The sequence below is a fragment of the Mesorhizobium sp. M1088 genome, assembly GCF_040318575.1.
Taxonomy (GTDB): Bacteria; Pseudomonadota; Alphaproteobacteria; order Rhizobiales; family Rhizobiaceae; genus Mesorhizobium.
The window spans coordinates 55115-281471 of the sequence record NZ_JAMYMO010000005.1 but is presented as its reverse complement, the minus strand read 5'-3'; the positions used below and the strand labels follow the sequence as shown (position 1 = coordinate 281471).

Genomic DNA, 226357 nt, shown 5'->3' with positions numbered 1-226357 from the left:
AGCAGCGAGGCACGGCCAGACAGCGCGTAGAGAATGACGATGAACACCAGGATCACGGCGATCATCACGTGGTTCTGCAGGTCGCCGAGCAACTGGTTCACGAAGACCGACTTGTCTTGCGTGTAGGTGACGTGCATGCCCTCCGGCATCGTCTTGATAAAGGCGTCGGACACCTCCCTGACCTTGCCAATCGTATCGATCAGGTTGGAGCCGATGCGCTTCTTCACCTCGATGGCGATCGCCGGCTTGCCGTCGAGGCGGGTGACCGTCTCGGCGTCCTTGAATGTGGAGCGGATGGTGGCAATGTCCTTGGCCTGCACCACCGCATTGGGGCCGGCGACGACCGGAAGCGCCGCCACATCCTCTGGTGTCTCGATAAGCGAGGGCACCTTGACCGCGTATTTGCCCTCGGATCCTTCGATGTTGCCGGCGGCGACAAGACTGTTGGAAGCGCCGACCGCACCGATCAACTGGTCGAGCTGCAGCCCGTAGGAAGACAGCTTCATCGGATCGATGACCACTTCGACGAGGTCGTCGCGCGCGCCCTGCAATGAGCCCTCGAGCACGCCCGGCACTTCCTCGATGCGGTCGCGCAGTTCGCGCGCCGCCGCCGTCAGCACACGCTCGGGCACCTCGCCCGACAGCGTCACGACCAGGACGGGGAACTCGGAGATGTTGACCTCGGAGACCACGGGCTCCTCAGCCGCTTGCGGCAGGTCGGCCTTGCCGTCCTGCACCTTGCTGCGTGTGTCCTGCAGCGCGGTGGCGAGGTCCGTCTGTGGCTGGAATTCGACGAGCACATAACCGCCGCCCTGGAAGGCGGCCGACCGCATCTCCTTCAGGCCCTTCAGGCTCTTCAGCTTGGCTTCCATCGGCCGCAGCAGGAGGCGTTCGGAGTCTTCCGGCGAGATGCCCTGGTAGATCAGACTGACATACATCATCGGAATCGGAACGTCGGGTTCCGCTTCCTTCGGCGTCGACTGGTAAGCGACCGCACCGGCAAGGATGAGAAAGACCAGGACCGAAATGGTCAGCCGGGCATTGCTGATTGCAAGTTTGACGATGTCCATGATTACTGCGTCCCGGCCGTCGCTTCGCCCAACAGCTTTTGAATGGTCGCCTGGTCGGCTTCGACCGGCTTGACCACTTCGCCTTCCTTCACCAGCTCCTGGCCGGCGACGATGATGCGGGCGTCGGCCGGAATGCCGCCGAGCACCAGGCCGGTCGGCGTGTCGTCGACCAGGTCGATCGGGAAGAACACGACCTTGTCGTCCTTGTCGACGGCGCGAATGCCGAGATCGCCCTTGTCGCCGAGCGTCACCACCGAGCGCGGCAGCATGACGGCGTCGGTCGGCTGGGCGCTGAGCGCAATTTCTGCCGTCATGCCGGCCGGTACGGAACCATCAGCGTTGGGGATGGCGACTTCGACGCGGAAGGTACGGGTTGCCGAAGATGCATCGCGGCTGATGTAGCGCACCGTGCCCTCGACATTCTGGCCGCTGACCAGACGCACATCGGCCTTGTCGCCGATCTTCAGATAGCCGAGATCGCGTTCGCTGACTTCGCCGCGGGCGATCACCGGATCGAGCTTCAGAATGGTCGCCACTTCGCCGCCCTGCATGACGGAACTGCCAAGCTCCACTGGCACCCGGTCGATGACGCCGTCGAAGGGCGCCTTCACCTCGTTGCGGTCGAGCTCGGCTTGCACGGCCTCCAGTTGCGACTTGGCCAGCGTCAGGTTGGAGCGGGCCGTGTCGAGCTGCAGCTTGGGCAGATTGCCGGTTTTCATCAGCCGCAGGGCAGCTGCCAGCTCTGCCTCACGTTGCACGACAAGCTGCTTGGCGTTGTCGACCGCCGAGATTTTTTCCTCGGCGGCAAGCATCAGGATCAGGTCGCCGGTCTTGACATGCTGACCCTGCTTGACCGGCAGCTTGTCGATGACGCCGGCGACGCGTGTCGCCAGGACGGCGCGCTTGTCGGCTTCGGTCAGTCCGGAAATGCGGATAGCGCGTGCATAGGTGCGCCGCGGCGGGGTTATGATCGCGACCGTGCGTAACGGCGCCTTGGGCTGTTCCGCCTCGGCAGTCCCCGGCTTGGCAGCCCCCTGTTTGCCAGTTTGGGGCTTGCCTGCGTCGGCTGCCTTGGGCTGCTCGACCTCTCCTGCCTTGGGCTTGTTGTCGGCGGACGCGCTGCCGACGGACGAGAACTCGCCTGTCGCCATCCAGCCAGCGAACCCGATGAGCACAACAATGGCTGCAAGCTTGTGAAACCTGAATTTCGGCATCGTCATTTTTTCCAGTGCGCGGGGTTCGGCCAGGCCGCATCTTCTACTTGGGGCGCGTCGCCGATATGGGTGCGCGCGAGGCCGTATTCAAATTGCCGTGATCGGCGAAGCGCGCTTCTACCTCAAAGTTGCATCGCAATATAGTCAGAAAAGTTGATGGATTGTTGCTTTGTCCGCAAAGATGCGGCCGCAGCATCGGCTGTTGATTGCCAAAACAGCGGCATGGCAGCAAGTGTCAGGATGATTGAACAGATTGCGAATGCCATCTGCTTTGCGAAGCAGCTAGGCCGGACGGCGGGCGGCCTCGGGCTGCTTGCGCGCCGCAAGAAATTCCTTGACCCGCCGGCCCGGCGCCGGCCCGCGCACCGGCTTCAAGCCGTCGTCGAGTTCGCCGGACAGATCGATCGTCGGCCGCTTGCCGACGGCGTCATAATTTTCTTCCAGCCAATCACTGGCTGCGGTGCGGCCGAGGTCGCGCAGATAGGCAAGGAACGCCCATTCGGCATTGACCTTGGACGATGCCGACAGATCCTTGAACGCTTCGTCGGCATCGATGCGGTGCATGCGGATGTCGCGATATTCGCCGTGCGGCAATCGGCCGGCGGCGATCAGTTCCTTGACGAAGGCGATCGAGCGGAATTCGCGCAACAGCCCGGCATTGAAGGTGATCTCGTCGATGCGGTTCTGGATCTCATTGGCGCTCTTCGGCGTTCCCTCGCGGACCACCGGATTGATCTGCACCAAAAGCACGTCCTCGGTGGCCGCCGTCTTGAAGAACGGGAACAATGCCGGGTTGCCGCCATAACCGCCATCCCAATAGGGCACGCCCTTGATCTCGACGGCACGGAACAATTGCGGCAAGCAGGCCGACGCCATCACCGTGTCGAGGTCGATCTCGCCGTCCGAGAAGACCCGCAACTGGCCGGTCTCGACATTGGTAGCGGAAATGAACAGTTCAATCGACTTGCAGGCGCGCACATTGTCGAAATCGATCTCACGTTCGACCACGTCGCGCAGCGGATTGATGGCGAGCGGATTGGCGACATAGGGCGAAAATACCCGAGACATCGTATCGAACAGGAAATAGCCGGGCGTGTTCTCGATCGACCAATTGCCCCAGGCGACGTCCCAGGGCATGCGCTGTACCGGGCTGAAGCGGCCCTTTGCCGCCACCGCACGCCAGAAATCGTCGAGCTTCCGCCGCGCGCCCTCGACACCGCCGCGGACAAAGCCGTCGGCCAGCGCCACGGCATTCATGGCGCCGGCGCTGGTGCCCGAAACCGCCGTTATGTCGAGGCGCCCGTCCTCGAGCAGCCGATCGAGCACGCCCCAGGAAAACGCCCCGTGCGAGCCGCCGCCTTGCAGCGCGACATTGATCTTCTTTGGCTCTTCCGCCTTGCCATTTTTCGGCATGGCGTGGCCCTTGACCGCTGGAAGGCTCACTGAGCGGTCCAGCCGCCGTCGACAGAGATGTGCGTGCCGTTGATCTGCGCCGCCGCATCCGAGCATAGGAACACCGCGGCCGCCGCAACCTGCTCGACGGTGACGAACTCCTTGGTAGGCTGCCTGTCGAGCATGACCTCACGGACCACCGTCTCGCGGTCCATCTTGTTGGCCTTCATCTGGTCGGGGATCTGCGCCTCGACCAGCGGCGTCAGCACATAGCCCGGACAAATGGCATTACAGGTGATCTTGTCGCGCGCCAGCTCCAGGGCGACAGTCTTGGTCAAGCCCATAATGCCATGCTTGGCCGAGACATAGGCCGACTTGAACGGCGAGGCGACAAGGCCGTGGGCCGAGGCGACGTTGACGATCCGGCCGCCACCGGCCTGTTTCATCAACGGGATGGCGGCTGCGATGGTGTGGAAGGCCGATGACAGGTTGATGGCTATGATCGCATCCCATTTCTCGATCGGGAAGCTTTCGACCGGTGCGACATGCTGGATGCCGGCGTTGTTGACCAGGATGTCGACCGAGCCGAATGCCTCGGCTGCCTTCGCCACCAAAGCCCGGCACTCGGCCGGCTTCGACATGTCGGCCTTGACGTAGACGGTCTTCACCTCGTGGTGCTTCGCAATCGCGTCGGCGATGGCGTGATCGTCGGCGGTGTCGGAAAAGGAATTGACGACGACGTTGCAGCCTTCGGCCGCGAGCGCGTGGGCAATGGCCAGGCCGATGCCCGAGGTGGAACCGGTGACGATGGCGGTTTTTCTGGCGGTCAAGGCGGCTTTATTCCTTTCGAGGCGGGCTCCCGTGGAACCATGCTGCACTGCAACATATAGGCTCTCTGTCACCCAAGAACAGCGGATGTGTGGAGCAATGACATGAAATTTTTGTCATGTAGACCTCTCTCGTCCCGACGAGAGAGGTGTTCGGCACCGGCTGTTGCGACCGGTTTTCGCAAGTATGCGAGGGAAAAATCCTCAGGCGACGAGGTCCGGCACCGGCCCGATATAGCGCGACTGCGGCCGGATCAGCCGTCCGCTCGTTTGCTGCTCGCGCGCATGGGCAATCCAGCCGGCGACGCGCCCGGCAGCAAAGACGTTGGTGAACGCCTCTTTCGGAAAGCCCGCCGCTTCCAGCAGGAGCGCTGTGAAGAACTCGACATTGGTCTGGAGCGAGCGCGACGGCTTGGCGATGCGGAGCACTTCGAGCGCCGCTTGCTCCACGCTTTCGGCAAAGGCCAGCCGGTGGCCGGCTTCGCCCTTGGCGCCGAGCTGACGCACCACCGCTTTCAGCACGTCGGCACGCGGATCGCGCACGCGATAGATGCGATGCCCGAAGCCCATGATGCGGCGGCCACGCGCGATCTCGCTACGCAGCCAGCCGGCGGCGTCGCCATGAGCCTCGATCGCATCCAGCATCTCGATCACCGGACCTGGCGCGCCGCCATGCAGCGGCCCCTTGAGCGCTCCGAGCCCGGCCAGCACCGCCGAAGTAAGCCCGGCCTGCGTCGAAGCGACCACGCGCGCGGCGAAGGTCGATGCGTTGAGGCCGTGGTCGCAAACCGTCACGAGATAGGCATCGAGCGCCTTCGCCAATTTAGGAGAGGCCACAATGCCGGTCAGCATCCGCAGCATGTCGGCTGCATGATCGGCCTTGCTATCGGGCGCAATCGGGCTTTCGCCGCGCTGCAAGCGCAGCAAGGCCGGCGTCAGCACGGCGGGTGCCGCAACCAGCCGCAGCGCGTCCGACAATTTGTCACCATCCGGCAGCAGGGCAATACCGGCGCGCATCGCGCTGTAGATATCGACGGATGCGAGAAACGGCAGCAAGGGTTTGATCTGCTCGAACACTTCGCTGCGCGCCCGACCGATCGCGTTCGCCAGCTCCCTGCCGTCGGGAAGATCGTCGAAAAAGCCGTCGAACAGCAGATGAACCACCTCGGCGTATTTCCAGCGGCCTGCCAGTTCGGGCAACGAATGGCCCCGGATGGTCAGGCGGCCACCAAGACCGTCGACATCGGAGAGCACCGTTTCCGCCGCCACCACATCATCGAGCCCATTCGCCATTGGTTTTCTCCTTGACCCTTTCCGGGTGGAAGATAAGGGTTGGTGACTGGACCATCAATCTTGATCAACTGAATCAATATGCCAAGGCTGACATGACGGAGTGGCTGACGCGGGACGAAGCCCTGGAGCGTCTCAAGGTGCGCGCCCAGACCCTCTATGCCTATGTCAGCCGCGGACGCATCGGCGTGCGGCCGGACCGGGCGGATCCACGCCGCAGTCAGTATCGCGCCGACGACATCGCGGCGCTGGCGAGCCGCCGGGCTCGTGGCCGAAATCCGCAGGCAATCGCCGAAAGTGCAATTGCCTGGGGTGAGCCGGCGATCGCCACCACGATCTCGACCGTTTTGCATGGCCGCCTTGTCTATCGCGGCCAGGATGCGGTTGCTCTCTGCGAGGCTGCCACGCTGGAGCAGACGGCAAACCTGCTTTGGGCATCTGACGCACCGGTGTCGTTCGTCTCGGCGAGCCGCCATGGCAACGGCGCAACTGGCCGGCCGGCTGCCTTCGCGGAATTGGCCGCGTTGGCGGCCAACGGCCGGCCTTCGCTCGGCCGAAGATCGGCTTCGCTCAACCACGATGCGGCCGGCGCCATCGCCGCTTTGGCCCAGGCGCTCGGCGCGATTCCCGGAACTGGTGCCGTGCACGAAAGGCTGGCGCGGGGATGGTCGCTCGATGCGGCCGGCGCAGACTTGATCCGCCGCTCACTGGTACTGTTGGCCGATCACGAACTGAACGCATCGACCTTCGCCGCACGGGTCGCCGCGTCCACCGGCGCACCTGTTTCGGCCTGCCTGCTTGCCGGCCTCGCCACGCTCTCCGGGCCGCGTCATGGCGGCGCCGCAGAGGCGGTCATGATGCTGGCGGAAGATGCGCAGAGATTGGGGCCGGATGCGGCTGTCGGACGCTGGCTCGGTCACGACAGGCCGCTGCCCGGATTTGGCCATCCGCTTTATCCCGACGGCGATCCGCGTGCGGAACCGTTGCTGGCCGCGATAGATGTCGATGATGGGCTGTTACGGCTTTGCGATGCGGCCTTTGCGGCAACGGGCATGCGCCCGAACGTCGATTTCGCTTTGGCCGCGCTGACGCGCGGTCTCCGTTTGCCGTCCGATGCGCCGTTCCGCCTGTTCGCGCTCGGCCGCAGCGTCGGCTGGGCCGCGCATGCCGTGGAGCAGGTGACGAGCAGCGGCCTGATCCGGCCACGCGCCCGCTACCAGGGACCGCTGCCGGAGCAGCTCTAGTCTAGCCGCGCTGCTTGCGAAGTCTCAGCAGCACCTGAAGGAAGGTCCGACGCTGCACTTCGCCAGCCGGCAGTCAGGACATCGTGTCGAGCTTGCGCTGCATCGCCGCGATCTGCTCCTTCAGCTCCTGGAGGTCGTCGGGTTTTTCCGGCGTTTCCTTCCTGGCCGGTTCGGCCGGCGCTGCTGCCGGCGCCGAGCCCGCGGGCGGGAACGGCGTGAACAGCCGCATGGCGTTCTGGAACATTTCCATGTTACGCCGCGTCTGCTCCTCCAGCACCTTGATCGGCGTAGCGATCTTCATCATGTCCATCGGCGACTTGCCGAGGGCATCTTTCATCTGCTCGCGAAAGCGCTCCTGCTCCTTCGAGAAGGCCAGCATCGACTGCTCGAGAAAGCTCGGCACGATCATCTGCATCTGGTCGCCATAATAGGCGATGAGCTGACGCAGGAACGGGATCGGCAGCATGTTCTGCCCGTCCTTGTTCTCCAGCTCGAAGATGATCTGGGTCAGTACCGGATGCGTGATGTCGTCACCGGTCTTGGCGTCCTGGACAGTAAAGTCCTCGCCTCTTTTGACCATTTCAGCGAGATCCTCGAGCGTCACATAGGTGCTGGTGCCCGTATTGTAGAGACGGCGATTGGCATATTTCTTGATAACAATAGGTTCGTCTTTTGCGGCCATCTGCATCCTCCCCGGACACCGGGCAGCTTAAGTAAGCCGCCGGTAACGATTGCGCCTTTTTAAAGGATATGCGCAAAAGCGCCATGAATCCAAGCAGTTTGTGCAGTGCGGGAACATTTTATGCTGCGCAGCACGGACGGGCCGCCGTCGCAGCGACGGGCGGCATACTTGCGGGAGTGGGACGCCATGCCCATTTCGGGTTTGACTCGGGTTGTGGAAAGGGCAAGAAAAGTCCCCGACGGCACCCGAAATCGTTCCCCGAAAGCCTGGAGAAGAACATGTCCGCTTCCAACGCCATCGTTGTCGCCAGTGCAGCGCGCACGCCCGTCGGCTCCTTCAACGGCGCCTTCGCCAACACCCCAGCCCATGAATTGGGTGCCGTCGCCGTCAGGGAAGCGCTGGTCCGTGCCGGCGTCGACGGCAAGGAGGTGGACGAGGTCATTCTCGGCCAGATTCTGACCGCGGCTCAAGGGCAGAACCCGGCGCGGCAGGCGGCAATGGCTGCCGGCGTACCGCAGGAGGCGACCTCCTGGGGCCTGAACCAGCTCTGCGGCTCGGGCTTGCGCGCCATCGCGCTCGGCATGCAGCAGATCGCCCAGGGCGACGCGAGGATCATCGTTGCCGGCGGCCAGGAATCGATGTCGATGGCTCCGCATGCACAGCATCTGCGCGGTGGCGTCAAGATGGGCGATTTCAAGCTGATCGACACCATGATCAAGGACGGCCTGACCGATGCCTTCTATGGCTATCATATGGGCAACACCGCTGAGAACGTCGCCCGCCAGTTCCAGATCACCCGCGACGACCAGGACCAGTTCGCACTGGCTTCCCAGAACAAGGCCGAGGCCGCGCAGAAAGCCGGGAAATTCAAGGACGAGATCGTTGCCTTTACAGTCAAGGGCAGGAAGGGCGACACCGTCGTCGACCAGGATGAATACATCCGCCACGGCGCGACAATCGATGCCATGACCAAGCTCAAGCCCGCCTTCGACAAGGAAGGCACGGTAACTGCTGCCAATGCTTCCGGCATCAACGACGGCGCCGCCGCCGTGGTGCTGATGACCGAAGCGGAAGCCGCAAGGCGCGGCATCACACCGCTGGTGCGCATCGTTTCCTGGGCGACCGCCGGTGTCGACCCGCAGATCATGGGGACGGGACCGATCCCCTCCTCGCGCAAGGCGCTGGCCAAGGCCGGCTGGTCGGTTGGCGACCTCGATCTGGTCGAAGCCAACGAGGCCTTTGCCGCGCAGGCCTGCGCCGTCAACAAGGACATGGGCTGGAATCCGGCCATCGTCAACGTCAATGGCGGCGCCATCGCCATCGGCCATCCGGTCGGCGCCTCGGGCGCCCGCATCTTCAACACGCTGGTCTACGAGATGCGCCGCAGAAGTGCCAAGAAAGGCCTTGCCACGCTGTGCATCGGCGGCGGCATGGGTGTTGCCATGTGCGTGGAAGCATTGTGATGAGATAAGCGATACGAATAGGATGCTGGCGCAAAGCGAGTAGGGAATAGAGGGCAAACCCCCACCGCTTCAACGCTCAGTCATCTGCATTTCCCGGGAGGACATATGACAAAGGTTGCAATCGTCACAGGCGGGTCGCGCGGCATCGGCGCGGCGATATCGGTCGCCTTGAAAAGCGCCGGCTATTCGGTCGCCGCAAACTACGCCGGCAATGAAGAAGCGGCGGCAAAGTTCAACGCCGCGACCGGCATCCCGGTCTATAAATGGTCCGTCGCCGACTACGAGGCCTGCGCCACCGGCATCAAACAGATCGAAGCCGATCTCGGTCCCGTCTCGGTGCTGGTCAACAATGCCGGCATCACTCGCGACGCGATGTTCCACAAGATGACGCGCGAGCAATGGAAAGAGGTCCTCGACACCAACCTTTCCGGCGTCTTCAACATGACGCATCCATTGTGGGGCGGCATGCGCGACCGCAAGTTCGGTCGCATCATCACCATCTCCTCGATCAACGGCCAGAAAGGCCAGGTCGGCCAGGTCAATTATTCGGCCTCGAAGGCCGGCGATATCGGCTTCACCAAGGCACTGGCCCAGGAAGGCGCGCGCGCCGGCATCACCGTCAACGTCATTTGCCCCGGCTACATCGCCACCGAGATGGTCAAGGCAATGGACGAGAAGGTCCTCAACGAGCGCGTCATCCCGCACATCCCGGTCGGCCGTCTCGGCGAGCCGGAGGAGATCGCGCGCTGCGTCGTCTTCCTCGCTTCCGACGATGCCGGTTTCATCACCGGCTCGACCATATCAGCCAATGGCGGCCAGTACGTCGCCTGATCGTTTGTCTTTACGTTGAGACAGATCCTCGCTTGGACGAACGGGCCTGCAAAACGGCCCGTTTCTATAGCGGTCTTCCCGTTGCAAGATCTCGATGCAGCACGCTGCCCCAATCCGGCACGCAAAGGTTAACGGCAAACTCGCAGCTTGTGCAAAAGCCGCCCGGCAGCCTGTGGATTCTCGGTGGAAAAGCTGTTCACGACACAACATGTTGCGGTGAACAAACCAAGAAACTTCAGCTATCGCTGATTCGTCGCCGATTCGTTCCGGCTTTGAGCGGAGCGTTAACGGCGAGAGCTGAAAACACCCGCGAAATGATTAAAGCGCATTAGGAAACATCAATAATTTCATAATGTTGTGCGAAGCAGGTGGCCAGCCACGACCATTCACCGGCAAAGGTTAACCGCAGTGCTCGCTTGGATGCCGCTTGCATAAATCGGGCCAGTTTCCGTGATTCAGCATGTGGTGAGGTATGTCGACAGAAAACCCAGATGTAGCCGTGAACAAACCCTGAATCAGCGCGAGTCAGTGATTCGTCGCTGATTCGTTCCAGACTCGTTCCAACTGTTAATCGGGAACAGATTTTCTGGCTTCGAACCAACCAATCGGCCTGCCCTCGGCATATTCCGCTTTCGCTTCGCGCCCGAAATCCCTATGTGTCGCCTGTCATACGCGGCCAATATGGGCGCGCTCCCGACAATGCGAGGCAGAGAGCCTTATTTCCAGGCCGATGAACATCCATCCGAAACATACTGAACCGCTGATCCTGTCGGGTCGAGACGTGACGGCCGTGCTCGGCCCGACCAACACCGGCAAGACCCATCTCGCCATCGAACGCATGGTGGCGCACGAAAGCGGCGTCATCGGCCTGCCGCTCAGGCTGCTTGCCCGCGAGGTCTATACGCGCGTCTGCGAGAAGGTCGGCGCCCATAAGGTGGCGCTCATCACCGGCGAGGAAAAGATCCAGCCGGCGGGCGCGAAATACTCGGTCTGCACCGTGGAAGCGATGCCGCGCGAGACCGACGCCGCCTTCGTTGCCATCGACGAGGTCCAGCTCGCCGGCGATCTCGAACGCGGCCACATCTTCACCGATCGCATCCTGCATCTGCGCGGCCGCCAGGAGACGCTGCTGCTGGGCGCGGCCACCATGCACGGCATTCTGCAGCGCCTGCTGCGGGGCGTGTCGGTGGTGACGCGACCACGCCTCTCGCATCTTGCCTATGTCGGTTCGAAGAAGCTGACCCGCCTGCCGCGGCGCACGGCGATCGTCGCCTTCTCGGCCGACGAGGTCTATGCCATCGCCGAGCTGATCCGCCGCCAGCAGGGCGGTGCCGCCGTCGTGCTCGGCGCACTCAGCCCGCGCACCCGCAACGCCCAGGTGGCGCTGTTCCAGTCGGGCGACGTCGACTACCTCGTCGCCACCGACGCCATCGGCATGGGCCTCAACCTCGACCTCGACCACGTCGCCTTCGCCCAGAACCGCAAATTCGACGGCTACCAGTACCGCAACCTGACGGCGGCCGAGCTCGGCCAGATTGCCGGCCGCGCCGGCCGGCATCTGCGCGACGGCACCTTCGGCGTCACCGGCCAGGTCGATCCGCTGGATGATGAACTGGTCAACAAAATCGAGGCGCATGATTTCGACCCGGTGAAAGTACTGCAGTGGCGCACCGCGCATTGCGATTTCGCCAACCTTGATGCGCTGAAGCGCTCGATTGAGACCAACGCTCCGGTCGAAGGCCTGACGCGCGCGCTGCCGGCAGTAGACGCGCAGGCGCTCGAGCATCTGTCGCGCGACGAGGACGTCCGGGCACTCACCACCGATGCCAGGCGCGTGGCGCTGCTGTGGGAAGCCTGCGCGCTGCCCGACTACAGGAAGATCGCGCCGGCCCAGCACGCCGACTTGATCGCCTCCATCTACATGGACCTTGCCAGGCATGGCCATGTCGACGAGAACTACATGGCCGAGCAAGTGCGCCGTGCCGACACAACCGAAGGCGACATCGACACGCTGTCGCACAGGATTGCCCAGATCCGCACATGGACCTTCGTTTCCAACCGGCCCGGCTGGCTGGCCGATCGGGCACACTGGCAGGAAAAGACGCGCGAAATCGAAGACAGATTGTCGGATGCGCTGCATGAGCGGTTGACGAAACGTTTTGTAGACCGCAGGACTTCCGTCCTCATGCGGCGCCTTAGAGAAAACACGATGCCTGAAGCCGAAATCAGCCCAACCGGAACCGTCCTCGTCGAAGGCCATCACGTCGGCGAGTTGCAAGGTTTCCGCTTCACCGCCGACCAGAGCGCCGGCGGCGAAGACGCCAAGGCGGTGCGGGCGGCGGCGCAGAAGGCGCTTGCCGCCGAGTTCGAGGCGCGGGCCGAGCGCTTCGGCGCCTCGGCCAATGGCGACATCGCGCTGGGTTCGGATGGCACGCTGCGCTGGATCGGCGCGCCGATCGGCACGCTGGTCGCCGGCGAAGACGCTTTGAAGCCGCGTCTGGTTCTGCTGGCCGACGAGCAACTCACCGGCCCGGCACGCGACAAGGTTGCGGCGCGCGCCGAGCGCTTCGTAAACTTCCAGATCGAATCCCTGCTGAAGCCGCTGGTCGATCTCAAGAATGCCGAGCAGATCACCGGCATCGGCCGCGGCATCGCTTTCCAGCTTGTCGAGCATTTCGGCCTCATCAACCGTCGCGACATCGCCGACGAGATGAAGTCGCTCGACCAGGAAGGCCGCGCGGCGCTTCGCCGTCTCGGCGTGCGCTTCGGCGCCTACCATGTCTTCGTGCCGGCGCTGATCAAACCGGCGCCGGCCGGGCTGATAACGCTGCTGTGGGCGCTGAGAAACGACGGCAAGGACAAGCCCGGCTTCGGCGATGTCGTTCACGCACTGGCCTCCGGCCGCACCTCGGTGGTCATCGATCCGACCTTCGACAAGACCTTCTACAAGCTTGCCGGCTACCGCAATCTTGGCCGGCGTGCTGTACGCGTCGATATTCTCGAACGGCTGGCCGACCTGATCCGGCCGGCGACCAACTGGAAGCCGGGCCTCGGCCCTCGCCCCGACGGCGCCTATGACGGCCAGTCCTTCATGGTGACGCCGCCGATGATGTCGATTCTCGGCGCCACCGCCGACGACATGGAAGAAATCCTGAAGGGACTCGGCTATCGCGCCGATGCCAAACCGGCGGCCGAGGTCAAGGCGCGGCTCGAAGCACAGGACAATGCCGCGCGTGAAGCTGCCGCTGCAAAGCAGGCGGCGGAAGAGACTGCGCGCGTCGAGCAGGCGAGGATGGCGGAAGCATCTGCCGCGGCAGAGCCGCCGGCGGAGGCTTCGGAACCTGTGTCGGATGCGGCTCCTGTTGCGGAGGCGGCGGCCGAAGCTGTGACCGAAGCGACGGCAGAGCCTGTCGCGGAAGCTCCAGCCCCTGAAGCTGCGGCAGAAGTCACGCAAGAGACCCGGCCCGCCGCGGAGGCGACTGCTGAAGCGCCTGCGGAACCAGCGGCCGAGCCAAGGGCGGAACTTGGGGCGGAAACTGAGGCTGCGGCACCGGCAGAGCCGCCGGTTTCCGACACTACGGAAGCATCGCCGGCCGAACCTGCAGCGACGGCAGGAGCCATCGCCGGCGAAGCTGCTCCAGAAGCCGAGGAGCCAAAACCCATCCTGTTGTGGCGGCAGGGTCGTTTCGACCAGCGCCCGCGTCATCGCCAGCATGACAACCGCCCCCGGGACAATCATCGGGACAATCGCGCGCGCAGTGGTCAAGCTGCGCCGGACAGCCGCAGCGATGCGCCGGTAGATGCCGGCGGGCAAGCGACGCCGGGCGACCGGCCCGCCCGTCAGGGGCGCCACGACCAGCGCGACGGCGCCGGCAAGCCGCGCTTCGATCGCAGCAAGTTCAAGCCCAGGCCGCAAGGCGAGGCGGTAGAGCAGCGCGCCGGCAAGCCGCAAGGTGAACGCCCGGACCGGCGCGAAAACCGGCCCGACTGGAAGGCTGGCCGGCAGGACGGCAAAGGCGGCGCCCAAGGCGCAAAACCCGCCTTCCAGCCAAAGCCGCGTGAGGAACGCCCGGTCCGCTTCGACCCGGACTCGCCCTTCGCCAAGCTCGCCGCGTTGCGCGACCAGCTGAAGAAGTAAGCTGCTCGTCCAATGGTCACTGATGCCCGCCAGCGCATCGACAAGTGGTTGTTCTTCTCGCGCGCGGTAAAATCGCGCACGCTGGCAGCCAAGCTGGTCGTCGCCGGACGCGTCCGCATCAATCGCGACAAAGCAGCGCAGGCCTCCGACACGGTCCGGCCGGGCGACGTTTTGACCATCACGCTGGAGCGGCGGATCTTCGTCTGGAAGGTCCTTGGCACCGGCGTACGGCGTGGCCCGCCCGAAGAGGCCCGCCTGCTCTACGAGGACATGTCGCCGCCCCCCGCGCCCAAGGGCGAGGCGCTTCCGGATGCGGTGCCGCCGTTGCGCGAGGCCGGCAGCGGTCGCCCGACGAAGAAGGAACGCCGCCAGACCGACCACCTGCTCGGCGACGATTGAGCAAGGTCGAACGCCCGCTTTGCCGGCCTTCCGGAATTCCATTCCGGAAACCGCGGCACCGCTGGCAGGGGCCGCCCTTGCCACCAGCGGACAAAGGCGTTACCTCACCAAAAAAGCCCAACAAAATGGGACGTCCCGGAGCCGACCAATGACCTATGTCGTGACCGACAATTGCATAAAATGCAAATACATGGACTGCATCGAGGTCTGTCCGGTCGACTGCTTCTACGAAGGTGAGAACATGCTCGTCATCCACCCGGACGAGTGCATCGATTGCGGCGTCTGCGAACCGGAATGCCCGGCCGACGCAATCAAGCCCGACACCGAGTCGGGTCTCGACAAATGGCTGCAGATCAACACCGAATATGCCGAGAAATGGCCCAACATCACCGCCAAGAAGGAGCCGCCGGCCGACGCTAAAAATTTCGATGGCGAAACTGGCAAGTTCGAGAAATATTTCTCCCCGGAGCCCGGCGAAGGCGACTGACGAGCCTGCCGGCTGCGGTGGCCTGACGCCGCGTAACAGACGTGATACATTAACTGCCTTGACAGGCGGCGACGGCGCGCGGCCTTCGCGCGTGCAGCAAAACCTTGATTCTTCCGACTTTTTGTGCTATATGAGCCAAACATGCCGGTGACACAACGTCGATTTATGGCGCAAACGCCCCAAATCACTGAAAGGTGAATTTCTCAATCCGGACCAGAGCGATCTGGGGCAGGCGGTCGCAATGTTGCGATTTGCCGGTCCTGGCCTTTCCGGTGAGTTCATCGTTGTGTGGCTAAGGACCGGTCACCCCGGTCGCACGAGTTCGGGCCGGCACGATGCCGGTACCACAACAAGGAGTTCAGGGCGTAATGGCAACGATCACCCCGCAGAAGAAGTCCACCGCAGCGCGCCACGGTTTCAAGACCGGCGAATACATCGTTTATCCGGCGCATGGTGTCGGCCAGATCGTCTCGATTGATGAGCAGGAAGTCGCGGGCCACAAGCTGGAGCTGTTCGTCATCGACTTCCAGAAGGACAAGATGCGCCTCAAGGTGCCGGTCGCCAAGGCGACCTCGATCGGCATGCGCAAGCTGTCGGAAGAGGATTATGTCGAGCGCGCGCTGAAGGTCGTGCAGGGCCGCGCCCGCGTCAAGCGCACCATGTGGTCACGCCGTGCCCAGGAATATGATGCCAAGATCAACTCCGGCGATCTGATCTCGATCTCGGAAGTGGTGCGCGACCTTTACCGCGCCGATAACCAGCCGGAGCAGTCCTATTCCGAGCGCCAGCTCTACGAGGCGGCCCTCGACCGCATGGCCCGCGAGATCGCGGCCGTCAACCGCATGTCGGAGACCGAAGCGGTCCGCCTCATCGAGGTGAACCTCAACAAGGGCCCGAAGCGCGGCGCTAAGGCCGACAACGAGGAAGCCGAGCAGGAAGAAGCCGCCTGAGCTTTTCTCGTCTTCGAATTCAGAAAAACCCGGCCTCGCGCCGGGTTTTTTTGTCTTAGCTGACCGGCGACGAGGCATATCTAACCTTCGCTGCCCTCCCTTTCCGCCTCGTGCTTCAGCGTGGCGATGAACCGCTTGGTCCGCTGGCGCTCCGGATTGCTGAACAGCACCGCGGCCGGCCCTTGTTCGACGATGTTGCCGGCATCGAGGAACACTACTTCCCGCGCGATCTTGGAGGCGAGCCGCAGATCATGCGTCGCCATCACCATGGTCGTGCCCTCGCTGGCGAGCTTGCCGAGCACATCGACCACCTCCTGCGCCAGTTCCGGATCGAGTGCCGAGGTCGGCTCGTCGCAGAGCAGGACTTTCGGCGAAGGCGCCAGCGCCCGGGCAATCGCCACGCGCTGCTGCTGGCCACCTGACAGCGTCGCCGGCCAGGCATCGGCCTTGTGCGCCATGCCGACCTTTTCGAGCAGGGCCAGCGCCCGTTCGCGCGCCCTCTCCTTGGGCCATTTCAGCACCGTCACCAGCCCCTCCATGATGTTCTCGATCGCGGTGCGATGCGGAAACAGCTGGAAATTCTGGAACACCATGCCGGTCTGCAGCCGCAGCCGCTGGATATCCCTGGTCGAGACCCTGCCGCCGGGGCGGAATTCGAGTGCATCGTCGCCGATCCGTACCGTGCCTGAAGTCGGCAGCTCGAGCAGGTTGATGCAGCGCAAAAGCGTGCTCTTCCCTCCGCCCGACGGTCCGACAAGCGCCGTAACGCTGCCTTCCTCGATGGTGACGGTCACGCCCTTCAGCACAAGATTGTCGCCGAAACGCTTTTCGATGTTGGTGAGGCCGATCATGCGCGCGCCTCCAGGAAGCCGCCATAACGGTTGAGCCGCGTTTCCAGCCGCGCCTGCAAGGCCGACAGCACCGAGCTCATGATCAGATAGAGGGCCGCTGCCTCGACATAGAGGATCAGCGGCTCATAGGTGGTGGCGACGATGCGCTGCGCTGCCTGGAACATCTCCGGCACGGTGATGGCGGCGGCGAGCGAAGTGTCCTTGACCAGCGAGATGAAGGTGTTGGACAGCGGCGGCACGGCGACGCGCCCCGCCTGTGGAAGAATGGTGCGCCGCATTGCCTGGGCCCAGGTCATGCCGATCGAATAGGCCGCTTCCCACTGACCCTTCGGCACCGAACCGATGACGGCGCGGATGATTTCCGACGAATAAGCACCGATGTTCAAGGTGAAGCCGATCAGTGCTGCCGGAAAGGCGTCGAGCAGGATGCCGACCGATGGCAGGCCGTAGAAGATAAGGAACAGTTGCACGAGAAGCGGCGTGCCGCGGAATATCCAGACGTAGAAGCGGACCACGGCGACCAGCGGTTTGGGACCGAACAGCCGGACAAGCGCCACAACCAGGCCTAGTACAAGACCGAATGCAAACGACAGCAGCGTCAGCGGCACGGTGAAGATCAGTGCAGCCCATAGCAGCGTAGGCAGGGATTCCAGCATCAATTGCAGCCAGTGCGGCACGAAGGCTCCTCCTTGCCAGATTGCCGTCGCTCATATCACGCGAAAGCGGCGGGCCGTCAAAAGACAGCTCGCCGCGATATGAACGACGCGGGCCGGCGTTCGGCCCACACGAGAAAGCCGTTTTACTTCGAAACGTCCTGGCCGAAATAGGTGTCGGCGATTTTCTTGTAGGTGCCGTCGGCCTTGATGTCGGCCAGCGCCTTATTAATGGCGGCCACCAGTTCCGGATCGCCCTTGCGCACGATGACGCCAGAATAGTCGGCGTTTTCTTCCTGGGCGGCAATCTTCACATTGGCGTCGGGCTTGTGCTTCTTGAAGTCGAGGAAGGACAGGCTGTCGTTGATGGTGGCGTCGGCGCGGCCGGTAAGAAGCAGCTGGATCGACTGGTCGAAGCCGTCGGTGCCGACGAGCTCGGCGCCATTGGTTTCAGCCAGCTTGCCGAAATTCGAGGTCAGCGATTGCGCCGCCTTCTTGCCCTTGAGATCGGCGAAAGCCTTGATGTCGGTGTTGTCGCCGCGCACGATCAGCACTGCCTTGGAGGCGATGTAAGGATCGGAGAAATCATATTTGGCCTTGCGCGCCTCGGTGATGCCGACCTCGTTGATGACGGCATCGTAGCGGTTGGCGTCGAGACCGGCGATCAGCCCGTCCCATTTGCCTTCGAGGAACTGGGCTTTGACGCCGAGGCGCTCGGCGATGGCCCGCGCGATCTCGACGTCGAAGCCGACCAGCGCGCCGGAAGCATCATGATAGGTGAAGGGCGCATAGGTTCCTTCTGTGCCGACCTTGAAGACGCCGGACTGCTTGATCTGGTCGAGATTGGCGCCGGCGTGACCGGCGGCGATGGCCAGAACCTGCAGCGTTCCGGCGATGATGAGCGATTTGAGCCATTTCATTTTTCTGTGATCCGTCCTTGGCCGGTGTCCGGCGTCATTGCGAGTGCCGGAAAATGACAGATGCGCGATGCCAGAATAAGAAACTGAATTTCAAAAATCCCGCGCCCTTGAAATCCAATTCTCAACCAGCATCTCCCGGCGCCATCCGGCTGAGTCAAGGGCCGGCGGCGAATCGCCTGGAACAGCGCAATCGACATGACAGTCCGGGGGAACATTCCCCCGCATGGCACGTTCTTCGCTGTTGTAGGGCGCGGCGCCGCCATTTCAACCATCGGCGCCAACTCACGATTCGATCGCACCGCAACGCCTGAAGCAGGAGCGCGGCATGATGGAAGACAGTGCAGGACGGACCATGGTTCGCGCGGCGATGAAAGCCCCTTATCTGGAACGTGACGAAGAGCATCTCCTGGCGCTGCGCTGGAAGGAAAACAATGACCAGCACGCGCTGCACCGCATCACCGTCGCGCATATGCGGCTGGTCATTTCCATGGCGTCGCGGTTTCGCCACTACGGCCTTCCGCTGGGCGACCTGATCCAGGAAGGCCATGTCGGGCTGCTGGAGGCCGCGGCCCGTTTCGAACCCGAGCGCGAGGTGCGGTTCTCGACCTACGCGACTTGGTGGATTCGCGCCTCGATGCAGGACTATATCCTGCGCAACTGGTCGATCGTGCGCGGCGGCACCAGCTCGGCGCAAAAGGCGCTGTTCTTCAACCTGCGGCGTCTGCGCGCCCGCCTGGCAAACGGCGCCGAGCAGACGTCGAATGCCACGCTCTACCGCGAAGTGTCGGCGGCTCTCGGGGTATCGGAGGCCGATGTGGCGATGATGGATTCCCGCCTTTCGGCGCCGGACAGCTCGCTCAACACGCCGCTAGCCGACGATGCGGGCGCAACCGAGCGGATGGAGTTCCTGGTTTCGGATGACCCGCTGCCCGATGAGGTCGTCGGCGATACGATCGACGTCGAACGCCGCTCGGTGTGGCTGAAGACGGCACTCGGCGCTCTCAATGCGCGCGAGCTCAGGATTATCGAGGAACGCCGGCTGAGCGACGAGGGCGCGACGCTCGAAGCGCTCGGCGAGACGCTCGGCATCTCCAAGGAACGTGTCCGGCAGATCGAGGCGCGCGCCATGGAAAAGCTCAAGGCAGCGCTGGTAAAGCAGAATCCGGAATTTCTCGCAGCCTGAATCGCGTCGCCTGCTATTTGTCGGTGACGATCTTGACCTTGTCGCCGGCCGAAACCGCGGCACCCGGCGACAGCGCGTTGAGCACCCTGAACAAATCCAGCTTGCGGTCGACGCCGACCATCTGTGCGGCCAGCGAGCCCATTGTCTGGCCGGGCTGCACCGTGACGATGCGGATACGCAGTGGCTTCAGTGCTGCCTTCTCGGCAGCACTCAGGATGCGGAACGAGCCGCTGACCGAGCGCGCCACCGTGCTCAGCGAGGTGCTGGCCGAAGGTGCCGCGGTCAGCAAGCGGTAGACCTGGCCGCCGGCGCGGATCACCGCAATATCGAATTGCCAGCCATCGGCGCCGGCATGCGCGGTTGCCGCTTCGTTGCCGTTGATCGTCTCCTGGCGCACGCTGCTGTCGTCGAGGCCGGCAACCCAACCGCTGCGGATGTAGTCGGTCAGCGAGCGGTTCTTGTCGATCGAAACGCCGTCGAAGCGGATCGCCATGTCGCCCGGGCCGGTCGCCGTCACCGCCGCCGCCGAATTGTCGATGACGAAACCGTTGGGCACCGAGAACGACACACCGAGGCCAGGGTGCAGGAAGGTTTCGCCGCGCACGTAGCCTTCCTCCGGCGTGTCGCCGTAAAGCAGCCCGTCTACGCCGGCAAGAAATGAATCGCGGTCGCGCGACCCGACACCAGGCGCGCCGAACTGGCGGGCGTGGCGCTGCGCGAGATCGATACGCTGCGGCGTGTTGGGGTGCGTCGCCAGGAAGTCGAGGCTGGCGTCGGTGGCGCCGCTGATCGAGCGAAAATCGGTATAGGCCGACATCGACTGCAGGAAGCGGCCGGCGGCGTAGGGGTCGAAACCGGCTTCGCCGATCGACTTGATGCCGATGGCATCGGCCTCCAGCTCCTGATTGCGCGAGAACTGGGCCAGCCTCAGCTTGCCGCGGATCAGCGCCGCCTTGGCCGTCGGGTTGTCGCCGAGCACGTCCGAAACGACCTTGGTCGCCAACCCCTCTTCGGCTTCCAGCTGCTGGCGCTGCAGGCCGTGGTTGGCGGTAACGTGGCCCATCTCATGCGCGATGACGGCGGCCAGCTCGGCGGAATCGTTGGCCAGCGCCAGCAGCCCGCGGGTGATGTAGAGATAGCCGCCCGGCAGCGCGAAGGCATTGACGTTGGGCGAGTTGAGGATGGTGATGCGGTAGGTCTGGGTTGGGTTGGCCGACACCACGGTCAGTCTGCCGACGATCTTGGCCACCATGCGCTCGAGCTTGGGGTCGGAATACTCGCCGCCATAGGTGGCGAGGATGCGCGGGTGCTGCGCCTTCGCCAGTTGAGCGAGCTTGCCGTTGGCGGCGACATTGTCGACCGTGATCGGCTTGTCTGAGGGCTGAAAGCCTGATTCCTGCACGTCGGGAGGCGTGAACATCTGGCAGCTTGCCAGCGCCACGGCAAGACCGGCCAGCGCCAGAAAGCGCGCCAGCGGTTTCACCCTCCGATTGTCGATGCCGGTCGGCAGATCGGCTTCCTTTCAAGTCCTGGCACGTGACCGCGAAAATCGGGCGCGATTTCCGGAAAGCATCACGCGCAAATCAAGTGCTACGGCGTCCTTCGTGCGTCCGACAGATACGAGGCAGCAAGGGCAAATCACGGCCTAGGCCGGACCAGCTCCTGGCGGACCTAGCCACACTACCTCGACCATGGCAAGCAAGCGCCGCTTCGCCTTCCGCCGGTTTGACCATAAATTATGTCCGCTTCCGGGCAACATCTCGTGATCCAGCCGCAAACGGACCCGAGCCGATATAGCGTCGGAATGCCTCCGGTCCAGCCCCGACGAAAAAATCGGCCGCGGTGCCGGTCGCGGCAACCGTGCCACCATCCAGGAAAACCATGTTTTGGCCGATACGGCGCGCATCGTCCGGCTGGTGCGTGACGAATAAGACCGTCATGCGCTGCTCCGAATGGACGTCGGCCACCAGGTCGAGCATGTCGTCGCGCAGTGCCGGTCCGAGCGAAGCGAACGGCTCGTCGAGCAACAGCACCGGCCGGTCGCGCACCAGGACCCGGGCGAGCGCGACGCGCTGCCGCTCGCCGCCGGAGAGTTCGCGCGGCAGCCGGCTTTCCTTGCCGGCAAGGCCGACGCGCTTCAGCGCTGCGGCGATTGCGGCGCGGTCAGCCTCGCTCAGCCTGAGCGAAGGCGAGCGGCCGAGCCCGACATTCTGCTCGAGGGACAGATGGGCAAACAGGTTGTTTTCCTGGAACACCATCGATACCGGCCGCGCTGATGGCGGCGCAGTGCTGACGTCGGCGCCGCCGATCAGCACGCGGCCCGACCGCGGCGTCTCGAAGCCGGCCACCAGATTGAGCAGCGTCGACTTTCCCGAACCGCTCGGCCCCATGATGGCGGTGATTTCCGACGCCGGGAAATCGACATCGAATATAAGCGGCGTTTCACCATAGCTGAACGAGACATTATCGAGCCGCACGGCCGCGCCTTTTTCCACCGAAATGGACCGTTCCGGGCTGATCGGCATCATGATTTCTCCCTCCTTCCCAGCCAGTCCGCGGCCAACACCAGCGCCAGGCAGACAAGGCCGAGCAGCAGCGCCAGGCCGGCGGCATCCTCGGTGCGGTAACTGCCCATGCGCGCCAGCAGCAGATAGGGCAAGGTCTGCACGGAATCGCTGCCGAACAGCGCAATGACGCCGAGATCGCCGAGCGACAGCGCCATGGCGAACGCGAAGCCGGTGGCGAGCGGCCGCCGCAGCGACGGCCAGTCGACCAGCCGCAACCGGTTCCAGCCCGAGATGCCAAGCTGTGCGCAGAGCCGTTCGTGGCGTTCGCTCGCCGCGTCATAGGCAGGGCGGATGGCGCGGATGGCGAACGGCATCGCCATCACTGCATTGACCGCAACGACCATGACAGGGGCGATCGCAAAGACATCGCCGACGGTGCGCAGGAGCAAGAACCAGCCGGCACCGATGACGATGGGCGGCACCACCAGGACGAACCCCGCACCGGTGTCGGCCAGGTGTTCGAGCAGCGTCCTCCTGCCGCTCCGCCGGGTGAGCGCCAGCGCCCGGCGCGCCATCACCAGCGACAGCGACAACGCCACAGAGAGCAGCGCCGACAGGAGGGAGAGCACGGCACTGGTCGCCGTCGCTTGCCGCACCGCGCTCTCGCCGGCCAGGCGGCCGAGATCGGCGCCAAGCCCGGCTGCCAGCGTGGCCGCCATCGGCCCGGCGACAAACAGCAGTGCGAGCCCGATCGCCAGCGCGTTCAGCACGGTCTCGGCCGCACCGGCTGAAAAATACCGGCGCGGCGCCACCGGCAGATTGGCGTCGCCGGTCATATTGGCGCCAAGCCGCGTCAAGGCCAGCACGACGACGAAGGTCAGGGCAATCTGCAGCAAGGTCAGCGTCACCGCCCGCGCCGGGTCGAAGTCGAAACGCAGCGCCTGGTAGATGGCAACCTCCAGCGTCGTCGCGCGCGGCCCGCCGCCGAGCGTAAGCACGATGGTGAAGGAGGTGATGCACAGCATGAAAACGAGCCCGGCAACGCCCGGCAGGGCCGCACGCAACGGCGGCCATTCGATCAGCCGGAAGGCCGGCGCAGCCCCCATGCCAAGCTGGCTCGCCAGCCGCCATTGGTTAGCCGGCACGGTCTGCAACGCCTCCAGGAACAGCCGCGTCGCCAGCGGCAGGTTGAAGAAGACATGGGCAACGAGTATGCCCGACAGGCCATAGATGCCGGGCCAGCTCTGGCCGCCTAGCGCGCCGAGCGTGCCGGCAAAATAGCCGGCGCGGCCATAGAGCGCCAAGACACCGAGTGCGGCAACAATGGCCGGCAGCGCCAGTGGCACGGCGAAAAGCTGGAGGATGAAGCCTCGCCCGAAAAAACGTGGATGCCGCGACAGGGCGCGCGCGATGAACAGCGCCGGTGCAACGGAGAGCAGGGTCGACAGCAGAGCCTGCCAGAGCGTGAAACGGACGACGCGCAAGAGATAGGAATCGAAAGCGGCGGCGGCGCCGGACAGGTCGCGTGTGGCTTCGACGACGAGCCCGGCGAATGCCCCGCCGATCAGCAGCGCGACGGCGGCGAGCGCGACGATGCCGGCAGTGACGCGGGGATCGGCCGGATGACGCGTACGCATGTCGTGCTACCCGACACTACGACAGGTGTTGATCGAAGGAAATACCTGACAATGGCCGAGCCCACCCCTCTCTGGCCTGCCGGCCATCTCCCCCTCAAGGGGGGAGATTGCGCACTCAGCCGCCTTCGCCAATCTCACAAGTGGCAGGACGAGGAGAGGCGACAAAGCTGCCGATCTCCCCCTTGAGGGCAGGGCTATCGCATTTGGATTCTTACGAAGTTGGACCCCCACCCTAACCCTCCCCACAAGGGGGAGGGAACGCTGCCGCATGCCCTTACTTCCCCTTTTGGCGCCGAAAGGCAGACAATTTGCCGAGGTCAGTGCCAACGGAAGTCTCCCTCCCCCTTGTGGGGAGGGGTTAGGGGTGGGGGTACGTCGTAGAGCGAAAGCCTCGGCGTTCCATCTGCGATAGCCGTGCCCTTGAGGGGGAGATGGCCGGCAGGCCAGAGGGGGGTGGCTTGGCGCAAACATCCGACGAGGCTTGAGCCCTACCTGCTCATCGCCGCAAGCCACTCATCGACCCAGGCCTTGCGGTTGGCCGCGACGTCTTCCGGGCTGAACAGCAGGGTCTTGGTCGGCTTGACCAGCTTGTCGAACGCCGGGTTGAGCGGCTCGTCGGTTTTGCCGGCCGGGAACATCCAGTTGGTTTCGGGAATGACATCCTGGAATTTCGGTCCGGTCATGAAGGCAATGAACTTTTCCGCCAGCGGGTTCTTCGCGCCCTTGGTGGTGATCCCCGCAACCTCGATCTGCAGATATTCGCCCTCCTCGAAGGACGCCGCCTGGTAGCGCTCGGTGTTTTCGGCGACCATGTGGTAGGCCGGCGAGGTGGTGTAGGACAGCACCATCGGCGCCTCGCCCTTGGTGAACAGGCCGTAGGCCTCGCTCCAGCCCGGCGTTACCGTCAGCACCTTCGCCTTGAGTTTGGCCCAGGCTTCCGGCGCCTTGTCGCCATAGACCGATTTGACCCACAGCAGCAGGCCAAGGCCCGGCGTCGAGGTGCGCGGATCCTGGATGACGATCTTCTCTCCGGCATCGCCCTCGACCAATTCCCTGAGGCTCTTCGGCGGGCTCTGCAGTTTTTCGGTATCGTAGACGACGGCGAAATAGCCATAGTCGAACGGCACGAAAATATCGTCGCTCCAGCCGCCCGGCACATTGACGCCCGAGACGGCGCCGTGCGGCGAAAACAGGCCGGTTGCCTTGGCGTCGGCGGTTAAGTTGGTATCGAGGCCAAGTACGATATCGGCCTTGGTCGCGGCGCCTTCCAGCTTCACACGGTTGAGCAGCGCCACGCCGTCGGCGACCGAGACGAATTCGACGACGCAACTGCATTCGGCCTCGAAGGCCTTCTTCACCGCCGGTCCCGGACCCCAATCGGCGGTGAAGCTTTCATAGGTATAGACCGTCAGTCTATCCTGTGCCGATGCCTGCCCCGGCAGGGCGACCGCGGATGCCGCAAGCAGGACAATTGAGACAAGAGAGTGGAAAAAACTGCGCATCGGCGCCTCCTTCGTTCGCGTTGAAAGGAATTGAGGCGTCGGGCTGTCCGAAACGTCTAATCCCTCCGCCGGTACAAACCGGATCAGGTTCAGCGGGTTGGCAGTCTTGCCTCTCAGCCGGTCCGCGAAAATCGCGTCCGGCACCCCGTTAGAGCGTTGCGACACATAGGCCCGGCCGAAGTGCTGCGCAAGCGGAAGTTTGCCGGGCATCCAAAGCCCAGCCTTCCGTTTCGTCTGCCGTTTCATCTTCCGTTTCCGGGGCAGGGCTGGTAAGGGCCACGAGATATGAGCACATTCACCATCCTGCTTGGCGGCGATCTCATCCGCACACCGCTGCTCGACCGCCAGGTCGAAGGCTCGCGCGTCATCGCCGCCGACGCCGGCATCGGTCATGCCCGCATGCTGGGCCTGAGGCCGGAACTCTGGGTCGGCGATTTCGATTCGGTGCCTGCCGATTTGCCGGAAGATCTGGCCGCCGTGCCACGGCAGGTATTTCCCGCTGAAAAGGACAAGACCGACGGTGAACTCGCTATCGCCGCCGCGCTCGAACGCGGTGCGACAAGCCTTGTGCTCGCAGGCGCCTTCGGCGGCAAACGCACCGACCACATCTTCCTGCATCTGGCGCTGAGCGTCCGGCTGGCGGAAGGCGGAACGGAAGTGCTTTTGACCAGCGGCGCACAGGAAGGCATTCCCTTGCTGCCTGGAAAGACTGGCTTCGACTATGCCGACGGCACGCTGTTTTCGGTGCTCGGCTTCTCGGATCTCGCCGGCCTGACAGTCACCGGCGCCAAATGGCCGCTCGACCATGTCGAGGTTGCGTTCGGCTCGTCGCTGACCATTTCCAACGAGGTCAGGGGCCGGCTGGAAATCGCGCTGGCCAGCGGCCGGGCGCTGCTGCTCGCGCATCCCTACCCTCTTCCGGAAAGCTGAGCCCAGAAAGCTGATATGGCGCCGCCGCTTCTCAATCTCGACGGGATAAAGCTGACCTTTGGCGGCACGCCGTTGCTCGACGGTGCCGCCCTGACGGCCTCGGCTGGCGACAAGATCGCCCTGGTCGGCCGCAACGGCTCTGGTAAGTCGACGCTCCTCAAGATCGCCGCCGGGCTGATCGAACCGCAGGATGGCGAAGTCTTCCGCCAGCCCTCGGCAACCGTGCGCTACTTGCCGCAAATGCCCGACATGGACGGTTTTGCGACCGTCCGCGCCTATGTCGAGGCGGGGCTCGGGCCCGCCGACGATCCCTACCGCGCCACCTATCTGATGGAGCATCTCGGCCTGACCGGCGAGGAACGGCCGAACGACCTTTCCGGCGGCGAGGCGCGGCGCGCCGCCCTCGCCCGCGTCATGGCGCCGGAGCCCGACATTCTCCTCCTCGATGAGCCGACCAATCATCTTGACCTTTCGGTCATCGAATGGCTGGAGGAGGAGCTTGCCCGCACCTCCTCGGCACTGGTCGTCATCTCGCATGACCGCCGTTTTCTCGAGCGCGTGTCACGCGCCACAATCTGGCTCGACCGCGGCCAGACCCGCCGTCTCGACAAGGGCTTTGGCTATTTCGAGGAATGGCGCGACACGGTGCTGGAGGAGGAAGAGCGCGAGCAGCACAAGCTCGGTCGCCAGATCGTGCGCGAGGAGCACTGGCTGCGCTATGGCGTGACAGCGCGGCGCAAGCGCAACATGCGCCGGCTCGGTGAGTTGCAGACCATGCGCCAGCGCTTTCGTGGTCATCGCGGCGCCGAGGGTGCGGCGACGATGACAGCCAGCGACGCCGCCGAATCCGGCAAGCTGGTGATCGAAGCCAAGAACATCGAGAAGAGCTTTGGCGATCTGACCGTGGTCAAGGGATTCTCGACCCGCATCCAGCGCGGCGATCGCGTCGGTCTGGTCGGGCCGAACGGCGCCGGCAAGACGACGCTGTTGAAGATGCTGACCGGCGAATTGAAGCCGGACGCGGGCACGGTGCGGCTCGGCACAAATCTGGAGATCGCCACGCTCGACCAGAAGCGCGAAGCCGTCGACCCACAGGAGACATTGGCGCAGTATCTCACCGACGGGCGCGGCGAGAACCTCGTCATCAATGGCGAGCAGCGCCACGTCGTCTCTTACATGAAAGACTTCCTGTTCAAGCCGGAACAGGCGCGCACGCCGGTGCGCGAGCTTTCAGGCGGCGAGCGGGCACGGCTGATCCTCGCCCGCGTTTTGGCGCGGCCGGCAAACCTGCTTGTGCTCGACGAGCCGACCAACGATCTTGACATGGAGACGCTGGAGCTGCTGCAGGAACTGGTCGCCGGCTTTGCCGGCACGGTGATCCTGGTCAGCCACGATCGCGATTTCCTCGACCGCACCGTGACCAGCATTATCGCGCCGGATGGTGACGGCCGCTGGATCGAATATGCCGGCGGCTATTCCGACATGCTGGCGCAGCGCGGCGGCACCAGGCTGGACGACCGCAGGGCGCGGCCAAAAGCAGAAGCCGGTGAAGCGACGGCGGCAAGCAGGAACGAAGCGGCCGCACCGAAGGGCCCGGCCAAGAAACTGTCGTTCAAGCAGAAATTCGCGCTGGAATCGCTGCCCAAGAAGATCGAGGCGGTGTCGGCCTCGATCTCGCGGCTGGAGAACAACATCGCCGATCCGGCCTATTACGAGCGTGACCCGGCCTCGTTCCAGAAGACGATTGCCGCGCTCGACAAGGAGCGCGTCACACTGGCAGCGCTCGAGGAGGAATGGCTGGAACTGGAAATGCTGCGCGAGGAGATGGAGGGGTAATTCGCGAGTTCAAGCACCTTGTCATTGCGACTAGAGAGGAATGCGCATATGTTATGCGCATACTGTGGAGGTGATCATGCGCAAAATTGCTGTGAATGCGGTTCGCCAGCCGGCAAATCTGTCGATCGACTCAAAGCTCATGAAGGAAGCCAAGGGGCTCGATGTGAATGTCTCGCGCGCCGCTGAAGCCGGCATCGCCGAGGCCGTGGCCGCCGAAAAGACGCGGCTGTGGAAGCTTGAGAACCGCGCGACGATAGATGCGTGGAACGAATATGTCGAAAAACACGGTATTCCGCTGGCAGAACATCGGCAATTCTGATGGCGCGCCACGACGTCTTCGCGGGTAGCATCGAAGGCGGCTATCTCCTCGACGTCCAGGCCGATCTGCTAGACCATTTCAAGACCCGGGTGGTCGTCCCGCTTCTGCCGGCTGCGATGGCGCCATCACCAATGCGAAAGCTCCACCCGATTTTCGAGATCAATGGTCGGAAATTGGTCATGGCCACCCATTTGATCGCCACGGTTGCGGCGACGGAACTGGGCGAGAGCCGACTGAATCTGACGAGGCATCACGACGAGATCGTGGCCGCGCTCGATATGCTGTTCCAGGGCTTCTGAACTGCTGGAGCTTCGGGGTGGCGGACCGTCTTCACCCCGCCGTCTTAGTCTGCCAGGCCTTCAGCGCCTCGTCGAACACCTTCTCGCCTGGAATGCCCTTTTCCATGGTGAGCAGCGCCCGCCGCCCGGTCTTGTAGACGACCGGCACGTCGATCCAGTCCTGACCTCTGAGTAAGGTCAGATTGGCGTCTTCATCCGCCTTGGTATCGTTGAGCGCAACCAGGAAGAAACCGTCGGCGATCTTGGCCGGGATGCCGATCAGCGGGCTTCCGGCATCCTGCTCGGAGCCCTTCATGGCGACACGCAGGATGTTGTCGACGCCGCCGCCCTCGAAGCCGTCAGGCGTCAGGAAGATCATCTCGATAATATGGCTGGCCGGCAGCGTCTGGTCGGTGTTGCGACGGATCGTCATGCGCAACTGGATATCCTTGCCTGGAATGGTCGCCTCGGCGCGGATCGCCGGCTCGGGCGGCAGGTCGCCGCCGGGCGATTCCTGCACCAGCGACCAGACGATATTGCCGGGCTCGGCCGAGCCTTGAGCGGTGCTGGTGCGCTCCTCGTAGAAGATCGCCTTCTGGCCGACGGCCAACGTGGCTTGCGGCGGAACTGCCGTTGGTGCCGCCGCCGGTGCTGGCGGCGGGGCGGCCGCTGCAGGCGCTGCTGCCCCGTTGGCGGGCGGCGTTGCGGGAGTTGGTGCAGCGGACCCATCGACTGCTGGAGCATTGGCCGTGGCTTGCGTGTCGGCGGGTGCGGCCGGAGCCGGCGCGGCCGGTGCCGGGGTGGTCGGCGCTTGTGCGGCCGATGGCGGCGTGGTCAGTGCGGCGACGGATTCGCCTTCGCCGATGCCCGCCTGCCCGGCCGCGGGGCCGGGATCGACTTCGTGGCCCTCGGGCGTCAGGCGCTGCGTGAACTTCGCGCCCTCGCCGGCATCCGTCGGAGGCGCGGCGGCCGGTACGGCCGCATCGGCCACCGGCTTGGCCGGGGCTGGTTTTACCAGCGGTTCGGTGGCGACGGCTGTGGTCGAGTCGAGGCCGAGCATGCTGCCGAACGCATCCTTGTTCAGCCAGATGCCATAGCCACCTCCGGCAATGACGAGCAAGGCAATGGCGGCGGCGATCACACCGCCATAGCTGCGCCTGCGCTCGGCAGGATAGAGCCGCTGGAACCTATCCTCCGCGGGGCCGCCGTCGTTGGAAAAGTCGTCGCCCGGAAAAACGCCGTCTTGGCCGTCAGCCGTCGGAAGATCCATATCGGACGGCGGCGGACCAGCGCGCTCCTGAGAAAGAGCGACGGGCTGCGGCTTTTGCCAGTTCGGCGCCGCCTTGGCGGCCGTGGGCTGCCAGGCCGGCCCGGTCTTTGCCGGCTGCCATGCCGGCTCCGTCTTTGCTGGCTGTCGGATATGGCTGGACTGGTTCTTGTTGCGGTCGATGGAGGAGAAGATGTCCTCCAGTTCCGCCAGCGGGTCGGGTGGCGGCGCAGGCTTGGCATAGTCCCGCTCGACTTTGGCGATGGCGTCTTCCAGTGCACGCATCTGCCGGTCGACATCGGAAGGCGTCATCGTGGCCTTCTCTGCGAGTTGTTTCGCGATTGACGAACGGGCCCTGTCATAGACCCTGGCGCGCACTTCCGCCGACGGCTCACCGAGTTTATCGAGCGCCTTTTTCAGAATAGGAACAAAATCTACCATACGTCAGTCGACCTGCATTTGTTTCTGGGCCGGCCCCCGCAAATCAGCCGCAATGCCCGGAAAGGCTGAGAAACTAGTCTTGAAACGGATCGGTCACAAGTATCGTGTCGTCCCGTTCAGGGCTGGTGGAAAGGAGTGCGACCGGCGCGCCGATCAGCTCCTCGATGTAGCGGACGTACTTCACCGCCTGGGCCGGCAGGTCGTTCCAGCTGCGCGCACCGGCGGTGGTGCCTTTCCACCCCTCCAGCGTCTCGTAGACCGGTTCGACGCGGGCCTGCGCACCCTGGCTGGCCGGCAGGTAATCGATCGCCTCGCCGTCGAGTCGGTAGCCGGTACAGACCTTGATCTCGTCCAGCCCATCGAGCACATCGAGCTTGGTCAGCGCAATGCCCTTGATGCCGTTGACGGCGACGGCCTGGCGGACCAGCACGGCATCGAACCAGCCGCAGCGGCGCTTGCGGCCGGTGACGACGCCGAATTCATGGCCGCGCGTGCCCAGGAACTCGCCGATCTCGTTCTTCTGTTCGGTTGGAAACGGGCCTTCGCCGACGCGCGTCGTATAGGCCTTGGTGATGCCGAGTACATAACCGATGGCGCCCGGCCCGACACCCGACCCGGCGGCGGCCTGGCCGGCAACCGTATTGGACGAGGTGACGAACGGATAGGTGCCGTGGTCGATGTCAAGCAACGTCCCTTGCGCGCCCTCGAACAGGATGCGCTCGCCGGCGCGGCGCTTGTCGTCGAGGATTTTCCAGACGCGGTCCATATAGGGCAGGATCTCGTCGGCCACCGAGATCAGCTCGCTCATGATCGCCTCGTGCGTGACCTCGGCATGGCCGAGCCCGCGCCGCAGCGCATTGTGGTGCGTCAGCAGCCTGTCAACCTTCAAGGGCAGCGTTTCCAAATCCGCCAAATCCATCACCCTGACCGCGCGCCGGCCCACCTTGTCTTCATAGGCGGGACCGATGCCGCGACGGGTCGTGCCGATCTTCGTTCCGGAATTGGAAGCGGCGTCCTCGCGAAATCCGTCCAGCTCCCGGTGCAAGGACAGGATAAGCGCGGTGTTTTCGGCTATTTTCAGGCGGTCTGGCGTCACCTCGACGCCCTGCGCCTTCAATTTCGCAACCTCCGCGACGAAAGCGTGCGGATCGAAGACGACGCCATTGCCGATGATGGACAGCTTGCCTTGCCGCACCACGCCGGACGGCAGCAGCGACAGCTTGTAGACCTTGCCGTCGACGACCAGCGTGTGGCCGGCATTGTGGCCGCCCTGGAAGCGCACGACAACATCGGCGCGCTCCGACAGCCAGTCTACGATCTTGCCTTTGCCCTCATCGCCCCATTGCGAGCCGACGACCACCACATTGGCCATATTTCTTTTCCCTTGAGACGCCGCACGAGCAGCTTGAAACAGTTCGAAACGACAGGCCTCTATCGCATCGGCCCCCAAAATCGGAATCGATTTTCGGAAAGCACGACGCGAGGATTAAAGCCTTCCGACGCGTACTTTGTAGCGTCCAATTGCATGCACGTCGTTCTATAGCGTCAAGACCCGGCGAGCGCGACCACTCTTTGCCGCCCAAAACGCTCCGAGGCACAACAATTTTCGCCTTTGACATCATTTACTTGGGCTGGCGGTCGCAATAGGCCCACACCGACCGTCAAATTCCCTCTGCCTGGCCGGGAGTTCACGATGCATCGAGCCGCCTATCTGTTCCTGCTGTTCACCACCTTGCTGTGGGGCGGCAACTCCGTGGCGGGAAAGCTGGCGGTCGGTCATATCTCGCCGATGACGCTGGTCTTCCTGCGTTGGCTGCTGGCGGTTCTGATTCTGCTGCCGATCGGCTGGGGAACGCTACGCCAAGACTGGCCGGTGGTGCGCAGGCATTGGTTGCTGCTTGGCGGGCTCGGCGCTTGCGGCTTCGCCTTCTTCAACACGATCTTCTACACGGCGCTCAACTACACGACGGCGATCAACGTCTCGATCGAGCAGGCGGCGATACCGATCGTGATCATCATCGCCAATTTCCTGCTGTTTCGCCTGCGGGTGAACCGGGTGCAGATCGCTGGCGTCGTGCTGACCATCATTGGCGTCGCGGTGACGGCGAGCCATGGCGACCTGCGCCAGCTTCTCAAGCTGGATCTCAACTTTGGCGACGCGATCATGCTGGTCGCCGTGCTTTGCTACTCCTTCTATTCGGTGGGGTTGCGGCTGAAGCCGATAATCCGCTGGCAGAGCCTGATGCTGGCGCTGTCGGTTGCCGCACTCGTCACATCGCTGCCTTTCTTCCTGTGGGAGATTGCCGCCGGCAAAGTCATCGTCCCCGATGCCCGCGGCTGGGCGGTCGCGTTCTATACCGCCATCGGTGCTTCGGTCATCTCGCAAATCTTCTACATCAGGGGCAACGAGCTGATCGGCGCCAACCGCGCCGGCCTGTTCATCAATCTGGTGCCGATCTTCGGTACGCTGCTATCGGTGCTGATTGTCGGCGAGACATTCCAGCTCTATCAGGCGCTGGCTCTCGCGCTGGTGCTCGGTGGCATCAGCCTCGCCGAATACAGCGGACGGAAGATGGCGGCATCCGCTGCTGAATGAAGTAGCTTGCCGCGACGTTCCACCGCCCCGTGCTGCTGTACACGGGGCGACCGAATTTCAGGCTATCCCCACGTCGAAATGCAGCCGCTTGGCGGAGTCGATCGACTTGTGCGAGCGCACCTGAGCCAACACGTTTTCCGGGAATGGCGCATCGAGATAGAGCAATGCGATGGCATCGCCGCCCGGCCGGTTGCGGCCGAGCTGGAAGTTGGCGATGTTGACGCCGTTCTCGCCGCACACCGTGCCGAGCAGACCGATGATGCCGGGCGCGTCGGCATTGGTCGTGTAGAGCATGTGCTGGCCGACCTCGGCGTCGAGATTGATGCCCTTGATCTGGATGAAGCGCGGCTTGCCGTCCGAAAAACACGTGCCGGCGATCGAGCGCGTCCTGTGCTCGGTCTTGACCGTCAGCTTGATATAGCCGTCGAACACGCCCGACTTGTCGCGCTTGACCTCGGCGACGATGATGCCGCGCTCCTTCACCATGATCGGCGCCGACACCATGTTGACGTCGGCGACCTGCGGCCGGATCAGCCCGGCAAGAGTGGCGCTGATCAGCGCCCGCGTGTTCATCGTCGCGGTCGAGCCGTCGAACAGGATCTCGACCTCCTTGATCGGATCCTCGGTGACCTGGCCAACAAAGGCGCCGAGCACTTCAGCGAGCTTGACGAAAGGTTTCAGCCGCGGCGCTTCCTCGGCGGTGATCGATGGCATGTTGATGGCATTGGAAACGGCGCCCTTGATCAGATAGTCCGACATCTGCTCGGCGACCTGCAGCGCGACATTCTCCTGCGCCTCCATCGTCGAGGCCCCCAGATGCGGCGTTGCCACCACATTCTCCATGCCGAACAGTGCGTTGTTCTCCGCCGGTTCGACCTCGAACACATCAATGCCGGCGCCGGCCACCTTGCCGCTCTTCAAGGCCGCGATCAGGTCGGCCTCGACGATCAGCCCGCCACGGGCGCAGTTGATGATACGCACGCCGGTCTTCATCTTGGCGATCGCCGCGGCGTCGATGATGTTGCGCGTCTTGTCCGTCAGCGGCGTGTGCAGCGTGATGAAATCGGCGCGGGCGAACAGCTCGTCGAGCTCGACCTTTTCGACGCCGAGCTCCTCGGCGCGGCTGTCCGACAGGAATGGATCGAAGGCGATGACATGCATCTTCAGGCCGACGCCGCGCGTAGCGACGATCGAACCGATATTGCCGCAGCCGATGATGCCCAGCGTCTTGCCGGTGATCTCGACACCCATGAAGCGGTTCTTTTCCCATTTGCCGGCATGCGTCGAGGCGTTGGCCTCCGGTATCTGGCGGGCCAGCGCGAAGATCATGGCGACGGCATGCTCGGCGGTGGTGATCGAATTGCCGAAGGGCGTGTTCATCACGATGATGCCCTTGCGGCTCGCCGCCGGTATGTCGACATTGTCGACGCCGATGCCGGCGCGGCCCACGACCTTCAGCCTGGTCGCAGCATTGATCAGCTTCTCCGTGACCTTTGTCGCCGAGCGGATGGCCAGCCCATCATACTGGCCGATCACTTCGAGCAGTTTTTCCTTGTCCTTGCCGAGATCCGGCAAATAGTCGACCTCGATGCCGCGATCCCTGAAGATCTGCACGGCGGTGGTGGAAAGTTTGTCTGAGACGAGAACGCGGGGCATTGGCTTGGTCCTTTGCGATTGGCGTCCCTCCCCCTTGAGGGGAGGGTCGGCGCGAAGCGCCGGGGTGGGGTCGTTGCGGCCGGATGCGGCCAAATCTTTTTCTTTCTGGATGGCGGATCGTTGAACGGGTGGAGGCGACCCCACCCGGCCCTTCGGGCCACCCTCCCCTCGAGGGGGAGGGAGTCAGGCCGCCGCTTTGAGCGACGCCTTTTGCGCCGCAAAGGCCCAGTCGAGCCAGGGCAGCAACGCTTCGAGATCGGAGGTCTCGACTGTCGCGCCGCACCAGATGCGCAGGCCGGGCGGTGCATCGCGGTAGGCACCAATGTCGTAGGCGACGCCTTCCTTGTCGAGCGCCGAGACAATTGCCTTGGCGAACGCAGCCTGTCCATCGGCGTCGAGTGCAGCGACTTGCCGGTCGGTGAAGGAAAGGCAGACCGACGTGTTCGAACGCGTCGCCGGGTCTACGGCAAGATGGCCGAGCCAGGAAGATTTTCTGACAAAGCGATCGAGAACAGCGGCATTGGCATCCGCTCTGGTGACCAGCGCGTCGAGGCCGCCGATCGACTTCGCCCAACGCAGCGCGTCGAGATAGTCCTCGACGCACAGCATCGACGGCGTGTTGATAGTCTCGCCCTTGAAGATGCCTTCGATCAGCTTGCCGCCCGAGGTGAGGCGGAAGATTTTCGGCAACGGCCAGGCCGGCTTGTAGCTTTCCAGGCGTTCGACGGCGCGCGGGCTGAGGATCAGCATTCCGTGCGCGCCCTCACCGCCCAGCACCTTCTGCCAGGAGAAGGTGACGACGTCGAGCTTCCTGAAATCGAGCTGTTGCGCAAAGGCCGCCGAAGTCGCGTCGCAGATGGTCAGGCCCTTGCGGGTGGCCGGGATGAAATCGCCGTTCGGCACGCGCACACCCGACGTCGTGCCGTTCCAGGTGAAGACCACGTCGCGGTCGAAGTCGATTTTGGTCAGGTCCGGCAGTGCGCCGTAGTCCGCCTCTAACCTGCGAACATCGGCGAGCCTCAGCTGCTTGACCACATCGGTGACCCAGCCGGAGCCGAAGCTCTCCCAGGCGACCATGTCGACGCCGCGTTCGCCGAGCAGCGACCACAGCGCCATTTCGACCGCGCCGGTATCCGAGGCCGGCACGATGCCGATGCGGTAATCCGCCGGAACCTGGAGGATTTCCCGGGTCAGCTCGATCGCTTGTTCGAGCTTGGTCTTGCCGATCTTGGCGCGGTGCGAGCGCCCGAGCGCGGCATTTTTGAGCGCCTCGACCGACCAGCCGGGGCGTTTTGCACAGGGACCTGAGGAAAAATTGGGATTTGCCGGACGGAATCCGGGCTTCGCATGCGTGGTCATCGTGGTCTATCCTTCCAGATAGTGGCCCCTCGTTGGGGAGGGGTGGCCCACGGATGGCGATATGCGTTCAGGCTTTCGGCGTCAAGGGGAAAGTTTTTGTCGCTGTCAGGATATTGCCGGGGGCGAAACGCAAACGGCGGGCCTGCGACCCGCCATTGTCAACGCCTCGGTTTCGATCGAGCCTACCAGAGATCGTAGCGTAGTCCGACTTTGACTTGATGATTGTTGATCCCTTTGCGGATCGGAAAAGAAGTCAGACTCTCGGCAGTCACATATTCGGCGTCTGGCGCGGAAAAATACTGATAGCCCAGATCGACCGAGACGTTCTTGGACACTTGGTACGCAAGCCCGGCATTCAGCGTGTAGGCGAAGGAGTACTGGGTCTTGTTGTCACGCCGGACGAAATCGTCGGTGGGGTCGGCGTTGTCGGTGAAGTAGCTCGCCGACAGGCGACGCTTGCTCTGCACGACACCGACACCGGCGCCGAGATAAGGTGTGATTCCGACATAGGTGCCAAGGTCGACATAGCCGTTGAGTATGCCTGAGAAGGCATAGTTCTTCAGGGTCGCCGATGCCACGGTCGTTCCGTCGTTATAGCCGACGTCGATCTTGTTGCCGGGAAGATAGCCGACATTGAGATCGGCGCGCAGATAGTCGTTGAAATGGTAGCCGAAGCCGATGCTGGCGAAGATGGGATCTTCCTTTTCGTCGAAGCTCGCGGGTGTAAAGGCGAAATGCTCATCCTTGAAGCTCTTCTGCACCAGATAGGAGACATCGCCGCGCAGATACCATCCCGAGCCAACCTCGACCGGTACATAGTCGGGCGCCTGGTCGACATAGACCGGCGGTTCGTAATCGGCGCCAAGCGCCGGCGTCAGCGGCACCAGGACGACTGCTGCAAGCGCCAGTGCTATAGGCGATTTGAATGTCATGGTCCTCGGCTCCCGAACTTGGCGCATTCGCGATCGCGCGCGCCGTTTCAGACAGCATTGTTAACCATAGTGGTTAAGTGCGGGTTAAGGATAACAAGGCGTTAGCAATTGATTTGATCCGTTTTCGCTCCTCGAGCCGGACGGTGTTACAGGGCAACGCAGCATCTTTAGGCAGCCAAACGAAACCGCCCGGCATCAGCCGGGCGGTCGACGAATTCCTCGATTTCGAAGCGACTACTTCGTGTAGACGGGCTCGGGTTCCGGGACGTAAGGCTCCGGCGGCGCACAGTCCGACCTGCCGAACTGGTAGCGCAGGCCGCCGCGCACTTCGTGAACGTTGATACCTTTGTCATAGCCGGGGCCGACATTGGGGAGGGAGGCATAGTCGAACATCTTACCGCCGTTGATGTGGCTGAAGCGGTAGCCGACATCTAGTTTGACGCGGTCAGTCAGGCAGTAGGATGCGCCCGCCATGGCAGCATAGGCAAACCGCCAGCCCTTGCCACCGGCATGATCAAATGAACCGTCGCTGTCCACGTTGTGCAGTTCATCCCACTTGACCCAGGCACCGCCGATGCCGGCGCCGACGTAAGGCGTGATCCCATGCCAGGTGCCGATATCGACATAGGCGTTGGCCAAGAGCAGCAGCGCCGAATAGGACGAGGTATCGACGGACGTGCAAGGCGTTTGCTGTGGGCCGCAGAAGCCGTTGGTCGAGCCGCGGAATTTGGACTTGCTCATCCAGTCCAGGGTGAGATCGGTGCGGAAATGCTCGTCGATCTGGTAACCAACACCGCCGCCGGCCGAGAAGGCGCCATCCAGCTTGCCTGTATCGAACTTGCCGGGATTCTGGGGTGCCACACCGTAGGTGATGTAGTCGCCACCACGAAACTTCGACCAGTGATAGTCGATGTCGCCGCGGATATACCAGCCGCCGAATTCGGCCGGCTGCTCATAGGCAACCGGTGGCGGTGCCTCCTCGACGACGGGCGGCTCGACGAAATCGGCGGCGAATGCCGGTCCGACGCCGGCAAACAGCGCGGCCAGAAGAGCCATTCTAGCTGTGTTGAACATGCTTATCACCCCTGAGAACCCTCGAACGGCGAACGCGCCCGAAATGTGATTGACCTCAGTTGTGGATAATGAATCGGAAAGGTTAAAAGGCGTTTAACCGTATTGATTAACCACGAATCTCTAAAAGTGGAGCAATCTGGCGGCCGTTGCTGCAGGCGGAGCTGGCCGCGACCCAATAAAAAAGCCCGCCGGCAAGGCGGGCTTTTGAACCGATGTTGGAGGGAGATCAGGCGGCGCTGCGCGTTTCCGAAATGACCTCGACGATGTCGTTGACCACGGACTCGACAAGCTGCGGGTCGTCGCCCTCCGCCATGACGCGGATGAGCGGCTCCGTGCCGGATGGCCGGATGACCAGGCGCCCGGCCTTGCCGAGGCGATTGCGCGCATCTTCGATCGCCGCCTTGACCGGCGCCTCCTCCAGCGGCTTGCCGCCGGAAATATGCACATTCTTCAAAAGCTGCGGCACCGGCTCGAATTTCTTCGACAGTTCGCTGACCGGTCGGTTATGCCGCTTGATGCAGGCGAGCACTTGGAGCGCCGAGACGAGGCCGTCGCCGGTGGTCGAGAAATCGGACAGCACGATGTGGCCCGACTGTTCGCCGCCGACATTGAGTCCATGGGCACGCATGTGCTCGACGACATAGCGGTCACCGACCTTGGTGCGATGCAACTGCAGGTTCATGTCGCCGAGGAAGCGTTCGAGGCCGAGATTGGACATCACCGTCGAGACGACGCCGCCGCCGGCCAGCCGTCCGCTCTGCTGCCAGGATTCGGCGATCAGCGCCATGATCTGGTCGCCATCGACGATCGCGCCGTTCTCGTCGACAATGACGACACGGTCGGCATCGCCGTCGAGCGCAATGCCGATATCGGCGCGCACCTCGTGCACCTTCTTTTGCAGGCCGGCCGGATGAGTCGAGCCGCATTCCTTGTTGATGTTGAAGCCGTTGGGCTCGACATTGATGGCAACGACCTCGGCGCCGAGTTCCCACAGCGCGTCGGGCGCCACCTTGTAGGCGGCGCCATTGGCGCAATCGACGACGATGCGCAGGCCCGACAGCGACATCGAGCGCGGCAGCGTGCGCTTGGCGAATTCGATATAGCGGTCATGCACGCCGTCGACGCGTTTGGCGCGGCCGAGCCCATCGGAATCGGCGAGCGCCAGTTCGATATCCTTGTCGAGCATCCCCTCGATACGCTCCTCGATCTCATCGGACAGCTTGTAGCCATCGGGGCCGAACAGCTTGATGCCGTTGTCGTAATAGGGGTTGTGCGAGGCAGAGATCATCACGCCGATATCGGCGCGCAGCGAGCGCACCAGCATGGCAACAGCCGGCGTCGGGATCGGGCCGAGCAGGAAGACATCCATGCCGGCGGCGCACAGGCCCGACACCATGGCGTTCTCGATCATGTAGCCGGAAAGCCTGGTATCCTTGCCGAGCACGACGCGGTGGCGGTGGCTGCCGCGCTGGAACGAGAGGCCGGCGGCCATGCCGACCCGCATGGCGACCTCCGCCGTCATTGGAAACTTGTTGGCGCGCCCACGAATGCCGTCCGTACCGAAATAATGTCCTGCCATGTTCGCCAGCTTCCCGATGGTTCTTTCCGAGCATCTCATGCCATAAAATGGCCCAAGCCCCGTCATCACATTGTATGATTATGGACGACCAATCCTTAGAAAATTGTTGTTTTGTGTGTTTTACGTCACGCTAGTGTGTTGATTTTCAAGTTCCGAGCCCTTGTTGCGGCAGCAGCATCAGAAACATCAACTCAAACCTCATCTGGATCCTTTGGGCTGTGGCAGTGTGGCCTTGAACCCGAATCCGCATCGTGCTGCTCCAGACAGCGGTGGGCTCAGGTCCGCCGCAGCCGCCGATTTGACTGGCTGTCATTCGACGCAGTGTCCTCGCTGGGAACCAGCCATAGGCGCGCGCTCCGTGCAATGCACCCGGACGAACTTGGCGGGGAGACGGTCCCGGCAACGAATTCATCACCTTAAAGAAAAGAATGCACTTCTAAATTTGTCTCTACGCTACTTAGCATCTGGCGCAACCAGCCGTTGAGCGCTATTGCTGCACTGGGACATATCATGAACCGCCGCAGGGAGAAAACGCATGCTCATCCACCGACTTGCCACTTTGACGGGTCTTGCCGTCGCGACCTTATTCCTGGCGGCGCCTGCCAGCGCGCTGACCATGGCCGAGTGCAGCACCAAGTATAACACGGCCAAGGACGCGGGAACGCTTGGCGGGCAGAACTGGAACCAGTTCCGCAAGGCCCAATGCGGCACCGATGCTTCCGCCGCTACAACCGAACCTGCGCCAGCCAAAGCCACGGCCAAGGCTGCCGACACGACCAAGGCAGCCGCCGCCGACGATGCGGCGCCGGGCCTGACGGCGAAGGAGTGCAGCACCAAATACCAGGCCGCCAAGGCTGCCGGCACGCTCAACGGCATGAAGTGGAACGATTTCCGCAAGACCCAGTGCGCCGCCGGCGCGACGGCAGCCGCACAACCCGCCGCCAAGACCAAAGCAGCGGCGGCCAGCAGCGATGACGCAGCGCCTGGGCTGACGGCCAAGGAATGCAGCACCAAATACCAGGCCGCCAAGGCTGCCGGCACGCTCAACGGCATGAAGTGGAACGACTTCCGCAAGAGTGAATGCGCCGCCGGCGCAAGTGCAGCCGCACAACCCGCCGCGGCACCTGCCAAGGCGACGACAGCCGCCGCGACCGATACCGGGAAAGGCGTCAGCATGGCGGATTGCAGCGCCAAATATCAGGCTGCCAAGGCCGGCAACACGCTGAACGGCATGAAGTGGAACGACTTCCGCAAGAGCCAATGCGGCGCCGGCGCAGCCGACGACGACACCCTGCCGGCTCCCGATGCCAAATACACCGGCGATCCGCAACCGCCGACCATCACCGCCCCCCAGGGCGTGAAATTCCCGACGGCGATCTCCAAGAAGTATGCAACCGAGACCCCGGCCAAGGGCCGCATGCACACCTGTCTCGACCTCTACTACGCCAACAAGGACGCCAACACGCTGGGCGGCCTCAGGTGGATCCAGAAAGGCGGCGGCTTCTACAGCCTCTGCAACGCCAAGCTGAAGAGCTGACCGGCGCCACCATCCGACGACATGAGCCCGCGAGCCGCAAGGTTCGCGGGCTTTTTTGTTGCTGCCGAACACTTGCGAGGAGCGCCATCCGCGCGCAAGCGGCGCCGCTGCCAATCTGCCCCTCGTGGGGGAGATGTCCGGCAGGACAGAGGGGCACTGTCCAGGGAACTGTCCCGCCGACATCGATGGTCGCCAGCACGCGCGACGCTCGGTCGAAAAGGAGCCTGAAATAAAAAACCCGCCTCGGCGGGCGGGTCGTCAGCGCCAATTGGCACCATACCTAAATTAGTAGCATAGCTGCCGGCACAAAGCAAGAACAAAACGTGGCACCGCCGACAAAAAATGCGAGCTTCATTCTCCGGCGCGCTTTGTCGATCTTCCCGAAATCGTCAACGAGGATGATAGAAGGCCCCATTCCCTTCGCGCTCCTCTCTGTCCTGCCGGACATGTCCCCGCGAGGCGGGAGATTGGCCGTCATCGTCACTTTCGCCAATTTCCTGCGATGCAGGAAGGGTCGCATTCCCCAAGAGAAAACGCCGCGGTTAGAGCCGCGGCGTTTCGAAGTCGATCTGTGCCGGGCCTGAGCCTAGCTTGACGGCTGAGGTTCCATGCCGCCTTCGGGCTCGGGGCCTTTCTTGCGGCGGCCGGACTTCGGCACGGCCGAGCCGCGGCTCGGCGGCGTGTCGTCGCCAAGGTCGCGCGCGGGCTTATTGCCGGCGATCAGCTGCTTGATCTCCTCGCCAGACAGCGTCTCGTATTCGAGCAGGCCCTGCGCCAGCGCGATCCATTCCTTCTTTTTCTTGGTCAGGATGGACCTTGCCGTCGAATAGGCCTCGTCGATCAGCCGGCGCACTTCGGCGTCGATGATCTGCGCCGTCTCTTCCGAGATGTTCTGCGTGCGCGCCACCGAATGGCCGAGGAACACCTCCTCCTGGTTGTCGCCATAGGCGACATGGCCGAGCTTGTCGGAGAAGCCCCAGCGCGTCACCATGGCACGCGCCAGCTTGGTCGCCTGCTCGATATCGGAGGAGGCGCCGGAGGTGATGTTCTCCTTGCCGAACTTGAACTCCTCGGCGACACGGCCGCCCATCATGATGGCGAGGCGCGAGATCATGTATTTGTAGCTCATCGAATAGCGGTCGCCTTCCGGCAGCTGCATGACCATGCCGAGTGCCCTGCCGCGCGGAATGATGGTCGCCTTGTGCAGCGGATCGGCCGACGGCACGTTGAGCGCCAGGATGGCATGACCGGCCTCGTGATAGGCGGTCAGCTCCTTCTCGGCCTGTGTCATCGCCGACGAGCGGCGCTCGGCGCCCATCATGATCTTGTCCTTGGCGTCCTCGAATTCGGCCATGGTGACGAGGCGCTTGTTGCGCCGCGCCGCCATCAGGGCGGATTCGTTGACCAGGTTCATCAGATCGGCGCCGGAAAAGCCCGGCGTGCCGCGCGCGATCACCTTGAGGTCGACATTGGGCGCCAGCGGCACGTTGCGCACATGCACTTTCAGGATCTTCTCGCGGCCGACGATGTCGGGGTTCGGCACCACCACCTGGCGGTCGAAGCGGCCCGGCCTCAGCAGCGCCGGATCGAGCACGTCTGGCCGGTTGGTGGCGGCGATCAGGATGATGCTTTCGTTGGATTCGAAGCCATCCATCTCGACCAGCAACTGGTTCAGCGTCTGCTCGCGTTCATCATTGCCGCCGCCGAGGCCGGCGCCGCGATGGCGGCCGACCGCGTCGATTTCGTCGATGAAGATGATGCAAGGCGCGTTCTTCTTGGCCTGGTCGAACATGTCGCGAACGCGGCTTGCGCCGACGCCGACGAACATCTCGACGAAGTCCGAGCCCGAAATGGTGAAGAACGGCACGTTGGCTTCACCCGCGACCGAGCGGGCGAGCAGCGTCTTGCCGGTTCCAGGAGGACCGACGAGCAGCACACCGCGCGGGATCTTGCCGCCGAGCCGCTGGAATTTCTGCGGGTCGCGCAGGAACTCGACGATCTCTTCCAGATCTTCCTTGGCTTCGTCGACGCCGGCGACGTCCTGGAAGGTGACGCGGCCATGTGCTTCGGTCAAAAGCTTGGCCTTCGACTTGCCGAAGCCCATGGCGCGGCCGGAACCGGACTGCATCTGGCGCATGAAGAATATCCAGACGCCGAGAATGAGGATCATCGGCAGCCAGGAGATCAGGGTGCCGAACAGCGAATTGGAGCCGTCGGATTCAGGACGCGCGTTGATGGTGACGTTCTTGTCCTGCAGCCGCGAAACCAGTGACGGGTCCCCAGGCGAATAGGTCTGGAAGCCGTTGGAACTGTCCGTGTAATTGCCGGAGATACGGGCGCCGGCGATGGTCACCGACTTGATCCGTCCCGCCGCGACTTCCTGCAGGAACTGCGAATAGGGAACATCGCTCGAGGCTCCACGCGTCTGCGGCGTCTGGAAAAGATTGAAGAGAGCGATGAGCAGGACCGCTATGATCGCCCAGAGCGCGAGGTTGCGATAATTCGGATTCATCAATTGTCCCGTTGGCGCCCGCTGGGCGGACACGCGTCGTGAGAGGAAACTTGGCCCTAACATAGGGAGAGCGTCTCCCATTGCCAAGCATAACAGCAGGTCTCGGTTAAGCTTTCGCCCGTGGTAGGCCGGCATTGTGGCCGCCGAACGGCACGGCTGGAACGGGCGCCGCGCCAAGCAACGCGGCGACGGCATCGGCCGGCGCCAGATCGAAGGACGGCAGGAAACGGGCGAAGGGCGCGACTGCCGGATATGCGGCGACAGCCGCCGGCATCGGGCCTTCCCCGGGCAAACCCGGGCCTTCCCCCAGCAAACCAAGGCATTCGCCATCCCGCCAGAGCGCCGGCTCGGCGGCCAAGGCGGCACGCACAAGGCTTGCCGGCGTGCCATGCCCGGCAATTGCCCGCTTTGCGGCAAGAGCCGCCCCGAGCGGTGCTATCAACAGCGGCGCGATCATCAACAATGCACCTGGACTGTCGCCCAATGTGATCCGTCTGCGGCCGTCCCACAGGGCATTGCCGGAAACCGCAACAGCCGGCGGCAGATCGCGCAATTCGCGGTGCAGAAAGATGCCGGTACGCCGGGCATCGACCACGGTCCGCGACAATGTGGCACAAAGCGGCCCGGTGCGGAACCGGCCGAAAAGAGCTTCGCTGCGGGCCTGGTCGGGAAGAAAGGCGGTGCCGCCGGTCGCCGCCAGCAGGATGCGCAGCGCATAAATGGCCGACCGGCTGTCGGCGGCCGTCGCAAAATCCCGATCGAGCCGGACGAGGCCGGCGGCCGGCCTGGAGGCCAAGCTGCGGATCAGCATGGCCGCGCGATGTCCCAGCTGCTCACGCTCGACCGCCGCCTTGCTGGCCAGCGCTATCGCTTCAGCCACGCTAGGCGTACCATCGCCTTCGGCAAGTGCTGCGCGGGCGCGCGGCCGCTCGAAAGCGGTGTCGGCATTGGTCGGATCTTCGATCCAGGCAACCTGTTCACGCCGCAGCAATTCGCGCAGCTCAGCACGCCGCACGCGGAGCAGCGGCCGCACGATCCAGTGCCGCCACTCGTAGAGGGTTGCCGGCGCCATGCCGGCAAGGCCCCGCGCTTCGTCGCGCGGCCTCTCCTCACCTGGCCCGTCGTCACGTGCTTGCCGCATCAGCACGGTCTCAGCCTGGTCGTCGGCGGTGTGGCCGGTCAGGATCAGGCCGATGCCTGCCGCTTCGGCGGCCTCGGCGAGCAGCCGGTAGCGCGCCTCGCGCGCGGCGGCGGGCAGACCGGTCGAAGGTTTGTGCCCCGACCAGGCGAGGATGCGATGGGCAATGCCGCGCGCCGCGCACAGCCTGGCCACGGCTTGCGCTTCCGCTGCCGCTTGCGGCCGCAATTGATGATCGATCGTTACCGCCAGCAATTTCGTTGCCGGGGCGTTACGGTCGAGATGGGCTTTGAGGAGGAGGAGAAGGGCGGTCGAGTCGCTGCCGCCGGACACGGCCGCAACAGCGCCGTTGGAAAAGTCGATCCGCGAAAAATCCGAAAGGTCAGGCTCGCTGTCGAGCGTCATGCATGTCGCCCAAGCGTGGGCCCGGTTTTGCGGCAACGACACGCAACGGAAAAACTAGCACGCCGCGAGTGCCCTTTCCTGCTTGACCCGCTCCTTGAGCGCGCCGGAAATATCGGGGTAGCGCTTGCCGATTTCGCTGAAAGTGGCACAGGCCACGTCGCGCTGCTTCAGCCCGACCAGTGAAACGCCGAGCTTCAGCAGCATGTCGGGCGCCTTCTTGGCCTTGGGATAGTCCTTGCTGGCTGCGAGGAAAATCTCGGCCGCATCGCGGTATTTCTGCTGGCCGAGCAGCGATTCACCGAGCCAGTAATGCGCGTCCGCCGCCTTGGCGTCCCGGGGAAAACGGGCGATATGGTCGCGGAAGCCCTGTTCGGCGGTGCTGTAGTCGCCCGACAGGATGAACTGGTAAGAGTTGCGGTAAAGCTCCTCCGGATCGTTGGTCGACGGGAGTGCCGCGACCACCGTATCGTCGGATTTACCGGCCTTGTTGCCGGCTGTGCTGGCGCCGTTGGCTGGGGCCGTATTCTGCCGCGGCGCATTCGCTTGCGCATTGCCGTCGGCTTCAACGACATTGCCGTTTTTGTCGACGGTGATGGTGCCGAACGTCTTGGGCGGCGCGCCGGGGATCAGCTTGCCGGGATCGCCGTTGGGCGATTCGACGATGACGTCCTCGACGCTCTTGTCGCCGGCTGGCGGCGCGTCCGCAGCGGCCGGAGCCGGCGTTGCCGGCGCCTCCGCCACGTTACCGTCGCCGTTGGGGCTGTCGCTGCTGGGCGCGGCCTCGGACTTCTTCTGCTCGGCCGGCTGCTGCGCGCCTTGCGGACCGCCTTCCAGCTGCTGGAAGCGGAATTCGTTGTCTTCCTGCTGCTTGCGGATCTGCTCCTGCATCTGCAGGACCTGGAAATTGAGTTCCTCGATCTTGCCATTCATCTGCCGGAGCTGTTCCTCCAGCGCCGGAGTGCCGGTACCATCCTGTTGCGCGAATTGAACCTGATCCGGCTTTTTCTTTTCGCCGAAAATGCCGGGCAGTTTGATCGTCGGCAGGTGGAAGGAAAAACCGCTTTCCGATGACTGCCCGGTGCCGTTTGCCCCGTCAGCAAGCGCCGCGATATTTGATACGAGCAGCAGCGCAAGCGTGCCGCTCAAGACCGATCTGAAATGCATGTGCCTCTCGCCGTGAAACCGTTAGCCTGTTGCGCGCCCTTTCCAACCGAAGTGGCCAGGCGCCCTCGGCTCTTAACAGGACGTGAGACTTCGGCCAAATTTTGTTTGGAGCGGGCAGATATGAAAAAGGCGGCCTTTTGGCCGCCTTTCGCACCAAGTGTTGCATTTATGCCGATCAAGAACCGGCGCCACCCAGCGTGGTTACGGCGCGGCGGTTCTGCGACCAGCAGGAGATGTCGTCGCAAACCGCGACCGGACGCTCCTTGCCGTAGGAAATGGTCTTCAGGCGCTGCGCCGAAACACCCTTGGCGACCAGGAAGTCGCGTGTGGCGGCAGCACGGCGGGCGCCGAGCGCCAGATTGTATTCGCGCGTGCCGCGCTCGTCGGCATGACCTTCGATGACGATGGCATACTGCTTGTACTGGTTCAGCCACTGCGCCTGGCGCGACAGCGTCGTCTGCGCATCGGCGCGGATCGAGGACGAATCGGTGTCGAAGAAGATGCGGTCGCCGATGTTGACGGTAAAGTCCTGGGCCGATCCGGGCGTTGCCGCGCCGGCGCCGTTGAGGCCGAGATCGGCGGCGCTGTTCGGCGTCTTCTTCGAGGCGCAACCGGTGATCGCGAGCATCGCGACCAGCGCGATCATGACCGGGTTTGTGGTAAGTGCTGCGATACGGCCCATGCCGCCTCTCCTTCGCAATTCGAGTGATTTCATTGATCGTCCAGTAACCACGTTTGGGTTAACCGGCGCTCAAGAAACACGGTTAAAATTTGGTTTCGGCTGCCGTCCGCAACCGTTCTGCCGAGGGGCGACAATGAGCGCGGACCGTAGGCGGAAATGCGGCTAAAACATGAAAAAGAGGGAATTGAGGAACTGAAGAACCGAGGAATTGAGGAATCGAGGAATTGAGCAAAGAGATCACCTCAGCTTCTCTCTGAGATTGACCAGCACTCCGTAGATACGGGCATAGGATTGCAACCAATGGTCGCGTTGCGCCTGTGTGATGTACTCGAGGTCGAACGCATACGAACTCCAGGTCTCCACCTCACTGCATGATCCTATGGCCATTGAAATGAAGCGTGCGAATTCGGGCTTGGAGTGAGCCTGTTTGGCAAAGCCTTTGGCCAAATTGGCGCAGATCGCCTTGCTGGAACGACGTAGTTCATCGGCGAGCGCGTATTGCTCCATTTTCGGAAAAGCAAGCGTGGCTCTGTGTACCCCAAGGGAAACCGCATAGGCACGCTTATAGACTTCTAAATCCCTCGCGTGCTCGATGTAGACCCCTGCCTTCTCCATTCTTCAGTTCTTCAACTCTTCAATTCCTCAGTTCTTCAATTCCTCAGTTCTTCTTCCATCACTCCAGCAGCGGCGACCAGGCCGGATCCGAGGCGAAGTTCGCCGTCGGGATCGACTGTTCGTTGCGGCCGGTGAGATCGACCGAAACAAGTTTTGGTCCGCCATTGGAATCGCGGAAAAACATCAGCACCCGGCCGTTGGGTGCCCAGGTCGGCCCTTCCTGCTGAAAGCCGGTGGACAGGATGCGCTCACCCGAACCGTCGGTGCGCATGACGCCGATCTGGAATTCGCCGCCGGTCTGCTTGGTGAAGGCGATGAGATCGCCGCGCGGCGACCACACCGGCGTCGAATAGACGCCGTCGCCAAACGAGATGCGGGTCTGGCCCGAGCCGTCGGCGCCCATCACATAGATCTGCGCGCGGCCGCCGCGATCCGAGGTGAACACCACCTTGCTGCCGTCAGGCGAGTAGGATGGTGAGGTGTCGATGGCGGTCGAGTTGGTGAGCCTGGTCGTCGAGCGGCTTCTCAGATCCATGGCGAAGATGTTGGAATTGCCGTCATCGCGCAGCAGGCTCATGATCACCTTCTGGCCGTCCGGCGAAAAGCGCGGCGCAAACGTCATGCCGGGGAAATTGCCGACCAGCTCGCGCTGCCCCGTCTCGATCTGCAGCAGATACACCCGCGGCTGGCCGCTCTCGTAGGACATGTAGGTGATTTCCTGCCGGTTCGGCGAGAAGCGCGGCGTCAGCACGATCGATTTGCCGTTCGAGAGATAGCGGACGTTGGCGCCGTCCTGGTCCATGATGGCTAGCCGCTTCTTGCGAGCATTCTTGGCACCGGACTCGTCGATGAAGACGACGCGCGTGTCGAAATAGCCCTTCTCGCCGGTCAGCCGCTCGTAGATCGCATCGGCGATGATATGGGCGACGCGCCTGGTATTGGCGTCGTTGGCGAAGAACTGCTCGCCCGACATCTGCTGGCCGGCAAACGTGTCCCACAACCGATACTGGGCGCGAATGCGGCCGTCAGCCTCCTTGCCGACACTGCCGGTGACAAGCGCCTGCGCATTGATCACCTTCCAGTCTTCGAAGCGCGGCGTTGCATCCGGGTTCGAGATCTTTTCGATGAAAGCGCTTTTGTCGATCGGCGCGAACAGGCCGGAGCGTTTCAGGTCGGCACTGACGATGCCAGAAATCTCGGCGCCGAGCGCATCGCCGCCCTGGAAGTCCGTGATGGCGATCGGCAACGGCTCGACATTGCCCTTATTGACGTTGAGCTCAACGAGCGCCCGCGCCGGCAGGGTGACAGCAACGGTCATACCCAGCGCCATCGCTGCGATCGTCAGGAGCGGCTTGAGGATGGATTTCATGTCTTCTCGCTTCTTTCGCTGATTCTGTGAGCGCCAGGCCTAAAGACCGAGCATCTCCCTGGGGTCAAAAGTGACCCGAACGTCGGACCAGATGTCTTGCTTGCCCGCCGGAACCTGCAAGCCGGCCACATCGCATTTCTGAACCGCGCGCACTGCACTTTCGTCAAACGGGCGGTTTCCGCTCGACTTTTCAACGCTCGGCCGGCCATCCAGCTTGCCGGAGGCGTCCAGATTAAACCGGACCACGACGACGAAATTCTCCGAACCCTCGAGCCCTGCCGGAAGCGTCCAGCAACCACCAAGCTGGGCCTCCAATGCCCCCTGCTCCGATTTCGAAAGCTTCTGGCCCTGATCCTTCTCGCCGCCGAGCGATGCCTGCTGGGTCGAGCGCTTGGCGCCGCCGCCGGACGGCTTCCGCTTGTCGAGCAGAGCCGAAATCTCGTCGGCGTTGAATTGCTTGTCGTCCGATTTCGGCCTGGATGAGGCTTCCTTGACCGGCTTGTCGGCGTCCTTGCGCTCCGGTGCCTTCGCGCTCTCGGCCTGGGCCGGCTGCGGCTTTGGCCGAGCCTCGGGTGCCGGCGCCGAGTCGGGAAGCTGCGCCTCCTCGGTTGGCGGTTGCTTGGCAATCGCCTCGGCGACGGCATCCGGCTTGACCTCGGGCTGCGGATCGATCGCGGCAGTCTTGTCCTGCGGCGGCGTGGGCGTCGGCTCCTTGGCCGGCGTCGGCTTGGGCTCGGTCTGCTTGACAGGTTCGGGCTTGACCTCTTCCTTCGGCTGCGGCACCGGCGCCACCTCCGTAGCAGGAATAGGCTTCGGCTCTTCCTTCGGCTTCGGCACGTCCTCGGGCTTGGGCTTTTCGACCGGCGTCGGCGCGGGTGCCGGAGCCGCCGTCATGTCGACTGGCTGGGGCTTGGACTCCGGTGTCGGCGGCTTGTCGGTGTCGACGCTGTTATCGCCGACTTTCTGGGCATCGGGAACGATGTCGGGACGCTGCGTCGGTACCGGCGCCGGCTTGTCGTGCATTACAGCCTTCTTGTCGCCTTGCAGGACCTGTGCCGTCGCTTCCATCGGCACGATCTCGACCGACACCGATTCCGCATCGGACGCAGGCATCGCAGGCGGCGAGGACAACGTGAACAGCCCGAAGGCGATCGCCACCGTATGCAAGATCACCGATGTGGTGAGGCCGGTCCTCATCTTGCGTCTACTGATCCTGTTCCTGCAGTGAAACCAGGCCGATATTCTTGTAGCCAGCAGCCGAGATGCGGGCCATCACCTTCATGGCAGTGCCATAGTCGGTGGACTTGTCACCCCTGATGAAAATGCGCTCGTCATAGCCGGTCTTCGAGATCGCCTGCAGCTTTGCCACCAGCTCCTCGATCGGGATCTCGGTTTCCTGGAGGTAGATCTGACCGGCCGAGTTGATGGACACGGTTATAGGCTGCGTATCGGCGTTCATCGCTTTGGCCTGGGTATCCGGCAGGTCGATCGGCACACCGACCGTCAGCAACGGCGCCGCGACCATGAAGATGATCAGCAGCACCAGCATCACGTCGACCATCGGCGTGACGTTGATCTCCGATATCAAGGCGTGATGGCGGCCGCGCCGCCTGTGGCCGCGCCCGCCGCGTCCTCCGCCACCTGCGCTTACGGACATTCCCATGATCGTTCCTCAGGCCTTCTGCGCGACTTTTTCATCGATTTGGCGCGAGAGTATGGCGGAGAACTCATCCGCGAACCCTTCCATGCGCACCGCGATCTTGCTCGCGTCCGACGACAGCTTGTTGTAGGCGATGACGGCCGGGATGGCGGCGAGCAGGCCGATGGCTGTCGCCAGCAGCGCTTCGGCGATGCCGGGCGCGACCACCGACAGGCTGGTGTTCTTCGAAGCGGCGATCGCCTGGAACGAGGTCATGATGCCGATCACGGTGCCGAACAGGCCGATGAACGGCGCCGCCGAGCCGGTGGTGGCGAGGAAGCCGAGCCGCCCTTCCAGTTTTTCCATCTCGCGGGTCAGCGCCAGATCCATAGCCTTGTCGATGCGGGTCTGCAGGCCGAGCGGCGATTTTGCGCCCTTCTCGAAGCTCTTCTTCCATTCGCGCATGGCGGCGACGAAGATCGCGCTCATGCCGGTCGTCTTGCGGTCGGCGAGCGTGCGGTAAAGCTCTTCCAGCGACTGCCCCGACCAGAACACCTGTTCGAAGCGGTTGAGCGCCAGCCGCATGCGGGCATAGGCGACGAGCTTGTCGACGATGATCGCCCAGGTCCAGATCGAGGCACCAAGCAGCCCGATCATGACCAGCTTGACCACCCAACCGGCCTGCATGAACAAGGCCCAAATCGATAAATGCGCGCCCGGTTCGGCGAGAGCGATGTTTTCCATGTTACGTCCTTAAAGATTTTCGGGGCGTGGCTGGCGGCTGGCCCATGGGCATCCCTTGTGGTCCGTTCGCGTTAAGCTTGCGGAATAACCCCAAATGCACCGTTGGCGGCCTTTTCGGGGCAAATATTGGTGAAAGGAAGGCGCTTGGATTCTTCCAATCTTAACCAATCCCTTCATGGACCGTTATGGTTAAGGATGGGTTAGGACGTACAGCGCGGCGCATTGCCGCGCCCCGACGACCAGCCCGGCGATCCTCGCCTCGACCGGGAGCTCCGGATCTTCCGCCTCTGAACTCTTATTTGCGCGTTCCGGGCATGAAGGCTGCCACCCAATCCTTGGGAAAGCGCCGCGGCCGGCCGTTCTCGCCGACGATCGCCGCTTCGACCCGCGCCTCGACCAGCACTTCGCTGCCGCGTTTCAACTGCTGCGCCATGACGATGCGGGCGCCGGAAATGTCTTCGGTGCGCGTATCGATGGTCAGGATGTCATCCATGCGGGCCGAACCGCGGAAATCGATCTCCATGCGCCGCACCACCCAGACTATTTTCTCGCCATGCTTGCCGTCGGCAAGCTCGGTGTGGTGGACGCCGGCCAGCCGCAGATAGTCGGACCGGCCGCGCTCGAAGAATTCGAGATAGCGCGCGTGGTAGACGACGCCGGAAAAATCGGTGTCTGCATAATAGACCCGCGCCATCAATCGATGGCCGAATTCCGTCAGCGCGCCGGAAAGTCCGGCGGACAATGCCGATTCACGGTGATCGTCCATTGCGCTGTCCTTTTGGCCCGACAGGCCCTGTTTCAAGCAACACCTGTTTTGCGCATAGACCGGCGATGATCAAGACCTGGAGGGCTGGGCCGGGGACTGCCAGCACCGAAGCCATAAGCAGCGGAACTTAGGGTTCTTCCTGGAACAGGCTGATCTGCTGCTGCGCCAGGTCCTTTGGCGCGTCGAGGCCGAGATGCCGCCAGGCATTGGCCGCCAGCACGCGGCCGCGCGGGGTACGCATGATGAAGCCTTGCTGGATCAGAAAGGGTTCGATGATGTCCTCGATGGCATCGCGTGGCTCGGAAAGCCCGGCAGCGATTGTCTCGATGCCGACCGGCCCGCCGCCGAAATTCCGGGCGATCATCGACAGATAACGGCGGTCGAGCGCGTCGAGGCCGAGCCCGTCGACCTCCAGCCGCGTCAGCGCCTCGTCGGCGACCTTGCGGTCGACATGACCGTCGCCGGCAACGCTGGCGAAGTCGCGCACCCGGCGCAACAGCCGGCCGGCGATGCGCGGCGTGCCGCGCGCCCGCCGGGCGATCTCCAAAGCACCGTCGTCGCCGAGCGGCATGGCAAGGATGCGGGCGCCGCGCCGCACGATCTGCTCGAGTTCCTCGACCGAGTAGAAATTGAGCCGCACCGGAATGCCGAAGCGGTCGCGCAGCGGGTTGGTCAACAGGCCGAGCCGGGTGGTGGCGGCGACAAGCGTGAAGCGGGCCAGGTCGATCTTGACCGAGCGCGCCGCCGGCCCCTCGCCGATGATCAGGTCGAGCTGGAAATCCTCCATCGCCGGATAGAGGATTTCCTCGACCGCCGGGTTGAGCCGGTGGATCTCGTCGATGAACAGCACGTCGCGGTCTTCGAGGTTGGTGAGCAGCGCCGCGAGATCACCGGCCTTGGCGATGACCGGACCCGAGGTCGAGCGGAAATTGACGCCGAGCTCGCGCGCCATGATCTGCGCCAGCGTCGTCTTGCCGAGGCCGGGCGGGCCGACGAACAGCACATGGTCGAGGGCTTCGCTGCGGCCCTTGGCGGCCTCGATGAACACTTTGAGATTGGCCCGCACCGCCGCCTGGCCGACGAAGTCGCCAAGCGTCTGCGGCCGCAAGGTCTGCTCGGCGTCCTCGCCGCGTCTGTCGGGAGCAATGAGGCGTGGCGAAAGGCTCATGCGCATACCGCCCGAAAGAAAAAGTTTGTATCGATACCGATCAACGTCACCCGGCACCCTCTCGTTCGTCGCCGTGCTCCTCGCCAACAACATGGCGGCCCACTGCATCTCTTACCACCGCATCGATCTGTTCCAGCGCAGCAGGCCCGTCAGGTGGATCGCCTAGAAATCCAGCGAGGTCGGCAAATTCGAGATTGCGCGGCGTTCCTATCAGGAGACCATCCACGACCGTCCACGCAACAGTATCGCCTGACTTGAGCGACAACTCGTTCCGGACTTTCTTTGGAATCGTAAGCTGCCCCCTGGAGGTCAAGCTTGCATATCCGACCATGCTCTTGTTCCTAGTCGGAATTTATTTGTCGGGCAACGTCTCACCGTGCCAGCTCCTTCAGCCCGAAGCGGATCAGCTTCGACGCGTCCGCCTCTTCGCCTGCCGTCTTCAGCGCCGCCGCCACTGCATTGGCGGCGGTGTCTCGCGAATAGCCGAGATTGACCAGCGCCGAGACGGCATCGGTGATCGGCGCCGAGGCGACGCCCTCGCCGAGCTCCTGCTTCAGGCCGATGGTGCCGGAGGCAGTGCCCGCATAGGCCGGCGCCTTGTTCTTCAATTCGGTGACGATGCGCTCGGCCACCTTCTTGCCGACGCCCGGCGCACGGCTGACCATGGCGATATCGCGCAACGCAATCGCATTGGCGAGATCGGCCGGCGCCAGCGTCGATAGGATGGCCAGCGCCACCTTGGCGCCGACGCCTTGCACATTGTTCATCAACAGCCGGAACCATTCGCGCTCCAGCACCGACTGGAACCCATAGAGCCGCAGCATGTCCTCGCGCACATAGGTCTCGATGAACAGCACCACCGCCTCGCCGGGCGGCGGCAACGCGGTAAGCGTGCGCGCCGAGCAATAGGCGACGTAGCCGACGCCATGCACGTCGACGATGCAGAAATCCTCGTCGATCTCGTCCAGCGTGCCTTTTAGCTTGCCGATCATTTGAGCGTGCCGATCATGCCGGGTGGGTTTCCGGAGAGATGATATCGAGGTCCGGGAAATAGCCGCGATAGCGCGCGGCATTGCGCGTCAGCAGGCGATGCCCAGCGACAACCGCATGGGCTCCAATAAAGAAATCCGGCAGCGTTCGTTCGCGGAGGCCGCCGGCGCGGCGATAGCGCGAATGTGTGACACCGGCGAGGAAGGCTGCTTCCCACGGCAGGAATTCGCGATCCATCTTGAGCATGTCGACTGCTTGGCGAAGGGCCTGTTCGGTCGCAATCAACGGCGCGAGCTCGGACCAGACGATTGCATTGATTACGAGTGCGCCGTCGCGCCGGCATGCGGTAATCGCGGATGCCGACCATTTCGTCTCCCGTCCGGCAGGACCCCAAACGTCGATCAGGACATTTGTGTCAATCAATGTCGAGATCTTCACGTGGGCCCCTCAGCCATTCCATATATTCGTTCGCCGTCATGCCTCCCAGATCCAGCGTACCGGCCATACGGCCGAGCATCTGGCTGAATCTGCGCGAGGCTTCCTCCTCCGGCATGTTTTCGTCGACCGCAATAACACGAGCCCCGTCCTCGGTGGGGACGAACTCCACCTCCGAGCCCGGGCCGATACCCAGATGATCCCGTATTTCCTTCGGGATGGTCACTTGGCCCTTGGTGGTAACGCGCATGGTAATACCTCGTTGGTATTACTTATTGCCCACTGGAGAACAAGTCAAGAACATACTTATCCGGCCAGCGCCGCCATCCTGTAAGCGATGCTCTGCCGGTGATGCGCGTGACAGATGGCGATGGCCAGCGCGTCGGCGGCGTCATCGCTGTCGAAAGTCGCCTTCGGCATCAGCACCTTGACCATCATGTGGATCTGCTTCTTGTCGCCATGGCCGACGCCGATCACCGCCTTCTTGACGGCGTTTGGCGCATATTCGGCAACGACAAGGCCGGCACGCGCCGGCACCAGCATGGCGATGCCGCGTGCCTGGCCGAGTTTCAGCGTCGCTGCGGCGTCCTTGTTGACGAAAGTTTGCTCGACCGCCGCCTCCTGCGGCATCGCGGCATGCAGGACCTCGGCGAGCCCGTCATACAACTGGCAAAGACGCACCGCCAGGGCGGCCTTGTCGTCGGACCGCACCGTGCCGGAAGCGACGAAGCGCAGCGAATTGCCGAGGCTCTCGACGATGCCCCAGCCGGTGCGCCTCAGCCCCGGATCGATGCCGATGATGCGAATCGCTTCCCCCATCCGTCAAGTCTACCTTCGGGGGACAGCGATGCCAGCGAAATGTGAAACAAACCAGAAACAGCAACCGAGTCTGGTCTAGAGAATGTTTGAGAATTCGCTCTGGCGAGACAGATAGCGTGGTTTTCGAGAACCGGAGCGGAGCGTACATAAGTACGCGAGCACCGGAAGCGCAGAAGGCTGCGCTAGTCTAGTCGTTTGAATAACTGTTGGCGCGAGCGACAGACGGTCCTCTGATCCTTTGGCGGATGTGACAGCCATCTCGGTTTCAACCGCGCAATGCTGCCGCAACGACGCTCTCCAGTGGCGTTGTCGGTCGACCGATCAGCCGGCTCATGGCGCCGCCGTCATCGAACAACGCTCCGCGTGAGGCTGCAATGTCGGCATCGGCCAGGATAGCGGCGAGATCGGCGGGCAGCCCGGCGCCCGTCAACAGACCCTCATAGGCCGCCCCGGCAAGGTCGTTGTAGGCGATCGCCTTGCCCGATTGCCGCGAGACCTTCGCCGCAAGCTCGGCGAGCGTGAAGGCTTGGTCCGCCGCGAGCTCGTAAATCCTCCCTGCTTGATCCTCGCTCGTCAGCACCACGGCCGCGGCCTCGGCATAATCCTGCCGCGCCGCGGACGAGAAGCGCCCCTCATTTGCGGCGCCGATGAAGGCGCCGTGCTCCAGAGCCGCCGGGAGCGCCATCAGATGGTTCTCGGTGTACCAGCCGTTGCGCAGGATGACGGCGCGTAGGCCGGAGGCCGCGATGACCTCCTCCGTCTGCCGATGTTCGACCGCGAGCCTCGCGGGAGACGTGTCCGCATGCAGCATGCTTGTGTAAGCGATCAGCGAAACCCCCACCCGTTGGGCGGCCTTGATCACTGACCGATGCTGCGGCAAGCGGCCGCTGACTTCGGTCGAGGAAATCAGCAGCAGTCTATCGACGCCGGCCAGCGCCATCGGGAGCGTGTCGGGACGATCATAGTCCGCCTCCCGCACGACTACGCCGCGTTGGACAAGATCGCTGGCCCTTTGCCGGATCACGAACCGCCGCAACGATCCGGCTGGCCGGAACTGTCTTCAGCAGCGCGTCGATCACGAGACGGCCAAGCTGCCCTGTTGCTCCAGTTATTGCGTACATCGTTCTGTCCATTTCGTGGTTGGATGGATTGAGAGCCTCAGATAGCGGCTCTCGTTACCATCGGAAACCACGTATCTTGTAGTTACCATCATTTTCCGGTAACCAACTGGAAACTCTCATGGAAGATGCGCGATGGTCCTCAGGATGCGAACGAAGGTGAAGGCGCTTCCCGGCTGCCCCATGTCGAGGTGCATGGCGCTGCTTGGCGGGTGCTGGACACCCGAGGTGCTCTGGTCCTTGAGCGACGGCCCGCGCCGGTTCTCCGAATTGCGCCGCGATATCCCAGCCATTTCGGCGAAGGTGCTGACCGCCAGGTTGCGCGATCTCGAGGAGCGTGGCGTCCTCGCACGCCACGTGATGCCGACATCGCCGCCGACCGTGGAGTATGAGCTGACGTCATTGGGGCAGGAGCTGCTCCCAGCGATCAGGTCTATCGTGGAGGTCGGATCGCGCCTGCTGCTGCGTGATTCTCCCCGCCTGATGATCGCGAGCCCATCCCTTCGCGGTTAGTCTAGATGGCCGCCGGAGTAGAATTATGAAACGGTCTCTCAGCCGCGGGCGAAAGCCGTGTTGAGCAGCGTGATCTGGTCGGAGACCGGATTGAGGCGACGGCTCGACGGCGGCACCTCGGCAAGGCCGCCATAGATCTCCTCGTCCATCCGGCGCACCAGCGCCTGCAGCCGCAGCGAACGGTTGACGAGGTCGATGAAATCCTTCGGCAGCTCGGCCCAGCCGGGCGCCTCGTCATGCGCCGAGGCAGTGTCGAGACGCACCTTGGATTTTTCTGAGGCCACCTGATCGCGGGTCATCTCGCCGGAATTCGCCGCCCGCTGCAAAAGCAGCCACGAGGCGACCTGCATCAGCCTGGTGGTCAGCCGCATCGATTCGGCCGCATAAAGCGTCGCCGCCAGCCTCGACAGCTTCTTGGCCTCGGCGCGGCCCTTGCCGTCGAGATATTCGGCCGCCTGCTCGACCAGGCCCATGCCTTCCTGATAGAGCGGCTTGAAGGATTGGGAGAAAACCCGGCGCTCCGCCAGCTTGATGGTTTTCGCGCTCGCCTTCGAAGGCTCGTTCATCGCTACGCCCCTGCACTTGCCTGACAGCCGGCCGATTCGGCTCTTGGCCGCCATATCCGGCAGCCTAAACGACTGAAGCTTGAAAATGCGCTTCGCTGCCAGCGAAGGCAAGCACATGTTTAACAAACGGTTAACGGACGCATTTAGCCGGAAGGACGCCCATGCCGGCGGACAAAAAAAGAGCCGCGGATAAGGCGGCTCTCAGGAGTTTAACAGGGAGGCGTCAAACAAAGTGGCTCCAACCACTCGGTAAGAATCCAGATCACTGGATGGACATAGTAAACGCCTGTAAAGCTTAACGAAGCCTTAACGCAGGGCATATTTTTCGATCAAGCGCCCAGCATCTGTGCCGTAACAGCACAGCTGACTGGCCACGGCACCCGTTCCCACTACCGGCTGGAAAGTCGGGGCGACGCGCTTGCGCCATGTTTCCTCCAGATCGTGACCGACATATCGAAACAGATCCGCTCGCCGCGCGACATCGTTCCGAAACAGGCGCCGCGGTAAACGCCCGCTCCTCGCAACGAGGCGGAGCAAACCTTGCGCTCCGGCAAATCATCAAATCTCTCAAGGAGCGAATAATGGACTGGTACTCGGCCGTTAAATTTCTGCATATCGTCTCGGCGATCCTCTGGGTCGGCGGCGGCTTCACGCTGATGCTGCTCGCGGTACGCGCCGACCGCGCCGGGAACGTCGAAGGCATGCTGCAGGCGATGCGCGCCACCGGCGAGCTCGGCAACCGGTTCTTCGCGCCGATGTCGATGCTGACATTGCTTTTCGGCCTCATCATGTGCGGCTTCTGGGTCGGCTTTTCCGATCTGTGGGTGCTGATCGGCCTTGCCGGTTATGCGACGACCTTCTGCATCGGCATGTTCATCTTCAAGCCGACTGCCGACCGCATGGCAGGCATGATCGCCAAGGAGGGTGTGACGCCGGCGGTGCTTGCCCAGGGCCAGCGCGTCCTCAGCGCCGCGCGCTTCGACTATTCGGTGATGCTGGTGATCATCGCGGACATGGTGCTGAAGCCGACGCTGCACGACATCACCATTCTGGGCTGCATGGCGCTCATACTGGCAACCGGCATTGCCCTGGCGCTTGGCAGGACGCGGCAGTTGCTGCCGAGTGCCGCCTGAGGTGTAAGGATATCCGGCGGCGGCCGAATGGGGCCGCCGTCTTACAGGAGGCCGGCGATGCCGTCCCACAGAAGCTTGACCGCGACGACCGCTACGGTCGCATAGGTGAAGGGATAGAACAGCTCCGGCCGCATCCGCCGCACCAGCCAGGCGCCGGCGATGGTCGACAGCGGCGCCAGCGGCATCAGCACCGCCGATGCGGTCAAATTGGTGGTGTCGAACTGGCCGAGCGCGAAATAGGGGATGAGCTTCAGCGCATTGGTGACGGCGAAAAAGATCGCCGCGGTGCCCGACAGCACCTTCGGATCGAGCCTGATCGGCAGCGCATAGACCTGAAAAGGCGGGCCGCCGACATGGGCGACGAAGCTGGTGAACCCGGCAACGGTTCCCCAGAAGCCCGCGGCGACGCGGTTGGGCTCCGCCGCGTGGCCGGCACCGTGGCGGAGCTGCAAATAGAGCCAGCGCAGCACGAAGATCAGGGCAACCGCGCCGACGATCAGCCGCACCATCTCTTCGGTTACAAGTGCCGCCGTCAGCCAGCCAAGGGCAATGCCGATCACGGCGCCCGGCATCATGTCGGCCAGCATCTTGCGGTCGAAGATGCCCCACCACGTCCACACCGAGACAATGTCCATCAGGCACAGAATTGGCAGAAGAATTGCGGCAGCCTGAACCGGCGGCATGGTCAGCGCCATCAACGGCACGCCGACAAAGCCGACGGCGCCGCCGAAGCCGCCTTTCGACAGGCCGACGAGGATGACGGCCGGAATGGCCGCGGCATAGAACCAGGGATCGACGAGCAGGCCTGACATGGGGAAGGGACGCTGGAGGGAAAGTGATCTCTGGAATAAACCAGAAATGGCCAGACCGCGACCGCAAATATGTGGGCCACGCGACCGAAATCCGTCACATGTTTGGCATGTCGAGCGGCGGCGGGCGTCTCCGGATCGGCTGCGCCTTGATGATGGCGGTGCTGGTTTCGGCCTTGTCGGCGATGCGGTCGAGAATCCCGTCGAGCTCGCCGATCGAGCGGACGAACAGCCGGGCAACGAAGCAGTCATCGCCCGTCACCTTGTCGCATTCGCCGAATTCCGGGATTTCCTCGATCAGCTTCTGGACGATGTGCAGCTTGCCCGGCAATGGCCGGATGCGAACGATCGCCTGCAAGGCGTAGCCGAGCGCCTGCGGATCGATGTCGATGGTGAACGCGCGGATGACGCCGCGATCCTCTAGCCGCCGAAGCCGCTCCGAAACGCTTGGTGACGACAACCCGACCTGCAGCGCCAGTTCCTTCAGCGAGGTCCGTGAATCCTTGACCAGGATATCGAGGAGCTTTCTATCGAGCTCGTCCAGCATTTTACAATTCCAAGAAAAAGCCGATTCTTACCTAATTTAATTAGGTTTGCCCTGCATATCACCAGCTAGAAGTCCTGGAAAGACCCGATCCGCTGTGGGATTATAAAATCTCAACGAGTTTCAGGAGCACCCATGGACAGCACGGTACGCGGCACGATCGAAATGACGGCGGCGATGGCGATCCTCGGCACGATCGGCTGGTTCGTCGTCCTTTCCGGCCAGCCCATCATGGACGTGGTGTTCTGGCGCTGTGCTTTCGGTGCGGTAACGCTACTGATCATCTGCGCGGCGCTTGGGCTGCTGCGCGGCAGGCTGTCGCTTCGCATCGTCACGATCGCGGCGCTCGGCGGTGCTGCCATCGTTATCAACTGGCTGTTGCTGTTCAGCGCGTTTTCCCGCGCGTCGATCTCGATCGCCACGGCCGTTTACAACACGCAGCCCTTCATGCTGGTGGGTTTTGGCGCGCTCTTCTTCTCCGAACGGCTGACGATGACCAAGCTGACCTGGCTCGGCATCGCCTTCGCCGGCATGCTGCTGATCGTGCAGGCCGCGCCCGATGCAGGCGATCATGGTACGGATTACTTTACCGGCATTGCGATGGCGCTGGCCGCGGCTTTCTTCTGGGCCGTTGCGGCTATCGTCACCAAGAAGCTCAAAGGCACGCCGCCGCACCTGATCGCCCTGATCCAGGTCTGCGTCGGCGTTCTCATGCTGGCACCCTTCGCCAATCTCACCCACCTTCCCGTCGATGCGCGGAGCTGGGTCATGCTGGCGACACTCGGCATCGTCCATACCGGTCTGATGTACATCCTCATGTACGGCGCCATCCAGAAGCTGCCGACGCATCTGCAGGGATCGCTGTCCTTCATCTACCCAGTCGTCGCCATCCTCGTCGACGTCGTCGCCTTCGGCCACCGGCTGCATCCGGCGCAGATCGTCGGCGCCGCCGCCATCCTGGTCGCCGCCGCCGGCATGAATCTCGGCTGGTCGCTGTGGAAATCGAAGGTGCCTGCGTAGGGGCCGCAAGCGACCGGCGGGGAGAATTTCGGCCAACGGCAGCCATGCGCCGAGCCCCATAAAATCGTTGACGGCAATCGTGATCCCCCTGCCGCCTGTTCAATCCCCGCACTTTGCTCTATGCCGCAATGCAACCATCTTCGCCCGGCATAGGCGATAACCGGGACCGAACACCAATGAATGACGCAACGCCGCCCAACCGCTGCCGTATCGTGCTGATCGCGCCGCCGAACGTGCCGGCCGAGCGCATCGCCGCGGCCTTCGAGGGCGGTGACGTCGCCTCGCTTATCCTGCCGGAAAACGGTATGGACGAGGCCTCTTTCCAAGCCTTTGCCGAGCAGATCGTGCCGGTGGCGCAAGCGGCCGGCATTGCCGTCATCATTGCCGGCGACACCCGCATCGCCGGCCGCGTCCAGGCCGACGGCATTCATGTCGAGGTCGGCAAGGACGAGCTCGCCGAAACGATCCAACACTTCCAGGCCAGGATGATGGTCGGCACCGGCGGCGCCAAGACCCGCGACGATGCGCTGGAACTCGGCGAGGTCAGGCCTGATTACATTTTCTTCGGCCGTTTCGGCTACGACAACAAGCCTGAGCCGCACCCGCGCAACCTGTCGCTCGGGCAATGGTGGGCGGACGTCATCCAGATCCCCTGCATCGTCATGGCCGGATCGGATCTTGCCTCGGTGGAAGCGGTCGCCGCCACCGGCGCTGAATTCGTGGCGCTGTCCAGCGCCGTTTTTGCCGACGGCGTCGATCCGAAGATGGCGGTTGCCGCCGCCAACGCGCTGCTCGACGAAACCGCGCCGCGCTTCGAGGACTGACGTGCTCTCGCGGAAAATCCTTTTCAGCGCCTTTCTCGCAACGGCCGTGACGCAGGCGATAGCGGCGGAACCCGTTCCTCTGCCGCAGCCCAGGCCGGATTCCAGCGAACCTGCCGACAAGCCGATCGCCGCACAATTGCCGCAGCCCGCCACCACCGCCCCGTTGCCGTCGGCCGACACCATCAACCCCGACCGCTTCGGCGCAAAGCCGTCCGATGCTGCCTACGGCGCCTTTCAGCGCGGGCTCTACAAAACGGCCTACAACCTTGCGCTTTCGCGCGCTCAAAACGGCGATCCGGCGGCACAGACGCTGGTGGCCGAGATATTGTCGCGCGGCCTCGGCGTGCCGGTCGACGCGGCAGGGGCGGCGAAGTGGTATGCGCTTGCCGCCGAGCAGGGCGTCCCGGAATCGCAATTCCAGTATGCGCTGATGCTGCTCGACGGCCGCTACGTCAAAAAGGACGAGAAGGAGGCCTATGCGCTGATGCAGGCCGCAGCCGAGGCCGGCAACCGCCTGGCGCAGTTCAATTTTGCGCAGCTGATGGTCGAACAGGAGCCCGGCGATGCCGGTATTGCCAAAGCCGTATCCTATTACGAGCGCGCTGCCGCGACCGGGCTTGCCGACGCACAATATGCGATGGCACAGGTCTACGCCAATGGCGCCGGCGGCAAGCCGCGCGACGATGTCCGCGCCCGCGGCCTGCTGGCACAGGCCGCGCGGCAGAACTACGACACGGCACAGATCGATCTCGCAACCTGGATGATCGAGGGGCGCGGCGGCGCCCGCGACCTGAAATCCGGCTTCAACTGGATGAAGCAGGCCGCCGAGGGCGGCAATGTCGCCGCCCAGAACCGTCTCGCCAAGCTCTACATGAACGGCATCGGCACCGACCCGGATCTGATCCTCGCCGGTGCCTGGTATGTTGTCGCCCGCCGCGCCGGGCTCATCGACCAAGAGATGGACGATTTCCTGCAGGGCCTGACCGACGAGCAGACGCAGCAGGCGCTACAACGGGCCAACCGCCTGCCCTGACCGCGGTCTCGCGACTCATTGCACCAGGCTCATCAGGCGGACTCATTGGGTATGATCGAGCACGACCTTGCCGAAGGGAGAGCCGTGTTCAAGGTACCGAAAGGCTTCGGCGGCCCGGCTCCATGGCACGACCCGGTCGATCACCGGTTTCAAACGGTTGACGGCGATAGCGCGGTTCATCTCTTCAAAGGATTCGCGTGAGCCCACCGGTATGCCTCGCGCCCTGACCTGCCGGCGGAAGATGTCGAGCGGGTTGATGGCGCCGTCACTGCCGCCGAGATAGCCGATGACGTTGATCTGGGCGCCGCGCGCCGCTGCCCTCAGCGATTGTGCAAAACTCTGCGGTCCGCCAACCTCGATGATATGGTCGGCGCCGCGGCCATCCGTCAATCCCAGCACGGCCGATGCCCAATCGGGGACGCTGCGATAGTTCACGCCGTCCTGCGCGCCAAGTTGCTTTGCCCGCGCAAGCTTCTCGTCGCTGCTCGACGTCACGATGACGCGCGCCCCGGCAGCGGCGGCGAACTGCACCGCAAACAGCGAAACGCCGCCGGTGCCGAGGCAAAGCACGGTGTCGCCGGGTTTGACGCTGCCCTCCGTAAACAGCGCATGCCATGCCGTCACGCCGGCGCATGGCAGCGTCGCCGCCTCGAGGTCGCTCAGATTGGCCGGCGCCAGCACCGCCGCCTGTTCGTCGAGCCGGGCAAATTCGCTGAGCAGCCCGTCGATCGGGCCGCCGCGTTGATAGGAGGGCTCGGCCATGGCGAAACTGCCGCCGACCCAGCGCTGCCAGAACGTGGCGCAGACCCGGTCGCCGATCTTGAACCGGCTGACCTCGGCGCCGATGGCAACGACTTCGCCGACGCCGTCCGACAGCGGCACCAGCGGCAAGGCAAACTTCGTGTGATAGCTGCCGCGGACGATCTCGGCATCGCGGTAGTTCAGCGCCGTCGCCTTGACCTTCACAATCATCTCCTGGCGCCCTGGCTCAGGCATCGGCCGCTCGATCATTCTGAGGTTCTCGAGGCCGCCCGGGCTCTGCAATTCGATCGCCTTCATCGTCGTTCCTTTCCGGCTGGGTCCTGCCAGAGGAAAATCGCTTGCCATCCACCGGATTTCAAATTCATAATGTTCAGCATAATTATGCTTCTGTGACATGTTCGGGTGTGTCGTGCTTGAAGAACTGAAAACACTGGCCCTCTTTGCCGAGGAGGGTTCGATTCAGAAGGTGGCTCGACGCCTGCCGTTGACGCAGCCGGCCGTCACCCGCCAGATCCAGCGGCTGGAGGAGGTGCTCGGCACGGAATTGCTCGACCGCCGGCTAAAGCCGTCGCGACTGACCCCGGCCGGCGTAGAGGTGCTGGCACGCGGCAAGGACATTCTCGCCGCCGTCGACGCGCTGAGATCATTCGCCAAGGGCAACGAGCCGGAGGGCCTGCTGCGGCTCGGCCTCGCGCATGGACTTTGCGACAAAGCCGTGGCCGCCGCCATTGCTGATGCCGTGGCGCGGTTTCCGAAGGTTTCGCTGCGTCTGAAGAGCGGCTGGAGTCTTGAGCTGGCCGACCAGCACAAGCGCGGACAGCTCGACCTCGCCTTCATCCTGGACGGCAGCAATTCCAAAACTGGAGACGGCGTTGTCGGAACCGAGCCCCTCGGCATCATCGCAGCCGAAAACACCAGTCGGCAAGCCGACGTCAAGACCATGCCCTGGGTCCTCAGCCCTGAACCCTGCGACGCGCGCCGGCGGCTGGCGGCTGCCCTGGCCGAGGACGGCCACAGGTTGATGGTCGGCGCCGAGATTCAGGACAGCGCGCTGCAGATCGACTGGGTTCGTCGAGGCCAAGGCCTTGGCCTGTTGCCCAGGCGGCTGCTGCGGGAAAAGCTGCCGGAGGGCATTGCCCTGGTCGACGCTCCCGGCCTCGAGCTGTCGCTGCGAATTGTCGTCTTGCGTTCGCCGCATCTGCATCTTTTGAGAGAGGTCGCCGACGCAGTGACCGAGGCCGTCACCGCGACTGTCAGGGCGGACTGAGGCCGCCACGCCGCGCTGCCGGGCCAGCTTCGTTCCCGCTTCATCGGAAGGCGCTCCTTGCCTCTGCTGGCGATTTGTGGTCTTGGAGGCGCCAAATTGCCCTTTGCGGCGATCATCTCATTTCCGGATCACCTCACCATGGCCAAGATCAATGGCAACGAAATCCGTCCCGGCAACGTCATCGAGCATGATGGCGGCCTTTGGGTGGCGGTCAGGACCAACACCGTCAAGCCCGGCAAGGGCGGCGCCTACAACCAGGTCGAACTCAAGAACCTGATCAACGGCACCAAGCTCAACGAGCGCTTCCGTTCGGCCGAGACGGTCGAGCAGATCCGGCTCGATCTGAAGGATTTTTCCTTCCTCTACGAGCAGGGCGACGCGCTGGTGTTCATGGACACCGAAAGCTACGAGCAGCTCGAATTGCAAAAGGAGTTCGTCGGCGATCGCGCCGCCTTCCTGCAGGACGGCATGATGGTGACGGTCCAGCTCTATGACGAAAGGCCGATCGGCATTTCGCTGCCCGACCAGGTGACGCTGACCATCACCGAGGCCGACCCGGTGGTGAGGGGCCAGACGGCAGCCTCGTCCTACAAGCCGGCGATACTCGAAAACGGCATCCGCGTGCTGGTGCCGCCGTTCATCGGCTCGGGCGAGCGCATCATCGTCGATACCAACGAAATCACTTACGTGCGCCGCGCCGACTAAGGCGTGATCCCAAAGAGTTGCAGACTTTTTGGATAAGATCATGCGTCAAGGCAAATAGGCGCAGCGACAGGAAGAACAGCAATGGCGCGTTCCGCGATCCTCAATGTCATGGTCCAGGCCGCAATGAAGGCCGGCCGCTCGCTGTCGCGTGACTTCGGCGAAGTGCAGAACCTGCAGGTCTCGATGAAGGGGCCGGGCGACTATGTCAGCCAGGCCGACCGCAAGGCCGAAGACATCGTCTTTGCCGAACTCTCCAAGGCGCGGCCCGGCTACGCCTTCCTGATGGAGGAACGCGGCGTGATCGAGGGCGACGACGGCCAGCACCGCTGGATCGTCGACCCGCTCGACGGCACCACCAATTTCCTGCACGGCATTCCGCTCTTTGCCGTTTCGATCGCGCTGGAGCGCCAGGGCCAGATCGTCGCCGGCGTCGTCTACAATCCGGCGATGGATGAGCTCTATACCGCCGAGCGCGGCGGCGGCGCTTTCATGAACGACCGCCGGCTGCGCGTCGCCGGCCGCACCAAGCTGGTCGATGCGGTGATCGGCTGCGGCATGCCGCATCTCGGGCGTGGCCAGCACGGCAATTTCCTCATCGAGTTGCGCAATGTCATGGCCGAGGTCTCTGGCGTCCGCCGTCTCGGCTCCGCCTCGCTCGATCTTGCCTACGTCGCCGCCGGCCGCATGGACGGGTTCTGGGAAACCGGCCTGTCGGCCTGGGATGTCGCCGCCGGCATTTTGCTGATCCGCGAGGCGGGCGGTTTCGTCTCCGATTTCGCCGGGGGACAGGATGTGCTGAACGCCGGTTCACTGGTCGCCGGCAACGAACTCATCCAGCGCGCGCTGTTGAAGACTATCAAAAAGCCACTCTCAGTCGGCTGATAGAGGCACGCCGCGCTGAACCGCCGCAGTCGCAAAACCGCAACCAAAGCTTGAAATACTGTCCCGCGGCCGCCCAGATAAGGTGGCGCAGGATCATCGATGACGAACAGCCGGCCCCAACCCCAGAGCGAACTCTCCCAGCTCGACATTCCCTTCATGGGGCGCTGGCATTACTCGCGCGCCGAGATCATCGCCGACGGCATTGTCCACGCCGTGGGCATCGTGCTAGCGATCGCTGCCGGCTCGACGCTGCTGGCACTGGCCGCCTATCGAACCGGCCCCGGCGAATACGTCGCCGCCGCCTTCTATGTAGTCTCGCTGCTCACCGTGCTGTCGGTTTCGCTGGCCTATAATGTCTGGCCGGTCTCGTCGCCGGCGAAATGGATATTGCGGCGCTTCGATCATGCCGCGATCTATCTGCTGATCGCTGCCACCTACACGCCTTTCCTGGCCCAGCTCGGCGGCTCGCCGCTGGCCGTTTCCATGATCGTCCTGGTCTGGACCGCCGCGGCGGTCGGCATCGCCATCAAGGTCTTTCTTCCCGGCCGTTTCGACCGGCTGGCGATCGTCTTCTACCTAGCCATCGGCTGGAGCGGTATCGTTCTGGTGGAGCCGCTCGTGCGGACGCTGCCGGCGACATCGATCGCGCTCATCGTTGCCGGCGGCATCGTCTACTCCTGTGGCGTGATCTTCTTCGCCTGGAAGGGCCTGCGCTTCCACAATGCGCTGTGGCATGGCTTTGTCGTCACCGGCGCCGGCCTGCATCTGGCCGCCATGGTCGACTGCCTGGTCATCAACCGGCTTTGACCTCCGGTCGCGGACAGTGGCAATATTGCCAAGCGCCATTCAATTTCGTCACAATTCCGTTTAGAGTCGCAAACACAAATTGATCGGCGGCGACGGCATCGGAAACGGGGCACGGATGACTCTTCTCAGATCCTTCGGCATGGGCAGGCGCTCCGACGTTCTGATCTACGACCCGCACAAATTGTCGAGCCCGCAGGTGTTTCTGCTGACCATGGTGATCTTCCTGTTCATCGTGGCCTTCATAGCCGCCATCCTGACCCGCCAGATCTCGACCGCCTTCGTCACCAATCCCGGCCTCAACGGCCTGATCATCGGCGTGCTGGCGGTCGGCATCCTGCTGGCCTTCGTCCAGGTCGGCCGGCTGTTCCGCGAGGTGCGCTGGGTCAACTCGTTCCGCGCCGGTTCCGAAACCACCGAACCGGTGCTGCTGGCGCCGATGAAGGCGATGATCGGCCGCTCCTCGACGATTGCCTTCTCGACCAGTTCGATGCGCACCATGCTGGATTCGATCGCCACCCGGCTCGACGAAAGCCGCGACACGTCGCGCTACCTTGTCGGACTGCTGGTGTTCCTCGGCCTGCTCGGCACCTTCTGGGGCCTGCTCAACACGATCGGCTCGATCCGCGAAACCATCGAGTCGCTCGATCCCGGCACCGGCGATGCCGCGGCCGTGCTCGAATCCCTGAAGCAGGGGCTTTCCGCTCCGTTGGCCGGCATGGGCACCGCCTTCTCGTCCTCGCTGTTCGGCCTCTCCGGCTCGCTGGTGCTCGGCTTCCTCGACCTGCAGGCCGGCCGCGCCCAGACGCGCTTCTATACCGAACTCGAAAACTGGCTGTCCTCGGTCACCGACCTGTCCTCCGACATCGTCGTTGCCGACACGGCCAAGACCGAACCCTCCGAGGAAATCCGGCTGTTGTCGGAAAAGCTGCGCACTCTGCAGGAGAATGGCGGCGGCTCCAATCCGCGCGTCGCCACCGCCATGGCCAATCTCGCCGACGGCATTTCCGGCCTGGTCAAGAACATGCGCTCGGAACAGCAGATCATGCGCGACTGGGTCGAGGCCCAGTCGGACGAGCAGAAGGCGATGCGCAACACCCTGGAGAAGATCGCCGACGCCTTGAAGAAGCCTGGAGTGCATTGACGTGGCGTTGGCACGAGGCCGGCGCTCCGACCGCCGCATCGATTACTGGCCGGGCTTCGTCGATGCGCTGTCGACGCTGCTGTTGGCGATCATGTTCCTGCTGACTGTTTTCGTGCTGGCGCAGTTCCTGCTCGGCCGCGAGATCTCCGGCAAGGACACGGTGCTCAACCGCCTCAATTCGCAGATCAACGAGTTGACCCAGCTTCTGGCGCTGGAGCGCTCGACGACGCAGGACAAGGAGGACACCCTTGCCAATTTGCAGGCATCGCTGTCCGCATCGGAGGCGGAAAAGAGCCGGCTCGAGCAATTGCTGGCGCAAGGCGCCGGTGCCGGCGATGCCGCCAACCAGCGCGCGACGGCACTTTCCGGCGAGCTCGACAGCCAGCGCCAGATCAGCCAGCAGGCGTTGAGCCAGGTCGAGATCCTCAACCAGCAGATTTCGGCGCTGCGCAGGCAGATCGCAGCGCTCGAACAAGCGCTCGACGTGTCCGAAACGCGCGACCGCGAATCCAACACCAAGATCGCCGATCTCGGCCGCCGCCTCAACGTCGCACTGGCGCAACGCGTGCAGGAGCTGAACCGCTACCGCTCCGATTTCTTCGGCCGCTTACGTGAAATTCTTGCCGACCGCGAGAACATCCGCATCGTCGGCGACCGCTTCGTCTTCCAGTCGGAAGTGCTTTTCCCGACCGGCTCCGAGGTGATCAACGATGCCGGCAAGGTCGAGATGAAGAAGCTTGCCGATGCCATCATCGAATTGCAAAAGGAAATCCCGCCGGAGATCAACTGGGTGCTGCGCGTCGATGGCCACACCGACAACAAGCCGCTCTCCGGCACCGGCCGCTACCGCGACAATTGGGAATTGTCGACGGCGCGCTCGACATCGGTGGTCAAGTTCCTGATCGAGAACGGCGTGCCGGCCAACCGGCTGGTCGCGGCCGGCTTCGGCGAATTCCAGCCGCTCGACCCCGCCGATACCGAAGAGGCGCGCAACAAGAACCGCCGCATCGAGTTGAAGCTGACCGAGCGGTGATCTGCAAGCCTTTGGCTTGTATCATGCGCCAGGTCGGGCCGGCTCAAGTCGGCGGCATTTAGGGCACTGGTGCGGCAGCGGCAAGAGCTGAAAAAATTACCATTTTTTAATTACACTTTGCCGCCGTGGCCTTTAGCCTTGGTCATGGGCCGAGAACCGCCGGCGGTGGAACCGCTCATCGCGACGCGACGGAACCTGACGGCCCACGGCCGGAAGGCAGGACCCTCCCAACCACCGCCTTCCCCAGTAAAGGAGACGCAACCATGCGCTTCTTCGCTCCCAGGAATCTCAGGACTGCTACGCTCGCCACACTTCTCCTCGCCGTTCCGTTTGCTGGCGCTTACGCCGGCCCGCGTGAGACGGCCTTGATCAATCAGATCCAGAGTGTGGAGACGGGTATCCAGGGCGCCATCCGGGCGAACAAGCTCGAGCCGGGCGAGGCACGTGACTTGCGCACGCAGGTCGCTCAACTCGATCGGGCCGCCCAGAGGGCCGCTCGCCGTGGAACGATGCCGAGCACGCAATATCAGCAGTTGATGGCGCAGCTCGACGATGTCAGCCAAAAGCTGCGCGCTGACACCGGCAGTGCCTTCCTCATCGGCAACGGCGCCGATGGCGGATACTATCCCAACGGCTATGGCCCAACTTATCCAGGCGGCTGAAATCGGCCGCAATGCCGGGCGCTGTGGCAATTGATTTGCGCATGATCCTTTTCCAGCTTTCGGTTCAGGGATCATGCGCTAGTCCAACGCCAGCGCAATCAGCGCCAGTACTGCCGGCACTGTCTCGATGAACAGGATTTTGCGCCCGCCGTTGCCGCCGTAAGGCCGGCGACGGCGACGCAGAGCAAGAAGAAGACTACTGAAAACCGGCTTCGCCGAGGTAAAGCCCCCAGATCAGGCCGGCTGCGAGAAACCCGTTGTAAAGCCCTGATTGGCCGCCAGCACTTTCGAGGCACTGGCGAATTCCGGCGTCAGCCTGAATACGATATGGCCGCGCGGCGTGTCCCACAGCACCATCTCCAAATAGACGATGCAGAGGTGGATCACGGTCACCAGCCCGACCAGCACATTGGCGATCATGTTTCGTCTCCCCATCGCGGTCTGCCGCCGCGGATGACATTGATCACGCACGCCACCGCTTCCGCTAGTTGCTTTTCGGCCGTCGCGGCCGGCAGTCAATGCATCGGTCGCGGACGGTCTTCAGGGGTTGCCAACAGTTTTGCATTGGTATCTTTTCCCGCCGTCAAATCAGCGGAACCCACAATGTCCTTTCAAAAACTCGACGACCTCGGCCACAAGCTAGAAGCACTGGAACACGCCCTCGCCATCCTCGGCGCCGACGAGGCGACCCATATGGCGGTCGGCGGCGGCGAGAAGCGCGCAGAGGCAATGTCGGTGCTTGCCGGCATGCACCATGCCCGGGCGACTGCGCCGGAGATTGCCGACTGGATCGCGGCGGCCGAGCAGGAGGCGCTGAACGAAGAGCAGCAGGCCGCGGTCAGGGAATTCCGCCGGCAATATACCAACCTGACCTGCCTGCCGGTCGAGTTCGTCGAGCGCCAGACGACCGCGCGCATGCGCTCCGAGCAGCTGTGGCGCGACCTGCGCGCCAAGAACGACTGGGCCGGCTTCCTGCCGGCGCTGGAAGGCGTCGTGGCGCTGGTCCGCGAGGAGGCGGCCCTTCGCGCCGAGGTGCTCGGGCTCGAGCCTTACGACGCGCTGATGGAGCAATATGATCCGGGCAATCGCGCCGCCGACATCACGCCTGTGTTTGTCGAGTTGAAGACCTTCCTGAAAGGCTTCGTGCCGGAGGCACTGGCCGTGCAGGAAGAGCGGCTGGCGAAACATCCGCTGAAGCCGCTTTCCGGCAGCTACCCCTTGGACAAGCAGCGCGAACTCGGCCTCGCCATGATGGCGGCAGTCGGCTTCGACCTCACCCACGGCTCGCTGTCGGTTTCGCACCATCCCTTCTGCGGCGGCGTGCCGAGCGACGTGCGCATCACCACCCGCTACAAGACCTCGGATTTCCTGTCGGCGCTGATGGGCGTGCTGCACGAGACCGGCCATGCGCTGTACGAGCAGAATCTGCCGAAGGCGTGGGCGCACTGGCCGCTCGGCAGAGCGCGCGGTATGGCGGTGCATGAAAGCCAGAGCCTGTTCGTCGAAAAGCAGATCGGCCGCAATCCAGAATTCTGGCGCTGGGCGCTGCCGGTGGTCGAAAGACACCTCGGCGAGCGCTGGAGGATCGACGACATCCTGCCGCATGTGCACCGGGTCGAGCGCGGCCTGATCCGCGTCGATGCCGACGAGGTCACCTATCCGCTGCACGTCATCCTGCGTTACGAGCTGGAGCAGGAGCTTGTCTCGGGACGGCTGGAAGCAGCCGACCTGCCCGAAGCCTGGGATGCCAAGATGCGCGATTATCTCGGCCTGTCGACATCAGACAATCCGGCTGATGGTCCGATGCAGGACGTCCACTGGCCGGGTGCCGCCTTCGGCTATTTCCCCTCCTACACGCTGGGCGCCATGATGGCGGCGCAGCAATGGGCGGCGCTGACCAGGGATCATCCTTCAGCCGACGAAGACCTCGCCAAGGGAGATTTCGCCGCGATCAACGACTGGCGCCGCAAAAGGATCTGGTCGCAAGGCTCGCGCTGGTCGACGCCAGAACTGCTCGAACGCGCTACCGGCGAAAAGCTCAATGCCGTGCATTTCACCGATCACCTGAAGAAGCGGTACGGGAACTGAGCCGCTTCGTGTATTCCAGGTTCTTGCCGCGGTGACTGCAGAAATCCGCGAAACTGGCCTTTACTTTGGTGGGAAAGCCTCTGAAAAAGGAGTTCTTCCAAGTTGGGCGAGCGTAGATGTCTGTCTGTTACAGTTTTCATAGGATGAAGTCTTTCTGGCCCCGCTTGGTATTTTTCATCTTATTGATCGGCCTGAGTTCTCCGGCCATGGCCGACGACATGGTTCTCAAGGGGCCGGCAGAAAGCTGGGTAAAGCAGCTTGATATTCCGGCTGCCGATCCCACCCGATCGGATCAAATCAAGAATGGCGTTTCATGGCTGCTCTCGGACGACCAGATCACGCATCGCGCCGGCGGCTATGTCGAGTACTCGCGCACCGTCTATAAAATCGTCGACCGTCCCGGCCTGGATCGTGGCGCGAGTATCGATCTGCAGTTCGATCCGTCCCGGCACAAGGTCACGCTCAACCATCTTCACATCATCCGCGATGGCGCCGTTTTGGACCGGCTGGAAGGTGTCGAATTCGACATCTTCCGCAGGGAAAGAGACGCCGAGAAGGGTGTCTTCGACGGCTGGCTGACAGCACATGTCAACATCGATGATGTGCGCACCGGCGACATCGTCGACTACGGGTCGACCTATGAGATAACGCCGCTGGTCGGCAAGGACCTTTTCTTCAAGAATTTCTCCACCGAATGGGAAGAGCCGGTAGCGCTTATCCGCACAAGCATCATTTGGCCTTCGGACCAGCCGCTCCAGATCAAGACACGGGGAACCCGACTCAAGCCCTCAATCTCCCCGACTGGACCGGACACCACCTATCTATGGGAGATTCCAAACCCGAAACCGGTCAATGTCGAGGACAACCTGCCCGTGACCTATCCAGGCTGGGGCGCCATCGATGTCGCGTCTACCGCGAATTGGCAAAGTGTGGTCGATGCCGTTGCGCCCTATTACAAGCCAGCGACCGTTTTTCCCCCGGCTTTTGCCGCAAAGCTCGACGACATCGCTCTGCGGCATCCGGTGCCCGAAGACCGGATGGTCGAGGCAATGCGGTTGGTGCAGGACCAGATCCGCTATGTAAGCCTGTCGATGGGTGCCGGTTCCTACGTTCCGCGTGATCCCGCGACGGTCATCCTGAGCGGGTTCGGTGACTGCAAGGACAAGGCCCTGCTGCTGGTTTCGTCGCTTGTGCGGCTTGGCATTGCTGCCGACGTCGCCTTGGCCGATCTCGACGAGGGACGGGCCCTGGACCAGCATCTGCCGGCGCTCCGCGATTTCGACCATGCCATCGTCAAGGCAAGGATCGGAGCAAAGACATATTGGCTGGACGCCACGAACTATCTTCAGGGCGGCAGGGCGCACAATCTCGCACAGCCCGACTACGGCTTCGCGCTGCCGCTTTCCAGCACCGGCGGGTTGGAGAAGATGCCGAGCCCTGTGCCTGCCAGCCCAGCGATCCAGATCGCCGAGGAATTCGACTTTCCGCGGAAACCGGGCGATCCCCTCGTGCTGACGGTCTTCTCGACATACGAGGACGCCGATGCCGATTGGATGCGCGGCAATTTCGCCAGCCGGTCGCTGAGCGAGGTGTCGGACGCCTACCTGAAATACTACAACAAGCAATATCCGGGCATCCAAACCATCGCCAAGCCGGAAATCGTGGATCGCCGCGACGGCAACATAGTGAGCGTGAAGGAAAGTTATCGCTTGCCGGCGGAGGCGCTGACGGCCAACGATCTGGCAAAGAATTTCCCGATCCGCGCGGCCGATCTCGGCAACAACTCTCTTCCAACCCCGACAATTGTCGACCGAACCGGGCCCGTCTCCCTCGGCCCCCAGTTCTACCGCCGCCACAAGGTGACCGTGCGCAACCTCAAGGCGAGGTTTTCCGGCGAGTCGATGAAAAACGTCGTGACGCCCTATCTGTCTCTCAAGGCATCCTGGTCCAACACGCCCACCGAATTTCAAGTTGAATGGAACTTTCAGACGCTGGCGACTGAAGTACCGGCCAAGGCGATTGCCGATTATCTGAAAACCGTCGATGACCTCGCAGACCAGGTTCGCTGGCAGTACGATTTTACCTATGAAGAGCCGCCTGCCGATGTGCAGCTCAGCGATCCGGCAAAGGAGCAGCGACAGACCGTCGCCAGCATGCTTTTGTTGTCGTTGCTTGTCGGCGTTCCCCTGTTCATCGCCTATCGACGCGGCAAACGCCGAGCTTTCGGTAACTGAAGAATCTCGGCCGCCGCGGGGCACCATGATCCCGAAAAGTGGATGCCGGTTTTCGGAAAAGATCATGGTCAAACAAGAAGATGGAGCCTTATCCCGATTTCATCGGGATGGAGCGATGCTACTCGGCCGCGCCCCTGAAAGCACTCGCCCCGGTGTCGAACTGCAGCTTGGCCAGCCGCGCATAGATGCCGCCCTTGGCGACCAGGCTCTGATGCGTGCCTTCCTCGACGATGCGGCCGCCATCCATGACCAGGATGCGATCGGCCTTCAGCACGGTTGCCAGCCGATGGGCGATGACGATCGTGGTGCGGCCCTTCATCAGCCGGTCCAGCGCCGTCTGCACCAGCGTCTCGCTTTCGGCATCTAGCGCCGAGGTCGCCTCGTCGAGCAGCAGGATGGGCGCATCGCGCAAAATGGCGCGGGCGATCGCCACGCGCTGGCGCTGGCCGCCCGACAGCGTCACGCCGCGCTCGCCGACCTGGCTGTCATAGCCCTTTTCGAGTTTCAGGATGAACTCGTCGGCAAGCGCGTCCTTCGCCGCCGCCTCGATCTCGGCCTGGCTGGCGCCAGGCCGGCCAAAGCCGATATTGTCGCGCGCGCTTGCGGCAAAGATGGTGACGTCCTGCGGCACGATGGCGATGCGCGCGCGGATCGCCGCCGGATCGGCCTCGCGCAGATCGACCCCGTCGATGATGATCCCGCCGGACTCCGGATCGTAGAAGCGCAGAAGCAGCGAAAACACGGTGCTCTTGCCGGCGCCCGAGGGTCCGACGATCGCGACCGTCTCGCCGGGTTTGACCTGAAAGCTCAGGCCATGGACGGCGGCGCGGTCGGGCCGGGCCGGATAGGAGAAGGAGACATCGTCGAAGCTGATCGCGCCTCTCGCCTTTGCCGGCAGCGGCTTCGGATCGGCGGGCGCCTGGATCGCGGGTTTCTCGGCCAGGATCTCGGTCAGCCGTTCGGCAGCGCCCGCTGCCTGGGAAAGTTCGCCCCAGACCTCCGACAGGGCGCCGAGCGCGCCGGCGGCGAACACCGAATAGAGCAGGAATTGACCGAGCGTGCCCGGCGACAGCGTGCCGTCGAGCACGTCGCGCGAACCGAACCACAGCACCGCCACGACTGACGAAAAGATCATGAAGATGGCGAAGAAGGTGAGAAAGGAGCGGGCAAAGATCGAGGCCCGCGCCGCTTCGAACGCTGCTTCCACGGCGGACGAAAAATATCTGGTTACAAGCTTCTCGTTGGTGAAGGCCTGCAGGGTGCGCACCGCGCCGATCTGCTCGCTGGCATAGGCGGTGGCATTGGCAAGCGTATCCTGCGCCAGTCGTGACTTGCGCCGCACCGAGCGGCCGAAGGCGACCAGCGGCAGCACGATTAGCGGAATGGCCGCGATGACCAGGCCGGACAGTTTTGGGCTGGTGAAGACCATCATCGCCACGGCGCCAAGGCCGAGGATGACGTTGCGCAAAGCCACCGAGGCGGTAGCACCGACGGCCGATTTGACCTGTGTCGTGTCGGCGGCGAGCCGCGAGACGATCTCGCCCGACTGGGCTGTATCGAAGAACGAGGGCGACAGCGTGGTGACGTGGGCAAAGACATCGCGGCGGATATCGGCAACGACGCGCTCGCCGAGCGTGATGACGAAATAGTAGCGGCTGGCCGATGCCGCCGCCAGCACGGCGGCCATCACCACCAGCATGGCGAAATATTCGGCAATGAAGCTGGAATCGGAAGCGGAAAAGCCGTGATCTATCATCCGCCGCACGGCCAGCGGCAGCGCCAGCGTCGTCGCCGCCGCGACGGCCAGTGAGACGATCGCGCCGATGACCATTTTGCGGTAATGGGTGATGTAGGGAAACAGGCGCTGCAGCGGCTTCAGCGAGCGCCTGCGCTCGTCTGCATCGCCGCTGATGTTCGCCATGACCGTTTCCTTTGGCCCTTTGAGGTTTGCGCCATCAATATGCGCTTGCCACGGCCTTGTGATTCAATTCCGGCTGATGTATAGGCTCGCCGACCGTTTTAGAAGCCGTGGCTCCTCAATAGCTGCGGCTTCGAGTTTTAAAAAGGGGCGCATCGACGCAGGCTTCAGCCCGTCGGCAGCACCCGGCAAGCCAGGAACAGACCCATGAAGACCGACATCCATCCCGACTATCACACCATCAAGGTCGTCATGACCGACGGCACCGAATACATGACCCGTTCGACCTGGGGCAAGGAAGGCGATACGATGAATCTCGATATCGACCCGACCACCCACCCGGCCTGGACCGGCGGCCAGCAGACCCTGCTCGACCGCGGTGGCCGCCTGTCGAAGTTCAAGAAGCGCTTCGAAGGTTTCGGCCTCTAAGCCAACGACCTTTCGTACATCGAAAACCCGCCCCTCGTGGCGGGTTTTTTGTTGCCTAGGCGCGGGCCTACCGATCGAGCAACTCCCGCAGCGCCATCCGCTTGTAGGCGGCAACCAGCCGGTCGCCTTCTTGCCGCCCGACCGAGATCGCCAGCCGCATTGCGGCCTCGCCCATCTGCCAGATTAGAAACGCCGTCGTTTCGAGCGCTTCCGGATCGGCGGATGGCCGCAGCCGTTTCAGCACGGCTGTAAGGAATTCGGCGTTGGCCCGGCTATCGGCAAGCTCGAGTTCGCGCAACGCCTTGTCGGCCTGCGTGCCCGACCAGATGTCGCGCATCACCGGCTCCGCCAGGAACATTCCGTAGTAGATATCCACCAGTTCCGAAAATGCCCGGCGCAGGCCTTCGGCGTCATTGACCTCGGCTAGCGCTGCCGCAATGCAGGCCTGGCTTTCGGCGGTGTAGCGTTCGGCCAGCGCCCAGATGAGCGCCCTCTTGTCGGGGAAGAACTGGTAGAGCGAGCCGATCGACACGCCGGCCCTCTCGGCCACCTCGCCCATGCGCATGGCGTCGCTGCCTTGCTCGGCGATCAACGCCGAGGCGGCGGCCAGCATGCGCTCGACCCGCTCGCGGCTGCGCTGCTGGCTCGGTGCCCGGCGCGGCGATGCGATCTGCTCGTTGCGGGAACCCGGTGCAGCGGTGCCTTCCATGACTGTCTCCAGAAAAATGGCTTGACTGAGAAAATACGAGGGTTTATCACGTTTTGCAAATGTGAGGATCATTCATATTTTTAGATGACACACTAATCGAACTGCTCGAATCTGAAGCCGGAGGAACTGACATGATCATGAAACTGCTTCCCACCCTCACCTTCGTCGCTGCCATTGGCTCAGGCGTTGCCGGCGGCGTTTTCTTCGCCTTCTCCAACTTTATCATGCCGGCGCTCGCCCGCTTGCCTGCCGGAGGCGGCATCGCCGCCATGAATTCGATCAACATCACCGTGATTACGCCGGCATTCATGACCGCGCTTTTCGGCACCGGGCTGGTCTGTCTTGTCCTTGCCGCCGGCGCTCTTATCGGCTGGAGCCAACCGGGTTCGTTCTGGCTCCTCGCCGGCGCCCTGATCTACCTCGTCGGCAACCCGATCGTGACGATGATGTTCAACGTGCCGCTTAACAACGCCCTGGCCGCGGTCGATCCGGCAAGCGCCAACGGCGCCGCGGTATGGGCCACCTATCTCAGGGACTGGGTGATGTGGAACCATGTCCGCACCATCACCGCCATCGTGGCGCTGGGCTGCTTCATCTTCGCATGGCGGTGAATGCAGGACGGAAGTCCTAAAAGGCCGTCAGGCAGGGTCTTTTGACTTATGGCCCTTGCGGTCGGCATGGCCCAGATCGCGATCCGGATCGATGACGTCGCGAACCAGTTGCTTGAGCTTTGCGGCGTCGGGAAAACCGCCGTCACGCTGGCGGTCCCAGACCAGCGTGTCATTGCAGGAAATGGTGAAGATGCCGCCGGTACCAGGCACCAGCGTCACCTCGCCGAGATCGGTACCGAAGGTGGACAGCAGCTCCTGCGCCATCCAGCCGGCCCTGAGCAGCCACTGGCACTGGGTGCAATAGGTGATGCGGACGGTGGGCAGCGCGTGTTGGATCATGCCGCGCTGAGCTTTGCCAAGGTCTCCTCGTCGACCTCGAAATTGGCGTAGACGCTCTGCACGTCGTCGTCGTCCTCAAGCGTCGCAACCAGCTTCATCAGCGATTGTGCCCGCTCCTCGTCGACCGCGATATTGGTCTGCGGCTTCCAGATCGGCTTCACCGATTCAGCCTCGCCAAGCGCGCCTTCCAGCGCCTTTGACACTTCGCCGAGATTCTCGAAAGCGCAGTAGATCGTGTGGCCGTCCTCGTCCGACTGGACGTCGTCGGCGCCGGCCTCGATCGCCGCGTCCATCACCTTCTCGGCGCTGCCGCCCGATGCCGGATAGTAGATCTCGCCGACGCGGTCCCACATGAACGATACCGAGCCGGTCTCGCCCATCGCCCCGCCCGCCTTGGTGAAGGCAGCGCGCACATTCGACGCCGAGCGGTTGCGGTTGTCGGTCAGCGCCTCGACGATCAGCGCGACGCCGCCTGGCCCGTAACCCTCGTAGCGCACGGCTTCGTAGGTCTCGGCATCGCCCATCGACGCCTTGTTGATGGCGCGCTGGATATTGTCCTTCGGCATCGACACCGCCTTAGCGTTCTGCACCGCAAGGCGCAGGCGCGGGTTCATCGATGGATCGGGCGTGCCGCTCTTGGCGGCGACGGTGATTTCGCGCGCCAGCTTGGAAAACATTTTCGACCGCACCGCATCCTGGCGGCCCTTGCGGTGCATGATGTTCTTGAACTGTGAATGGCCAGCCATGGCACCCCTGTCATCTTCTCGGCTAGAGCATCTGCCGCCTGGTGAACCACCCGGCATCTTGCAAAATGCTCGAATTCAAAATTTCAGAACGTCCTGCTGCGTCCCTGACGGACGGACGGCGTTCGCTGTCGGAATGGCCGGCTTATAGATAAATCGGCTCAATTCGTCCAGCCGCGCCATTGCTGCCGGCACGCAAGGGTTTCAAGATCCGAAAATCGGCAGGCTTCGGCAAACCTTTCATCCCTCAAGATCGGATTTCAGCCGGTCGAGGATGCTGATCGCGTGCGTGGCATATTGACTGATCCAGCGGTCGTGGATGTGCTTGATCGGCAGCGCGTTGAGATGGTTCCAGCGTTCGCGCCCCTCGCGCCGCGCCACGACCAGGTCGGCCTCCTCCAGCACCTTCAGGTGCAGCATGACCGTGCAGCGGTCCATGTCGGGGAAGGCATCGCACAACATGCCGGTGGTCTGCGGCGCATCCTTCAGCCGGTCGAGCAACGCACGCCGGCGCGGATGCGCCAGCGCCTTGAAAACATTGTCGTCCCGCGATTGGCTTGACATGTTATATTTCTATAACATATCATTGACCCATTCAAGGAAGGAGCTGTGGATATGTCTCTTGGATTCAGGGTTTCTGGCCGCATCGGCAAACCCGTCGCCGAAGTCTTCGATGCGGTCGTCAATCCGAAGAAACTTAGCGGCTACTTCACCACGATCGGCGGCGCCAGCGCACTGCTGGTGGCGGGCGCCACCGTCATCTGGTGGGGCAAGGTTCCCGTCGAGGTCGACGAGGTGAAGAAAGACAGCCGCATCGTGCTGCGCTGGGATGCCACCGACGCCGACGGCAAGCCAGCCTACAAGACTCGCATCGAGATGAATTTCGAGCCGCTCGACGATGGCGGCACCTTCGTCACCATCGCCGAAACCGGCTGGCACGAGGACGCGGTCGGCCTGAAGAAATCCTACCTCAATTGCGAGGGCTGGTCGCAGATGCTGGCCTGCATGAAGGCCTATGTCGAATACGGCATCAATCTGCGCGACGGCTATTACCGCAGCGAGATGAAGGGCGAGCCGGCCAACCAGAACAACATCTGAGAGCAAATGGAGTAAGAATGACCGCGAAGATCACCGGCGGCATCAACATCGCGATGAAGGTCCCGCCGCATCAATACCAGGCAACGGTCGCCTTCTATCGCGACGTCATCGGCCTGAAGCCATTCACCGCCAAGCCGCCGGCCGTCGGCTTCGAACTCGGTCCCAATCGGCTGTGGATCGACGAGGCGCCGATGATGAGCCAGGCCGAGATCTGGCTGGAACTGTTCACCGATGACTTTCCGGCCGCTGCGGAGCATCTCGCCGAGGCCGGTGTCGTGCGCTGCGATGCCATCGAGGCACTGGGTGAAGGCTTTCGCGGCGGCTGGATCACCAACCCGACCAACATCATTCACCTGGTGCGCGAACCCGATGCCTGGTGAACAGGGCGGCGCCGTGGAAAGGAGGATGAAATGGAAATCCGCGAAACACCGACCGCCGAAGCCGGCATGCTGATAAGGCGGCCGGTCGCCGACGTATTCGAAGCCTTCGTCGATCCGGCGATCACGACGAAATTCTGGTTCACCCATGGCAGCGACAGGCTGGACAGCGGCAACAAAGTTCGCTGGGAATGGCGCATGTATGGCGTCTCGACGACGGTCAATGTCAGTGAGATCGCCGATAACAAGAAGATCGTCATGCAATGGAGCGATCCGCCGACTACGGTGGTCTGGACTTTCGAGGAGATGCCGGGCAACACGACCTTTGTCGAGGTCCGCAATTTCGGCTTTGCCGGCAGCCCTGACGAGCAGGTCAAGCAGGCGATCGGCTCGACCGGCGGTTTTGCGCTGGTGCTCGCCGGCGCCAAGGCGTGGCTGGAGCAAGGCGTGATGCTCGGCCTGATCGGCGACCGCCACCCGAAGGACGTTCCAGCAAATTAAGTAACGGCGAGCCAAGATCGGCTGGCAACAGACCGCGAATGCTCAGGAACGCCGCTTTTCCTGCTCTAGCACATGACGGCGGAGCACGCGGTTGATCTCCGTTTGATAGCCACCGCCTTCGACATGCTCCTTGAACCAGGACAGCACATCAGCGTCAAGCCGAATGGTCACCGGCTGCTTTAGTGGCCGGTAGAGGTGCCCTCGGCGAGCATGAACCCAATTCTCGGCCGAAGTTTCCGGAATGTCGGACGTGTCAATTTCGCTGTCAGGCAAATCTGGCAAATTGGCGAGCTGGTTGCGCTGATCTTGGCTAAGTTCCTTCCTGCTCATAGCGCCTCCTTTCATGCGGCGTTGCTTTCCGGGTACCGACAATCCGAATTCGTTCTTCATCTTCGAGATCGGGATAAGTGCGAACAACGAGCAGTACCACCAGCCCTTGGATCATCCCGATCGCATGCCAACTTTGCTCGTCATCTTCAAACCGGTCAGGCACAATCAGATGAAGCGGATCCTTGAAGACATCTTTGGCGAGATCGAACGCAACACCATGCTTGGCACGGTTGCGCTTGGCCTTCTCGGGATCCCATTCAAATCGCAATATGGCGGCACCGTGATTTACAAAATTGTACGCACAATTCTGTAAGAGTCAAGTCAGTGCCCGCCGCCCTTTGCCTTCTTCCGGCGCCGCGCCAGCATGTTGAGCCCTTCGACCAAGGCCGAAAAACCCATGGCGGCGTAGATGTAGCCTTTCGGCACGTGGTAACCCATGCCATCGGCGATCAGCGTCATGCCGATCATCAGCAGGAAGCCGAGCGCCAGCATGACGATGCTGGGGTTCCTGGCGATGAAATCGGCCAGCGGCCCGGCCGCCAGCATCATCACGCTCACCGCCACGATCACCGCGATGTACATGATCGCGATTTCGTCGGTCATGCCGACGGCGGTGATGATCGAGTCGATCGAGAAAACGAGGTCGAGCAGCAATATCTGGAAAATCGCGCCGGCCAGCGAAAGCTGCAGCGTCTCGCCCATCATGGTGTCCTGGTGATCATCGAGATCAACCGTGTGGTGGATCTCCTTGGTCGCCTTCCAGACGAGAAACAGGCCGCCGGCGATCAGGATCAGGTCGCGCCATGAAAAGCCGTGGTCGAAGGCGGTGAATATCGGCGTCGTCAGTTGGACGATGATCGAGATGGTGGCCAGCAGGATCAGCCGCATCACCAGCGCGGCGGATATGCCGAGCCGCCGGGCGCGGGCCCGCTGCGCCACCGGCAATTTGTTGGTCAGGATCGAGATGAAGATCAGATTGTCGATGCCGAGCACGACCTCCAGCACGATCAGCGTCAGCAGCGCGATCCATGCCGTCGGGTCGGAGACAAAGGCGAAATGCGGCGCCAGGAATTCGACTAGCTGCATGGAGGTCGTCCCCTCTACGATCTAGAGCAGTTTCGCCGGCAATTGGGTATTGCAAGCGTCCATATCAATGTCACGACCAGAAGGATGGCGCCGTTTCCTCCAGCCGCGGGCCGCGGCGAAACGGCGCGATCCGTTCGGTCAGGCCGCTACGGTCGGAAATGTCGACGCCGACGCCGCACAATGTCGCCGGTCCGGTCGACGCCTCGAAGCGGCCTTTCGGCACCTTGGACAAGAACCGGTTGAGCGGCTCCTCCTTGTCCATGCCGAGCGAGGAATCGTAATCGCCGCACATGCCGGCATCGGAAATATAACCGGTGCCGCCATTGAGGATCTGGTGATCGCCGGTCGGCTGATGCGTATGGGTGCCGACAACAAGGCTGGCACGGCCGTCGACGAAGTGGGCGAAACACATTTTTTCCGAGGTCGCCTCGGCATGGAAATCGATGACGATTGCATCGGCCTGCTCACCAAGTGGACAAGCGGCAAGTTCGCGCTCGCCGGCCTGGAACGGATCGTCGAGCTCGGGATGCATGAACACCCGGCCCATGATGTTGGCGACCAGCACGCGCGCGCCGTTCCTGGCGATGTAGACGCCTGAGCCGCGCCCCGGCGTACCCTTGGGGAAATTGGACGGACGCAGGAAGCGCTCTTCGCGCGGCGCGAAAATCAGCGCATCGCGCTGGTCCCAGACATGGTTGCCGGTGGTGACGACATCGGCGCCGGCCGAGATCGTCTCGCGAAAAATTTCCTCGGTGATGCCGAAGCCGCCGGCGGCGTTCTCGCCATTGACGATGACGAAGTCGAGCTTGAAATCCGAGATCAGGCCGGGCAGTTGTTCCCACACCGCCGTACGTCCTGTCTTGCCGACCATGTCGCCGAGGAAGAGAAGTCTCATATAAGCGTGATCCCGAACCGAAGGTCAGCGAAGCAAAAAGCTGCATGACTTTCGGAAAAGACCATGCGTCCAGGAACTTATCTACAATTTCGGCGCGAACCGGCGCAACCCGCTCTCGGTGAGTATTTCCGGAATGATCACGTCATGCGGCTCGTCCGGCACCAGGGCCACCTCCTGGCAGTCGAAGGCAATGCCGATCAGCCGCGGCTGCTGCCCCTTGTCGGCCAGCCGCGCGATCGCCCGGTCATAATAGCCGGCGCCGTAACCGATGCGGTGGCCGCGCGCATCGAAGGCGGCAAGCGGCACCAGCATCATTTGGGGATCGAGCACCTCGGCTTCCTCATGCGGCCCGACGGTGCCGAAGCCCATGTCGATCATCGGCGCGCCGCGCACCAGTTCGCGAAAAACGATGGTGGTCTTGTTGAGGATGGCCGGCAGGCAGAGCCTTGCCCCCTTTTCGCGCAAGGCAAACATCAGCGGCCGGACGTCGACTTCCGAGCGCATCGGCCAGAAGCCTGAGACGATCTGGGCCGGCTCGACCGTGATCCGGTCGCGCGCCGTCTCGGCCATTTCGAGTGCTGCCTCCACCCGCCAGAAAGGATCGAGCGCGTCGCGGCGCCCGAGGGCTTGGTTGCGGAGAGTTTTTTTCAGGTCTTTTGGGGATGTCATGCGCCGGACGTTAGAAAAGGTCAGATTTGGATGGAGTTTTACGAGCGACGTTTTGGAGGAGCGGGGCGAGCTTTCGTTCGTGAGAGCACCGCACAAAGCGGCGCGACGACAAGATCCGCCAGACATTGCCTTTTCGACAGGTGACGATCCACACAACCGGTGGAGAGAGCGATCCCGGGAACCTACAAAGTAGGTGGGCGCCGTATGAGAAAACCCACGGGTCTTCCCAGGGACAGCTCCCTAGGGATCATTAAGGCCCCGGGGAAAATGTTCTCCTGCCGGGAAGCGCAGACCGTCTCCGCCAATATAGGCAGACGGCAGACCAAGCGCCAGAGAGACGACATGTTTCGAGTCTTAAATCGACGCAGAACCGCTCGACGAGGGTCGCGCCGGCAAGATCCCCGCTTTGCCAGCAGCGCCTTGCACAGCGAAGGCCGCCTCCTTAGGGTCGCGCGATGAACCCGGGAGCAAAAATGCGTTTTGAAGGCACGGCAGCCTATGTCGCCGACAAGGATCTGATGGTGGCGGTCAACGCGGCGATCGCGCTCGAGCGGCCGTTGCTGGTCAAGGGCGAGCCCGGTACCGGCAAGACCGAACTTGCCCGCCAGGTGGCGGCGGCGCTCGGCATCGATCTGATCGAATGGCATGTCAAATCGACCACGCGGGCGCAGCAGGGCCTCTATGAATATGATGCCGTCTCGCGGCTGCGCGACAGCCAGCTCGGCGACGAGCGCTTCAACGACATCCGCAATTACATCAAGCGCGGCAAGCTGTGGGACGCCTTTGCTGCCGGCAAGAAAGTCGTGCTTCTGATCGACGAGATCGACAAGGCCGATATCGAGTTCCCCAACGATCTGTTGCAGGAACTGGATCGGATGGAGTTCTTCGTCTACGAGACCGGCGAGACCATCCGTGCCACAGTCCGGCCGATCGTCATCATCACCTCCAACAACGAAAAAGAGCTGCCGGACGCCTTCCTGCGCCGCTGCTTCTTCCACTACATCCGCTTTCCCGACGTCGAGACGCTGCACAAAATCGTCGACGTGCACTATCCCGGCATCAAGCAGAACCTGGTGCGCGCCGCACTCACGCAATTCTATGAAATCCGTGACGTGCCGGGCCTCAAGAAGAAGCCGTCGACCTCCGAGGCACTCGACTGGATCCGCCTGCTGGTCGCCGACGAGATCGCGCCCGAGGACCTGCGCGCCGACCCGAAGAACGTGCTGCCCAAGCTGCACGGCGCCTTGCTGAAGAACGAACAGGACGTGCATCTGTTCGAGCGCCTGGCCTTCATGGCGAGACGGCAGGGATGAGGGGCCGGTCGGCCGGAAGCCCACGAAGTCACCGGACAGCGCTTTCCCGGTGCTGGACCGTTGCCTCTAACCGGGCACGGAGGCAGCTTCAGGTTGCCGACTTCAGAGGGAAACGAAATGACCGAGATCACCATCCGCCCATTGGCGCAATCTGACCACGCCGATTGGCGGCGTCTTTGGACCGCCTATCTCACCTTCTACGAAACCAAGCTGCCGGAAGAGGTTTACGCCGTCACCTGGAAGCGGCTGTTCACGGCGGGCGAGTTCGAGCCGAAAGGCTTCATCGCCACCCTCGACGGCAAGGCCGTCGGCCTGACGCACTATCTCTACCATCGCTCCTGCTGGTCGCAGATAAACAACTGCTATCTGCAGGACCTGTTCGCCGACCCCGATGTACGCGGCAAGGGTGTCGGCGCCGCCCTGATCGAAGCGGTCAAGCAGGAAGCCGGCAAGATCGGCGTCAAGAACGTCTACTGGATGACCCACGAAACCAACACCACGGCACGCAAGCTCTACGACCACGTGGCGCGCAGGACCGGCTTCATCGAATACGATCTGCTATGATGAGACCAACGATTGAAATAATCACCTGTGCGCAATATATTGCGCATGATCAGGGGCGACAGTGCCGCTGATCGAGACCAACACGCGCAAGATTGTCACGAGGCTTTTACGTGACGGCTGGGTGAACGTAGGCGGCGGCAAACACGAGAAGTACGAGCATCCGGAAAGGCCGGAGATCATGATTATCGTGCCGCGGCATCGCGAACAATCTCTGGGTGTTGCGCGGTCGATCGCCCGGCTTGCTGGATGGATTTAAGGACGAATCATGACGCACTATGTCGGAATTCTTGACGGCGCAGATGAAGTCTGGGGAGTGCGGGTGCCTGATCTTCCCGGATGTCACGGCGGTGGCGCAAGTCCCGAAGAGGCGATAGCCGATGCGACTTCTGCCGTTCGCGAATGGGCAGAGACACGAATGGCGAAGAACTTGCCCTTGCCCGCGGCGCGCACTGTGGCAGATCTGCTCCGACTGGGCGAAGTCGATAGCGCTGCCGGTGAATCCGCCGTGATGATCCCTGTGCTGATCGATTCCGGACGGCCTGTCCGGGCCAATCTGTCGCTCGACGCAGGTCTTTTGGCGGCAATCGACGAAGAAGCGGGTCGGCGTGGTCTGACGCGTTCCGCCTTTATCGCCAGCGCCGCACGGGAGAAGATCGAGGGACACAGATAAAGTCGGACCATGTTCATCCCCTTCTTCCTCGAACTGAAGGCAGCGCGGGTTCCGGTCTCGCTCCGCGAATATCTGTCGCTGCTGGAGGGGCTGGAGGCCGGGCTGGTCGACTATGATGTCGAGGGCTTTTACTATCTCGCCCGCGCCGCTCTGGTGAAGGACGAGCGCCACATCGACCGCTTCGACCAGGTCTTTTCGCACATCTTCAAAGGTGTCGAGGCGCAAGCTGGCGAAAACGCGGTCGATGTCGCAAACATCCCGGAGGAATGGCTGCGGAGGCTCGCCGAAAAGCACCTGACCGACGAGGAGAAGAAGCTGATCGAGGCGCTGGGCGGCTTCGGAAAGCTGATGGAGACGCTGAAGAAGCGGTTGGAGGAGCAAAACGGCCGGCATCAGGGCGGTTCGAAATGGATCGGCACCGGCGGCACCTCGCCCTTCGGCGCCTATGGCTACAATCCCGAAGGCGTGCGCATCGGCCAGCACGAAAGCCGCAACCGCCGCGCGGTAAAAGTCTGGGACAAACGCGAGTTCAGGAATTTCGATGACGCCGTCGAACTCGGCACCCGCAACATCAAGGTCGCGCTGAAGCGCTTGCGCCGCTGGGTGCGCGAAGGCGCCGAACAGGAATTCGACCTGCCCGGCACCATCCACGCCACCGCCGAGCACGGTTATCTTGACGTTAAGACACAACCCGAACGTCGCAATGCCGTGAAGCTGCTGATGTTCTTCGATGTCGGCGGCTCGATGGACGACCATGTCAGGAGTGTCGAGGAGCTGTTTTCGGCCGCCCGCGCCGAGTTCCGCCAGCTCGAATATTTCTATTTCCACAACTGCCTCTACGAGGGCGTGTGGAAGGACAATCGCCGCCGCCATGCCGAGGTGATTCCGACCTTCGATCTCCTGCATAAATATGGCCCCGACTACAAGGTGATCGTCGTCGGCGACGCCTCGATGAGCCCCTATGAGATCGCCCAACCCGGCGGCTCGGTCGAGCATTGGAACAAGGAGGCCGGTGCCGTCTGGCTCGACCGGTTGCTGCAGCAATGGCCGAACGCCATTTGGCTCAATCCGGAAAACGCGAAGAACTGGGACTATACCCATTCGATTGCCATGATCCGCGATATTTTTGGCGGCCGCATGTTTCCGCTGACGCTCGCCGGCCTCGAAGCCGCGACAAAGCAACTTTCAAGGAAGCACTGAATGGATCCACGCAAAACAGGAGGGTCGACCTGTTTCCTTTGCCTGCAATGCGGTGTCCAGTTCGCGGCGACAGCGGCGCCGCCGCAACATTGCCCGATCTGCGAGGACGAGCGGCAATATGTGCGCTGGGAGGGCCAGGCCTGGACCACGCCGGAAGAGCTCGCCGCCGGCCATCGGGTCGTGATCAAGGATGATGCCGGCGTGCTCGCCTTCGGCATCGAGCCACGCTTCGCTATCGGCCAGCGCGCATTGCTGGCGCAAACGTCGCACGGCAATGTGCTGTGGGACTGCATCTCGATGGTCAGCGACGAGGCGGTGGCCGAGATCAACCGCCGGGGCGGCCTGGCCGCCATCGCCATTTCGCACTGCCATTATTATTCGGCAATGGTCGAATGGAGCGGGGCGTTTGGCGGCGTGCCGATTTATCTGCACGCCGATGATCGTCAGTGGATCATGCGGCCGCATCCGGCAATCATCAGTTGGGAAGGCGAGATGCGCGCCATAAACCCGTCGCTGACGCTCATCCGCTGCGGCGGCCACTTTGCCGGTGGCCAGGTACTGCACTGGAAGCGCGACCGCGGCAATGCCATCCTGGCCGGCGACATCCTGCAGGTGACGCCGACCCGCCGTCATGTCAGCTTCATGTACAGCTATCCGAACTATATCCCGCTCAACGCGACGAAAGTGCACGGCATCAAGGCCGCGCTGGAGCCTTTCGCGTTCGACCATATCTACGGCGCATGGTGGAACCAGAACGTCATCGGAGATGCAAAGGCGGCATTTTCAGCATCGGTTGCGCGCTATCTCGCGGCCATCGCCTGAGGGATTCTTCGCAGCAGGATAGGAAATACGAGCAAACGCCGTAACAAATGCCTATTTCAGGCGAAGTTGCGAAGGCAACCCAAATAGCGACATAAGCTAAGAGGAAAAAATGGACAGCCACACCTACCCCGTTACCCGCACCGATGCCGAATGGCGCGCCCGGCTGACGCCTGAGCAATATGCGGTGATGCGCAACCACGGCACCGAGCGGCCGGGAAGCTGCGCCCTGCTGCACGAGAAGCGCGCCGGCACCTTCTCCTGCGTCGGCTGCGACCAGCCCTTGTTTGAATCCAAGCTGAAATTCGAGAGCGGCACCGGCTGGCCGAGCTTCAACGACCCAGTGCCGGGTTCGGTCGAGACCACCGTCGACCGCAGCTACGGCATGGTCCGCACCGAATGCCATTGCGCCCGCTGCGGCAGCCATCTCGGCCACGTCTTCGAGGACGGCCCGCCGCCGACGGGTCTGCGCTATTGCATCAACGGCGTGGCGCTCAAATTCGAGCCGGCCGCCTGATCGTCAGGCCACAACCACCAGGATCAGCCACAACGTGGCGCCAAGCGTCATCAGCGAGGCCATGACGCCACTCGATTTTCCGGCAGTTCGCCAAACGGCAAAGGTCAGGAAGATATTGTAGGGCACCGGCGCGAAATGCACCGCCAGGACGAGCGCAAGCGGCAGCTTCAATCCTAGCAGAATGAGCGCCCCCACCGACGACGCGACGTTGATCGCTGTGCCGACAACGACCAGGTCGCGCCAGAACAGCCGATCGAGCGGCACGCCGCCGAACCAGCGTGAGCGGAAGAAGGCGGCAACGCGCGACATGATCGTCATCGATCGATCGGCTCCCTGGCTGCTCACCAGAGCAACCCTTCCACAAGGATTGCGTCTGGAAACCCTGCTTTATTCCTGACCCAGAACTTCGGCAATCGCGCGCTCGAAACGTGAGGCTTCCGTCACCAGCCAGTCGGTCATCGCCGGCCAATTGTCCTCGGCAAAACAATTCACCCGCCACATCGAATTGATGCCGAGGCCGTCGCAACTTTGTTCTGGCCTGAGCTTCAGCCTGTCTTCGATGGCCGGCTGGAACGGCTTCAACCGCGACCAGGCTTGCGTGGCACCGAACTTCTCGTTGCGGCCGAAGAAGACGCCGACATGATTGTGCGCAGGCGCGACATACATGGAAAGGACCAATGCGAAATCGGGCAGCCCACGCTGCCAGAACCACGGTCCGCGCCTCGCCAACAGAGCCCTTTCATCCGGATGCCGTTCCGCGAACAGCGTCCAGAAGCTGCGTTGGCGGAATTCAGAGGCGCGGCGGGCGCCAAAATCGAATTCGCTCATGGCTGGAATCCATGGTCAGAACCACTTCTCCCGCGATCGTCTCCGGCACCGAGGCCGGCCTTTACACCATGCCGAGCGCAGCCTTGTACAGATCGAGGATGGATTCCTCTTCCTGCCGCTCGGCCTGGTCCTTCTTGCGCAGCCGGATGATCGACCGCATCGCCTTGGTGTCGAATCCGGTGCCCTTGGCCTCGGCGAACACTTCCTTGATGTCGTCGGCAATCGTCTTCTTCTCTTCCTCGAGCCGCTCGATTCGTTCGATGAAGGCGCGCAGCTGGCCGGCGGCAACAGTCTGGCTGGTCTCGGTGATGTCGTCGGCCATATTCTTCTCTCCGCGTCGTTTCTCGCCGCGACTCGGGGTGACCCGAGCGGGCGAATTGCAGCGGTTCGATGCCCGACCGGGCGCGGCGGGTCAAGGTACTATCGATGCGGCATGAAGGGCTGCTGCCAGGCGCCGACAAGTCTCTCTGATGCCGGCCTGTTTCACCCGAACGCGATCAGCAGATCCTTGGCATCGATCTGGTCGCCGGCCTTGACCAGCACCTCGGCTATGGTGCCGTCGCGTTCGGCATGCAACGCCGTTTCCATCTTCATCGCTTCGATCGACAGCAGCACGTCGCCGGCCTTCACCGCCTGGCCGGCAGCGACCGCAAGCGCCGAGACGACGCCAGGCATCGGCGCGCCGACATGCGCCTCATTGCCCGGCTCCGCCTTGCGCCGTGCCTTGGCAGCGGACGCGCCATGCGCCCGGTCCGGCACCTTCACCCGGCGCGGCTGCCCGTTGAGCTCGAAGAACACGGTGACCATGCCCTTTTCGTCGACATCGCCGATGGCAAGGCAGCGCACCACCAGCGTCTTGCCTTTTTCGATGTCGACGAAAATCTCGTCTTCCGGCTTCATGCCGTAGAAATAGGTCGGCGTCGGCAGCACGCTGACCGGCCCGTAGGTCTCCTGCGCGGCGGCAAAATCGGAAAACACCTTCGGATACATCAGCCACGACGCGAACTCGAACTCGCTGAGCTTGCGCTCGAGCTTTTCCTCGACCTCCGCGCGACTGGCCTTGAGGTCCGCCGGTTTGAGCAGCGAACCCGGCCGCACCGTGATCGGCTTTTCGCCCTTCAGCACCTTCTTCTGCAATGGCTTTGGCCAGCCGCCCGGCGACTGGCCGAGATCGCCGCGCAACATCGACACCACCGAATCCGGGAAGGCGATGTCCCTCGCCGGATTCTCGACGTCGGCGACGGTCAGGTCCTGGCTCACCATCATCAGCGCCATGTCGCCGACGACCTTGGACGACGGCGTCACCTTGACGATGTCGCCGAACATCAGATTGACGTCGTGATAGGTCTGCGCCACTTCGTGCCAGCGTGTCTCCAGCCCGAGCGAGCGCGCCTGTTCCTTGAGGTTGGTGAACTGACCGCCCGGCATTTCGTGCAGATAGACCTCCGATGCCGGCCCCTTCAGGTCGCTTTCGAAGGCTGAATACTGGTTGCGCACCGCCTCCCAGTAGAACGAGATGTTCCTGATCCACCGCGGGTCGAGGCCCGGATCGCGCTCGGTGCCCTTCAGCGCTTCCACGATCGAACCCAGGCACGGCTGCGAGGTGTTGCCCGATAGCGAATCCATCGCCGCGTCGATGGCGTCGACGCCGCTCTCCACCGCCGCCAGCACGGTTGCCGCCGACAGGCCGGATGTGTCGTGGGTGTGGAAGTGGATCGGCAGGTCCGTCGCCTCGCGCAGTGCCTTGAACAGCGCGCGGGCAGCGCTCGGCTTTAGAAGCCCAGCCATGTCCTTGACGGCGATGATATGGGCGCCTGCCGCCTGCAATTCCCTGGCCAGGCCGACATAGTATTTCAGATCGTATTTGGCCCGCGCCGGATCGAGTATGTCGCCGGTATAACAGATCGCCGCTTCGATCAGTCTGCCCTCGGCGCCGATCGCATCCATGGCCACGCGCATGTTCTCGACCCAGTTCAGGCAGTCGAAGACCCGGAACAGGTCGATGCCGCCGGCAGCGGCCTGGCGGACGAAATGCTGGACGACATTGTCGGGATAGTTGGTATAGCCGACGCCGTTGGCACCGCGCAGGAGCATCTGCAGCAGAAGGTTGGGTGTTGCCTCGCGCACCAGGGACAGCCGCTCCCATGGGTCTTCGGTGAGAAAGCGCATGGCGACGTCGAATGTGGCGCCGCCCCAGCATTCGAGCGACAAAAGCTGCGGCAGAGCACGCGCATAGGTGCCGGCAATTCCGGCAATGTCATAGGTGCGCACACGCGTCGCGAGCAAGGATTGATGCCCGTCGCGCATTGTCGTGTCGGTGACCAGCACCTCTGTTTGCTCGCGCATCCACGCGGCGAATTTCTCCGGCCCGAGCACGTCGAGCTTCTGCTTGCTGCCTTGAGGCACATTGCCGTTGAGATATGGCACCACCGGTGGCGCCGCATCGGCCTTTGGCTGCGGCCGGCCGCGCGTCTCGGGATGACCATTGACCGAAACGTCGGCAAGGTAGTTGAGCAGCTTGGTCGCGCGGTCCTGCCGCTTCACACTGGCGAACAGTTCCGGCGTCGTGTCGATGAACTTGGTGGTGTAGGAATTGTCGGCGAAGCTCGGGTGATTGATGATCGCCTCGAGGAACGTGAGGTTGGTCGCCACGCCGCGGATGCGGAATTCGCGCAGCGCCCGGTTCATGCGGGCGATGGTCTCGGCCGGCGTCGGCGCCCACGCCGTTACCTTTTCCAGCAGCGGATCGTAGAAGCGGGTGATGACCGCGCCCGAATAGGCGGTGCCGCCATCAAGGCGGATACCGAAGCCGGTGGCACCGCGATAGGCGGTGATGCGGCCATAGTCGGGGATGAAATTATGCTCGGGATCTTCCGTGGTGATGCGGCACTGCAGCGCGTGGCCGTTGAGCCTGATGTCCTTCTGCGCCGGAACGCCCGATTCCGCCGTGCCGATGGCAAAGCCGTCGAGGATATGGATCTGCGCCTTGACGATGTCGATGCCGGTCACCTGTTCGGTGACCGTGTGCTCGACCTGGATACGCGGATTGACCTCGATGAAGTAGAATTTTCCGGTATCGGCATCCTGCAGGAACTCGACCGTGCCGGCGCCGATATAGCTGGTTTCGCGCGCGATCCTCAGCGCGTAGCCGCAAAGCTCCTCGCGCTGTGACATTTCGAGGTAGGGCGCCGGCGCCCGCTCGACCACTTTCTGGTTGCGGCGCTGGATCGAACAATCGCGCTCGAACAGGTGCACGGCGTTGCCATGAGTGTCGCCCAGCACCTGCACCTCGACATGGCGTGCGCGCTCGATCAGCTTTTCGAGATAGACCTCGTCCTTGCCGAAAGCCGCCTTCGCCTCACGCTTGCCTTCCATGACCTCGCGCGCGAGATCGGCCTCGGAGCGGATGGCGCGCATGCCGCGGCCGCCGCCGCCCCAGGATGCCTTGAGCATCACCGGGTAGCCGATCGTCTTGGCGAGTTCCTTTACCGCCTCCATGTCGTCCGGCAAGGGATCGGTGGCGGGAATTACCGGCACGCCGACTTCGATCGCGAGGTTGCGAGCGGCGACCTTGTTGCCTAGCCTGCGCATCGTATCCGGCTTTGGCCCGATGAAGATGATGCCGGCCGTGGCGCAGGCCTCGGCGAATTCCGGGCTTTCCGACAGCAGGCCGTAGCCTGGATGGATGGCATCGGCGCCCGATAGCCTGGCGACGCGGATAACCTCCTCGATCGACAGATAGCTTTCGATCGGCCCCATGTCCCTGGCCAAATGCGGCCCGCGCCCGACCTGGTAGCTTTCGTCGGCCTTGAAGCGATGCAGGGAGTATTTGTCCTCCTCTGCCCAGATCGCCACGGTTTTGAGGCCGAGCTCATTGGCCGCGCGGAAGACGCGGATGGCTATTTCGGAGCGGTTGGCGACAAGGATCTTCGAGATTGCCAAGGACAGGGCTCCGGACGCGGGAAAGGGAACTGCCGGACATGATTAGCGCGAAAATGCTGCAGTGCAAACAAAAATGGAGACGTCGGCTAAACCGATTTAAATCCTTGCGCCTATGCGATGAAGCAAAAGACAAATGAAAAATGCCCGGCGCGAGGCGCCGGGCATTTTTGGGCTGCAGGCGTTTGCCGGCTTATTGTTCGAAGTAGGTGTACTTGCCGTCGTCACCCTTCTTCCAAGTGTAGATGACGTAGTCGGGACGGGTGATGTCGCCCTTTGCGTCATAGCCGATGTCGCCGATGGCGGTCTTCCACGGGCCACTCTTCTTGATCTCTTCCGCAACCTTCTGCGCGTCGTCGGAAGAGCCGACCTTGTTGGCGGCGGCGGCGACGATCTGCAGCGCGGCGTAGGAGTAGAGCGTATAGGCTTCAGGCTCGAAACCGGCGGCGCGGAACTTCTCCACGAGTTCCTTGGCGTTCGGATTCTTGCGCGGATCGGGGGCGAACGTCATCAGCGTGCCGTCGACGGCATCGCCGGCGATGGAGGCCAATTCGTTCGACACGATGCCGTCGCCGGACATGAACTGGGCCTTGAGACCCTGATCGGCGAGCTGGCGCATAATCAGGCCGGCCTCGGTGTGCAGGCCGCCATAGTAGACGACGTTGACGCCGGCATCCTTCATCTTGGCGATCAACGCCGAGAAGTCCTTGTCGCCGACATTGATGCCCTCATACATGGCTTCGGTCACGCCATCAGCATTGAGTGCCTTCTTGGTTTCGTCGGCGAGACCCTGGCCGTAAGGCGTCTTGTCGTGGACGACGGCGATCTTGCCGTCCTTAAAGTGCGCGGCGAGGTAGTCGCCGGCAACCTTGCCCTGCTGATCGTCGCGTCCGCAGGTACGAAACGTGTTCCACAGGCCCCGCTCGGTCAGCTTCGGGTTGGTCGCGGAAGGCGTGATGACGAGAATGCCGTTCTCGGCATAGACCTCTGACGCCGGAATGGTGACGCCCGAATTGAAGTGGCCGACGACATATTTGACGCCATCGGCGACAAACTTGTTGGCGACCGAGATGCCCTGCTTCGGATCCGACACGTCGTCGCCGACCTCGATGTTGATCTGCTCGCCGTTAATGCCGCCAGCCGCGTTGATATCGGCGGCAGCCTGTTCGGCGCCCTTCTGCAACTGCGCGCCGAATGCTGCGTTCGGGCCAGTGATCGGACCGGCAACGCCGATCAGGATGTCAGCCCACGCGCTGCCGCTGAACGCGACAAGCGCGGTCAGGGCGACGGCGGACAAAAGTGACTTTTTCATTGAAACGCTCCCATTTACCGAGTGGGCGTGGATGTTGCTTTCATGCGATGCCCACTCTTGCTCGCAGAAAGAGTACTTTGCCGATTTTCAGGCACTTGTCACGCCGATTCATCCCTGAAGCGCCGTTAATGATAAATGTCAACCTTTTGGTTTCCAGCTCAAAAGAGAGGCTCTTTCGTAAAGCCAATTATACTGCGTTACCATCTGGTTGGTGCGCGTGTATTGGTAGCCAATGAAGCCCAATATCATCAGCACGATGGTATCGACCACGTAGTAATGCAGCGAAAACATCGTTCCGCCGAACAGCGCATGATGGATGAATCTTACGCCGATGCCGAGCCCCAGCATGTAGGCGAACAACTGGGCGAAGCTGCGCCACGTCTGCGCACATGCCTTGCCCGTCATCCACGCCGCCCAGCCGCCGAGCAGGCAGGTGACGAAGAAGAACTGCCAGATCGAGGGTTCCTCATAGACAATGCCCTGCATGATTGATGTCTCCTGAAACTCAGTGATGGCCGCCTTCGAGATAGGCGGCGCGCACCTCCGGATTGGCGAGCAACTCCTTGCCGGTGCCGCTCATCGTCACGTTGCCGTTGACCATGACATAGCCGCGCGTGGCGAGCTTCAGAGCGCCGAAGGCGTTTTGCTCGACCAGGAACACGGTCAGTCCCTGCGTGCGGTTCAGCTCCCGGATAGCGTCGAATATCTGCTTGACGATCAGCGGCGCCAGGCCAAGCGACGGCTCGTCGAGCAAAAGCAGCTTCGGCCGCGCCATCAGCGCGCGCCCGATCGACAGCATCTGCTGCTCGCCGCCGGACAGCGTGCCACCACGCTGGGCAATGCGTTCCTTCAGGCGTGGAAACAGCGTGAACACCTTCTCGACGTCCTCGTCATAATGCTCGAGGTTGTCGAGGCTGGCGCCCATTTGCAGGTTTTCCATCACCGTCATGCGCGGGAAAATGCGGCGCCCTTCCGGCGACTGGGCGATGCGCATGCGCGCGATCTCGTGGGTCGGCATCTGGGTGATGTCGGTACCGGCGAATGTGATGGTACCCGCGCGGGCGCGGGGAGCACCGAAGATGGTCATCATCAGCGTCGACTTGCCGGCGCCGTTGGCACCGATCAGCGCTACGATCTCACCTTGCTTGACCGTGACATCGACGCCGTTCAGCGCCCTGATGTTGCCGTAGTAGGTCTGGACGCCCTTGATATCGAGCAGCGTTGTGCCGGCCATTATTTCCGCCCCCCACGCCGATTAGAGGTGCCGGGAGTTTTTGACTTCACCGGAGCCTTGGAGGCCGGCTTTGCAGTGGAAGATTTTGCGGCAGAAGATTTCGCGGCCGATTTGGCTTTGGCCGGCGATCCGGACTTTGCCGCGGCGCTCGACCTTGCATCGATCTGCCCGGCTTTCGAAGCGCCCTTTGACACGGTGACGCGTTCGCCCTCGCTGTGGCCAACCGTGTCGGCAACCGGTCCGGCGAGATACGAAGACGATGTGCCTGGGCCGTGGGCCGCATCCGGACCCGTATCCAATTGCTCGATGACGTCTTCGTCGCCGACTTCGGTCAGCACCGTCTCGACGTCCTCGTCTTCGACGCCGAGGTAGGCAGCGATGACGCGCGGGTCGGTCCGCACCGATTGCGGGTTGCCGTCGGAGATCTTGCGCCCGTATTCGAGCACGACGACATGGTCTGAAATCTGCATAACCACCGCCATATCGTGTTCGATCAAAAGGATCGACGTGCCGGTGTTGTCCTTGATGTCCATCAGCAGTGCATTGAGCGCCGCCGATTCCTTCGGATTAAGGCCGGCGGCCGGCTCGTCGAGGCACAGAAGCTCAGGGCCGGTGCACATGGCGCGAGCAATTTCGAGCCGTCGCTGCGCGCCATAGGGCAGATCGCCGGCAGGATCGTCGGCGCGGTCGACGAGATCGGCCTTTTCCAGCCAGTGCTCGGCCAGTTCAACCGATTCCGCCGAAGCCTGTCTGTATCCGCTATAACCGAACAGGCCGAGAATGGTATAGCCGGACGCCTTCATCAGCTTGTTGTGCTGGGCCACCAGCAGGTTCTCCAGCAGCGTCATGCCCGAGAACAGGCGGATGTTCTGGAAGGTGCGCGCCACCTTGGCCCGCGCCGGGATTTCATGGTTCGGCAAACGTTCGAGCAGGAAGGTCGAGCCGTCGCGCCGATTGAGCGTGATCATGCCTTCCGACGGTTTGTAGAAACCGGTGATGCAATTGAACACGGTGGTCTTGCCGGCGCCGTTGGGACCGATCAGCGCGGTGATCTCGCCGCGTTTGGCCTGGAACGACAGGTCGCCGATGGCGACGAGACCGCCGAACTTCATCGACAAATGATCGACCTGCAGGATGGCATCGTTCACGGAGGGGCTCGCGTTCATCAGCCGTGTCCCTCCTTGGTGAAGGACCCCGACACCGCCCTGCGCACCTTGAGGAAGGCTGTCGGCTCGCGGCTGCCGACGAAGCCGCGCGGCTTCCACAGCATGACGATGACCATGGCCATGCCGAACAACAGCATGCGATAAAGCTCCGGCGTGAAGTCGGGGCCGAACCCGGGTATAACCTTGATGTTGCCCCAACTCAGGCCGGTCTTGAGGAAATCCAGTTCGCGCAGGATTTCGGTGCCGCCGATCATCACCATCGCGGCGACGGCAATGCCGACCAGCGAGCCCATGCCGCCAAGCACGACGATGGCAAGGATGATCGCGGATTCCAGGAAGACGAAGGATTCCGGGCTGACGAAGCCTTGCCGCGCGGCAAAGAACGAGCCGGCGAAGCCGCCAAACATCGCGCCCGTGGCAAAGGCCGTGAGCTTGGTGGTGGTGGTGTTGATACCGAGCGAGCGGCAGGCGATCTCGTCCTCGCGCAGCGCTTCCCAGGCGCGGCCGACCGGCAGACGCCTGAGCCTCACGGTGACGAAGGCCGTCAGCAGACAGAGCCCAAGGATCAAATAGTAGAGGAATATCTTGTAGTAGGCACCCGATTGGGCGATGCCGAGCACCTTCGAGATGTAGTTCGGATCGGAGACGTTGAACGACATCAGGCCGAAGAAAGACACCTTCGGGATGCCGGAAATGCCGGCCGAGCCGTTGGTCACCTCGCGCCAGTTGATGATCACCAGCCTTATGATTTCGCCGAAGGCGAGCGTCACGATCGCCAGATAGTCACCGCGCAGGCGCAGCACCGGGAAGCCGAGCATCACGCCCCAGAACGCAGCCATCAGGCCAGCGGCGGGCAGCAGGATCCAGAAGGAGAGGCCGAAATGCGTGCCGAGCAGCGCATAGGCGTAGGCACCGACGGCGTAGAAGGCGACATAGCCGAGATCGAGCAAGCCGGCCAAGCCGATAACGATATTCAGCCCCCAAGCCAGCATCACGTAGATCAGGATCTGGATGCCGTAATTGTCGACATATTTCAGCGAGCCCTGGAAACCGGCGGCCATCGACCCGGCATATAGAGCCAGCACCAACACCACGATAATCGGGTAGAGCGCCAGTGCGGTTATGCCCAATGCCGAGAAATGAGCGTGAATGAAGGCCCGGAACCGATATATCAGCCAAGCCAGCGCATAGATGATTGCGAGCGCCCGCAGGAACCGCACAAAATCGGAAAGTTCCGGCCCTAAGGCCTCGGTCAGAAAGCCGCTGAGCGCGACCAGAATAACGGCGACGGCGAGCGCCACGATGAACGCGGGAAGGCGGAAGAATCGCGAAGCCAGGCTGACCGGCAGCAGGCCGGTGGCGACGTCGACGATCTTCTGGTTTGCCAGGAAGGGCTGGCCATAGGCGACATAGAGGAAGCGTCCTGCCATGGTGGCGATCACGACGCCGGCGAGCAAGCCCCAGCGTTGCACCAGGATCAGTTCGTTGGAGATATTCTGGTCGGTTTTCAGGCCGATGAACAGCACGAACAGGCCAAGCGAGATGGCGCCGGCATAGAGCGCTTCGCGAAAAGCGCGCTGGACCGGGGTGGCGACGACGGTGCTTTCCGGAGACACGGTAACCGCCATGATCTCAGACCTTTTCGACTTCTGGCCGGCCGAGAATGCCGGAAGGCAGGAAGATCAGCACGATCGCCAGGATGGAGAAGGCGGCGACGTCCTTGTAGTCGATCGAGAAATAAGCCGACCACATGCTTTCGATGAAGCCAATCATCAGCCCGCCGAGCACGGCGCCGGGCAGTGAGCCGATGCCGCCGAGCACCGCGGCAGTAAACGCCTTCACACCGGGCGTAAAGCCGTCGGAAAACACCACAACGCCGTAATACATCAGGAACAACGTGCCGGCGACGGCGGCAAGGGCGGCGCCCATGATGAAGGTGATCGAGATGGTGCGATCGACGTCGACGCCGAGCAGTGCGGCCATCTTGCGATCCTGCTCGCAGGCGCGCTGTGCCCGGCCGAGCGAGGTCTTGTTGACCAGGTACCAGAACAGCGCCAGCAGGACTATGGTGACCAGGACGATGATGATCTGCTTCAGCGAGACGCTGATGCCTTCGATGTTGTAGACCTTGGACACCATTGGCGGGACCGGCTTGTTGCGCGGCCCTTGCGTCACCTGGACGAAATTGGACAGCGCAATCGACATGCCAATCGCGGTGATCAGCGGCGCCAGCCGGAATGAACCGCGCAAAGGCCGGTAGGCCACCTTCTCGATCGTCCAGTTATACAGGCTGGTCAGCAGCATCGCGACGATCATCATGATCAGCAGCGCAACGACGATCGGCAGCGAATAGAACAATGCACCGAGGATAAGGAAAACGATGAGCGCGGTGAAAGCGCCGATCATGAAAATGTCGCCATGGGCGAAATTTATCATGCCGATGATGCCGTAGACCATCGTATAGCCGATCGCTATCAGCCCATAGATCGATCCCAGCGTCAGCCCGTTGATAAGCTGCTGGACAAAATACTGCATGCTGTCGTGGCTCCCCTGGAATGTCGCCCATGCAGACGCATTCCTTTTCGTATTTTCCCTAGTCGTAAAGTTTCGAGCCCGGATTGCAACGTGATTTTTCGATCATTACGCGTGTTTTCGCCGCACGTCGTCCGATTGCCCATTTTGTTCCCGTCCGCCCCCTGGACCATCGCGGACCCTACCATTGGCCTAACGCAATGTCTTTGACGATTCAATCGCAGCATGCGACCCATTTCGAAGAAATCGCCGTCAAAATAAGTTGATGAGCGGGATCGTTGCGCCGTCGAAGGCAATCCGTTTGCGCTCTCTTTCTTTCGCTTGCGTCAGCGTTTTCTCTATTTGACGACGAAGCCGTGCGCGAACGGGTCGCGGTCGTCGATGAAGATCGTGTTCAATCCGGTCATCCGCGCCCACCCGCCGATCGACGGAATGATTGCCGGCTTGCCGGCGACGGTGACCTCTTTCTCGACCCTGCCCTTGAACAGCGACCCGATGATCGATTCGTGGACGAAGTCGTCGCCGACCCCAAGCTTGCCCTTGGCGTGAAGCTGCGCCATGCGCGCCGAGGTGCCGGTGCCACAGGGCGAACGGTCGATTGCCTTGTCGCCGTAGAAGACGGCGTTGCGGGCATCGGCTTGCGGGTTGGTCGGCGCGCCGGTCCACAATATGTGCGACAGCGTATTGATGCCGGGATTCTCCGGATGCACGAAGGTATATTTTTCGTTGAGCCGCTGCCGCACCACCGGGCTCCAGGCGATCAGTTCGCCGGCCGAATGGTCGGCCATGTCGCGATAGGTCTTTTGCGGTTCGACGATGGCGTAGAAATTGCCGCCATAGGCGACATCGACGCTGATCTCGCCGAGCCCGGGGCATTCGACCGTCAGTGCCTCGGCATAGAGGAAGGAAGGCACATTGGTGATGCGCACCTCCTCGACATAGTCGCCGACTTGGCTGTACTCGGCTACGACCACGCCCGCCGGCGTATCCAGCCTGAGCACGCCCGGTGTCTTCGGCTTGATCAGCCCATGCTCGACGGCAAAAGTTACCGTCCCGATGGTGCCGTGGCCGCACATCGGCAAGCAGCCCGAGGTTTCGATGAACAGGATGGCGATGTCGCAATCTTCACGCGTCGGCGGATAGAGGATCGAGCCGGACATCACGTCATGGCCGCGCGGCTCGAACATCAGCCCGGTGCGGATCCAGTCATATTCGGCCAGGAAATGCGCTCGCCGCTCCATCATCGTCGAGCCCTTGAGCAAAGGCCCGCCGCCGGCGACCAGCCGCACCGGATTGCCGCAGGTGTGGCCGTCTATGCAGAAGAAGGAATTCTTGGCCATGCCGGCTCCCAACTGACTGTCTTCGAACTCAAAACCGTTGCGGGCTGAACGGGCCGAGATCGAGCGATGGATTCTGCCCGAGAACGAGCTCGCGGATCAAGCGCCCGGTCACCGCGGCCTGGGTCAGGCCGAGGTGACCGTGGCCGAAACCATACACCACCGACGGCGTTTGTTGCGACCGCCCGATCACCGGCAGCGAATCCGGCAGCGACGGCCGGAACCCCATCCATTCGCGTCCATTGGCCGGATCCAGTCCCGGCAGGAATTTCTGCGCCTTTTCGAGCAGCGCTTTCGAGCGCGCATAATTGGGCGGCCTCTCAAGGCCGCCGAGTTCGACCGCGCCGCCGACGCGCAGGCCCGTCTCGAGCGGCGTGATGACGAAGCCATGCCCGGAGAAGATCAATTGCCGCTTTACGTCGAAGGCAGTCTTCGGCAACGTCGTGTTGTAGCCACGCTCGGTCTCCAGCGGGATTCCGTCGCCGAGATGTCTCGCCAGCAGATGCGACCAGGCCCCGGCAGCGATGACGACGTGCTTCGCCCGTCGCCGCGTGCCGTCGGCCGTGGTCAGGATCGCGCCGTCCTGTCCCGCCTCGACACGCTCGATCCGGGCCCTTTCGAACACGGCGCCCAACCTCTCGGCATAGGCCCACAAGGCCTTTCCAAGCAGCTTGGGATCGGCAACGGTTTTCCACCCCGGCACGAACGTTCCCTTGACGAAGCGCGGCGACAGACCGGGCTGCAGGGCTGTGAGAGCGCTCCCCTCGACATGGCTGAAGCCGATGCCGAAGCGCTGCCTTGCCGCCCAGCCGGGCAGTGAAGCCTTGAACTCGGCCTCGCTGTCGTAGAGTTCGAGCGAGCCGTCCTCATGCAGCATCGGCCGTGTGCCGGAACGGTCGAGCAAGCCCATCCATTCCGCCTCGGCGAGCTTCATCATCCCGGCCTGCGCGGCAAGGCCGGGTTCATAGCGGTCGCTTCGACCGGCGCGCCAGAAGCGGACCAGCCAGGGCAGCAGCTTCGGCAGATACGCGGGTGGGATGCTGAGCGGGCCGAGCGGGTCGGCGAGCCATTTCGGCAACTGCTTGATCATGCCCTTGTGGGCGAGCGGCAGCACATCGGAGAAGGCAAAGGCAGCGGCATTGCCGGAGCTGGTTTCCTCACAGATCCCCGTCCGATCGAAGATCGTCACGTTTCGCCCCGCCTCTGCCAGAAAGGCGGCGGCGCAGATGCCGATGATGCCGCCACCAATGATGGCGACATCGAGCGTAGCATTATCATTCATTGCCGTGCGCCGCGCTGCACATCTGCAAATGCCTTCAAAGCGACTGGATCAGAATGTCGGCAGCTCTGGCCGCACCGCCAGCGCATCCCTGACGATCTTTTCGACTGCCTTGCGCCGCTCGCCCGACAATGGCTGGCGCGGCATGCGCACGCGGTCGTTGGTGTTGATCGCCAGCACTTCGGCAAGCTTGATGTTCTGCACCAGATAGGTCGAAACGTCGAGGTCGAGCAGCGGCCGGAACCAGCGGTAGATCTTCAACGCCTCCTCGCGGCGGCCCTGTCGCATCAGCTGGCAGATGGCGACGGTCTCGCGCGGGAACGCGGTGACCAGGCCCGCCACCCAGCCGATGGCGCCGACCGACAGCGCCTCGAAGGCGAGATTGTCTACGCCGGTGAACAGGTCGTAGCGGTCGCCGAGGCGGTTGATGATCTCGGTCGAGCGGCGGATGTCGTCGGAGGACTCTTTTATGGCGACGAAGCGTTGGTCCTTCGCCAACTCCTCCATCTGGTCGACGGTAACGTCGACGCGGTAGGCAAGCCGGTTGGAGTAGATCATCACCGGCAGGTCGCCGGCCGCGGCGACGGCGCTGAGTGCCGCGACCGTCTCCTCGGCATTGGTATGGTAGATCGGGCTCGGCACCACCATCAAACCGTTGGCGCCTTCCTTGGCGGCGCGGCGCGCGATCGCCGCCGCCTCGCGTGTACCGGCCTCGTTGACCGTCAACAGCACCGGTTTCTTGCCGGCGATCTTCTGCGCGGTCTTCAGCACCGCGATCTTCTCGTCGTGCGACAGCATCGGGCCTTCGCCGAGCGACCCGCAGACGATGATGCCGTCACAGCCGGCCTCCATCTGCAGCGCAAAGCAGCGCTCCATCTCGGCATGGTCGAGGCCGTCGTCCTCGGTGAATTTGGTCGTAACGGCGGGGAAGACTCCGGCCCACATGTCGATCGCTCCATCTGATATATCAGTCGTATATTTCTTAAGAAGCCGGCTGTCAACGTTGAATCTGATATGATATATCAACAATATATCAGGAGATGCCGCATTGGTATATGACAGCCCGGGCTCCGAGCCGGCAACTGCGAAGGCCTACCGCAGGCTCGAGCACATGATCGTAACTCTCGAACTGGCGCCGGCGAGCTTCATCACCGAGGGGGCGCTGATTGACAGGCTCGGCCTCGGCCGCACCCCGGTTCGCGAAGCAATCCAGCGGCTGGCCTGGGAGGGCCTGCTCGAGGTCCGGCCGCGCGCCGGCATCGCCATCGCGCCGCTTCACCCCGGCGACTGGCTGCGTGTCCTCGACGCCCGCCGTGGCGTCGAGGTGGTGCTTGCCCGCTCGGCCGCCCGCTTCGTCACCCGCGAGGCCGCCGACCTGTTCCATGACGCTGCCCTTGCCATGCAAAAGGCGGTGATTTCGGAAAATGTGTTCTACTTTATCCAGGCCGACAAGGCGCTCGACGAGGCGCTGGCCCTGGCTGCCGACAACCCGTTCGCCGCGCGCCTGGCGGCACCCTTGCAAACCCATAGCCGTCGCTTCTGGTTCCGCTACAAGGCCGATACCGGCTTGGCCGAATCCGCCGAGCATCATGTCGCACTGATCCGTTCGATCCTCGCCGGCGACGAAGATGCCGCGGCCAAGGACGCCAAGCGCCTGATGGCGCTTTTGCGCGGCCATGCCGAGGCAGCTGCCACACGCTGAGCCTGCCATTTCGTCATGCGCCCTGGCCGGGCAGGGCCATCACGTTTTCCCAATTGTCGCCGGCCGCGACGATGCAGCTTCTGCCGGCGATATCGGTGACGACGATGGTCCAGGTTCCGGTCTCGGCGACAAAGACTTCCATGACCGCCTCATGACCGATCAGCCCCAAAGCAAACTGCCTTTCCTGGAACTTCTCGCTCAAATGGGCGACGAGCTCGCCATGTTCAACGCAGTGTTGATATTGCGCGCCTGCGGTGTTCGTACCCACCGCCAATGCGCCAGCAAGAACCAGGGTTTTCACCCATCTCAACAGCGATTTGCGTGCCATAGGGCACCTCCTTTGCCATCACGTTCCGGCAAAGGAGGGGTTTGACGGCCTCATTTTGCCGGAGCGATCCAGGCCGGTTCCGACGTCATCATCATCGCGTCGTTCCTTTCTGTGTTCCGGTCTGCCATTGGTGGGAACGATTTAAGATGTTCCCATTATGTTCTCGATATATGGTATCGATAATGGAAAAGCGCAAGCAGGCGCCCAAGCGGGCGCCTGCAGATCCGTTTTACGGCTGTCGCCGAAAGAATGAGCCACAGGCCGCGCGGCCATGCCGAGGCGCGCAGACCCGTGATAAATCGTTCAGGTGCCTGGCAGCGCCGCTTTCGTCATCGCGCTCTCCCAGCCTTCGCCGACTGAAATCACGCAGCTTTGACCTTTTGTGTCGCTGGCGAGGATGGTCCATGTGCCCTTGTCGGAAACGAAGACTTCAAGCACCACATTCGGATTGACGACGCCGACCGCGCTCGGGTTTTCATGAAACTTCTCGCCGAGCGCCTTGACCATATCGGCGCGTGCCGCACATTGCTCCGCAGCCATTGCCGGGACGGCGGAAAGGGCCATCGCAGCGCAAGCTATAGTCGCCATGAGACGTGCCATCTGACACCTCCTTTGCGCCGGACGATATCCCCCGGAGCCGTCACCAGCGCCGTTGGTTGATCTGCCAGCATCTCCTTCGCGGCAGGACTGCAACCTAAGAAGATTGCTGCCTTCTTGGTTCCATCACATTAGTGTTCATGCCGATGAAGACCGCGACAAAAAGGCCCGAGCTTGGTGCCCGGGCCTTTTCTTGCTTTCTGCGATTTGGATCAGTTCATCGTCGGGGTGACGAATTCGGCGCCATCCTTCACGCCGGCCCGCGCGCCCCAAGCCGAAGGCGAGGACGCGCTGACAGGAAACCGTTCGGTCAGTTCATCGTCGGGATGACGAACTCGGCACCGTCCTTCACGCCGGACGGCCAGCGCGACGTTACCGTCTTGGTCTTGGTGTAGAAGCGGAACGCGTCCGGCCCGTGCTGGTTGAGGTCGCCGAAGGAGGACGCCTTCCAGCCGCCAAAGGTGTAGTAGGCGATCGGCACCGGGATCGGCACGTTGATCCCGACCATGCCGACCTGAACCCGCGAGGCGAAGTCGCGCGCCGCGTCGCCGTCGCGGGTGAAGATGGCGACGCCATTGCCCATCTCGTGCTCGTTGGCGAGCTTGATGGCGTTCTCGTAGGTCGGTGCGCGAACGACCGAGAGCACCGGCCCGAAGATCTCTTCCTTGTAGATGCGCATGTCGGCGGTCACATTGTCGAACAGGCAGCCGCCCATATAGTAGCCGTTCTCGTAGCCCTGCATGGAGAAGCCGCGGCCGTCGACGACCAGCTTGGCGCCTTCCTTGACACCGGTGTCGACATAGGACTTGACCCGCTCCAGCGCCTGCGCCGTGACCAGCGGGCCGAAATCGGCGGAAGAATCCGTCGACGGACCGACCTTCAGGCTCTCGACGCGCGGCACCAGTCTTTCCATCAGCCGGTTGGCGGTGTCGTTGCCGACCGGGACGGCCACCGAGATCGCCATGCAGCGCTCGCCGGCCGAGCCGTAGCCGGCGCCGATCAGCGCGTCGACGGTTTGGTCCATGTCGGCATCCGGCATGATGATCATGTGATTCTTGGCACCGCCGAAGCACTGCACGCGCTTGCCGGCAGCGCAGCCGCGCGAATAGATGTACTGGGCGATCGGTGTCGAGCCGACGAAACCGATGGCCTTGATGTCAGCATCGTCGAGGATGGCGTCGACCACTTCCTTGTCGCCATTGACGACATTGAGGATGCCCGCCGGCAGACCGGCCTCGATAAACAGTTCGGCAATGCGCATCGGCACGCCCGGGTCGCGTTCGGACGGCTTGAGAATGAAGGCATTGCCGCAGGCGATAGCCGGCGCGATCTTCCACAGCGGGATCATCGCCGGAAAATTGAACGGCGTGATGCCGGCGACGACGCCGAGCGGCTGGCGCATCGAATAGACGTCGATGCCGGGGCCGGCGCCATCGGTGAACTCGCCCTTCATCATATGCGGCGCACCGATGCAGACCTCGACCACTTCGAGGCCGCGCTGGATGTCACCCTTGGCGTCGGCGATGGTCTTGCCGTGTTCGCGCGCCAATATCTCGGCCAGCGCGTCATACTCCTTGGCGACCAGCTCGAGGAACCGCATCAGGACGCGTACGCGCCGCTGCGGATTGGTCGCCGCCCAGCCGGGCTGTGCGGCCTTGGCGTTTTCGACCGCCGCGCGCAATTCCGCCTGCGAAGCCAGCGCCACCGTGCCGCGCACCGTGCCGTCCATCGGCTGCATGACGTCCTGCTTGCGGCCGCTGGTTCCGGCGACGCGCTTGCCGCCGATGAAATGACCGTATTCGATCATGGTCTCTCTCCCTGGTTCGTGATGAGGCATTGTCCGCCTTTGCGGAAGCGATGGCAACGCGAGCGAAAACGCAACCGTTGTGCACAAAATAGATAGCGGTGGGTGTCTGTACATCAAATAGCGCAAATGATAGAGATGTGCGGTGTACGCCATGGGATTGAGAAATTGAGTTTCTTCGCCGTCGAGCGCTGCCGTAATCGTCATTATCCGGACCACCCTCATGAACTGGGATGATGCCCGTATCTTCCTTGCCGTAGCGCGGGCCGGCCAGATCCTCGGCGCCGCCAGGCGGCTGGAGCTTAATCACGCGACCGTCTCGCGCCGCATTGCCGCCCTCGAGGCAGCGCTCAGGACAAAACTGTTTCGCCGGCTTACCACCGGCAGCGAGCTGACGCCGGCGGGCGAGCGTTTCCTCGAGATTGCCGAACGCATGGAGGGCGACATGATCGCCGCGCGCTCGACCGTTTCAGGCGAAGGCGACGACATCTCGGGCACCGTGCGCATCGGCGCGCCGGACGGCTTTGGCGTCGCCTTCCTGGCCAGGCGCCTCGGCGCGCTGACCGCTCTGCACCGTGAGCTCACCATCCAGCTGGTGCCGGTGCCACGCTCCTTCTCTTTGTCCCGGCGCGAGGCCGACATTGCCATCACCGTCGAACGACCGACGGAAGGCCGCCTGGTGGCGGGAAAGCTGGTCGACTACACGCTCGGCCTGTTCGCGTCGCGTGCCTACGCCGACACCCATGGCCTGCCCGGAACCGCCGCCGAGCTAGGCCAGCATACGCTGATCGGCTACGTGCCGGACCTGATCGTCAGTCCCTCGCTCGACTACGCGGCCGAATTCAGCCCCGACTGGCGGACCAGCTTCGCCATTTCCTCGGCGCTCGGCCAGGCCGAAGCGGTGCGTTCCGGCGCCGGCATCGGCATCCTGCACACCTTCGTTGCCCGCTCGATGCCGGAGCTGGTGCCTCTCGATATCGTCGCACCCATCCGCCGCGCCTACTGGCTGGTCTATCATGAATCGGTCAGGCCGCTGCGCCGCGTCCAGGTCGTCGCGAGCTTCATTACCAAGGCCGTCGAACGAGACAGGGGTTTGTTCGCGTGACCCTGCCGGCCGCTGGCTGTCTTAGCTGGTGGGCGTCTTACTTGGCGTATCGTCCGGGCCCGAGATCGCCGACGTCGATGTCGGGCACCCGGCTGGAGATGATGTCGGCCAGAACTTTGGCCGAGCCGCAGGCCATGGTCCAGCCGAGTGTGCCATGGCCAGTGTTGAGATAGAGATTGGAGAAATCGGTGCGGCCGATCAGCGGCGGCCCGTCCGGTGTCATCGGCCGCAGCCCGCACCAGAAGGTCGCCGATCGCATATCGCCGCTGCCCGGAAACAGGTCGCCGACCGAATGTTCGAGCGTGCGGCGCCGCGATTCATGCAGCCGCAGGTCGAAGCCGGAAATCTCCGCCGTGCCGCCGACCCGGATACGGTCGCCGAGCCGGGTGATCGCTACTTTGTAGCTCTCGTCCATCACGGTCGAGACCGGTGCAGCGGCGGCGTCCTTGATCGGCAGGGTGATCGAATAGCCCTTGACCGGGTAGACCGGGATGGGCCGCTTCAGCATGCGCATGAACCGTGCCGAATAGCTGCCCATCGCCATCACATAGGCATCGGCGACCATCCAGCCCTTGCTGGTGCTGATGTTGGTGATGCGATCGCGCTTCTTGACGACGCGCCGTATCTCCGTGTCGTATTCGAAGGTGACGCCGCGTGCCGCGCAAAGCTCGGCAAGCCTGTCGGTGAACATCTTGCAGTCGCCGGTTTCGTCGCCGGGCAACCGCAGGCCACCGACGAATTTCTCGCGCACGCCGGCCAGCCCAGGCTCGGCCGCAATGCAGCCGTCGGGGTCGAGGACCTCGTAGGGGACGCCATAGGCCTTCAGCACCTCGACATCGCCGCCGAAGCCGTCGAGCTGCTTTTGCGTTCGGAAGAGCTGCAGCGTGCCCTTGGCGCGCTCGTCATAGGCGATGCCGGTCGCCTCGCGCAGCGCCTTCAGCGTGTCGCGGCTGTACTCGGCCAGCGGCACCATGCGCGCCTTGTTCAGCGCGTAGCGTTCAGCCGTGCAATTGCGCAGCATCTTGACCAGCCATATCCACATATGCGGATCGAGGGCCGGTCGCACCACCAGTGGACCGTGCTTCATCAAAAGCCATTTGATGGCCTTCAGCGGAACGCCGGGCCCGGCCCAGGGCGAGGCATAGCCGGGCGAGATCTCGCCGGCATTGGCAAAGCTGGTTTCCAGCGCCGGGCCTTTCTGGCGATCGATCACCGTCACCTGATGACCGGCCTCGGCAAGAAAATAGGCGGTGGTGACCCCGATCACGCCGCCGCCCAGCACGAAGATCTTCATCGTTTGGTTCTCCGCGGCGGCATCTCGTCGGGATTCGAGACCGGGATCATCGCCGCCTCATGTCTGCCGGATTCTGTGGCGTCAGCCAAGTGCCGATGCTTAGGGAAAAGACATGCGTGAGGACAACAACCTTGCGTCCTAGCCATTCACATAGCGCCGGTGGAAACGGTGGCCGAGGCTGGTCAAGACCTCATAGCCGATGGTGCCGGCCTGGCCGGCTACCTGGTCCACCGTCTGCGACGACGGTCCGATGAGTTCGACGAGGTCGCCGGCCTTCAGCCTGCCGGGCGGCAATGCGGAAATGTCGAGGATGATCGAATCCATCGAAACCCGGCCGACGAAGGGCAGCCGCACATTTTCGAGCCAGGCGGAGGAAGCGGCGCGTCGATGCCAGCCATCGCCATAGCCGAGCGAAATCGTCGCCGCGGCAAGCGGGGCCTTGGTGTGGAAAGTGTGGCCGTAGCCGACACCGGCGCTGGCCCCCAATATCCGCGTCTGGATGACCTTGGCTTGCAATCGCACCACCGGCAGCATCGGATTGTCCTTCGCCGGCGTCGGATTGACGCCATAGAGAGCGGCACCCGGACGAACCAGGTCGTAGTGATAGCGCTGCCCGAGAAAAATGCCTGATGAATTGGCAAAGGAAGCCGGCGCTTCCGGCAGCATCCGGCGCAGCCGTTCGAATTCGAGCCGCTGCCGCTCGTTGGCCGGCTGCTCGGGTTCATCGGCGCAGGCGAGATGGCTCATCACGAACGTCAGTTCGACACCGTCGAAAGCCTGCGGATCCTGCGCGACTGCCTTCACCTCGGATGGCGTCATGCCGAGCCGCGACATGCCGCTGTCGACCTGGAGGGCGGCCGGCAACTTACGGCCCACCCGCCCGGCCATCTCGCGCCATGCCGCGAGTTGGCTGGCGCTGTTGAGTACTGGGCAAAGCCCTGCCGCAACCGCTTCCCTTTCCGCACCCGGCGGAATGCCGTTCAGCACATAAATGGCCGGGACTGAGCCGAGCGCCTTGCGCAGCAAGATGCCGCCGGCCAAATGCGCAACAAAGAAAGTGTTACAGCCCTCACCCATCAGCGCCGCCGCCACCGGCGCCGCGCCAATCCCATAGCCGTCGGCCTTGACCACTCCAGCACAGCCAACGCCGCCCAGCCGCGCCTTCAGCCGCCGGTAGTTCTCACGGACGGCGCCGAGATCGATGGTCAGGATCGCCCCTGCCGCGGCTTCGCTGATCGGTTCGCCCAGGGTGACGGTCGGCGGAAGAGATTTGCTGGAGATGTCGTTCATGCCGACCTGTTTTAACCGAAGGCCGGCGGCTACGCCACCAGGTGCCGGAACGCCGCTACCACGTCTTCGTAGACCTTGCGCTTGAACGGCACGATCAGGCCCGGCAATTCCAGCATCGGCCGCCACGCCCACCGGTCGAACTCGGCCTTGTGGCCACCCGGCGGCGGATTGATCGCGATCTCGGTTTCGTCGCCGTGGAAACGGAAGGCAAACCATTTCTGCGTCTGGCCGCGATATCGTCCCTTGAAGGCGACGCCGACCAGATGCGCCGGCAGGTCGTATTTGATCCAGTGCGGCGCCTCGGCCAGCAGCGACACCGAGCGCATGCCGGTCTCTTCGTAAAGTTCACGCGCCGCCGCGGGCAGCGGCTCCTCGCCATCATCGATGCCACCCTGCGGCATCTGCCAGAGCTGCGTCGTTCCAGCGAATTCGCTGTCCGGCTCGGCAATGCGACGGCCGACCCAGACCAGGCCGGCCTCATTGAGGACCATCACCCCTACGCAGGGCCGGTAGGGCAGCGTCTCGGGCTCAACGAGCTTGTTCTTTGCCATCTCAGCCTTTTTCCGGATCTATGGCCACCGCCGAAACCGGCACGATCTCGATGCCACGCTTCTTGGCCTCGGTCACCCAGGAAGACACGGTATCCACCGTCAGGTCGAAAGCCGAGCCTATGCCGACGGCAAACCCTTTCGCGCGTGCCGTCGCTTCCAGCCCATCCAGTTTCTTCAATATGGCACCGCGGTCCTGCACCGCATCGATCGCCGTATCGCCGCCGACGAACGGCACGCCGTCCTTCAGCGCCAGTTCGGGTGCCAGGCTGCGCGCCGACGAACCGTCGTCGACATAGGCCAGACCACGCTTGCCAAGCTCGGCCATCAACGGCCCCATCGCCGTCGCGTCGGCCGAAAAGCGGGCGCCCATATAGTTCATGACGCCGGTGTAGTTGGTCGTTCGCGACAGCGCCCAGCGTAAATTCTTCAAATTCTCGTCCGGCGTTGCAGCCACGGTCAGCGTGTTACGGCCGGGATTGACGTTCGGATAGTCGAACGGCTCAAGCGGTACCTGCATGATGACCTCATGGCCGCTCTGCCGCGCCACCTGCATCCAGCGGCCGATGCTGTTGCCTTGCGGCGCGAAGGCCAGCGTCACTTCCGCCGGCAGCTTGGCGATGGCTGCCTGCGTGCCGGTCTGCGACACGGCAAGCCCGCCGATGACGAGCGCCACGCGTGCACCGCGAGCCCCGGACCACGGCCGCGCATAGACATCGAACGGGCGCCTGCCGTCGGCGGCGCGGATCGGCAACGGACCGGTTTCGCTGGCCTCGACCAGCGCCTTGTCGGGAATATGCGCGATCCTGAGGTTCTGGCCGATCGTCGAAGGGTCGCGAATGACTATGGCCGCCTCGGGTGGAGCGTCGCCCCCCTCGGTCTGGACATGGATGATCTGCGGACCGCCCGTCTTCGGGCCGCTTATGTTGGCCCCGCTTGCGTTGCCTGGCGCAGCCATTTCGGGCGTCGCCTTGGCGGGCGCGGCGGCGGTATCCGCCGCCGGCGTCGTCGGCGTCGAAACGGCTACTTCTTGCAGCTTCCGGAACGGCTTGTCTCGCAAGGCGATGGCGCTGGAGACGCCGACCACGGACAGCACGACAAGCGCGGCCGCGACCGCACCGGCGCTGATCCCGCTGCCTGAGCGCGGCAGCCGGATCGCCTGTCCGAGAGGTCGTTCTATGTCCTTGCCGATATCAGCCAAGCCCGCACCCCCGGCGTGCATCCCCGAAGTGAAACCTTCTCCGGAGGCGCAAAATCCAAAATGTCGGCGCGTCCCCTTGCTTCACTGGACGCGCAGCATGCCGGCCGCGGCCCCCGAATCAAACTGCCGGAGCCTCGCGGCCCCGGCAGCATCGCATCGCTTCGCTCAGGCAGCCAGACCTGTTTGGCCCGGCTTGCCTGCCCTTACTGGTTCAACACGGCCTTTTGCGGATTCGGCGGGAACGCCGGATCGGTCTTCTGGCCGCGCAGCAGCTGCTCGGCATAGATGAGCTGCAAATCGTCCTTCGGTTCCGGCGGCACATAGGCTGCCGAACCCGAACCGGTCGTGCTTTCGTCGGCGCCCTTGATATGGCCCTTGAGGTCCGATTCGCCGCGCGTCAGGTCCCTGCCCTGCAGTTCCGCCGGCAGTGGCTGGTCGACCTTGATGTCGGGCGTGATGCCCTTGCCCTGGATCGACTTGCCGGACGGCGTGTAATAGAGCGCCGTCGTCAGCCGCAGCGCCCCGTTCTCGCCAAGCGGAATGATGGTCTGCACCGAACCCTTGCCGAAGGACTGCGTGCCGACCACCGTGGCGCGGCGCAGATCCTGCAGCGCGCCGGCGACGATTTCCGAGGCACTGGCCGAGCCGCCATTGACGAGCACGATCAGCGGCTTGCCGCCGATGTCGTCGCCGGCCCGCGCGTCGAAGCGGGTGACGTCCTTCGGGTCGCGGCCGCGCGTCGAGACGATCTCGCCGCGGTCGAGGAAGGCATCCGACACGCTCACCGCCTGGTCGAGCAAACCGCCCGGATTGAGGCGCAGGTCGAGCACGTAGCCCTTGAGCTTGTCGTTCGGCACCTGCTTCTTGATGGTGTCGATGGCATTCTCGAGGTCGTCATAGGTTTTTTCGGTAAAGGAGGTGATCTTCATGTAGCCGATGTCGTTTTCGACCCGGAACTTGACCGCCTTGACCTTGATGATGTCGCGCACGACGGTCAGTTCGATCGGCTTGTCTGCGCCCTGGCGCAGGATGGTGAGCTTGATCGGCGTATTGACCAGCCCGCGCATCTTCTCGACGGCGTCGTTGAGCGTCAGGCCGCGGACCTCCTCGCCGTCGATCTTGGCGATATAGTCGCCGGCGAGCACGCCTGCCTTGGCGGCCGGCGTATCGTCGATCGGCGTGATCACCTTGACCAGGTCGTTCTCCATGGTGACCTCGATGCCGAGGCCGCCGAATTCGCCCTTGGTCTGCACGCGCATGTCCTGCGCTTCTTCGGCATTCATGTAGGAGGAGTGCGGGTCGAGCGACGACAGCATGCCGTTGATGGCATTTTCAACCAGCGACTTGTCGTCGGGCGGCGTCACATAATTCGCCCGTACCCGTTCGAAGATATCGCCGAAGATCGCCAGTTGCTTATAGGTCTCGGAGCCCGCAGCCTTCGCTGTCGAGCCGGGCGCGCCATAGACCAGGCTCATCGCCGATGCACCCATCAGCGCACCGGCAAACAGAAGCGACAGTTTCCGCATCATTCACGTCCTTCCAGAAAAACGGTCCGCCCACCATGGGGCCGGATCGACGGGTTTTCCATCCTTGCGGAACTCGACATAGAGCTCCGGCGTGGCATTTCCATTCTTCGATGCCGAGGTGCTCGCCACCCGGGCCTCTCCCATCGCGCCGACCGGCTCACCTGCGAGCACCGACTGGCCAGACGCGACGCTGATTCTGCTCATCCCCGCCAGGACGACATGATAGCCGTCACCCGCATTCAGGATCAAGAGTTGACCGTAAGAGCGGAAAGGCCCCGCATAAAGCACATTTCCATCCGCCGGCGCTGTGACGATGGCTCCCGATTGTGTCGCAACCATGTCACCGAGCATCACCGCGCCGTTACCGTCGTTGGCCCCGAAGCGCCGCTTGATCCTGCCGGTGACCGGTAGCGCGATCTGCCCTTGAAGCGCGGAAAACGGCGCGGCAGCGGTGAGCCTGTTGCTCTCCGGCACCGGCAGCGAGGCCAATTCCGTCGGCGCCGCAGCCGATGCCGGGCCCTTGTCGGCGTCGGCCGTCTTTTGCTCGGCTGCCTTGGCCGCATCCGCCGCCTTGCGGGCTCTGTCGGCCTCGAGCGAGGCGATCAGTTCTTTCAGGCTGCCGGCCTTGGCCGCCAACGTCGCGGACCGCTGCTTTTCGGCGGCCAGCGCGGTTTGCGTATCGGCGGCGAGCTTCTGCTTGGCTTCGAGCAGCATGCCGAGCCGCTTTTTTTCCGCCGCCTGCTCGCCGACAGCTGCCGTCAGCCGCGCCCGCTCGGCCTCGATCGAGGCCGTCACCCGCGACTGCTCCTTGAGGTCGGCCAGCAACATGTCGGTCTGCTGGCGCAGTTCCGGCACCACGGCACCGAGCAGGATGGCGCTGCGCACCGACGACAATGCGTCCTCCGGCTTGACCAGGATCGCCGGCGGCGGATTGAGCCCCATGCGCTGCAGCGCGCCGAGCACTTCGGCCAGAACGTCGCGTCTGGCGGCCAGTGAGGCGCGGATCTTCTGCTCCTGCGCCTTCAGCCCTTCCAGCTTGCCGCCAATGTCCTCGATGTCCTGGCCGAGCTTCTGCTCGGTCATCGCCGACTGGATCAGCGCCGCGGTGATCGAGGCGTGGTCCTTCTTGACAGCCGCTATGTCGGCGGCGAGCTTGGCCAGCCGCTCGGACGACAGCGTGATCTCTTTCGATACTTTTTCGTATTCGGCGCGGCTCTGGTCCGGGTCGGGCGCCAGGTCGAGCGTGTTCTCGGCCCGCGCGACGCCGAGCGAAAGCGCGATCGTCGCCACGGCGATGCCGTAGCGCACGCGCCAGGAGCCCGTTCGTGATTTCCAGTCTTCAGACATTGAAGCCCAACTCTATGCGCGGCTTCGTTAACGAACCATCAACCATGTTCGAGCCCCGGCCGCCATCCGCAAACCCCATGAGCCCAAACTGTCGATGAGCATTGGGGCAAAAATCCGGGCGGCTGGCATCAATTCGCCGATGGAGCCGAGTTCATGAACGATGGTAGGGGTGACCGGAAAGGATCGTGGCCGCCCGGTAAAGCTGCTCGCCCAGCATCACGCGGACCAGCTGATGCGGCCAGGTCAGCGCGCCGAGCGACACCGTCAGATCAGCCAGGTCGCGCAGCGACTGGTCATGGCCGTCGGCGCCGCCAATGGCGATCACCACCGCCTTGCGCCCGCCATCGCGCAGCGAACCTATGCGGCCGGCGAAATCCTCGGAGGAAAGGTTCTTGCCGCGCTCATCCAGCAGCATCAGCGCCGTGCCCGGTTGCAAGTGCGTCTGCAGCTTCTGGCCTTCCTCGCGCCGGCGCTCATTGGCCGTCTGCGCGCGACCTTCCGCAATCTCGACGATCCCGGCGAATTCGAGGCCTACGGCAGGACCGCTCCTGGCAAAACGCTCGAAATAGCGGTCGGCCAACTGCTTCTCGGGGCCGGCTTTCATTCGGCCCACGGCATGAACCGTAATCTTCATCCCTGCCTCGAAGAGCCGCTGATGCATGTCGGACAACGACATGCATCAAGACGAATACGGCTCAGTGGAGGGTCTCCTCCTCGAGATCGGGCGCCTGCCACATCTTTTCGAGATTGTAGAAGTCGCGGACCTCGGGACGGAAGACATGGACGATGATGTCGCCCGAATCGATCAGGACCCAGTCGGCGCCAGCCAGCCCCTCGACGCGCGCCGTGCCGAGCCCGGCATCCTTGAGCGCCTTGAGGAGATGATCGGCAACAGCCGAGACATGACGGTGCGATCGGCCCGATGCGACGACCATGTAGTCGCCGAGGCTCGATTTCCCCTGAATGTCGATTGAGACGATATTTTCGGCCTTGGAGTCTTCCAGACTGGCAAGGACTGTCTTGATGGCGCGGGACACGGCGTCGTTTACGCTGATCCCGGCCGGCGAAGGCACGATGTCGGCCTTCTTCCGCAGTGCTGTTCTCAGTGTATTTCCTTTCGCAGCAAGAACAACCAAATCACCTCTGAAATCAGGTGACACTGCTTAGATAGGCAGAGTTAGGTTGCAGTTTCAAGACACCGCTCACAAGCAGACGCCCGGTAACGGCCGAATATCCGGCTTTTCGGGCCAGAAAATCGGAACCGCCTCGCCCCGCAGCGGTTATCGGCTCATCCACGAACCGGAATCCCGACATGCCGATCGATCCCCAGAACGCCCTCCTCACCGTGCAATCCGGCCTTGCGCAACTCAGCACGCTGATCGTCTCCTACTCGCTTTCGGCGGTCGGCGCCGTCATCCTGCTGGTCATCGGCTACATCGTCGCCGGCCTCGCCGAGCGTTCGATCTATGCCGGCCTCGGCCATATCAGCGGCTTCGACGAAACGCTCCGCCATTTCTTCTCGCAGGTCGTCCGCTACGCCATCCTGGGACTGGTCGTGATCATGGTTCTCGGCCAGTTCGGCGTGCAGACGGCTTCGATCATTGCCGCTATCGGTGCCGCCGGCCTGGCCATCGGCCTGGCGCTGCAAGGCACGCTGCAGAACATTGCCGCCGGCATCATGCTGCTGGCGCTGCGGCCGTTCCGCATCGGCGAATATGTCGAAGTCGGCGCGATATCCGGCACCGTCGAGGAGATCGGGCTGTTTGCCACAACGCTGAGGACGGTCGAAGGCGTCTACGTGCTTGCACCCAACTCGACCCTGTGGAACCAGCCGGTCCGCAACTTCACCCGCAACGGTGTGCGGCGCGGCGACATCACGCTCAGCATCGGCTCCTGGAACGACATCGATTTTGCGCAGAAGACCATGCTTGGCGTTGCCGCCGCCGACCGGCGCGTCAGGCGGCAGCCTGCGCCGATCGCCTTTGTCGCGACCGTCGGCGACAGCACCGTCGCCATCAACTTGCGCTACTGGACGGCGGCTGCCGATTTCTTCGCCGCCCAGATCGACCTCACCAAAGGGGTCAAGCAGGCGTTCGATGCCGAAGGTCTTTCAATTCCGGCGCCGGCGCCGCAAGCGCCGCAGCCGGAGGCCTCAGCCACGCAGCAATAGAGCGTTGCAGCCAGCTGGCAGGATGCCCCTCAAAGCTCTCCGCGCCCGCGCTGATCTTCAGGCGCGAAGGCGAGATCGACAGGCAACGGCGCCTGCGCCGTCATTGGCGCGAAACTGCCGGTCTCGGTGGCGGGCACCGGCCGCACCATGACGACGCGCCAGAGAACGAACAGGCAGTAGGCGGCGGCAATGACGATTGCCACATAGATGAAGGCCTGCGTGCCGTAGACGGCGGAAAGTCCGGTCACAATGCCGGGTACGACGAAGCCGGAAAGCGACCAGGCAAACAAAAGCGAGCTCGACAGCGCCACCATGTCGTCCTTGCCGGCGCGGTCACCGGCATGGGCGCTGGCCAGCGAGTAGATCGATTCCGAGGCGCCGTCCCAGACCACATAGATGACAAGCAGAGCCGCCAGCGCGCCGCCGTCGAAACCGAGGGCAAACAGGCCCGCCGCGGCGGCAAGCGCCGACGCCGCGATCAGCACAAAGCGCCGGTCGGTGCGGTCGGAAATCCAGCCGAGCGGAATCTGCAGGATCAGCGTGCCGACCGGCATTGCCGAAAGCAGCAAGGCGACGTCGGCCTGGCTGTAGCCCTTGGTCGTGGCATGGATCGGCGCAAAACCCGAGATCGTCATCGACAGGCCGCCGACGGCAAGCATGCCGGCGACGCCGACCGGGGAGATCCGCCAGGCGCGACCGAGCGCCACGGAAGCCGCTTGCGGCGCCGGCGGCTGCGCGAGCCGCGTCAGCCCGACGGGAAGGATCGACAGCGCGGTAAAGGCAATGCCGATCAGCGGCGCATCGGCCGCGCGGATATCGATCAACGCCAGCGTCGAATAACCGACGCCGAGCCCGGCGACATAGGCAACGTAGAAGATGGCCATGACCCGGCCGCGGATGGCGTTGGCGACGACATCGTTCAGCCAGCTCTGCGCGACGATGAACAGGCCGCATATGGCAAAGCCGTAGAGTGCCCGTGCAGCGATCCATGGCAATGGGTGCGGCCCGGCGCCGACCGCGGCGTTGGACAGCACGATCAGTGCCGACAGCACCATGAACACGCGGGCATGGCCGACACGCCGCACCAGCGGCCCGGTCAGGATGCAGCCGGCAAGGCCGCCAGCCGAAAGGCCGGTGACGATCAGCCCCGCCCATGTCGGATCGAAGCCCTCGGCGCCGAGCCGGACTGGGATATAGGCGAACATCAGCCCATTGCCGACGGCGATCAGCGCCATCGACAAGAGGATGCTGGCAATGGCGATCGACGGCGCCGGCTGCCGTAGACCGTGCTTGTCCTGGTCGCGCTCGAGAATCGTCATGACCGAGGATCGCCCATCAAGCAGGTCAAGGCAGCGGCAAAAGCGACATCACCGGACTTGCCTTCCGCGCCGGTTCAGCCCTTCGCCACCTTGCGGATCGCGCTCGACGACAGCGACGAACGCGGGCCGTGGATGAAGGTCCAGGCCGGCGCCGTCATGCGCGCGAGCCGCGGTGCGTCGCCTTCGTCGACGCGGGCATAGTCGAAGGTCTTGGCGACCACCGACGACAGGAACGACAGCGTCGCGCCTGGCCGGTCGACCACCGCGATCGGGAACGTCATCACGATGCGGCGCCAGCGCTGCCAGCGGTGGAAGTCGCGAAGCGAGTCGGCGCCCATGATCCAGACAAAATCGACGCCCGGGTTACGCGCCTTGACCAGCGCCAGCGTGTCGGCGGTGAAGCGGACGCGGTGGGCTGCCTCGAAGGCGGTGACCTTGATCTTCGGGTTCTTGGCGATCTTTTCGGATAGCTGCAGCCGCTCAGCCAGCGGCGCCAGGTCTCCGGCGTTCTTGAGCGGGTTGCCGGGCGTCACCATCCACCACAGCTGATCGAGCGCAAGCCGTCTGAGTGCGATCTCGGCGACCAGCGCATGGCCGGCATGCGGCGGGTTGAACGAACCGCCGAACAGCCCGACCGCCACGCCTTTCCCGGCATGCGGCATGTGCAGATAGTGGGAGGATACGGATTCCTTACCCTCCTCCTTGTGAGGAGGGTCGATCCGCGAAGCGGAGCGGGGTGGGGGTGTTGCAGAGTTCAGCGTCGCACCCCCACCCGGCTCGCGATGCTCGCCACCCTCCCCACAAGGGGGAGGGTAAGACCGGCGCTCAAGGCCTCACCTGTCCCGACCCGCGTACGCGGTATTTGAACGAGGTCAGTTGCTCGACGCCGACCGGCCCGCGTGCATGCATCTTGCCTGTGGCGATGCCGATCTCGGCGCCCATGCCGAACTCGCCGCCATCGGCAAACTGGGTCGAGGCGTTGTGCAGAAGGATCGCCGAATCGACCTCGTTGAAGAACCGGTCGACCGCTGTGGCGTCCTCGGCGATGATCGCCTCGGTGTGATGCGAGGAAAACGTCTCGATATGCTCGATGGCGCCGGCGACGCCGTCGACCAGCTTCACCGCAATGATCGCGTCCAGATACTCGGTCACCCAGTCTGCATCGGTCGCGGGCTGGGCATCGGCATAAAGCCTCAGCGCCTCGGCATCGGCATGGATCTCGCAGCCTGCCGCCCGCAAGGCCTCGAGGATCGGCACCAGATGCGTGCCGGCGGCGGCACGGTCGACCAGCAGCGTCTCGGCAGCACCGCACACCCCGGTGCGCCGCATCTTGGCATTGACCGCGATCTTGACCGCCATGTCGAGATCGGCCGATCGGTCGATATAGAGATGGCAGATGCCCTCGAGATGCGCGAAGACCGGCACCCGCGCCTCGCTCTGCACACGCTCGACCAGGCTGCGGCCGCCGCGCGGAATGATGACCTCGAGATTGCCGGAAAGTCCTTTCAGCATTTCGCCGACGGCGGCGCGATCGGTGGTCGGCACCAATTGTATGGCATCCTCCGGCAGCCCGGCTGCCTTCAGCCCCTCGACCAGGCAGGCATGGATAGCGGCGGAAGAATTCGCCGAATCCGAGCCGCCGCGCAGGATCACCGGATTGCCCGCCTTGAGGCAGAGCGCGCCGGCATCGGCGGTCACGTTAGGCCGGCTCTCATAGATGACGCCGACGACGCCGAGCGGCGTGCGCACCCGTTCGATATGCAACCCGTTCGGCCGGTCCCATGCGGCAATGACATCGCCGACCGGATCGCGTAACCCGGCGATCTCGCTGATACCGTCTGCCATGGCGCGGATGCGGGCGGGATCGAGCTTCAGCCGATCCATCGACGCTGCCGATAGGCCAGCCTCCCTGCCATTTCTGATGTCGATGGCATTGGCGTCGAGGATGTCCTGCTCATGCCGAAGGATCGCCTGAGCCATGCCGAACAGCGCCGCGTGCTTGCGCTCGGCCGCAGCTATGGCCAGCGGGCGGGCCGCGGCACGCGCGCGGCGGCCGATATCGGCCATCAGCGCCACGGTATCATCCCGGGATTTTTCATGCAGCGTCAGCATGGCTCATCCTCCGCTATGTAACCTGGTCACCGACTACTTGCTCGCCACCGGCATGGCTCACCACAAGATCGTCGCGGTGGATCATCGCCGAACGCGCCTCGTAGCCGAGCACGGTTTCGATCTCGGCCGTCTTCAGGCCAGCGATCCTTACGGCATCGGCGGCATCATAGGCAACCAGCCCGCGCGCGATCTCGCGGCCCTCCGGCGACAGGATCGCCACCGTGTCGCCACGCGCAAAATTGCCGCTGACCAGTTTGACGCCGGCCGGCAGCAGCGACTTGCCGGAGAGCAGCGCGCCGATGGCGCCGGCATCGACGGTCAGCCGTCCTGCAGGTTCGAGCTGCCCGGCGATCCAGGTCTTGTAGCCCTTGACCGGATTGGCGCTCGGCCGGAAGAAGGTGGCACGCTCGCCGCGCTCGATTGCCAGCAGCGGCGACAGCCGCGTGCCCGATGTGATGATCATGGCGGTGCCGGCGGCGGTCGCGATCTTGCCGGCGTCGAGCTTGGTGCGCATGCCGCCGCGCGACAATTCCGAAGCAGCGGCACCCGCCATCGCTTCGATGTCGGGAGTGATGCGGTCGACGACCTGAATGAATCGAGCTTGCGGGTCACGCGCCGGCGGTGCCGTGTAGAGCCCGTCAATGTCGGAAAGCAGCACCAAAAGATCGGCGCCCATCATGGTGGCGACGCGCGCCGCCAGGCGGTCGTTGTCGCCATAGCGGATTTCGGAGGTGGCCACCGTATCGTTCTCGTTGATGACCGGCACCGCCTTCATTTTGAGCAGTGTCGAGATCGTCGCCCGTGCGTTGAGATAGCGGCGACGCTCTTCGGTGTCGCCGAGCGTCAGCAGGATCTGGCCCGATTTCAAGCCATTCTTGCCGAGCGCATCCGACCAGGCGCCGGCCAATGCGATCTGCCCGACGGCGGCCGCCGCCTGGCTCTCCTCGAGCTTCAGCGCCCGCTTGCCGAGACCGAGGATGGTGCGGCCAAGTGCAATCGCCCCGGAAGACACGACGAGAATTTCGGCGCCGCCACTGGCCAGCATGGCGATGTCGTCGGCAAGCGAGGCCAGCCAGTCGCGCTTCAGGCCCGTCGTGCGGTCGACAAGCAGCGCCGAGCCGATCTTGACGGCAATGCGCCGATAATTTTTCAGCGATTGCGCGGCCATGGCTATGTGTTCCAGCGCGTCTCGACCGGCGCAGCGACCGCCTCGCGTGCATCGGCCACCACAGCGATCAGCGCGCGCAACACCGCCTCGACGCCTTCGCCGGTGACCGCCGAAAGCAGCATCGGCGCGCGGCCGGCGGCACGTTTCAGCGAGGCGGTCTTTTTCTTGCGTGCGTCGGCATCGAGTATGTCGACCTGGGAAAGCGCGACGATTTCGACCTTGTCGGTCAGCCCATTGCCGTAGGCTTCGAGCTCGGCACGCACGGTCTTGTAGGCATTGGCCGGATTTTCTTCCTGCGCCGAGACAAGATGCAGAAGGACACGCGTGCGCTCGACATGGCCAAGGAAGCGGTCGCCGATGCCGACACCTTCATGCGCGCCTTCGATCAGGCCCGGGATATCGGCAATGACGAATTCGCGACCGTCGATGCGGGCCACGCCAAGGCCGGGATGCAGCGTGGTGAAGGGATAGTCGGCGATCTTCGGCTTGGCCGCGGTGACCGCCGCCAGGAAGGTCGACTTGCCGGCGTTGGGCAGCCCGACGAGGCCGGCATCGGCGATCAGCTTCAGCCTGAGCCAGATGTTGAGCTCTTCGCCCGGCAGTCCGGGATTTGCGCGGCGCGGCGCCTGGTTGGTCGAGGTCTTGAAGTGCTGGTTGCCGAAGCCGCCATTGCCGCCCTTGGCCAAAAGAAAGCGCTGGCCGACGACCGTGAGATCGCAGATCAGCGTCTCATTGTCCTCGGCAAAGACCTGCGTTCCGGCCGGCACTTTCAGCGTCACGTCGGCACCCTTGGCGCCAGTCATGTTGCGGCCCATGCCGTGCGTGCCGGTCTTGGCCTTGAAATGCTGCTGATAGCGATAGTCGATCAGCGTATTCAGCCCATCGACCGCCTCGACCCAGACATCGCCGCCGCGGCCACCGTCGCCGCCGTCGGGGCCGCCGAACTCGATGAACTTTTCGCGCCGGAACGACACCGAACCGGCGCCGCCGTCGCCGGAGCGGATGTAGACCTTGGCTTGATCGAGAAATTTCATCGGATTGTATGGTTTCTGTTATTGGCTTTGCGGGATTGCTCTAAACCAAGGCGGGACGAAGGGCGAGGGCCGTTTTTGCTACTGTAAGGTCGCGCGTAGCTCTGGACGCGTAGCATTTGGTTGACCCTTGCCGAAAATCGATCTTCGGCTTTCCAAGCGTGAGATGTCGGAATGAAACTGGTAACTTACAATATCCACTACGGCGTCGGTCTCGACGCCCGCTACGATGTCGGCCGTATCGCCGATGCCGTGCGCGGCGCCGACGTGATCGCGCTGCAGGAGGTCACCCGCGCCAACCCGAAGAATGGCGGCCGCGACATGGTGGCCGACCTCGGCGAGGCGCTGCCCGACTATTTTGCCGTCTACGGCAGCAATTTCGAAGCCGACGCCGGCTCGCGCCTGGAGAACGGCCGCGCCATCACGACCACCTTCCAGCTCGGCAACATGGTGCTGTCGAGGACGCCGATCCATCTGTCGCGCAATCTCCTTTTGCCGCGCAGCCGCAGTGTCGAAGCGATGAACTTCCAGCGCGGCGCGCTGGAGGCGCTGATCGAAACGCCGCTTGGTCCGATCCGCTTCTATTCCACCCATCTCGACCATCGCAGCCCGGTTGAACGGCTGAGCCAGATCCGCTTTCTGCGCCAGCGCCTGTTGAACTACCCGCTCGAGGGCGGCGGGCTCTCCGGCGTCGCCGAGATCGGCTTGCCGGACCTGCCTTGTCCCGACGCCTTCGTCGTCATGGGCGACTTCAACATGCTGGCTGGATCGCCGGAACATGTCGAACTCGCCGGCCAGCCTGACCATGAATTCGGCATGCCGGTGACCGCCGACCTGGCCATCGATGCTGCCACGCGCCTCGGCGCCGCCGGCGCCGATCTCGTCACCTGGGTCGACCCCAAGCGGCCGGGCGATACCAGCCGCTACAAGCGCATCGACTACGTCTTCACCAGCGCCTCGCTTGCCAAATCGCTGAGGCGCCTGTGGGTCGACCGGCAAGCGGCCGGTTCGGATCACTTGCCGGTCTGGCTCGAGATGACGTGAGCCGCATCCATCAAAAATGCACCCAGTTCCGCAGGCTGGTCCAGGTCTTGCGATCGAGACGGTAGCGCTCGACCGGCACCTGACCGGCAACGATCGAGTTCAGCATGCCCTGGCCGGCATACTGGAAGCCGCATTTGTGGATGACCCGGCGCGAGGCCGGATTGATAACCCGCGTCGAGGCGTGCAGCACCTGGATCGTGGTTCTCTGGAAGGCAAGGTCGACCAGTGCGTGCGCTGCCTCCGTCGCGTAGCCGCGTTTCCAGTACGGCTCGCCGATCCAGTAGCCGAGCTCCAGCCCACGATCCGTGGTGTTGAGCCCGGCACAGCCGACGAAGGTCTCGGTGCCGGCCAGCGTCAACGCATAGGCGATTCCGGCCCGGCGCGATGCCGTCATGGCCAGGAAAGCGCGTGCCTCCGCCTCGCCATAGGGATGCGGCATGCGAGCCAGCATTTCCGCGACATGGCGGTTGTCGGCGAGCGCCACCAATTGCTCGATGTCGCTCTCACGCGGGGGCCGCATGACTAGCCGCTCGGTGATCAGGACCGGGCAATCTATCGCGTAACTTTCGTCGTCTGTCGCTTCCGCTTCGGCAACCATATCAACGTCCTCCAGGCACAAGAAAAAGGGGAGATGGAAACCCATCTCCCCTGATCCATTTCCTGGCTTGGCCAGACACCGGTTCCCGAGATGGGTGCCGGTGTTCTCGTGCGGAACCGGCTACTCCGCTGCCTTCGTCATCGGGTTCACCGATACGTAGGTTCGGCCATTGGCTTTTTTGTTGAAGGTGACTGCGCCAGCTTCGAGCGCAAACAGCGTGTGGTCCGTGCCAATGCCGACATTGGTGCCGGGATGCCACGTCGTGCCACGCTGACGAATGATGATGTTGCCCGGAATCACGGCTTCGCCGCCGAACTTCTTCACGCCGAGCCGCTTGGAATGGGAGTCGCGACCATTGCGCGACGATCCGCCAGCTTTCTTGTGTGCCATCTAACTACTCCGATGCGCCGCGAGGCGCCTAAACGATCTTATGAACGCGTTCGCGTTCCGTTTCAAGTCCGATCCGGCGACGATTGCGCCGGTTCGTTCTACTTCTTCGCCAATTCCTTGGCCTGCTCGCGCCAGTCCTTGATCTGGTCGGCGCTGAACGGCATGTGCTCGTCGATCTTGGCGACGTCCTTGTCGGACAGCTTGGCGATCTGGGTAAAGGTGGTGATGCCCTGTTCGTTGAGCTGGCCGGCGGCGACCGGGCCGATGCCCTTGATCACGGTCAGGTCGTCCGGCTCGCCTTTCGGCGCCTTGAACAACGGCGCGGCGGCTTCGGCAGCCTTGTCCTCGGTCGTCTCGGCTTTGGCTTCCTTCTTCGGCGCAGCCTCTGCCTTCGCTGCTGCCTTCGGCGCGGCTTCAGCCTTCGCCTCGGTCTTGGCGGCGACCTCGGCCTTGGCTTCGGTCTTGGCGGCGGCCTTCTTCGCCGGCTTGGCGCCACCCAGCAGGATTTCGGCGATCCTGACGGTGGTCAAAAGCTGGCGATGGCCGATCTTGCGGCGCGAATTCTGCCGACGGCGCTTCTTGAAGGCGATGACGGTGCGGTTCTTGCCTTGCTCGACGACTTCGGCGGTGACCATCGCACCATCCACGAACGGCGCACCGAACGTGACGTTTTCGCCTTCGCCATGCGCGAGCACATTACCGATCTCGACGATGTCGCCGACATTGGCTTCGAGTTTTTCGATCTTCAGGAGATCGTTGGCGGCAACGCGATACTGCTTGCCGCCCGTTTTGATGACTGCGAACATTTTTTGCCTTTCGCTGTTCGGTCGGCCTTGATGAACCGCTTCAGGCGGTTCGGCCGTCTTTTTGTCAGTCTGCGGGTTCAAAAAACAAGCGGCGCGGAAGACCCCTCCACGCCGATTGCGCGCTGTCCCTAACCGAAGGTTCGGCTTGAGTCAAGGCAAGCGCCGCGGGCAAGCTGCGAATGGGTTAAGCCCAGACCTTGCAAATATCGAGCAACGGCCACCGGAGCCTCGAAGAAGCATGGACAGAAGCTGCGGCGCCGGGGCAGATTGGCCCTTGTAACCTGCCTGTCCAGCCGTTATCTAGTGCGCCGCGCCGGCAACGGCGGACCATGACCGCGGAGAGGTGGCAGAGTGGTCGAATGCACCGCACTCGAAATGCGGCATGGGTGCAAGCCCATCGGGGGTTCGAATCCCTCCCTCTCCGCCAGTGATCCTAATTTTTTTGATGCTGCCTGCCGAACTCAGCCATAAATGCTCGTGAAGTCGCGGAGCTCAATTGCAGCCCGGCGTTAGCATTGGCCCGCTACGTCGTTGTGACCAGGCAACCGAGCGGTGTTGCGGAAGGTTGTCAGTTCGCAGTGTGGGTCAAGCGTCAGTCGGATCGTAAGTGTATTTGGTGATCGACCCGTCGCGAACCTATCCACGACCTCATCGATCACATGGAACGGAGCAAGAAACCACTTCGCACTGGATGGCGGCTGGGTTCTGTTGCGAGCAGTTGCCGATCAAGACGCGGTGACTTCTGCGGCGGCAAGGCCAGCAAAGTCAGCGAGCGATGCACTAACTGCTGGAGCGCGCCCCGCCTTCGAGGTATAAATGGCGCTATATTCCGGGAGGAAGAGCCATGAATGCAGTGCCTCAATGGCGGCTCGCAGGCGACTGGTTCGACATCTGCAGCTGCGACATCCCTTGCCCTTGCGAATTCGCCCAGCGGCCGACCGGCAATCACTGCCAGGGCGTGCTCGCCTGGCATGTGCGCGAGGGTCGGTATGGCGACGTGAAGCTCGACGGCCTGTCGCTGGTGGCGCTCGGCGAGTTTGAAGGCAATCTATGGGCCGGCGAGGCAAAAGCCGTGATGGGCATGTACCTCGACGAGAAGGCGAACGAGCGGCAACGTGAAGCCCTTCAGGCGATCTTCGGCGGGCAGGCTGGCGGCTGGCCGGCGGGCTTTGCCGCCAACATCGGCGAGATGCGTGGCATGGAGTTCGTGCCGATCACTTTCGAGGCGGCGGACGACCTCGCCACCTGGCGGGTCGAGATTCCTGGCCTCGTCGTCGGGCATGCGGAAGCACTTTCAGGTCCCACAACACCACCCGGCAAGCGGGTGCAGACGATCAACCCGCCGGGCTCGGAGATCGGCCCGGGCCAGGTTGCCACCTGGGGGCGTTCGGTCGAGGTGAGCACCAAAGGCTTCGGGCTCGACTGGACGGGCACGGCCCGCTCCAGCAAACACATTCCGTTCGACTGGACCGGCCCGAACTAGGGACGTGCCGATGCCTGACGCGTTCCCCGGGAAATCGTGGCGGCTCCGGAATTTGCGTGGCATGCCGCTCGGCCTTCTCGCATCGCTCGTCGTGCTGACAGCGGCGGCGTGGGCGCTGACCCTCAGCATGGATATGCCAATGGGCATTGCGGTGCGCGGCGGGATGGCGGGTATGGAAGGCATGGCCGGCGTGGCGACGGCCGGAATTGCCGCCGACGGCTGGTCACTCGCCGGCGCCGCCGCCTTTCTTGCTGCATGGACGGTGATGATGGCTGCTATGATGCTGCCGGCGGCCGCGCCCATGATCTTTATGTTCGCAGCGGCGCAGGCCAGGCGCGAACAGCACGTCGCCATCCCGGCGTGGATATTCGTCGCGGGCTACATGCTCGTCTGGGCGGCGGCGGGCCTTCTTGTGTATGTCCTGGTCCAGCTCGGAAGCGAGTATGCGACGAGCCTCGATCCGCCTCAGCGTTCGAAATGGGCGCCGCTCGCACTCGGTATAACGCTTGGCGTCGCCGGCCTCTACCAATTCACGACCCTCAAGCACATTTGCCTCAGCCATTGCCGTTCGCCGCTCGCTTTCATTGCGCAGCATTGGCGCGACGGGCGGGTTGGCGCAGTCGAGATGGGGCTGCGGCACGGACTCTATTGCCTTGGCTGCTGCTGGGCTCTGTTTGCCGTGCTGGTCGCGGTGGGCATCATGAGCGTCGCCTGGATGCTGCTGTTGACGCTGGTCGTCTTCGTCGAGAAGCTGCTGCAGCGCGGCCGCCGCTTCGAAGTTGCTGTCGGCATTGCGCTGATGGCCCTCGGGATCGCTGTATCGTTCGGTGCGATCGAGATGCCCTGGATGAGCGGCTAACCCCCAGCCGGGTGGTGAAACTCCAAACGCATCGGTCTCATTTTCAGTCCTTAGCGGTAAGGGTGGGTCGCTCTGTTTGACGAACCGATGCCAGCAGCGACAGTCGGGTCGGTGCTGGCTCAAGATGGCACGCTATGCAGCTTTCCGCCGCAATTGGCTCACGCTCAGCCACACCGCCGAAACCAGGAAGTAGAGGGCGCCTACTGCGGCATAGCCGGCCACGTTGGTGATCGATGGCGGCATCGGCATCCGCGCCTGTGCGATGAAAAACGTGCCTGCCAGTGCTGACTGCCCTCCGCTCAGGACCATCGCCCACTGCGCACCAGAGCTCTTCCAACGGCGGACAGCGGTACCGAGTTGAAGCAGGCCGGACAGGATCGCCCATAGGCCGAACACGCCCAGCACCCAGTTCATGCTCATCTTCTGCGCAACAACGACCGCGAACGTTGTCGCCACACTGACCACGACGTTGATGGCCTGGGTGCGATTCTGTCCCAATCCTCCGCTGCGCGATGCGTCGACAAAATTGGCCAGGGCATCCCATGCAGGATAAGCCACGAGCAAAACCGCCGCGACCACCCCGGAATGCTGCCCCACCGTAAAGGCAGCCGCCACCCAGACAGCCGAGAACGCCGTCCGAGCGAAGTAATAGAGCTTGAGCCATTGTTCCTGGCTGGCGCGGAAAAGATTGTTACTGTAAGCCGTCATTGGATAAACCTTTCGACTAGTAGGTAGGGACTCTCGACGAACGTCGCGGAGTGATTGCTAATTATGGTTAGTTGAGATCTAGGCTGGTATCCGGGGGGAAGCGCGGAGCCGCTCCAGGAGCGGGCCCGTCACGACGGCGAATATCTTCGGATCGCCATAGGCCCGGGCTGAGAGCATCGCGCCGTGAACGGTCGCCATGAACGCTTCAGCCTCGGCACGAGGGGTACTCATCAGTCGAAATTGGCCGTGCCGCGCACCGCGCTCCATCACCGATGTCAGCCAAGCCGACAGCGAGCGGAAATGCGCCCGGACCTCAAGGCTAACTTCCTCGGGCAGCACGGGGAGCTCGCTTGCCAACAGCGCGCAGATACAAAACGGGGCGCTGGCGTTCGCGATGCAGGCTTCCCAATACCCGGCATAGATCCGCAACTGTTCGAGCGGATCGGATTCGTGAAGTTCGACATTTGCCATCCCCGCTTCAGTTTCTTCGCGATACCGCGCAACCAGCGTCCGAACCAGATCGACCTTGCTTGGGAAATGGTGATGGATGCTCGCCTTACGGATCCCGACCACATCAGCAATGTCGGCATAACTGAAACCGTTGTAGCCGCCAGCCACGATCAGCGAACGCGCACAAGCCAGGATGTCGTCAGAGGTGGTAGACAAGTTGCTCATGCTTTTACCTACCTTCTGGTAGGATGGCAGTCAAGCCTTTTTGCAACGCGAGCGACAAACAGAGAGCAGTAGCGTGGAATTAGGTAGCTATGGCGTAGACGTAGGTCCCATCTTCGTCGTTCACGGCCCTCCATCCATTCAGAAAGCTCCGGGTGTTTGTCGATCGAGGTAGCCATCCCGCTTCGAGGACGAGGCAACACCCTCCGGCCGACCGGACCACCGCCAATCGCCGTGCGGCACTAGGCGTTTGCACCGACTGCGCTATCTCCCCATCGTCAGCTTGTTCTATCGCTGGTTGAAGACTGGGAGGTTTCCATGGATCGGCGACTATTTTTGACAGGAATGTTTGGCATTGCCGGGGCCGCGGCCCTTGCAAGCACGGTTCGGCCAATCAATGCGGTGGCCGGCGTTCCAACTGCCAGAAGGGGCATTCTCGATGAACTCGAGGCGCCGGATGTCGAGACCTTCGACGACGACGAAACTCAAGCAGAGTTGCAACCAGTCTATCATCGCCGTTGGCACATGCCGCGCCGGCGCCGCCGGCGCGCCTGGAGAAGGGTCTGTCGCGTTTACTGGCGAAACGGCTATCGGCGCAGGCGGTGCTTCCGCAGGCGCGTCTGGGTCTGGTTTCGATTCTAGCAACTGGCCGGCTTGAACCCTGGCCATCGCGGCCGGGGTTTTCGCCCCAGGCGGCCGTTAGCGCCCTTACGGAGCTTTCCTAAGAGCGCGGAGGAGGCTGACGGTGTTTGCAGGTTTCAGAGCCACCAGCCTACGACTGGACGATACGACGATTTTCGCAAGGGTCGGAGGCACCGGTCCGCCGCTGCTGCTTCTTCACGGTTTTCCAGAAACGCATCTGATGTGGAGGGATATCGCCGCAGCCTTGGCGCCCCGCTTCACGGTCGTCGCCGCCGACCTTCGAGGCTATGGCCAAAGCGGATGTCCGGTTTCCTCGGCCGATCATAGCCCATACGCCAAGCGCGCCATGGCCGGCGACATGGTTCAGGCCATGAAGCAAGTGGGGTTTGAGCGGTTCATGGTTGCCGGGCATGATCGTGGCGGGCGGGTTGCCTATCGCCTGGCGCTAGACCATCCCGACAACGTGCTCAAAATCGCCGTCCTCGACATCATCCCCACCGCCGCAACATGGGATCGGGCGGATGCCAGACTGGCGCTTGGCTTCTGGCCCTGGAGCCTTCTTGCCCAGCCGGAGCCCCTGCCGGAGCGTCTGATCGGCGCGGCTCCCGATGCTGTCGTCGACGATGCAATAACGCAGTGGGGATCGTCAGCGAAAATGGTCTCCAAAGAGGTCAGGGACGCCTATGTTGATGCGCTTCGCGATCCCGCGCATATTCATGCCCTCTGCGAAGAGTATCGCGCCGCTGCGACGATCGATCGTGAACATGACGCGTTGGACCGCGCAAACGGTCGTCGCATCGACAGTCCGCTACTGGCGCTATGGAGTGGCGAAGGCGCCCTGGAGAACTGGTATGCGCAAGAAGGCGGGCCGCTGGCCATCTGGAGGAAATGGGCCGACAAAGTGGCAGGACGCGCTGTCCAAGGCGGGCACTTTTTCCCGGAAGAGCACCCCGACAAGACGGCAGCGGCTCTCTCGGAATTCTTTGAAGACAAACAGGTCGGTCAGCACAGGGTATTGTAGAGGTCACATGCTTCAGTTACGCGGAACCTCGGGAGCGCTTCACGGCCTGAGATCGAGAACCTCCGGAAATGCGCCCGTCCGGCATCAATGTGCTTGATAAGGGAATGAAGGCGATCTCCACGGCCGCGCCTCTGATATGCAGCCTCATGTTTGTCGGAAGTTGCGCATCGCCTTTGCCGGCATCCTTTGATGCTGCGAAATACGACAAGATGAGTTGCGTCGAGCTCAACGTGGCGATCGGCGCTGTCGCCGACGAAATGTCGGCGACAGCCATCGCTCGTGGCAAAGTCGTCCACACCAACATTCCGGGCTGGCTGTTGGGAGGGCAGCGTGTCGCCTCGACCGTGGCTGCCCGCCAGAGTGCGAAGATCGAGCGCTTGCGGCAGCAGGAGGCTGCGATTGCCGCGGCGAGACGAAGCCGGTGCTGATTGCGTCACTGAAGTGGGTCTTCAGCCCGCCACCCCGGATTGATGCGCAGCGATCACGCCGAGGAATATCTCGCCGAAATCCTTGAGCTTGGCGGCGCCGACGCCGTTGACCGCGGCGAAGGCGTCCAGATCACGCGGGCAGCGTTCGGCCATATCGATCAGTGTACGATCCGAAAAGATCACGAAGGCCGGCACCTGGCGTTCCCGGGCAAGACGCAGCCGTACAGCCTTGAGCGCGGCCAGCAGCGCCGAATCCAGACCTTCCGTGCCTGCTGCGGTATTCTCAGGACGTATCTTGCCTCGCGATGACTGGCGCGCGTCAATGCGATACCGGAACGAAGCCTCGCCCCGGGCCAACGCACGGCCCTTTTCGGCAATGGCGAGGCCACCATGGCCGGCTGAGTCCAATGTCAGGAACCCTCCCGCGACGAGTTGGCGGAGCAGCGACAGCAAGAGATTCTTCTTATGCGCCACACCGGTGCCAAAGCTGGCAAGCCTGTGGTGATTCCTGGCCAGGACCTTCTCGGTTTCATGGCCGAGCAGGACATCGACGACATGGGCAGCACCAAAGCGCTCGCCGGTCTGTGCGATCGCCGCCAGGATGATCCGCGCCTCCGCCTCGCCATCCGCATGCGGCGCCTGGTCGAGGCAGTTGTCGCAATTGCCGCAAGGCGAAGCACTTTCGCCGAAATAGCCAAGCAGGATCTGACGGCGGCACTGCGTCGTCTCGCAATAACCGATCAGCGTATCGAGTCGGCCATGCGCGCGCCTTTTGTGCTCAGCCGGCGCATCCTCGTCTTCGATGAAAAGCCGCCGCATGCGTATATCGCCGAGACCGAACAGCATATGTGCCTCGGCCGCCCGCCCGTCGCGGCCCGCCCGCCCGATTTCCTGATAATAGGCCTCCAAGCTGCCCGGCAGGTCGGTGTGGAAGACATAGGCGACATCCGGCTTGTCGATCCCCATTCCGAAGGCGATGGTCGCCACCATCACCACGCCGGACAAGGTCATGAAAGCATTTTGATTCGCTTCACGCGCGTCCTTGCTCATGCCGGCATGATAGGCGAGCGCGCGTACGCCGTTCCGCTCGAGGAACGCCGCCATCTCTTCGGTCTTTTTGCGTGACAGGCAATAGACGATCCCGCTGCGGCCGGTATGGCGCTGCACGAAGCCGAGCAGTTGGCGCTTGCTGTCCTGCTTGGGCTCAATGCCTAGCTTGATGTTCGGCCGGTCGAAGCCGAGCACCACCGTATCGACGCGCCCGTCGAACAGCTGCGCGGCAATGTCGGTGCGCGTCGTCTCGTCCGCCGTCGCCGTCAGCGCAATAATCGGCACTTTCGGGAAGATATCACGTAGTCTCGACAATTCTTCGTATTCGCGCCGGAACGCCGGTCCCCATTGGGAGATGCAATGTGCCTCGTCGATGGCGATCAGCCGGACATCGAGCTTGGTCAACGCCTCGAGCATTCGCACCGTCATCAGCCGCTCCGGTGCAAGATAGAGCAGGCGCGTCTGGCCTGCCGCGACACGGCGCCATGCAGCGACATTGGCATCGCGGTCGAGCGAGGAATTGATCGTATCGGCCGCCACGCCGGCAAGGCGCAATGCGGCGACCTGATCCTGCATCAGGGCCACCAGCGGCGAAACGACAATGGTGAGCCCGCCCAGTACCAGCGCCGGGACCTGGTAGCAGAGCGATTTGCCGGCGCCGGTCGGCATGACAGCCAGCACATGATGCCCGGCCAGCAGCGCCTCCATCACGGCCGCCTGGCCGAGACGAAAGTCATCGAAGCCGAATACATCCCTGAGGACGCGCCGCTTGGAATCCTCTGTCGGGATGCTCGCTGCTGCCTGCATTACAGAACTTTCGGGGGTACGACCTGCCGAAATTCCCCGGCGAATCGCCAGGTGATTGCCTGGACAGCAGATTCGAACATTTATCGACCCCTCTGGTCCTGTCCGGGGCACCGCCTGAGGCGAACTTTTCTCTCATTGGCCGATATCGGACCGTCGTTCCAGCCCCCTATTCGCCTTGGCTGTGAATATCGCACCGCCTCGGAGCGGTTAATCCTATCTTCACCATCATTCGGCAGGTTCAGGTTCTGCGGTGATGTTTTGAGTACCGCGGCGCCACAAGCGCCCAGGCAACACGCCCGCGTCTCTCCGGAGGCGCGGGTTTTTCGTTCCGAGAACCGGCTGCCTGATCTTCGGCCCGCAGCTCAGTCGAGGAAATCGGCGCGGAGCGGCGTGAAGCTGTCGACCAGCCGTCCCGCCTCCAGCGCCTTGACGCCATGGATAAGGTTGGACGGAACGATGAAGCTGCTTCCCGTTTCCAGGACCTCGGTCCTGCCGTCGATGGTGACCTCGAAACGGCCTTCGGCGACGTAGCTTGCCTGGACATGCGGGTGCGAATGCAGCGCGCCGACGCCGCCCTTGTCGAAACCGAATTCGACCATCATCAGCTCATCCGTGTGCAGGAGCACGCGCCGGCGGTTGCCATCCGGCGTCGGCGTCCACGCAGCCTCGGCGGAATGCGAGAAGATTTTGGTTCCGGTCATCGTCAGACTCTCATCGTCGCTGTTCATCGTGCCAGCCAGCCGCCGTCCACCGGCACCACCGCGCCGTGCATGTAGTTGGACGCCGGCGCCAGCAGGAAGACGGCTGCGTCGCCGATGTCTTCCGGCGCGCCCCAGCGGCCGGCCGGAATGCGCGCCAGGATCGAAGCGCTGCGGTCGGGATCGGTGCGCAGCGCCTCGGTGTTGTTGGTCTCGATATAGCCCGGCGCAATGCCGTTGACGTTGATGCCCTTTGCCGCCCATTCACATGCCAGCAGGCGGGTGATGCCGAGCACGCCGTGTTTGGAGGCGGTGTAGGAGGCGACGCGAATGCCGCCCTGAAAGCTCAGCACCGAAGCGATGTTGACGATCTTGCCACGCCGTCCAGATTCGGCAAGCACGCGCCTGGCAAAACTCTGGCTGAGGAAGAACACCGTCTTCAGATTGACGCCCATGACGTCATCCCAGTCGGCTTCGGTGAGGTCAACCGCATCGGCACGCCGGATGATGCCCGCATTGTTGACCAGGCCATCGAGCGGTCCGGTGCCGTCCCAGACGCGGTCAAGCATCGCCTGGGCAGCTGCATCATCACCAAGATCGCAGCGGACCGCCTCGAAGCGGCCGCCGACAGCCGCAATCTTCTCCGCCGTCTCGTCCATCGCCGACCGGCCGACGCCGACGACCGCGCCGCCTGCGCGCGCGATCGACACGGCGATGCCTTGGCCGATGCCGGTATTGGCGCCGGTGACGAGGATGCGCTTGCCGGCAAGGCTGAAGGCCGAGAGATCGCTCACTTGAGCTCCTCCATCGCCACCAGGTCGACATCGGTATAGTCGACATTATCGCCGGCCATCGCCCAGATGAAGGCGTAGTTGGAGGTGCCGGCGCCCGAATGGATCGACCATCCCGGCGACAGCACCGCCTCCTCGTTGCGCATGACGAGATGGCGCGTTTCGTCCGGTTCGCCCATGAAGTGAAACACCCGCGCCGCCTCCGGCAGATCGAAATAGAGATAGGCCTCCATGCGCCGGTCATGCACATGGCATGGCATGGTGTTCCAGACCGAACGGGGGGCAAGCTGCGTCATGCCGACGACAAGCTGACAGCTCTTTACCCCATCGGCATGGATGAACTGGAAGATCGAGCGCTCGTTGGAAGTTGCCTGGCTGCCGAGATCGAGCCGCTTGGCATCGCCGATGCGGATCAGCCGGTTGGGATGGCTCTGATGCGCCGGCGCGCTGAGCAGGTAGAACTTAGCCGGCGCTGCCGGATTGGTCGCGGCAAACGATACCTCATCGGTGCCCATGCCGAGATAAAGCATGTCGCGTGCCTGCAGCTCGTAGGATTGGCCGCCGGCTTTGACGACGCCTGCACCGGCGATGTTGACGATGATCATCTCACGGCGGTCGAGAAAATTCTTGGTCCCGGTCGGCTTGATCGCCTGCAGCGGCAGCGGTGTACTGGCGGGCATGGCGCCGCCGACGATCATGCGGTCGTAATGGGTATAGGTCAGGCCGATGCGGCCGGGCTGGAACAAGTCCTCGATCAGGAAATTGTGTCGCAGTTCGTCCGTTCCCATGGCTGCGGCAGAAACAGGGTCGATGGCGAAGCGGGAGGTGAAATCGGTATGATTGTCGGTGTGATTCATTGCTGTCCCATGGGGCTGCCTCAATTGCTTATTCGGTTGCCGCGGCCTTGACCGAGTCGGCATAAAAAACCTGGCGCGCGTGCAGGCGCTCGCGATAGCGCTGCTGGCTGGCACCGAGATGCGCGCGCATCGCCTCCCGCGCCGCCTCGGCATCGCCTGACGAGATCGCATTGAGGATCACCAGATGCTCACGCTGCAGGCCGCGCTGATAGGCGTCCGATTGGGCGATCTCGGTCGACCACGGCGAGGTCACGTCGCAAGGGATGGCGCGGCGGCCGAGCACGTCGAGCATCTCGACATAGAATGGATTGTTGGTGGCGCTGGCGATTGCGCGGTGGAAGGCAAGGTCGGCCGGTCCTGTCGGCTCGCTGTTGAGGAGCAGCCGTTCGAATTCGAAGAAGGCTTCCTGGATCGCCGCTTCCTGCGCGGCGTTGCGGCGGATGGCGGCAAGCCCTGCGGATTCGATCTCGATTGCCAACCGGACTTCGAGCACGTTGAGGGCGATCGAATCCTTGCTGCCCATCTCCGCTGCCAGGGCACCGAACGCTGTCGAGATATGCTCGGTGACGAAGACGCCGGCGCCTTGGCGCGGCTCGACCAGGCCGTCCGCGGCAAGCTTGGCCAGCGCCTCGCGTATCACGGTGCGGCTGACCCCGAAGGTTTCAGTCAGCTGACCCTCGGTCGGCAGCTTTTGCCCGGGCTGGATCTCGCCCGCCTGCAGCTGTTTGCGGATCGCAGCGACAACGGTTTCCGAAAGCTTCGGTCTTCGTTCGACGCGGAGCCCGACTGCGGTGTCTGAGGCCATGTCGCGCACCCCCTATTTGAAGACGCTCGGCAGCCATAGCGAAATGGCCGGAATGTAAGTGACGAGCGCCAGCACGACGAGGCCTGCCGCATAGAACGGCCAGATCGAGCGCATCGATTCCCAGACGGATATCTTGCCCACGGCACACGCCACGAACTGCACTGCGCCCACCGGCGGCGTGTTCAGCCCGATGCCGAAATTGAGGATCATGATGACGCCGAAATGCACCGGATCGACACCGTAGGCCTGCGCCACGGGCAGGAAGATCGGCGTGCAAATGATGATCGTCGGCCCCATGTCCATGAACGTGCCGAGGAACAGCATCAAGAGGTTGAGCAGCAGAAGCACGACCAGCGGATCGTCCGAGATCGCATTCATGGAGGCGATGAGCGCTGCCGGCACTTTCAGGAAGGCCATCAGCCACGAGAACGCCGCCGCCATGCCGATGATGAGCAGCACCATGGCCGTGGTGCGCACGGCGCCATGGGTGGCATGAACGAACCCTTCCCAGGTCATCTGCCGGTAAACGAAGACGGTCACGAGCAGCGCATAGATGACGGCGATACAGGAACTCTCGGTGGCGGTGAAGACGCCCGATCGCACGCCGCCGAAGATGATCGCGATCAGCAGCAGGCCGGGCACGGCGACGGCGAAAAGATGCGCGACCGCAGTGAAGCCCGGAAACGCCTCGGTCGGATAGCCGCGGGAGCGCGCCACGATATAGGCGGTGACCATCAGCGACAGGGCCAGCAGCAGGCCCGGGATGATGCCGGCCGTGAACAGATCGGCGATCGAGATCTTTCCGCCTGCCGAGATCGAGTAGATGATCATGTTGTGCGACGGCGGCAGCAGCAGCGCGATCAGGGCCGCCATCGACGTGACATTGACGGCGTAGTCCGCTCCATATCCACGCGCCTTCATCTGCGGGATCATCAGGCCGCCTACCGCCGCTGCCTCCGCAACCGCTGAGCCGGAAATGCCGCCGAACAGTGTAGCGGTTGCAATGTTGACCTGGCCGAGGCCGCCGCGCAAATGGCCGACGAGCGAGCCGGCGAAGGCAACGATCTTGCTGGCGATGCCGCCGCGCACCATCAAGTCGCCGGCGTAGATGAAAAACGGAATGGCCAGCAGCGAAAAGACGCTCATGCCGGAATTCAGGCGCTGGAACACGATCAGCGGCGGCAGGCCCATATAGAGGACGGTGGCGAGGCTTGCGACGCCCAGGCAGAAAGCGATCGGCGTGCCGATAAGCATCAGCAGGGTGAAGACGCCGAAGAGAATCCACAGTTCCATGGCGTCAGACCTTCAGGTTGGCGGTGTCGAGTTCGGCCGCGACTTCGGCCGGCGGCAGTTCATCGAGGGCATCGTCGATCGGCGCGCCGGAGAGGCGAAGCACAATGCGCTCCAGCGTGAAGAGCACGATGAGCGCGCCTCCCGCGACAAGCGGGACGTAGTCCCAACCCCCCGATATGCCGAGCGACGGCAAGACAGAGCCCCAGGTCAATGCGACCAGCTGACTGCCGTACCAGATCATGCCGATGCCGAAGGCGAGCGCGACGAGGTCCGAAATCATCCGCAGCCAGCGCTTGCCGCCTTTCGGCAGCACGTAGAGCAGGACGTCAAAGCCGAGGTGATAGTTCTCGCGCACGCCGACGGCAGCGCCGAGGAAAATGAACCAGCTCATCAGCATCACCGAGCCCGGCTCGGTCCAGCTCGGCGAACGGTTCAGAACATAACGGCCGAATACCTGCCAGGCGACGAAGGCGGTCATCAGCACCAGCCCGATGCCGGCGATCGACAGCGCCGCCGTGCTGACGCGCGACATCACTTGCGCGACGCCGGACAGAAGCGGTGTTGGTCTTGGGCTGGAAGTCACCGGTTTTCTCCCCAGGAGGATGGCGGCACGGAATGTCCGCGCCGCCGCTTGATCACTGCACGGCCTTGATGGCTTCGACCATGGCCTTCAGCTTGTCGTCCTTGACGTGCTTCTCGTAGACCGGCCCCATCGCGTCGATGAAGGGCTGCTTGTCCGGCGTCGTGATCTGCGAACCGGCCGCCTCGACCTTGGCGCGCGATTCCTTGACCTTGGCGGTCCACAGCTCGCGCTGCTTGGCGACGCTCTCCTTGGCGGCCGCCTTGAAGATCGCCTGGTCTTCCGGCGTCAGCTTGTCCCAGCTCGACTTCGCCATGACGAAGGCTTCCGGCACCATCGTGTGCTCGTCGAGCGAATAGTACTTGGCGACTTCCGCGTGCTTGGCGGTGTCGTAGCTCGGAAAATTGTTCTCCGCGCCGTCGATGACTCCGGTCTCGATCGCCGAATACACCTCGCCATACGGCATCGGCGTCGCGTTGGCGCCGAGTGCCGCCACCATGTCGACGAAGATGTCGGACTGGATGACGCGGAACTTCATCCCGGCCATGTCGGCTACGGTGTTGATCGGCTTCTTCGAATTATAGAAGGAGCGCGAGCCGCCGTCGTAAAAGGCGAGCAACACCAGCCCGACCTGGTCGAACGCCGCCGCGATCTGGTCGCCGATCGCCCCGTCCATGACCTTGTGCATATGCTCTTCCGAACGGAAGATGTAGGGCAGCGAGGGCACGGTGGTCTCGGGGATGAGCCCGTTGAACGGCGCCATCGAGACGCGGTTGAGATCGATCACGCCGGTGCGCACCTGCTCGATCGTGTCCTTTTCCTCGCCAAGTTGCGCGGAAGGATAGATCTCGACCACATAGCGGCCGGCCGTGCGCTCCTTCACCAGCTTGCCGAAATATTTGACCGCCTCGACCGTCGGATAGCCGTCCGGGTGCGTGTCGGACGAGCGCAGGACCGTCTGGGCGCTTGCCGATCCGGCCAGCAGTGCGGCGGCAAGTAGCGTAGCTCCCGCCAGTCTTGAAAAATGCAGCATTGGTTTCCTCCCGTTTGAACGATGGCGGCAAGCGCCGTTAGAGCCGGTACGCCTTTTTCGCGAGCGTATAGGCAAGTTCCTGCGCCAGCTCATGCGCCTCGTCTTCGCGGAGCCGATGCTCGGCGACGAGACGCGCCAGAAAAGCGCAATCGACCCGGCGCGCCACATCATGGCGGGCCGGTATGGATGGAAAGGCGCGGGTGTCGTCGTTGAAACCGACGGTGTTATAGAAACCGGCGGTTTCGGTGGTCATCTCACGGAACCTGCGCATGCCTTCGGGGCTGTCGTGGAACCACCAGGCCGGCCCGAGCTTCAATGCCGGGTAGACGCCGGCGAGCGGCGCCAGCTCGCGCGCATAGCTGGTCTCGTCGAGGGTGAAGAGGATGATGGTGAGGTCGCGCTCCAGCCCGACGCAGTCGAGCAGCGGCTTCAGCGCCGTCACATAGTCGGTTCGGGTCGGAATATCGAAGCCTTTGTCCCTGCCGAACTTGTGAAAGATAGAAGGCGAATGATTGCGCCAGGAGCCGGGATGGATCTGCAGGACCAGCCCGTCGTCGCGGCTCATCTTGGCCATCTCGGTCAGCATCTGGGCGCGGAACAGCTTTCGCTCGCGCTCGTCGTCCGAGCCCCGGCGGATGCGGTTGAACAGCTCCTGCGCGGCGGCATCCGAGAGATTGGCGGTTTCGGCCGTCGGATGGCCGTGATCGGAGGAAGTCGCGCCAAAGCTCTTGAAGAAGGCGCGCCGCTGGCGATGCGCATCGAGATAGCCGGCCCAATTGCCGGTGTCGCAGCCGGTGATCTCGCCAAGCCGGTCGAGATTGGCCGAAAAGCCTTCGAAGTCGGGATCGACGATCGCATCCGGCCGATAGGCGGTGACGACGCGGCCCTCCCAGCCGCTGTCGCGGATCATCTGGTGCCATCGGAGATCGTCGAGCGCGCCTTCGGTCGTTGCGATGACTTCAATATTGAAGCGCTCGAACAGCGCTCGCGGGCGAAAATTCTCCCACTGCAGCAAGGTCGAGATCATATCGTAATGGCGGTCGGCGGTTGCGGCCGTCAGCGGCTCGTCGATGCCGAACAGATGGGCAAGCACATGGTCGAACCACAGCCGGGTCGGCGTGCCGCGGAACAGGTAATAATGCTCGGCGAAGCACCGCCAGATCGTTCTGCCGTCGGTTTCAACCGGCGAGCCGTCAAGCGTCGGCACACCAAGCTCCTCAAGCCGAACGCCCTGGCTGAACAGCATGCGGAAAATGTAGTGGTCCGGCACGATCAGCAACTGCGCCGGATCGGGAAACGCCTCGTTGAGCGCATACCAGCGCGGATCGGTGTGGCCGTGCGGGCTGACGATCGGCAGGTCTTTGACCGCGGCATAGAGATCGCGGGCCAGCGAACGCGGGCGCGCCTCGGCGGCAAACAGCAAGTCCGGATCCGTCAATGCGGCCACGTGAATCCTCCCAATCCGGACATCGGTAGGGTTGGAAAGAAATAATGTCAACATACAAAAACTGGGTTGTTGTATGATGACTTTTCGTCGGCCATTGCCCATTGTGCGTGACGGCATCGGGTGTTACGCCGCCTGCCAGCAGTGACCCAACAATCTCGATCAGACACGTGGCGCAATGACCAATAGACGCCTTTCCAACAGCACGCTGAAGGCACTGCCGGCTTCGGTCGCGGTCCCGCGCTACGCCCGCGGCGCTATTGCACCGGGCATCGTCCATCTCGGCGTCGGTGCCTTCCATCGCGCCCACCAGGCGGCCTATGTCGACGACTGCCTGGCGGCGGGCGAGGCGGACTGGGGCATTGTCGGCGTGTCCTTGCGCAGTCCAGACACGCGCGACGCACTGGCGCCGCAGGATGGCCACTACACGCTGGCGATCAGGAGCAGCGTCGGCGAAGAGCTGCGCGTCGTCGGCTCGATCCTGTCGCTGCTGGTGGCGCCGGAAGATCCGGCTGCGGTGCTCGCCGCCCTGACCGATCCGCGCACCCGCATCGTCACGCTGACGATCACCGAAAAGGCCTATTTGAGGGCAGCCGGCGGCGGCCTCGACAATACCCACCCCGACATCGTCCATGATCTGGCCAACCCGCAAATGCCACGGACGGCGCATGGTTTCCTGACCGAGGCGCTGTCGCGCCGCCGTGCCGCCGGCATCCAGCCTTTCACCGTGCTCTGCTGCGACAACCTTCCGGCCAATGGTGCCACGCTGCACCGCCTGCTGGTCGAATTCGCCGCACTGCGCGATGCCAGGCTCGCCACTTCAGGCGATGCCAGGCTCGCCACTTCGGGCGATGCCAGGCTCGCCGCACACATCGCCGACGGCGTCGCCTTCCCGTCGAGCATGGTCGACCGCATCGTGCCGGCGACCACCGATGCCGACCGGGCGCGTATCGCCGTCGAGCTCGGCGTCGAGGATGCCTGGCCGGTGATGACCGAGCCGTTCTGCCAATGGGTGGTCGAGGATGATTTCCCGGCAGGCAGGCCGGCCTGGGAAAAGTTCGGCGTCACCATGGTCGGCGACGTCGGGCCCTTCGAGGACATGAAGCTGCGGCTGCTCAACGGCTCGCATTCGGCAATCGCCTATCTCGGCCTGCTCAGCGGCTACGACACGGTCGACCGCGCCTTTGCCAATCCGGCGATCCGGCAATTCGTGGACGGACTATGGGCCGAGGCCATCCCGACGCTGCCGCAGGACGCCGGGCTCGATACGGCCGGCTACACGGCCCAGCTCGCCGAACGCTATTCGAACACCGCGCTCGCCCATCGCACGGCGCAGATCGCCAATGACGGCAGCCAGAAGCTGCCGCAGCGCATCGTCGCCTCGGCCCTCGATCGACTGGGCGCCGGCGACCCGCCCGCGCATCTCATGCTGGTGGTGGCGGCCTGGATCGCCGCTTGCGAGGCGCGCGGCAAAACCTTGCCGGAAGCCCATTTTACCGATCCGATCGACACTCGGCTTACGGCGCTCGGCAGCCGGCCGGCTGATGAAACGGTGACAGCGATATTCGATCTCGCCGGCTTCGCCAAGGACCATTCCCACCGCATGACACTGATCGATCTGACGGCAGCCCATCTCGAGCGCCTGCGGCGGGGCGGACCTGCCGCTGCCTTCGCGGCGCTTGGCATAGGGAGTGAGAAGCCATGAGACAGACCTGGCGCTGGTTCGGGCCAGACGATCCGGTGACGCTTGCCCATGTCCGTCAGGCCGGCGCCGTCGGCATCGTCAGCGCGCTGCACCACCTCAACGACGGCCGCGCCTGGCCGGCAGACGAGATCGCCAGGCGCAAGGCCGAGATCGAGGCAGCAGGGCTGACCTGGGACGTGGTCGAGAGCATCGTCGTGCACGAGGACATCAAGACCCGCAGCGGCAACTGGCGCACCCTGATCGACAATTACAAGGCGTCGGTGCGCTCCGTCGCCGCCGCCGGCATCAACACCGTCTGCTATAATTTCATGGCGATCACCGACTGGACGCGCACCGACCTCGATTATCCCATGCCGCATGGCGGCACCGCGCTGCGCTTCGATGTCGTCGAGCTCTGCGCCTATGACGTCTTCATCCTTGAGCGAGAAGGGGCGGAGGCCGATCACCCACCGGTCCGTATCGAGGCCGCGCGTGCGCGGCTGCAAGGGATGAGCGACAGCGACAAGGCAAGGCTGGAGCGCAACCTGATCGGCTGGGTGCCGGCGCGCGAATTCATCTTCGATCGCGCAAGCTTCCGCCGCGCCCTCGACCTCTACAAGGACGTCTCCACCGAAGGCCTGCGCGAAACCCTGTTTGCCTTCCTGCGCGAGATCGTGCCGGTGGCCGAAGAGGCCGGCGTCAGGATGGCGATCCACCCCGACGATCCGCCCTTTTCGCTGTTCGGCCTGCCGCGCATCGTTTCCAACGCCAATGATGCCCGCGCGCTGCTCGACGCGGTCGCTTCGCCGGCTAACGGGCTGACGCTGTGCACCGGCTCCTACGGCGCGGGCGCGCAGAACGATCTGCCCGCAATGGCCAAGGCCTTCGCCGAAAACATCCATTTCGCCCATCTGCGCAACGTCACCAAGGAGCCAGACGGCTCCTTCCACGAAGCCGAGCACCTCGACGGCGACACCGACATGGTGGCGGTCGTGTCGGCGCTGATTGGCGAAGAGCGGCGGCGCAAGGCGGCAGGCAGGGCGGACTGGCAGGTGCCGATGCGTCCGGACCATGGCCACGCGATCGTCGACGACATCGGCAAGAAGGTGAACCCCGGCTATTCCTGCATCGGCCGCCTGAAGGGCCTCGCCGAACTGCGCGGCGTCATGCGCGCAGTAGAGGCACTGACAGTGTGACCAGCCCCCTTCTCCCCTTGTGGGAGAAGGTGGCCGAGCGAAGCTCGGTCGGATGAGGGGTGTTCCAGGGAACGCCGACGTCTCGTTTCTTCCAACACCCCTCAACCGTCTCGGCGCTGTGCGCCGATCTACCTTCTCCCACAAGGGGAGAAGGCAAGGGGCGCCTGTTAAGCCGGCAACAGCGCGCCTTCGAGCGTGGTGAGCTGGTTGAGGAACTGCTCGGCCTTGCTGCGGGTCTGGTCGTCCTTGGCGTCGGCGGCGTCTTCCCTGGCCTCCTGGATGCGGCGGGCAAGGTCGGCGCGGTCGATGTCGCCGACGGCCACAGCCGATTCCGCCAGCAGCGTGCAGCCGGCCGGAACGATGTCGGCAAAGCCGCCGAACACCACATAGCGCTCTTCCTTGCCTTGCGCGGTCTTTAGCGTGACGACGCCCGGCTTGATCGTCGTCATGACCGGCGCGTGATGCGCCATGACAGTCATTTCGCCCTCGGCGCCCGGAATGACGACGGATTCGACCTGCTCGGAAACCAAGAGGCGCTCCGGCGAGACCAGTTCGAATTTGAAAGCTTCAGGCATGATCAATTTAGCGACTGGTGAATGGTGAATGGTGAATAGTCAGAAAGAATGACCTTCACTCAGCCCCCGATTTCCTATCCGCTACTCCCCATTCACAATTCACTATCGACCATTCACCATCAGGCCGCTTCAGCGGCCAGGCGCTGTGCCTTCTCGACCGCTTCCTCGATGCCGCCGACCATGTAGAAGGCGGCCTCCGGCAGATGGTCGTAATCGCCGTTGCAAAGGCCCTTGAAGCCCTTGATGGTGTCGGCGAGGTCGACCAGCTTGCCCGGTGCGCCGGTGAACACTTCGGCGACGAAGAAGGGCTGCGACAGGAAGCGCTCGATCTTGCGGGCGCGGGCCACGGTCTGCTTATCCTCTTCCGATAGCTCGTCCATGCCCAGGATGGCGATGATGTCCTGCAGCGACTTGTAGCGCTGAAGGATCGACTGCACCTGGCGGGCGACCTGGTAATGCTCTTCGCCGACAACCATCGGGTCGAGCATGCGCGAGGTCGAATCGAGCGGATCGACCGCCGGATAGATGCCCTTTTCCGAAATCGCACGGTTGAGCACGGTCGTCGCGTCGAGGTGGGCGAACGAGGTCGCCGGTGCAGGGTCGGTCAGGTCGTCGGCCGGCACATAGATCGCCTGCACCGAGGTGATCGAACCCTTGGTCGTCGTGGTGATACGCTCCTGCAGCGCACCCATGTCGGTGGCCAGCGTCGGCTGGTAGCCCACGGCCGAAGGAATGCGGCCGAGCAGCGCCGACACTTCCGAGCCCGCCTGCGTGAAACGGAAGATGTTGTCTACGAAGAACAGCACGTCCTGGCCCTGATCGCGGAAATATTCGGCAACCGTCAGCCCGGTCAGGCCGACGCGGGCGCGGGCGCCCGGCGGCTCGTTCATCTGGCCATAGACGAGCGCGGCCTTGGAGCCTTCGCCGCCGCCCTTCTTGTTGACGCCGGACTCGATGAACTCGTGATAGAGGTCGTTGCCTTCGCGGGTGCGCTCGCCGACGCCGGCGAACACCGAGAAGCCGCCATGCGCCTTGGCGACGTTGTTGATCAGTTCCTGGATCAGCACCGTCTTGCCGACGCCGGCGCCGCCGAACAGGCCGATCTTGCCGCCGCGGGCATAGGGGGCCAGCAGGTCGAGCACCTTGATGCCGGTGACCAGGATCTGCGCTTCCGTCGACTGCTCGACATAGGTCGGCGCCGGCTGATGGATCGAGCGCATCTCGATGCCGTCGACCGGGCCTGCCTCGTCGACCGGCTCGCCGATGACGTTGATGATGCGGCCGAGCATGCCCGGGCCAACCGGCACGGTGATCGGAGCGCCGGTATCATAGACGTCCTGGCCGCGGACCAGACCTTCGGTCGAGTCCATGGCGATGCAGCGCACGGTGTTTTCGCCCAGATGCTGGGCCACCTCTAGCACCAGGCGATTGCCGACGTTGATCGTCTCAAGCGCGTTCAGGATCGCCGGCAGGTGTTCGCCGAACTGGACGTCGACAACAGCGCCGATGACCTGGCGAACCTTGCCTGCCAGGCCGGTCTTCTTGATGGTGGCGGCCGGCGCATTCACAGCGGCGACCTTGGTTGCTGCCGCTTTCTTGGCCGGAGCGGCCTTTGCTGCTGCCGGAGCCTTCGCTGGTGCCGCGGCCTTCGGGGCTGCCGTCTTCGGGGTCGCTGCTTTCGCCATCGTTCTTACCCTTTTCGTCTCTTTGTTTCTCACACGCTTGAGGTCGATGACCTCCTTGTGGGCGTGCCTAGAGCGCCTCGGCGCCCGAAATGATTTCGATCAATTCCTTGGTGATCTGCGCCTGCCGCTGGCGGTTGTAGGTGATCGACAATTTGTTGATCATGTCGCCGGCGTTGCGCGTCGCATTGTCCATGGCGCTCATCTTGGCGCCCATCTCGCCGGCAGCATTCTCGAGCAGCGCGCGAAAAACCTGCACGGAAATGTTGCGCGGGATGAGATCGGAGAGGATCTCGCCCGGCTCCGGCTCGTATTCGTAGACGGCGCTGCCGCCATCCCTCACTTCCGCGCCAGCCGCAGGCGCGCCCGCCGGGATAATTTGCTGCGCCGTCGGGATCTGGCTGATCACCGACTTGAACTGCGAATAGAACAGCGTGCAGATATCGAAGCCGCCTTCGTTGAACAGGTGGATCACCTTCTTGGCGATGGCATCGGCATTGACGAAGCCCAGCGTCTTGACCTCGCGCAGGTCGACACGCTCGATGATCAGCGCCCCGTAGTCGCGGCGCAATATGTCGAACCCCTTCTTGCCGACGCAGATGATCTTGACCTGCTTGCCGTCTGCCAGAAGCTTACGGATGTGGTCGCGGGCAAAGCGGGCGATCTGCGAATTGAAGCCGCCGCACAGACCGCGTTCGGCCGTGCAGACGACAAGCAGATGCACGTCGTCCTTGCCGGTGCCGGTCATCAGCGCCGGGGCATCGCCGCCGCCGCCGATCGCCTGGGTGATGTTGGCCAGCACCGCGCCCATGCGCTCCGAATAGGGACGCGCCGCTTCCGCCGCTTCCTGCGCGCGACGCAGCTTCGCCGCGGCGACCATCTGCATCGCCTTGGTGATCTTCTGCGTCGCCTTGACCGAGGCGATACGGTTACGAAGGTCTTTTAACGAAGGCATGCTTCAAACCTGATCCCGTCCGTCCTGCTCAAGCAAAGGTCTTGGCGAAGGCGTCGATTTCTGCCTTCAGCCTGGCGCGCAGATCGTCGGACAGCGCCTTCTCCTTGCGGATGCCGTCGAGCACGTCCTTGCCGGCCGAGCGCATATGCGACAACAGGCCATGCTCGAACTTGCCGACCTGGTTGATCGCCAGCTTGTCGAGATAGCCGTTGACGCCGGCGAAGATCACCGCGACCTGCTCCTCGACTTTGAGCGGCGAGAATTGCGGCTGCTTCAACAGCTCGGTCAGACGCGAGCCGCGGTTGAGCAGGCGTTGCGTGGCGGCATCGAGGTCGGAGCCGAACTGCGCGAAAGCAGCCATTTCGCGGTACTGCGCGAGCTCGCCCTTGATTGACCCGGCAACCTGCTTCATCGCCTTGATCTGCGCCGAGGAGCCGACGCGCGACACCGACAGGCCGACATTGACCGCCGGGCGCACGCCCTGGAAGAACAGATTAGTTTCCAGGAAGATCTGGCCGTCGGTGATCGAGATGACGTTGGTCGGGATATAGGCCGAAACGTCGTTGGCCTGCGTTTCGATGATCGGCAGCGCCGTCAGAGACCCGCCGCCGTTTTCGTCGTTGAGCTTGGCAGCGCGCTCGAGCAGGCGCGAGTGCAGGTAGAAGACGTCGCCGGGATAGGCCTCGCGGCCCGGAGGACGGCGCAGCAGCAGCGACATCTGGCGATAGGCGACGGCCTGCTTCGACAGATCGTCGTAGCTGATCAGCGCGTGCATGCCGTTGTCGCGGAAATATTCGCCCATGGTGCAGGCGGTGAACGGCGCCAGGAACTGCATCGGCGCCGGATCGGAGGCGGTCGCGGCGATGATGATCGAATAGTCGAGCGCGCCGCGCTCTTCCAGGACCTTGACGAACTGCGCCACGGTCGAGCGCTTCTGGCCGACGGCGACATAGACGCAGTACAGCTTTTCCTTCTCAGGGCCGTTGTCGTGCACCGATTTCTGGTTGAGCATGGTGTCGAGGATGATCGCGGTCTTGCCGGTCTGGCGGTCGCCGATGACCAGCTCGCGCTGGCCGCGGCCGACCGGGATCAGCGCGTCGATGGCCTTGAGGCCGGTCGACATTGGCTCGTTCACCGATTTGCGCGGGATGATGCCGGGCGCTTTGACGTCGACGCGCTTGCGTTCGGTGGCCTGGATCGGGCCTTTGCCGTCGATCGGGTTGCCGAGCGCGTCGACGACGCGGCCGAGCAGACCCATGCCGACGGGTGCATCGACGATGGCGCCGGTGCGCTTGACGGTGTCGCCTTCCTTGATGTCGCGGTCGGCGCCGAAGATGACAACGCCGACATTGTCGGCTTCGAGGTTGAGCGCCATGCCGCGGATGCCGCCGGGGAACTCGACCATCTCGCCGGCCTGGACATTGTCGAGGCCGTAGACGCGGGCGATACCGTCACCGACGGACAGCACCTGGCCGACTTCGGAGACCTCGGCCTCCTTGCCGAAATTCTTGATCTGGTCTTTCAGAATTGCGGAAATTTCCGCGGCGCGGATGTCCATCAGCCGACCTCTTTCAGTGCAAGCTTGAGCGAATTGAGTTTGGTTTTGAGCGACGTATCGATCTGGCGCGAGCCGATCTTGACCACCAGTCCGCCGAGCAGCGACGGATCGACGGTGACCGTGATCGCCACGTCTTTGCCGGCGACGCTTTTCAGCGCTGCTTTCAGCTCGGTTTCCTGGGCAGGCGTCAGCGCATGCGCCGAGGTGACCTCGGCAGCGGTCTCGCCGCGGTGTTCGGCGGCGATCCGGCGGAACGCCTTGATCATGCCGGGCACGGCGAACAGCCGGCGATTCTGGGCAACGACGCGCAGGAAATTGCCGGTGAGGCCGGTAATCCCTGCTCTGTCGGCGATCGCGGCGATCGCCTTGGCCTGGTCCTCGCTGGAGAAGACAGGGCTCCTGATCAGCCGCGAAAGGTCAGCGCTGCCTTCGAGCATCGTTTCGAACCTGTTGAGGTCGGCCTCGACGCTGGCGACCGAATTGGCCTGCAGCGCGAGTTCGAACAGCGAACCCGCATAGCGTTCTGCGACACCTGAGATTGGCGATGACGATTGGGCCACGGACCGTCTTTTCTCTTGTCTGACAGGCCGCAGATTGTTGGCGCGAGCAAAAACTCTGGCTAAATCTTTGACCTTACTGCATTTTTCCAAGCACGGAGGCGCGGCTTCCGCTATCCCCGGTCGAAAGTCGATTGCCGTCTAGCACAGGCATTTTCAGACCGCAATGCGTCGTCCGGCATGGTTTTCAGGCACTATTGTCGCATCCGCCGGGCGAGTTCAGCAACCAACCCCGGATTGATCCCTGATTCAGGGCAAAAAGCCGAAGGCGAAGGCAAGCGGCAGCGCCGCCAGCACCAGCTCGACGACGATGGAAGCCCAGTTGAACGGCGTGTTGGCGCCGTCCGACATCATCGATAGCAGCCGGCCGAAGGCGGTGAACAGCCAGGAGAAGCCGAGCGCCATATAGAGCAGCGGCTGCGCCAAGAGGATGCAGCACAGGCTGACACCGAGATAGAAGCCCGACATCCTGCCGCGACCTTCGGCGATCGCCGCCGCCTTCTCGGGCTTGACCTGCAGCCTGAGAATCCGGAAGGCCAGCCCTGGCGCCAGGAACAGCAGCAGCCCGAAAAGCAAGGTCACGACGGCGCTTGACCATGCCAGCCACTCGCCCTGGCTCATCGGCCATGGAAACGCAAATTCCATCCTTGTCCCCTCGTAAATGGATATTCAAAATTTTCGGGCATTCTAGCGAAGCAAGAGACATGCGCCAGATGGGCCGTCGCAATTTACGGGGCGTCAGCCCAACGCGAGCGCCGTTGTATCGACCGGGCTAACAGGACGTTACACAACGGGCTGTTTTTTTCTGCACAATTCCTATATTGTGACTACATGAGACCACAAGAGGTTCCGCGCATGAAGACGATGCAACTACGAGAGGCAAAGGCCAGTCTTTCCGCGCTCGTGGAGGCTGCTGAGAACGGTGAGCCCACGGTTATCACCAAGCACGGCAAGCCCGCAGTCATGGTGGTGCCAATCGGTGAGGGACGGAAACTTTATCCGCAGAACAGCCAAAAAGACTTCGTGGATTTCCTGCTTCAGTATCCAGGCGGCATCGAGCTTGAGCGAAACGAATCGCCGTCGCGGGAAGTGGAGTTTTGACCGGCTATCTGCTTGATACGTCTTTTCTCTCGGCATTTGCACCTGGTCGGCCTCTGCTTCCGGCACACGTGCAGAACTGGGTTGCCGAACAAGGAGAACGCGGCTCTTGGCAGCTCTCGTCGATCGTCATCTTGGAGGTGGAACGAGGAATCGCGAAACTGAAGCGGGCGGGCGGGCATATGAAGGCAGAGCGCATCAATGAGTGGTTCGAAAGGTTGCTTCTAGAGTTCAACCAGCGCATCCTTCCCATCGATTTAGCAATCGCGCGAGAAGCCGGAAAACTGGAAGACGCCACTATCGCCAGAGGCGCCAATCCGGGTCTGGCGGACGTTCTGATCGCAGCTACTGCCCGTTTGCACGGCCTGTCAGTTTTGACGGCCAACACCCGGCATTTTGCGATTCTCGACGTGCCTTACCTGAACCCATTCACCGAACGCGCCTCGAAAGGGTAATTCGACAGCTTACAAAAAGCTCTGCGGGTCGATGTCGACCTGGACTCGCACCGAGCCCCTTATCTTTGGTCCCTCGGCCAGCATGGTGCGAATGAACCCTTGCATGTCGGCGCGCCGCTCGCCCTGGATCAGCAGGCGAAAGCGATGGCGGCCGCCGATCAATGACAGCGGCGCCTCGGCCGGGCCGAGCACGAACAGGTCGGTGGCTTGCGGCGCGGCGCGACGCAGGCCACGGGCGTGCCCTTCGGCTTCGGCCCGTGTCACCGCGCTGACGATGACGCCGGCGAGCCTGCCGAAGGGCGGCAGCCCCGCCCGCTCACGCTCGGCGATCTCGCGCTCGTAGAAGGCCTCGGCATCGCCTGAGACGATCGCGCGCATCACCGGGTGGTCGGGTTGGAAGGTCTGCAGCAGGCCGAGGCTTTTCTTGCCGGTGCGACCGGCGCGGCCGGTCACCTGGCTGAGCAGTTGGAAGGTGCGCTCGGCGGCGCGCGGGTCGCCATTGGCAAGGCCGAGATCGGCATCGACCACACCGACCAGCGTCATGTTGGGGAAATTATGGCCCTTCGCGACGAGTTGCGTGCCGATGACGATGTCGGCCTCGCCATTGGCGATGGCTTCAAGCTCGAGCCGCAGCCGCCGCACGCCGCCCATCAGGTCGGACGACAAGACGATGGTGCGGGCATCGGGGAAATGCGCGACGACCTCCTCGGCGATGCGCTCGACGCCTGGCCCGCAGGCGACCAGATGATCGAGCGTGCCGCATTCCGGACAGGCTTCGGGCCGGCGTTCATTGTGCCCGCAGTGGTGGCAGACGAGCTGGCCGCGAAAGCGGTGCTCGACCAGCCAGGCCGAGCAGACCGGACAGCCGAAGCGGTGGCCGCAGACCCGGCAGAGCGTCAGCGGCGCATAACCGCGGCGGTTGAGGAACAGCAGCGACTGTTCCTGTTTTGCCAGTGTCTGCCGCATTTGTCCAAGCAACACCGGCGACAGGAAACCGCCGCGTGCCGGCGGCGCGCGGCGCATGTCGATCGTCTTGAGATCGGGAAGTGCCGCCTCGGCAAAGCGCGCCGAAAGCACCGCCCTGCTGTAGCGGCCCTGGCTGGCATTGACCCGGCTTTCGACCGACGGTGTCGCCGAAGCGAGCACGACCGGAAAGCCGCCGATATGGCCGCGCACCACGGCCATGTCGCGCGCGTTGTAAAAGACGCGATCCTCCTGCTTGTAGGCGGGATCGTGCTCTTCGTCGACGACGATCAGTCCAAGCTCCCTGAACGGCAGGAACAGCGCCGAGCGCGCGCCGGCGACGACCCGCGCGCCGCCTTCCGCTACCTGCCGCCAGACCTTTTCGCGCATCCTTGGCGGCAGGTCCGAGTGCCACTCCGCCGGCTTGGCGCCGAACCGCTCCTGGAAGCGTTCGAGGAAGGCATGGGTCAGCGCAATTTCCGGCAGCAGGATCAGCACCTGCTTGCCGCGATCGAGCGCGGCCGCGACCGCCTCGAAATAGACCTCCGTCTTGCCGGATCCGGTTACACCGTCGAGCAGGGTGACCCCGAATGTACCGGTCGCGACATTGGCGCGCAGCGTCTCGGCGGCATCGCTCTGGTCGGGCATCAGTGAAGGCACGGCGTAGCCGGGATCGGGTGCTGCGACCACCGGCCGCGGCGGGATCATCACCGTCTGGAATACGCCCTGCGCCCGCAGCCCGTCCACCACCGTCGACGACACGCCTGCCGCATGCGCCAGGCCGGATCGCGTCCAGGCAAGTCCGCCTTCGGCCGTCTCCAGCACGCGCGTCCTCGCCTCCGTCATCCGGTCGGGCTTGGCGAAGGTGCGCTGCAGCCCTTCGATCCACGGCTCCGGATCGAACGCCTCCGGCGCCCTGAGCAGCATGCGCGCCACCATGCCGGGCGGCGACAGCGTGTACTGCGCCACCCAATCGACAAAACGCCGCATCGCGCGGTCGATCGGCGGGCAGTCGAAAACCTGCTCGATCGGCCGCAATTTCTTCGCGTCGACCTTTTCGACGGCGCCGTCCCAGACGATGCCGGCGACCTGGCGGGGCCCAAGCGGAACGCGCACGATCGAGCCCGGCACCACGCGCATGCCAGCCGGCACGGCATAGGTGTAGGGGCGCTCGGCGGGCATCGGCACCAGCACCGGTGCGGCCGCGACAAAGGGCGAATCTTCGATCATGAGGCGTGACCTTGCCCCGACTTTGGTCTAGATCAAAGTCCGACCCCGAATGTGCATGACGTGCACATGAAAAATCTTCAGGAGACCGCCATGAAATTTTTTGTCGACACCGCCGATGTCAAGGAAATCCGCGAGCTGAACGATTTGGGGCTGCTCGACGGCGTAACCACCAATCCGTCGCTGATCCTGAAATCCGGCGGCAAGATCGCCGACGTCACAAGAGAGATCTGCGAGATCGTCAAGGGCCCAGTCTCGGCCGAAGTCGTCGCCACCGAATACAAGGACATGATGGCGGAGGCCAAGATCCTGGCCAGGATCGCCGACAATGTCTGCATCAAGGTGCCGCTGACGCTCGATGGCCTGAGAGCCTGCAAGGACATCCGGTCGGACGGCCGCATGGTCAACGTCACGCTGTGCTTCTCGGCCACCCAGGCGCTGCTCGCCGCCAAGGCCGGCGCCTCCTTCATCTCGCCCTTCGTCGGCCGCATCGACGACAGCGGCTGGGACGGCATGGAGCTGATTGCCGATATCCGCACCATCTACGACAATTATGACTTCCAGACCGAGATCCTGACCGCTTCTGTGCGCACCGTGAACCATGTCAAGCAGGCGGCGCTAATCGGTGCCGATGTCATCACCGCGCCGCCGGCGACGCTCAAGGCACTGGTCAAACACCCGCTGACCGACAAGGGCCTGGAACTGTTCCTCGCCGACTGGGCAAAGACCGGGCAGAAGATCGGCTGAAGCGACTATCCTACGAACAAAAAAAGGCCGAGCAATCGGCCTTTTTTTGCAGATTGCGCACTCCGGAAAGACCTAGCTTGCCGCCGGCCTGCCGTGCTTGATCAGATCCTGGGCAATCGACAGCCGCAGCACATCTGCCAGCTCGCGCGCCGCACGGTTCTCGGCGTCGATCTGGGCCCGGTATGACGCGAATTCCTGGCGCGGCCTGTCGTATGACGACGGAATCGAGCGCTTGCCCCTCGCTATGACCGTGCCCGTCTTGGCATCGCTGAGCACATAGTTGGCAGTCAGCGTCACAGTGCCGGCGGTCGGCTCGTCCTCGTCGGTCGTGACCTGCTCGATTGCCGCCGATTCGACGAGTTCGGAGACGCCGAGATCAAGCGAATAGACCGGCGAAGCCGGCTCGCCGGCGCCCTGGCCGAGCGCGAAGATCAAATTGTTGCGGACCTGCTGGGCGTAGCGGGTCTTGACCGGCTTGACCGAGATCGATGCCAGCTCGGCAGCGGCGCCGACCTGCGAGCCGGCGATCAGCGGCGCGCTCGAATAGAGCGGCCGCACCGTGCAGGCGGAAACCAGCGCCACCGAGGCGAGCAGCCCGTAAAGCACGACACGGCGCAGCGTCAGCTCCGCTTTTTTCGGATCAGGCAACGACATTGACGATCCTCTGCGGCACGATGATCACCTTGCGCGGCGCCTTACCTTCGAGCGCTTTCTGCACGAACTCGAGAGCCAGAACCGCTTTTTCGACCGCACCTTGGTCCGCGTCGCGGGCAATTGTCAAATCGCCGCGTTTCTTGCCGTTGACCTGGACCGGCAGCACGATCTCGGCGTCGACGACAAGCGAGGGATCGTAGTCCGGCCAGGGCCGTCCGGCGACAAGGTCGGTGCCGCCGAGCGTCTGCCAGCACTCCTCGGCCAGATGCGGCATGACCGGCGCGATCAGGTGCACCAGGATCTCGACGGCCTCACGGCAGGCCGCTTGCAGCGCCGGACCGGCCTTGCCCTCTGCCGCCTCGTTGAGCGGTACAGTCAAGGCATTGGCGAGCTCATAGATGCGGGCGATGGCGCGGTTGAAGGCGAGCTTTTCGATATCCTCACCGACCGATTTCAGGATCTTGTGCGCGGCCTTGGACACTGTCCCGGCCTCGCCGTCCTTCGCCGCCTCTGGCCGGACTCCGGCGAGCGATTCGGCAGCCGTCGACACCAGGCGCCAGATGCGCTGGATGAAGCGGTGCGCGCCGGCCGCACCCTCGTCGGTCCATTCGACATCGCGCTCGGGCGGCGAGTCCGACAGCATGAACCAGCGCGCCGTATCGGCGCCGTAGCCGTCGGTGATCTCTTCCGGACTCACCGTATTCTTCTTCGACTTCGACATCTTTTCGAGCGGACCGATCACCGCCTCTTCGCCGGTGGCGATTTCGAAGGCGCGGCGCTTGCCGTCGGCGTCTTCCAGCCTGACCTCGCTTGGCGCAAGCCAGCGGCCGTTCGAGGCGCCGCCAACCCGATAGGTCTCGTGCACCACCATGCCTTGCGTGAACAGGCCCCTGAACGGCTCGGCGAGATCGACATGGCCGGTCTCGCGCATGGCGCGGGTGAAAAAGCGCGAATAGAGCAAATGCAGGATCGCATGCTCAATACCGCCAATATACTGGTCGACCGGCAGCCATTCAGTCGCGGCCTCGGGATCGGTCGGATCGTTTGCCCACGGCGCGGTGAAGCGAGCGAAATACCACGAAGAATCGACAAATGTGTCCATCGTGTCGGTTTCGCGCCGCGCATCCTTGCCGCAACGCGGGCATTTGACGTGCCGCCATGTCGGATGGCGATCGAGCGGATTGCCCGGCCGGTCGAACTCGATGTCGTCCGGCAGCTTGACCGGCAGGTCGGCCTTCGGCACCGGCACCACGCCGCAATCCTCGCAATGGATCATCGGGATTGGGCAGCCCCAATAGCGCTGGCGCGAAATGCCCCAGTCGCGCAGGCGGAAATTCACCTTGCGCTCTGCCATCGGCCGGTTGCCGATGGTCCTTTGTTCCAGCAGCTTTGCCACCTCGTCGAATGCCTGATCCGGCTTCATGCCGTCGAGGAAGCGCGAATTGATCATCGCGCCATCATCGACATAAGCCTCGTCGATGACCTGGAAGGTTCCTTGATTCTCGCCTTCCGGCATCACCACCGGGATGACCGGAAGGCCGTATCTGTTGGCGAAGTCGAGGTCGCGCTGGTCATGTGCCGGGCAGCCGAAGATGGCGCCGGTGCCATAGTCCATCAGCACGAAATTGGCGACGTAGACGGGTAGCGTCCACCTCTCGTCGAACGGATGGACGACGCGAATGCCGGTGTCGAAACCCTTCTTCTCGGCCGTCTCCAATGCCGCCACCGAAGTGCCCATATGGCGGACTTCGTCGATGAACTTTGCCACCGCCGGATTGTCCTCGGCGGCCTTTTTGGCCAGCGGATGGTCGGCCGCAATCGCCATGAAGGACGCGCCGAAGATGGTGTCGGGCCTGGTCGTATAGACTTCGAGCTCATGCTCGCCGCCGACTGTCTTGGCCAGCGGCCAGCGGATCAGCAGCCCTTCCGAACGGCCGATCCAGTTCGCCTGCATCAGCTTTACTTTTTCCGGCCAGTCGTCGAGCTGATCGAGCGAATCCAGCAGATCCTGCGCATAATCGGTGATCTTGAAGAACCACTGCGTCAGCTCGCGCTGTTCCACCAGCGCGCCTGAGCGCCAGCCGCGTCCGTCGATGACCTGCTCGTTGGCAAGCACCGTCATGTCCTCCGGATCCCAGTTGACCTTGGAGGATTTGCGCGTCACCAGCCCCTTCTCGACGAAATCGAGGAACAGCATCTGCTGGCGGTGATAGTAGTCGACATCGCAGGTGGCGAACTCGCGCGCCCAATCGAGCGACAGGCCCATGACCTTGAGCTGCTCGCGCATGGCGGCGATGTTCTGATAGGTCCAGTCCTTGGGATGGACCTTGTTCTGCATCGCCGCGTTTTCGGCTGGCATGCCAAAGGCGTCCCAGCCCATCGGGTGCAGCACATTGAAACCCTTGGCCCGCTTGTAGCGCGCCACCACATCGCCCATCGTATAGTTGCGGGTATGGCCGATATGGATGCGCCCCGACGGATAGGGGAACATCTCCAGCACGTAGTATTTCGGGCGCGGGTCGTCATTGTCGGCTTCGAACAGCTTCTTGGCGTCCCAGGCCTTCTGCCATTTGGGCTCTGACGCGCGCGGATTGTATCGTTCGGTTGCCATCGGGTGTTTTTCACTTAAAAGCATGCGCGAGCCGCCGGACAATGCCCGGGCGGCTCAGGAAATGTCGTCGCGGTGTTCACCATGGATTGCCGGACCCGTCAACTGCGGCGATCCGGCGAAAAGCCAAACACAGGCAGGATATAGGCATGGCGAGCGCCGCCGAACAGCTTTTCACGGTCAAGGCAAGGATCGCTGCCGCCGAGCGCGAGGCAGGCCGTGAGGCCGGAGCGGTGACGCTGGTCGCGGTCTCGAAAACCTTCGACGCCGCCGATATCCGCCCCGTCATCGAGGCCGGCCAGCGCGTCTTCGGCGAAAACCGCGTCCAGGAAGCACAAGCCAAATGGCCGGCACTGCGGACGGCGTTTCCCGACGTCGAGCTGCATCTGATCGGTCCGCTGCAATCGAACAAGGCCAAGGAAGCGGTGGCATTGTTCGACGTCATCGAAACCATCGACCGTGAAAAGATCGCCGCAGAGCTGGCCAAGGAGATCGCCAGGCAGGGCAGGACGCCAAGGCTCTATGTCCAGGTCAACACCGGCTCCGAGCCGCAAAAGGCCGGCATCGAGCCGCGCGAGGCTGTCGCCTTCGTCGCCCGCTGCCGCTCGGTTCACGCCCTCGCCATCGAAGGGCTGATGTGCATTCCGCCGGCCGACGAGAACCCCGGTCCGCATTTCGCGCTGCTGGAAAAGCTTGGGCTCGAGGCCGGCGTCGGCAAGCTCTCCATGGGCATGTCCGGCGACTACGAAATCGCGATCGCCTTCGGCGCGACCAGTGTCAGGGTTGGATCGGCGATTTTCGGCGCCAGATGAGGCGCAGCCGACCTTAGGCCACAGGCTGACATCGACTAAGCCAGCATATAGAAACGGAACGTTTCGTTCCTATATCGGTCGAGTTATTCTCAACCCGTCTGGAGCCACCATGCGTTACAATCAACTTGGAAATACGGGGATGTTCGTCTCCGAACTTTGCCTCGGCACGATGACGTTCGGCGCGGCCGGCGAGAATGCCCAATGGGGCCTGATCGCCAGCCTCGACCAGAAGGGCGTCGACGAGATCGTTGCCCGCTCCCTCGCCGCCGGCGTCAATTTCTTCGACACGGCGGATGTCTATTCCTTCGGCGCCTCGGAACGGCTTCTCGGCCAGTCGCTCAGGAACCTTGGCGTCAACCGTCAGGACGTGATCATCGCCACCAAGGTTCATGGCGCCATGGGCGGCGGCCCGAACCAGCGCGGTTCCTCGCGCGGCCACATCATGGATTCGGTCGAGAGCAGCCTCGAGCGGCTACAGCTCGATCACATCGATCTCTACCAGCTGCACGGCACCGACACGGTGACGCCGATCGACGAAACGCTGCGGGCGCTCGACGACCTGGTTGCCGCCGGCAAGGTCCGCTATGTCGGCGTCTCGAACTGGCAGGCCTGGCGCATCGCCAAGGCGCTGGGTATTGCGGAGCGCAAAGGCTTTGCCCGCTTCGAGACCGTGCAGTCGTATTATTCGATCGCCGGCCGCGATCTCGAGCGCGAAATCGTGCCGCTGCTCAACGAGGAGAAGCTCGGGCTGATGGTCTGGTCGCCGATGGCTGGCGGCCTGCTCTCCGGCAAATACGGACCGGGCGCCCCCGGCAATGGCGAGGGCCGTCGCGCCAGCTTCAATTTCCCGCCGGTCAATGAGGACCGTGCCTGGGCAGCGGTCGCTGTCATGCGCGAGATCGCCGTCAAGCACGGCGTCAGCGTCGCCACGGTGGCGCTCGGCTATGTCCTGGCCAAGCCATTCGTGATGAGCGTCATCATCGGCGCCAGCCGCATGGAGCAGCTGGAACAGAACCTTGCAGCCACCGAGTTGCAGCTCGATGCCGATGATCTTGTTCGCCTCGACGAAGTCAGTGCCCTGCCCGCCGAATACCCCGGCTGGATGCTGGAGCGTCAGGCGGCCGGCCGGCGGCCGGCGCCCTTTGTGCCGAAAAAGTAGTTCAATTTACCTTCGATTCGATGCTTTGGGAGCCGGCAGGCTCCCGATCTTTTTTTGGGCTCAAGTCAGCCGAACAGTCTCGACCAAAAAGTCCAAAAACGCCCGCACCCGCGCCGGCAGATACTTGCCTTGGCCGACATAGACGGCGTGGGTGAGTTCCTCGTCGCCGGGATTGAAATCTTCCAGCAGCGGCAGAAGCCGGCCGGCGGCAATGTCGGCCTCCACATGCCAGCGTGCCAGCCGGGCGATGCCCGCCCCCGAGAGCGCCATCAGCCGCATCGCCTCGCCGTCGCTGACCAGCGTATTTCCTATGATCGACAGGGTGATCGGCTTGCCGGCCGCGTCGATAAAAGGCCAGCCCTCGAGGTGACGAACGAAACGGAAGCCCATCCGGTTGTGACGATCGAGATCGGCGGGCGTCTTGGGCGTGCCACGCGCTTCGAGATACGATGGCGCCGCAACGACGACCACCCGGCTCTGCCCGAGCTTGCGCGCCACCAGCCGTGATTCGCCGAGCGGCCCGGCGCGGATGGCGACGTCAGCGCGCTCCTCCATCAGGTCGATGACATCGTCGGTCAACACCAGATCGACCGAGATTTCGGGGTAGCGCTCTAGGAAACGCGGCAAAAGCGGGATCAGCCGATGCTGCCCGAAAGGCACGTAGCTGTTGATCCGCAGCCGGCCACGCGGCGCGGCACCCGCCGCTGCCTCGCGCTCGGCCGCCGCCATGTCGGCAAGGACGCGCACGCCGCTGTCGAAGAACGCCGCCCCCTCCGGCGTCAGTTGCAGCTTGCGCGTCGAACGGCTGACCAGCCGCGCACCAAGCCGCGCCTCCAGCCGCGCGATCAGCTTGCTCACCGCCGACGGCGTCATCCGCAACGCGCGGGCAGCGGCTGAAAAGCTGCCCGCCTCGACGACGCGGACGAACACTTCGATCTCGCCGGAGCGATTGATGTCGGGCCTGGCCATTGGTGAATCTATTTCACAGACGATGTGCCCGATGCAAGGCTGGTTCACAGCACATCGCGGCACGATCTTCCGGATCGGGGCGTGGGAGGACACGGCGCCCGTCGTCAAAACTGGTCGTCATCGAAGTGGGAACCGCCATGCCCCTTGCTCTTTACGCTCTTGCCGCCGGTGCCTTTGGCATCGGCGTCACCGAATTCGTCATCATGGGCCTGCTGCTCGACGTCAGCACCGATCTCGGCGTCTCGATCTCAGCTTCCGGCCAGCTGATTTCTGGCTATGCGCTGGGCGTCGTCATCGGCGCGCCGCTGCTGACGATCGCGACCGGCCGTTGGCCGCGCAAGACCGTGCTTCTGGCGCTGATGGCGATCTTCACGCTGGGCAACCTCGCTTGTGCGCTTGCCCCAGACTACTGGACGCTGATGGGTGCGCGCGTACTGACCGCCTTCGCCCACGGTACCTTCTTCGGCGTCGGCTCGGTCGTGGCGACCGGACTGGTGGCGCCCAACAAGAAAGCCTCGGCGATCGCCCTGATGTTCACCGGCCTGACCATCGCCAACATCCTCGGCGTGCCCTTCGGCACATGGCTCGGCCAAGCCTTCGGCTGGCGCGCGACCTTCTGGGCGGTGACCCTGGTCGGCATCGCCGCCTTTACCATCATTCTGCTGCTGGTGCCGCGCAGCCGAACAGAGCCTGAGAAGAGCAATTTGCGCGCCGATCTCGCCTTGCTCGGCCGCGCGCCGGTCCTGCTTGGCTTTGCCACCACCGTGCTTGGCTATGCCGGCGTCTTCGCCGTCTTCACCTACATCGCCCCGTTGCTGACCGAGATCACCGGTTTTGACGAGACAGCGGTGTCGCCGATCCTGCTGGTCTTCGGCGGCGGCCTCATCGCCGGCAACCTCGCCGGCGGCAAGTTCGCCGATCGCTGGCTGGTACCGTCCGTTCTCGGCAGTCTCGTCGTGCTGGCGCTGGTGCTCGGCACCATGACCTTCGCCCTGCACAGCCAGGTCATGGCCGTTATCTATGTCGGCCTGCTCGGCGCCGCCGCCTTCGCCACCGTCGCGCCGCTACAGTTATGGGTGTTGCAGAAGGCGCAAGGCGCCGGCCAGAGCCTAGCTTCATCCTTCAACATCGCCGCCTTCAACCTCGGCAATGCGGCCGGCGCCTGGCTCGGCGGCGTGGTCATCGCCCATGGTCCCGGCCTCGGTGCCGTCACCTGGGTCGCGGCGCTGTTGCCACTTTCAGCGCTTGCCGTAGCGGCGTTTGCGCTGCGTCTCGACCGAGATCCTGTCCTCGCTACACCGGAAATCGCGCGGTCATAGAACGCAAACCTCAGCCAATCTTTGAAACAGCCATCCTTCCACAAGGAGCAAACCCATGGATTATCGAAATCTTGGCGCATCAGGCCTGAAGGTCCCGGTGCTCTCGTTCGGCGCTGGAACCTTCGGCGGTTCAGGCCCGCTGTTCGGTGCCTGGGGCAACAGCGATGCGGCGGAAGCACGGCGGCTGGTCGACATCTGCCTTGAGGCCGGCGTCAACCTGTTCGACACCGCCGATGTCTATTCGAATGGCGCTTCCGAACAAGTGCTCGGCGCTGCCATCAAGGGCCGCCGCGACGCCGTGCTGATCTCGACCAAGACCTCGCTGCCGATGGGCGACGGTCCCAACGATGCCGGCTCGTCACGTTCACGCCTGATCAAGGCCGTCGAAGACGCGCTGAAGCGTCTTGGCACCGATTACATCGACCTGCTGCAACTGCACGCCTTCGACGCCGCAACACCGATCGAGGAGGTGCTGTCGACGCTGGACAGTCTCGTGCGCGCCGGCAAGCTGCGTTATGTCGGCGTCTCCAATTTTTCCGGCTGGCAAGTGATGAAGTCGCTCGGCCTGGCGGATAGACATGGCTATCCCCGATACGTCGCCCATCAGGTCTATTACTCGCTGGTCGGACGCGATTATGAATGGGAGTTGATGCCGCTCGGCCTCGACCAGGGCGTCGGTGCGCTGGTGTGGAGCCCACTCGGCTGGGGCCGCCTGACCGGCAAGATCCGCCGTGGCCAGAAGCTGCCTGAGAAAAGCCGGCTGCACGACACGGCAAGCTTCGGACCGCCCGTCGAGGATGAGCATCTCTATCGGGTCGTCGACGCGCTTGATGTTGTCGCCGAGGAAACCGGCAAGACCATACCGCAGATCGCCATCAATTGGCTGCTGCAGCGGCCGACCGTCGCCTCCGTCATCATTGGCGCGCGCAACGAGGAGCAGTTGCGCCAGAATCTCGGCGCCGTCGGCTGGTCCTTGACAGCCGAGCAGATGAAGAAGCTCGACACGGCAAGTGAGGTCACCGCACCCTATCCGTATTTTCCCTATCGCCGGCAGGAGGGTTTTGCCCGGCTGAACCCGCCCGCAGTCTGACGCTCCAAAAGCTGGGCGGCGGCTCCCAGACTGCCGCCCGCCCGGCTAATGCAGAACGAACTCGCCGTCGACCTTGCGCCATTCGTTCGGCGCGATCAGCTTCTGGTGCGTGTAGCTGACCGAATGCAGCGGGCCTTCGAGCTTGGCCTTCCAGAACTCGATGAAGCGGATCAGCACGGGAAATTTCGGGGCGATGTCGTAATCCTGCCAGATGAAGCTCTGCAGCAGATGCGGATGATCTGGGAAGTGATAAAGAATCTTGGCCGTGGTCAAGCCATAGCCCTTGAGCATCAGGTCCATTTCTGAATGGTCGCGCATTGCCGGTCCCCTGGTTGATTCTCCTTCCTCCCAGCCTGAAATTGTGCACCCCATTTGCTTATTCGTCTATTGATATTTCTGCGATCAAACCAGATTCCTCCCGCAAAAACATGCGCTTAGCAGCCGCCTCACGAGAGTGCTGACACCGCCCGGCAAGGCACCTGCGGCATCCCGCCGCGCGAATCCAACGTCTAATGTTGCCGTCACCGCCGAACTGTTAATAATGCGCGCGAATTCGCGGCCGCATCGCCGCGATCCTGCCGGCGGTCAAGCCGGCGGTTTGGTTTTGGGGAGGAAGGCGAAGAAATGTCCGATGTTCATGTCCATCGCGTCCAGCCGGCGTGGAAGAAGAACGCGCTGATTGACAATGACACCTACCTGAAATGGTACGCCGACAGCGTCAAGAACCCGGACAAGTTCTGGGGCAAGCACGGCAAGCGCATCGACTGGTTCAAGCCCTACAGCAAGGTCAAGAACACGTCCTTCGACGGCAAGGTTTCGATCAAATGGTTCGAGGATGGCCAGACAAACGTTTCGTGGAACTGCATCGACCGGCATCTGAAGAAGCGCGGCGAACAGACCGCCATCATCTGGGAAGGCGACAATCCCTACGACGACAGGAAGATCACCTATAACGAACTTCACGCACGTGTCTGCCGCCTCGCCAATGTGATGAAGAAGCACGGCGTCAAGAAGGGCGACCGCGTCACCATCTACATGCCGATGATCCCGGAGGCCGCTTATGCGATGCTCGCCTGCACGCGCATCGGCGCCATTCATTCGGTTGTCTTCGGCGGCTTTTCGCCGGATGCGCTGGCCGGACGCATCGACGACTGCAAGTCGACCTTCGTCATCACCGCCGACGAAGGCCTGCGCGGCGGCAAGACTATCCCGCTGAAGGAGAACACCGACAAGGCGATCGAGATCGCCGCCAAGGCCGGAACGAAAGTCGAAAAGGTCTTGGTCGTGCGCCGCACCGGCGGCAAGACCGGCTGGGCCGCCGGGCGCGACGTCTGGTACCATGACGAGGTCGCCACGGTTAAGGCCGAATGCAAGCCCGAGAAGATGAACGCCGAGGACCCGCTGTTCATCCTCTACACATCCGGCTCGACCGGCAAGCCGAAGGGCGTGCTGCACACCACCGCCGGCTATCTCGTCTATGTCTCGATGACCCACCAATATGTCTTCGACTATCATGACGGCGATATCTACTGGTGCACCGCCGATGTCGGCTGGGTCACCGGCCACAGCTATATCGTCTACGGGCCGCTCGCCAACGGCGCCACCACGCTGATGTTTGAAGGCGTGCCGAACTACCCGTCGCAGTCGCGTTTCTGGGACGTGATCGACAAGCACAAGGTCAACATCTTCTACACGGCGCCGACGGCGCTGCGCGCGCTGATGGGCGCCGGCGATGCCCATGTCACCAAAACGTCGCGCAAGTCGCTGCGCGTGCTCGGCACCGTCGGCGAGCCGATCAATCCGGAAGCCTGGGAGTGGTATTTCAACGTCGTCGGCAACGGCAAGGTGCCGATCGTCGACACCTGGTGGCAGACCGAGACCGGCGGCATCATGATCACGCCGGTTCCGGGCGCCACCCACCTCAAGGCGGGTTCGGCGACGCGGCCCTTCTTTGGCGTCAAGCCGCAGCTGGTCGACGCCGACGGCAAGGTACTGGAAGGCGAAGCCAGCGGCAATCTTTGCATTGCCGACTCATGGCCGGGCCAGATGCGCACCGTCTATGGCGATCACGACCGCTTCGTGCAGACCTATTTCTCGACCTACAAGGGCAGGTACTTCACCGGCGACGGCTGCCGCCGCGATGCTGACGGCTACTACTGGATCACCGGCCGCGTCGATGACGTCATCAACGTCTCCGGCCACCGCATGGGCACCGCCGAGGTCGAATCGGCGCTGGTTTCGCATGAGAAGGTCTCGGAGGCCGCCGTCGTCGGCTACCCGCACGATATCAAGGGCCAGGGCATCTACTGCTATGTCACGCTGATGGCCGGCGAGACGCCAAGCGAGGAATTGCGCCAGGAGCTCGTCGCCCATGTCCGCAAGGAGATCGGCGCCATCGCTTCGCCCGACAAGATCCAGTTCGCGCCCGGCCTGCCGAAGACCCGTTCCGGCAAGATCATGCGGCGCATCCTGCGCAAGATCGCCGAGGATGATTTTGCCGCGCTCGGCGACACCTCGACGCTCGCCGACCCGGCAGTCGTCGACGACCTGATCGCCAACCGGCAAAACAAGAAGGGCTGATGCAACCCGCATTGGGCGCCGTCACCGAGCTTTGGCGCTATCCCGCGAGCTCGCTCGCCGGCGAGTTTCAGGAGGCGATCTCCGTCGACTGGTATACCGTCGAAGGCGACCGCCTGTTTGGTCTTGTCGATACCTCGACCGATGAAATCGCGCGGCCCGACCGCGAAGCGAAATGGCACAAGGTGCCCCGCATCCGCACCCGGCTGTCGCAGGCCGGCAGGCTGGAGGTCGCCATCCCCGACGGACGCTGGCTTTCGGCACCTGGCGCGCAAAGTGATCGCGCGGTTTCCGCGTATCTCGGCTTTGCGGCTTCCATCCGGCCGTTCCGCCGGGAAAATGCGGCTCCGGATTACCTCGGCCCCCTGCTGACGGAACGCTACGTCAAAACCCCTATTCATCTGCTGACCACCGCCTCACTGGCGCGTTTGAAAGTGCTGCATCCAGAGGGCGCCGCCGACGCGCGCCGCTTCCGCCCCAACATCGTCGTCGATATGCCAGAGGTCGAGGGGTCGTTTCCCGAGACGGAATGGATCGGGTGCAAGCTGGCAATCGGCGACCTGCTCCTGACCATCTCCGAGCCGTGCCGCCGCTGCGGCTTCACCATCATTGGCCAGAACGGGTTCGACCACAACCCGGCAATCCTGCGCAGCCTGGTCCGCCACAACGCCCATAATCTCGGCGTCTACTGCACCGTCGACCGACCGGCCCGCGTCGAGATCGGCGCCACGATGCGCCTCCTGTAGCTATCGATACAAATCCGCCCGCGTCGGCGGCAGGCCGCTCGGGCCGCGCGCGCGCCTGGTGACAACGGTCTGGAAGACCTGCGCCGAGGCGCGTTCGAAGGTGATCGAGCAACCGGTCAGATAAAGCAGCCAGAGCCGCGCCTTGGCTTCGCCGACCTCGGCGATGGCTTCGTCGAAGCGTGCGTGGAGACGCTCTGCCCATAGCCTGCAGGTGCGCGCATAGTGCTCGCGCAAGTTTTCGACGTCGTAGACGAGGAAGCCGTGCGCCTCGAGATTGCCGAGCGTCATGCCGATCGTATCGAGTTCGCCGCCCGGAAAAATGTATTTGATCAGCGCCTTGAATTCCGGCCCCTTGCGCAGCGTCTTCTTCAAGCTGCCCTTGTCGCGCCGGGTGATGGCGTGGTGCAGATAGATGCCGCCGGGCTTGAGCAGACGATGGATCCTCGAGAAATAGGCCGCATGGTTGGCAAGCCCCAGATGCTCGAACATGCCGATCGAGGAGATCTTGTCGAAGGAGCCGGACAGCTCGGCATAGGACTTGATCTCGATGGTGATGCGGTCCTCCAGCCCGGCGGCGCGGATGCGTTCACGGGCGAGTTCGGTCTGTGCTTCCGATAGCGAAACGCCGTGGCCGACGACGCCATAATTCTTCACCGCATGGATGAGCATCGCTCCCCAGCCGCAGCCGATGTCGAGCAATCTGTCGCCGGGCTTCAGGCGAAGCTTGCGGCAGATATGGTCGAGCTTGTCTCTCTGGGCCTGATCGATATCGTTGGCGAAATCCTTGAAGTAGCCGCAGCTATAGACCATGCGCTCGTCGAGGAAGAGCCGGTAGAATGCGTTGGAAATGTCGTAATGATGCTGGATCGCCTCTTTGCTCGAACCGCTGACGAAAGGATTGCGGCCGGAAAGATCGGTTCGCGTCGTCATCTGTTTTCGCGAAAACAGCACCGCCGGCAGGTCGCGCAGGATCGCCAGCTTCGGCAATGTCTTGAGCTTCGTCCTGAGCTTGCCGTGCGTGGGCAAGGCGTAGAAATCGAACAGCGATCCGTCTTCGACGTCGACCGCCTTGGCAATCCACATCTCGATCAGCGTCGATAAAGAGGGCCGACGTACGATCTGCCAGACGATGTCCTGGTCGTTGATAGTGAGCACCGGGCCGGTAGCCGGGCCGATCCGCTCGCCTGTCCACAGCCTCACCGCGAAACCCGGCTTCAGCGTTTCGATGACCGTCCGAACAATCCGGGCCGCTCTCTCGGCTGCCTCCATCCCCGTCCTCCCTTACCCGGCAAATAACGGCCCGGAACAATCGCGGCTCGATCTTGCCTGCCCGATCGGCCGGCCGCAAGCCGCCCGAGTGCACAAGCACGCTTGTTCAGGATTTTCGAGTGCCGCGCCTTGCCATTTGCCGGATGACACCCCATCATGAGGAAGTGTTCAACAAATCGAAAGGAGGTGATCCGATGTCGAGTGATTTCGTTTTCCAGAACGTGGCCTCAGCGGATCGCACTTTCGGGAAGCAGTCTTCCCGTTAAGGCGCGAGATGCGCGGCTGGCGACCAACCGTCGCCGCCAGGAGCCGCGCCATGGACGGAAACACGGAAGGCCGCCGACTTCGCGAGAAGCGGCGGCCTTTTCCTTTTTGGGCTGTTGTCCCTTATTTGGTTACGGTCAACATCTCGACGTTGCGGGCTATGTCCTGGAAAGCCTGGTTGAGTTCGGTTCCATTGGCAGCTTGGTAGAAGTGCTTGATCTTGGCGGTGTCCGGGCTCGCGCAATCCTGGAGCGTGGCCTTGGCATTCGTTTCGTTTAGGTCAAACCCAATAGTGAAGATCTCGATGCCGTTGTCGCGCATGGCAGCGCAAAGTTTCTTGGCGGCCGTGCGGGTCGGCTCCTTGCCGGCGTCATTGTAGACGTCGCTCACCGTGCTCGCATCGAAGTAGGACAGGTTGAATTCGCCGTCGGTCATCAGGATCGCGATTTTGGCGACCTTTCTTGGATCCATCTTGGCTGGCCGCTGCGAAGTCCTCATGATGCCCCCCCAGTTCTCCGAGAGCATGTACCAGGTCCACTGCACGCCGATATGGCCGGCAGTGCCGCCGGAGGCGACGAAATTCTTGATGACAGTCTTGAGCGCCGTCGCATCCGCCGTCAGCGGCATCAGCGTGGCGGCCGGGCAGGCGGCGGTGCCGGTTTGCCAGGCGAAGGACGACAGCAGGTAGTCGCGGTTGACCATGCTGGCGTCGGGGCCTGCGTCCGAATATTGGTAGGTCCCCTTGCGTTCGGTGGCGCAATTGTCAGGACGGATGAGCCCCGAGACATACTGCACAGCGTCATTGGCCGGCGCCTGTTTGCGTTGACTGGCGGTGGTTTCCACATAGACGCTGCTGGCGGCAAGTGTACCGGCATTCACCGAATTGGCATAAGGCACGATGGCAACCCGCACGCGCGGTTTGGAGGTGTCCTGACCGCCCAGAAAACTGTCGACGGCATTCGCCGCAGCCGTCCGCAGATCGATGATTTTCTGGCCTGCCATCGAGCCGGTCACATCGAGCATCATCGCGACTTCGATCTGCTTGTCCGAATAGAGAGCCGTCGTCGATGCGGGAACGCGCTGCATGCTACCCGTGCTGAAAAGCGGGAAATAGTAGCTGACATTGACATGAACGTCCGCCTGGACAGTCTTGGCTGTCCTGTCGACAACCAGATTGTCGAGGACGATCTGGTTGTCCTGCAGGATACCCGCCGTGCTGTTGGCATCGAGAAAGGCCTGCACCGATTTGCTGGCTTCGGCCTCGCTGATAACGCCGGTCGTCAGGTCGCGGGCCGTCGAGGTGACCGCTGCATCGACGACGCCTTGCAGGCTCGATTTCACATTGTAGAGTTGGGATACGTTGACCGCAACGCCGACACTCAGTGCCAGCACTGAGCCGATTATCCCAAACAGGACCGCGAAATTTCCGCTGCGATCCCCGGCAAAGCCGCCGATCGTCTGACCAAGACCCCCGAAACGCCGCATTCCTTCCGCCTCCATTCGCTACAGCCTGCAGCTGTCCGAACGCGCATTGCAGGAATCCGGCCGGATCGCGCCGCAAGGCCCGGGAAAGCGACCGGCCCGCGATCAGGTCATTGTTTCCAAACGGTTTCGAGCGGCGGCAGGGTAAACAGCGGGTAAACGAAAGCTGCGCCGGCACGGCTTTGTCGACAAAGCGCTTACCACGAACAGGCTCGCAATTCAGGACGACTGGACTGCGTCCCAATCCGGTACAGACGAGATGTATCGAACCGGTTCAGCACGATCGCGGTGGCGGGAAATGGAAACGCGGACTGTGAATGTGTCCCGAAAGACTAGGCCAGCATCCGTGCGCTGACCGTCTTGTCGACGCCACGATAAGGCGGCTTGAACAGATTACCTTCCTGCTCGTGCGTCCAGACCTTGAACAGGGTGAGCCGATGCGGGCCAAAACTGTGCAGCAGCGGCACGTCGGTGGCGTCGCGGCCGCGGGCGATGACGACGCGGCCGATCCTCGGCACATTGTGGCGAGGATCGAAAGTGTACCACCTGCCGTCGAGGAACACTTCCACCCACGCCGAGAAATCCATCGGCGCCGGATCGGCGGGCACGCCGATATCGCCGAGATAGCCGTTCACGTAGCGGGCCGGGATGTTCATGCAGCGGCAGAGCGTGATCGCCAGATGGGCAAAGTCGCGGCAGACGCCGACGCGTTCCTCATGCGCCTGCGCCGCCGTGCGGGTCGAGCGCGCATAGCCGTAGCCGAAGGACAGGCGGTTGTGGACATAGTCGACGATCGCCTGCACCCGCGCCCAGCCCGGCGGAAGCTGGCCGAAAAGTTGCCAGGCCAGGTCGCCGAGATGGTCGGTCTCGCAGTAACGGCTGCCGAGCAGATAGCCGAGCACCTCGTCCGGCAATTCGGCAACCGGGACTTCCCTGGCCAGCGTGTTGACTTCGTCCATCTCGCCGCTGTCCTCGACCACCGCGTCATAAAGGATGCGAAAGCTTCCGGCCGGCGCCGTGAAGCGGCGGCAGCTATTGCCGAAAAGATCGTGGTAGACCCTGGTCGGAACCGACGGCGACGTCAGCACGCGCGTCTGCCGCTTGATGTCGGCCTGGCGATCCCGATGGATCTCGAGCAGCGAAACAATCGGCGTGGCTGCAGCGCATTCAATGGCAATTTCATAGCCGAGCCTGATCAGCATCGCCGTCCCCCTACGATCGTCATGGAAGATAGTGGTGGTCAACGCAGGAGAGTGTGCGGCGGTTCCTTGCAAACGTCGAAAACGACGCCTCGCGGCTTCCCATACGGACGCGGCAACGCTACGGTCGATCGACACGCGTCTTTTGACATAATCCCTCCAAGATGACCCGGGAAAGCCGATGTTCGCAGGCAGAAAATTCGCGGCCTTACTGTTCGATATGGACGGCACGATTCTCAATTCGATTGCCGCAGCGGAAAGGGTCTGGGCAGCCTGGGCGCATCGGCACGGTCTTGACGTCGCCGCATTCCTGCCGACCATCCACGGTGTGCGGGCGATCGAGACCATCGGCCGGCTGGCGCTCCCGGGCGTCGATCCTGCCCGCGAAGCCGATTCGCTTTTGCAGGCCGAGGCGGCCGATGTCGAGGGCATTCGCCCGATTGCCGGCGCCGCAGCCTTCCTCGCGTCGCTGCCGCCTGGAAGCTGGGCGATCGCCACCTCCGCGCCGCGCGAACTTGCCTTGCTGCGCCTGCAGGCCGCGGGCATTCCGGCTCCCGCCGTGATCGTTGCGGCGGAGGACGTGGCCCGCGGCAAGCCGGCGCCCGACTGCTTCCGGCTGGCGGCCGAACGGCTCGGCGTCGATGTGCGCGACTGCCTCGTCTTCGAGGACGCGCCGGCCGGCATAGCGGCAGCCGAAGCCGCGGGCGCTGCAATCGTGGTGATCAGCGCCACGCACCGGCATCCGTTGCAGACGCCGCATGCCGCCATCACCGGCTATGGCGCGATCGGCATCGCCGTCGATGACAACGGCTGGATTGCCATCGAAGCGGAACGGACCGCACAGCCTGCTTAACTAGCATCCTGCTTGCGCTAAAAGTCGCTGGTCAGGCCCTTGACCTCCCAGTCGCCATAGCGGCCAGGCTCCTTGCCGCCGCGCCCGCCGATCTCCCTCGGCAGCGTGGCTTCCTGCTCGCGATATTTCTCCCGCCGGGCCTCGGCCTCGACCAAGGCGCGCCTGGCTGCCGGGGTCAGCGGCTTTTGCGGCGAGCCGTTAGCATGCGTTTGGCTGGTTTTGTCGATCATGCGATCTTCCGCTAGATTGAAACAGGCCCCGATTGAAACGGGAACCGCTGTTTCCCATCATATAGCGATGGGCCCACAAGGATCGACCCCTTTGTTGGGCCCAAATGGAGCAGACGATGAACACCCTTCGCACCGCCATGCTTTTGGCCGCAATGACGGCCCTGTTCATGGGCGTCGGCTATCTGGTCGGCGGATCCGGCGGCATGATGATCGCCTTGCTGATCGCCGCCGGCACCAATTTGTTCAGCTATTGGAACGCCGACAAGATGGTGCTGTCGATGCACCGTGCGATCGAAGTCGACGAACGCAACGCGCCTGAATATTACGCCATCGTGCAGGGTCTCGCGCAACGTGCCGGCCTGCCGATGCCGAGAACCTATCTCATCGACAATCCGCAGCCCAATGCCTTCGCCACCGGCCGCAATCCGCAAAATGCCGCTGTCGCCGCCAGCACCGGCCTGCTCGAGCGGCTATCGCATGAAGAAGTCGCGGCGGTGATGGCGCACGAGCTCGCCCATGTGCAGCACCGCGACACGCTGACCATGACGATCGTCGCCACCTTTGCCGGCGCAATTTCGATGCTCGGCAATTTCGCCTTCTTTTTCGGCGGCAACCGCGACAACAACAATTCCTTCGGCATCGTCGGCGTGCTGGTGGCAATGATCGTCGCGCCTTTGGCCGCCATGATCGTGCAGATGGCGGTGAGCCGCACCCGCGAATATGAGGCCGACCGGCGCGGTGCCGAAATCTGTGGACACCCGCTGTGGCTCGCCTCGGCGCTTGACAAGATCGCGCGGGGCGCCGAACGCATCCGCAACCCGGATGCCGAGCGCAATCCGGCAACCGCCCATCTCTTCATCATCAATCCTCTTTCCGGCGAGCGTATGGACAGTTTGTTTTCCACTCACCCGAGCACAGAAAACCGCATCGCCGCGTTGCAGAGGATGGCGAGCGAAATGGCCGGCGCACCCGAAGCGGCCGCGACGCCAAGGCCGGCGCCGGAAGGGACCGGGCAGCCGTCTGGTCCGTGGGACAGGGCCGCGCGGCCCGAGAGGCCGGCTGAGCCGGCCAAGCCGAGACCCAATCCCTGGGGACGCAATCCGACCGGCCCCAAAGGTCCGTGGTCGTGAGTTCAGCGAAGCGCCGGCACGGAATTTCAGGCGATCGTGAACACAATTCGAGCGGCGAGGCCGTAGCCGGTCTCGCCGCGCGCAAGGCAGCCGCGCGGCTGCTTGCCGCCGTCATCGACGCGAGGACGCCGCTCGACGGGCTGACCGACCATGAGAACGGTCATCCACAATACAAGGCGCTCGACCTGCGCGACCGCGCTTTGGTGCGCGCCATTCTGGTCACCGCCCTGCGCTACCGCATGACCATATCAGGCCTTTTGGCCCGTCGCCTGGAAAAGCCGCTACCGCCCAACGCCACGGCGCTTTCGCACATTTTGCATGTGGCGGCAGCGCAGATCCTGTTCCTCGATGTTCCCGACAGCGCCGCCGTCGACCTCGCCGTGACACACGCCAAGTCCGATCCGCGCACGGCGCGCTTTTCCGGCCTCGTCAACGGCGTGCTGCGCACGCTGGCGCGGGCCAAGCAGGACGAGCTCGCCGCAGCACTTGCCGCTACCGACGAGGCGCCAAAATGGTTTTCCGACCGTTTGAAAACAGTCTACGACCTCGACAAGGCCAGGCAGATACTGCTCGCCCATCGCCATGAGGCACCGGTCGATTTCTCGGTCAAGTCGGACCCGGCGCTGTGGGCCGAACGGCTCGGCGGCTTTGTCCTGCCGACCGGCACGGTGCGGGTGGAAAAGCTCAGCGCTTCCGTGACCGAACTGCCCGGCTTTGGGGAAGGCGCCTGGTGGGTTCAGGATGCAGCGGCCAGCCTGCCGGCCCGGCTGTTCGGCGACATCAATAGTTTGCGAATCGCCGACCTCTGTGCCGCGCCGGGCGGCAAGACCGCCCAGCTGATCCTCGCCGACGCCCACGTCACCGCGCTCGACATGTCCAAAACGCGGCTGGCACGGCTGACGCAGAACCTCGAACGGCTCGGTCTGGCCGCCGAGATCGTCCAGGCCGATCTGCTCAAATACGAGCCGAAGGACCTCTTCGATGCGGTCCTCCTCGACGCACCTTGCTCTTCGACCGGCACGGTGCGGCGGCATCCCGACGTCCCCTGGACGAAGACGGCGGCCGACGTCGAAAAACTGGCCAACCTGCAACGCCGGCTGCTTGCCCGCGCCGTCACCCTGGTCAAGCCTGGTGGACGCATCGTCTTTTCCAACTGTTCGCTCGATCCACTGGAAGGCGAAGAGCTCTATCGCGACTTTCTCGCCGGCAATGCGGAGATTGTCGACGACCCGCTTCGGCCGGGTGAGATCGCCGGCATCGACCCGTTTCTGACGCCGCAAGGCACGTTGCGCACCACGCCTGCCGATCTGGAGCTAGGCTCGCCGGGCCGCTCCGGGCTGGACGGCTTCTTCGCCGCCCGCATGCGCAGAACCGGCTAAGGGCCGATCTTGAAGCGCCGTCCGGCTTCTTGGGGCGAGGAGGCATGGAAAACAGGCTGAACGGCCCCACTGCCGCGGAATTCGCCTTCGCACAAGTTCTTGAATCATATAAACTTGTGCCTGGGTGAGGACGATCAGGAGGGGTTTTGGCAATCGCTGCCGGTAACACGACGCGTCTGTGGACGCTTGTCGCGAGGGAGTTCTGGCGCAAGACGCGCCGGCGCTTGCGCGCCGGGCCACTCTATCGCTGGCGCTACTCAGGCCGCACGCCGGAGCGCGTCCTGATCGCCCCACCGGACCTGCGGCTCGCCGATCCTCAGATCGCGCTCGAGATCTATTACGGCCGCTATCCGCTTTCGGGGCATCTGGTCGAGACCGGCGGCAAATCGCCCTTCCAGATCGACGTGCCCAATCCCGGCTGGCAAAAAACGCTGCATGGCTTTCGCTGGCTGCGGCATATGCGTGCCGCCGGCACCGAGCTAGCCGCCGCCAACGCGCGGGCGTTGGTTTCCGACTGGATTGCAATCCATGGCAGCCATATTTCCGGCGTCGCCTGGGAGCCCGGCACGACGGCCAAGCGTGTCATTGCCTGGCTGCAGCATTCCTCGATCGTGTTGCAGGGCGCCGAATTTCCGTTCTACCGCGCGTTCTTGAAATCGCTCGCCGTCCAGATCCGCTATCTGCGCGCCATGGTGCGCGAGATGCCGGACGGCAAGGACCGGCTGCGCGCCCGCATTGCGCTGGCCTTTGCCGCTTTGTCGCTGCCGGCGCCGGCCTCGGCGCTACGCGGTGCTACCCGCAATCTCGCCGAGGAGCTCGACCGCCAGATCCTGCCTGACGGCGGCCATATCTCGCGCAATCCGATGGCCGTGCTTGAAATCCTCGCCGACCTTCTGCCGTTGCGCCAGACATACGCCAATCAGGCCGAGACACCGCCGGCCGCCCTGATCGGCGCCATCGACCGGATGCTGCCGGCATTGCGCTTCTTTCGCCATCAGGACGGCAGCCTTGCCCGCTTCAACGGCATGGGCGCCACCATTCACGACCGTATCGCCAGCATCCTGCATCACGACGACACCGCCGGCGCACCGTTGCTGCACGCGCCGCATTCGGGTTATGAGCGCCTGTCGATGGGCGGTGTCACTGTGATCGCCGATACCGGCCCGCCGCCCCCTGTCGACGTATCCAATGCCGCTCACGCCGGATGCCTCGCCTTCGAATTGTCGTCGGGCCGCCAGCACTATATCGTCAACGCCGGAATAGACACTTATGGCGCCGCCGAGTTCCGGCCGCTTGCCCGCGCCACCGCCGCCCACTCGACCGCCACCATCAACGACACGTCGTCGGCGCGCTTCAATCACTCCTTGCGCGTCAACGACCTGCTCGGCACGCCTTTGATCGGCGGGCCGCAGCATGTGCCTTGCAAGCGCACCGACCAGAAGGGCAGCCAGGGCTTCATCGCCCGCCATGACGGCTATGCAGCGCGCTTCGGCTTCCTGCATGAGCGCGAGCTGAAATTATCGACCGAAGGCAATGTGTTTGCCGGCAGGGACCGTTTCCTGCGCCCGGGCGGCGCTTCTATCCGCAACAATGGCCGTGACTTCGTCACGGTGCGTTTCCATGTCCATCCCGATATTAGCCTGCTCCAGGATGAGCATGACCGTCTGGTGCTGGCCGCCGACCATGCCGACACCTGGGTGTTTACCTCTACCGAAGTGGTGCCCGAGGTCGAGGAATCGATCTATTTCGCAGGGCTTGGCGGCCCGCGCCGCAGCCGCCAGATCGTGCTTGCGTTCAAGGCCTCGGAAATTTCGGAGGTCCACTGGCAATTGACGCGCACCATCATCGCCGGCCGTCCGGAAAAAGCTGAAGCCGGTGGCAACGGCAGACACTGATCAAGTCTTGCGGCTTGATTTCCGGGCCTCATATGCTACGGCCCGCGGACGCTCTCCAACCAGAACTGGAAAGGCCGCCAGCCCATGGCCGTCGCCGCCAAGAACATTCCCGCGCCCGACCTTGTACCCATCCGTCGCGCGCTCCTTTCCGTCTTTGATAAGACCGGCCTGATCGATTTCGCCAGGGCGCTGGCTTCGGCCGGCGTCGAGCTAGTCTCGACCGGCGGCACCGCAAGGGCGCTTGCCGAGGCAGGCATGGCGGTGCGCGACGTGTCCGAGCTCACCGGCTTTCCCGAGATCATGGACGGCCGCGTCAAGACGCTGCACCCGTCGGTGCATGGCGCACTGCTTGGCGTGCGCGACGATCCCGAGCACGCCGCAGCGATGCGCGACCACGGCATCGAGCCGATCGATCTCGTCGTCTCCAATCTCTATCCGTTCGAAGAGGTGCGTCGCTCCGGCGCCGACTACGCGGCGATCGTCGAGAACATCGACATCGGCGGCCCGGCGATGATCCGTGCCTCGGCCAAGAACCACGCCTATGTCGGCATCGTCACCGATCCCGATGACTATGCCTCGGTGCTCAACGCGCTGGAGATGAATTTCGGCTCGTTGTCGCTGGATTTCCGCAAGAAGCTGGCAGCCAAGGCCTTTGCCCGCACCGCCACCTACGATGCGGCGATCTCGGGATGGTTCGCCGAGGCGCTTGAGATCGAGCATCCGACATGGCGCGCCTTCGGCGGCAAGCTGCAGTCGGTGATGCGCTATGGCGAAAACCCGCATCAGGGCGCCGGCTTCTATGTCAACGGCGACAGGCGGCCGGGCGTCGCCACGGCGCGCCAGCTTCAGGGCAAGCAGCTTTCATACAACAACATCAACGACACCGACGCTGCCTTCGAGCTGGTCGGCGAGTTCGACCCGTCGCGCTCCGCAGCAATTGCCATCATCAAGCACGCCAACCCGTGCGGCGTCGCTGAGGACGCTTCGCTGCAGGCGGCCTATGCCAAGGCGCTGGCCTGCGATCCGGTCTCGGCCTTCGGCGGCATCGTCGCCATGAACCGCATCCTCGATGCCGGAACCGCCGAAGAGATCGTCAAGACCTTTACCGAAGTGATCATCGCACCGGAGGCGTCCGAAGAAGCAGTGCGCATCATTGCCGCCAAGAAGAACCTACGCCTGCTGGTCACCGGCGGCCTGCCCGACCCGCGCGCGGCGGGCCTTGGCTTGAAGTCGGTTGCTGGCGGTTTGCTGGTCCAGGGCCGCGACAACACGGTGGTGGATGACCTCGATCTGAAAGTGGTGACCAGGCGCGTTCCGACGCCGGCCGAATTGGCCGATCTGAAATTCGCTTTTCGCGTGGCAAAGCACGTCAAGTCGAACGCCATCGTCTATGCCAGGGATGGCGCTACAGTCGGCATCGGCGCCGGCCAGATGAGCCGGGTCGATTCCTCGCGCATCGCGGCGCGCAAGGCGCTCGACGCGGCCGAAGCTGCCGGCCTGACGGAGCCTTTGACCAGGGGCTCGGTCGTCGCCTCGGATGCCTTTTTCCCGTTCGCTGATGGGCTTTTGTCGGCAATCGAAGCCGGCGCCACAGCCGTCATCCAGCCCGGCGGCTCGATGCGCGACGACGATGTCATCGCCGCCGCCGACGCTCACGGCATTGCCATGGTCTTCACCGGAGTGAGGCATTTCCGGCATTGAACGCGTTACCCCCGCTGCGGGAGAAGGCAAGAGCAGCTCACTCCGCCGGCCGATCCGCCGGATAGGGCGTGCCGATCAGGATCGCCATGCCGGCGCCAAGGAACAGCACGATCGCCGCCATGCCGAGCCGCGCCGAGCCGCTGGCCAGGGTGATCGTGGCCACCATGAAGGGTGCGGCAAAACTGGTTGCCCGGCCGGCCAGCGCATAGATGCCGAAATAGCGGCCCGATTCGGCAGCGGAGACGCTGCGCGCCATGTAGGAGCGCGACGATGCCTGCACCGGCCCGAAAGCAAGCCCGATCAGCAGGCCGTAGAAAATGTAGGCTTTTTCCGCCGCCGTGCCGAACAATCCGCCGCCGTCCAGTCCGGGCATCATCACCCAGGCGCCGAACAGCGTATAGCCCGGGCCGGTCGAGACGATGCCGAGCGTAGCGATGCTTAGCATGACCAGCGAAATCATCACTATGGTCTTGGAACCCAGTGCTGTGTCGAGGCGTGCGGCAACCAGGCAGCCGACGATGGCAACGACGTTGAGGATGATGCCGAACAGGCCGATCTCGGTAATCGACCAATGGAACATTGCCGCCGCAAACGTTCCGCCCAGCGCCAGCAGTGCATTGACGCCGTCCTGATAGATCATGCGGGCGACGAGAAAGCGAAAAATGCCGCTGCGCTTGCGCACTTCGGCCAGCGTCGACTTCAGTTCCGACAGGCCTTCGCGCACCGCCGGCCCGATTGGAATGCCTTTGATCGCATCAGGCGTGAAGAAGAACATCGGCAGGATGAACAGGAAATACCAGGCCGCCGACAACGGTCCGGTGGCGCGCGCGTCCTCGCCGAGCCTGGGGTCGAGGCCGAAGATCGGGTCGAGCCCAACGACGGTCTTGCCGGTTTCAGGCGAGCCGGCCATGACGGTAACGACGAAGATCAGTGCGATCATGCCGCCGAGATAGCCGAGTCCCCAGGCCATGTTCGAGATCCTGCCGATGTCGCTCTTCGGCACCAGGCGGGGCATCATCGAATCGTTGAACACAGTCGAGAATTCCGCCGCGACCGACGCCAGCGAGAACAACGCCACGACCAGAAAAAGATTAGAGCCGGGCGCGGCGAACCACAGCAGGGTGAGGCAGGTGATTTTAACCGCGGCGAAGAAGGCTATCCACGGTTTGCGTGGTCCAGTCTGATCGGCGATCGAGCCGAGGACCGGCGACAAAACGGCAATGACGACGCCGGCGGCGGCAATGCCGTAGCCCCAGGCCGCTTGCCCGGTCTCTGGATTGCTGGCCATGCGCGAGACGAAATAAGGACCGAAGATGAAGGTGGTAACGACCGTGAAAAACGGCTGTGCCGCCCAGTCGAACAGCATCCATCCCCAGATGCCGCGTCCCGATGCCCGCTGCACTGCCATCTCAGCCATGTCCCCTCCGCTGGAGCTTGCTCCATGCCGATCGAATCGGAATGATGCTCCGTCTTGTTGTTGAGCACGATCTTGTCCAAAAGCCGATCGTCACTTTTTGGGATCATGCTCCGGCGCCCCCCAACGCAGGGCGCCGTTCGCTCAATAGCGCAGTTCTTCCCGGCAATCCCGCGCGATGTGGAAGACGTCTCACAGCCCTGTCAGATCGCTCATCAGGCCGGACGCCACCGACAGCCGCGACACGGTGATGTCGCCGCCCTCGGTCAGAGCCTGCAGCCGCTCGCGGATGCGTCCGACCCGTTCGCCGCCCGCCTCCAACCATGCTGTCACCGGATCCGCCGCCTCGGCATGACTGGTGAGTGCCGCCACCGCGATGCCGCGCCTGGCCGCGCCGATCGTGTCGGTGGCGCGCGAAAGCGCCAGTTGATCGTAATAATCCGAGGGCGTGATCGACCGCGCCGCATCTTCGACGCGCGGTATGCGGAAGACATCGCTGACTGCAAAAAACGCCTTGGCGGCAGCGACGATGCCGGCATTTGCCGTCCGCGCCGTCAGCGCAATGTCGGGGATGAGTTCCGCCACATCGGTCAACGCCAGTTGCTCGGCCAGGCTCTCGGGCGCGCCGCCCTTCGACAGGTTGTGCCGCCGCTCCTCGATCCGCTCGCGCGAGAAGGCCGGCAACAGCGCAACGAGCTTCGGCTCCAGCGCCTTGCGCGCATCCTGCAACTCGGTGATCCGCTGCCCGAGTGGTGCGGTGCCGGCATCGTTCTTCAGGTACCAGCCGCTGGTCACATAGATCAGCCGGCTGACCGCCTGATAGAGGTCGAGCTGGATCTGTCCGTCGATCCGGTTGTCGAGCGCGTCGATCTGGCGATAGAGCGCCGGCAGCGCAAAGCCATCCCGCACCACGGCGAAGGTGCGCACGACATCGGCGGCACTGCGCCCGGTCGCTTCCTGCAGCCTGTTGACGAAGGACGGGCCGCCGCGATTGACCAGGTCATTGGCGACGGCACGGGCGATGATCTCGCGGCGCAGGCGATGGCCGTGGATTTCCGCCGCATATTTCTTTGCCATGCGGTCGGGAAAGTAACCCATCAGGTCGCGGTCGAAATGCGGATCGTCCGGCACGTCGCTGGCGACGATATCGGAAAACAGCACGATCTTGGCATAGGCAAGCAGCACGCCGTGCGCGGCCCGGGTGAGCGGCGCGCCGCGCGCTGCGCGCGGGCCAAGAGCCGCCGGCGACGGCAGCGTCTCGACGGCACGGTCGAGCAGCCCGCGCGCCTCGAGCGCCTCCATGAAGCGGCTCTGATGGGCAATGTCGGCAAGGCCGCGCTTGCGAGCAAGGGACAGCGCCAGCGTCTGCTGGTAATTGTTGGACAGCACCAGGGCGCTGACCTCGTCGGTCATTTCGGCCAGCAATTTGTTGCGCGACGGCCGCGTCAGCGATCCTTTCCGCATGGCGGAAGCCAGCGCGATCTTGATGTTGACCTCGACGTCTGAGCAGTTCACGCCGCCCGAATTGTCGATCGCATCTGAGTTGCAGCGGCCGCCATTCAATCCGAATTCGATGCGCGCCCGCTGTGTGACGCCGAGATTGGCGCCTTCACCGATGACCTTGGCACGCAGGTCGAGTGCGGTGATGCGGATCGCGTCATTGGCACGGTCGCCGACGTCCTGGTTGGTCTCGCCCGATGCCCTGACATAGGTGCCGATGCCGCCGAACCACAAAAGATCTGCCGGCGCCTTGAGGATGGCACTCATGATCTCGACCGGCGTGGCTGTTGTCTTGCCGAGCCCGATCGCCGTGGCCGCGGCCGCGGGCAACGTGATCGACTTCTGGCTGCGCGAGACGATGATGCCACCTTCGGACAGCTTCGTCTTGTCGTAGTCCTGCCAGCTTGACCGCGACAGCGCGAACATGCGCCGGCGCTCGGCCATCGAAGCCGCCATGTCGGGATCGGGATCGATGAAGATGTCGCGATGATCGAAGGCGGCGATCAGCCGGGTCTGCTCCGACAGCAGCATGCCGTTGCCGAACACGTCGCCCGACATGTCGCCAACGCCGACGACGGTGAACGGCGTGGTTTGGATGTCGCGGTTCATCTCGCGGAAATGCCGCTTGACCGCTTCCCAGGCGCCCTTGGCGGTGATGCCCATCTTCTTGTGGTCGTAGCCGGCCGAACCGCCGCTGGCGAAAGCGTCGTCGAGCCAGAAGCCGTGCCTTTCGCTGATGGCGTTGGCGATGTCCGAGAAGGTCGCCGTGCCCTTGTCCGCGGCGACGACGAAATACGGATCATCCTGATCGCGCCGCACGACGCCGGCTGGCGGGATGACGCCGTCCAGCCCGATATTGTCGGTGATCGACAACAGGCTGGAAACGTAATTCTTGTAGGCGGCCGTGCCGGCTTCGAAGATGGCGTCGCGGCCGGCGCCCATCGGCAACTTCTTCGGATAGAAGCCACCCTTGGCGCCAACCGGCACGATCACAGCATTCTTGACCTGCTGTGCCTTGACCAGGCCGAGCACTTCGGTGCGATAGTCCTGCGCACGGTCCGACCAGCGCAGGCCGCCGCGCGCGACCGGGCCGAAGCGCAGATGCACACCTTCGACCTCGGAGCCGTAGACGAAGATCTCCCGCCATGGCCGCGGCGCCGGCAGCCCGTCGACCGATTGCGAATCGAGCTTGATCGCCAACGATTGGCCTTTCTGTTTCGTATCGGCAACGAAATGATTGGTGCGCAGCGAGGCTTCGATCAGGTTCAGATAACGGCGGATGATGGTGTCGTCGTCGATGTTGGGAACGTCTTCCAGCGCATCCGTGATCTTGGCCTTCAAATGTTTGGCCTGGACGACGCCTTCTGTTTCGGCCGTCGGGCCGAGGCGGGCGACGAACAGCGCATGCAGGCCGCGGGCGATCTCGGGATAGCGGTTGAGCGCGGCGGCGATGAAATCCTGGCTCTGCGGGATGCCGGCCTGCTGCAGATAGCGGCCATAGGCGCGCAGGACGGTGATCTCGCCCGACCACAGGCCTGCGGTCTGGGCAAGGCCGTTATAGCCGTCATTGTCGACATTGCCGCGCCAGACGGAAAGGAATGCATCCTCGAACAGCGCGCCGCCATTGCCGAGGTCGATCGGCCTGCCGTAGTTGTTCTCGAGTTCCATGTCGTGGATGAAGACCATGCCGGGCTGATCACTATTGATCATGCCGGATTGATTGTCGCCGACCTCGAAAGTGCGCTCGCTGATGACGCGGAAACCGATGTTTTCCAGCACCGGCACGCGCCGCGACAGCGCCACCGGGCTGCCATGGTGATAGATCTTCAGCGCCGCCTGATGCGGCTTCTGGTCGGCGTGACGGTAATAGTCGATGGCGATCGGATTTGACGCATCGAGCTTGGCGATGCGCCCGGCATCGGCCAGCGCCACGCCCGGCCGAAAACTGTCGCGATAGCTTTCCGAAAAACGCGAGGCGATGGCCGTGAGTCTCGCATCGGCGCCGGTCTCGGTCGCGGTCTCGCGCAGGGCATCGTCCCAGGTCCGTACGATGTCGCGGATCGCCGCCTCGATCGTTGCCTGCTCGACCTTCGGCGTCTTGCCGCCGGAACGGCCGATGATGAAATGGACGCGCGCCAGCCCGCCTTCCGGGAAGGCCGGGTAATAGGCGGACAGCCGGCCTTCGAAGACGGTCTTCAGATAGGTGCCGATCTTCTCGCGCACGACGCTGTCGTAGCGGTCGCGCGGCACGAAGACGAGCACGGAGACGAAGCGGTCGAACTGGTCGACACGCACCAATGCCCTGACGCGCGGCCGCTCGATCAAGCCCAGGATGGCTTCGGCATGCTTGCGCAGGATCGGCACCGGAACCTGGAAAAGCTCGTCGCGCGGATAGCTCTCCAGCACGTTGATCAATGCCTTGCCGGAATGGTCGCTTGGATTGAAGCCGGATTTGGCGATGACGGTTTCCGCCTTCGAGCGCAGATAGGGGATTTTCATCACCGAGCGCGTATAGGCAGTCGAGGTGAACAGGCCGACGATACGGAGCTCGCCTGAAAGCACGCCTTTGCCGGTGTAGGTCTTGACGCCGATGTAGTCGAGGTAGATGCGGCGGTGCACCGACGACTTGGCGTTGGCCTTGGTGACGATCAGCGGTTCCGGCCCATGCAGGAAGGCGCGGATTTCCGGCGTCGTGCTCACCGCTTCGGTGCCGCGTCTGAGCACCAGCACGTCGGGATCGGAAAGGATGCCGAGGCCGGGCTTTTCGGCGCGCTCGAGCATGCCGCTCGTCTCGCCGCCGGTATAGTTGAATTCGCGCATGCCGAGAAAGGTGAAGTTGTCGTCGCGCAGCCATTCGAGGAAGGCGATCGCCTCGGTGACATGGGCCTTGTCGAGCGGCACTGGCGAGTAGCGGAATTCCGAGATCGCCTGGTCGAGGCGGGCAAGCATCGGCTTCCAGTCGGTGACGGCGGCTCGCACCTGGCCGAGCAGTTTCGTCAGGCGTGCGGCCAGGCCTTCGGCCTGCTCGGCCGAAAGGCGGCCGATATGGACATGGATGACGCTCAGTCGGTCATGGCTGTGGTCGCCCTTGGCATAACCGCCATCGCCGAGGATTTCCTCGACGCCGTTCTTGCCGTGCCTGACGACTATGACTGGATGGGTAACCAGCAGCGGCTCGCCGGCGCTTTCTGTAATCTCGCCGAGGACGGAATCGAACAGGAACGGCATGTTGTCGTTGACGACAGTGATCACCGTCATCGGCCGGCCCTGGCGGACGACACCGGAATCGACGTCTATGGCAACGACGCAGTCGTCCTTCTTGTGCCTGGCCACTGCGCGGCCGGCGAGTTCGGCAGCGCGTTCGAGATCGATGACGTCGTAGGCGGCGACATCTTCGGCCGGAGCTCGGGCCAGCAGGTAGTCGGCAAGCCTGCCGGGCTTTTCACCACCCGCGGCTTCACCCCTCGTCAGGCCGGCTTTTTTCAACCGGCTCGCTGACTTTACGCTGGCCATGAGTCCCTCCCGTCACATGTTTTTGCGGCTATGCTAACAGATGACGGGTATTTGGCGACAAAGGTTTGACGGCTTGCGACGAAATGTCGGAATTCACCGGCAGCCTGGCGAAAAAGAGGAGAGATCCGCCATGACGGACAAAATCACCGCGCTTGACCTGGCACCGGCGGAGCTGAGCGACGCGACCAAGGCCTATTTCACCAAGTGCCGGGAGAAGCTCGGCCTCGTTCCCAACGTGCTGCTCGCCTATGCCTTCGACGAGAAGAAGCTGCGCGCTTTCACCGACATGTACAATGATTTGATGCTGGGTGAATCCGGCCTGTCGAAACTCGAGCGCGAGATGATCGCGGTGGCCGTCTCATCGGTCAACCATTGCTACTATTGCCTGGCCGCGCATGGCGCGGCGGTGCGCCAGCTTTCCGGCGACCCAGCCTTCGGCGAGATGATGGTGATGAATTTTCGCGCCGCCAAGCTGTCGGACAGGCAACGCGCCATGCTCGAATTCGCGGTGAAGCTGACCGGGCAGCCGGCAAATATCATCGAAGCGGACCGGGCGGCGCTGCGGCAAGTCGGCTTTTCCGACCGCGACATCTGGGACGTCGCCTCGACCGCGGCGTTCTTCAACATGTCGAACCGGCTGGCATCGGCAATCGACATGCGGCCGAACGATGAATACCATGCGATGGCGCGATAGGGCACCGCCGTTGCGAGTCAACGGCATATTATATTAGCTACTTCGCATTCTCGTTGCTTGTTTGCCGGTTTGGTCCGATGATCGGCATGCGGCATGACCGCATGCCGGTTCGATGCCGCCGATCAGAGGAGGAGAACATGGCGAAATTTCTCTACGTCTATCACGGCTCGGGCAAGATGCCGACCGAGGAGGCCGAACGGAAGGCAGCGATGGATGCCTGGAACGGCTGGTACGGCAAGCTTGGCTCAGCGGTGGTCGACGGCGGCAATCCAGTCGGCATGTCGAAGACCCTGCTGCCTGGCGGCAAGGTCGAGAACAATGGCGGCAGCAATCCGACCGCCGGTTACACCATCATCGAAGCAAAGGACATCGACGATGCCGTCGGCAAAGCCAAGGATTGTCCTATCTTGACGGACCCGGGTTTCAGCGTCGAGATCGCGCCAATAATCGAAATGGGTTGACGCGCCGGCTCAGGACCGCGCGGCGATCGCCGCCGCAGCGCCGGCCATGGTACCGGCGCTGATGCGGTTGGCGATTTTCATCGCCCGCTTGCTCCTCAAGAGCTTGCGCGCCTGCGATGCGGCGAGCACCCAGGTCAAATCGATGGCGACCAGGACCACTGCCATGGTCGCCGTCAATTCGATCCAGCCGACCATGCTGACCGAACCGAGGTCGATGATGGTCGGCAGCAGCGCCAGATAGAACATCATGATCTTGGGGTTGCCGAGCGTCACGGCCATGCCGGCAAAGAACAGTCTGACGGGCGAATCTTCGCGCGGCAGCGCGCCTTCCTTGGCCTCGACCGGTGCCGTCCACATCTTCCAGGCAAGCCAGCCGAGATAGGCGACGCCGACCCACTTCACGACGACAAAGGCAAAGTGGAACGTCTGCGCCACCACGGCGAGGCCAAACACCGCCAGCGACAGCCAGATCGCTTCGCCGATCCACATCGCAAGCAGGAACGGGAACACGTCGCGAAACCCTTTCGAGATGACCCGCGCCACAAGAGCGGCGATCGATGGGCCGGGCGAGCCGGCTGCAACAAGCAGGGCGCCGGCAAAAATCAGCAGCGACGTGAAATGCATGACGCGGTCTCGTTTGAAATGTTTGGGTCGTTCAACATAACCCAACTGTTCCGGCGACGGTAGCGTCTACCGAAAGAAGGCTTGTCGGCCAGGCACCTCACGGCTAGAGATGTCGTTCCGAAATCCTTTCGGAGCTTCACTTTGCCTACGTAACCGCCGGTCTCGTCAACTCCCCCAACACAGAGCAGGGCGTCGCAGTCGCGATGCCTGTTTTCACATCATGTGTTCCTCGGGTGGCGGTTCGAGACCGGTTTGGCACTGCTGAACCGCTGTCGCGCATAACCACCCGCGACACCTGATTTCCAACTGCCGCAGTCTCTCGCCACGCCGTGCCCGCAAGGGTTCTCGATATCGCCGATCTGACGAACTTCCCGACGGGAAGGGCTTTTCGGCATGCCTTCGATACTGCGTATCCGCTGGGCGATCACACCCAAGACCCCACCTCGACCTCACCTCAACTGCAATCGCTGCGGCGGCCTGAAAGCCTATCGCTGCAGCGGCAAATTCCGGGTCAATGCCAACGGCAAGCGCATTGACGCCTGGTTGATCTACCGCTGCATCGACTGCGACAATTCCTGGAATTTCGGCATTCTGGAGCGCTGCAGCCGCCGCGATATCGAACCGGCAATATTGCAGGCGCTCGAAAGCAATAATCCGGTCCTGGCGCGGCGCCATGCCTTCGATGTTGCCGCATTGCGAAGCAGTATCGGGCGCGTCGAGGAGTTTCCCGAAGCCGCCGTTCATAAGCAGGTGCTCGGGGATAGACCGGAAAATACCAACGCGCTCGAACTTCGGCTCTGGCTCGAAATGCCGACAGCGCTGCGGCTCGACCGGTTGCTCGCCAACGAACTCGGTGTCTCGCGATCGCGGCTACAGGTTTGGGAAGAGAAACGATTGCTGGTGGTTGGTCCGGACGGAGCCAAAGCCTTGCGCCGGCCAGCGCGGGCGGGAACGGCGATCCGCGTCTATCTCGTCGGCGAGCCCGACCGGGAAGCCATCATCTCGGCTGCCGGCGGATGAAACAACGAGGGAAGGGAGCACACGAGTGCTCCCTTCCCTCGTTGTTGCAGACTACAAGAAAGAAACTTGCGCCGCGCCGACCACTTTCGCCGATTTCCCGAAACGCAATCCTAAGCTGTTTCCAAATCCTTGGCATTTTTCCTTCGGTGAAACGCGCCAAGGAATCGCAAGGGAAGAGTAAGCATCGATAGATTGGGATGTGCCTTGCGCATCATTTTCCATGCGTAACGGTCTGCCTGCCGTTCCTGATCAGGATCCTGTCCAGATTCGACATGCTGCAGCGCGTGGTGTCCTACCTCATGATAGAGCGTTTTCTCGATCATGAATCTCCGAACTGCGTTCCCAATCCTGTGCTCGGATGGGCGTCGCCAGACAATCTCGATGACCGATACCGCCTGGAGGTAGGTACCGGCGAATTCGGGCTCGGGAGGTTCCGGGATTATGTAGATTCGCGAAATGCCAACCAGATCGGCTTCAGGTACATTTGCGAGCCAGCGGCCAACGTGCCGAGAGGCTTCAAAGCGACTGTCGAGCTTGCCATGCTCCAGAACAATGATGCCGCCGACCGAAGACCGCCGCCAGTCGTCCATTGTAAAGCGGACGATGCTGCGGAGCGCAGCTCGCATGAGGGGAGTTATCGGTCTTGCGAGCGAAGCCGACATATATCGTCGGGATGCGTCTTCGTTGATATCGTGCAGAGCAGTAGCGAGGCCCGCCACAAGCGTTGCGATTTCGTGATGGGAAACCTTGCCTAGATCGATCCTTGCAAGTTCGTGCTCGATCGCTGGCAATACTGCATTGCCAAATCCAACAAGATTCTTGTGAGCAACGAGCCTTCGCCGCATGTCATCTTGCATAAGGCTCCGGACGAAAGCCTGAACGGCATTTCCCACACCCGTTTCCCCGCCTTTACCCACAGCTAAACTACCGTGACAAAGAAGGAGAGAGCGAAAATATCATGGTATTGCGACGACTCCGCTGTAGCCTCTGAAGAGACACTGAGCGGCCGGCGCCACATTCCTTCTGGCGACAAGCCGTGTCCGCTCAGCGGGAAGGAACGCGTGTTTCGCCCCTCCATTCCGCCCAGAATAAAAGCTCTTACGCCGCGCCGACCACTTTCGCCGACTTCTCAAAACGCTTGCGCTCATTCGGATCGAGATAGAGCTTGCGCAGGCGGATGGTCTTCGGCGTCACTTCGACCAACTCGTCGTCCTGGATCCAGGCCAGCGCGCGTTCCAGCGTCATGCGGATCGGCGGTGTCAGCTTTACCGCCTCGTCCTTGCCGGCGGCGCGGATGTTGGTCAGCTTCTTGCCCTTGAGCACGTTGACTTCGAGGTCGTTGTCCCTGGAATGGATGCCGATGATCATGCCCTGATAGACCTTGACGCCCGGGTCGATGACCATCGGGCCACGGTCTTCCAGGTTCCACATGGCGTACGCCACCGATTCACCCTGTTCGTTGGAGATCAGCACGCCGTTGGTACGGCCTGGCAGCTCACCCTTGTAAGGTTCATAGGCATGGAACAGCCGGTTCATCACAGCGGTGCCTCGCGTGTCGGTCAACAGTTCCGACTGGTAGCCGATCAGCCCGCGCGTCGGTGCGTGGAAGACGATGCGCTGGCGATTGCCGCCCGAAGGGCGAAGCTCGACCATCTCGGCCTTGCGCTCCGACATCTTCTGCACGACGACGCCGGCATGCTCCTCGTCGACGTCGATGACGACTTCCTCGACCGGCTCCAGCAATTCGCCGCTATCGCCCTTCTGCATGACGACGCGCGGCCGCGACACGGCGATCTCAAAACCTTCGCGGCGCATCGTCTCGATCAGCACGGCCAGCTGCAATTCGCCGCGGCCGGAAACGAAGAACGAATCCTTGTCAGGTGATTCCTCGATCTTCAGCGCGACATTGCCTTCGGCCTCGCGCAGCAGGCGGTCGCGGATGACGCGGCTGGTCACCTTGTCGCCTTCGGTACCGGCCAGCGGCGAATCGTTGACGAGGAAAGACATCGTCACAGTCGGCGGATCGATCGGCTGCGCGTGCAGCGGCTCGGTCACCGACAGGTCGCAGAAGGTGTCGGCGACAGTGCCTTTCGACAGGCCGGCGATGGCGACGATGTCGCCCGCCTGCGCCTCGTCAATGGGCTGGCGCTCGAGCCCGCGGAAAGCAAGGATTTTCGAGATTCGGCCGGTTTCGACCTGGGTGCCGTCATGGTGCAGCACCTTGACCGCCTGGTTGGATTTCAGCGTGCCGGATTCGATACGGCCGGTGATGATGCGGCCGAGGAAAGGATTGGCTTCCAGGATGGTGCCGATCATGCGGAATGGGCCGGGATGAACGGTCGGGGCCGGCACGTGCTTGATGACGAGGTCGAACAGCGGCGCCAGAGCCTGGTCCTTCGGACCTTCGGGGTTTTCCGAGACCCAGCCGTCGCGGCCTGAACCATAAAGGATAGGGAAGTCGAGCTGCTCGTCGGTGGCGTCAAGTGCTGCAAAAAGATCGAACACCTCGTTGACCACTTCGACGTGGCGGGCATCTGGCCGGTCGATCTTGTTGATGACGACGATCGGCTTCAGTCCAACCTTGAGTGCCTTGCCGACCACGAATTTGGTCTGCGGCATCGGCCCCTCGGCGGCGTCGACCAGCACGATGGCCGAATCCACCATCGACAGAATGCGCTCGACCTCGCCGCCGAAGTCGGCGTGGCCGGGCGTGTCGACGATGTTGATGCGGGTGTCCTTCCAGTCGACCGAGGTCGCCTTGGCCAGGATGGTGATGCCGCGTTCCTTTTCGAGGTCGTTCGAATCCATGGCGCGCTCGGCGACGCGCTGGTTGTCGCGGAACGAGCCGGACTGTTTCAGAAGCTGGTCGACGAGGGTGGTTTTTCCATGGTCGACGTGCGCGATGATCGCGATATTGCGGATTTTCATGTTTCGGTCTCGGGAGCGTTGCAGGCAGCAGGCCAAAAGGCGCTGCCTCTTTCGGTTGGGCGGCTCATACAGGGTTTTTCGCAATTGCGAAAGAGGAGGCGAGCCACCAAATAAAGTCACCAAATCTTAAATGTCTTGGTGTGAAGTGGAATTATTAACCAAGGCGGAACCTTTCATGGTCCGGACAGTTCGAATTTCATGATCGAGACAGGCATCAAACTCCGGCCGATTTTGGCATGTACCGCGCTCGCCGTCCTCCTCGCGGCCGGCGCGGCGCAATCGGCGGCGTCGTTCAAGGAGACGCGGTCTGCTTTGCCGTCCGACAAGCCGTCGGCGGAGCAGCTTTTTGCCGATGCTCCCGATGGCGTCGATCCGGTGGTGACCGGGCCGGTCAGCGCCGCCTTCAAGCAGCGGCAGCAAAATGCCGGATGCGACAGCGCCGTCTGGCCCAACATTCCCGTCGTCTGCTATCCCGATTGATATACGTTCCTACCCTCGGGCTGGCCCGAGGGTAGTGGCGCCGTCGCTCACGCCGACCGCACCGGATCAAGCGTGACCTTGTAGAGTTCGCTGTCGTCGCGATCCATCAGCCGCACCGTCAACTGTTCGGTGGCGCCATCGATCTCGACGAGCCCGAAGAACTGCAGGCCGGCCGAAGGCGCCAGGTTTTGACCCTGTTCGGCAGTTGGTGCCTTTATGAACTTCAGCTCCGGGCCGAATGTCATATCGAAACCATTAGGCCCGAACGTCCCGGAATGGATCGGACCCGAAACGAATTCCCAAAACGGATCGAAGTCCTGGAACTGCGCCTTGTCCGGATTGTAGTAATGCGCGGCTGTGTAATGCACGTCTGCGGTGAGCCAGACAGTGTTGCTGATACCCGCATTCTTTATATAGCGAAGAAGGTCGGCAATTTCCAGCTCACGCCCTTTGGCCGGGCCATTGTCGCCATTGCTGACCGCCTCGGCCCCTACCTTCTTGGTGCCGTCGTTCCAGACGACGAGGCCGAGCGGCATGTCGGCGGCAATGATTTTCCAGGTTGCGTTGGAATTCGCCAGTTCACGCTTCAGCCACTTGATCTGCTGTTCACCGAGGATGCGCGATTGCGGCGTCATCGTCTCCTGCATATCCGGACCGTTGGGGCCGCGGTAGGAACGCATGTCGAGGAAGAACACGTCGAGCAGCGGACCATAGGCGATCTTGCGGTAGACGCGGCCGGGCTCCGACGGCTCGTAACGGATCGTCGTCATTTCGTGGAAGGCGCGCGCCGCACGTGCCGCCAGCACATGGATGGATTTTTCAGTGTAGCGATCGTCGGCGCTCAGGTCCTTCGAGTCCGACCAGTTGTTCAGCACCTCGTGGTCATCCCACTGATAGAAGGTCGGACAGATGGCGCTGAGCGCCAGCACATGCCTGTCCATCATGTTGTATTTCCACTGCGCCCGGTATTCGTCCAGCGTCTCGGCAACCTTGCGCTTCTCGTCGATCAGCACTTTGTTTTTCCACTTGCCGCCGTTGGGCAGGTCGACCTCGTCCTTCATCGCACCATCGGCATAGATCGTATCGCCCGAATGCAGGAAGAAGTCGGGCGTGTGCTTGGCAATGGTGGCGTAGGTCTTCATGCCGGTCTCGTCGATGCCCCAACCTTGGCCGGCGGTGTCGCCCGACCAGGCAAAGCGAATGTCGCGCTTCGAGGCAGGTGCCGTGCGGAAGCGGCCGACGACCGGCTCGGAAACGGCGTTGATGTCGGCAAGATCGGCCGCGACCATGCGGTAGAAGATGTCCTGGTCGGAGGCGAGATCGGTAAGCAGCCGCTTCACCGTATAATCGCTGGCCGGCGAGGTATCGAGCGGCGCCAGGCGGACGGCATTGGTGAAGCTTTCGGTCGGCGACACCTCGAACATGACGCGCGACGGCCGGTCGGTGCGTGTCCAGACCATGCCGCTGGTGGCGTCGACGTCGCCGGACTGGATGCCATGGGTGAAAGCCGGGCGCTGATTGGCGCGCGAGTAATAGGGAAGGGCGAGGCCCGAGGCGCCGACCAGGCCAACGGCGCTGGCCGACGTGACGAAAGCGCGCCGCGTCATCGAAATCTTGTTCATGGCTGTCTCCTGGATGGCATTGAACGTCGCCGCCAAGCTCCAGCTTCAATGTTTCAGGCACATTTCGAAACGATGAAGGTTTGATAACAGTGAACAGGCTGGCGAATCTCCCTCCTTGAGGGGGAGATGTCGCCAAAGGCGACAGAAGGGGGTCGTCTCGCGCGGAGCACCGACCTCTTGCATCGGCGATAAGGGGCCGAGCCCGGTTGGACCGACCCCCTCCTGGCCGCTTCGCGGCCATCTCCCCCTCAAGGGGGGAGATTAGCACGGCCGATTGCGCCCTACGCCGCCTGCGGTTCCGGATCAAACGCCGGGCGGCTGGTGTTGATCAGCAGCGAGATGCAGGCGGCGGCTATTGCCGTCATACCGGCGATCAGGAAGGCAAGCTCGTAATTGCCTTGCAGCTCGCGCATGGTGCCGCCGAAGAAGGCCGCCGTTGCCGCACCCACCTGATGGCCGGCGACGATCCAGCCGAAGACGATCGGCCCGCTGCGGTCGCCGAACGCCTCGTTGGAAAGCCTGAGCGTCGGCGGCACGGTGGCGATCCAGTCCAGTCCGTAAAACACCGCGAAGATGATCAGGCTGGTCGCCGAGAAGCCGGAATAGGGCAGATAGATCAGCGACAGGCCGCGAATGCCATAATAGACGCCGAGCAGCTTGCGCGGGTCGAAACGGTCGGTGAGCCAGCCCGACAGCGTCGTGCCGATAAGGTCGAAGATGCCCATCATCGAGAGCAGGCCTGCGGCCTGCACTTCGCCGATGCCCATATCGCCGCAAAAGGCGATCAGATGCGTGCCGACCAACCCGTTGGTGGTGAAGCCGCAAACGAAGAAGGTGGCGAACAGATACCAGAAGACGCGCGTGCCGGCGGCGCGGCGCAGCGTGCTCAATGTATGCGAAAGGAAATTGCCTTGCGAGGCTGGCGGCACCGGCGGCACGTCGTCGGCATCGGCGCCATAGCGGACCATGCCGATCGACGCCGGGCGCTCCGGCACCAGCATATAGACCAGCGGCACCAGGCAGGCGGTGGCCACGGCAATGGCGATGGCGACCGGCTTCCAGCCGCCCGACTGGGCGAGCGAGGCGAGCAGCGGCAGGAAGACCAGCAGCCCGGTGGCACTGGACGCCGACATCAGCCCCATCACCAAGCCGCGATTGGTCTTGAACCAGCGGTTGACGATGGTCGCGCCGAGCACGGTGGCGACGGCGCCCGAGCTGACGCCGGAAAACACGCCCCAGGTGAGGAGCAGATGCCACGGTTTGGTCATCAACAGGCTGAGCGCGGTCGATCCCGACATCAAGAGCAGCGCGGCAAGCAAGGTGCGGCGCAGCCCGATCCGCTCCATCAGCGCCGCGGCAAACGGCCCGGTCAGGCCATAGAGGAAGATGCCGGTGGCCGCCGCCAGCGACACCACGTCGCGCCGCCAGCCGAAACTGTTCTCCAGCGGCAGCATCATGACTGCCGGCGCCGAACGCAGGCCCGCTGCGATCAGCAGGCAAAGGAAGATGACGGCGACCACGACGAAAGCGTAGCGCTGGCCAAACGGGCGGGATTGAGCTATCATGTTACTGACCGGTACGTTGCAGGAGCGCGAAACATACGTACCGACCGGTAACATTGTCAACCAGCTAATCGGCAGACCAGGCATGAAAAGCATTGAACCAACGATCAAGGCCAATGACGCACCGCCGCCTCGCGCCGCCGAACGGATTCTCCAGGTGGCGCGCGATCTGTTCTACCGGCAAGGCATCAGGGCGATCGGCGTCGACGAGATCGTGCGGCGTGCCGGCGTCACCAAACCCAGCCTCTACCGCAGCTTTCCGTCCAAGGACGAGCTGGCCGCATCCTACCTCCGGCACTATGACCTCGAATTCTGGGAGCGTTTCGACGAGGCGGTGGATGCCCATCCCGGCGATCCGCGCGCGCAGATCGTCGCCTTCCTGACGCGTGTCGGCAAGCGTACGCAAAGGCCCGACTATCGCGGCTGCGGCATGACCAATGCCGCGGTCGAATATCCCGAACATGGCCATCCGGCCCGCGTCGTGAGTGAGGCCAACAAGCAGGAACTGCGCCGCCGCCTGCGCGCCATGGCGGCGGCGATGGGCGCCGGCGACGCCGAGACGCTGGGCGACGGGCTGCTGCTGCTGATCGAGGGCGCCTATATTAGCGGCCAGCTGTTCGGTGCCGGCGGACCGGCGCAGTCGGTGGCCCGCAACGCCGATCTTCTGATAGAGGCAAGTTTGAAGAAATAGTGTTCCGTTTTGCCAGACCACTGTGCGCAGCCTGACTTCCTCTAGGCTGCTGCTAAATTTGACGGTACGCTGCGCCCCCCGAACTGAGTTGTTCCGCCATGCGCGCTCTCTTGATCCCGCTTGCCCTCGCCGGTTTCTGCCAGGCGGCCCGGGCCGGCGACATATCCAGCGTCTATACCGATCTCGATTGGGAGAAGGACTGCGTCACCTATGCCCAAGCGGAAGAAGGCAACGGCGACTGGGCCGATCTCGCCTGTTCGGGCTACCGCGGCTACCCGGTGCTGGTTTCCTACGACGATGCGCGGGAATCGCTGTTCTACGGCTTTCCACCTGGCGATATGACCACGGTCTGGGAAAGCTTTTCCGGCCTCAATTCGGCTGGACCCAAGGTCGAGTGGCGGATCGAAACCAACGGCAAAACTGCCATTCCGTTCGCCGTCATTCATCGTCGCTCGATCAGCGATAGCGAGGGCGAGAACAAGTCGACGGAAGTGCTGATTGTGGCCAAGGTTGCCCAGCCTGACGCCCACGAAGGCTGCACGATCGGCCTTGTGCTCGCCACCGGCAATCCCGCGGCCAACGATCAGGCGCGCAAGCTTGCCGACGAGAAGGCACGCACCTTCGCCTGCGGCAAGGACAAGCGTGAGGTGCTGGGCGACGCGCCCGCTTTCGGCCGCGTCGACAACTGATTATTTGCGCCCGATAATTACTTGCGCCTGGCCCGCTCGATTGCCTCGACGATCATCTTCTTGGCATAGGCCGCATCGTACCAGCCTTCGATCTTGACCCATTTGCCGGGTTCGAGATCCTTGTAGTGCTCGAAAAAGTGCTGCACTTGCTGGCGGGTGATGTCGGGCAATTGCGTGTATTCGTGGACGTCCTCGTAGCGCAAGGTCAGCTTGGGCGAAGGCACAGCGATGACCTTCTCGTCCTGGCCCGCATTGTCCTCCATCACCAGCACGCCGATCGGCCGCACATTGATGACGCAGCCTGGCACCAGCGCGCGCGTGTTGCAGACCAATACGTCGATCGGGTCACCGTCGCCCGACAGCGTATGCGGTACGAAACCGTAATTGCCGGGATAGCGCATCGAAGTGTGAAGGAAGCGGTCGACGAACAGCGTGCCGGCCTCCTTGTCCATCTCGTACTTGATCGGCTCGCCGCCAATCGGCACCTCGATAATGACGTTGACGTCCTCGGGCGGGTTCTTTCCGCTGGCAATCGCTTCGATACGCATCGCTTTATCCCTCTCTCGATTGCAGATCGATAGCGGGCGACGGCGAATGGTGCAATGCGGCGAATGGTACGGGGAGATCGTCCGAACCGAAAACCGGCCGGATCATGCGCTGGCCGTCATTCCCAGACGAAAGCGACCTTCTTCAGCGCCTTCTGCTCGAAGATCTCGACGCCTTCGGCAACATCGCGGCCACCGGCGCCGGCATAAAAGGCAAGTGCGTTCTGATTGTCTTCCAGCGCCCAGACCACCATGCCTTTCAGGCCATGGTCGGCCAGCCGTGCCCGCGCGGCCGAGAACAGCCGGCTGCCGAGCCCGATGCCTTGATATTCCGGCCGCAGGTAAAGTTCGTAGATCTCGCCCTGCTGCCTGAGTTCGCGGGCGCGGTTCTTGCCGATCGTCGCATACCCGGCAATTTTGCCGCCGATTTCGACGACCAGGACGGTGGCAGCGCGGCGAATGGCATTCGCCCACCAGTCGGCGCCGCGGCGGTTGATCATCGATGTCAGCGTGCGGTGCGGGATGATGCCCGAATAGGCGCCGCGCCAGGCCTCGAGATGCACGTCGGCGATGGCGGCTGCATCGCGCGGTTCGGCTTTCCTGATGTCGATGCTCAGCGTATTCATGATTGGTTAACCATAAACCCGCTGCGCCCGATTGCAAGAGTCCGGTCAACCGCCGCGATGCTTTCACACAGCCGGACGGTGCGTCCTTGAGACGCTGCGAAACCGCTTTTGGCGAGATCAAATCTCGACCAGATGGTCGTCCAGTTCGTTGCTGTCGCCGGTCGAGACCGGAAAATGCTCGGCCAGTACCCCACCGACTGCTTGGATCGCCTTGACGAACCCGTCGGCAAGCCGATCGTCGCCGGCATGCGCCGTAAGGTCGCGGACGACACCGTCCCAGACATGCTGGCCGACACGAGAATCGATGCCGCTGTCGGCGACCACCTCGGCATAGCGCTCGGCAATCGAGACGAACACCAGCACGCCGGTGCGCGCCGTGGTACGGTGGACGTTGCGGGCGAGGAACTGCTTCATCGCATTGGCGTGGGCGGCCTGGTAGCGCAGCCGCCTCGGCACCAAATGGATGCGCAATGCCGGCAATGCCCACAACAGGATGAGCACACTGGCAAGCGCCAGAAGCTCGGCGATGACGAAATGCGGCAAGCGGATCGACAGCCACCAGGCTTCCAGCCCGTAACCGACGGCGAGGCTGACGACGAGCATGCTGAGCATCGCCATGAAAGCGGCCGGGAAGAAATAGCTGTCGCTGGCATGCGCCACGACGCAGTAGATCTCGCCGTCGGTCTTTGATTCGGCAGCGCGGATCGCATCGGCGATGCGCTCATGATCCTCGGGGCTGATCGGTCGTGTTGCCATGATTGATGTCTCACCAGCTTCCTGAAGAACCGCCGCCGCCGGACGAGCCGCCGCCGCCTGAAAACCCGCCGCCCGAACTTCCGGACGACCAACCGCTGCCGGAACTTCCAGACGACCAGCCACTGCCTGACGAGGTCCCGGACGTCCAGCTACCGCCGCCGGAAGATGACGAAGCTGGCCCACGGCCGTAGCGGAACGTCATGCCCAGCCACTTGTACACGCCCGGCGACAGCTTCGTGCCGAAGATCGGCGGCAGGAACGCCATTGCCAAGCCGCCGAAGAACATCGTCGCCCACAGGACGATGAACAGCATGAAGATGGGATCGACAGGATTGTCATTCGCCGGATTGCGCTTGCCGCGCGCCTCCAGTTCTTCGGGATTGCCTTCCAGCACCATGATCATGTCGTCGACGGCCTTGCTGATGCCGCCTGAGAAATCGCCGGCACGGAAGGCCGGCACCATGTCGTTTTCGATGATCAGCTTGGTGTGCAGGTCGGTCAGCGTGCCTTCAAGCCCATAGCCGACCTCGATGCGCATCTTGCGGTCGTTCGGCGCCACCAGAAGCAGGACGCCGTTGTTCTCCTTCGCCTGGCCGAGTCTCCAGGCGCGAAACAGCCGGTTGGCGTAAGGCTCGATCTCCTCGCCGTCGAGGCTGGGAATGGTCGCGACGACGATCTGGTCGGACCCTTTGGTCTCGAACTCGGCAAGCTTCTGCGTCAGCGCCGTCTCGGTCGCGGCATCGATGATGCCGGCGTTGTCGACGACCCGTCCGGTCAGCGCCGGCAGTGCGGCGGCGAAGGCCGCGAAGCCGACCAGCAGCACCGCCATGGCCAACAGCGCGGTGCCGATTATTTTGATGAAACGGCCGGATTCCAGCGGGCTGACGGCGTGTCTTGTCATCTCGTCACCAACTTCCCGAGGAGCCGCCGCCGCCGGACGAACCGCCGCCGCCGGAAAACCCGCCACCGCTTGAACCCGACGACCATCCCCCGCCGGAACCTCCCGACCAGCCGCCGGACGACCGCCGGTTTGGCTCGAAGGTCATGCCCAGCCAGCGATAGCGGCCGGGACCGATCTTCTGGCCGAAGATCGGCGGCAGGATGGAGGCTGCGAGGCCGCCGAAAAAGATGATTGCCCAGATGGCTATGAAGATCGTGAAGAACAGATCGTCGCTGTTGAACGGCGGCTGCTGGTTGCGTTCGCCGCGCGCCTCCAGCTCTTCGGGATTGCCTTCCAGCACCATGATCATGTCGTCGACGGCCTTGCTGATGCCGCCTGAGAAATCGCCGGCACGGAAGGCCGGCACCATGTCGTTTTCGATGATCAGCTTGGTGTGCAGGTCGGTCAGCGTGCCTTCAAGCCCATAGCCGACCTCGATGCGCATCTTGCGGTCGTTCGGCGCCACCAGCAAAAGCACGCCATTGTTCTCCTTCGCTTGGCCCAGTTTCCAGGCGCGGAACAGCCGGTTGGCGTAAGGCTCGATCTCCTCGCCGTCGAGGCTGGGGATGGTCGCGACGACGATCTGGTCGGACCCTTTGGTCTCGAACTCGGCAAGCTTCTGCGTCAGCGCCGCCTCGGTCGCGGCATCGATGATGCCGGCATTGTCAACGACCCGTCCGGTCAGCGCCGGCAGTGCGGCGGCAAGGGCGGTGAGCGGGAGGAGGAGAAGGCTTTGGAAGACGAGCAGGAAGGCCAGGCTGGCGTTCTGTCGCGCCCCCCTCTGTCCTGCCGGACATCTCCCCCTCAAGGGGGGAGATCGGCTGTCAGGGCTGTTTTCGCCAATCTCCAACGATGCAGGATGGGCGGTGAAGCCAAAGCTGCCAATCTCCCCCCTGGAGGGGGAGATGCCCGGTAGGGCAGAGGGGGGCGCTACGGAGTGCAAGGCCAATAGGGACCACGCTCACCGGCTGTTCTTCACCCGCCTTGCGTGGTGTTGGTGCCGAAATCGACCTTCGGCGGCTGCATCTTATCCTCCTCGATGGTGAAATTCGCAAACGGCTGGTTGCCGCGGAACCACAAGGTCGCCCAGATCACCGACGGGAAGGTCCTCAGCGTCAGATTGTACTCTCTCACTGCCTGGATATAGTCGCGGCGGGCGACCGTGATCCGGTTCTCGGTGCCTTCGAGTTGTGCTTGCAGCGCCAGAAAGTTCTGGTTGGCCTTGAGATCGGGATAGTTCTCCACCACCGCCAGCAGGCGCGACAGCGCGCTGGTCAGGCCGGCCTGGCTGTCCTGGAATTTCTTGAAGGCTTCCGGATTATTCAGCGTTTCCGGCGTCACGGTCACCTGCGTCGCCTTGGCGCGCGCTTCGACCACGGCATCGAGCGTGTCCTTCTCGTGCGCCGCGTAGCCCTTGACCGTGTTGACCAGATTGGGGATGAGATCGGCGCGGCGCTGGTATTGATTCAACACCTCGCTCCATGCGGCCTTGGCGTTTTCCTCAGCTGTTGGAATGGTGTTGTAGCCGCAGCCGGCAAGCAGCGGCAGCATGACGGCCATAACCAGGAACGCAGCTAAATTACGGAAGATTGGCGGCGAAGAAAGGCGCTGGGCAAGCATGATAAGTCCCCTCGATAGCATTGGCAGGCGAAGCATTAGCACAATCCTTGCGTAAGAAAATGACTTCGGCCGAGAAGTGTTACTGGTTTCTGCCATTCGCCGTCGGGCCCTGTGACAGACGAGGCGAACGGGTTAAGCTCGGCATAAAACGGGACATCACCATGGCGAAACGCCACGACAGAGACGCGGAATCGCGCCGCATCATCGAACGGGTGGCGCGCGAGACCGACCCGGGGGGCACCTCGTTCCTTGCACGAACGACTAAAGGCGCGCGCGACCACGTCACTGCGGCCGATGCCGACCGGTCGGACCCGATCGAATATTGGGGCACCCGCATCGGTCGGGCAGCGGGCTTGCTTATTGCCATTGGCCTGTTGATCTGGCTCGTGCTTTTCGTCACCAGGGGCAGTTAGGAAAAATCAATGAGTGCCGAAAAAACCGACGCGCCGCGCGCGGTCATCGTCGTCTCCAGTCATGTCGCCCGTGGCTCGGTCGGCAACCGTGCCGCTGTCTTTGCGCTGGAGACGCTCGGCTTTCCGGTTTGGGCGGTACCGACCGTCATTCTGCCCTGGCATCCGGGCCATGGCCGGGCCACCCGCATCGTGCCGCCGCTGGACCAGTTCAAGGCGCTGATGGCCGACCTCGAGCGCGCGCCGTGGCTGGGCGAGGTCGGCGCCGTGCTGTCCGGCTATCTCGGCGAGGCTGGCCAGGCCGAAGCCGTCGCTTCGCTGGTCGGCGCGGTCAAGGCGAAGACGCCGGACGCCCTCTATATCTGCGATCCGGTGATGGGCGATTCGGGCGGGCTCTACGTACCTGAGCCGACCGCAATCGCCATGCGCGACCGGCTGATGCCGATCGCCGATATCGCCACGCCCAACCGCTACGAGCTGGAATGGATGGCCGGAGCGCCGCTGCCCGACTTGAAATCGGCAATGGCTGCAGCCCTGCAGGCCGGCCCACCGGCCATGCTGGTCACATCGGCGCCGGCGATGATGGCCGGCGGCACCGGCAATTTGCTGCTCGCCGGCAGAGAGGCACTGCTTGCCGAACACCGGCTTATCGACAAGCCGCCGAATGGGCTCGGCGACCTGACGGCTGCCGTCTACCTAGCGCGGATCCTGTCCGGCCAGCCGGCCGCCAAGGCGCTGCAATCGACCACGGCGGCGGTCTACGAGATCCTGGCGCGGACCGCCAAGCGCGGCGGCGACGAGTTGCAGCTCGAGACCGATGCCCAGAGCCTGTCGCACCCGATGGCGATGGTGCAGCTTCGCCATCTGCTGCATCCGGAACGGGACCGCCGGGCGTGACGCAGGCCGAAGACGCCGTGCCCCAGGATGATGCGCCCAAGGATGTTGCGCCCGACCATGTTGTGCCCGAGAACGTTGTGCTTGTCGGCGTCGACGGTTGCAAGGCCGGCTGGATAGCCGTCCGCCGCGATCCCGATGCAGCACCGTCGACAGCCGTTTTCCCAAGCTTCGCGGCGTTGCTCGACCGACTGCCCGCCGACTCGTTGGTAGCGGTCGATATGCCAATCGGCCTGCCCGATTTCTCGCAACGAGGCGGTCGCGGCCCGGAGGCGCTGGTGCGGCCGCTGCTCGGGGCCCGGCAGTCCAGTGTCTTTGCCATTCCCTCCCGCGCCGCGCTCTACGCGGAGGTCGAAGCCTTCACCACGGTCGATGCCTGGTACGCCGCACATCGCAAGGCAAGCGAGGTGGCCAGGACGACCTCAGATCCGCCGCGCGGCGTCTCGATCCAGGCCTTCGGCATCTTCGCCAAGATCCGCGAGATCGATTCGCTGCTGATCGCGCGGCCCGAACTGCGCAGCCGTGTCTTCGAATCGCATCCGGAAGTTGCCTTCTGCAAACTGAACGGCGACCGCGCTATGCGCTTGCCGAAGAAGATCAGGGGCAACATCAATCCGGCCGGCATGGCCGAACGCAAGGCGCTGCTTGCCCAGCATGGTTATAGCCAGGATTTTCTCGACCAGACGCCGCCGCGCGGCGCGGCCGCTGACGATTTCCTCGACGCCGCGGCGATGATGGTGGTTGCCGGACGCATCGTCAGAGGCGAGGCAATGCCGTTTCCGGATCCGCCGCTCGCCGATCGTTTCGGCATTCCGGTCGCCATTTGGGCCTGAGGACCGGGGCGTCAGGAGCGTGATCTGAGCGCCTCGTTGAGTGCCCACATATCCTTCTCCTCGGGCGCGGTCTCCAATCCGAGCACGGGAACTTGCTTACGCAAATGGTCGTGGTGGGTGCGCACGCCATATTCGAGATCGGAGAGGTGAAAACCTCCGAAGGCTTCGGACAGCATGGATTCGTTGGACCATATCGAAAGCTGTACATCCTCGGCCAGCGTGTCGCGGTCGATGCGGTAGGATAGGTAGCGGGCTGCCGCCTGTTCCCTGGTCTCGTCGCGATAGCGGTAGATGGCGCCGCGCAGCAGCGTCTCACCCGTCGACAGCGGAAATTCCTGATAGAACTGCACCGATTCCGGCATGAGCGACAGCACGTTGTTCGGGAAGATGCCGTAGTAGATCCAGGCCTTGCGCAGGTGTTCCGGCAGGTGCTTCGCCTCAGGTGCGAGCTTGATGTACTGCGCGACGCTCCAGCGCCGTCCGGCATGCGGATTGTAGGTGGCGAACGAGCGCGACACGCCGTTGACGAACGGCTCGTCGAAATAGGTCGCACCGTAAAGATCCTGCAGCGCCGGATGCGCCATGGCGACATGGTAGCCTTCATTGTCGACATCGCGCACCGATTTCCAGTTGACCGGCGTCTTTTGGGTCCAGATGCCCCAGGACGGCACCATCTCGGCGACGCCGTAATGGGCAATCTCGGCTTCGATCGGCTTCAACAGCTCGGCCACCGATGGCTGCGGCCCACCCTTGCGGAAGCGGATGAAGATGAAGCCCATCCAGATTTCGAGCTCGAGCGGCATCAGGCCGAAATCGGTCTTGTCGAGGTCGGGGAAGGAACGGGGGCGGGCAGCACCGCGCAGCGTGCCGTCGAGATTGTAGACCCAGCCATGAAAGGGGCAGACCAGCGCATTCTTGCAAGTGCCGTGGCTGTCGGCAACGACGCGACTGCCGCGGTGGCGGCACATATTGTTGAAGGCGCGCACAACGCCATCCTTGCCGCGCACGATCAGCGCCCGCTCGCCGACCACATCCATCGTCAGATAGTCGCCGGCGTTCGGCACGTCGCAGACATGGCCGGCGATCTGCCAATGGTTGCGGAAGACGTGCTCTTTCTCGAGTTCGAGCAAGGCGTCGGAATGATAGCTCCAGCCCGGCAGCCCCCGCCGATCCCAATCGTTGGGGATTGCCACGTCACGCAGATGCGGGTTCATAAAGGCTCTTTATTTATTGAATGATCGTTCAATAAAAGCATATTTTCCATTGAAATGCAATGGCTTGGAAAAATGGGGCGAAGTCTTGACGGGAAATCGAACGGGATTCGAGAGCCCAGTCCGAACGATCGAAGCCGGGAAAATCCCGGGAATTCCAGACGTTAATCCCCTTACACTTGTTGAGCGCCCGACGCTCCGTGGGCCTGGAAAGGCGACGTGGATCTGGTGCCGTGGGTAGCGGAAAACGAGCAGAGAATGCCACCGGTGCTGCCAGCTACGCCGGATCGGTTTGCCCAGGAATGGCCGCGGGCTTGGTTTCATGCCGGTTACACAATCGTTAATTCATCATCGTTGGCCGGTTACAAGGTGCGATTAGGTTCGTTTCAACAGAGAAAAGAAGACGACCGAAGGAAACGACGATGCGTACGAAAATCCAGATCACCGATACCGACCTTCGCCAGCAGGGTCCCCAGCGTAACGACCGGCGCCCGAAGCTGGCGCTGCGCCAGCGCGCCAGTGATCATCCAATGGCGATGTTCATGCTGCTGGCGGCTGCCGCATTTGCCGGCATGGCGTTGACGCCGACCGTCGGTCCGGCCTTCGCCTCACTGAACCCGCCGGCCAACCTCATCGATGGCGCGACGACCACCACCAAGACGGCGCGCCTGCCGGCGCCGGAGATCGATTTTGCCTGCAAGGGGCAGGCCTGGGGCGCCGAGAGCCTGGACTGCCTGCGCGTCATCGCCGCCCAGTCGGGCAAGGCACGGCCGGTCCGCATGATCGCCAACGCCGCACCACTGGCCGATAGGCCGAACGTTTTTTGATTTTTTGCGAGCGCCCTCCAGCACTCCAGTCAGGCTCCCGCCGCAATGTCGGCCGGGAGCCTTTTTCTTCCGGGAGAGATCTCGGAGTCTAGCCGCCCAGAGCCGCCTGCTCGGCAATGGCCGAGAGCACGCCGCGCACATCCAGCGTGCTGAACGGCTTTTCGAGGATTGGCGGCCGCTGCGGCGCCGGCAGCGCCTCGATCTCGCCTTTCGCGCCGATCAGATCGCCGGTGACAAGCACGAAGCGCTGCGCCAGACCCGGCAATTCGGCGAGTAGCTCGCGATAGGCGGCTATGCCGCTGGTGCCGGGCATGCGCAAATCGGAAAACACGATGTCCGGCGGCACATGGCCGCTCAGCGTCGCGGCGGCCGAGACCCAGGCCGGCACGATCCGCGACTTGATGCCCATCAATTCCAGAATGTCGGACAGCGACGCGGCGACATCCGGCTCATCGTCTATGATCAGCGCGTGACGCAAGCCGCTCGACCGCGACGAAGCTTCGCCGGCGGCGGCCGCGCCGGCCGCGATCGCCGGCAGCTGCACGACAAAACGCACACCTCTCGGCGAAACCTCCTCGAACCAGATATTGCCATTGTGCCGCTCGATGATCGATTTCGAGATCGACAGGCCGATGCCGGTACCGACACCGACCGGCTTGGTGGTGAAATAGGATTCGAATATGCGTGAGCGTATCGCTTCCGGCACGCCGGGCCCGTTGTCCTCGACCGAGAATCCGGGATTGCCGCGGTCGCTGCGAAACGTCCGGACCTTGATCCGGCGGTCGCCGGCAACGCCGGCCAAGGCGTGCTGGCTGTTGATGAGGAAGTTGGCGGCCACCTGCGTCACGTGGTCGGCATCGGCCATGGCCAGCAACGGGCCGCTGGCGAAATCGGTGTCGATGATGATGCCGCTCGACCGTGCGCCATAGGCGGTCACTTCGAGTGCGGCGCGGATCACCTGGTTGAGGTCGGTTTCGGCCTGTGCGGCCGGGTGCAGGCGGACCATCGACAGGAAGCTCTTGACGATACGGCCGCAGCGCTCGGCAGCGGCACGCACCTTTTCGGCGCGCACCTTGGTTTGGGGATCGGCGGCGAATTCGTGCAGCAGCGTCGACTGGGCGACAACCACGGCCAGCGGATTGTTGAGCTCGTGCGAAACGCCGGCAAGCAGCGAGCCCATTGCCGCCATTTTCTCGTTCTGGTGCAGTTTTTCGCGCTGGCGGTTGATTTCCTCCTCGGCGCGCAATCTGTCGCGCAGGTCGCGGATAGAGCCGAAGATCAGCTGGCGATCGGCGACCCGCATCTCGGTTGCCGTCAGCTCGATCGGAAAAACCTCGCCGGCGGCGTTCTGGGTGACCGTTTCGAGCCGCTGGCCGACCATCGGCGCGCCGCGGCCCGACATGTATTCGGCGCCGGACGCATAGCCCTTGCGGTAATATTCCGGCACGACCGTGTCGAGCAGGTCCTTGCCGAGGATATCGCTGCGCCGATAGCCGAACATCTTCTCGGCGGCCGGATTGAATTCGATGATCGAGCCGGTCTCGTCGATGACGATGATGGCGTCGAGCGAGGCCTGCAGCATGGTGCGGCGAATGACGTCGCTGGCATGCGCGTCGGAGGGCGATCGTTCGATGGCATCGCCGATGGCGAGTGCCACCATGTGCAGCGCCGCCTCTTCCTGGTCGGTCCATTCGCGTTCGTTGACGCAGTCGTTGACCGCCAGCGTGCCCCACAAATTGCCGTGCGAAAAGACCGACACCGACAGGAACGACTTGATGTTCTGCTTTTCGAAATCGGTCCGCAGAAAGCCTTCGAGATCGCGTGTGTGCCCGGCGAATATCTTGCCTTGGCGCTCGTCCTCCGCCAGCCGTTCCAGCAATGGGTCCGAATCGACGACCGACTGCATGATGACGGTCGGTGACGCCAGTTCGCCGCCAAACCGGGGGGCGATCCAATAAGCGGCGACCGACTGGGCGAAGCCCTGGCCGGGCAGTTCGCGCAGGCGAAACAGGATGCCGCGGTGACAATCCATGGCTTCGCAAAGCGTTTGGAGAATACCTTCCATCTCGCGCTGCCAATCGCCGGCTTCGCGCAGCCGGCGAACCACATGCACGGCCACCATCGCCGCGCCCTGCCTGGCGCCCCGCGTGTCCGCGCCTGCTGTTTCAGCCGTCATGGTCATTTCCTGGCCGTGGCTTGCTCAAGCCGCCAGGCCTCAGTTATTTTCACCGACCGGCAGCGAGAAGATATAGCCTTCGCCGCGCACCGTGCGCAGGAATTTCGGATTGGCTGGGTCCGCTTCGATCTTCTTTCTCAGCCGCATGATGCGGATGTCGACGGCGCGGGACGATTCCGGGTCCTCGACGAAACCGATCGCCTCGGAGATCGCCGCCCGCGTCAACAGCCGGTTGGCGCGCGTCAGGAACACCTCCAGCACGTCGAACTCGCTCTTGGCCATGTCGATGACCGCGCCGTTGGCGCCGGTGACGAGCCTGCCGTCGAGATCGGCGTGAAAGGGTCCGAAGCTCACGGACCGGCGGCCGCCGGATGTTTCAGCCTTGGCCTTTTGTGGCTCGGTCGGCTCAGGAACGCGACGCAGCACGCTGCGCACCCTGGCCAGCACTTCGCGCAATTCGTAAGGCTTGACGATGTAATCGTCAGCGCCGAGCTCCAGTCCGACGATGCGGTCGAGCGCGGTACCGGCGGCCGTCGCATAGATGATGCCGATCGGCATTTTCGACCGCATCCAGCGGCCGAGCGACAGGCCGTCCTCGCCCGGCATTGCGATGTCGAGAATGGCCAGATGGAAGGATTGGGTTTCCAAAAGGTCGCGCGCCGCCGCCGCACTTTCGGCCGTGGCCACATCATAGCCGCTGGCACCTAGATACTCGGCGACCGCATCCCTCAGGTCGGGCTCGTCCTCGACAATGATAATTCGTGCCCGCACGATGCTTTCGCTCCCGCTTTCAGCGGAAAGTAGATTGGGTATAAACATGATGTCCAGCACTCTTCTTGGGTTGCCGTATGCGGGGTAGAAAATCATGGCTGCACGATCCGTTATCGCGCTTGTTTCCGTCGCTGAAGTAGTTGCGACCGATCTCGCCGATCATCTCGAGCGGCGCGGTCATGACGTCCGTGCGGCGCGACAGCCGTGGGAGGCCGAATCGCTGCTTTCGGAAAAGGGTATCGATGTCGTGGTTGTCGGCGACAGCGTCAGCCAGGCAGAGGGGCGCGACCTGCTCAGGCGACATGGCGGCGAAGGTGGACCGGATTTCATCCTGATCTGCCGCCCGGCCGATCTGGTCGACAAGGTTCTGGCGCTCGAACTCGGCGCCGCCGACGTCGTCGAAAGCCCGCTCAATGTCAGGGAGCTTGCCGCTCGCGTCGGCGGCCTTCTGGCTCGGCGCGGCAGGAGCGCCGGGGAACTGATCGTGCTGGAGAACGCGACCGTCGATCTCCGATCGGCCATCGTCATGCACCGCTCGGGCACGGAGGAACAGCTGTCCCCCGGGCAGGTGGCGCTGCTCAGGCTGTTCCTGGCCAGCCCGCGCAAGGTGCTGACGCGGGACGACATCATCGCCGCCGCGCCCGCCGAAAATGCCGAAGCCTTCGATCGGTCGATCGATTCGCGCATCGTGCGGCTGCGCCGCAAGCTCGATACCGAAACCATCACCACCATACGGGGTGCGGGCTACCGGTTCGATCCGCCCACGCAATTCGCCGATTGAAGACAGGACGGCCACCCTTTTGTCTTGAGCATCGGATTTTCCCAAACCGGTTTCCACTTTCGGGTCCGATGCTCTTCAGCGCACCACGAGAAGCGACGGGCCGGACGGCATGTCACTGTTCGTGCTGACCTCGCCGGCATGGGCACGTTCCTTCAGCAGCACGGTGGCGAGGCCGGCAATGCCGAGCAGCCCCTGGACGTAAAGCAGGGCGGAAAGCACGGAAGCGGCGAATTTCGTTTTCATCCTGTTCGTTCCTCAAAATTGGAATTTACGGGCACTTCAGGGGAACCCCCGAAGCGCCCGCGCCGCCAGCGGAGCCCCCCGTTGCGGCGCGGGCCTTCGGTCCTCTCGGCTGCAAGTTGCCGGAGGCGCCGCGCATCCTCAACGGCCCTAAGCCGCCCCCGCCAGAGGGGCTTGAGCCGGTCGACGCGCAGGCTGGAAACTGTCCAGACCAATCCAGACCGTCGCGAAAACAGTGTTGGCTTCCGATCGTTCGTTGACCGCTGTTTTCGTTAGGTCAACTTTGCCTGTTCGCTGTATCCGGATCATGCCGCCGAGGCTGCGCTTTGTTGCAGCTCGGTTTCGGAGTCAGGTGAATTCCTATCAAACGAAAGACAATCGCGTATTCGCGCCGCGGTTTGGCCGATCCGCCTAGGCAAACACGCCACCGCCAAGACGACATTGTGCAACTGCAAGCTGCTTTGCACGGACCTTTTCTGTCAGGGGAAACAGGATCGAAACACAAACGAGCATCTAGCGAAATCGGCTTGAAACACGACGCCCCGATAAGCCGGTCATCGAATTGAGCCGGCCCCGACCGGCAGAATAGGGGAGACATCATGTACACTGCCATTTCCGCCAAGCTCATCAACATCGCCGCCGCCGTCATCACCGGTACTGCCTTGCTTGTCAGTGCCGGCAACGGCGCAGCCCACGCCGCCGATTTCTACCAGCTCGTCGAGGTCTTCGGCCCGGCCAACACCAGCATCGTCATCGTTAAATGAGCGATGCTTCTCGTCGCTCCCAGGCAAGGGCCGGATATTAGCGCAATCTAATCCGGCATTACCGGCATCAGCTTCGGATCCGGCTTTTCGGCGTGATGCGGCAGGTCCTTGCTGGCGACAAAGGTGTAGAACATCGGCACCACGAACAGCGTGAACATGGTTCCGACCAGGATGCCGGTGAAGATCACCAGGCCCATCGAATAGCGTGCCGCGGCACCAGCGCCGCTGGAGATGATCAGCGGCACCACGCCGAGCGCCATCGCCGCCGTCGTCATCAGGATCGGCCGCAGCCGCACCCTGGCCGACGCGATGATCGCATCGCGCCGCCGCATGCCGTGCATTTCACGCTGCTGGTTGGCGAACTCGACCAGAAGGATGCCGTGCTTGGTGATCAGGCCGATCAGCGTGATCAAGCCGACCTGGGTGTAGATGTTGAGCGTGCCAAGCCCGACATTAAGCGGCACGATCGCGCCGAAGATCGACAGCGGCACCGCCATCATGATGATCAGCGGATCGCGGAAACTTTCGAATTGCGCCGCCAGCACCAGATAGATGACGAGCACCGCCGCCGCGAAGGCGATGATGATCGTGTAGCCCTGTTCCTTCTCCTGCCGCGATTGACCGGTATAGTCGATGAAGAAGGTGTCGGGCAGGCTTTGCTTGGCAATGTCCTCGATCGCCTGTAGCCCATCCCCGGTGGTGATGCCGGGCCGCGGCAAGGCAGAGATCGTCGTCGAGTTGAGCTGGTTGAACTGCTCGATGGCGGCCGGCGACGCGTTGGTCGAGATCTTCACCACCGCCGAGAGCGGCACCATCTCGCCCGATACGCTGCGCACGAAATACTCGCCCAGTTTTTCAGGGTTGTCGCGAAAGCTCTGCGGCACCTGCGGGATGATGTCGTAGCTGTTGGATTCGCGGTCGAATTGCGCCACTTCGGCGCCACCGACCAGGAGCGTCAGCGTCCGGCCGATGTCGGCTATCGGCAGGTTGAGCGCGGCGGCGCGGTCGCGGTCGATCGTCACCGTCACTTGCGGCGCGTCGAAGGTCATCGAATTCTGCACGACGATGAAGCGGCCGGAGGCCTGCGCCTTGTTCTTGATGTCTTCGGCCGCCTCGTACACCTGCGAGGCGTCGCCGGTCGAGCGCACGACCATCGTTATCGGCAGGCCGCCGCCGGAGCCGGGCAGCGTCGGCGGCGCGAAGACGAAAGCTTCGACGCCCGCCACCTTGCTCAGGCGGCCCGTAATGTCTTGCTGGATTTCCTTCGAGTTGCGCGTGCGGTCAGCCCAGTCCTTGAACGCAAAGCCGACGAAAGCGCTGTTCGTCTGGCCACCACCGAAGGCGACCGCCGAGAACTGTGCCCGCGTCTCAGGCAGATCCTTGACCAGGCCGAGTATCTGATTGACGTAGGTTTCGGTATAGTCCGACGTCGCGTACCGCGGCGCGGTCACCAGCGAAAGCAGGAAACCCTGGTCCTCTTCCGGCGCCAGTTCGCTCGCGGTCTTGGTGAACATGAAACCGGTCGTGGCGACCAGCGCGAGGACGATCATCAGCGTCACCGGGCGATAGTTCAACGAACCGGTGACGAGCCGCTCATAGATGTGTTCGACGCGCCCGAACGTATTGTCGACAATGCGCTGGAAGCGGCTGTGCGAGCCGGACCTCAGGATACGTGCCGACATCATCGGTGTGATGGTGAGGGCGACGACACCCGAAAGCACCACCGAGCCGGCAAGCGTCACCGCGAATTCGCGAAATAGTGCGCCTGTCAGGCCGCCGGTGAAGGCCAGCGGCGCGAACACGGCGGCCAAAGTTATCGTCATGGCGACGACGGCGGACGAGATCTCGCGCATGCCGTTGAACGCCGCCTGCATCGGCGACAAGCCGTCTTCCTCCATGTGGCGGTGGATGTTTTCCACCACCACGATGGCATCGTCGACGACAAGTCCGATCGCCAGCACCATGGCCAGCAGCGACAAAAGATTGATCGAATAGCCCACCGAAAACAGCAGGAAACAGACGCCGATCAGCGACAGCGGAATGGTCACGATCGGCATCAGCACCGAGCGGAACGAGCCGAGGAAGAGCAGGATAACAACGATGACGATGGCGACCGCCTCGCCGATGGTCTTGAACACCTCCTCGATCGACGCACTGATCTGCTCGGTTGAATCGTAGACGATCTCCATCGTCATGCCGAGCGGCAGCGTCTCCTGGATGGTCGGCACAATCTTGTGGATTGCCGCCGCGGTGGTCAGCGGATTGGCGGCCGGCGTCGGAAAGATAGCGAGAAAGATGCCGGGCTTGCCGTTGAAGCTGACCCTGGTGTCGGTGTTCGCCGCGGCGAGTTCGACGCGGGCCACGTCGCGCAATCTCACCACATTGCCGTCCTTCGACCGGAGTGGAAGGGCGGCGAAAGCCTCCGGGGTCTGCAGCGTAGAGCGAACGGTGATCGAAGAAACCACATATTCGTTTTCGGTGTCGCCGGGCGCGGAAAGGAAATTCGATTCGTTGATGGCGGCCAGCACTTCCGCCGCGGTCACGCCGCGCGCCGCCAGTTTGATCGGGTCGATCCAGACCCGCATCGAATATTCGGCTGCGCCGAAGATCTGCACGTCGGCGACGCCTTCGACCGTCGAGATACGCGGCCGCACGACGCGCTCGATATATTCGGTGAGCTGTTCCGGCGTCATGTTCGGGTTCTGCATCGAGATGTACATCATCGCGAACTGCTGGCCGGTGCCCTTGACGATCACCGGGTCTTTGGTTTCGTCCGGTAGATCGCCGCGAACGCTCTGAACCTTCGACAAGACTTCGTTCAGCGCGACGTCGGGGTCGGAGCCGAGCTTCATCTGCACTGTCACGGTGCTGGAGGACGGCCGGCTCGACGACGTGACATAATCGATGTTTTCGGTCGAAGCGACGGCACGCGCGATCGGCGCGGAAATGAACCCCTGGATCAGGTCGGCACTGGCGCCGGGATAGGCCGTGGTGATGGTGATGGCCGTTTCTTCAACCTCTGGATACTGCCGGATCGAAAGGTTGAAGATTCCCTGAAAACCCAGAAGCAGGATCATGCAGGCAAGCACGGTCGAAAGGACCGGGCGGCGGATGAAGAGGTCGGAAAAGCTCATTGCTGGGCTGCCTGCTGGTTCCCTGGCTTGCTCGGATCGATCGTGTTGTCGACGGCAACGGACATTCCGTTGGAGAGCCGGTTCTGGCCGGCGGTAACGACTTCGTCGCCGGGCGCGATGCCCTCCAGAATCTCGACCAGGCCGGCGTTGCGGCGGCCTGGCTTGACGAACACCTGGGCTAGCACGAGCTGCGGCTTCTGTTTTTCCGCTGCCGGCTTGGCTTCCTCTGCCGGTTTGGCTGGGGTAGCAGCCGGCTTTTCGTCGGGTTTTGCCGCGGGTGCTTCGGCCGCGGGCTTGGCAGCATCTGCAGCCGGCTTTTCTTCCGGCTTTGCCTCGGGCGCCGCGCCGTTGGCTTCGGCGGATTTGGCCGGCCGCACCACGAAGACGAAGTCGCCGTACAGGCTGGAAGTCAGCGCTGTCTGCGGCAGCGCCAGCACGTCGTTCTCCTCGGGCAGTTCGACGCGCACCTGGACGAACTGGCCGGGCGTCAGCTTGCCTTCGGGATTGCCGACCTCCGCCCTCACGGTCACCAGCCGGCTGGTCGGGTCGATCTTCGGATCGATGCCGCGGATGCTGCCGGTGAACGGCATGTCGCCGCCGCCGACGCCCAACCGCACCGTCTGTCCGATCTTCAGCTGCGGAAGCTGCTGCTCCGGTACGGTGAAATCGACACGCATCGTATCCATGTCCTGCAAGGTCACCACGGCGGTGCCGGGTGTGAGATACTGGCCAAGGTCGATTTTCGGAATACCGACGGTACCCTTGAAAGGGGCCGTCAACTGCTTTTGGTCGAGCACCGCTTGCAGCTTGTTTACCTGCGCGGCGGAGACCGATGCTGCTGCCTGCGCCGTGTCGAGCGTAGCATCGGTGCCCACCCCGCGCTTCTGCAGCTCAAGCGCGCGCATCAGCGTGGTCTGGTCGGATGTGGCTTGCGCCTTCGATGCCACGAGGTCGGCTCGCTCGACTTCATCGTCGAGTTGCAGCAGCACGGCGTTGGCGGCGACCTTCTGATTGGCATGGAACAGGATGTCCTTGACGATGCCCGCGGTTTCGACCGTGAGGTCGACACCGCGTACGGCACTGACAGTGCCGATCGCCTCGATGCCGGGCGTCCAGGACATCGGTTTGACGATGACCGTCGACACCGTCGCGGCCGGCGGCTTCATGGTGGCGAAGAACTGTTTGATCGCATTGTCGCGAAACAGGTTGAAGCCGACGATGCCGCCGCACACCAGCACGAGCAGAATGAAGGCGATGATGAAGCGCTTGATCACGAACAGTCCCTCGGCCACGGCCCAGCATAACGGTCGGATGACCGGAACACATACCTGTGCCTGGTCCCAATTTCAAATGACGGCGATCTTACTGTACCGTCTGGACGGTCTTGTCAATTCCGCCTAAGCTAATGAATGGGGAACGCTTGATGAAGGCCCGCAGAGCAAATTCGCGCGAGAAGATCCTCGCCGCCGCCGCCGCCGTGGCGCGCGAGACGGGTCCTGGCAGCCTGTCGCTGGATGCGGTCGCCAGCCGTGCCGGCGTGTCGAAGGGCGGTCTTCTCTACAATTTCCCGACCAAGGCGAAATTGATGCAGGCGCTGGTGGAGGATTACCTGCGCGCCTTCGAGCAGGCCCTGGAGTCCGCCCGCACGGCCGGCGTCAACGGCGAAAGCCCGCTTGCAACTTACATCAAGCTGTCGGCCGAGCATGCCGAGGAATCGAAACCGTCGGCATCCTGGATATTTTCGGCGATTGCCGAGGATCCCGATTTCCTGACGCCGATAAAATCGTTCAGGCGGCAGCTATTCGAGCGGCTGAAGCAGGAGACGCCGAACCTCAAGGCGCTGCTGGTCTGCTATCTCGCCATCGAAGGGCTGCGCAGCATGAACCTGTTCGATTCGGACATTCTCTCCCCCGAAGAGCGCCGGCTGCTGATATCGACCCTGCTGGACATCGCGGAATAGTCGAACCGCCAATCTGCGGTTCTGAACCCGATTAATGGCGGCGTTCGTTCACCTGTGTCAAAATACGGGCTGGCACGTCGAAACCACGCCATCCCGCTTTCCGAAAATCGGTTCCGATTTTCGGGCCGATGCGCTAGAGCCTTTCGGGATTGAACCGAGCTGCCTTCAACCCGGAAAGGCTCCCACAGCTGCCCATGCCCCATCTTCCCGAGCATCTTCTCACCGGCTACCGCAGTTTCATGAGCGGCCGCTATCTCACCGAAAGCGGCCGTTATCGCTCGCTGGCGCGGGAGGGCCAGGCACCGGAAACGATGATCGTCGCCTGCTGCGATTCGCGGGCCGCGCCCGAAGCGATCTTCGATGCCGGGCCGGGCGAGCTGTTCGTGCTGCGCAATGTCGGCAATCTGGTGCCGCCCTATGCGCCAGACGATCAGTTCCACTCGACATCGGCGGCGCTCGAATTTGCGGTGCAGAGCCTCAAGGTCAAGAACATCGTGGTGATGGGCCACGGCCGCTGCGGCGGCATCCGCGCGGCACTCGACACCACGGCCGCACCCTTGTCGCCGGGCGATTTCATCGGCAAGTGGATGAGCCTGATCGCGCCCGCGGCCGAGACCGTATCGTCCAGCACCTTCATGACCGCGACCGAGCGCCAGACGGCGCTGGAGCGCATCTCGATCCGGTATTCCATCGCCAATCTGCGTACCTTCCCTTGTGTTTCGATCCTCGAAGGCAAGGGGCGACTGTCGCTGCACGGTGCCTGGTTCGATATTTCGACCGGCGAGCTTTGGGTGATGAACAAGGAAACCGGCGATTTCGAGCGGCCGGAGACGGAGTAGGAGACGAGGCATGGTGCGAGCTCGGATCGCGTTCGCGGCGGCGGCACTGCTGTGCCCGATAACTGTCGCCCGCGCCGATGATAGCGCGATCATCGACCGCTGGTATTCGGCACTGCTGATCGCCGACCGCACCGAATTGTCGGACCTGCTCGCCGACAACGTCCGCATCAAGCTCGACGACCTCGGCGTCGTGCAAAGCAAGCAGGAATTCATCGCCTCGATCGCCGAGTGGCAGGGCGCCGTCGCCGGGGCCGAAATCCGCCACCGGATCGAGAAGACGGAGGGCGGCGTCACCACTGTGATCGCCTGCTATGATTTTCCCAGCAACGACATGCTGATGCAGGAGACCTTTGCAGTCGCCAACGACCAGATCACCGCCAGTTCGCAAGCCGCGATCGCCGAAAACTGCGACGGCTACTGACGAAATTTGGTCTTGAGCTTCTCGGGGGATAGGCGCTGGAATTGCCGGCGTCAATTCGGACCTGTCCACGTCACGTGGTTACGCAGGTGGGAACGCCAATGCGACAAGCCATGCGGTCAATCCACTCACAACGACGGTCGCGCCCTGCAAAAGTGCACTATTATCGGAATTCGAAATCTTATGTGTTGGAGGGCAATGATGGGCAAGCAATTCAATCTTTTCCTGTCGCACAGAGATGAAATCGTTTTCAACCATGCCTTGTCCAAGGGTGTTGAGAATATAGTATTCGTCAAGCCGTCCATCGAAGATGGCGATACCCCCATTTTTTGGGAGCCCATCCGAGAAGAAGAACGGTCTTTTAAAAACAGAAGAGTTCTGATATCGTCAAAGGATTTTTTAAACAACATAGTCCTTGAGTGTGACGCTGAAAATAAATGTTTGCAAGTTAGTTCAAGATTATCTCCGGTAATTGAATATGATATAAATCTGTGGCGCGGCGATGTAATGTTGCCTGGCAGAATGTACTATAATTTAGACTGGGCGGAAGGCGATGTGAGGAAAGCATACGACGCATACTTTAGTCGTGTTTTCAAGTTGTCTAAATCTAACCTAAATAAAATTAGAAATAGTCACGGAAGCGTCATCTATCTCGGAAACGAAATGATGCCTGAATTTTACAACGAGACCATGGATTTTAGATTATTATAGATGGGAGTTACCGTTACAGTGCACTTTTTGCTGCACTGCGCGCGAGTGGGCATCCTGGTTCGCATACGAGTCGTGGGCACGCATCGGCGTTAACCAGGCGTGCTGTTGCGCGCAACGGGCCGGCGCCTTACATCGGTGACGATCCGCTTCTCCCGCCCACCCAGCGAAAGTTTGCCCATGCCGTCCACCGTCGACCTCGCCGCCCATCCGCTGACCGCATGGCAAGGGCCGCTCGGCCTGCCCGATTTCACGCGCATCGGCGACGGCGATTTTTCTCCGGTCTTCGACGCGGCCCTGAAGGCGCATGAGGCCGAGATCGAGGCGATTGCCGGCAACACCGGGACGCCGACGATCGAAAACACGCTTGCCTCGCTCGAGCTTGCCGGCGAGGCGCTCGACCATGTCTCCTCGATCTTCTGGTGCCGCGCCGGCGCCCACACCAATGAGGCGATCCAGGCGCTGGAGCGCGACATCTCTCCAAAAATGTCGCGGCATTACTCGGCGATTTCGATGAATGAGCGACTGTTTGCCCGCATCGACGATCTCTATCAGCGCCGCGAGGCTTTGAAGCTCGATGCCGAAACGCTGCGGGTTTTGGAAAGGACCTGGAAAAACTTCGTCCGCTCCGGCGCCAGGCTCGACGCCGAAGGCAAGAAGCGGCTTGCATCGATCAACGAGGAATTGTCGTCGCTCGGCACCAATTTCGGCCAGAACGTGCTTGCCGACGAGCGCGACTGGGCGTTGTTCCTCGACGAGGCCGACCTGGCCGGCCTGCCGGAATTCTTGAAAAGCTCGATGGCGGAAGCCGCCGAGATGCGCGGCCAGAAGGGCCGCTACGCCGTCACTTTGTCGCGTTCGATCTACGAGCCGTTCTCGACCTTCTCAGAACGCCGCGACCTGCGCGAGACGGCGTTCCGCGCCTTCATCATGCGTGGTCAGAATGGCGGCGCTACCGACAACACGGAAGTGGTGCGCGACATGCTGCGCCTGCGCGCCGAGAAGGCGAAGCTGCTCGGCTACGCTTCCTACGCCGCGTTGAAGCTCGACGACACCATGGCCAAGGCGCCGGAGGCGGTGCACGCGCTGCTCGATCCGGTCTGGGAAAAGGCGGTGGAAAAGGCCGCAAGCGACCAGGCCGAATTGCAGCGGCTGGCGGTCGAGGCCGGCAGCAACGAGAAATTCGCTGCCTGGGACTGGCGCTTCTATCAGGAGAAGCTGCGCGCAGAGAAATTCGCCTTCGACGAGGCCGAGCTGAAGCCGTATCTGCAGCTAGACCGCATCATCGACGCCTGTTTCGACGTGGCAACACGATTGTTCGGCATTTCTTTCGAAGAAAAGAAGGGCATTGCCACCTGGCATCCGGACGCTCGCGTTTTCGTCGTGAAGAATGCCGACGGCAGCGAGCGCGGCCTGTTCCTCGCCGATTATTTCGCGCGACCCTCGAAGCGCTCCGGCGCATGGATGAGCGCGCTGAAATCCGGCTACAAGCTTGGTCCTGGCTCCAAGCCGGTCATCTACAACATCATGAATTTCGCCAAGCCGCCGGCCGGCGAGGCAGCCTTGCTGTCGGTCGACGAGGCCAAGACCCTGTTCCACGAATTCGGTCACGCGCTGCACGGCATGCTGACCGACGTCACCTGGCCGTCGGTCGCGGGCACGTCGGTCAGCCGCGATTTCGTCGAGCTGCCCTCGCAGCTCTACGAACACTGGCTGACGGTGCCGGCGGTACTGGAAAAGCATGCGCTGCATGTCAAGACCGGCAAGCCGATGCCAAAGGCGCTGGTCGACAAGATGCTGGCGGCGCGCACCTTCGGCGCCGGCTTCGCCACGGTCGAGTTCACCGCCTCGGCCTTGGTCGACATGGCCTACCATGCGCGGTCGGATGCGGCGCAGGAGCCGCTTCGTCTCGAAGCCGAAACGCTCGAAAAACTCAGCATGCCTGATACCATCGCCATGCGTCACCGCACCCCGCATTTCGGCCATATCTTCGCCGGCGATGGCTATTCTGCCGGCTATTACTCCTACATGTGGTCGGAAGTGCTCGACGCCGACGCGTTCGCGGCCTTCGAGGAAACAGGCGATCCCTTCAATCCGGCGCTGGCCGAGCGGCTGCGCAAGAACATCTACGCCGCCGGCGGCTCGAAGGACCCGGAAGAACTCTACACCGCCTTCCGCGGCAAGATGCCTTCCCCGGAAGCGATGATGGCCAAGCGCGGGCTGGTGTGATGCATGCCCGCTCTTGTCACCGTTCTCTTTCCATCCTGATTGATGTCGGCTGTCATGGCGTCGGGTTGCGCACCGCCTGATCCGGTTTCCGCCGATCCCGCTCGGCCCCGTTGCCCGTTCGCGTCGTTGAGGTGACTGCACTTAATGCGGTCTCCATCGTTCCGGCCGAAGGAGCCGCGTTCATGGCGGCGCTACGGGCTGTGCGGGGGTAGGCAACGACAGCTTGCCCGCTATGCTGATCGGCCGCTGCCGCATCCGGACCGCGCCTTGCGACGACTACTAGTGGCTCTGCACAGGGATTATGACTCGTTGGCGGTGGGCTTTGGATAGGATAGGCTTTGGCCAATTTGAGGCGGGCCTGTTCGGTCGAGAACATCCCGTTGATGCGGGCGCCGCTGGCGCCTCGCTGGTTTTCCCAAGCGGCGATCTCGGCAAACAGGCTGTCGCGACTTTCGATGCTGCGGTCGAGGCACTGGCTGCGCAGGATGCCGATCTCGATCTCGACCATGTTGAGCCGGCTCACGTGTTTGGACGTGTCATGGAACTCCAGCCGTCGCAGGATGCGTCGCGCCTCTGACGCCGGCAGGGCCTGATAGAGCGCGGCGTGTGGGTCGGCAGACTAACGAGCACCACCCTGACGCGGTCGGCCTCGGGGTAATGAATATCGAGGAGGTCGCGCATGCAGTGGCAAAGTCTTGTGCTGCGCGCTCGGTGACCTTGACCTTATGCAAGGTGGGTGTCACCGCGCCTTCTGTCCATAAGATGGTGCTCATCCTCGAGCGGGCCGGATTGATCCGCAGGCGACCCGGCCTCGCGCGCAGCATTGAACTGCTCGTCGAACCCAATATCCTACCCACGCTACAACCCATCGAACCCGCCGAATCCTCTGTGCAGAGGTACTAGACGGAATGCTGTGATATCAGGAGCACCCACTGCCAATGACCGAACAGGAAATGATTATCAACGCGTTGGGTGTGGCTCCCAGTGTTGACGTCGCGCTGGAAGCACGCCGGCGTATCGACTTTCTCGGCACGTATCTGCGTGCATCGGGGCTCAGCACCTATGTGCTGGGGATCAGCGGCGGCGTGGATTCACTCGCCGCGGCCCTTCTGGCTCAACGGGCCGTCGAGGAACTGCGAACGGCTGGATACGACGCCAAATTCCTGGCCGTTCGGCTCCCGTATGGCAACCAGGCCGACGAGAGCGACGCCCAGCGGGCTTTGGACACCATAGGGGCGGACGAAGTGCATCGGGTCGACATCAAGCCCGCTGCCGACGCAATGCTGGATTCGATCAAGCGGGCTGGTGTCGAGTTCGGCGACGCCGGCCGCGAGGATTTCTTGCTTGGCAACATCAAGGCGCGTCAGCGCATGATTGCCCAGTTCGCGCTCGCCGGTGCCAGCCGAGGACTGGTCATCGGCACCGACCATGCGGCCGAGGCACTGATGGGCTTCTTCACCAAGTTCGGCGACGGCGCCGCCGATATCCTTCCTCTTTCGGGGCTAAACAAACGCAGGGTGCGAGCCGTGGCCGCGCATCTGGGCGCTCCGCCCGAACTCGTCGACAAGATCCCGACCGCCGACCTGGAGAACCTTGTCCCGCTTCGTCCTGACGAGGATGCATATGGCGTCACGTATGAACAAATCGACGATTTCCTCGAAGGCAAGGAAATCGACGAGGCCGCGCGAACGCGGATTCTTCATGTACATTCCAGCACGGCACATAAGCGCGCGCTTCCGGTGACAGCGATTGCGCTAACACTCTCGCCATGACGGCACGGGCAAACAGTTCCATGATTCCGCTTCGTGGCCAGCGCCTCGTGGAGATTGCTTCCGCCATTTGGCAACCGCGAGTCTCGCGCGACATCTGTTCGTGCTCGGTCAGCTCCAAGCGGGCCCAGATCCTGCTCGCTGCCAATGCCGGCCTGGGCGACGAGGCCATCGCCGCCACGGTGGTGGTCGGCGGCTCCACGGTCTACCGCACCAAGCGCTTCGTGGAGATAGGCCTGGAGGCGGCGCTCAGCGGATTGATCCGCAGGCAATCCGGCCTCGCGCGCAATATCGAACTGCTCGTCGAACCCGAAAGCCTACCCAGAGCCCAGCTAACCCATCAAATCCTCTGTGCAGAGGTACCAGGGCAATAAAACTCTCTGTCGCGAAGTGGCAGCCCCGCCAATGGAAGGCGGGGCTGGTAAGTTTGATTGTCTCGGCGAAGGTTTTTGCCGAGGCGATTGGCCTAGGCAGGCACAAAGCCAAAATAGGCTTTGTAGGAAGCCCCCTCGCCGGAAATCAGGGGCGTTTCCACTTTGAACCCAATCCCGCTGAAGGTGGTATTGTTCGTACGTGCCGCGAGCAACACCATCTGTTTTGCGGAGATGGTTACTGTCGCGCTCCCGATCCTGTCATCGCCCCAATCGAAGAGATCGCTGATGGCGCCGCCGATCGATGGCATCAAGGATCCCAGGGCCGGGCCGGCTATCGCGGCAATGATAGGTCCTGCCACCGGAATGAGGCCCAAAGCGAGCGTGCCCGCCGTATGGACGCCCATGACGATCTTCTGCACCTCGTCCTTGTATTTGTTGGGGTCGCCAAAATCGTTTTCCATCAGCACCGTGCCGATATTGATGCCGTAAGGCTTGCCTCGATAGATTTCCATAAGGTCGGGTCTTGTATCTCCGGCATCGACGTCGCCATAGACCTGGCTGCGCCTAGTGTCGGCGATCTGCGGCGTTGTCACGCTGACGATGACATAGGGTTCGTCCGCACTCGATCCCTGATCCCAGTCGGTCTCGCCGAAGCAATGGAGGCCGGTATAGTGGACGACGACATCTCGAAGGTCGATCGCGCCGGTGTCGGGCCACCAGTATATGCCGCCGTTTTCAAACAGATTGGCCCGGCCACCATCGGCAAATTCGGTCTCGTCGGTCGTGGGATATCCCAGATATGACTGTTCCCAGCCCAGGCTCTCCCACTTCTTGCGGATGTCACCGTACACCACGTTGGCTCCTGTGTTCGGTGTCCAGTAGATCGAGCCGGCATTGGCAAAATGGTTGTAGCGCCCGACGCCGTCGGGAGTTCCGGTTTCGTCGGTGACCGGATAGCCGAGAACCGAGCGCTCCCAGCCCATTGCTGCCCATTTGCCGCGAATTGCCCCCCAAATCGCTTGAGCACCGGTATTCGGTGTCCAGTAGATCGAAGCGGTATTGTTGTTGAAGTGATTGTATCGGCCGACGCCGTCGGGAGTTCCGGTTTCGTCGGTGCAGGGAATGCCCCACGCGAGACCGCCAAGCGCAATCCACTTCCTGTAGATTTCGCCATGGATCTCAAAGGCGTCGTGCATGGCATCGTTGTAACAAATGCATGAGCCGTTCTTGAGATACCAGGCTTTTCCAGTGTCCTTCCTGTCGATCTCGGCGAAGCCGGCGCCTCCAAGGGAGTTGTACTTTTGCTGTATGACAGCTTCGGGCGAGAGGAGCGACCAAGGCCCGATCCTGAGCTGGTCGGAAAGTCTTGTGGCTCCAGCCCGGATGGTGCCGGCACGCACTCTCGAAGTTGCTCTGGCAGTATACGGCATGACCTTTTCCTTCCTGTGAGTGTTGGTATCGGGGGCTTCAGGCCTCCGGCGATCGGTTTTGATCGACGAGCCGAGGTTCCCAGACCGCGACTTACGGACGGCTTACAGAGTTCCGAGCTGCGCCAGAGCAATTCCAGGAAAAGTGTGGAACGGTTTTCCGTCCGGAATTGCGCAAAAATAAAGAGATAGAGCGGTTCGGCGTTTCGGTGAAAGGATGACCGGTCTAGAGAAGCGGGCGCACGAGCGAACGCAGCAAAGGCGAGGGCTCGTCATCGCCGGTCGAAGCGAGCGCGCGTTCATAGCGCCGGTAATCCTCGATGGCGCCGGCATGGTCGTTTCTGGAGAGGCTCTCCTGGATGAGCGTGCCATGGAGTTTGGCCGATTCCGGGTAGAAATCGAGCGCACGCCGGCACGCTTGGCGTGCCCGATCCGCGTTGCCTTGGCTCTGCCAGTGTTTGGCGACCCGCACGGCAAGCTCGACCAACCCGTCCCGCACCCGGTCGGCCGCGGCGTTCGACCAGGCGGGCGTCGGGCCATTCGAGAAAAGCGGGCCGACAAAGCCTTCCAGCAGTTTCTCCTGCTCCTCGATTGCGCTGTCTCTTTGGCCCGACAGAACGGGTTTCAGCCGGTCTTCCCAATCCTGCAGATCGATCCAGACCTTGTCGGCAGCGAGCCGCAAACGGCCCTCTCTCAGCGTTACGAGCTCGCCTTGCCCGAGCAATTTGCGCAGACGATGCAGCGCCTGCTCCAAGGCCGCTTTGGCCTGGTCGCCGTCGAGGTCGGGCCAGAGCCAATCCTGCAGGGTTTCCACCGAACAGACCTGATCCCTCGACAGGCAGATAATGCGCAATATGTCGAGAGCGCGGGTAGGTTTGGCACCGGGCGCGACCTCGGCACCATCGATCTCGAGGCGGAAGCCTCCCATCAAGTGGATCCTGAGCGGCCAAGGCCACTGGACGGGTCGGCCAGCGGGCGGGACCAGATATCGCGCCCGAACGACGCGGCGGCAGAGATCGATGTCGATCTTTCGCTCCAGCGCATCGGCGACCAGATCGGCCAATAGGTCCGGCAGGTTGAGCAGGATTGCGGAGGGGTTGACCTGGCGCAACGCCTCCATGAACTCAGCCAGACGACTGCCATAGGACGCGCCGCCGTTCCACTTCTGCTCCAGGGCATGAGCGGCCAGAATGTTGAGTTCGACGCGCTGGCGAGGGCCGCCGCTCAGCCTTTCGACGATCTCCTGGAGTAGCGCAATGGCCTCCGCTGGACGCCGATCGGCCAGCAGGACCTGGTATTTGGTGACGTAATGCGGCCAGCGTTCGATCATCGGCTCATTCGCCCGCTCGATCGCATCCATGAACGCATCGCAGTCGAGATAAGCCTTGACGAAGTCGCCGTTGCGCGTGTGCATCGCCGCGTGGCAGTCGGCGACTACAGCGACCTGGGTTGTGAACCTGCTGTCCGCGATCTCGCCCAGCCGGGAGACGAGCGCATTGAATTCCGAGAACCTGTTGTGAAGCTTCATCAGCAATTGAAGCTGATAGAGGGCGCTGAACTCGACGCCCCGTAAGGCGTGCTGCTCGCCTATCGCCGTTGCGCGTCGCAACGCATCCTCGGCCGAGGTATAGACAAAACCGCGCCGCGAATAGGGGAAGTAGCGGCCGCTGGCCGAGCCAAAGGACACCAGCCACATGCCGAGCACCAGCGGCGGGATATCCGGATGTTCGAGATCGGCGGCAACGCTGTCCACGGCATTGGCAAAAATGTCGCGCTGCCCCGACGAGGTCGCGTAGTCGATGAGCGCTTCGCTTGCCAGCAGGCGCAACTCGACCGAATCCTCGATCGGCAGATGTGTCAGGCGCTGCTGGATATCATTCACGAGGCGCTTCGCGTCATGGGCGTCGAATTCGCCAGGTTCGGCGAAATCGACGGCCCGCAGGATGCCGAGCCTGACCATCATCAGTTCCTCCGGATCCAACTCCGGCAATCCCCTGGCAAGAACCTGTGAGGCTCGGCGCGTCCAATCCGCCAGCCCCTCATGCGTACGCCAGCTGGCGGTCTTGATTACGACCGCCCGCGCCACCGTCAGACATTGGCCGCGCATGTCGGTGTTCTCGAATGCTTGCCATGCCTTGGAGAAGTGCGGTTCGGCCTTCGCATCGTCCGATGCGAAGGCGACGCCCAGCCAATAATGGACCCACCCGTCCATCTGGTCGGGGGGCAGCCTGTTGCACCATTCGACGAAGCTGGCCCTGCGCCCTTGCGTGAGAACGCCGTTAGCGCACTCCAGAATGAGCTGGCGTGCCAGCGGCCAGGCGCCCGCCTGCAACGCCAGCACGATTGCCGCGTCGGTTTTGTCTGCCTCGTGCAGGACCTTTGCTGCCTGCTCGCGCAGCCTGGAACGGTCCGCTTCCGTCACGCGCCGGTCCAGTAGGCCGGCAAGGTATTCGCGCAACAAGTCATGCAGCTGGAAGGCGGCGCCGCCCGGACCGTCGCGCGTGATCAGCAGCTGGCGATGCTGCAGCCGCACCAGCAGGCGAGCAGCCTGCGGCGAGCCCAGGAACGCATCGGCAAGCTCCGTGCTGATCTCCGGCAGAACGTTGAGCCTGATAAGCAGATCCTGGTCCTCCGGCGCGATGTCGCGCAGGAAATAACGTCCGACAATCTCCCGAAGGCCGGCGCCCCCGGCAAGGCCGGTCTGCGAAAGCGGGTAGTACATTCCGGCGTTGGCCAGCAGGAGAAGGCCCACCGCCCAGCCGCGCGCCTCCGAAATGTCGCCGACCTCGGACGGCGATTGCGAGCGGGCGGTGACGAGGTTGCGAGCCTCCCCAGGCGAAAACTCCAGCAGCGTTTGGTTGAGCACCGGCAACTGTCCCGACAGCACGAGGTCGGCGACGTCGCCCTCAGGCAGCATCCGCGATGTGCAGATGCAGCGGACAGTGTTGGGGCGTTCGCGCAACAGGATCGCCAGCGTCCGGCGAAAGCCTGGCGCATCGGCACGATGCAGATCGTCGAGGACCAGGATCGTGCCCGGATCAAGCCGCGAGAAATAGGTGCGGAAGAACAGCCGCGCGAAATCGTCGGAATTGTCGGCATATTCCGGACCAAAGACCGGCATGCCGGCATGCCTGCCGTCGAGCGACAGCGTCAGATAGTGGAAAAGGCGCGCAACGTCCTGGTCCTCGGTGTCGACCCGATACCAGTTGTACGCCGACTCGCCTTGCTTCAGCCCGCCTTGTTCCCGCCCGCCGTGTTCCAGAAAGTCGATCACCGCGGTGGTCTTGCCGTATCCACCAGGCGCCGCCAGCCAGCATGCACCGCTGTCGAGGGCCTGCGAAAGCAGCGCCACTACGCGCGGACGGCTGACAATTCCCACTGGCCGGGGTGCCGAGAGCTTTGCTATCTCGCGCGGCGCGTCCCGGAAGTATTTATCCATTGTGAGGACTCTCGCAGCGCAGTCGCCTCGCCAAAACAGGTAATCGGTTCGCCCGCAACAACAAATCGCCGGCCGGCGTTGTGCTCGCCTGACGTGCCGTTCTCGCCGGCAAGGTCGCGGTTATCCCTTGTGCGACATGATATGCGAAACCCCGACACTCACGTCGGCGGTGTGTCTTGCCATCACTGCGTTCATTCGCATTGCAATCGCCGCATAGCCGTTTCGTTCGTGGTCGGTAACTTCCGAGGGCTTGAAGAGCCAAGGAAGGGGTGCAACCTGCGCGTCGGCGAAATTGGCCGGCAGGTTCGATGGCAAGACCTTTTTCCCTAAAGGCAGCTCTAGCCCAAGGTCGCTAAATTCCTCCTCGAGACTGGCGTGCAGATGAGAAAGGACCACATAGATCGCCAGCTTTGATCTAGTCCTTTCTGTGTTGTTTTGGTTGTACTCTTGAAGAACCTCATCGAACGATGGCGCTACGTCGCTTTCCGCAGCGGTAGCTCGTGTTGCAACAGCACCGGCCAGGGCAGTCGCTGCCATTCCTGTAAGACCTACAAAATCACGCCTTGTCGTGCTGGTCATGGTGAATTCCCCTCGGTTTTGAAGACGGACCAAGTCTGGCAAGGACGAGGCGCAGTGGCAATAGGCCGCATACGCTACTGGTGTAGAGGGTCTTTACGTCGCCGATGTGAATCCACCCGGCAACGATAGTGCCAAGCCGCCAGCAGGCCTGCAATGCGTTCGCGAGCTTCGTCTGAGAGACGCCGCGAATCCAAGGAGGACTTCCTTGGAATTCATCCAGGCAAAGGGTCGGAAAAAATCCGCTGGTGGAGCTGAGGAGGATCGAACTCCTGACCTCGTCATTGCGAACGACGCGCTCTCCCAGCTGAGCTACAGCCCCGTCCAGCGGATGGGGCTTTTATCGGCCGCTGCGGTTTCCTGTCAAGGCTGCGCTTGCTGCCGAAATGCCGCTCGGCCGTTCGTGCGCCCTCGCCCATGCGGCAGAAGGCGGCTCTTGCCGCTTTCAGCTACAGTGGCTACATGTCGGCAACAATCGGAGACCGGCATGATCGCCCTCATTCAGACCATTGTCATGGCGCTTGACCTTTACTGGTGGATCATCATCGCCTCGGCGATATTTTCCTGGCTCTACGCCTTCAACGTCGTCAACTCCCGCAACCAGTTCGTCGACACCATCAGCAACATGCTCTATCGGCTGACCGAGCCGGCGCTGCGGCCGATCCGCCGCTTCATGCCCGACCTCGGCGGCATCGACATCTCGCCGATCATCCTGCTGCTGATCCTGTTCTTCATCCGGCAGTTCCTGCTCACCACCGTGCTTTCGCTGGTCGTCTGAGCCCAGGGCGTCGATGAGTGCGCCGTTCCGCACGCGCGCCGACGGCATCGACCTGTTTGTCCGGCTGACGCCGAAATCAGCGATGGACAGGCTGGAAGGCATCGAAACATCGGCGGATGGACGAAGCCATCTGAAGGCTCGCGTCCGCGCCGTGCCGGAAAACGGAGCCGCCAATCGAGCGCTGGAAAGGCTGGTAGCCAAGGCGCTTGGCGTGCCGGCATCGGGCGTCTCGATCGCTGCCGGCGGCACAGCTCGGCTGAAGACGCTGCGCGTGCTTGGCGATCCCGCGGCGCTGGCGAAACGCATCGATACGCTGGGCACACCTGCGCCATGATCTCGGCTGGCTCACTTACCCGCAAAAAAAGGCCGGGCTGCAAAGCCCGGCCAGATGTGAAGGTCGAAAACCTTCAGAGGGGAACGCGCCGGACGAATGGGAGGAAACATCCGACGCGCATTGCATATGGGTTGGCGTCGGCGACGTTTC

Annotated in this window: 218 protein-coding genes, 2 tRNA genes, 1 other RNA gene, 3 pseudogenes and 1 riboswitch (1 of these 225 only partly in view); of the genes and pseudogenes, 86 read left to right on the top strand and 138 right to left on the bottom strand. The window is 63.1% G+C overall.

The annotated features are described in order from the left end of the window. From NKH49_RS09460 to NKH49_RS09435, 6 genes are all read right to left on the bottom strand, one after another. Window positions 1-1070, bottom strand: the 5' end (the start) of a protein-coding gene (locus NKH49_RS09460) for an efflux RND transporter permease subunit (protein WP_352613442.1). 2107 nt of this gene lie to the left of the window's left edge; only the first 1070 of its 3177 coding nucleotides appear in the window; its start codon is at window positions 1068-1070; the stop codon falls past the left edge of the window. Window positions 1071-1072: 2 nt separating this feature from the next. Next, on the bottom strand, window positions 1073-2284 hold the full coding sequence (locus NKH49_RS09455; RefSeq protein ID WP_352613440.1) for an efflux RND transporter periplasmic adaptor subunit: 1212 nt from the start codon (window positions 2282-2284) through the stop codon (window positions 1073-1075). Window positions 2285-2406: 122 nt separating this feature from the next. Beyond that, complete coding sequence (locus tag NKH49_RS09450; RefSeq protein ID WP_352613438.1) at window positions 2407-2550, bottom strand: hypothetical protein; 144 nt, start codon at window positions 2548-2550, stop codon at window positions 2407-2409. A gap of 16 nt (window positions 2551-2566) precedes the next feature. Further along, on the bottom strand, window positions 2567-3697 hold the full coding sequence (locus NKH49_RS09445; protein WP_352613559.1) for a patatin-like phospholipase family protein: 1131 nt from the start codon (window positions 3695-3697) through the stop codon (window positions 2567-2569). Between the two features lie 26 nt (window positions 3698-3723). Further along, window positions 3724-4506: a 3-hydroxybutyrate dehydrogenase gene (locus NKH49_RS09440; protein ID WP_352489286.1), complete on the bottom strand. Its 783-nt coding sequence runs from the start codon at window positions 4504-4506 to the stop codon at window positions 3724-3726. Window positions 4507-4707: 201 nt separating this feature from the next. Then, window positions 4708-5796, bottom strand: a complete 1089-nt coding sequence (locus NKH49_RS09435; protein WP_352613436.1) for a citrate synthase/methylcitrate synthase — start codon at window positions 5794-5796, stop codon at window positions 4708-4710. A 92-nt stretch (window positions 5797-5888) separates the two neighbouring features. Here NKH49_RS09435 and NKH49_RS09430 point away from each other — a divergent pair, with 92 nt between their 5' ends. Further along, entirely contained in the window at window positions 5889-7037 is a 1149-nt protein-coding gene (locus tag NKH49_RS09430) for a citrate/2-methylcitrate synthase (RefSeq protein WP_352613557.1), read from the top strand. A 73-nt stretch (window positions 7038-7110) separates the two neighbouring features. On the opposite strand, the gene phaR is transcribed toward NKH49_RS09430, so the two are convergent. Further along, a complete protein-coding gene (gene phaR, locus NKH49_RS09425; RefSeq protein WP_023678449.1) occupies window positions 7111-7719 on the bottom strand; it encodes a polyhydroxyalkanoate synthesis repressor PhaR in 609 nt (202 codons plus the stop codon). A 278-nt stretch (window positions 7720-7997) separates the two neighbouring features. On the opposite strand from phaR, the gene NKH49_RS09420 reads away from it, so the two are divergent. The 6 genes from NKH49_RS09420 to NKH49_RS09395 all read left to right on the top strand — a co-directional run bounded on the left by NKH49_RS09420 (window position 7998) and on the right by NKH49_RS09395 (window position 15987). Next, entirely contained in the window at window positions 7998-9182 is a 1185-nt protein-coding gene (locus NKH49_RS09420; RefSeq protein WP_352540282.1) for an acetyl-CoA C-acetyltransferase, read from the top strand. Between the two features lie 105 nt (window positions 9183-9287). Continuing rightward, window positions 9288-10013: an acetoacetyl-CoA reductase gene (gene phbB, locus NKH49_RS09415; protein WP_352613434.1), complete on the top strand. Its 726-nt coding sequence runs from the start codon at window positions 9288-9290 to the stop codon at window positions 10011-10013. 730 nt (window positions 10014-10743) lie between these two features. Further along, a complete protein-coding gene (locus NKH49_RS09410; RefSeq protein ID WP_352925947.1) occupies window positions 10744-14151 on the top strand; it encodes a helicase-related protein in 3408 nt (1135 codons plus the stop codon). A gap of 12 nt (window positions 14152-14163) precedes the next feature. Continuing rightward, the gene (locus tag NKH49_RS09405) at window positions 14164-14550 is read left to right on the top strand and encodes an RNA-binding S4 domain-containing protein (RefSeq protein ID WP_352613430.1); all 387 of its coding nucleotides are present in this window, start codon (window positions 14164-14166) and stop codon (window positions 14548-14550) included. Between the two features lie 148 nt (window positions 14551-14698). Beyond that, window positions 14699-15037 (top strand): ferredoxin FdxA, encoded by a 339-nt coding sequence (fdxA, locus tag NKH49_RS09400; RefSeq protein WP_292664799.1) that lies wholly within the window; start codon window positions 14699-14701, stop codon window positions 15035-15037. A gap of 368 nt (window positions 15038-15405) precedes the next feature. Beyond that, complete coding sequence (locus tag NKH49_RS09395) at window positions 15406-15987, top strand: CarD family transcriptional regulator (protein WP_006327799.1); 582 nt, start codon at window positions 15406-15408, stop codon at window positions 15985-15987. Window positions 15988-16067: 80 nt separating this feature from the next. Here the strand turns inward: NKH49_RS09395 and NKH49_RS09390 are convergent, their stop codons facing one another. The 4 genes from NKH49_RS09390 to NKH49_RS09375 form a co-directional block, all read right to left on the bottom strand. Next, window positions 16068-16838 carry an amino acid ABC transporter ATP-binding protein gene (locus NKH49_RS09390; protein WP_352613427.1) on the bottom strand — a complete coding sequence of 257 codons (771 nt, stop codon included), beginning with the start codon at window positions 16836-16838 and terminating at the stop codon, window positions 16068-16070. Then, window positions 16835-17515 carry an ABC transporter permease subunit gene (locus NKH49_RS09385; protein WP_352471183.1) on the bottom strand — a complete coding sequence of 227 codons (681 nt, stop codon included), beginning with the start codon at window positions 17513-17515 and terminating at the stop codon, window positions 16835-16837. Before NKH49_RS09385 ends, NKH49_RS09390 begins: the two co-directional genes overlap by 4 nt. Before the next feature lie 122 nt (window positions 17516-17637). Beyond that, window positions 17638-18411, bottom strand: coding sequence for an amino acid ABC transporter substrate-binding protein (locus tag NKH49_RS09380; RefSeq protein WP_352613425.1), 774 nt, complete (start codon window positions 18409-18411; stop codon window positions 17638-17640). Continuing rightward, entirely contained in the window at window positions 18408-18608 is a 201-nt protein-coding gene (locus tag NKH49_RS09375; protein WP_352613423.1) for a hypothetical protein, read from the bottom strand. The genes NKH49_RS09380 and NKH49_RS09375 overlap by 4 nt, the downstream gene beginning before the upstream one ends. 128 nt (window positions 18609-18736) lie before the next feature. Between NKH49_RS09375 and NKH49_RS09370 the strand changes: the two genes are divergently transcribed. After that, window positions 18737-19594, top strand: a complete 858-nt coding sequence (locus NKH49_RS09370; RefSeq protein WP_254816490.1) for an RNA polymerase factor sigma-32 — start codon at window positions 18737-18739, stop codon at window positions 19592-19594. A 13-nt stretch (window positions 19595-19607) separates the two neighbouring features. Here NKH49_RS09370 and NKH49_RS09365 read toward each other — a convergent pair whose 3' ends face one another. The 4 genes from NKH49_RS09365 to thiB all read right to left on the bottom strand — a co-directional run bounded on the left by NKH49_RS09365 (window position 19608) and on the right by thiB (window position 25240). Then, window positions 19608-21077 (bottom strand): M48 family metalloprotease, encoded by a 1470-nt coding sequence (locus NKH49_RS09365; RefSeq protein WP_023680559.1) that lies wholly within the window; start codon window positions 21075-21077, stop codon window positions 19608-19610. A gap of 253 nt (window positions 21078-21330) precedes the next feature. Further along, a complete protein-coding gene (gene thiQ, locus NKH49_RS09360; RefSeq protein ID WP_352613421.1) occupies window positions 21331-22122 on the bottom strand; it encodes a thiamine ABC transporter ATP-binding protein in 792 nt (263 codons plus the stop codon). Then, entirely contained in the window at window positions 22119-23738 is a 1620-nt protein-coding gene (gene thiP / locus NKH49_RS09355) for a thiamine/thiamine pyrophosphate ABC transporter permease (RefSeq protein ID WP_352925944.1), read from the bottom strand. The genes thiQ and thiP overlap by 4 nt, the downstream gene beginning before the upstream one ends. A gap of 488 nt (window positions 23739-24226) precedes the next feature. Next, complete coding sequence (gene thiB / locus NKH49_RS09350; protein ID WP_352613417.1) at window positions 24227-25240, bottom strand: thiamine ABC transporter substrate binding subunit; 1014 nt, start codon at window positions 25238-25240, stop codon at window positions 24227-24229. A 43-nt stretch (window positions 25241-25283) separates the two neighbouring features. Then, window positions 25284-25398: riboswitch (TPP riboswitch) on the bottom strand. A 127-nt stretch (window positions 25399-25525) separates the two neighbouring features. On the opposite strand from thiB, the gene NKH49_RS09345 reads away from it, so the two are divergent. The 4 genes from NKH49_RS09345 (at window position 25526) to NKH49_RS09330 (ending at window position 28624) form a co-directional block, all read left to right on the top strand. Continuing rightward, window positions 25526-26170, top strand: a complete 645-nt coding sequence (locus NKH49_RS09345; RefSeq protein ID WP_352613415.1) for a thiamine diphosphokinase — start codon at window positions 25526-25528, stop codon at window positions 26168-26170. 15 nt (window positions 26171-26185) lie between these two features. Continuing rightward, window positions 26186-28006, top strand: coding sequence for an ABC-F family ATP-binding cassette domain-containing protein (locus NKH49_RS09340; RefSeq protein ID WP_352613413.1), 1821 nt, complete (start codon window positions 26186-26188; stop codon window positions 28004-28006). A gap of 76 nt (window positions 28007-28082) precedes the next feature. Continuing rightward, on the top strand, window positions 28083-28325 hold the full coding sequence (locus NKH49_RS09335) for a type II toxin-antitoxin system CcdA family antitoxin (protein ID WP_254816484.1): 243 nt from the start codon (window positions 28083-28085) through the stop codon (window positions 28323-28325). Continuing rightward, window positions 28325-28624: a CcdB family protein gene (locus NKH49_RS09330; protein WP_352613411.1), complete on the top strand. Its 300-nt coding sequence runs from the start codon at window positions 28325-28327 to the stop codon at window positions 28622-28624. Before NKH49_RS09335 ends, NKH49_RS09330 begins: the two co-directional genes overlap by 1 nt. Window positions 28625-28655: 31 nt before the next feature. Here the strand turns inward: NKH49_RS09330 and NKH49_RS09325 are convergent, their stop codons facing one another. Further along, window positions 28656-30311, bottom strand: a complete 1656-nt coding sequence (locus tag NKH49_RS09325) for a hypothetical protein (RefSeq protein WP_352613409.1) — start codon at window positions 30309-30311, stop codon at window positions 28656-28658. Window positions 30312-30384: 73 nt separating this feature from the next. Then, window positions 30385-31683 carry an adenylosuccinate synthase gene (locus tag NKH49_RS09320; RefSeq protein WP_023680654.1) on the bottom strand — a complete coding sequence of 433 codons (1299 nt, stop codon included), beginning with the start codon at window positions 31681-31683 and terminating at the stop codon, window positions 30385-30387. Between the two features lie 321 nt (window positions 31684-32004). Here NKH49_RS09320 and NKH49_RS09315 point away from each other — a divergent pair, with 321 nt between their 5' ends. After that, entirely contained in the window at window positions 32005-32907 is a 903-nt protein-coding gene (locus NKH49_RS09315) for a DMT family transporter (protein ID WP_352613407.1), read from the top strand. A gap of 57 nt (window positions 32908-32964) precedes the next feature. On the opposite strand, the gene serA is transcribed toward NKH49_RS09315, so the two are convergent. The 5 genes from serA to glmM form a co-directional block, all read right to left on the bottom strand. Next, entirely contained in the window at window positions 32965-34563 is a 1599-nt protein-coding gene (gene serA, locus NKH49_RS09310; RefSeq protein WP_352613405.1) for a phosphoglycerate dehydrogenase, read from the bottom strand. A gap of 183 nt (window positions 34564-34746) precedes the next feature. Beyond that, window positions 34747-35922 carry a phosphoserine transaminase gene (locus NKH49_RS09305; RefSeq protein WP_352613403.1) on the bottom strand — a complete coding sequence of 392 codons (1176 nt, stop codon included), beginning with the start codon at window positions 35920-35922 and terminating at the stop codon, window positions 34747-34749. Window positions 35923-36104: 182 nt separating this feature from the next. Further along, window positions 36105-36854, bottom strand: coding sequence for an outer membrane protein (locus NKH49_RS09300; protein ID WP_352613401.1), 750 nt, complete (start codon window positions 36852-36854; stop codon window positions 36105-36107). Window positions 36855-37088: 234 nt separating this feature from the next. Next, window positions 37089-37928 carry an outer membrane protein gene (locus tag NKH49_RS09295; RefSeq protein ID WP_352613400.1) on the bottom strand — a complete coding sequence of 280 codons (840 nt, stop codon included), beginning with the start codon at window positions 37926-37928 and terminating at the stop codon, window positions 37089-37091. Window positions 37929-38154: 226 nt separating this feature from the next. Further along, window positions 38155-39507 carry a phosphoglucosamine mutase gene (glmM, locus tag NKH49_RS09290; protein ID WP_352471193.1) on the bottom strand — a complete coding sequence of 451 codons (1353 nt, stop codon included), beginning with the start codon at window positions 39505-39507 and terminating at the stop codon, window positions 38155-38157. An 874-nt stretch (window positions 39508-40381) separates the two neighbouring features. On the opposite strand from glmM, the gene NKH49_RS09285 reads away from it, so the two are divergent. Beyond that, window positions 40382-41044, top strand: a complete 663-nt coding sequence (locus NKH49_RS09285) for a hypothetical protein (RefSeq protein ID WP_502893708.1) — start codon at window positions 40382-40384, stop codon at window positions 41042-41044. 586 nt (window positions 41045-41630) lie between these two features. Here NKH49_RS09285 and ftsH read toward each other — a convergent pair. The 18 genes from ftsH to NKH49_RS34915 form a co-directional block, all read right to left on the bottom strand. Then, window positions 41631-43556, bottom strand: coding sequence for an ATP-dependent zinc metalloprotease FtsH (gene ftsH / locus NKH49_RS09280; RefSeq protein WP_023677989.1), 1926 nt, complete (start codon window positions 43554-43556; stop codon window positions 41631-41633). 106 nt (window positions 43557-43662) lie between these two features. Continuing rightward, window positions 43663-45099 carry a tRNA lysidine(34) synthetase TilS gene (gene tilS / locus NKH49_RS09275; RefSeq protein WP_352613394.1) on the bottom strand — a complete coding sequence of 479 codons (1437 nt, stop codon included), beginning with the start codon at window positions 45097-45099 and terminating at the stop codon, window positions 43663-43665. A gap of 54 nt (window positions 45100-45153) precedes the next feature. Next, a complete protein-coding gene (ybgF, locus tag NKH49_RS09270) occupies window positions 45154-46263 on the bottom strand; it encodes a tol-pal system protein YbgF (protein WP_352925940.1) in 1110 nt (369 codons plus the stop codon). A 175-nt stretch (window positions 46264-46438) separates the two neighbouring features. Beyond that, complete coding sequence (gene pal, locus NKH49_RS09265; protein ID WP_023677992.1) at window positions 46439-46945, bottom strand: peptidoglycan-associated lipoprotein Pal; 507 nt, start codon at window positions 46943-46945, stop codon at window positions 46439-46441. A gap of 237 nt (window positions 46946-47182) precedes the next feature. Next, window positions 47183-47560 carry a four helix bundle protein gene (locus NKH49_RS09260; protein WP_352613390.1) on the bottom strand — a complete coding sequence of 126 codons (378 nt, stop codon included), beginning with the start codon at window positions 47558-47560 and terminating at the stop codon, window positions 47183-47185. Window positions 47561-47618: 58 nt separating this feature from the next. After that, window positions 47619-48890, bottom strand: a complete 1272-nt coding sequence (gene tolB, locus NKH49_RS09255; RefSeq protein ID WP_245274748.1) for a Tol-Pal system beta propeller repeat protein TolB — start codon at window positions 48888-48890, stop codon at window positions 47619-47621. A gap of 78 nt (window positions 48891-48968) precedes the next feature. Next, window positions 48969-50126, bottom strand: a complete 1158-nt coding sequence (tolA, locus tag NKH49_RS09250; protein ID WP_352925938.1) for a cell envelope integrity protein TolA — start codon at window positions 50124-50126, stop codon at window positions 48969-48971. A 7-nt stretch (window positions 50127-50133) separates the two neighbouring features. Then, the gene (tolR, locus tag NKH49_RS09245) at window positions 50134-50592 is read right to left on the bottom strand and encodes a protein TolR (RefSeq protein WP_352522864.1); all 459 of its coding nucleotides are present in this window, start codon (window positions 50590-50592) and stop codon (window positions 50134-50136) included. A 9-nt stretch (window positions 50593-50601) separates the two neighbouring features. Then, window positions 50602-51312: a protein TolQ gene (gene tolQ, locus NKH49_RS09240; RefSeq protein WP_023677997.1), complete on the bottom strand. Its 711-nt coding sequence runs from the start codon at window positions 51310-51312 to the stop codon at window positions 50602-50604. Between the two features lie 295 nt (window positions 51313-51607). After that, window positions 51608-52078, bottom strand: a complete 471-nt coding sequence (ybgC, locus tag NKH49_RS09235; RefSeq protein ID WP_352613386.1) for a tol-pal system-associated acyl-CoA thioesterase — start codon at window positions 52076-52078, stop codon at window positions 51608-51610. A gap of 127 nt (window positions 52079-52205) precedes the next feature. After that, a complete protein-coding gene (gene ruvB, locus NKH49_RS09230) occupies window positions 52206-53246 on the bottom strand; it encodes a Holliday junction branch migration DNA helicase RuvB (protein ID WP_023677999.1) in 1041 nt (346 codons plus the stop codon). A gap of 46 nt (window positions 53247-53292) precedes the next feature. Beyond that, window positions 53293-53577, bottom strand: a complete 285-nt coding sequence (locus tag NKH49_RS09225; protein ID WP_023678000.1) for an AbrB/MazE/SpoVT family DNA-binding domain-containing protein — start codon at window positions 53575-53577, stop codon at window positions 53293-53295. Window positions 53578-53617: 40 nt separating this feature from the next. After that, window positions 53618-54238 carry a Holliday junction branch migration protein RuvA gene (gene ruvA, locus NKH49_RS09220; RefSeq protein ID WP_352613383.1) on the bottom strand — a complete coding sequence of 207 codons (621 nt, stop codon included), beginning with the start codon at window positions 54236-54238 and terminating at the stop codon, window positions 53618-53620. 13 nt (window positions 54239-54251) lie between these two features. After that, window positions 54252-54674: a type II toxin-antitoxin system VapC family toxin gene (locus NKH49_RS09215; RefSeq protein ID WP_352613381.1), complete on the bottom strand. Its 423-nt coding sequence runs from the start codon at window positions 54672-54674 to the stop codon at window positions 54252-54254. Then, complete coding sequence (locus NKH49_RS09210; protein WP_352613379.1) at window positions 54652-54921, bottom strand: AbrB/MazE/SpoVT family DNA-binding domain-containing protein; 270 nt, start codon at window positions 54919-54921, stop codon at window positions 54652-54654. The genes NKH49_RS09215 and NKH49_RS09210 overlap by 23 nt, the downstream gene beginning before the upstream one ends. Before the next feature lie 56 nt (window positions 54922-54977). Then, window positions 54978-55490 (bottom strand): crossover junction endodeoxyribonuclease RuvC, encoded by a 513-nt coding sequence (gene ruvC / locus NKH49_RS09205; RefSeq protein WP_352613377.1) that lies wholly within the window; start codon window positions 55488-55490, stop codon window positions 54978-54980. Between the two features lie 265 nt (window positions 55491-55755). After that, window positions 55756-56514 carry an NAD(P)H-binding protein gene (locus NKH49_RS09200; protein WP_502907859.1) on the bottom strand — a complete coding sequence of 253 codons (759 nt, stop codon included), beginning with the start codon at window positions 56512-56514 and terminating at the stop codon, window positions 55756-55758. After that, window positions 56450-56611 carry an SDR family oxidoreductase gene (locus NKH49_RS34915; RefSeq protein ID WP_502907858.1) on the bottom strand — a complete coding sequence of 54 codons (162 nt, stop codon included), beginning with the start codon at window positions 56609-56611 and terminating at the stop codon, window positions 56450-56452. Before NKH49_RS34915 ends, NKH49_RS09200 begins: the two co-directional genes overlap by 65 nt. 192 nt (window positions 56612-56803) lie before the next feature. Between NKH49_RS34915 and NKH49_RS09195 the strand changes: the two genes are divergently transcribed. Continuing rightward, a complete protein-coding gene (locus NKH49_RS09195) occupies window positions 56804-57121 on the top strand; it encodes a winged helix-turn-helix transcriptional regulator (RefSeq protein ID WP_352450832.1) in 318 nt (105 codons plus the stop codon). Between the two features lie 38 nt (window positions 57122-57159). Here NKH49_RS09195 and rcdA read toward each other — a convergent pair whose 3' ends face one another. After that, window positions 57160-57687, bottom strand: a complete 528-nt coding sequence (gene rcdA, locus NKH49_RS09190) for a protease adaptor protein RcdA (RefSeq protein ID WP_352450833.1) — start codon at window positions 57685-57687, stop codon at window positions 57160-57162. Between the two features lie 581 nt (window positions 57688-58268). On the opposite strand from rcdA, the gene NKH49_RS09185 reads away from it, so the two are divergent. Continuing rightward, the gene (locus NKH49_RS09185) at window positions 58269-58820 is read left to right on the top strand and encodes a DUF2269 family protein (protein ID WP_352613372.1); all 552 of its coding nucleotides are present in this window, start codon (window positions 58269-58271) and stop codon (window positions 58818-58820) included. A gap of 41 nt (window positions 58821-58861) precedes the next feature. Here NKH49_RS09185 and NKH49_RS09180 read toward each other — a convergent pair whose 3' ends face one another. Next, complete coding sequence (locus NKH49_RS09180) at window positions 58862-59632, bottom strand: sulfite exporter TauE/SafE family protein (RefSeq protein ID WP_352450835.1); 771 nt, start codon at window positions 59630-59632, stop codon at window positions 58862-58864. A 94-nt stretch (window positions 59633-59726) separates the two neighbouring features. Further along, window positions 59727-60176 (bottom strand): Lrp/AsnC family transcriptional regulator, encoded by a 450-nt coding sequence (locus NKH49_RS09175; protein ID WP_023678010.1) that lies wholly within the window; start codon window positions 60174-60176, stop codon window positions 59727-59729. A 132-nt stretch (window positions 60177-60308) separates the two neighbouring features. Between NKH49_RS09175 and NKH49_RS09170 the strand changes: the two genes are divergently transcribed. The 3 genes from NKH49_RS09170 (at window position 60309) to NKH49_RS09160 (ending at window position 63050) form a co-directional block, all read left to right on the top strand. Continuing rightward, on the top strand, window positions 60309-61193 hold the full coding sequence (locus NKH49_RS09170) for a DMT family transporter (protein ID WP_352450836.1): 885 nt from the start codon (window positions 60309-60311) through the stop codon (window positions 61191-61193). A gap of 176 nt (window positions 61194-61369) precedes the next feature. Continuing rightward, the gene (locus NKH49_RS09165) at window positions 61370-62017 is read left to right on the top strand and encodes a thiamine phosphate synthase (RefSeq protein ID WP_352613369.1); all 648 of its coding nucleotides are present in this window, start codon (window positions 61370-61372) and stop codon (window positions 62015-62017) included. Window position 62018: 1 nt separating this feature from the next. After that, on the top strand, window positions 62019-63050 hold the full coding sequence (locus tag NKH49_RS09160) for a tetratricopeptide repeat protein (RefSeq protein ID WP_023678013.1): 1032 nt from the start codon (window positions 62019-62021) through the stop codon (window positions 63048-63050). A gap of 42 nt (window positions 63051-63092) precedes the next feature. Here the strand turns inward: NKH49_RS09160 and NKH49_RS09155 are convergent, their stop codons facing one another. Further along, a complete protein-coding gene (locus tag NKH49_RS09155) occupies window positions 63093-64109 on the bottom strand; it encodes a zinc-dependent alcohol dehydrogenase family protein (protein ID WP_352613366.1) in 1017 nt (338 codons plus the stop codon). A gap of 112 nt (window positions 64110-64221) precedes the next feature. On the opposite strand from NKH49_RS09155, the gene NKH49_RS09150 reads away from it, so the two are divergent. The 7 genes from NKH49_RS09150 to NKH49_RS09120 all read left to right on the top strand — a co-directional run bounded on the left by NKH49_RS09150 (window position 64222) and on the right by NKH49_RS09120 (window position 70309). Next, entirely contained in the window at window positions 64222-65079 is an 858-nt protein-coding gene (locus tag NKH49_RS09150) for a LysR family transcriptional regulator (RefSeq protein WP_352613364.1), read from the top strand. Between the two features lie 138 nt (window positions 65080-65217). Next, window positions 65218-65784, top strand: a complete 567-nt coding sequence (efp, locus tag NKH49_RS09145) for an elongation factor P (RefSeq protein WP_023678016.1) — start codon at window positions 65218-65220, stop codon at window positions 65782-65784. A gap of 81 nt (window positions 65785-65865) precedes the next feature. Continuing rightward, window positions 65866-66666 carry an inositol monophosphatase family protein gene (locus NKH49_RS09140; RefSeq protein ID WP_352540313.1) on the top strand — a complete coding sequence of 267 codons (801 nt, stop codon included), beginning with the start codon at window positions 65866-65868 and terminating at the stop codon, window positions 66664-66666. A gap of 99 nt (window positions 66667-66765) precedes the next feature. After that, window positions 66766-67473, top strand: a complete 708-nt coding sequence (gene trhA, locus NKH49_RS09135; protein ID WP_023678018.1) for a PAQR family membrane homeostasis protein TrhA — start codon at window positions 66766-66768, stop codon at window positions 67471-67473. Between the two features lie 115 nt (window positions 67474-67588). Beyond that, window positions 67589-68614, top strand: coding sequence for a MotA/TolQ/ExbB proton channel family protein (locus NKH49_RS09130; protein ID WP_352471212.1), 1026 nt, complete (start codon window positions 67589-67591; stop codon window positions 68612-68614). Window position 68615: 1 nt separating this feature from the next. Further along, entirely contained in the window at window positions 68616-69647 is a 1032-nt protein-coding gene (locus tag NKH49_RS09125) for a peptidoglycan -binding protein (protein WP_023678020.1), read from the top strand. A gap of 263 nt (window positions 69648-69910) precedes the next feature. Continuing rightward, window positions 69911-70309, top strand: coding sequence for a hypothetical protein (locus NKH49_RS09120; protein WP_352613362.1), 399 nt, complete (start codon window positions 69911-69913; stop codon window positions 70307-70309). Between the two features lie 234 nt (window positions 70310-70543). Here NKH49_RS09120 and NKH49_RS09115 read toward each other — a convergent pair whose 3' ends face one another. Continuing rightward, window positions 70544-70729, bottom strand: a complete 186-nt coding sequence (locus tag NKH49_RS09115; RefSeq protein WP_352613360.1) for a DUF1304 domain-containing protein — start codon at window positions 70727-70729, stop codon at window positions 70544-70546. Between the two features lie 183 nt (window positions 70730-70912). On the opposite strand from NKH49_RS09115, the gene NKH49_RS09110 reads away from it, so the two are divergent. Together NKH49_RS09110 and NKH49_RS09105 are read left to right on the top strand one after the other, a co-directional pair. Next, entirely contained in the window at window positions 70913-72397 is a 1485-nt protein-coding gene (locus tag NKH49_RS09110; RefSeq protein WP_352613358.1) for a carboxypeptidase M32, read from the top strand. A 206-nt stretch (window positions 72398-72603) separates the two neighbouring features. Further along, complete coding sequence (locus NKH49_RS09105) at window positions 72604-74631, top strand: DUF3857 domain-containing protein (protein WP_352613356.1); 2028 nt, start codon at window positions 72604-72606, stop codon at window positions 74629-74631. A 118-nt stretch (window positions 74632-74749) separates the two neighbouring features. Here the strand turns inward: NKH49_RS09105 and NKH49_RS09100 are convergent, their stop codons facing one another. Continuing rightward, entirely contained in the window at window positions 74750-76552 is a 1803-nt protein-coding gene (locus NKH49_RS09100; RefSeq protein WP_352814883.1) for an ABC transporter transmembrane domain-containing protein, read from the bottom strand. 204 nt (window positions 76553-76756) lie between these two features. Here NKH49_RS09100 and rpmE point away from each other — a divergent pair, with 204 nt between their 5' ends. Further along, window positions 76757-76978, top strand: a complete 222-nt coding sequence (gene rpmE, locus NKH49_RS09095) for a 50S ribosomal protein L31 (protein ID WP_006327661.1) — start codon at window positions 76757-76759, stop codon at window positions 76976-76978. A 67-nt stretch (window positions 76979-77045) separates the two neighbouring features. On the opposite strand, the gene NKH49_RS09090 is transcribed toward rpmE, so the two are convergent. Further along, entirely contained in the window at window positions 77046-77687 is a 642-nt protein-coding gene (locus tag NKH49_RS09090) for a TetR/AcrR family transcriptional regulator (RefSeq protein WP_352613353.1), read from the bottom strand. 131 nt (window positions 77688-77818) lie between these two features. On the opposite strand from NKH49_RS09090, the gene NKH49_RS09085 reads away from it, so the two are divergent. Next, window positions 77819-78298 carry an anthrone oxygenase family protein gene (locus NKH49_RS09085; protein ID WP_352613351.1) on the top strand — a complete coding sequence of 160 codons (480 nt, stop codon included), beginning with the start codon at window positions 77819-77821 and terminating at the stop codon, window positions 78296-78298. Between the two features lie 27 nt (window positions 78299-78325). Here the strand turns inward: NKH49_RS09085 and NKH49_RS09080 are convergent, their stop codons facing one another. The 3 genes from NKH49_RS09080 to NKH49_RS09070 all read right to left on the bottom strand — a co-directional run bounded on the left by NKH49_RS09080 (window position 78326) and on the right by NKH49_RS09070 (window position 79944). After that, on the bottom strand, window positions 78326-78637 hold the full coding sequence (locus tag NKH49_RS09080; protein WP_352613350.1) for an Rdx family protein: 312 nt from the start codon (window positions 78635-78637) through the stop codon (window positions 78326-78328). Further along, the gene (locus tag NKH49_RS09075; protein WP_352613348.1) at window positions 78634-79383 is read right to left on the bottom strand and encodes a YebC/PmpR family DNA-binding transcriptional regulator; all 750 of its coding nucleotides are present in this window, start codon (window positions 79381-79383) and stop codon (window positions 78634-78636) included. Before NKH49_RS09075 ends, NKH49_RS09080 begins: the two co-directional genes overlap by 4 nt. A 237-nt stretch (window positions 79384-79620) precedes the next feature. After that, the gene (locus tag NKH49_RS09070; RefSeq protein ID WP_023678030.1) at window positions 79621-79944 is read right to left on the bottom strand and encodes an ArsR/SmtB family transcription factor; all 324 of its coding nucleotides are present in this window, start codon (window positions 79942-79944) and stop codon (window positions 79621-79623) included. A gap of 51 nt (window positions 79945-79995) precedes the next feature. On the opposite strand from NKH49_RS09070, the gene NKH49_RS09065 reads away from it, so the two are divergent. The 3 genes from NKH49_RS09065 to NKH49_RS09055 are packed head-to-tail and all read left to right on the top strand — an operon-like array spanning window position 79996 to window position 81356. Further along, a complete protein-coding gene (locus NKH49_RS09065; protein ID WP_352613345.1) occupies window positions 79996-80478 on the top strand; it encodes an SRPBCC domain-containing protein in 483 nt (160 codons plus the stop codon). A gap of 17 nt (window positions 80479-80495) precedes the next feature. Then, complete coding sequence (locus tag NKH49_RS09060; protein ID WP_352613344.1) at window positions 80496-80858, top strand: VOC family protein; 363 nt, start codon at window positions 80496-80498, stop codon at window positions 80856-80858. A 30-nt stretch (window positions 80859-80888) separates the two neighbouring features. Continuing rightward, on the top strand, window positions 80889-81356 hold the full coding sequence (locus NKH49_RS09055; protein ID WP_352613342.1) for an SRPBCC family protein: 468 nt from the start codon (window positions 80889-80891) through the stop codon (window positions 81354-81356). Window positions 81357-81398: 42 nt separating this feature from the next. Here the strand turns inward: NKH49_RS09055 and NKH49_RS09050 are convergent, their stop codons facing one another. The 6 genes from NKH49_RS09050 to ssrS all read right to left on the bottom strand — a co-directional run bounded on the left by NKH49_RS09050 (window position 81399) and on the right by ssrS (window position 84633). Continuing rightward, complete coding sequence (locus NKH49_RS09050; protein ID WP_352613340.1) at window positions 81399-81686, bottom strand: BrnA antitoxin family protein; 288 nt, start codon at window positions 81684-81686, stop codon at window positions 81399-81401. Continuing rightward, window positions 81667-81954, bottom strand: a complete 288-nt coding sequence (locus NKH49_RS09045; RefSeq protein ID WP_352613338.1) for a BrnT family toxin — start codon at window positions 81952-81954, stop codon at window positions 81667-81669. The genes NKH49_RS09050 and NKH49_RS09045 overlap by 20 nt, the downstream gene beginning before the upstream one ends. Before the next feature lie 53 nt (window positions 81955-82007). Beyond that, the gene (locus tag NKH49_RS09040; RefSeq protein ID WP_352613336.1) at window positions 82008-82772 is read right to left on the bottom strand and encodes a TerC family protein; all 765 of its coding nucleotides are present in this window, start codon (window positions 82770-82772) and stop codon (window positions 82008-82010) included. Between the two features lie 70 nt (window positions 82773-82842). After that, window positions 82843-83667: a TIGR00282 family metallophosphoesterase gene (locus NKH49_RS09035; RefSeq protein ID WP_023678036.1), complete on the bottom strand. Its 825-nt coding sequence runs from the start codon at window positions 83665-83667 to the stop codon at window positions 82843-82845. 81 nt (window positions 83668-83748) lie between these two features. Continuing rightward, window positions 83749-84336, bottom strand: a complete 588-nt coding sequence (locus NKH49_RS09030; RefSeq protein WP_352450855.1) for a 5-formyltetrahydrofolate cyclo-ligase — start codon at window positions 84334-84336, stop codon at window positions 83749-83751. Between the two features lie 141 nt (window positions 84337-84477). Continuing rightward, window positions 84478-84633: non-coding RNA, 6S RNA (gene ssrS, locus NKH49_RS09025), on the bottom strand. A gap of 176 nt (window positions 84634-84809) precedes the next feature. On the opposite strand from ssrS, the gene NKH49_RS09020 reads away from it, so the two are divergent. From NKH49_RS09020 to msrB, 7 genes are all read left to right on the top strand, one after another. Further along, window positions 84810-85649 (top strand): AAA family ATPase, encoded by an 840-nt coding sequence (locus tag NKH49_RS09020; protein WP_352540325.1) that lies wholly within the window; start codon window positions 84810-84812, stop codon window positions 85647-85649. Between the two features lie 117 nt (window positions 85650-85766). Then, window positions 85767-86213, top strand: a complete 447-nt coding sequence (locus NKH49_RS09015; protein ID WP_352450857.1) for a GNAT family N-acetyltransferase — start codon at window positions 85767-85769, stop codon at window positions 86211-86213. Window positions 86214-86274: 61 nt separating this feature from the next. Then, the gene (locus NKH49_RS09010; RefSeq protein ID WP_126104508.1) at window positions 86275-86469 is read left to right on the top strand and encodes a type II toxin-antitoxin system HicA family toxin; all 195 of its coding nucleotides are present in this window, start codon (window positions 86275-86277) and stop codon (window positions 86467-86469) included. A gap of 9 nt (window positions 86470-86478) precedes the next feature. After that, window positions 86479-86883: a type II toxin-antitoxin system HicB family antitoxin gene (locus NKH49_RS09005; protein WP_254816428.1), complete on the top strand. Its 405-nt coding sequence runs from the start codon at window positions 86479-86481 to the stop codon at window positions 86881-86883. A gap of 9 nt (window positions 86884-86892) precedes the next feature. After that, window positions 86893-88083, top strand: a complete 1191-nt coding sequence (locus NKH49_RS09000) for a vWA domain-containing protein (RefSeq protein WP_352613333.1) — start codon at window positions 86893-86895, stop codon at window positions 88081-88083. Further along, window positions 88084-88905, top strand: a complete 822-nt coding sequence (locus NKH49_RS08995; RefSeq protein ID WP_352613332.1) for an MBL fold metallo-hydrolase — start codon at window positions 88084-88086, stop codon at window positions 88903-88905. 109 nt (window positions 88906-89014) lie between these two features. Continuing rightward, window positions 89015-89419 (top strand): peptide-methionine (R)-S-oxide reductase MsrB, encoded by a 405-nt coding sequence (gene msrB, locus NKH49_RS08990; RefSeq protein ID WP_027152870.1) that lies wholly within the window; start codon window positions 89015-89017, stop codon window positions 89417-89419. 3 nt (window positions 89420-89422) lie between these two features. On the opposite strand, the gene NKH49_RS08985 is transcribed toward msrB, so the two are convergent. The 13 genes from NKH49_RS08985 to NKH49_RS08925 all read right to left on the bottom strand — a co-directional run bounded on the left by NKH49_RS08985 (window position 89423) and on the right by NKH49_RS08925 (window position 103991). Beyond that, window positions 89423-89737 carry a hypothetical protein gene (locus NKH49_RS08985; RefSeq protein ID WP_352471234.1) on the bottom strand — a complete coding sequence of 105 codons (315 nt, stop codon included), beginning with the start codon at window positions 89735-89737 and terminating at the stop codon, window positions 89423-89425. 69 nt (window positions 89738-89806) lie between these two features. Then, window positions 89807-90247 carry a hypothetical protein gene (locus NKH49_RS08980; RefSeq protein ID WP_292658543.1) on the bottom strand — a complete coding sequence of 147 codons (441 nt, stop codon included), beginning with the start codon at window positions 90245-90247 and terminating at the stop codon, window positions 89807-89809. 61 nt (window positions 90248-90308) lie between these two features. Continuing rightward, the gene (locus tag NKH49_RS08975; RefSeq protein ID WP_023719653.1) at window positions 90309-90569 is read right to left on the bottom strand and encodes a DUF2312 domain-containing protein; all 261 of its coding nucleotides are present in this window, start codon (window positions 90567-90569) and stop codon (window positions 90309-90311) included. A gap of 161 nt (window positions 90570-90730) precedes the next feature. Next, window positions 90731-94189, bottom strand: a complete 3459-nt coding sequence (gene pyc, locus NKH49_RS08970; protein ID WP_352613330.1) for a pyruvate carboxylase — start codon at window positions 94187-94189, stop codon at window positions 90731-90733. 190 nt (window positions 94190-94379) lie between these two features. Then, window positions 94380-95498, bottom strand: coding sequence for a branched-chain amino acid ABC transporter substrate-binding protein (locus NKH49_RS08965; protein ID WP_352925929.1), 1119 nt, complete (start codon window positions 95496-95498; stop codon window positions 94380-94382). A 138-nt stretch (window positions 95499-95636) separates the two neighbouring features. After that, the gene (locus NKH49_RS08960; protein ID WP_352471238.1) at window positions 95637-95984 is read right to left on the bottom strand and encodes a DUF6867 family protein; all 348 of its coding nucleotides are present in this window, start codon (window positions 95982-95984) and stop codon (window positions 95637-95639) included. A gap of 19 nt (window positions 95985-96003) precedes the next feature. Next, complete coding sequence (locus tag NKH49_RS08955) at window positions 96004-96732, bottom strand: ABC transporter ATP-binding protein (RefSeq protein WP_352471239.1); 729 nt, start codon at window positions 96730-96732, stop codon at window positions 96004-96006. Then, the gene (locus NKH49_RS08950) at window positions 96732-97898 is read right to left on the bottom strand and encodes an ABC transporter ATP-binding protein (RefSeq protein WP_352540330.1); all 1167 of its coding nucleotides are present in this window, start codon (window positions 97896-97898) and stop codon (window positions 96732-96734) included. Before NKH49_RS08950 ends, NKH49_RS08955 begins: the two co-directional genes overlap by 1 nt. Continuing rightward, a complete protein-coding gene (gene livM, locus NKH49_RS08945) occupies window positions 97898-99526 on the bottom strand; it encodes a high-affinity branched-chain amino acid ABC transporter permease LivM (protein WP_352613328.1) in 1629 nt (542 codons plus the stop codon). Before livM ends, NKH49_RS08950 begins: the two co-directional genes overlap by 1 nt. A 4-nt stretch (window positions 99527-99530) precedes the next feature. Beyond that, complete coding sequence (locus tag NKH49_RS08940; RefSeq protein WP_352454929.1) at window positions 99531-100433, bottom strand: branched-chain amino acid ABC transporter permease; 903 nt, start codon at window positions 100431-100433, stop codon at window positions 99531-99533. A 335-nt stretch (window positions 100434-100768) separates the two neighbouring features. Beyond that, window positions 100769-101770, bottom strand: a complete 1002-nt coding sequence (locus NKH49_RS08935; RefSeq protein WP_352471242.1) for a 4-hydroxyproline epimerase — start codon at window positions 101768-101770, stop codon at window positions 100769-100771. A gap of 28 nt (window positions 101771-101798) precedes the next feature. Then, window positions 101799-103049 (bottom strand): NAD(P)/FAD-dependent oxidoreductase, encoded by a 1251-nt coding sequence (locus NKH49_RS08930; RefSeq protein ID WP_352613327.1) that lies wholly within the window; start codon window positions 103047-103049, stop codon window positions 101799-101801. A 48-nt stretch (window positions 103050-103097) separates the two neighbouring features. Continuing rightward, window positions 103098-103991 carry a dihydrodipicolinate synthase family protein gene (locus NKH49_RS08925; RefSeq protein ID WP_352613325.1) on the bottom strand — a complete coding sequence of 298 codons (894 nt, stop codon included), beginning with the start codon at window positions 103989-103991 and terminating at the stop codon, window positions 103098-103100. Between the two features lie 166 nt (window positions 103992-104157). Between NKH49_RS08925 and NKH49_RS08920 the strand changes: the two genes are divergently transcribed. After that, window positions 104158-104748, top strand: coding sequence for a GntR family transcriptional regulator (locus NKH49_RS08920; protein WP_502893709.1), 591 nt, complete (start codon window positions 104158-104160; stop codon window positions 104746-104748). Window positions 104749-104761: 13 nt separating this feature from the next. Here NKH49_RS08920 and NKH49_RS08915 read toward each other — a convergent pair whose 3' ends face one another. The 3 genes from NKH49_RS08915 to NKH49_RS08905 all read right to left on the bottom strand — a co-directional run bounded on the left by NKH49_RS08915 (window position 104762) and on the right by NKH49_RS08905 (window position 107480). After that, window positions 104762-105076 (bottom strand): hypothetical protein, encoded by a 315-nt coding sequence (locus tag NKH49_RS08915; protein WP_352471246.1) that lies wholly within the window; start codon window positions 105074-105076, stop codon window positions 104762-104764. A 303-nt stretch (window positions 105077-105379) separates the two neighbouring features. Beyond that, the gene (locus tag NKH49_RS08910; protein WP_352471247.1) at window positions 105380-105676 is read right to left on the bottom strand and encodes a hypothetical protein; all 297 of its coding nucleotides are present in this window, start codon (window positions 105674-105676) and stop codon (window positions 105380-105382) included. Window positions 105677-105983: 307 nt separating this feature from the next. Continuing rightward, window positions 105984-107480, bottom strand: a complete 1497-nt coding sequence (locus NKH49_RS08905) for a CoA-acylating methylmalonate-semialdehyde dehydrogenase (protein ID WP_352613323.1) — start codon at window positions 107478-107480, stop codon at window positions 105984-105986. Window positions 107481-107700: 220 nt separating this feature from the next. Here NKH49_RS08905 and NKH49_RS08900 point away from each other — a divergent pair, with 220 nt between their 5' ends. Next, complete coding sequence (locus tag NKH49_RS08900; RefSeq protein ID WP_352613322.1) at window positions 107701-108582, top strand: LysR family transcriptional regulator; 882 nt, start codon at window positions 107701-107703, stop codon at window positions 108580-108582. A 37-nt stretch (window positions 108583-108619) separates the two neighbouring features. Here the strand turns inward: NKH49_RS08900 and NKH49_RS08895 are convergent. From NKH49_RS08895 to rsfS, 8 genes and pseudogenes are all read right to left on the bottom strand, one after another. Then, a pseudogene (locus tag NKH49_RS08895) lies at window positions 108620-109897 on the bottom strand (D-amino acid dehydrogenase); the annotation flags it as partial. A 117-nt stretch (window positions 109898-110014) separates the two neighbouring features. Beyond that, window positions 110015-111166 carry an alanine racemase gene (alr, locus tag NKH49_RS08890; RefSeq protein WP_352613320.1) on the bottom strand — a complete coding sequence of 384 codons (1152 nt, stop codon included), beginning with the start codon at window positions 111164-111166 and terminating at the stop codon, window positions 110015-110017. Window positions 111167-111195: 29 nt separating this feature from the next. Beyond that, complete coding sequence (locus NKH49_RS08885; protein WP_023678063.1) at window positions 111196-111717, bottom strand: RNA pyrophosphohydrolase; 522 nt, start codon at window positions 111715-111717, stop codon at window positions 111196-111198. Window position 111718: 1 nt separating this feature from the next. Further along, window positions 111719-112915, bottom strand: a complete 1197-nt coding sequence (locus NKH49_RS08880; protein WP_352613319.1) for a divergent polysaccharide deacetylase family protein — start codon at window positions 112913-112915, stop codon at window positions 111719-111721. 203 nt (window positions 112916-113118) lie between these two features. After that, complete coding sequence (locus NKH49_RS08875; protein WP_023678065.1) at window positions 113119-114444, bottom strand: S41 family peptidase; 1326 nt, start codon at window positions 114442-114444, stop codon at window positions 113119-113121. Continuing rightward, a complete protein-coding gene (locus tag NKH49_RS08870; RefSeq protein WP_352450875.1) occupies window positions 114445-115788 on the bottom strand; it encodes a murein hydrolase activator EnvC family protein in 1344 nt (447 codons plus the stop codon). Between the two features lie 151 nt (window positions 115789-115939). Beyond that, window positions 115940-116422 (bottom strand): 23S rRNA (pseudouridine(1915)-N(3))-methyltransferase RlmH, encoded by a 483-nt coding sequence (gene rlmH, locus NKH49_RS08865; RefSeq protein ID WP_352613317.1) that lies wholly within the window; start codon window positions 116420-116422, stop codon window positions 115940-115942. Between the two features lie 61 nt (window positions 116423-116483). Then, entirely contained in the window at window positions 116484-116861 is a 378-nt protein-coding gene (rsfS, locus tag NKH49_RS08860; RefSeq protein ID WP_023678068.1) for a ribosome silencing factor, read from the bottom strand. Between the two features lie 239 nt (window positions 116862-117100). Here rsfS and NKH49_RS08855 point away from each other — a divergent pair, with 239 nt between their 5' ends. Further along, window positions 117101-117958: a mechanosensitive ion channel family protein gene (locus tag NKH49_RS08855; protein ID WP_352613315.1), complete on the top strand. Its 858-nt coding sequence runs from the start codon at window positions 117101-117103 to the stop codon at window positions 117956-117958. A gap of 29 nt (window positions 117959-117987) precedes the next feature. Here the strand turns inward: NKH49_RS08855 and NKH49_RS08850 are convergent, their stop codons facing one another. From NKH49_RS08850 to obgE, 5 genes are all read right to left on the bottom strand, one after another. Continuing rightward, on the bottom strand, window positions 117988-119277 hold the full coding sequence (locus NKH49_RS08850; RefSeq protein WP_352613313.1) for an MFS transporter: 1290 nt from the start codon (window positions 119275-119277) through the stop codon (window positions 117988-117990). Between the two features lie 74 nt (window positions 119278-119351). Next, a complete protein-coding gene (locus tag NKH49_RS08845) occupies window positions 119352-119939 on the bottom strand; it encodes a nicotinate-nucleotide adenylyltransferase (RefSeq protein ID WP_031212055.1) in 588 nt (195 codons plus the stop codon). Between the two features lie 163 nt (window positions 119940-120102). Next, a complete protein-coding gene (locus tag NKH49_RS08840) occupies window positions 120103-121389 on the bottom strand; it encodes a glutamate-5-semialdehyde dehydrogenase (RefSeq protein ID WP_352504904.1) in 1287 nt (428 codons plus the stop codon). A gap of 13 nt (window positions 121390-121402) precedes the next feature. Then, complete coding sequence (gene proB / locus NKH49_RS08835) at window positions 121403-122557, bottom strand: glutamate 5-kinase (protein WP_352613311.1); 1155 nt, start codon at window positions 122555-122557, stop codon at window positions 121403-121405. Between the two features lie 2 nt (window positions 122558-122559). Next, complete coding sequence (gene obgE / locus NKH49_RS08830) at window positions 122560-123591, bottom strand: GTPase ObgE (protein ID WP_352450880.1); 1032 nt, start codon at window positions 123589-123591, stop codon at window positions 122560-122562. A 171-nt stretch (window positions 123592-123762) separates the two neighbouring features. Here obgE and NKH49_RS08825 point away from each other — a divergent pair, with 171 nt between their 5' ends. Continuing rightward, window positions 123763-124632 (top strand): endonuclease/exonuclease/phosphatase family protein, encoded by an 870-nt coding sequence (locus tag NKH49_RS08825; RefSeq protein WP_352613309.1) that lies wholly within the window; start codon window positions 123763-123765, stop codon window positions 124630-124632. A gap of 10 nt (window positions 124633-124642) precedes the next feature. On the opposite strand, the gene NKH49_RS08820 is transcribed toward NKH49_RS08825, so the two are convergent. The 3 genes from NKH49_RS08820 to NKH49_RS08810 form a co-directional block, all read right to left on the bottom strand. Beyond that, a complete protein-coding gene (locus tag NKH49_RS08820) occupies window positions 124643-125230 on the bottom strand; it encodes a GNAT family N-acetyltransferase (protein WP_352613307.1) in 588 nt (195 codons plus the stop codon). A gap of 120 nt (window positions 125231-125350) precedes the next feature. Further along, complete coding sequence (gene rpmA / locus NKH49_RS08815; RefSeq protein WP_023678077.1) at window positions 125351-125620, bottom strand: 50S ribosomal protein L27; 270 nt, start codon at window positions 125618-125620, stop codon at window positions 125351-125353. A gap of 98 nt (window positions 125621-125718) precedes the next feature. Further along, the gene (locus tag NKH49_RS08810; protein WP_352613305.1) at window positions 125719-126426 is read right to left on the bottom strand and encodes a 50S ribosomal protein L21; all 708 of its coding nucleotides are present in this window, start codon (window positions 126424-126426) and stop codon (window positions 125719-125721) included. Window positions 126427-126763: 337 nt separating this feature from the next. Here NKH49_RS08810 and NKH49_RS08805 point away from each other — a divergent pair. The 3 genes from NKH49_RS08805 to NKH49_RS08795 all read left to right on the top strand — a co-directional run bounded on the left by NKH49_RS08805 (window position 126764) and on the right by NKH49_RS08795 (window position 128768). Further along, window positions 126764-126853, top strand: a tRNA-Ser gene (locus NKH49_RS08805). Window positions 126854-127270: 417 nt separating this feature from the next. After that, entirely contained in the window at window positions 127271-127909 is a 639-nt protein-coding gene (locus NKH49_RS08800; protein WP_352613303.1) for a DUF1326 domain-containing protein, read from the top strand. A gap of 61 nt (window positions 127910-127970) precedes the next feature. Then, the gene (locus tag NKH49_RS08795) at window positions 127971-128768 is read left to right on the top strand and encodes a DUF2182 domain-containing protein (protein WP_352613301.1); all 798 of its coding nucleotides are present in this window, start codon (window positions 127971-127973) and stop codon (window positions 128766-128768) included. A 132-nt stretch (window positions 128769-128900) separates the two neighbouring features. Here NKH49_RS08795 and NKH49_RS08790 read toward each other — a convergent pair whose 3' ends face one another. Continuing rightward, window positions 128901-129476, bottom strand: coding sequence for a DUF308 domain-containing protein (locus tag NKH49_RS08790; protein WP_352613299.1), 576 nt, complete (start codon window positions 129474-129476; stop codon window positions 128901-128903). A gap of 78 nt (window positions 129477-129554) precedes the next feature. After that, window positions 129555-130151, bottom strand: coding sequence for a TetR/AcrR family transcriptional regulator (locus NKH49_RS08785; RefSeq protein ID WP_352613297.1), 597 nt, complete (start codon window positions 130149-130151; stop codon window positions 129555-129557). A gap of 742 nt (window positions 130152-130893) precedes the next feature. On the opposite strand from NKH49_RS08785, the gene NKH49_RS08780 reads away from it, so the two are divergent. Together NKH49_RS08780 and NKH49_RS08775 are read left to right on the top strand one after the other, a co-directional pair. Further along, on the top strand, window positions 130894-131811 hold the full coding sequence (locus tag NKH49_RS08780) for an alpha/beta fold hydrolase (RefSeq protein ID WP_352613295.1): 918 nt from the start codon (window positions 130894-130896) through the stop codon (window positions 131809-131811). Window positions 131812-132020: 209 nt separating this feature from the next. Beyond that, entirely contained in the window at window positions 132021-132239 is a 219-nt protein-coding gene (locus tag NKH49_RS08775; RefSeq protein WP_352450887.1) for a hypothetical protein, read from the top strand. A gap of 21 nt (window positions 132240-132260) precedes the next feature. On the opposite strand, the gene recQ is transcribed toward NKH49_RS08775, so the two are convergent. From recQ to uxaC, 9 genes are all read right to left on the bottom strand, one after another. Then, entirely contained in the window at window positions 132261-134096 is a 1836-nt protein-coding gene (gene recQ / locus NKH49_RS08770; RefSeq protein WP_352613293.1) for a DNA helicase RecQ, read from the bottom strand. 362 nt (window positions 134097-134458) lie between these two features. Then, the gene (locus NKH49_RS08765) at window positions 134459-134797 is read right to left on the bottom strand and encodes a cupin domain-containing protein (protein ID WP_352613291.1); all 339 of its coding nucleotides are present in this window, start codon (window positions 134795-134797) and stop codon (window positions 134459-134461) included. Between the two features lie 23 nt (window positions 134798-134820). Then, window positions 134821-135588, bottom strand: coding sequence for a 2-dehydro-3-deoxy-D-gluconate 5-dehydrogenase KduD (gene kduD, locus NKH49_RS08760; RefSeq protein WP_352613289.1), 768 nt, complete (start codon window positions 135586-135588; stop codon window positions 134821-134823). After that, window positions 135585-136442: a 5-dehydro-4-deoxy-D-glucuronate isomerase gene (gene kduI / locus NKH49_RS08755; protein ID WP_352613287.1), complete on the bottom strand. Its 858-nt coding sequence runs from the start codon at window positions 136440-136442 to the stop codon at window positions 135585-135587. Before kduI ends, kduD begins: the two co-directional genes overlap by 4 nt. A 28-nt stretch (window positions 136443-136470) precedes the next feature. After that, complete coding sequence (locus tag NKH49_RS08750; RefSeq protein WP_352613286.1) at window positions 136471-137247, bottom strand: FadR/GntR family transcriptional regulator; 777 nt, start codon at window positions 137245-137247, stop codon at window positions 136471-136473. A 12-nt stretch (window positions 137248-137259) separates the two neighbouring features. After that, window positions 137260-138540 carry a TRAP transporter large permease gene (locus NKH49_RS08745; protein ID WP_292656436.1) on the bottom strand — a complete coding sequence of 427 codons (1281 nt, stop codon included), beginning with the start codon at window positions 138538-138540 and terminating at the stop codon, window positions 137260-137262. 4 nt (window positions 138541-138544) lie between these two features. Next, on the bottom strand, window positions 138545-139072 hold the full coding sequence (locus NKH49_RS08740; protein ID WP_352613552.1) for a TRAP transporter small permease: 528 nt from the start codon (window positions 139070-139072) through the stop codon (window positions 138545-138547). A 103-nt stretch (window positions 139073-139175) separates the two neighbouring features. Beyond that, window positions 139176-140153: a TRAP transporter substrate-binding protein gene (locus tag NKH49_RS08735; RefSeq protein WP_352613284.1), complete on the bottom strand. Its 978-nt coding sequence runs from the start codon at window positions 140151-140153 to the stop codon at window positions 139176-139178. 37 nt (window positions 140154-140190) lie between these two features. Continuing rightward, window positions 140191-141600, bottom strand: a complete 1410-nt coding sequence (uxaC, locus tag NKH49_RS08730) for a glucuronate isomerase (RefSeq protein ID WP_352613282.1) — start codon at window positions 141598-141600, stop codon at window positions 140191-140193. A gap of 175 nt (window positions 141601-141775) precedes the next feature. Here uxaC and NKH49_RS08725 point away from each other — a divergent pair, with 175 nt between their 5' ends. Both NKH49_RS08725 and uxuA read left to right on the top strand, forming a co-directional pair. Next, entirely contained in the window at window positions 141776-143302 is a 1527-nt protein-coding gene (locus tag NKH49_RS08725) for a mannitol dehydrogenase family protein (protein ID WP_352925921.1), read from the top strand. After that, window positions 143299-144477, top strand: a complete 1179-nt coding sequence (gene uxuA / locus NKH49_RS08720; protein ID WP_352613278.1) for a mannonate dehydratase — start codon at window positions 143299-143301, stop codon at window positions 144475-144477. The genes NKH49_RS08725 and uxuA overlap by 4 nt, the downstream gene beginning before the upstream one ends. Window positions 144478-144644: 167 nt before the next feature. Here the strand turns inward: uxuA and NKH49_RS08715 are convergent, their stop codons facing one another. The 6 genes from NKH49_RS08715 to NKH49_RS08690 all read right to left on the bottom strand — a co-directional run bounded on the left by NKH49_RS08715 (window position 144645) and on the right by NKH49_RS08690 (window position 150449). Then, complete coding sequence (locus NKH49_RS08715; protein ID WP_023678096.1) at window positions 144645-145052, bottom strand: F0F1 ATP synthase subunit epsilon; 408 nt, start codon at window positions 145050-145052, stop codon at window positions 144645-144647. A gap of 119 nt (window positions 145053-145171) precedes the next feature. Continuing rightward, window positions 145172-146737 (bottom strand): F0F1 ATP synthase subunit beta, encoded by a 1566-nt coding sequence (gene atpD, locus NKH49_RS08710; RefSeq protein ID WP_352613276.1) that lies wholly within the window; start codon window positions 146735-146737, stop codon window positions 145172-145174. Between the two features lie 67 nt (window positions 146738-146804). Then, window positions 146805-147689, bottom strand: coding sequence for a F0F1 ATP synthase subunit gamma (locus NKH49_RS08705; protein ID WP_352471280.1), 885 nt, complete (start codon window positions 147687-147689; stop codon window positions 146805-146807). A 28-nt stretch (window positions 147690-147717) separates the two neighbouring features. Beyond that, window positions 147718-149247, bottom strand: a complete 1530-nt coding sequence (atpA, locus tag NKH49_RS08700) for a F0F1 ATP synthase subunit alpha (RefSeq protein WP_352489181.1) — start codon at window positions 149245-149247, stop codon at window positions 147718-147720. Further along, window positions 149247-149807 (bottom strand): F0F1 ATP synthase subunit delta, encoded by a 561-nt coding sequence (locus NKH49_RS08695; RefSeq protein ID WP_352540923.1) that lies wholly within the window; start codon window positions 149805-149807, stop codon window positions 149247-149249. Before NKH49_RS08695 ends, atpA begins: the two co-directional genes overlap by 1 nt. A 246-nt stretch (window positions 149808-150053) precedes the next feature. Next, the gene (locus tag NKH49_RS08690; protein WP_352500793.1) at window positions 150054-150449 is read right to left on the bottom strand and encodes an AGROH133_08824 family phage infection protein; all 396 of its coding nucleotides are present in this window, start codon (window positions 150447-150449) and stop codon (window positions 150054-150056) included. A gap of 210 nt (window positions 150450-150659) precedes the next feature. Here NKH49_RS08690 and NKH49_RS08685 point away from each other — a divergent pair, with 210 nt between their 5' ends. Both NKH49_RS08685 and NKH49_RS08680 read left to right on the top strand, forming a co-directional pair. After that, window positions 150660-150905 (top strand): type II toxin-antitoxin system Phd/YefM family antitoxin, encoded by a 246-nt coding sequence (locus tag NKH49_RS08685; protein WP_254018681.1) that lies wholly within the window; start codon window positions 150660-150662, stop codon window positions 150903-150905. Continuing rightward, window positions 150902-151357, top strand: a complete 456-nt coding sequence (locus NKH49_RS08680; protein ID WP_352471284.1) for a type II toxin-antitoxin system VapC family toxin — start codon at window positions 150902-150904, stop codon at window positions 151355-151357. Before NKH49_RS08685 ends, NKH49_RS08680 begins: the two co-directional genes overlap by 4 nt. 9 nt (window positions 151358-151366) lie before the next feature. Here NKH49_RS08680 and NKH49_RS08675 read toward each other — a convergent pair whose 3' ends face one another. Next, window positions 151367-153550, bottom strand: coding sequence for a primosomal protein N' (locus NKH49_RS08675; RefSeq protein WP_352613272.1), 2184 nt, complete (start codon window positions 153548-153550; stop codon window positions 151367-151369). A gap of 90 nt (window positions 153551-153640) precedes the next feature. Here NKH49_RS08675 and fsa point away from each other — a divergent pair, with 90 nt between their 5' ends. Further along, window positions 153641-154294 (top strand): fructose-6-phosphate aldolase, encoded by a 654-nt coding sequence (gene fsa / locus NKH49_RS08670; RefSeq protein WP_023678103.1) that lies wholly within the window; start codon window positions 153641-153643, stop codon window positions 154292-154294. 72 nt (window positions 154295-154366) lie between these two features. Here fsa and NKH49_RS08665 read toward each other — a convergent pair whose 3' ends face one another. Both NKH49_RS08665 and leuS read right to left on the bottom strand, forming a co-directional pair. Continuing rightward, complete coding sequence (locus tag NKH49_RS08665; protein WP_352613270.1) at window positions 154367-154948, bottom strand: LPS assembly lipoprotein LptE; 582 nt, start codon at window positions 154946-154948, stop codon at window positions 154367-154369. Next, the gene (gene leuS / locus NKH49_RS08660; protein WP_352613268.1) at window positions 154935-157559 is read right to left on the bottom strand and encodes a leucine--tRNA ligase; all 2625 of its coding nucleotides are present in this window, start codon (window positions 157557-157559) and stop codon (window positions 154935-154937) included. Before leuS ends, NKH49_RS08665 begins: the two co-directional genes overlap by 14 nt. A gap of 146 nt (window positions 157560-157705) precedes the next feature. On the opposite strand from leuS, the gene NKH49_RS08655 reads away from it, so the two are divergent. Together NKH49_RS08655 and NKH49_RS08650 are read left to right on the top strand one after the other, a co-directional pair. Next, a complete protein-coding gene (locus NKH49_RS08655) occupies window positions 157706-158368 on the top strand; it encodes a YggS family pyridoxal phosphate-dependent enzyme (protein WP_352613266.1) in 663 nt (220 codons plus the stop codon). A 109-nt stretch (window positions 158369-158477) separates the two neighbouring features. After that, the gene (locus tag NKH49_RS08650; protein ID WP_352471289.1) at window positions 158478-159527 is read left to right on the top strand and encodes an aldo/keto reductase; all 1050 of its coding nucleotides are present in this window, start codon (window positions 158478-158480) and stop codon (window positions 159525-159527) included. A 60-nt stretch (window positions 159528-159587) separates the two neighbouring features. Here the strand turns inward: NKH49_RS08650 and NKH49_RS08645 are convergent, their stop codons facing one another. Next, window positions 159588-160496: a LysR family transcriptional regulator gene (locus tag NKH49_RS08645; RefSeq protein WP_352500794.1), complete on the bottom strand. Its 909-nt coding sequence runs from the start codon at window positions 160494-160496 to the stop codon at window positions 159588-159590. A gap of 137 nt (window positions 160497-160633) precedes the next feature. Between NKH49_RS08645 and NKH49_RS08640 the strand changes: the two genes are divergently transcribed. Both NKH49_RS08640 and NKH49_RS08635 read left to right on the top strand, forming a co-directional pair. Further along, window positions 160634-161815 (top strand): MFS transporter, encoded by a 1182-nt coding sequence (locus tag NKH49_RS08640; RefSeq protein ID WP_352471291.1) that lies wholly within the window; start codon window positions 160634-160636, stop codon window positions 161813-161815. Between the two features lie 55 nt (window positions 161816-161870). Continuing rightward, window positions 161871-162905, top strand: coding sequence for an aldo/keto reductase (locus NKH49_RS08635; protein ID WP_352683663.1), 1035 nt, complete (start codon window positions 161871-161873; stop codon window positions 162903-162905). A gap of 45 nt (window positions 162906-162950) precedes the next feature. Here NKH49_RS08635 and NKH49_RS08630 read toward each other — a convergent pair whose 3' ends face one another. Next, the gene (locus NKH49_RS08630) at window positions 162951-163223 is read right to left on the bottom strand and encodes an usg protein (protein WP_023678111.1); all 273 of its coding nucleotides are present in this window, start codon (window positions 163221-163223) and stop codon (window positions 162951-162953) included. Window positions 163224-163529: 306 nt separating this feature from the next. On the opposite strand from NKH49_RS08630, the gene acs reads away from it, so the two are divergent. After that, window positions 163530-165485, top strand: coding sequence for an acetate--CoA ligase (acs, locus tag NKH49_RS08625; protein WP_352471293.1), 1956 nt, complete (start codon window positions 163530-163532; stop codon window positions 165483-165485). Beyond that, entirely contained in the window at window positions 165485-166228 is a 744-nt protein-coding gene (locus tag NKH49_RS08620; RefSeq protein WP_352613263.1) for an MOSC domain-containing protein, read from the top strand. Before acs ends, NKH49_RS08620 begins: the two co-directional genes overlap by 1 nt. Here the strand turns inward: NKH49_RS08620 and NKH49_RS08615 are convergent, their stop codons facing one another. From NKH49_RS08615 to NKH49_RS08605, 3 genes are all read right to left on the bottom strand, one after another. Beyond that, complete coding sequence (locus NKH49_RS08615; protein WP_352451225.1) at window positions 166229-167497, bottom strand: class I SAM-dependent methyltransferase; 1269 nt, start codon at window positions 167495-167497, stop codon at window positions 166229-166231. Between the two features lie 387 nt (window positions 167498-167884). Continuing rightward, on the bottom strand, window positions 167885-169246 hold the full coding sequence (locus tag NKH49_RS08610) for a pilus assembly protein TadG-related protein (RefSeq protein ID WP_352613261.1): 1362 nt from the start codon (window positions 169244-169246) through the stop codon (window positions 167885-167887). A 329-nt stretch (window positions 169247-169575) separates the two neighbouring features. Continuing rightward, a complete protein-coding gene (locus NKH49_RS08605) occupies window positions 169576-170445 on the bottom strand; it encodes a transglutaminase-like domain-containing protein (protein ID WP_352613259.1) in 870 nt (289 codons plus the stop codon). Between the two features lie 178 nt (window positions 170446-170623). On the opposite strand from NKH49_RS08605, the gene NKH49_RS08600 reads away from it, so the two are divergent. Continuing rightward, window positions 170624-171295 carry an HAD-IA family hydrolase gene (locus NKH49_RS08600; protein WP_352613257.1) on the top strand — a complete coding sequence of 224 codons (672 nt, stop codon included), beginning with the start codon at window positions 170624-170626 and terminating at the stop codon, window positions 171293-171295. Window positions 171296-171312: 17 nt separating this feature from the next. Here NKH49_RS08600 and NKH49_RS08595 read toward each other — a convergent pair whose 3' ends face one another. After that, window positions 171313-171525 carry a DUF1674 domain-containing protein gene (locus tag NKH49_RS08595; protein WP_352451229.1) on the bottom strand — a complete coding sequence of 71 codons (213 nt, stop codon included), beginning with the start codon at window positions 171523-171525 and terminating at the stop codon, window positions 171313-171315. A gap of 116 nt (window positions 171526-171641) precedes the next feature. Here NKH49_RS08595 and htpX point away from each other — a divergent pair, with 116 nt between their 5' ends. From htpX to purH, 4 genes are all read left to right on the top strand, one after another. After that, window positions 171642-172655 (top strand): zinc metalloprotease HtpX, encoded by a 1014-nt coding sequence (gene htpX, locus NKH49_RS08590; RefSeq protein ID WP_352540910.1) that lies wholly within the window; start codon window positions 171642-171644, stop codon window positions 172653-172655. Next, entirely contained in the window at window positions 172646-174034 is a 1389-nt protein-coding gene (locus tag NKH49_RS08585) for an RsmB/NOP family class I SAM-dependent RNA methyltransferase (protein WP_352613255.1), read from the top strand. The genes htpX and NKH49_RS08585 overlap by 10 nt, the downstream gene beginning before the upstream one ends. Window positions 174035-174180: 146 nt before the next feature. Continuing rightward, on the top strand, window positions 174181-175929 hold the full coding sequence (locus NKH49_RS08580; RefSeq protein ID WP_352540908.1) for a heparinase II/III family protein: 1749 nt from the start codon (window positions 174181-174183) through the stop codon (window positions 175927-175929). A gap of 84 nt (window positions 175930-176013) precedes the next feature. Beyond that, complete coding sequence (purH, locus tag NKH49_RS08575; protein WP_352613253.1) at window positions 176014-177630, top strand: bifunctional phosphoribosylaminoimidazolecarboxamide formyltransferase/IMP cyclohydrolase; 1617 nt, start codon at window positions 176014-176016, stop codon at window positions 177628-177630. 37 nt (window positions 177631-177667) lie between these two features. On the opposite strand, the gene NKH49_RS08570 is transcribed toward purH, so the two are convergent. Further along, window positions 177668-179047, bottom strand: coding sequence for an MFS transporter (locus NKH49_RS08570; protein WP_352613251.1), 1380 nt, complete (start codon window positions 179045-179047; stop codon window positions 177668-177670). A 189-nt stretch (window positions 179048-179236) separates the two neighbouring features. Further along, window positions 179237-184057: an NAD-glutamate dehydrogenase gene (locus tag NKH49_RS08565; RefSeq protein WP_352925915.1), complete on the bottom strand. Its 4821-nt coding sequence runs from the start codon at window positions 184055-184057 to the stop codon at window positions 179237-179239. A 130-nt stretch (window positions 184058-184187) separates the two neighbouring features. On the opposite strand from NKH49_RS08565, the gene NKH49_RS08560 reads away from it, so the two are divergent. Both NKH49_RS08560 and NKH49_RS08555 read left to right on the top strand, forming a co-directional pair. Next, window positions 184188-184751 (top strand): peroxidase-related enzyme, encoded by a 564-nt coding sequence (locus tag NKH49_RS08560; protein WP_352613247.1) that lies wholly within the window; start codon window positions 184188-184190, stop codon window positions 184749-184751. Window positions 184752-184888: 137 nt separating this feature from the next. Continuing rightward, entirely contained in the window at window positions 184889-185212 is a 324-nt protein-coding gene (locus NKH49_RS08555; RefSeq protein WP_023678126.1) for a YciI family protein, read from the top strand. Between the two features lie 9 nt (window positions 185213-185221). Here the strand turns inward: NKH49_RS08555 and NKH49_RS08550 are convergent, their stop codons facing one another. Beyond that, the gene (locus tag NKH49_RS08550; RefSeq protein WP_352613245.1) at window positions 185222-185836 is read right to left on the bottom strand and encodes a LysE family translocator; all 615 of its coding nucleotides are present in this window, start codon (window positions 185834-185836) and stop codon (window positions 185222-185224) included. Window positions 185837-186229: 393 nt separating this feature from the next. Between NKH49_RS08550 and NKH49_RS08545 the strand changes: the two genes are divergently transcribed. Continuing rightward, window positions 186230-186856 carry a DUF1062 domain-containing protein gene (locus tag NKH49_RS08545; protein WP_352613243.1) on the top strand — a complete coding sequence of 209 codons (627 nt, stop codon included), beginning with the start codon at window positions 186230-186232 and terminating at the stop codon, window positions 186854-186856. A gap of 110 nt (window positions 186857-186966) precedes the next feature. Here NKH49_RS08545 and NKH49_RS08540 read toward each other — a convergent pair whose 3' ends face one another. After that, the gene (locus NKH49_RS08540) at window positions 186967-187749 is read right to left on the bottom strand and encodes a M48 family metalloprotease (RefSeq protein ID WP_352613241.1); all 783 of its coding nucleotides are present in this window, start codon (window positions 187747-187749) and stop codon (window positions 186967-186969) included. Window positions 187750-187954: 205 nt separating this feature from the next. Continuing rightward, the gene (gene typA, locus NKH49_RS08535) at window positions 187955-189784 is read right to left on the bottom strand and encodes a translational GTPase TypA (RefSeq protein WP_352451241.1); all 1830 of its coding nucleotides are present in this window, start codon (window positions 189782-189784) and stop codon (window positions 187955-187957) included. A gap of 198 nt (window positions 189785-189982) precedes the next feature. Between typA and NKH49_RS08530 the strand changes: the two genes are divergently transcribed. Continuing rightward, window positions 189983-190264, top strand: coding sequence for a hypothetical protein (locus tag NKH49_RS08530; protein ID WP_352613239.1), 282 nt, complete (start codon window positions 189983-189985; stop codon window positions 190262-190264). Window positions 190265-190311: 47 nt separating this feature from the next. Here NKH49_RS08530 and NKH49_RS08525 read toward each other — a convergent pair whose 3' ends face one another. Next, window positions 190312-191886 (bottom strand): alkaline phosphatase D family protein, encoded by a 1575-nt coding sequence (locus tag NKH49_RS08525; RefSeq protein WP_352540899.1) that lies wholly within the window; start codon window positions 191884-191886, stop codon window positions 190312-190314. A 281-nt stretch (window positions 191887-192167) separates the two neighbouring features. After that, window positions 192168-193451: an MFS transporter gene (locus tag NKH49_RS08520; RefSeq protein WP_352474677.1), complete on the bottom strand. Its 1284-nt coding sequence runs from the start codon at window positions 193449-193451 to the stop codon at window positions 192168-192170. An 82-nt stretch (window positions 193452-193533) separates the two neighbouring features. On the opposite strand from NKH49_RS08520, the gene NKH49_RS08515 reads away from it, so the two are divergent. Continuing rightward, window positions 193534-194139: a TetR/AcrR family transcriptional regulator gene (locus NKH49_RS08515; RefSeq protein WP_352540898.1), complete on the top strand. Its 606-nt coding sequence runs from the start codon at window positions 193534-193536 to the stop codon at window positions 194137-194139. A 98-nt stretch (window positions 194140-194237) separates the two neighbouring features. After that, the gene (locus NKH49_RS08510; protein WP_352613237.1) at window positions 194238-194828 is read left to right on the top strand and encodes a hypothetical protein; all 591 of its coding nucleotides are present in this window, start codon (window positions 194238-194240) and stop codon (window positions 194826-194828) included. 17 nt (window positions 194829-194845) lie between these two features. Here the strand turns inward: NKH49_RS08510 and ppa are convergent, their stop codons facing one another. The 6 genes from ppa to NKH49_RS08480 all read right to left on the bottom strand — a co-directional run bounded on the left by ppa (window position 194846) and on the right by NKH49_RS08480 (window position 199315). After that, complete coding sequence (gene ppa / locus NKH49_RS08505; protein WP_352451245.1) at window positions 194846-195376, bottom strand: inorganic diphosphatase; 531 nt, start codon at window positions 195374-195376, stop codon at window positions 194846-194848. Between the two features lie 116 nt (window positions 195377-195492). Beyond that, window positions 195493-195999, bottom strand: coding sequence for a GNAT family N-acetyltransferase (locus tag NKH49_RS08500; protein WP_023678138.1), 507 nt, complete (start codon window positions 195997-195999; stop codon window positions 195493-195495). A 117-nt stretch (window positions 196000-196116) separates the two neighbouring features. Next, on the bottom strand, window positions 196117-196755 hold the full coding sequence (locus NKH49_RS08495; protein ID WP_352613235.1) for a TPM domain-containing protein: 639 nt from the start codon (window positions 196753-196755) through the stop codon (window positions 196117-196119). Window positions 196756-196765: 10 nt separating this feature from the next. After that, complete coding sequence (locus NKH49_RS08490) at window positions 196766-197584, bottom strand: TPM domain-containing protein (protein ID WP_352683761.1); 819 nt, start codon at window positions 197582-197584, stop codon at window positions 196766-196768. A 76-nt stretch (window positions 197585-197660) separates the two neighbouring features. Then, entirely contained in the window at window positions 197661-198503 is an 843-nt protein-coding gene (locus NKH49_RS08485) for a TPM domain-containing protein (RefSeq protein ID WP_352613230.1), read from the bottom strand. A 167-nt stretch (window positions 198504-198670) separates the two neighbouring features. After that, on the bottom strand, window positions 198671-199315 hold the full coding sequence (locus tag NKH49_RS08480) for a LemA family protein (protein WP_352470713.1): 645 nt from the start codon (window positions 199313-199315) through the stop codon (window positions 198671-198673). A 161-nt stretch (window positions 199316-199476) separates the two neighbouring features. On the opposite strand from NKH49_RS08480, the gene NKH49_RS08475 reads away from it, so the two are divergent. The 3 genes from NKH49_RS08475 to NKH49_RS08465 all read left to right on the top strand — a co-directional run bounded on the left by NKH49_RS08475 (window position 199477) and on the right by NKH49_RS08465 (window position 201452). After that, entirely contained in the window at window positions 199477-199728 is a 252-nt protein-coding gene (locus NKH49_RS08475; RefSeq protein ID WP_352470714.1) for a hypothetical protein, read from the top strand. A 9-nt stretch (window positions 199729-199737) separates the two neighbouring features. Continuing rightward, a complete protein-coding gene (pdxY, locus tag NKH49_RS08470; RefSeq protein WP_352470715.1) occupies window positions 199738-200622 on the top strand; it encodes a pyridoxal kinase PdxY in 885 nt (294 codons plus the stop codon). A gap of 62 nt (window positions 200623-200684) precedes the next feature. Beyond that, entirely contained in the window at window positions 200685-201452 is a 768-nt protein-coding gene (locus tag NKH49_RS08465; RefSeq protein ID WP_352613550.1) for a DUF429 domain-containing protein, read from the top strand. Between the two features lie 11 nt (window positions 201453-201463). Here NKH49_RS08465 and NKH49_RS08460 read toward each other — a convergent pair whose 3' ends face one another. Next, window positions 201464-202666: an aromatic ring-hydroxylating oxygenase subunit alpha gene (locus NKH49_RS08460; RefSeq protein ID WP_352613227.1), complete on the bottom strand. Its 1203-nt coding sequence runs from the start codon at window positions 202664-202666 to the stop codon at window positions 201464-201466. A gap of 419 nt (window positions 202667-203085) precedes the next feature. Here NKH49_RS08460 and NKH49_RS08455 point away from each other — a divergent pair, with 419 nt between their 5' ends. Further along, window positions 203086-203490, top strand: coding sequence for a hypothetical protein (locus NKH49_RS08455; protein WP_352613225.1), 405 nt, complete (start codon window positions 203086-203088; stop codon window positions 203488-203490). Window positions 203491-203578: 88 nt separating this feature from the next. Here the strand turns inward: NKH49_RS08455 and NKH49_RS08450 are convergent, their stop codons facing one another. Both NKH49_RS08450 and NKH49_RS08445 read right to left on the bottom strand, forming a co-directional pair. Further along, a complete protein-coding gene (locus NKH49_RS08450; protein ID WP_352613223.1) occupies window positions 203579-205666 on the bottom strand; it encodes a PAS domain S-box protein in 2088 nt (695 codons plus the stop codon). Window positions 205667-205705: 39 nt separating this feature from the next. Then, window positions 205706-206485: a response regulator gene (locus NKH49_RS08445; RefSeq protein WP_352613548.1), complete on the bottom strand. Its 780-nt coding sequence runs from the start codon at window positions 206483-206485 to the stop codon at window positions 205706-205708. Between the two features lie 46 nt (window positions 206486-206531). Here NKH49_RS08445 and NKH49_RS08440 point away from each other — a divergent pair, with 46 nt between their 5' ends. Then, window positions 206532-207218 carry a winged helix-turn-helix domain-containing protein gene (locus NKH49_RS08440; protein ID WP_352569491.1) on the top strand — a complete coding sequence of 229 codons (687 nt, stop codon included), beginning with the start codon at window positions 206532-206534 and terminating at the stop codon, window positions 207216-207218. Window positions 207219-207293: 75 nt separating this feature from the next. On the opposite strand, the gene NKH49_RS08435 is transcribed toward NKH49_RS08440, so the two are convergent. After that, window positions 207294-207461 carry a hypothetical protein gene (locus NKH49_RS08435; RefSeq protein WP_023721318.1) on the bottom strand — a complete coding sequence of 56 codons (168 nt, stop codon included), beginning with the start codon at window positions 207459-207461 and terminating at the stop codon, window positions 207294-207296. 596 nt (window positions 207462-208057) lie between these two features. On the opposite strand from NKH49_RS08435, the gene NKH49_RS08430 reads away from it, so the two are divergent. Beyond that, a complete protein-coding gene (locus tag NKH49_RS08430; RefSeq protein ID WP_352613221.1) occupies window positions 208058-208222 on the top strand; it encodes a hypothetical protein in 165 nt (54 codons plus the stop codon). Between the two features lie 47 nt (window positions 208223-208269). Here NKH49_RS08430 and NKH49_RS08425 read toward each other — a convergent pair whose 3' ends face one another. Next, window positions 208270-211356, bottom strand: coding sequence for an efflux RND transporter permease subunit (locus tag NKH49_RS08425; RefSeq protein WP_352925909.1), 3087 nt, complete (start codon window positions 211354-211356; stop codon window positions 208270-208272). After that, complete coding sequence (locus tag NKH49_RS08420; protein WP_502895634.1) at window positions 211353-212630, bottom strand: efflux RND transporter periplasmic adaptor subunit; 1278 nt, start codon at window positions 212628-212630, stop codon at window positions 211353-211355. The genes NKH49_RS08425 and NKH49_RS08420 overlap by 4 nt, the downstream gene beginning before the upstream one ends. 149 nt (window positions 212631-212779) lie before the next feature. On the opposite strand from NKH49_RS08420, the gene NKH49_RS08415 reads away from it, so the two are divergent. The 5 genes from NKH49_RS08415 (at window position 212780) to NKH49_RS08395 (ending at window position 217510) form a co-directional block, all read left to right on the top strand. Then, window positions 212780-213316 carry a TetR/AcrR family transcriptional regulator gene (locus NKH49_RS08415; RefSeq protein WP_352540889.1) on the top strand — a complete coding sequence of 179 codons (537 nt, stop codon included), beginning with the start codon at window positions 212780-212782 and terminating at the stop codon, window positions 213314-213316. 194 nt (window positions 213317-213510) lie between these two features. Continuing rightward, window positions 213511-214155, top strand: coding sequence for a carbonic anhydrase (locus NKH49_RS08410; RefSeq protein WP_352451260.1), 645 nt, complete (start codon window positions 213511-213513; stop codon window positions 214153-214155). Between the two features lie 10 nt (window positions 214156-214165). Then, complete coding sequence (locus NKH49_RS08405) at window positions 214166-214576, top strand: nuclear transport factor 2 family protein (RefSeq protein WP_352470724.1); 411 nt, start codon at window positions 214166-214168, stop codon at window positions 214574-214576. Window positions 214577-214774: 198 nt separating this feature from the next. Continuing rightward, complete coding sequence (locus NKH49_RS08400; protein ID WP_352613217.1) at window positions 214775-215284, top strand: hypothetical protein; 510 nt, start codon at window positions 214775-214777, stop codon at window positions 215282-215284. Window positions 215285-215455: 171 nt separating this feature from the next. After that, window positions 215456-217510, top strand: a complete 2055-nt coding sequence (locus NKH49_RS08395) for a M3 family metallopeptidase (RefSeq protein WP_352613544.1) — start codon at window positions 215456-215458, stop codon at window positions 217508-217510. A 328-nt stretch (window positions 217511-217838) separates the two neighbouring features. Here NKH49_RS08395 and NKH49_RS08390 read toward each other — a convergent pair. Beyond that, window positions 217839-218235, bottom strand: a pseudogene (locus tag NKH49_RS08390) (transposase); the annotation flags it as partial. 213 nt (window positions 218236-218448) lie between these two features. On the opposite strand from NKH49_RS08390, the gene nadE reads away from it, so the two are divergent. Together nadE and NKH49_RS08380 are read left to right on the top strand one after the other, a co-directional pair. Then, complete coding sequence (nadE, locus tag NKH49_RS08385) at window positions 218449-219282, top strand: NAD(+) synthase (protein ID WP_352613215.1); 834 nt, start codon at window positions 218449-218451, stop codon at window positions 219280-219282. Between the two features lie 116 nt (window positions 219283-219398). Further along, window positions 219399-219533 (top strand): annotated as a pseudogene (locus NKH49_RS08380) (IS630 family transposase); the annotation flags it as partial. A 212-nt stretch (window positions 219534-219745) separates the two neighbouring features. On the opposite strand, the gene NKH49_RS08375 reads toward NKH49_RS08380, so the two are convergent. The 4 genes from NKH49_RS08375 to NKH49_RS08360 form a co-directional block, all read right to left on the bottom strand. Next, window positions 219746-221083: an LGFP repeat-containing protein gene (locus NKH49_RS08375; RefSeq protein ID WP_352451262.1), complete on the bottom strand. Its 1338-nt coding sequence runs from the start codon at window positions 221081-221083 to the stop codon at window positions 219746-219748. Window positions 221084-221306: 223 nt separating this feature from the next. Then, the gene (locus NKH49_RS08370; RefSeq protein ID WP_352613212.1) at window positions 221307-224519 is read right to left on the bottom strand and encodes an AfsR/SARP family transcriptional regulator; all 3213 of its coding nucleotides are present in this window, start codon (window positions 224517-224519) and stop codon (window positions 221307-221309) included. A gap of 120 nt (window positions 224520-224639) precedes the next feature. After that, window positions 224640-225098, bottom strand: coding sequence for a hypothetical protein (locus NKH49_RS08365; RefSeq protein WP_352470730.1), 459 nt, complete (start codon window positions 225096-225098; stop codon window positions 224640-224642). 243 nt (window positions 225099-225341) lie between these two features. After that, a tRNA-Ala gene (locus tag NKH49_RS08360) sits at window positions 225342-225417 on the bottom strand. A gap of 165 nt (window positions 225418-225582) precedes the next feature. Between NKH49_RS08360 and NKH49_RS08355 the strand changes: the two genes are divergently transcribed. After that, on the top strand, window positions 225583-225873 hold the full coding sequence (locus tag NKH49_RS08355) for a YggT family protein (protein ID WP_023678162.1): 291 nt from the start codon (window positions 225583-225585) through the stop codon (window positions 225871-225873). A 13-nt stretch (window positions 225874-225886) separates the two neighbouring features. Beyond that, window positions 225887-226207 carry a DUF167 family protein gene (locus NKH49_RS08350; protein WP_352470731.1) on the top strand — a complete coding sequence of 107 codons (321 nt, stop codon included), beginning with the start codon at window positions 225887-225889 and terminating at the stop codon, window positions 226205-226207. The last annotated feature ends 150 nt before the right edge of the window (window positions 226208-226357 follow it).

Excerpts from the sequence above, each read along its gene's own strand:
- phbB (WP_352613434.1), top strand. The coding sequence starts at position 9,288 with ATGACAAAGGTTGCAATCGTCACAGGCGGGTCGCGCGGCATCGGCGCG.
- NKH49_RS09380 (WP_352613425.1), bottom strand. The coding sequence starts at position 18,411 with ATGAAATGGCTCAAATCGCTCATCATCGCCGGAACGCTGCAGGTTCTG.
- NKH49_RS08900 (WP_352613322.1), top strand. The coding sequence starts at position 107,701 with ATGAACTGGGATGATGCCCGTATCTTCCTTGCCGTAGCGCGGGCCGGC.
- thiB (WP_352613417.1), bottom strand. The coding sequence starts at position 25,240 with ATGCGCAGTTTTTTCCACTCTCTTGTCTCAATTGTCCTGCTTGCGGCA.
- ruvB (WP_023677999.1), bottom strand. The coding sequence starts at position 53,246 with ATGAGCCTTTCGCCACGCCTCATTGCTCCCGACAGACGCGGCGAGGAC.
- NKH49_RS09345 (WP_352613415.1), top strand. The coding sequence starts at position 25,526 with ATGAGCACATTCACCATCCTGCTTGGCGGCGATCTCATCCGCACACCG.
- NKH49_RS09260 (WP_352613390.1), bottom strand. The coding sequence starts at position 47,560 with ATGGAGAAGGCAGGGGTCTACATCGAGCACGCGAGGGATTTAGAAGTC.
- rcdA (WP_352450833.1), bottom strand. The coding sequence starts at position 57,687 with ATGAACGAGCCTTCGAAGGCGAGCGCGAAAACCATCAAGCTGGCGGAG.
- NKH49_RS09335 (WP_254816484.1), top strand. The coding sequence starts at position 28,083 with ATGCGCAAAATTGCTGTGAATGCGGTTCGCCAGCCGGCAAATCTGTCG.
- NKH49_RS09005 (WP_254816428.1), top strand. The coding sequence starts at position 86,479 with ATGACGCACTATGTCGGAATTCTTGACGGCGCAGATGAAGTCTGGGGA.
- NKH49_RS08750 (WP_352613286.1), bottom strand. The coding sequence starts at position 137,247 with ATGGCCTCAGACACCGCAGTCGGGCTCCGCGTCGAACGAAGACCGAAG.
- rpmE (WP_006327661.1), top strand. The coding sequence starts at position 76,757 with ATGAAGACCGACATCCATCCCGACTATCACACCATCAAGGTCGTCATG.
- NKH49_RS09325 (WP_352613409.1), bottom strand. The coding sequence starts at position 30,311 with ATGGTAGATTTTGTTCCTATTCTGAAAAAGGCGCTCGATAAACTCGGT.
- NKH49_RS08645 (WP_352500794.1), bottom strand. The coding sequence starts at position 160,496 with ATGGCCAGGCCCGACATCAATCGCTCCGGCGAGATCGAAGTGTTCGTC.
- thiQ (WP_352613421.1), bottom strand. The coding sequence starts at position 22,122 with ATGATGCCGATCAGCCCGGAACGGTCCATTTCGGTGGAAAAAGGCGCG.
- recQ (WP_352613293.1), bottom strand. The coding sequence starts at position 134,096 with ATGCAGGCAGCAGCGAGCATCCCGACAGAGGATTCCAAGCGGCGCGTC.
- NKH49_RS08530 (WP_352613239.1), top strand. The coding sequence starts at position 189,983 with ATGATCGAGACAGGCATCAAACTCCGGCCGATTTTGGCATGTACCGCG.
- NKH49_RS09075 (WP_352613348.1), bottom strand. The coding sequence starts at position 79,383 with ATGGCTGGCCATTCACAGTTCAAGAACATCATGCACCGCAAGGGCCGC.
- NKH49_RS08915 (WP_352471246.1), bottom strand. The coding sequence starts at position 105,076 with ATGGCACGCAAATCGCTGTTGAGATGGGTGAAAACCCTGGTTCTTGCT.
- NKH49_RS09375 (WP_352613423.1), bottom strand. The coding sequence starts at position 18,608 with ATGTCGATTGCGCTGTTCCAGGCGATTCGCCGCCGGCCCTTGACTCAG.
- NKH49_RS09225 (WP_023678000.1), bottom strand. The coding sequence starts at position 53,577 with ATGGTCGGATATGCAAGCTTGACCTCCAGGGGGCAGCTTACGATTCCA.
- NKH49_RS09170 (WP_352450836.1), top strand. The coding sequence starts at position 60,309 with ATGGACAGCACGGTACGCGGCACGATCGAAATGACGGCGGCGATGGCG.
- NKH49_RS08495 (WP_352613235.1), bottom strand. The coding sequence starts at position 196,755 with ATGGCAACACGACCGATCAGCCCCGAGGATCATGAGCGCATCGCCGAT.
- NKH49_RS08600 (WP_352613257.1), top strand. The coding sequence starts at position 170,624 with ATGTTCGCAGGCAGAAAATTCGCGGCCTTACTGTTCGATATGGACGGC.
- NKH49_RS09395 (WP_006327799.1), top strand. The coding sequence starts at position 15,406 with ATGGCAACGATCACCCCGCAGAAGAAGTCCACCGCAGCGCGCCACGGT.
- NKH49_RS08855 (WP_352613315.1), top strand. The coding sequence starts at position 117,101 with ATGCCGATCGATCCCCAGAACGCCCTCCTCACCGTGCAATCCGGCCTT.
- NKH49_RS09390 (WP_352613427.1), bottom strand. The coding sequence starts at position 16,838 with ATGATCGGCCTCACCAACATCGAAAAGCGTTTCGGCGACAATCTTGTG.
- NKH49_RS08595 (WP_352451229.1), bottom strand. The coding sequence starts at position 171,525 with ATGATCGACAAAACCAGCCAAACGCATGCTAACGGCTCGCCGCAAAAG.
- NKH49_RS09410 (WP_352925947.1), top strand. The coding sequence starts at position 10,744 with ATGAACATCCATCCGAAACATACTGAACCGCTGATCCTGTCGGGTCGA.
- msrB (WP_027152870.1), top strand. The coding sequence starts at position 89,015 with ATGGACAGCCACACCTACCCCGTTACCCGCACCGATGCCGAATGGCGC.
- NKH49_RS09305 (WP_352613403.1), bottom strand. The coding sequence starts at position 35,922 with ATGACCACGCATGCGAAGCCCGGATTCCGTCCGGCAAATCCCAATTTT.
- NKH49_RS09140 (WP_352540313.1), top strand. The coding sequence starts at position 65,866 with ATGGCGCGTTCCGCGATCCTCAATGTCATGGTCCAGGCCGCAATGAAG.
- NKH49_RS09090 (WP_352613353.1), bottom strand. The coding sequence starts at position 77,687 with ATGGAAGGCACCGCTGCACCGGGTTCCCGCAACGAGCAGATCGCATCG.
- NKH49_RS08705 (WP_352471280.1), bottom strand. The coding sequence starts at position 147,689 with ATGCCTTCGTTAAAAGACCTTCGTAACCGTATCGCCTCGGTCAAGGCG.
- NKH49_RS09070 (WP_023678030.1), bottom strand. The coding sequence starts at position 79,944 with ATGTCAAGCCAATCGCGGGACGACAATGTTTTCAAGGCGCTGGCGCAT.
- tilS (WP_352613394.1), bottom strand. The coding sequence starts at position 45,099 with ATGACGCTCGACAGCGAGCCTGACCTTTCGGATTTTTCGCGGATCGAC.
- NKH49_RS08725 (WP_352925921.1), top strand. The coding sequence starts at position 141,776 with ATGACCAATAGACGCCTTTCCAACAGCACGCTGAAGGCACTGCCGGCT.
- tolB (WP_245274748.1), bottom strand. The coding sequence starts at position 48,890 with ATGGCGCTGGGTATGACCGTTGCTGTCACCCTGCCGGCGCGGGCGCTC.
- NKH49_RS09430 (WP_352613557.1), top strand. The coding sequence starts at position 5,889 with ATGACGGAGTGGCTGACGCGGGACGAAGCCCTGGAGCGTCTCAAGGTG.
- NKH49_RS08525 (WP_352540899.1), bottom strand. The coding sequence starts at position 191,886 with ATGAACAAGATTTCGATGACGCGGCGCGCTTTCGTCACGTCGGCCAGC.
- NKH49_RS08490 (WP_352683761.1), bottom strand. The coding sequence starts at position 197,584 with ATGGCGGTGCTGCTGGTCGGCTTCGCGGCCTTCGCCGCCGCACTGCCG.
- purH (WP_352613253.1), top strand. The coding sequence starts at position 176,014 with ATGGCCGTCGCCGCCAAGAACATTCCCGCGCCCGACCTTGTACCCATC.
- NKH49_RS09185 (WP_352613372.1), top strand. The coding sequence starts at position 58,269 with ATGGACTGGTACTCGGCCGTTAAATTTCTGCATATCGTCTCGGCGATC.
- NKH49_RS08740 (WP_352613552.1), bottom strand. The coding sequence starts at position 139,072 with ATGTCGCGCGTCAGCACGGCGGCGCTGTCGATCGCCGGCATCGGGCTG.
- tolQ (WP_023677997.1), bottom strand. The coding sequence starts at position 51,312 with ATGGAAAACATCGCTCTCGCCGAACCGGGCGCGCATTTATCGATTTGG.
- NKH49_RS08790 (WP_352613299.1), bottom strand. The coding sequence starts at position 129,476 with ATGACGGCTTACAGTAACAATCTTTTCCGCGCCAGCCAGGAACAATGG.
- NKH49_RS08475 (WP_352470714.1), top strand. The coding sequence starts at position 199,477 with ATGGCGAAACGCCACGACAGAGACGCGGAATCGCGCCGCATCATCGAA.
- NKH49_RS08685 (WP_254018681.1), top strand. The coding sequence starts at position 150,660 with ATGAAGACGATGCAACTACGAGAGGCAAAGGCCAGTCTTTCCGCGCTC.
- NKH49_RS09115 (WP_352613360.1), bottom strand. The coding sequence starts at position 70,729 with ATGATCGCCAATGTGCTGGTCGGGCTGGTGACCGTGATCCACCTCTGC.
- NKH49_RS08940 (WP_352454929.1), bottom strand. The coding sequence starts at position 100,433 with ATGCAGTATTTTGTCCAGCAGCTTATCAACGGGCTGACGCTGGGATCG.
- atpD (WP_352613276.1), bottom strand. The coding sequence starts at position 146,737 with ATGGCGAAAGCAGCGACCCCGAAGACGGCAGCCCCGAAGGCCGCGGCA.
- NKH49_RS08350 (WP_352470731.1), top strand. The coding sequence starts at position 225,887 with ATGAGTGCGCCGTTCCGCACGCGCGCCGACGGCATCGACCTGTTTGTC.
- NKH49_RS08955 (WP_352471239.1), bottom strand. The coding sequence starts at position 96,732 with ATGGCCGGCACAACGCTGCTCGATATCAAGGGCGTCCAGACCTACTAC.
- NKH49_RS08425 (WP_352925909.1), bottom strand. The coding sequence starts at position 211,356 with ATGAGCTTTTCCGACCTCTTCATCCGCCGCCCGGTCCTTTCGACCGTG.
- NKH49_RS08985 (WP_352471234.1), bottom strand. The coding sequence starts at position 89,737 with ATGACGATCATGTCGCGCGTTGCCGCCTTCTTCCGCTCACGCTGGTTC.
- NKH49_RS08630 (WP_023678111.1), bottom strand. The coding sequence starts at position 163,223 with ATGCGCGACCATTCAGAAATGGACCTGATGCTCAAGGGCTATGGCTTG.
- phaR (WP_023678449.1), bottom strand. The coding sequence starts at position 7,719 with ATGGCCGCAAAAGACGAACCTATTGTTATCAAGAAATATGCCAATCGC.
- ppa (WP_352451245.1), bottom strand. The coding sequence starts at position 195,376 with ATGCGTATCGAAGCGATTGCCAGCGGAAAGAACCCGCCCGAGGACGTC.
- NKH49_RS09110 (WP_352613358.1), top strand. The coding sequence starts at position 70,913 with ATGTCCTTTCAAAAACTCGACGACCTCGGCCACAAGCTAGAAGCACTG.
- NKH49_RS09210 (WP_352613379.1), bottom strand. The coding sequence starts at position 54,921 with ATGCGCGTTACCACCAAGGGCCAAGTGACCATCCCGAAGGAAATACGG.
- NKH49_RS08980 (WP_292658543.1), bottom strand. The coding sequence starts at position 90,247 with ATGAGCGAATTCGATTTTGGCGCCCGCCGCGCCTCTGAATTCCGCCAA.
- NKH49_RS08665 (WP_352613270.1), bottom strand. The coding sequence starts at position 154,948 with ATGTCGTTGCCTGATCCGAAAAAAGCGGAGCTGACGCTGCGCCGTGTC.
- NKH49_RS08500 (WP_023678138.1), bottom strand. The coding sequence starts at position 195,999 with ATGAATACGCTGAGCATCGACATCAGGAAAGCCGAACCGCGCGATGCA.
- fsa (WP_023678103.1), top strand. The coding sequence starts at position 153,641 with ATGAAATTTTTTGTCGACACCGCCGATGTCAAGGAAATCCGCGAGCTG.
- leuS (WP_352613268.1), bottom strand. The coding sequence starts at position 157,559 with ATGGCAACCGAACGATACAATCCGCGCGCGTCAGAGCCCAAATGGCAG.
- proB (WP_352613311.1), bottom strand. The coding sequence starts at position 122,557 with ATGGCCGCGCAATCGCTGAAAAATTATCGGCGCATTGCCGTCAAGATC.
- NKH49_RS08635 (WP_352683663.1), top strand. The coding sequence starts at position 161,871 with ATGGATTATCGAAATCTTGGCGCATCAGGCCTGAAGGTCCCGGTGCTC.
- NKH49_RS08935 (WP_352471242.1), bottom strand. The coding sequence starts at position 101,770 with ATGGCCAAGAATTCCTTCTTCTGCATAGACGGCCACACCTGCGGCAAT.
- NKH49_RS09015 (WP_352450857.1), top strand. The coding sequence starts at position 85,767 with ATGACCGAGATCACCATCCGCCCATTGGCGCAATCTGACCACGCCGAT.
- NKH49_RS09000 (WP_352613333.1), top strand. The coding sequence starts at position 86,893 with ATGTTCATCCCCTTCTTCCTCGAACTGAAGGCAGCGCGGGTTCCGGTC.
- NKH49_RS09420 (WP_352540282.1), top strand. The coding sequence starts at position 7,998 with ATGTCCGCTTCCAACGCCATCGTTGTCGCCAGTGCAGCGCGCACGCCC.
- NKH49_RS08715 (WP_023678096.1), bottom strand. The coding sequence starts at position 145,052 with ATGCCTGAAGCTTTCAAATTCGAACTGGTCTCGCCGGAGCGCCTCTTG.
- NKH49_RS09055 (WP_352613342.1), top strand. The coding sequence starts at position 80,889 with ATGGAAATCCGCGAAACACCGACCGCCGAAGCCGGCATGCTGATAAGG.
- NKH49_RS08415 (WP_352540889.1), top strand. The coding sequence starts at position 212,780 with ATGAAGGCCCGCAGAGCAAATTCGCGCGAGAAGATCCTCGCCGCCGCC.
- ftsH (WP_023677989.1), bottom strand. The coding sequence starts at position 43,556 with ATGAATCCGAATTATCGCAACCTCGCGCTCTGGGCGATCATAGCGGTC.
- NKH49_RS09105 (WP_352613356.1), top strand. The coding sequence starts at position 72,604 with ATGGCCGACGACATGGTTCTCAAGGGGCCGGCAGAAAGCTGGGTAAAG.
- NKH49_RS09340 (WP_352613413.1), top strand. The coding sequence starts at position 26,186 with ATGGCGCCGCCGCTTCTCAATCTCGACGGGATAAAGCTGACCTTTGGC.
- NKH49_RS08655 (WP_352613266.1), top strand. The coding sequence starts at position 157,706 with ATGGCGAGCGCCGCCGAACAGCTTTTCACGGTCAAGGCAAGGATCGCT.
- NKH49_RS08365 (WP_352470730.1), bottom strand. The coding sequence starts at position 225,098 with ATGACCAGCACGACAAGGCGTGATTTTGTAGGTCTTACAGGAATGGCA.
- NKH49_RS08545 (WP_352613243.1), top strand. The coding sequence starts at position 186,230 with ATGCCTTCGATACTGCGTATCCGCTGGGCGATCACACCCAAGACCCCA.
- NKH49_RS08620 (WP_352613263.1), top strand. The coding sequence starts at position 165,485 with ATGCAACCCGCATTGGGCGCCGTCACCGAGCTTTGGCGCTATCCCGCG.
- ybgF (WP_352925940.1), bottom strand. The coding sequence starts at position 46,263 with ATGCATTTCAGATCGGTCTTGAGCGGCACGCTTGCGCTGCTGCTCGTA.
- NKH49_RS09315 (WP_352613407.1), top strand. The coding sequence starts at position 32,005 with ATGCATCGAGCCGCCTATCTGTTCCTGCTGTTCACCACCTTGCTGTGG.
- NKH49_RS09035 (WP_023678036.1), bottom strand. The coding sequence starts at position 83,667 with ATGAGACTTCTCTTCCTCGGCGACATGGTCGGCAAGACAGGACGTACG.
- NKH49_RS09050 (WP_352613340.1), bottom strand. The coding sequence starts at position 81,686 with ATGAGCAGGAAGGAACTTAGCCAAGATCAGCGCAACCAGCTCGCCAAT.
- NKH49_RS08565 (WP_352925915.1), bottom strand. The coding sequence starts at position 184,057 with ATGGCCAGCGTAAAGTCAGCGAGCCGGTTGAAAAAAGCCGGCCTGACG.
- typA (WP_352451241.1), bottom strand. The coding sequence starts at position 189,784 with ATGAAAATCCGCAATATCGCGATCATCGCGCACGTCGACCATGGAAAA.
- NKH49_RS08905 (WP_352613323.1), bottom strand. The coding sequence starts at position 107,480 with ATGATCGAATACGGTCATTTCATCGGCGGCAAGCGCGTCGCCGGAACC.
- NKH49_RS08825 (WP_352613309.1), top strand. The coding sequence starts at position 123,763 with ATGAAACTGGTAACTTACAATATCCACTACGGCGTCGGTCTCGACGCC.
- nadE (WP_352613215.1), top strand. The coding sequence starts at position 218,449 with ATGACCGAACAGGAAATGATTATCAACGCGTTGGGTGTGGCTCCCAGT.
- NKH49_RS08400 (WP_352613217.1), top strand. The coding sequence starts at position 214,775 with ATGGGCAAGCAATTCAATCTTTTCCTGTCGCACAGAGATGAAATCGTT.
- NKH49_RS09195 (WP_352450832.1), top strand. The coding sequence starts at position 56,804 with ATGGCGCTGCTTGGCGGGTGCTGGACACCCGAGGTGCTCTGGTCCTTG.
- NKH49_RS08615 (WP_352451225.1), bottom strand. The coding sequence starts at position 167,497 with ATGGAGGCAGCCGAGAGAGCGGCCCGGATTGTTCGGACGGTCATCGAA.
- NKH49_RS08870 (WP_352450875.1), bottom strand. The coding sequence starts at position 115,788 with ATGTCTGAAGACTGGAAATCACGAACGGGCTCCTGGCGCGTGCGCTAC.
- NKH49_RS09295 (WP_352613400.1), bottom strand. The coding sequence starts at position 37,928 with ATGTTCAACACAGCTAGAATGGCTCTTCTGGCCGCGCTGTTTGCCGGC.
- NKH49_RS08735 (WP_352613284.1), bottom strand. The coding sequence starts at position 140,153 with ATGCTGCATTTTTCAAGACTGGCGGGAGCTACGCTACTTGCCGCCGCA.
- NKH49_RS08840 (WP_352504904.1), bottom strand. The coding sequence starts at position 121,389 with ATGCTGACGCTGCATGAAAAATCCCGGGATGATACCGTGGCGCTGATG.
- NKH49_RS08965 (WP_352925929.1), bottom strand. The coding sequence starts at position 95,498 with ATGAAAAAGTCACTTTTGTCCGCCGTCGCCCTGACCGCGCTTGTCGCG.
- NKH49_RS08355 (WP_023678162.1), top strand. The coding sequence starts at position 225,583 with ATGATCGCCCTCATTCAGACCATTGTCATGGCGCTTGACCTTTACTGG.
- trhA (WP_023678018.1), top strand. The coding sequence starts at position 66,766 with ATGACGAACAGCCGGCCCCAACCCCAGAGCGAACTCTCCCAGCTCGAC.
- NKH49_RS08515 (WP_352540898.1), top strand. The coding sequence starts at position 193,534 with ATGAAAAGCATTGAACCAACGATCAAGGCCAATGACGCACCGCCGCCT.
- ybgC (WP_352613386.1), bottom strand. The coding sequence starts at position 52,078 with ATGGACGATCACCGTGAATCGGCATTGTCCGCCGGACTTTCCGGCGCG.
- NKH49_RS08765 (WP_352613291.1), bottom strand. The coding sequence starts at position 134,797 with ATGACCGGAACCAAAATCTTCTCGCATTCCGCCGAGGCTGCGTGGACG.
- NKH49_RS08570 (WP_352613251.1), bottom strand. The coding sequence starts at position 179,047 with ATGGCTGAGATGGCAGTGCAGCGGGCATCGGGACGCGGCATCTGGGGA.
- kduI (WP_352613287.1), bottom strand. The coding sequence starts at position 136,442 with ATGAATCACACCGACAATCATACCGATTTCACCTCCCGCTTCGCCATC.
- NKH49_RS09405 (WP_352613430.1), top strand. The coding sequence starts at position 14,164 with ATGGTCACTGATGCCCGCCAGCGCATCGACAAGTGGTTGTTCTTCTCG.
- NKH49_RS08920 (WP_502893709.1), top strand. The coding sequence starts at position 104,158 with ATGATCGTAACTCTCGAACTGGCGCCGGCGAGCTTCATCACCGAGGGG.
- tolA (WP_352925938.1), bottom strand. The coding sequence starts at position 50,126 with ATGAGGACCGGCCTCACCACATCGGTGATCTTGCATACGGTGGCGATC.
- NKH49_RS08810 (WP_352613305.1), bottom strand. The coding sequence starts at position 126,426 with ATGTTCGCAGTCATCAAAACGGGCGGCAAGCAGTATCGCGTTGCCGCC.
- NKH49_RS09450 (WP_352613438.1), bottom strand. The coding sequence starts at position 2,550 with ATGGCATTCGCAATCTGTTCAATCATCCTGACACTTGCTGCCATGCCG.
- atpA (WP_352489181.1), bottom strand. The coding sequence starts at position 149,247 with ATGGACATCCGCGCCGCGGAAATTTCCGCAATTCTGAAAGACCAGATC.
- NKH49_RS09320 (WP_023680654.1), bottom strand. The coding sequence starts at position 31,683 with ATGGCCAATGTGGTGGTCGTCGGCTCGCAATGGGGCGATGAGGGCAAA.
- NKH49_RS08995 (WP_352613332.1), top strand. The coding sequence starts at position 88,084 with ATGGATCCACGCAAAACAGGAGGGTCGACCTGTTTCCTTTGCCTGCAA.
- NKH49_RS08610 (WP_352613261.1), bottom strand. The coding sequence starts at position 169,246 with ATGCGGCGTTTCGGGGGTCTTGGTCAGACGATCGGCGGCTTTGCCGGG.
- NKH49_RS08450 (WP_352613223.1), bottom strand. The coding sequence starts at position 205,666 with ATGACGGCTGAAACAGCAGGCGCGGACACGCGGGGCGCCAGGCAGGGC.
- livM (WP_352613328.1), bottom strand. The coding sequence starts at position 99,526 with ATGGCGGTTACCGTGTCTCCGGAAAGCACCGTCGTCGCCACCCCGGTC.
- tolR (WP_352522864.1), bottom strand. The coding sequence starts at position 50,592 with ATGGGAATGTCCGTAAGCGCAGGTGGCGGAGGACGCGGCGGGCGCGGC.
- NKH49_RS09065 (WP_352613345.1), top strand. The coding sequence starts at position 79,996 with ATGTCTCTTGGATTCAGGGTTTCTGGCCGCATCGGCAAACCCGTCGCC.
- NKH49_RS08480 (WP_352470713.1), bottom strand. The coding sequence starts at position 199,315 with ATGCTTGCCCAGCGCCTTTCTTCGCCGCCAATCTTCCGTAATTTAGCT.
- NKH49_RS08650 (WP_352471289.1), top strand. The coding sequence starts at position 158,478 with ATGCGTTACAATCAACTTGGAAATACGGGGATGTTCGTCTCCGAACTT.
- htpX (WP_352540910.1), top strand. The coding sequence starts at position 171,642 with ATGAACACCCTTCGCACCGCCATGCTTTTGGCCGCAATGACGGCCCTG.
- NKH49_RS08440 (WP_352569491.1), top strand. The coding sequence starts at position 206,532 with ATGGCTGCACGATCCGTTATCGCGCTTGTTTCCGTCGCTGAAGTAGTT.
- NKH49_RS08925 (WP_352613325.1), bottom strand. The coding sequence starts at position 103,991 with ATGTGGGCCGGAGTCTTCCCCGCCGTTACGACCAAATTCACCGAGGAC.
- NKH49_RS08560 (WP_352613247.1), top strand. The coding sequence starts at position 184,188 with ATGACGGACAAAATCACCGCGCTTGACCTGGCACCGGCGGAGCTGAGC.
- NKH49_RS09100 (WP_352814883.1), bottom strand. The coding sequence starts at position 76,552 with ATGGCGAACATCAGCGGCGATGCAGACGAGCGCAGGCGCTCGCTGAAG.
- NKH49_RS08975 (WP_023719653.1), bottom strand. The coding sequence starts at position 90,569 with ATGGCCGACGACATCACCGAGACCAGCCAGACTGTTGCCGCCGGCCAG.
- NKH49_RS09330 (WP_352613411.1), top strand. The coding sequence starts at position 28,325 with ATGGCGCGCCACGACGTCTTCGCGGGTAGCATCGAAGGCGGCTATCTC.
- thiP (WP_352925944.1), bottom strand. The coding sequence starts at position 23,738 with ATGCGTACGCGTCATCCGGCCGATCCCCGCGTCACTGCCGGCATCGTC.
- NKH49_RS08910 (WP_352471247.1), bottom strand. The coding sequence starts at position 105,676 with ATGGCACGTCTCATGGCGACTATAGCTTGCGCTGCGATGGCCCTTTCC.
- NKH49_RS08605 (WP_352613259.1), bottom strand. The coding sequence starts at position 170,445 with ATGCTGATCAGGCTCGGCTATGAAATTGCCATTGAATGCGCTGCAGCC.
- NKH49_RS08950 (WP_352540330.1), bottom strand. The coding sequence starts at position 97,898 with ATGAACGCGAGCCCCTCCGTGAACGATGCCATCCTGCAGGTCGATCAT.
- NKH49_RS08445 (WP_352613548.1), bottom strand. The coding sequence starts at position 206,485 with ATGTTTATACCCAATCTACTTTCCGCTGAAAGCGGGAGCGAAAGCATC.
- NKH49_RS08795 (WP_352613301.1), top strand. The coding sequence starts at position 127,971 with ATGCCGCTCGGCCTTCTCGCATCGCTCGTCGTGCTGACAGCGGCGGCG.
- pdxY (WP_352470715.1), top strand. The coding sequence starts at position 199,738 with ATGAGTGCCGAAAAAACCGACGCGCCGCGCGCGGTCATCGTCGTCTCC.
- NKH49_RS08460 (WP_352613227.1), bottom strand. The coding sequence starts at position 202,666 with ATGAACCCGCATCTGCGTGACGTGGCAATCCCCAACGATTGGGATCGG.
- NKH49_RS09285 (WP_502893708.1), top strand. The coding sequence starts at position 40,382 with ATGAAGTGGAACGATTTCCGCAAGACCCAGTGCGCCGCCGGCGCGACG.
- NKH49_RS08785 (WP_352613297.1), bottom strand. The coding sequence starts at position 130,151 with ATGAGCAACTTGTCTACCACCTCTGACGACATCCTGGCTTGTGCGCGT.
- NKH49_RS08845 (WP_031212055.1), bottom strand. The coding sequence starts at position 119,939 with ATGCCGCATGCCGGGAAAGGCGTGGCGGTCGGGCTGTTCGGCGGTTCG.
- NKH49_RS09085 (WP_352613351.1), top strand. The coding sequence starts at position 77,819 with ATGATCATGAAACTGCTTCCCACCCTCACCTTCGTCGCTGCCATTGGC.
- NKH49_RS08745 (WP_292656436.1), bottom strand. The coding sequence starts at position 138,540 with ATGGAACTGTGGATTCTCTTCGGCGTCTTCACCCTGCTGATGCTTATC.
- NKH49_RS09030 (WP_352450855.1), bottom strand. The coding sequence starts at position 84,336 with ATGACATCCCCAAAAGACCTGAAAAAAACTCTCCGCAACCAAGCCCTC.
- rpmA (WP_023678077.1), bottom strand. The coding sequence starts at position 125,620 with ATGGCACACAAGAAAGCTGGCGGATCGTCGCGCAATGGTCGCGACTCC.
- NKH49_RS09445 (WP_352613559.1), bottom strand. The coding sequence starts at position 3,697 with ATGCCGAAAAATGGCAAGGCGGAAGAGCCAAAGAAGATCAATGTCGCG.
- NKH49_RS08820 (WP_352613307.1), bottom strand. The coding sequence starts at position 125,230 with ATGGTTGCCGAAGCGGAAGCGACAGACGACGAAAGTTACGCGATAGAT.
- NKH49_RS08850 (WP_352613313.1), bottom strand. The coding sequence starts at position 119,277 with ATGACGATTCTCGAGCGCGACCAGGACAAGCACGGTCTACGGCAGCCG.
- NKH49_RS09180 (WP_352450835.1), bottom strand. The coding sequence starts at position 59,632 with ATGTCAGGCCTGCTCGTCGATCCCTGGTTCTATGCCGCGGCCATTCCG.
- glmM (WP_352471193.1), bottom strand. The coding sequence starts at position 39,507 with ATGGCAGGACATTATTTCGGTACGGACGGCATTCGTGGGCGCGCCAAC.
- pal (WP_023677992.1), bottom strand. The coding sequence starts at position 46,945 with ATGGGCCGTATCGCAGCACTTACCACAAACCCGGTCATGATCGCGCTG.
- NKH49_RS09120 (WP_352613362.1), top strand. The coding sequence starts at position 69,911 with ATGCGCTTCTTCGCTCCCAGGAATCTCAGGACTGCTACGCTCGCCACA.
- NKH49_RS09130 (WP_352471212.1), top strand. The coding sequence starts at position 67,589 with ATGACTCTTCTCAGATCCTTCGGCATGGGCAGGCGCTCCGACGTTCTG.
- NKH49_RS08435 (WP_023721318.1), bottom strand. The coding sequence starts at position 207,461 with ATGAAAACGAAATTCGCCGCTTCCGTGCTTTCCGCCCTGCTTTACGTC.
- NKH49_RS09455 (WP_352613440.1), bottom strand. The coding sequence starts at position 2,284 with ATGCCGAAATTCAGGTTTCACAAGCTTGCAGCCATTGTTGTGCTCATC.
- NKH49_RS08775 (WP_352450887.1), top strand. The coding sequence starts at position 132,021 with ATGAGTTGCGTCGAGCTCAACGTGGCGATCGGCGCTGTCGCCGACGAA.
- NKH49_RS08640 (WP_352471291.1), top strand. The coding sequence starts at position 160,634 with ATGCCCCTTGCTCTTTACGCTCTTGCCGCCGGTGCCTTTGGCATCGGC.
- NKH49_RS09155 (WP_352613366.1), bottom strand. The coding sequence starts at position 64,109 with ATGAAGGCGATCGAATTGCAGAGCCCGGGCGGCCTCGAGAACCTCAGA.
- alr (WP_352613320.1), bottom strand. The coding sequence starts at position 111,166 with ATGAACGACATCTCCAGCAAATCTCTTCCGCCGACCGTCACCCTGGGC.
- NKH49_RS08370 (WP_352613212.1), bottom strand. The coding sequence starts at position 224,519 with ATGGATAAATACTTCCGGGACGCGCCGCGCGAGATAGCAAAGCTCTCG.
- NKH49_RS08410 (WP_352451260.1), top strand. The coding sequence starts at position 213,511 with ATGCCCCATCTTCCCGAGCATCTTCTCACCGGCTACCGCAGTTTCATG.
- NKH49_RS09370 (WP_254816490.1), top strand. The coding sequence starts at position 18,737 with ATGATGGAAGACAGTGCAGGACGGACCATGGTTCGCGCGGCGATGAAA.
- NKH49_RS09300 (WP_352613401.1), bottom strand. The coding sequence starts at position 36,854 with ATGACATTCAAATCGCCTATAGCACTGGCGCTTGCAGCAGTCGTCCTG.
- NKH49_RS08430 (WP_352613221.1), top strand. The coding sequence starts at position 208,058 with ATGTACACTGCCATTTCCGCCAAGCTCATCAACATCGCCGCCGCCGTC.
- NKH49_RS08555 (WP_023678126.1), top strand. The coding sequence starts at position 184,889 with ATGGCGAAATTTCTCTACGTCTATCACGGCTCGGGCAAGATGCCGACC.
- NKH49_RS08510 (WP_352613237.1), top strand. The coding sequence starts at position 194,238 with ATGCGCGCTCTCTTGATCCCGCTTGCCCTCGCCGGTTTCTGCCAGGCG.
- NKH49_RS08930 (WP_352613327.1), bottom strand. The coding sequence starts at position 103,049 with ATGAATGATAATGCTACGCTCGATGTCGCCATCATTGGTGGCGGCATC.
- NKH49_RS08690 (WP_352500793.1), bottom strand. The coding sequence starts at position 150,449 with ATGGAATTTGCGTTTCCATGGCCGATGAGCCAGGGCGAGTGGCTGGCA.
- NKH49_RS08455 (WP_352613225.1), top strand. The coding sequence starts at position 203,086 with ATGCGTACGAAAATCCAGATCACCGATACCGACCTTCGCCAGCAGGGT.
- ruvC (WP_352613377.1), bottom strand. The coding sequence starts at position 55,490 with ATGGGGGAAGCGATTCGCATCATCGGCATCGATCCGGGGCTGAGGCGC.
- NKH49_RS09020 (WP_352540325.1), top strand. The coding sequence starts at position 84,810 with ATGCGTTTTGAAGGCACGGCAGCCTATGTCGCCGACAAGGATCTGATG.
- NKH49_RS09435 (WP_352613436.1), bottom strand. The coding sequence starts at position 5,796 with ATGGCGAATGGGCTCGATGATGTGGTGGCGGCGGAAACGGTGCTCTCC.
- uxuA (WP_352613278.1), top strand. The coding sequence starts at position 143,299 with ATGAGACAGACCTGGCGCTGGTTCGGGCCAGACGATCCGGTGACGCTT.
- ruvA (WP_352613383.1), bottom strand. The coding sequence starts at position 54,238 with ATGATCGGCAAGCTAAAAGGCACGCTGGACGAGATCGACGAGGATTTC.
- obgE (WP_352450880.1), bottom strand. The coding sequence starts at position 123,591 with ATGAAATTTCTCGATCAAGCCAAGGTCTACATCCGCTCCGGCGACGGC.
- NKH49_RS08885 (WP_023678063.1), bottom strand. The coding sequence starts at position 111,717 with ATGGCAAAGAACAAGCTCGTTGAGCCCGAGACGCTGCCCTACCGGCCC.
- NKH49_RS08375 (WP_352451262.1), bottom strand. The coding sequence starts at position 221,083 with ATGCCGTATACTGCCAGAGCAACTTCGAGAGTGCGTGCCGGCACCATC.
- NKH49_RS09080 (WP_352613350.1), bottom strand. The coding sequence starts at position 78,637 with ATGATCCAACACGCGCTGCCCACCGTCCGCATCACCTATTGCACCCAG.
- NKH49_RS08675 (WP_352613272.1), bottom strand. The coding sequence starts at position 153,550 with ATGATCGAAGATTCGCCCTTTGTCGCGGCCGCACCGGTGCTGGTGCCG.
- NKH49_RS08800 (WP_352613303.1), top strand. The coding sequence starts at position 127,271 with ATGAATGCAGTGCCTCAATGGCGGCTCGCAGGCGACTGGTTCGACATC.
- NKH49_RS09040 (WP_352613336.1), bottom strand. The coding sequence starts at position 82,772 with ATGCAGCTAGTCGAATTCCTGGCGCCGCATTTCGCCTTTGTCTCCGAC.
- NKH49_RS09060 (WP_352613344.1), top strand. The coding sequence starts at position 80,496 with ATGACCGCGAAGATCACCGGCGGCATCAACATCGCGATGAAGGTCCCG.
- NKH49_RS09165 (WP_352613369.1), top strand. The coding sequence starts at position 61,370 with ATGAATGACGCAACGCCGCCCAACCGCTGCCGTATCGTGCTGATCGCG.
- NKH49_RS08960 (WP_352471238.1), bottom strand. The coding sequence starts at position 95,984 with ATGCAGGGCATTGTCTATGAGGAACCCTCGATCTGGCAGTTCTTCTTC.
- NKH49_RS08550 (WP_352613245.1), bottom strand. The coding sequence starts at position 185,836 with ATGCATTTCACGTCGCTGCTGATTTTTGCCGGCGCCCTGCTTGTTGCA.
- serA (WP_352613405.1), bottom strand. The coding sequence starts at position 34,563 with ATGCCCCGCGTTCTCGTCTCAGACAAACTTTCCACCACCGCCGTGCAG.
- NKH49_RS08520 (WP_352474677.1), bottom strand. The coding sequence starts at position 193,451 with ATGATAGCTCAATCCCGCCCGTTTGGCCAGCGCTACGCTTTCGTCGTG.
- rlmH (WP_352613317.1), bottom strand. The coding sequence starts at position 116,422 with ATGAAGATTACGGTTCATGCCGTGGGCCGAATGAAAGCCGGCCCCGAG.
- fdxA (WP_292664799.1), top strand. The coding sequence starts at position 14,699 with ATGACCTATGTCGTGACCGACAATTGCATAAAATGCAAATACATGGAC.
- NKH49_RS08875 (WP_023678065.1), bottom strand. The coding sequence starts at position 114,444 with ATGATGCGGAAACTGTCGCTTCTGTTTGCCGGTGCGCTGATGGGTGCA.
- acs (WP_352471293.1), top strand. The coding sequence starts at position 163,530 with ATGTCCGATGTTCATGTCCATCGCGTCCAGCCGGCGTGGAAGAAGAAC.
- NKH49_RS34915 (WP_502907858.1), bottom strand. The coding sequence starts at position 56,611 with ATGTACGCAATAACTGGAGCAACAGGGCAGCTTGGCCGTCTCGTGATC.
- efp (WP_023678016.1), top strand. The coding sequence starts at position 65,218 with ATGGCCAAGATCAATGGCAACGAAATCCGTCCCGGCAACGTCATCGAG.
- NKH49_RS08405 (WP_352470724.1), top strand. The coding sequence starts at position 214,166 with ATGGTGCGAGCTCGGATCGCGTTCGCGGCGGCGGCACTGCTGTGCCCG.
- NKH49_RS09175 (WP_023678010.1), bottom strand. The coding sequence starts at position 60,176 with ATGCTGGACGAGCTCGATAGAAAGCTCCTCGATATCCTGGTCAAGGAT.